The 230,686-nt window shown below is 37.2% G+C and carries 214 protein-coding genes, 1 tRNA gene and 1 riboswitch (2 of these 216 only partly in view); of the genes, 115 read left to right on the forward strand and 100 right to left on the reverse strand.

The window, feature by feature from the left end; translation table 11 throughout:
• The 8 genes from ACFSR8_RS13415 to ACFSR8_RS13450 form a co-directional block, all read left to right on the forward strand.
• Positions 1 to 715: the 3' portion of a tetratricopeptide repeat protein gene (locus tag ACFSR8_RS13415; RefSeq protein WP_380292860.1), read on the forward strand. The gene continues 56 nt to the left of window position 1, outside the view; the window shows 715 of its 771 coding nt (coding positions 57–771); its start codon lies beyond the left edge, outside the window; the stop codon is at positions 713 to 715.
• A gap of 1 nt (position 716) precedes the next feature.
• Positions 717 to 1,202 carry a 6,7-dimethyl-8-ribityllumazine synthase gene (ribH, locus tag ACFSR8_RS13420; protein WP_380292862.1) on the forward strand — a complete coding sequence of 162 codons (486 nt, stop codon included), beginning with the start codon at positions 717 to 719 and terminating at the stop codon, positions 1,200 to 1,202.
• Positions 1,203 to 1,456: 254 nt separating this feature from the next.
• Positions 1,457 to 1,582 (forward strand): hypothetical protein, encoded by a 126-nt coding sequence (locus tag ACFSR8_RS13425; protein WP_380292864.1) that lies wholly within the window; start codon positions 1,457 to 1,459, stop codon positions 1,580 to 1,582.
• Between the two features lie 12 nt (positions 1,583 to 1,594).
• The gene (locus tag ACFSR8_RS13430; protein WP_380292866.1) at positions 1,595 to 1,879 is read left to right on the forward strand and encodes a riboflavin synthase subunit beta; all 285 of its coding nucleotides are present in this window, start codon (positions 1,595 to 1,597) and stop codon (positions 1,877 to 1,879) included.
• 7 nt (positions 1,880 to 1,886) lie between these two features.
• Positions 1,887 to 3,743, forward strand: a complete 1,857-nt coding sequence (gene mutL / locus ACFSR8_RS13435; protein WP_380292868.1) for a DNA mismatch repair endonuclease MutL — start codon at positions 1,887 to 1,889, stop codon at positions 3,741 to 3,743.
• A 3-nt stretch (positions 3,744 to 3,746) separates the two neighbouring features.
• Positions 3,747 to 4,493, forward strand: coding sequence for a rhomboid family intramembrane serine protease (locus tag ACFSR8_RS13440; protein ID WP_380292870.1), 747 nt, complete (start codon positions 3,747 to 3,749; stop codon positions 4,491 to 4,493).
• Positions 4,494 to 5,363, forward strand: a complete 870-nt coding sequence (locus tag ACFSR8_RS13445) for a rhomboid family intramembrane serine protease (protein ID WP_380292872.1) — start codon at positions 4,494 to 4,496, stop codon at positions 5,361 to 5,363.
• 71 nt (positions 5,364 to 5,434) lie between these two features.
• Positions 5,435 to 6,460 (forward strand): endonuclease/exonuclease/phosphatase family protein, encoded by a 1,026-nt coding sequence (locus ACFSR8_RS13450; protein WP_380292874.1) that lies wholly within the window; start codon positions 5,435 to 5,437, stop codon positions 6,458 to 6,460.
• Between the two features lie 153 nt (positions 6,461 to 6,613).
• Here the strand turns inward: ACFSR8_RS13450 and ACFSR8_RS13455 are convergent, their stop codons facing one another.
• From ACFSR8_RS13455 to ACFSR8_RS13545, 19 genes are all read right to left on the reverse strand, one after another.
• A complete protein-coding gene (locus ACFSR8_RS13455; protein ID WP_380292876.1) occupies positions 6,614 to 6,922 on the reverse strand; it encodes a DUF6122 family protein in 309 nt (102 codons plus the stop codon).
• Positions 6,922 to 7,545: a WbqC family protein gene (locus tag ACFSR8_RS13460; protein ID WP_380292878.1), complete on the reverse strand. Its 624-nt coding sequence runs from the start codon at positions 7,543 to 7,545 to the stop codon at positions 6,922 to 6,924. Before ACFSR8_RS13460 ends, ACFSR8_RS13455 begins: the two co-directional genes overlap by 1 nt.
• Before the next feature lie 111 nt (positions 7,546 to 7,656).
• Positions 7,657 to 9,255: a signal peptidase I gene (gene lepB, locus ACFSR8_RS13465; protein WP_380292880.1), complete on the reverse strand. Its 1,599-nt coding sequence runs from the start codon at positions 9,253 to 9,255 to the stop codon at positions 7,657 to 7,659.
• Between the two features lie 65 nt (positions 9,256 to 9,320).
• Positions 9,321 to 10,025 (reverse strand): 4-hydroxy-tetrahydrodipicolinate reductase, encoded by a 705-nt coding sequence (gene dapB, locus ACFSR8_RS13470; RefSeq protein WP_380292882.1) that lies wholly within the window; start codon positions 10,023 to 10,025, stop codon positions 9,321 to 9,323.
• Between the two features lie 26 nt (positions 10,026 to 10,051).
• Positions 10,052 to 10,669 (reverse strand): DUF5683 domain-containing protein, encoded by a 618-nt coding sequence (locus tag ACFSR8_RS13475; RefSeq protein WP_380292884.1) that lies wholly within the window; start codon positions 10,667 to 10,669, stop codon positions 10,052 to 10,054.
• Positions 10,659 to 11,570, reverse strand: a complete 912-nt coding sequence (locus ACFSR8_RS13480) for a ParB/RepB/Spo0J family partition protein (RefSeq protein WP_380292886.1) — start codon at positions 11,568 to 11,570, stop codon at positions 10,659 to 10,661. The genes ACFSR8_RS13475 and ACFSR8_RS13480 overlap by 11 nt, the downstream gene beginning before the upstream one ends.
• Before the next feature lie 3 nt (positions 11,571 to 11,573).
• Complete coding sequence (locus ACFSR8_RS13485; protein WP_380292888.1) at positions 11,574 to 12,338, reverse strand: ParA family protein; 765 nt, start codon at positions 12,336 to 12,338, stop codon at positions 11,574 to 11,576.
• Between the two features lie 118 nt (positions 12,339 to 12,456).
• Positions 12,457 to 15,273 carry a M16 family metallopeptidase gene (locus tag ACFSR8_RS13490; protein ID WP_380292890.1) on the reverse strand — a complete coding sequence of 939 codons (2,817 nt, stop codon included), beginning with the start codon at positions 15,271 to 15,273 and terminating at the stop codon, positions 12,457 to 12,459.
• Between the two features lie 158 nt (positions 15,274 to 15,431).
• Positions 15,432 to 15,932 (reverse strand): mechanosensitive ion channel domain-containing protein, encoded by a 501-nt coding sequence (locus ACFSR8_RS13495; RefSeq protein WP_380292892.1) that lies wholly within the window; start codon positions 15,930 to 15,932, stop codon positions 15,432 to 15,434.
• Between the two features lie 49 nt (positions 15,933 to 15,981).
• Positions 15,982 to 18,099 carry a methylmalonyl-CoA mutase gene (gene scpA, locus ACFSR8_RS13500; RefSeq protein WP_380292895.1) on the reverse strand — a complete coding sequence of 706 codons (2,118 nt, stop codon included), beginning with the start codon at positions 18,097 to 18,099 and terminating at the stop codon, positions 15,982 to 15,984.
• A gap of 5 nt (positions 18,100 to 18,104) precedes the next feature.
• Positions 18,105 to 18,785: a hypothetical protein gene (locus ACFSR8_RS13505; protein WP_380292897.1), complete on the reverse strand. Its 681-nt coding sequence runs from the start codon at positions 18,783 to 18,785 to the stop codon at positions 18,105 to 18,107.
• 2 nt (positions 18,786 to 18,787) lie between these two features.
• Positions 18,788 to 20,173: a methylmalonyl-CoA mutase subunit beta gene (locus ACFSR8_RS13510; protein WP_380292899.1), complete on the reverse strand. Its 1,386-nt coding sequence runs from the start codon at positions 20,171 to 20,173 to the stop codon at positions 18,788 to 18,790.
• Positions 20,166 to 20,495: an FtsB family cell division protein gene (locus ACFSR8_RS13515; protein WP_380292901.1), complete on the reverse strand. Its 330-nt coding sequence runs from the start codon at positions 20,493 to 20,495 to the stop codon at positions 20,166 to 20,168. Before ACFSR8_RS13515 ends, ACFSR8_RS13510 begins: the two co-directional genes overlap by 8 nt.
• Positions 20,496 to 21,101, reverse strand: coding sequence for a uridine kinase (udk, locus tag ACFSR8_RS13520; protein ID WP_380292903.1), 606 nt, complete (start codon positions 21,099 to 21,101; stop codon positions 20,496 to 20,498).
• 68 nt (positions 21,102 to 21,169) lie between these two features.
• Complete coding sequence (locus ACFSR8_RS13525; protein ID WP_380292905.1) at positions 21,170 to 21,574, reverse strand: c-type cytochrome; 405 nt, start codon at positions 21,572 to 21,574, stop codon at positions 21,170 to 21,172.
• Between the two features lie 11 nt (positions 21,575 to 21,585).
• The gene (locus ACFSR8_RS13530) at positions 21,586 to 22,713 is read right to left on the reverse strand and encodes a PQQ-dependent sugar dehydrogenase (protein WP_380292907.1); all 1,128 of its coding nucleotides are present in this window, start codon (positions 22,711 to 22,713) and stop codon (positions 21,586 to 21,588) included.
• Between the two features lie 20 nt (positions 22,714 to 22,733).
• Entirely contained in the window at positions 22,734 to 25,028 is a 2,295-nt protein-coding gene (locus tag ACFSR8_RS13535) for a TonB-dependent receptor domain-containing protein (protein ID WP_380292909.1), read from the reverse strand.
• 70 nt (positions 25,029 to 25,098) lie between these two features.
• A complete protein-coding gene (locus ACFSR8_RS13540; protein ID WP_380292911.1) occupies positions 25,099 to 26,061 on the reverse strand; it encodes a D-2-hydroxyacid dehydrogenase in 963 nt (320 codons plus the stop codon).
• Between the two features lie 290 nt (positions 26,062 to 26,351).
• A complete protein-coding gene (locus ACFSR8_RS13545) occupies positions 26,352 to 26,819 on the reverse strand; it encodes a hypothetical protein (RefSeq protein WP_380292913.1) in 468 nt (155 codons plus the stop codon).
• Positions 26,820 to 26,965: 146 nt separating this feature from the next.
• Here ACFSR8_RS13545 and trxB point away from each other — a divergent pair, with 146 nt between their 5' ends.
• Together trxB and ACFSR8_RS13555 are read left to right on the forward strand one after the other, a co-directional pair.
• Complete coding sequence (gene trxB, locus ACFSR8_RS13550) at positions 26,966 to 27,946, forward strand: thioredoxin-disulfide reductase (RefSeq protein ID WP_186559222.1); 981 nt, start codon at positions 26,966 to 26,968, stop codon at positions 27,944 to 27,946.
• Positions 27,947 to 28,040: 94 nt separating this feature from the next.
• Positions 28,041 to 28,115: transfer RNA gene (locus ACFSR8_RS13555), tRNA-Pro, on the forward strand.
• A gap of 207 nt (positions 28,116 to 28,322) precedes the next feature.
• On the opposite strand, the gene ACFSR8_RS13560 is transcribed toward ACFSR8_RS13555, so the two are convergent.
• The 5 genes from ACFSR8_RS13560 to ACFSR8_RS13580 all read right to left on the reverse strand — a co-directional run bounded on the left by ACFSR8_RS13560 (position 28,323) and on the right by ACFSR8_RS13580 (position 33,355).
• Positions 28,323 to 29,159 (reverse strand): GIN domain-containing protein, encoded by an 837-nt coding sequence (locus ACFSR8_RS13560; RefSeq protein ID WP_380292915.1) that lies wholly within the window; start codon positions 29,157 to 29,159, stop codon positions 28,323 to 28,325.
• A gap of 333 nt (positions 29,160 to 29,492) precedes the next feature.
• Positions 29,493 to 30,218 (reverse strand): head GIN domain-containing protein, encoded by a 726-nt coding sequence (locus ACFSR8_RS13565; protein WP_380292917.1) that lies wholly within the window; start codon positions 30,216 to 30,218, stop codon positions 29,493 to 29,495.
• 126 nt (positions 30,219 to 30,344) lie between these two features.
• Positions 30,345 to 32,141: a PspC domain-containing protein gene (locus ACFSR8_RS13570; RefSeq protein ID WP_380292919.1), complete on the reverse strand. Its 1,797-nt coding sequence runs from the start codon at positions 32,139 to 32,141 to the stop codon at positions 30,345 to 30,347.
• Complete coding sequence (locus tag ACFSR8_RS13575; protein ID WP_380292921.1) at positions 32,138 to 32,479, reverse strand: PadR family transcriptional regulator; 342 nt, start codon at positions 32,477 to 32,479, stop codon at positions 32,138 to 32,140. Before ACFSR8_RS13575 ends, ACFSR8_RS13570 begins: the two co-directional genes overlap by 4 nt.
• A gap of 429 nt (positions 32,480 to 32,908) precedes the next feature.
• Entirely contained in the window at positions 32,909 to 33,355 is a 447-nt protein-coding gene (locus ACFSR8_RS13580) for a DUF4870 domain-containing protein (protein ID WP_380292923.1), read from the reverse strand.
• Between the two features lie 157 nt (positions 33,356 to 33,512).
• On the opposite strand from ACFSR8_RS13580, the gene ACFSR8_RS13585 reads away from it, so the two are divergent.
• The 3 genes from ACFSR8_RS13585 to ACFSR8_RS13595 all read left to right on the forward strand — a co-directional run bounded on the left by ACFSR8_RS13585 (position 33,513) and on the right by ACFSR8_RS13595 (position 35,351).
• Positions 33,513 to 33,965, forward strand: a complete 453-nt coding sequence (locus ACFSR8_RS13585) for a DUF4442 domain-containing protein (RefSeq protein WP_380292925.1) — start codon at positions 33,513 to 33,515, stop codon at positions 33,963 to 33,965.
• Between the two features lie 263 nt (positions 33,966 to 34,228).
• Positions 34,229 to 35,029 (forward strand): TIGR00266 family protein, encoded by an 801-nt coding sequence (locus ACFSR8_RS13590; protein ID WP_380292927.1) that lies wholly within the window; start codon positions 34,229 to 34,231, stop codon positions 35,027 to 35,029.
• 124 nt (positions 35,030 to 35,153) lie between these two features.
• Positions 35,154 to 35,351 carry a hypothetical protein gene (locus tag ACFSR8_RS13595; protein ID WP_186559264.1) on the forward strand — a complete coding sequence of 66 codons (198 nt, stop codon included), beginning with the start codon at positions 35,154 to 35,156 and terminating at the stop codon, positions 35,349 to 35,351.
• Positions 35,352 to 35,429: 78 nt separating this feature from the next.
• Here ACFSR8_RS13595 and ACFSR8_RS13600 read toward each other — a convergent pair whose 3' ends face one another.
• From ACFSR8_RS13600 to ACFSR8_RS13625, 6 genes are all read right to left on the reverse strand, one after another.
• Positions 35,430 to 36,371, reverse strand: a complete 942-nt coding sequence (locus ACFSR8_RS13600; RefSeq protein WP_380292929.1) for a LysR substrate-binding domain-containing protein — start codon at positions 36,369 to 36,371, stop codon at positions 35,430 to 35,432.
• A gap of 205 nt (positions 36,372 to 36,576) precedes the next feature.
• The gene (locus ACFSR8_RS13605; protein WP_380292931.1) at positions 36,577 to 37,908 is read right to left on the reverse strand and encodes a DUF58 domain-containing protein; all 1,332 of its coding nucleotides are present in this window, start codon (positions 37,906 to 37,908) and stop codon (positions 36,577 to 36,579) included.
• A gap of 60 nt (positions 37,909 to 37,968) precedes the next feature.
• Positions 37,969 to 39,045 carry an AAA family ATPase gene (locus tag ACFSR8_RS13610; protein ID WP_380292933.1) on the reverse strand — a complete coding sequence of 359 codons (1,077 nt, stop codon included), beginning with the start codon at positions 39,043 to 39,045 and terminating at the stop codon, positions 37,969 to 37,971.
• A gap of 2 nt (positions 39,046 to 39,047) precedes the next feature.
• On the reverse strand, positions 39,048 to 40,256 hold the full coding sequence (locus tag ACFSR8_RS13615; RefSeq protein WP_380292935.1) for a DUF4350 domain-containing protein: 1,209 nt from the start codon (positions 40,254 to 40,256) through the stop codon (positions 39,048 to 39,050).
• A complete protein-coding gene (locus ACFSR8_RS13620) occupies positions 40,257 to 40,928 on the reverse strand; it encodes a hypothetical protein (protein WP_380292937.1) in 672 nt (223 codons plus the stop codon). It lies immediately after the preceding gene.
• 54 nt (positions 40,929 to 40,982) lie between these two features.
• The gene (locus ACFSR8_RS13625) at positions 40,983 to 41,966 is read right to left on the reverse strand and encodes a stage II sporulation protein M (RefSeq protein ID WP_380292939.1); all 984 of its coding nucleotides are present in this window, start codon (positions 41,964 to 41,966) and stop codon (positions 40,983 to 40,985) included.
• A 23-nt stretch (positions 41,967 to 41,989) separates the two neighbouring features.
• Here ACFSR8_RS13625 and ACFSR8_RS13630 point away from each other — a divergent pair, with 23 nt between their 5' ends.
• Positions 41,990 to 42,709 (forward strand): RDD family protein, encoded by a 720-nt coding sequence (locus ACFSR8_RS13630; protein WP_380292941.1) that lies wholly within the window; start codon positions 41,990 to 41,992, stop codon positions 42,707 to 42,709.
• 151 nt (positions 42,710 to 42,860) lie between these two features.
• On the forward strand, positions 42,861 to 43,472 hold the full coding sequence (locus ACFSR8_RS13635) for a trimeric intracellular cation channel family protein (RefSeq protein ID WP_380292943.1): 612 nt from the start codon (positions 42,861 to 42,863) through the stop codon (positions 43,470 to 43,472).
• Positions 43,473 to 43,550: 78 nt separating this feature from the next.
• Here ACFSR8_RS13635 and ACFSR8_RS13640 read toward each other — a convergent pair whose 3' ends face one another.
• Complete coding sequence (locus ACFSR8_RS13640) at positions 43,551 to 44,261, reverse strand: peptidylprolyl isomerase (protein WP_380292945.1); 711 nt, start codon at positions 44,259 to 44,261, stop codon at positions 43,551 to 43,553.
• On the opposite strand from ACFSR8_RS13640, the gene ACFSR8_RS13645 reads away from it, so the two are divergent.
• Together ACFSR8_RS13645 and ACFSR8_RS13650 are read left to right on the forward strand one after the other, a co-directional pair.
• Positions 44,252 to 44,908 carry an NUDIX hydrolase gene (locus ACFSR8_RS13645; RefSeq protein ID WP_380292947.1) on the forward strand — a complete coding sequence of 219 codons (657 nt, stop codon included), beginning with the start codon at positions 44,252 to 44,254 and terminating at the stop codon, positions 44,906 to 44,908. The two genes, ACFSR8_RS13640 and ACFSR8_RS13645, sit on opposite strands and share 10 nt — an antisense overlap.
• 47 nt (positions 44,909 to 44,955) lie before the next feature.
• The gene (locus tag ACFSR8_RS13650) at positions 44,956 to 45,765 is read left to right on the forward strand and encodes a lysophospholipid acyltransferase family protein (protein ID WP_380292949.1); all 810 of its coding nucleotides are present in this window, start codon (positions 44,956 to 44,958) and stop codon (positions 45,763 to 45,765) included.
• A 380-nt stretch (positions 45,766 to 46,145) separates the two neighbouring features.
• On the opposite strand, the gene ACFSR8_RS13655 is transcribed toward ACFSR8_RS13650, so the two are convergent.
• The gene (locus ACFSR8_RS13655; protein WP_380292951.1) at positions 46,146 to 48,110 is read right to left on the reverse strand and encodes an ATP-dependent nuclease; all 1,965 of its coding nucleotides are present in this window, start codon (positions 48,108 to 48,110) and stop codon (positions 46,146 to 46,148) included.
• Positions 48,111 to 48,616: 506 nt separating this feature from the next.
• Between ACFSR8_RS13655 and ACFSR8_RS13660 the strand changes: the two genes are divergently transcribed.
• Together ACFSR8_RS13660 and ACFSR8_RS13665 are read left to right on the forward strand one after the other, a co-directional pair.
• Positions 48,617 to 50,074 carry a PQQ-dependent sugar dehydrogenase gene (locus tag ACFSR8_RS13660; protein ID WP_380292953.1) on the forward strand — a complete coding sequence of 486 codons (1,458 nt, stop codon included), beginning with the start codon at positions 48,617 to 48,619 and terminating at the stop codon, positions 50,072 to 50,074.
• 298 nt (positions 50,075 to 50,372) lie between these two features.
• Positions 50,373 to 51,392 (forward strand): dipeptide epimerase, encoded by a 1,020-nt coding sequence (locus ACFSR8_RS13665; RefSeq protein ID WP_380292955.1) that lies wholly within the window; start codon positions 50,373 to 50,375, stop codon positions 51,390 to 51,392.
• Between the two features lie 14 nt (positions 51,393 to 51,406).
• On the opposite strand, the gene ACFSR8_RS13670 is transcribed toward ACFSR8_RS13665, so the two are convergent.
• Entirely contained in the window at positions 51,407 to 52,678 is a 1,272-nt protein-coding gene (locus ACFSR8_RS13670) for a porin (RefSeq protein WP_380292957.1), read from the reverse strand.
• Positions 52,679 to 53,203: 525 nt separating this feature from the next.
• On the opposite strand from ACFSR8_RS13670, the gene gyrB reads away from it, so the two are divergent.
• The 6 genes from gyrB to secDF all read left to right on the forward strand — a co-directional run bounded on the left by gyrB (position 53,204) and on the right by secDF (position 62,357).
• Positions 53,204 to 55,144 (forward strand): DNA topoisomerase (ATP-hydrolyzing) subunit B, encoded by a 1,941-nt coding sequence (gyrB, locus tag ACFSR8_RS13675; protein WP_380292959.1) that lies wholly within the window; start codon positions 53,204 to 53,206, stop codon positions 55,142 to 55,144.
• Positions 55,145 to 55,345: 201 nt separating this feature from the next.
• Entirely contained in the window at positions 55,346 to 56,368 is a 1,023-nt protein-coding gene (locus tag ACFSR8_RS13680) for a DUF6588 family protein (protein WP_380292961.1), read from the forward strand.
• Between the two features lie 250 nt (positions 56,369 to 56,618).
• Positions 56,619 to 57,545: a malate dehydrogenase gene (locus ACFSR8_RS13685; RefSeq protein ID WP_186559315.1), complete on the forward strand. Its 927-nt coding sequence runs from the start codon at positions 56,619 to 56,621 to the stop codon at positions 57,543 to 57,545.
• A 72-nt stretch (positions 57,546 to 57,617) separates the two neighbouring features.
• Positions 57,618 to 58,547 carry a SecDF P1 head subdomain-containing protein gene (locus ACFSR8_RS13690; RefSeq protein ID WP_380292965.1) on the forward strand — a complete coding sequence of 310 codons (930 nt, stop codon included), beginning with the start codon at positions 57,618 to 57,620 and terminating at the stop codon, positions 58,545 to 58,547.
• 51 nt (positions 58,548 to 58,598) lie between these two features.
• Entirely contained in the window at positions 58,599 to 59,207 is a 609-nt protein-coding gene (locus tag ACFSR8_RS13695) for a hypothetical protein (protein ID WP_380292968.1), read from the forward strand.
• 165 nt (positions 59,208 to 59,372) lie between these two features.
• On the forward strand, positions 59,373 to 62,357 hold the full coding sequence (secDF, locus tag ACFSR8_RS13700; protein ID WP_380292970.1) for a protein translocase subunit SecDF: 2,985 nt from the start codon (positions 59,373 to 59,375) through the stop codon (positions 62,355 to 62,357).
• 359 nt (positions 62,358 to 62,716) lie between these two features.
• On the opposite strand, the gene ACFSR8_RS13705 is transcribed toward secDF, so the two are convergent.
• The 5 genes from ACFSR8_RS13705 to ACFSR8_RS13725 form a co-directional block, all read right to left on the reverse strand.
• The gene (locus ACFSR8_RS13705; RefSeq protein WP_380292972.1) at positions 62,717 to 63,577 is read right to left on the reverse strand and encodes a fructosamine kinase family protein; all 861 of its coding nucleotides are present in this window, start codon (positions 63,575 to 63,577) and stop codon (positions 62,717 to 62,719) included.
• Between the two features lie 10 nt (positions 63,578 to 63,587).
• Positions 63,588 to 64,121, reverse strand: coding sequence for a dihydrofolate reductase family protein (locus ACFSR8_RS13710; RefSeq protein ID WP_380292974.1), 534 nt, complete (start codon positions 64,119 to 64,121; stop codon positions 63,588 to 63,590).
• A gap of 95 nt (positions 64,122 to 64,216) precedes the next feature.
• Complete coding sequence (locus tag ACFSR8_RS13715) at positions 64,217 to 64,447, reverse strand: type II toxin-antitoxin system RelE/ParE family toxin (protein WP_380293339.1); 231 nt, start codon at positions 64,445 to 64,447, stop codon at positions 64,217 to 64,219.
• A gap of 87 nt (positions 64,448 to 64,534) precedes the next feature.
• Positions 64,535 to 64,786 carry a hypothetical protein gene (locus ACFSR8_RS13720; RefSeq protein WP_380292976.1) on the reverse strand — a complete coding sequence of 84 codons (252 nt, stop codon included), beginning with the start codon at positions 64,784 to 64,786 and terminating at the stop codon, positions 64,535 to 64,537.
• 10 nt (positions 64,787 to 64,796) lie between these two features.
• A complete protein-coding gene (locus ACFSR8_RS13725) occupies positions 64,797 to 66,014 on the reverse strand; it encodes an RsmB/NOP family class I SAM-dependent RNA methyltransferase (RefSeq protein ID WP_380292978.1) in 1,218 nt (405 codons plus the stop codon).
• A gap of 713 nt (positions 66,015 to 66,727) precedes the next feature.
• On the opposite strand from ACFSR8_RS13725, the gene ACFSR8_RS13730 reads away from it, so the two are divergent.
• The 9 genes from ACFSR8_RS13730 to ACFSR8_RS13770 all read left to right on the forward strand — a co-directional run bounded on the left by ACFSR8_RS13730 (position 66,728) and on the right by ACFSR8_RS13770 (position 73,947).
• A complete protein-coding gene (locus ACFSR8_RS13730) occupies positions 66,728 to 67,306 on the forward strand; it encodes an RNA polymerase sigma factor (protein ID WP_380292980.1) in 579 nt (192 codons plus the stop codon).
• Positions 67,307 to 67,344: 38 nt separating this feature from the next.
• On the forward strand, positions 67,345 to 67,665 hold the full coding sequence (locus tag ACFSR8_RS13735) for a hypothetical protein (protein WP_380292982.1): 321 nt from the start codon (positions 67,345 to 67,347) through the stop codon (positions 67,663 to 67,665).
• A gap of 5 nt (positions 67,666 to 67,670) precedes the next feature.
• Positions 67,671 to 68,210 carry a Spy/CpxP family protein refolding chaperone gene (locus ACFSR8_RS13740; RefSeq protein WP_380292984.1) on the forward strand — a complete coding sequence of 180 codons (540 nt, stop codon included), beginning with the start codon at positions 67,671 to 67,673 and terminating at the stop codon, positions 68,208 to 68,210.
• A 118-nt stretch (positions 68,211 to 68,328) separates the two neighbouring features.
• Positions 68,329 to 69,390 carry a YHYH protein gene (locus tag ACFSR8_RS13745; protein WP_380292986.1) on the forward strand — a complete coding sequence of 354 codons (1,062 nt, stop codon included), beginning with the start codon at positions 68,329 to 68,331 and terminating at the stop codon, positions 69,388 to 69,390.
• A 67-nt stretch (positions 69,391 to 69,457) separates the two neighbouring features.
• A complete protein-coding gene (locus ACFSR8_RS13750; RefSeq protein WP_380292988.1) occupies positions 69,458 to 69,613 on the forward strand; it encodes a hypothetical protein in 156 nt (51 codons plus the stop codon).
• A gap of 7 nt (positions 69,614 to 69,620) precedes the next feature.
• Positions 69,621 to 70,415, forward strand: coding sequence for a YHYH protein (locus ACFSR8_RS13755; RefSeq protein ID WP_380292990.1), 795 nt, complete (start codon positions 69,621 to 69,623; stop codon positions 70,413 to 70,415).
• An 8-nt stretch (positions 70,416 to 70,423) separates the two neighbouring features.
• The gene (locus ACFSR8_RS13760) at positions 70,424 to 70,993 is read left to right on the forward strand and encodes a toxin-antitoxin system YwqK family antitoxin (protein WP_380292992.1); all 570 of its coding nucleotides are present in this window, start codon (positions 70,424 to 70,426) and stop codon (positions 70,991 to 70,993) included.
• Positions 70,980 to 71,627 carry an SCO family protein gene (locus ACFSR8_RS13765; RefSeq protein ID WP_380292994.1) on the forward strand — a complete coding sequence of 216 codons (648 nt, stop codon included), beginning with the start codon at positions 70,980 to 70,982 and terminating at the stop codon, positions 71,625 to 71,627. Before ACFSR8_RS13760 ends, ACFSR8_RS13765 begins: the two co-directional genes overlap by 14 nt.
• A gap of 163 nt (positions 71,628 to 71,790) precedes the next feature.
• Positions 71,791 to 73,947, forward strand: a complete 2,157-nt coding sequence (locus ACFSR8_RS13770) for a prolyl oligopeptidase family serine peptidase (RefSeq protein ID WP_380292996.1) — start codon at positions 71,791 to 71,793, stop codon at positions 73,945 to 73,947.
• A gap of 27 nt (positions 73,948 to 73,974) precedes the next feature.
• Here ACFSR8_RS13770 and ACFSR8_RS13775 read toward each other — a convergent pair whose 3' ends face one another.
• The 7 genes from ACFSR8_RS13775 to ACFSR8_RS13805 form a co-directional block, all read right to left on the reverse strand.
• Complete coding sequence (locus ACFSR8_RS13775) at positions 73,975 to 74,415, reverse strand: sensor of ECF-type sigma factor (protein ID WP_380292998.1); 441 nt, start codon at positions 74,413 to 74,415, stop codon at positions 73,975 to 73,977.
• 12 nt (positions 74,416 to 74,427) lie between these two features.
• Positions 74,428 to 74,934 (reverse strand): hypothetical protein, encoded by a 507-nt coding sequence (locus ACFSR8_RS13780; protein ID WP_380293000.1) that lies wholly within the window; start codon positions 74,932 to 74,934, stop codon positions 74,428 to 74,430.
• 44 nt (positions 74,935 to 74,978) lie between these two features.
• Positions 74,979 to 75,521 (reverse strand): RNA polymerase sigma factor, encoded by a 543-nt coding sequence (locus tag ACFSR8_RS13785; protein ID WP_380293002.1) that lies wholly within the window; start codon positions 75,519 to 75,521, stop codon positions 74,979 to 74,981.
• Between the two features lie 306 nt (positions 75,522 to 75,827).
• Positions 75,828 to 77,651 carry an ABC transporter ATP-binding protein gene (locus ACFSR8_RS13790; RefSeq protein WP_380293004.1) on the reverse strand — a complete coding sequence of 608 codons (1,824 nt, stop codon included), beginning with the start codon at positions 77,649 to 77,651 and terminating at the stop codon, positions 75,828 to 75,830.
• On the reverse strand, positions 77,651 to 79,381 hold the full coding sequence (locus ACFSR8_RS13795) for a phospho-sugar mutase (RefSeq protein WP_380293006.1): 1,731 nt from the start codon (positions 79,379 to 79,381) through the stop codon (positions 77,651 to 77,653). The genes ACFSR8_RS13790 and ACFSR8_RS13795 overlap by 1 nt, the downstream gene beginning before the upstream one ends.
• Positions 79,382 to 79,484: 103 nt before the next feature.
• Complete coding sequence (locus tag ACFSR8_RS13800) at positions 79,485 to 80,432, reverse strand: glycosyltransferase family 2 protein (RefSeq protein WP_380293008.1); 948 nt, start codon at positions 80,430 to 80,432, stop codon at positions 79,485 to 79,487.
• A gap of 3 nt (positions 80,433 to 80,435) precedes the next feature.
• Positions 80,436 to 80,951: a DUF4199 domain-containing protein gene (locus ACFSR8_RS13805; RefSeq protein WP_380293010.1), complete on the reverse strand. Its 516-nt coding sequence runs from the start codon at positions 80,949 to 80,951 to the stop codon at positions 80,436 to 80,438.
• 157 nt (positions 80,952 to 81,108) lie between these two features.
• Between ACFSR8_RS13805 and ACFSR8_RS13810 the strand changes: the two genes are divergently transcribed.
• From ACFSR8_RS13810 to ACFSR8_RS13825, 4 genes are all read left to right on the forward strand, one after another.
• The gene (locus ACFSR8_RS13810) at positions 81,109 to 81,360 is read left to right on the forward strand and encodes a type B 50S ribosomal protein L31 (RefSeq protein ID WP_186559368.1); all 252 of its coding nucleotides are present in this window, start codon (positions 81,109 to 81,111) and stop codon (positions 81,358 to 81,360) included.
• A 143-nt stretch (positions 81,361 to 81,503) separates the two neighbouring features.
• On the forward strand, positions 81,504 to 82,679 hold the full coding sequence (locus ACFSR8_RS13815; RefSeq protein ID WP_380293012.1) for a GlmU family protein: 1,176 nt from the start codon (positions 81,504 to 81,506) through the stop codon (positions 82,677 to 82,679).
• Positions 82,680 to 82,738: 59 nt separating this feature from the next.
• Positions 82,739 to 83,650 (forward strand): TolB family protein, encoded by a 912-nt coding sequence (locus ACFSR8_RS13820; RefSeq protein ID WP_380293015.1) that lies wholly within the window; start codon positions 82,739 to 82,741, stop codon positions 83,648 to 83,650.
• 8 nt (positions 83,651 to 83,658) lie between these two features.
• Entirely contained in the window at positions 83,659 to 83,988 is a 330-nt protein-coding gene (locus tag ACFSR8_RS13825; RefSeq protein ID WP_380293017.1) for a hypothetical protein, read from the forward strand.
• On the opposite strand, the gene ACFSR8_RS13830 is transcribed toward ACFSR8_RS13825, so the two are convergent.
• On the reverse strand, positions 83,985 to 85,619 hold the full coding sequence (locus ACFSR8_RS13830) for an ABC transporter substrate-binding protein (RefSeq protein ID WP_380293018.1): 1,635 nt from the start codon (positions 85,617 to 85,619) through the stop codon (positions 83,985 to 83,987). The genes ACFSR8_RS13825 and ACFSR8_RS13830 overlap by 4 nt on opposite strands.
• Positions 85,620 to 85,752: 133 nt before the next feature.
• Between ACFSR8_RS13830 and mtaB the strand changes: the two genes are divergently transcribed.
• Entirely contained in the window at positions 85,753 to 87,084 is a 1,332-nt protein-coding gene (gene mtaB / locus ACFSR8_RS13835; RefSeq protein ID WP_380293019.1) for a tRNA (N(6)-L-threonylcarbamoyladenosine(37)-C(2))-methylthiotransferase MtaB, read from the forward strand.
• 191 nt (positions 87,085 to 87,275) lie between these two features.
• On the opposite strand, the gene ACFSR8_RS13840 is transcribed toward mtaB, so the two are convergent.
• Entirely contained in the window at positions 87,276 to 87,572 is a 297-nt protein-coding gene (locus tag ACFSR8_RS13840) for an N-acetyltransferase (RefSeq protein ID WP_186559385.1), read from the reverse strand.
• A 124-nt stretch (positions 87,573 to 87,696) separates the two neighbouring features.
• Here ACFSR8_RS13840 and ACFSR8_RS13845 point away from each other — a divergent pair, with 124 nt between their 5' ends.
• Genes ACFSR8_RS13845 through ACFSR8_RS13855 form a run of 3 tightly spaced genes read left to right on the forward strand, consistent with a single transcriptional unit; the run spans position 87,697 to position 89,751 of the window.
• On the forward strand, positions 87,697 to 88,362 hold the full coding sequence (locus ACFSR8_RS13845; protein ID WP_380293021.1) for an alpha/beta hydrolase: 666 nt from the start codon (positions 87,697 to 87,699) through the stop codon (positions 88,360 to 88,362).
• Positions 88,363 to 88,395: 33 nt separating this feature from the next.
• Entirely contained in the window at positions 88,396 to 89,322 is a 927-nt protein-coding gene (locus tag ACFSR8_RS13850) for a lytic transglycosylase domain-containing protein (RefSeq protein ID WP_380293341.1), read from the forward strand.
• Between the two features lie 6 nt (positions 89,323 to 89,328).
• The gene (locus ACFSR8_RS13855; protein WP_380293023.1) at positions 89,329 to 89,751 is read left to right on the forward strand and encodes a PH domain-containing protein; all 423 of its coding nucleotides are present in this window, start codon (positions 89,329 to 89,331) and stop codon (positions 89,749 to 89,751) included.
• On the opposite strand, the gene ACFSR8_RS13860 is transcribed toward ACFSR8_RS13855, so the two are convergent.
• Entirely contained in the window at positions 89,752 to 90,330 is a 579-nt protein-coding gene (locus tag ACFSR8_RS13860; RefSeq protein WP_380293025.1) for a DUF2892 domain-containing protein, read from the reverse strand.
• Positions 90,331 to 90,536: 206 nt separating this feature from the next.
• On the opposite strand from ACFSR8_RS13860, the gene rpmH reads away from it, so the two are divergent.
• The 3 genes from rpmH to ACFSR8_RS13875 all read left to right on the forward strand — a co-directional run bounded on the left by rpmH (position 90,537) and on the right by ACFSR8_RS13875 (position 95,718).
• Positions 90,537 to 90,698, forward strand: coding sequence for a 50S ribosomal protein L34 (rpmH, locus tag ACFSR8_RS13865; RefSeq protein ID WP_342155343.1), 162 nt, complete (start codon positions 90,537 to 90,539; stop codon positions 90,696 to 90,698).
• A gap of 113 nt (positions 90,699 to 90,811) precedes the next feature.
• Complete coding sequence (carB, locus tag ACFSR8_RS13870) at positions 90,812 to 93,664, forward strand: carbamoyl-phosphate synthase large subunit (protein ID WP_380293029.1); 2,853 nt, start codon at positions 90,812 to 90,814, stop codon at positions 93,662 to 93,664.
• Positions 93,665 to 93,849: 185 nt separating this feature from the next.
• The gene (locus ACFSR8_RS13875; protein WP_380293031.1) at positions 93,850 to 95,718 is read left to right on the forward strand and encodes a zinc-dependent metalloprotease; all 1,869 of its coding nucleotides are present in this window, start codon (positions 93,850 to 93,852) and stop codon (positions 95,716 to 95,718) included.
• Positions 95,719 to 95,745: 27 nt separating this feature from the next.
• On the opposite strand, the gene ACFSR8_RS13880 is transcribed toward ACFSR8_RS13875, so the two are convergent.
• From ACFSR8_RS13880 to ACFSR8_RS13905, 6 genes are all read right to left on the reverse strand, one after another.
• Positions 95,746 to 96,288 (reverse strand): YceI family protein, encoded by a 543-nt coding sequence (locus ACFSR8_RS13880; RefSeq protein WP_380293033.1) that lies wholly within the window; start codon positions 96,286 to 96,288, stop codon positions 95,746 to 95,748.
• A 4-nt stretch (positions 96,289 to 96,292) separates the two neighbouring features.
• Positions 96,293 to 96,658 (reverse strand): hypothetical protein, encoded by a 366-nt coding sequence (locus ACFSR8_RS13885; RefSeq protein ID WP_380293035.1) that lies wholly within the window; start codon positions 96,656 to 96,658, stop codon positions 96,293 to 96,295.
• A gap of 39 nt (positions 96,659 to 96,697) precedes the next feature.
• Entirely contained in the window at positions 96,698 to 97,549 is an 852-nt protein-coding gene (locus tag ACFSR8_RS13890; protein WP_380293037.1) for a DUF5777 family beta-barrel protein, read from the reverse strand.
• Positions 97,550 to 97,555: 6 nt separating this feature from the next.
• Positions 97,556 to 98,401, reverse strand: a complete 846-nt coding sequence (locus ACFSR8_RS13895) for a T9SS type A sorting domain-containing protein (RefSeq protein ID WP_380293039.1) — start codon at positions 98,399 to 98,401, stop codon at positions 97,556 to 97,558.
• Positions 98,402 to 98,411: 10 nt separating this feature from the next.
• Positions 98,412 to 98,795 (reverse strand): OB-fold protein, encoded by a 384-nt coding sequence (locus ACFSR8_RS13900; RefSeq protein WP_380293041.1) that lies wholly within the window; start codon positions 98,793 to 98,795, stop codon positions 98,412 to 98,414.
• A gap of 135 nt (positions 98,796 to 98,930) precedes the next feature.
• Positions 98,931 to 100,004: a hypothetical protein gene (locus ACFSR8_RS13905; protein WP_380293043.1), complete on the reverse strand. Its 1,074-nt coding sequence runs from the start codon at positions 100,002 to 100,004 to the stop codon at positions 98,931 to 98,933.
• 231 nt (positions 100,005 to 100,235) lie between these two features.
• Here ACFSR8_RS13905 and ACFSR8_RS13910 point away from each other — a divergent pair, with 231 nt between their 5' ends.
• The 3 genes from ACFSR8_RS13910 to ACFSR8_RS13920 are packed head-to-tail and all read left to right on the forward strand — an operon-like array spanning position 100,236 to position 104,207.
• Positions 100,236 to 100,760 (forward strand): RNA polymerase sigma factor, encoded by a 525-nt coding sequence (locus ACFSR8_RS13910; RefSeq protein ID WP_380293045.1) that lies wholly within the window; start codon positions 100,236 to 100,238, stop codon positions 100,758 to 100,760.
• Between the two features lie 35 nt (positions 100,761 to 100,795).
• The gene (locus ACFSR8_RS13915) at positions 100,796 to 101,716 is read left to right on the forward strand and encodes a FecR family protein (RefSeq protein WP_380293047.1); all 921 of its coding nucleotides are present in this window, start codon (positions 100,796 to 100,798) and stop codon (positions 101,714 to 101,716) included.
• A complete protein-coding gene (locus ACFSR8_RS13920) occupies positions 101,700 to 104,207 on the forward strand; it encodes a TonB-dependent receptor (RefSeq protein ID WP_380293049.1) in 2,508 nt (835 codons plus the stop codon). The genes ACFSR8_RS13915 and ACFSR8_RS13920 overlap by 17 nt, the downstream gene beginning before the upstream one ends.
• Here the strand turns inward: ACFSR8_RS13920 and ACFSR8_RS13925 are convergent.
• The 7 genes from ACFSR8_RS13925 to ACFSR8_RS13955 form a co-directional block, all read right to left on the reverse strand.
• Positions 104,199 to 104,744, reverse strand: coding sequence for an acyl-CoA thioesterase (locus tag ACFSR8_RS13925; protein WP_380293051.1), 546 nt, complete (start codon positions 104,742 to 104,744; stop codon positions 104,199 to 104,201). The two genes, ACFSR8_RS13920 and ACFSR8_RS13925, sit on opposite strands and share 9 nt — an antisense overlap.
• A gap of 4 nt (positions 104,745 to 104,748) precedes the next feature.
• Positions 104,749 to 105,450: a DUF3307 domain-containing protein gene (locus tag ACFSR8_RS13930; protein ID WP_380293053.1), complete on the reverse strand. Its 702-nt coding sequence runs from the start codon at positions 105,448 to 105,450 to the stop codon at positions 104,749 to 104,751.
• A complete protein-coding gene (locus tag ACFSR8_RS13935; RefSeq protein WP_380293055.1) occupies positions 105,447 to 106,058 on the reverse strand; it encodes a SatD family protein in 612 nt (203 codons plus the stop codon). The genes ACFSR8_RS13930 and ACFSR8_RS13935 overlap by 4 nt, the downstream gene beginning before the upstream one ends.
• A 122-nt stretch (positions 106,059 to 106,180) precedes the next feature.
• Positions 106,181 to 107,500 (reverse strand): DNA recombination protein RmuC, encoded by a 1,320-nt coding sequence (gene rmuC / locus ACFSR8_RS13940; RefSeq protein WP_380293057.1) that lies wholly within the window; start codon positions 107,498 to 107,500, stop codon positions 106,181 to 106,183.
• A gap of 131 nt (positions 107,501 to 107,631) precedes the next feature.
• Positions 107,632 to 108,426 (reverse strand): ABC transporter ATP-binding protein, encoded by a 795-nt coding sequence (locus tag ACFSR8_RS13945; RefSeq protein ID WP_380293059.1) that lies wholly within the window; start codon positions 108,424 to 108,426, stop codon positions 107,632 to 107,634.
• A gap of 11 nt (positions 108,427 to 108,437) precedes the next feature.
• Positions 108,438 to 109,469 (reverse strand): FecCD family ABC transporter permease, encoded by a 1,032-nt coding sequence (locus ACFSR8_RS13950; RefSeq protein ID WP_380293061.1) that lies wholly within the window; start codon positions 109,467 to 109,469, stop codon positions 108,438 to 108,440.
• Entirely contained in the window at positions 109,470 to 110,615 is a 1,146-nt protein-coding gene (locus ACFSR8_RS13955; protein ID WP_380293063.1) for an ABC transporter substrate-binding protein, read from the reverse strand.
• 97 nt (positions 110,616 to 110,712) lie between these two features.
• A riboswitch (cobalamin riboswitch) is annotated at positions 110,713 to 110,902 on the forward strand.
• Positions 110,903 to 110,932: 30 nt separating this feature from the next.
• Between ACFSR8_RS13955 and ACFSR8_RS13960 the strand changes: the two genes are divergently transcribed.
• The 3 genes from ACFSR8_RS13960 to ACFSR8_RS13970 are packed head-to-tail and all read left to right on the forward strand — an operon-like array spanning position 110,933 to position 114,446.
• Entirely contained in the window at positions 110,933 to 112,756 is a 1,824-nt protein-coding gene (locus ACFSR8_RS13960) for a TonB-dependent receptor plug domain-containing protein (protein WP_380293065.1), read from the forward strand.
• 3 nt (positions 112,757 to 112,759) lie between these two features.
• Positions 112,760 to 113,818, forward strand: coding sequence for a YncE family protein (locus tag ACFSR8_RS13965; RefSeq protein ID WP_380293067.1), 1,059 nt, complete (start codon positions 112,760 to 112,762; stop codon positions 113,816 to 113,818).
• 55 nt (positions 113,819 to 113,873) lie between these two features.
• Positions 113,874 to 114,446, forward strand: a complete 573-nt coding sequence (locus ACFSR8_RS13970) for a PAS domain-containing protein (protein WP_380293069.1) — start codon at positions 113,874 to 113,876, stop codon at positions 114,444 to 114,446.
• A 38-nt stretch (positions 114,447 to 114,484) separates the two neighbouring features.
• Here ACFSR8_RS13970 and ACFSR8_RS13975 read toward each other — a convergent pair whose 3' ends face one another.
• Entirely contained in the window at positions 114,485 to 115,201 is a 717-nt protein-coding gene (locus ACFSR8_RS13975; RefSeq protein WP_380293071.1) for a Dph6-related ATP pyrophosphatase, read from the reverse strand.
• A 9-nt stretch (positions 115,202 to 115,210) separates the two neighbouring features.
• The gene (locus tag ACFSR8_RS13980) at positions 115,211 to 116,668 is read right to left on the reverse strand and encodes a S41 family peptidase (RefSeq protein WP_380293073.1); all 1,458 of its coding nucleotides are present in this window, start codon (positions 116,666 to 116,668) and stop codon (positions 115,211 to 115,213) included.
• A gap of 387 nt (positions 116,669 to 117,055) precedes the next feature.
• On the opposite strand from ACFSR8_RS13980, the gene ACFSR8_RS13985 reads away from it, so the two are divergent.
• From ACFSR8_RS13985 to ACFSR8_RS14000, 4 genes are all read left to right on the forward strand, one after another.
• Positions 117,056 to 117,565, forward strand: a complete 510-nt coding sequence (locus ACFSR8_RS13985; protein ID WP_380293075.1) for an RNA polymerase sigma factor — start codon at positions 117,056 to 117,058, stop codon at positions 117,563 to 117,565.
• Complete coding sequence (locus ACFSR8_RS13990; RefSeq protein WP_380293077.1) at positions 117,552 to 118,046, forward strand: hypothetical protein; 495 nt, start codon at positions 117,552 to 117,554, stop codon at positions 118,044 to 118,046. The genes ACFSR8_RS13985 and ACFSR8_RS13990 overlap by 14 nt, the downstream gene beginning before the upstream one ends.
• A gap of 39 nt (positions 118,047 to 118,085) precedes the next feature.
• On the forward strand, positions 118,086 to 118,649 hold the full coding sequence (locus ACFSR8_RS13995; protein ID WP_380293079.1) for a DUF4252 domain-containing protein: 564 nt from the start codon (positions 118,086 to 118,088) through the stop codon (positions 118,647 to 118,649).
• Positions 118,650 to 118,765: 116 nt separating this feature from the next.
• On the forward strand, positions 118,766 to 119,305 hold the full coding sequence (locus ACFSR8_RS14000) for a DUF4252 domain-containing protein (RefSeq protein ID WP_380293081.1): 540 nt from the start codon (positions 118,766 to 118,768) through the stop codon (positions 119,303 to 119,305).
• 430 nt (positions 119,306 to 119,735) lie between these two features.
• Here ACFSR8_RS14000 and purB read toward each other — a convergent pair whose 3' ends face one another.
• Together purB and ACFSR8_RS14010 are read right to left on the reverse strand one after the other, a co-directional pair.
• A complete protein-coding gene (gene purB / locus ACFSR8_RS14005; RefSeq protein ID WP_380293083.1) occupies positions 119,736 to 121,079 on the reverse strand; it encodes an adenylosuccinate lyase in 1,344 nt (447 codons plus the stop codon).
• 161 nt (positions 121,080 to 121,240) lie between these two features.
• On the reverse strand, positions 121,241 to 121,798 hold the full coding sequence (locus ACFSR8_RS14010) for an adenylosuccinate lyase (RefSeq protein WP_380293085.1): 558 nt from the start codon (positions 121,796 to 121,798) through the stop codon (positions 121,241 to 121,243).
• A 35-nt stretch (positions 121,799 to 121,833) separates the two neighbouring features.
• Here ACFSR8_RS14010 and ACFSR8_RS14015 point away from each other — a divergent pair, with 35 nt between their 5' ends.
• The 6 genes from ACFSR8_RS14015 to ACFSR8_RS14040 all read left to right on the forward strand — a co-directional run bounded on the left by ACFSR8_RS14015 (position 121,834) and on the right by ACFSR8_RS14040 (position 126,059).
• Positions 121,834 to 122,307: a heme-binding domain-containing protein gene (locus ACFSR8_RS14015; protein ID WP_380293087.1), complete on the forward strand. Its 474-nt coding sequence runs from the start codon at positions 121,834 to 121,836 to the stop codon at positions 122,305 to 122,307.
• 56 nt (positions 122,308 to 122,363) lie between these two features.
• Positions 122,364 to 123,599 (forward strand): glycosyltransferase family 4 protein, encoded by a 1,236-nt coding sequence (locus tag ACFSR8_RS14020; protein ID WP_380293089.1) that lies wholly within the window; start codon positions 122,364 to 122,366, stop codon positions 123,597 to 123,599.
• Between the two features lie 59 nt (positions 123,600 to 123,658).
• Complete coding sequence (locus ACFSR8_RS14025; RefSeq protein WP_380293091.1) at positions 123,659 to 124,162, forward strand: hypothetical protein; 504 nt, start codon at positions 123,659 to 123,661, stop codon at positions 124,160 to 124,162.
• A 249-nt stretch (positions 124,163 to 124,411) separates the two neighbouring features.
• Positions 124,412 to 124,960 carry a hypothetical protein gene (locus ACFSR8_RS14030; RefSeq protein ID WP_380293093.1) on the forward strand — a complete coding sequence of 183 codons (549 nt, stop codon included), beginning with the start codon at positions 124,412 to 124,414 and terminating at the stop codon, positions 124,958 to 124,960.
• An 81-nt stretch (positions 124,961 to 125,041) separates the two neighbouring features.
• Positions 125,042 to 125,641, forward strand: a complete 600-nt coding sequence (locus ACFSR8_RS14035; RefSeq protein ID WP_380293095.1) for an alpha-ketoglutarate-dependent dioxygenase AlkB family protein — start codon at positions 125,042 to 125,044, stop codon at positions 125,639 to 125,641.
• Positions 125,634 to 126,059 carry a cupin domain-containing protein gene (locus ACFSR8_RS14040; RefSeq protein WP_380293097.1) on the forward strand — a complete coding sequence of 142 codons (426 nt, stop codon included), beginning with the start codon at positions 125,634 to 125,636 and terminating at the stop codon, positions 126,057 to 126,059. Before ACFSR8_RS14035 ends, ACFSR8_RS14040 begins: the two co-directional genes overlap by 8 nt.
• Here the strand turns inward: ACFSR8_RS14040 and ACFSR8_RS14045 are convergent.
• The gene (locus tag ACFSR8_RS14045; protein ID WP_380293343.1) at positions 126,046 to 126,705 is read right to left on the reverse strand and encodes an SIR2 family NAD-dependent protein deacylase; all 660 of its coding nucleotides are present in this window, start codon (positions 126,703 to 126,705) and stop codon (positions 126,046 to 126,048) included. The genes ACFSR8_RS14040 and ACFSR8_RS14045 overlap by 14 nt on opposite strands.
• A 650-nt stretch (positions 126,706 to 127,355) precedes the next feature.
• On the opposite strand from ACFSR8_RS14045, the gene ACFSR8_RS14050 reads away from it, so the two are divergent.
• Entirely contained in the window at positions 127,356 to 128,093 is a 738-nt protein-coding gene (locus ACFSR8_RS14050; protein WP_380293099.1) for a hypothetical protein, read from the forward strand.
• A 19-nt stretch (positions 128,094 to 128,112) separates the two neighbouring features.
• Here the strand turns inward: ACFSR8_RS14050 and ACFSR8_RS14055 are convergent, their stop codons facing one another.
• The 5 genes from ACFSR8_RS14055 to ACFSR8_RS14075 form a co-directional block, all read right to left on the reverse strand.
• Positions 128,113 to 128,709 (reverse strand): recombinase family protein, encoded by a 597-nt coding sequence (locus ACFSR8_RS14055; RefSeq protein WP_380293101.1) that lies wholly within the window; start codon positions 128,707 to 128,709, stop codon positions 128,113 to 128,115.
• 44 nt (positions 128,710 to 128,753) lie between these two features.
• Entirely contained in the window at positions 128,754 to 129,275 is a 522-nt protein-coding gene (locus ACFSR8_RS14060; protein WP_380293103.1) for an antirestriction protein ArdA, read from the reverse strand.
• A gap of 992 nt (positions 129,276 to 130,267) precedes the next feature.
• Positions 130,268 to 130,651 (reverse strand): hypothetical protein, encoded by a 384-nt coding sequence (locus tag ACFSR8_RS14065; RefSeq protein ID WP_380293105.1) that lies wholly within the window; start codon positions 130,649 to 130,651, stop codon positions 130,268 to 130,270.
• A 32-nt stretch (positions 130,652 to 130,683) separates the two neighbouring features.
• On the reverse strand, positions 130,684 to 131,112 hold the full coding sequence (locus ACFSR8_RS14070; protein ID WP_380293106.1) for a hypothetical protein: 429 nt from the start codon (positions 131,110 to 131,112) through the stop codon (positions 130,684 to 130,686).
• Between the two features lie 31 nt (positions 131,113 to 131,143).
• Entirely contained in the window at positions 131,144 to 131,908 is a 765-nt protein-coding gene (locus tag ACFSR8_RS14075; protein WP_380293108.1) for a hypothetical protein, read from the reverse strand.
• A gap of 157 nt (positions 131,909 to 132,065) precedes the next feature.
• Between ACFSR8_RS14075 and ACFSR8_RS14080 the strand changes: the two genes are divergently transcribed.
• Positions 132,066 to 132,296 (forward strand): helix-turn-helix domain-containing protein, encoded by a 231-nt coding sequence (locus ACFSR8_RS14080; protein ID WP_380293110.1) that lies wholly within the window; start codon positions 132,066 to 132,068, stop codon positions 132,294 to 132,296.
• Here ACFSR8_RS14080 and ACFSR8_RS14085 read toward each other — a convergent pair.
• Positions 132,279 to 132,716 carry a hypothetical protein gene (locus ACFSR8_RS14085; RefSeq protein ID WP_380293112.1) on the reverse strand — a complete coding sequence of 146 codons (438 nt, stop codon included), beginning with the start codon at positions 132,714 to 132,716 and terminating at the stop codon, positions 132,279 to 132,281. The two genes, ACFSR8_RS14080 and ACFSR8_RS14085, sit on opposite strands and share 18 nt — an antisense overlap.
• Complete coding sequence (locus tag ACFSR8_RS14090; protein WP_380293114.1) at positions 132,716 to 134,020, reverse strand: hypothetical protein; 1,305 nt, start codon at positions 134,018 to 134,020, stop codon at positions 132,716 to 132,718. Before ACFSR8_RS14090 ends, ACFSR8_RS14085 begins: the two co-directional genes overlap by 1 nt.
• Before the next feature lie 131 nt (positions 134,021 to 134,151).
• On the opposite strand from ACFSR8_RS14090, the gene ACFSR8_RS14095 reads away from it, so the two are divergent.
• On the forward strand, positions 134,152 to 138,399 hold the full coding sequence (locus ACFSR8_RS14095) for an NACHT domain-containing protein (RefSeq protein ID WP_380293116.1): 4,248 nt from the start codon (positions 134,152 to 134,154) through the stop codon (positions 138,397 to 138,399).
• Positions 138,400 to 138,602: 203 nt separating this feature from the next.
• On the opposite strand, the gene ACFSR8_RS14100 is transcribed toward ACFSR8_RS14095, so the two are convergent.
• The 12 genes from ACFSR8_RS14100 to ACFSR8_RS14155 all read right to left on the reverse strand — a co-directional run bounded on the left by ACFSR8_RS14100 (position 138,603) and on the right by ACFSR8_RS14155 (position 152,809).
• Positions 138,603 to 138,998 (reverse strand): heavy-metal-associated domain-containing protein, encoded by a 396-nt coding sequence (locus ACFSR8_RS14100; protein WP_380293118.1) that lies wholly within the window; start codon positions 138,996 to 138,998, stop codon positions 138,603 to 138,605.
• 21 nt (positions 138,999 to 139,019) lie between these two features.
• Positions 139,020 to 140,789: an efflux RND transporter periplasmic adaptor subunit gene (locus ACFSR8_RS14105; protein WP_380293120.1), complete on the reverse strand. Its 1,770-nt coding sequence runs from the start codon at positions 140,787 to 140,789 to the stop codon at positions 139,020 to 139,022.
• A 1-nt stretch (position 140,790) separates the two neighbouring features.
• Entirely contained in the window at positions 140,791 to 141,519 is a 729-nt protein-coding gene (locus ACFSR8_RS14110; protein WP_380293122.1) for a heavy-metal-associated domain-containing protein, read from the reverse strand.
• Between the two features lie 3 nt (positions 141,520 to 141,522).
• Positions 141,523 to 142,740, reverse strand: coding sequence for a TolC family protein (locus ACFSR8_RS14115; protein WP_380293124.1), 1,218 nt, complete (start codon positions 142,738 to 142,740; stop codon positions 141,523 to 141,525).
• Positions 142,737 to 146,450: an efflux RND transporter permease subunit gene (locus ACFSR8_RS14120; protein WP_380293126.1), complete on the reverse strand. Its 3,714-nt coding sequence runs from the start codon at positions 146,448 to 146,450 to the stop codon at positions 142,737 to 142,739. The genes ACFSR8_RS14115 and ACFSR8_RS14120 overlap by 4 nt, the downstream gene beginning before the upstream one ends.
• A gap of 106 nt (positions 146,451 to 146,556) precedes the next feature.
• On the reverse strand, positions 146,557 to 146,970 hold the full coding sequence (locus ACFSR8_RS14125) for an HYC_CC_PP family protein (protein ID WP_380293128.1): 414 nt from the start codon (positions 146,968 to 146,970) through the stop codon (positions 146,557 to 146,559).
• Between the two features lie 88 nt (positions 146,971 to 147,058).
• Positions 147,059 to 147,265 carry a GDCCVxC domain-containing (seleno)protein gene (locus ACFSR8_RS14130; RefSeq protein ID WP_380293130.1) on the reverse strand — a complete coding sequence of 69 codons (207 nt, stop codon included), beginning with the start codon at positions 147,263 to 147,265 and terminating at the stop codon, positions 147,059 to 147,061.
• Positions 147,265 to 147,858: a mercuric transport protein MerTP gene (gene merTP / locus ACFSR8_RS14135; RefSeq protein WP_380293132.1), complete on the reverse strand. Its 594-nt coding sequence runs from the start codon at positions 147,856 to 147,858 to the stop codon at positions 147,265 to 147,267. Before merTP ends, ACFSR8_RS14130 begins: the two co-directional genes overlap by 1 nt.
• 61 nt (positions 147,859 to 147,919) lie before the next feature.
• Entirely contained in the window at positions 147,920 to 148,333 is a 414-nt protein-coding gene (locus tag ACFSR8_RS14140; protein ID WP_380293134.1) for a Fur family transcriptional regulator, read from the reverse strand.
• Positions 148,334 to 148,335: 2 nt separating this feature from the next.
• Positions 148,336 to 150,522 (reverse strand): TonB-dependent receptor, encoded by a 2,187-nt coding sequence (locus ACFSR8_RS14145; protein ID WP_380293136.1) that lies wholly within the window; start codon positions 150,520 to 150,522, stop codon positions 148,336 to 148,338.
• 50 nt (positions 150,523 to 150,572) lie between these two features.
• Positions 150,573 to 150,890 (reverse strand): DUF6660 family protein, encoded by a 318-nt coding sequence (locus ACFSR8_RS14150; RefSeq protein ID WP_380293138.1) that lies wholly within the window; start codon positions 150,888 to 150,890, stop codon positions 150,573 to 150,575.
• Positions 150,891 to 151,081: 191 nt separating this feature from the next.
• Positions 151,082 to 152,809, reverse strand: a complete 1,728-nt coding sequence (locus tag ACFSR8_RS14155; RefSeq protein ID WP_380293140.1) for a recombinase family protein — start codon at positions 152,807 to 152,809, stop codon at positions 151,082 to 151,084.
• Positions 152,810 to 152,935: 126 nt separating this feature from the next.
• On the opposite strand from ACFSR8_RS14155, the gene ACFSR8_RS14160 reads away from it, so the two are divergent.
• Genes ACFSR8_RS14160 through ACFSR8_RS14170 form a run of 3 tightly spaced genes read left to right on the forward strand, consistent with a single transcriptional unit; the run spans position 152,936 to position 154,539 of the window.
• Positions 152,936 to 153,595, forward strand: coding sequence for a TrmH family RNA methyltransferase (locus ACFSR8_RS14160; RefSeq protein WP_380293142.1), 660 nt, complete (start codon positions 152,936 to 152,938; stop codon positions 153,593 to 153,595).
• A 36-nt stretch (positions 153,596 to 153,631) separates the two neighbouring features.
• On the forward strand, positions 153,632 to 154,159 hold the full coding sequence (locus tag ACFSR8_RS14165) for an SRPBCC family protein (protein WP_380293144.1): 528 nt from the start codon (positions 153,632 to 153,634) through the stop codon (positions 154,157 to 154,159).
• A 5-nt stretch (positions 154,160 to 154,164) separates the two neighbouring features.
• On the forward strand, positions 154,165 to 154,539 hold the full coding sequence (locus ACFSR8_RS14170; RefSeq protein ID WP_380293146.1) for a VOC family protein: 375 nt from the start codon (positions 154,165 to 154,167) through the stop codon (positions 154,537 to 154,539).
• 7 nt (positions 154,540 to 154,546) lie between these two features.
• Here ACFSR8_RS14170 and ACFSR8_RS14175 read toward each other — a convergent pair whose 3' ends face one another.
• From ACFSR8_RS14175 to ACFSR8_RS14195, 5 genes are all read right to left on the reverse strand, one after another.
• Positions 154,547 to 155,323, reverse strand: coding sequence for a carboxypeptidase-like regulatory domain-containing protein (locus ACFSR8_RS14175; RefSeq protein WP_380293148.1), 777 nt, complete (start codon positions 155,321 to 155,323; stop codon positions 154,547 to 154,549).
• 296 nt (positions 155,324 to 155,619) lie between these two features.
• Positions 155,620 to 157,377, reverse strand: coding sequence for a DEAD/DEAH box helicase (locus tag ACFSR8_RS14180; RefSeq protein WP_380293150.1), 1,758 nt, complete (start codon positions 157,375 to 157,377; stop codon positions 155,620 to 155,622).
• A gap of 533 nt (positions 157,378 to 157,910) precedes the next feature.
• The gene (locus tag ACFSR8_RS14185) at positions 157,911 to 159,923 is read right to left on the reverse strand and encodes an SBBP repeat-containing protein (protein WP_380293152.1); all 2,013 of its coding nucleotides are present in this window, start codon (positions 159,921 to 159,923) and stop codon (positions 157,911 to 157,913) included.
• A gap of 115 nt (positions 159,924 to 160,038) precedes the next feature.
• A complete protein-coding gene (locus ACFSR8_RS14190) occupies positions 160,039 to 161,274 on the reverse strand; it encodes a M48 family metallopeptidase (RefSeq protein WP_380293154.1) in 1,236 nt (411 codons plus the stop codon).
• A 90-nt stretch (positions 161,275 to 161,364) separates the two neighbouring features.
• Positions 161,365 to 162,165, reverse strand: coding sequence for a TrmH family RNA methyltransferase (locus tag ACFSR8_RS14195; protein ID WP_380293156.1), 801 nt, complete (start codon positions 162,163 to 162,165; stop codon positions 161,365 to 161,367).
• 175 nt (positions 162,166 to 162,340) lie between these two features.
• On the opposite strand from ACFSR8_RS14195, the gene ACFSR8_RS14200 reads away from it, so the two are divergent.
• Together ACFSR8_RS14200 and ACFSR8_RS14205 are read left to right on the forward strand one after the other, a co-directional pair.
• Positions 162,341 to 164,797, forward strand: a complete 2,457-nt coding sequence (locus ACFSR8_RS14200; protein ID WP_380293158.1) for a T9SS type A sorting domain-containing protein — start codon at positions 162,341 to 162,343, stop codon at positions 164,795 to 164,797.
• Positions 164,798 to 164,898: 101 nt separating this feature from the next.
• Complete coding sequence (locus tag ACFSR8_RS14205) at positions 164,899 to 165,687, forward strand: hypothetical protein (RefSeq protein WP_380293160.1); 789 nt, start codon at positions 164,899 to 164,901, stop codon at positions 165,685 to 165,687.
• Between the two features lie 110 nt (positions 165,688 to 165,797).
• Here the strand turns inward: ACFSR8_RS14205 and ACFSR8_RS14210 are convergent, their stop codons facing one another.
• Complete coding sequence (locus ACFSR8_RS14210; protein ID WP_380293162.1) at positions 165,798 to 166,865, reverse strand: DUF3810 domain-containing protein; 1,068 nt, start codon at positions 166,863 to 166,865, stop codon at positions 165,798 to 165,800.
• Between the two features lie 95 nt (positions 166,866 to 166,960).
• Between ACFSR8_RS14210 and ACFSR8_RS14215 the strand changes: the two genes are divergently transcribed.
• The 5 genes from ACFSR8_RS14215 to ACFSR8_RS14235 all read left to right on the forward strand — a co-directional run bounded on the left by ACFSR8_RS14215 (position 166,961) and on the right by ACFSR8_RS14235 (position 173,458).
• Positions 166,961 to 168,421, forward strand: coding sequence for an aminoacyl-histidine dipeptidase (locus ACFSR8_RS14215; protein WP_380293164.1), 1,461 nt, complete (start codon positions 166,961 to 166,963; stop codon positions 168,419 to 168,421).
• A gap of 510 nt (positions 168,422 to 168,931) precedes the next feature.
• The gene (locus tag ACFSR8_RS14220; RefSeq protein ID WP_380293166.1) at positions 168,932 to 171,244 is read left to right on the forward strand and encodes a type IA DNA topoisomerase; all 2,313 of its coding nucleotides are present in this window, start codon (positions 168,932 to 168,934) and stop codon (positions 171,242 to 171,244) included.
• 88 nt (positions 171,245 to 171,332) lie between these two features.
• Positions 171,333 to 172,196, forward strand: coding sequence for a BKACE family enzyme (locus ACFSR8_RS14225; protein WP_380293168.1), 864 nt, complete (start codon positions 171,333 to 171,335; stop codon positions 172,194 to 172,196).
• Between the two features lie 17 nt (positions 172,197 to 172,213).
• Positions 172,214 to 172,858 (forward strand): GNAT family N-acetyltransferase, encoded by a 645-nt coding sequence (locus ACFSR8_RS14230; protein ID WP_380293170.1) that lies wholly within the window; start codon positions 172,214 to 172,216, stop codon positions 172,856 to 172,858.
• Positions 172,859 to 172,876: 18 nt separating this feature from the next.
• Positions 172,877 to 173,458 carry a pseudouridine synthase gene (locus ACFSR8_RS14235; RefSeq protein WP_380293172.1) on the forward strand — a complete coding sequence of 194 codons (582 nt, stop codon included), beginning with the start codon at positions 172,877 to 172,879 and terminating at the stop codon, positions 173,456 to 173,458.
• A gap of 13 nt (positions 173,459 to 173,471) precedes the next feature.
• Here the strand turns inward: ACFSR8_RS14235 and ACFSR8_RS14240 are convergent, their stop codons facing one another.
• The 3 genes from ACFSR8_RS14240 to ACFSR8_RS14250 all read right to left on the reverse strand — a co-directional run bounded on the left by ACFSR8_RS14240 (position 173,472) and on the right by ACFSR8_RS14250 (position 175,714).
• Positions 173,472 to 174,101, reverse strand: coding sequence for a hypothetical protein (locus tag ACFSR8_RS14240; RefSeq protein WP_380293174.1), 630 nt, complete (start codon positions 174,099 to 174,101; stop codon positions 173,472 to 173,474).
• Positions 174,102 to 174,105: 4 nt separating this feature from the next.
• Positions 174,106 to 174,600 carry an RNA polymerase sigma factor gene (locus ACFSR8_RS14245; RefSeq protein ID WP_380293176.1) on the reverse strand — a complete coding sequence of 165 codons (495 nt, stop codon included), beginning with the start codon at positions 174,598 to 174,600 and terminating at the stop codon, positions 174,106 to 174,108.
• Positions 174,601 to 175,024: 424 nt separating this feature from the next.
• On the reverse strand, positions 175,025 to 175,714 hold the full coding sequence (locus ACFSR8_RS14250) for a DUF7103 family protein (protein WP_380293177.1): 690 nt from the start codon (positions 175,712 to 175,714) through the stop codon (positions 175,025 to 175,027).
• Positions 175,715 to 175,945: 231 nt separating this feature from the next.
• On the opposite strand from ACFSR8_RS14250, the gene ACFSR8_RS14255 reads away from it, so the two are divergent.
• Together ACFSR8_RS14255 and ACFSR8_RS14260 are read left to right on the forward strand one after the other, a co-directional pair.
• Positions 175,946 to 178,099: a TonB-dependent receptor gene (locus ACFSR8_RS14255; protein ID WP_380293179.1), complete on the forward strand. Its 2,154-nt coding sequence runs from the start codon at positions 175,946 to 175,948 to the stop codon at positions 178,097 to 178,099.
• 72 nt (positions 178,100 to 178,171) lie between these two features.
• A complete protein-coding gene (locus ACFSR8_RS14260; RefSeq protein ID WP_380293181.1) occupies positions 178,172 to 179,176 on the forward strand; it encodes a sugar kinase in 1,005 nt (334 codons plus the stop codon).
• A gap of 45 nt (positions 179,177 to 179,221) precedes the next feature.
• On the opposite strand, the gene ACFSR8_RS14265 is transcribed toward ACFSR8_RS14260, so the two are convergent.
• From ACFSR8_RS14265 to ACFSR8_RS14280, 4 genes are all read right to left on the reverse strand, one after another.
• The gene (locus tag ACFSR8_RS14265) at positions 179,222 to 180,997 is read right to left on the reverse strand and encodes a UvrD-helicase domain-containing protein (protein ID WP_380293183.1); all 1,776 of its coding nucleotides are present in this window, start codon (positions 180,995 to 180,997) and stop codon (positions 179,222 to 179,224) included.
• A 154-nt stretch (positions 180,998 to 181,151) separates the two neighbouring features.
• A complete protein-coding gene (secA, locus tag ACFSR8_RS14270; RefSeq protein WP_380293185.1) occupies positions 181,152 to 184,505 on the reverse strand; it encodes a preprotein translocase subunit SecA in 3,354 nt (1,117 codons plus the stop codon).
• A gap of 166 nt (positions 184,506 to 184,671) precedes the next feature.
• Positions 184,672 to 184,893: a DUF2795 domain-containing protein gene (locus tag ACFSR8_RS14275; RefSeq protein WP_019387375.1), complete on the reverse strand. Its 222-nt coding sequence runs from the start codon at positions 184,891 to 184,893 to the stop codon at positions 184,672 to 184,674.
• Positions 184,894 to 185,332: 439 nt separating this feature from the next.
• On the reverse strand, positions 185,333 to 185,905 hold the full coding sequence (locus ACFSR8_RS14280) for a cob(I)yrinic acid a,c-diamide adenosyltransferase (RefSeq protein ID WP_380293188.1): 573 nt from the start codon (positions 185,903 to 185,905) through the stop codon (positions 185,333 to 185,335).
• Between the two features lie 172 nt (positions 185,906 to 186,077).
• Between ACFSR8_RS14280 and ACFSR8_RS14285 the strand changes: the two genes are divergently transcribed.
• The gene (locus tag ACFSR8_RS14285; RefSeq protein ID WP_380293190.1) at positions 186,078 to 188,081 is read left to right on the forward strand and encodes a DUF5723 family protein; all 2,004 of its coding nucleotides are present in this window, start codon (positions 186,078 to 186,080) and stop codon (positions 188,079 to 188,081) included.
• Positions 188,082 to 188,256: 175 nt separating this feature from the next.
• The gene (locus ACFSR8_RS14290; protein WP_380293192.1) at positions 188,257 to 189,831 is read left to right on the forward strand and encodes a DUF5723 family protein; all 1,575 of its coding nucleotides are present in this window, start codon (positions 188,257 to 188,259) and stop codon (positions 189,829 to 189,831) included.
• Between the two features lie 23 nt (positions 189,832 to 189,854).
• Here ACFSR8_RS14290 and ACFSR8_RS14295 read toward each other — a convergent pair whose 3' ends face one another.
• Both ACFSR8_RS14295 and ACFSR8_RS14300 read right to left on the reverse strand, forming a co-directional pair.
• Entirely contained in the window at positions 189,855 to 190,415 is a 561-nt protein-coding gene (locus ACFSR8_RS14295; protein WP_380293194.1) for an O-methyltransferase, read from the reverse strand.
• Positions 190,416 to 190,750: 335 nt separating this feature from the next.
• A complete protein-coding gene (locus ACFSR8_RS14300) occupies positions 190,751 to 192,616 on the reverse strand; it encodes an ABC-F family ATP-binding cassette domain-containing protein (protein WP_380293196.1) in 1,866 nt (621 codons plus the stop codon).
• Between the two features lie 102 nt (positions 192,617 to 192,718).
• Here ACFSR8_RS14300 and ACFSR8_RS14305 point away from each other — a divergent pair, with 102 nt between their 5' ends.
• From ACFSR8_RS14305 to ACFSR8_RS14485, 37 genes are all read left to right on the forward strand, one after another.
• Positions 192,719 to 193,510 (forward strand): polysaccharide biosynthesis/export family protein, encoded by a 792-nt coding sequence (locus ACFSR8_RS14305; protein ID WP_380293198.1) that lies wholly within the window; start codon positions 192,719 to 192,721, stop codon positions 193,508 to 193,510.
• A 9-nt stretch (positions 193,511 to 193,519) separates the two neighbouring features.
• Positions 193,520 to 195,991, forward strand: a complete 2,472-nt coding sequence (locus ACFSR8_RS14310; protein WP_380293200.1) for an exopolysaccharide transport family protein — start codon at positions 193,520 to 193,522, stop codon at positions 195,989 to 195,991.
• Positions 195,991 to 196,782: a 3'(2'),5'-bisphosphate nucleotidase CysQ gene (gene cysQ / locus ACFSR8_RS14315; protein WP_380293202.1), complete on the forward strand. Its 792-nt coding sequence runs from the start codon at positions 195,991 to 195,993 to the stop codon at positions 196,780 to 196,782. Before ACFSR8_RS14310 ends, cysQ begins: the two co-directional genes overlap by 1 nt.
• A 5-nt stretch (positions 196,783 to 196,787) precedes the next feature.
• Entirely contained in the window at positions 196,788 to 197,372 is a 585-nt protein-coding gene (gene cysC / locus ACFSR8_RS14320) for an adenylyl-sulfate kinase (protein WP_380293204.1), read from the forward strand.
• Positions 197,373 to 197,398: 26 nt separating this feature from the next.
• Positions 197,399 to 198,238, forward strand: coding sequence for an ABC transporter permease (locus tag ACFSR8_RS14325; RefSeq protein ID WP_380293206.1), 840 nt, complete (start codon positions 197,399 to 197,401; stop codon positions 198,236 to 198,238).
• Between the two features lie 3 nt (positions 198,239 to 198,241).
• Complete coding sequence (locus ACFSR8_RS14330; RefSeq protein WP_380293208.1) at positions 198,242 to 199,447, forward strand: ABC transporter ATP-binding protein; 1,206 nt, start codon at positions 198,242 to 198,244, stop codon at positions 199,445 to 199,447.
• 16 nt (positions 199,448 to 199,463) lie between these two features.
• Positions 199,464 to 200,204: a class I SAM-dependent methyltransferase gene (locus tag ACFSR8_RS14335; protein ID WP_380293210.1), complete on the forward strand. Its 741-nt coding sequence runs from the start codon at positions 199,464 to 199,466 to the stop codon at positions 200,202 to 200,204.
• Positions 200,201 to 201,154, forward strand: a complete 954-nt coding sequence (locus tag ACFSR8_RS14340; RefSeq protein WP_380293212.1) for a class I SAM-dependent methyltransferase — start codon at positions 200,201 to 200,203, stop codon at positions 201,152 to 201,154. Before ACFSR8_RS14335 ends, ACFSR8_RS14340 begins: the two co-directional genes overlap by 4 nt.
• Before the next feature lies 1 nt (position 201,155).
• The gene (locus tag ACFSR8_RS14345; protein ID WP_380293215.1) at positions 201,156 to 202,103 is read left to right on the forward strand and encodes a sulfotransferase domain-containing protein; all 948 of its coding nucleotides are present in this window, start codon (positions 201,156 to 201,158) and stop codon (positions 202,101 to 202,103) included.
• Complete coding sequence (locus tag ACFSR8_RS14350; RefSeq protein WP_380293217.1) at positions 202,087 to 203,472, forward strand: capsular polysaccharide export protein, LipB/KpsS family; 1,386 nt, start codon at positions 202,087 to 202,089, stop codon at positions 203,470 to 203,472. The genes ACFSR8_RS14345 and ACFSR8_RS14350 overlap by 17 nt, the downstream gene beginning before the upstream one ends.
• Positions 203,472 to 204,605, forward strand: a complete 1,134-nt coding sequence (locus ACFSR8_RS14355; RefSeq protein ID WP_380293219.1) for a glycosyltransferase family 4 protein — start codon at positions 203,472 to 203,474, stop codon at positions 204,603 to 204,605. Before ACFSR8_RS14350 ends, ACFSR8_RS14355 begins: the two co-directional genes overlap by 1 nt.
• Positions 204,606 to 204,619: 14 nt before the next feature.
• A complete protein-coding gene (locus ACFSR8_RS14360) occupies positions 204,620 to 205,579 on the forward strand; it encodes a glycosyltransferase family 2 protein (protein ID WP_380293221.1) in 960 nt (319 codons plus the stop codon).
• A 21-nt stretch (positions 205,580 to 205,600) separates the two neighbouring features.
• The gene (locus ACFSR8_RS14365; RefSeq protein WP_380293223.1) at positions 205,601 to 206,455 is read left to right on the forward strand and encodes a glycosyltransferase; all 855 of its coding nucleotides are present in this window, start codon (positions 205,601 to 205,603) and stop codon (positions 206,453 to 206,455) included.
• Complete coding sequence (locus ACFSR8_RS14370; protein WP_380293225.1) at positions 206,455 to 207,363, forward strand: glycosyltransferase; 909 nt, start codon at positions 206,455 to 206,457, stop codon at positions 207,361 to 207,363. The genes ACFSR8_RS14365 and ACFSR8_RS14370 overlap by 1 nt, the downstream gene beginning before the upstream one ends.
• Before the next feature lie 2 nt (positions 207,364 to 207,365).
• Positions 207,366 to 208,316: a glycosyltransferase family 2 protein gene (locus tag ACFSR8_RS14375; RefSeq protein WP_380293227.1), complete on the forward strand. Its 951-nt coding sequence runs from the start codon at positions 207,366 to 207,368 to the stop codon at positions 208,314 to 208,316.
• A 21-nt stretch (positions 208,317 to 208,337) separates the two neighbouring features.
• Positions 208,338 to 209,189 carry a glycosyltransferase family 2 protein gene (locus ACFSR8_RS14380; RefSeq protein ID WP_380293229.1) on the forward strand — a complete coding sequence of 284 codons (852 nt, stop codon included), beginning with the start codon at positions 208,338 to 208,340 and terminating at the stop codon, positions 209,187 to 209,189.
• A gap of 7 nt (positions 209,190 to 209,196) precedes the next feature.
• Entirely contained in the window at positions 209,197 to 210,036 is an 840-nt protein-coding gene (locus ACFSR8_RS14385) for a glycosyltransferase family 2 protein (protein WP_380293231.1), read from the forward strand.
• Between the two features lie 12 nt (positions 210,037 to 210,048).
• Positions 210,049 to 210,828, forward strand: a complete 780-nt coding sequence (locus ACFSR8_RS14390; RefSeq protein ID WP_380293233.1) for a glycosyltransferase — start codon at positions 210,049 to 210,051, stop codon at positions 210,826 to 210,828.
• A gap of 17 nt (positions 210,829 to 210,845) precedes the next feature.
• Entirely contained in the window at positions 210,846 to 211,904 is a 1,059-nt protein-coding gene (locus ACFSR8_RS14395; RefSeq protein ID WP_380293235.1) for an acyltransferase family protein, read from the forward strand.
• A gap of 17 nt (positions 211,905 to 211,921) precedes the next feature.
• Positions 211,922 to 212,593 carry a hypothetical protein gene (locus ACFSR8_RS14400; protein ID WP_380293237.1) on the forward strand — a complete coding sequence of 224 codons (672 nt, stop codon included), beginning with the start codon at positions 211,922 to 211,924 and terminating at the stop codon, positions 212,591 to 212,593.
• Positions 212,594 to 212,596: 3 nt separating this feature from the next.
• Entirely contained in the window at positions 212,597 to 213,793 is a 1,197-nt protein-coding gene (locus tag ACFSR8_RS14405) for a glycosyltransferase family 4 protein (RefSeq protein WP_380293239.1), read from the forward strand.
• Positions 213,793 to 214,860 carry a glycosyltransferase family 2 protein gene (locus tag ACFSR8_RS14410; protein WP_380293241.1) on the forward strand — a complete coding sequence of 356 codons (1,068 nt, stop codon included), beginning with the start codon at positions 213,793 to 213,795 and terminating at the stop codon, positions 214,858 to 214,860. The genes ACFSR8_RS14405 and ACFSR8_RS14410 overlap by 1 nt, the downstream gene beginning before the upstream one ends.
• Before the next feature lie 12 nt (positions 214,861 to 214,872).
• On the forward strand, positions 214,873 to 216,027 hold the full coding sequence (locus ACFSR8_RS14415) for a glycosyltransferase (RefSeq protein ID WP_380293243.1): 1,155 nt from the start codon (positions 214,873 to 214,875) through the stop codon (positions 216,025 to 216,027).
• 63 nt (positions 216,028 to 216,090) lie between these two features.
• Positions 216,091 to 217,248, forward strand: a complete 1,158-nt coding sequence (locus ACFSR8_RS14420; RefSeq protein ID WP_380293245.1) for a cytidylyltransferase domain-containing protein — start codon at positions 216,091 to 216,093, stop codon at positions 217,246 to 217,248.
• A 13-nt stretch (positions 217,249 to 217,261) separates the two neighbouring features.
• Positions 217,262 to 218,143 (forward strand): N-acetylneuraminate synthase family protein, encoded by an 882-nt coding sequence (locus tag ACFSR8_RS14425; RefSeq protein WP_380293247.1) that lies wholly within the window; start codon positions 217,262 to 217,264, stop codon positions 218,141 to 218,143.
• Positions 218,140 to 218,970: a polysaccharide pyruvyl transferase family protein gene (locus ACFSR8_RS14430; RefSeq protein WP_380293249.1), complete on the forward strand. Its 831-nt coding sequence runs from the start codon at positions 218,140 to 218,142 to the stop codon at positions 218,968 to 218,970. The genes ACFSR8_RS14425 and ACFSR8_RS14430 overlap by 4 nt, the downstream gene beginning before the upstream one ends.
• A 4-nt stretch (positions 218,971 to 218,974) precedes the next feature.
• Positions 218,975 to 220,369, forward strand: a complete 1,395-nt coding sequence (locus ACFSR8_RS14435) for a UDP-glycosyltransferase (RefSeq protein ID WP_380293251.1) — start codon at positions 218,975 to 218,977, stop codon at positions 220,367 to 220,369.
• Positions 220,366 to 221,511 (forward strand): glycosyltransferase family 4 protein, encoded by a 1,146-nt coding sequence (locus tag ACFSR8_RS14440; protein ID WP_380293253.1) that lies wholly within the window; start codon positions 220,366 to 220,368, stop codon positions 221,509 to 221,511. The genes ACFSR8_RS14435 and ACFSR8_RS14440 overlap by 4 nt, the downstream gene beginning before the upstream one ends.
• Positions 221,508 to 223,058: a glycosyltransferase family 2 protein gene (locus ACFSR8_RS14445; protein WP_380293255.1), complete on the forward strand. Its 1,551-nt coding sequence runs from the start codon at positions 221,508 to 221,510 to the stop codon at positions 223,056 to 223,058. Before ACFSR8_RS14440 ends, ACFSR8_RS14445 begins: the two co-directional genes overlap by 4 nt.
• Positions 223,051 to 224,088, forward strand: a complete 1,038-nt coding sequence (locus ACFSR8_RS14450) for a hypothetical protein (protein ID WP_380293258.1) — start codon at positions 223,051 to 223,053, stop codon at positions 224,086 to 224,088. The genes ACFSR8_RS14445 and ACFSR8_RS14450 overlap by 8 nt, the downstream gene beginning before the upstream one ends.
• A complete protein-coding gene (locus ACFSR8_RS14455; RefSeq protein ID WP_380293260.1) occupies positions 224,072 to 225,079 on the forward strand; it encodes a glycosyltransferase family 2 protein in 1,008 nt (335 codons plus the stop codon). The genes ACFSR8_RS14450 and ACFSR8_RS14455 overlap by 17 nt, the downstream gene beginning before the upstream one ends.
• A complete protein-coding gene (locus tag ACFSR8_RS14460; RefSeq protein ID WP_380293262.1) occupies positions 225,076 to 226,032 on the forward strand; it encodes a class I SAM-dependent methyltransferase in 957 nt (318 codons plus the stop codon). The genes ACFSR8_RS14455 and ACFSR8_RS14460 overlap by 4 nt, the downstream gene beginning before the upstream one ends.
• Before the next feature lie 6 nt (positions 226,033 to 226,038).
• Positions 226,039 to 226,590: a serine O-acetyltransferase gene (locus ACFSR8_RS14465; protein ID WP_380293264.1), complete on the forward strand. Its 552-nt coding sequence runs from the start codon at positions 226,039 to 226,041 to the stop codon at positions 226,588 to 226,590.
• Complete coding sequence (locus tag ACFSR8_RS14470) at positions 226,590 to 227,705, forward strand: glycosyltransferase family 4 protein (protein ID WP_380293266.1); 1,116 nt, start codon at positions 226,590 to 226,592, stop codon at positions 227,703 to 227,705. Before ACFSR8_RS14465 ends, ACFSR8_RS14470 begins: the two co-directional genes overlap by 1 nt.
• A gap of 26 nt (positions 227,706 to 227,731) precedes the next feature.
• Positions 227,732 to 228,781: a glycosyltransferase family 4 protein gene (locus ACFSR8_RS14475; RefSeq protein WP_380293268.1), complete on the forward strand. Its 1,050-nt coding sequence runs from the start codon at positions 227,732 to 227,734 to the stop codon at positions 228,779 to 228,781.
• Positions 228,778 to 230,136, forward strand: a complete 1,359-nt coding sequence (locus tag ACFSR8_RS14480; protein ID WP_380293270.1) for an O-antigen ligase family protein — start codon at positions 228,778 to 228,780, stop codon at positions 230,134 to 230,136. The genes ACFSR8_RS14475 and ACFSR8_RS14480 overlap by 4 nt, the downstream gene beginning before the upstream one ends.
• Positions 230,090 to 230,686: the 5' portion of a glycosyltransferase family 4 protein gene (locus ACFSR8_RS14485; RefSeq protein ID WP_380293272.1), read on the forward strand. Its footprint extends 414 nt past the window's final position; 597 of the gene's 1,011 nt are visible here — the first part of the coding sequence; the start codon lies at positions 230,090 to 230,092; its stop codon lies off the right edge, out of view. Before ACFSR8_RS14480 ends, ACFSR8_RS14485 begins: the two co-directional genes overlap by 47 nt.

The raw sequence follows: 230,686 nt of genomic DNA on the forward strand, positions 1-230,686 counted from the left end.
AAATATAGAAGAAGGGTCAACAACGGCCGAGGTGTTTAACACGTTGGACGAAACGGCGTCGAAGACCGAGGCGTTTGTAGCCAAAAACCAAAAGTATATTTTTATTATAATCGGTATTGTGGCGGTCTTGGTTTTGGGGACTTTGGCCTATAAGGAATATGTGGCTAAGCCTAAGCAGTTGAATGCCATGAATGATATGTTCCAAGCTCAAAAATTCTTTAACGATGCTGTTAATGGTGTTGAAAAGGATTCACTTTTTAATTTGGCTTTGAATGGCGGTGAAGGAAAATTTGGAATGTTGGATATTATTGATGAATACAGTGGTACGCCTGCGGCCAATTTGGCGAATTACTATGCGGGTACGGCATATTTACGTTTGAAGGATTATAAAAATGCGGTGGCTTATTTGAGCGAATTTGAAAGTGACGATGAGGTGTTGGCGCCATTGGCGAAAGGAAATATTGGTGATGCTTTTGTACAGTTGAACCAACCTGAGGATGCATTGGAATATTACGAAGAAGCCATTGCACTTCGCGATAACGGATACACCACACCAATGTATTTGTACAAGGCAGGAGCCTTAGCTTTGGAATTGGGCGAAGCCGATAAGGCCTTGACTTATTTCCAAAGAATCAAAGATGATTATCCAGACTCCACTGAAGCTTCAACGGTAGATGTGTTTATCGGAAAAGCACAGGTTTTAGCGAGCAAATAAGATGGCTACGGCAAATAAAAATTTATCGGACTACGATAAAACTGCAATCCCAAATGCGAATAAATTTCGGTTTGGGATTGTTGTTTCAGAGTGGAACGAAAACATCACTGAAGCTCTATATCAAGGAGCTTATGATACTTTAATTGAGAATGGCGTATTGCCTGCGAATATCGTTCGTTGGAATGTTCCTGGGAGTTTTGAATTGATTTACGGTTGCAAAAAAATGCAGGAACAAATGGTGAATGCTGTGATTGCCATCGGAAGTGTGATACAAGGCGAAACCAAGCATTTTGATTTTGTGTGCGAGGCTGTATCTCAAGGTATAAAAGACTTAAATGTGATGCGCGAAACCCCTGTAATTTTCTGCGTACTTACTGACAATACAATACAACAAGCACAAGACCGTTCCGGTGGAAAGCATGGCAACAAGGGTACCGAAGCGGCCATTGCAGCAATCCAAATGGCGGAACTTCGAAAGAATAGTTAACAGTAAACAGTGGCAGTTTGCAGTTTGCTTCGAGCTTTTGTCTTCCGGCTTCAAGCTTAATTTTGTTAACATTTTTTAGCAGACAGTTCCAGTATTTTTGCCCATTTTTAAGTATTTTTGAGGGATTAGCAATGGTACATTTTGTTCGGTCAACGGAAACATAAACGGTTTAATTATCAGCCTCGATTTTCAAAGGAAAATCAAGATGATGTCAATGTGGAGGAGGATACAACGGAAACGGAATTTGTGTCCAAATGGCGACAACAAAGTGGCAACAAAATAAGGATGAGAGGCATTCTGCCCTTTCGGACATTAATCCTGATTTTGGTACTATTATTGATTTGCATGTACTTATTGGAGAAAAATTACATGTAAATTAAAATCTGGACACCATGGGACTTTTAAAATTAAGAAAGAATAAGAAATTTAGTTATACGCCTCGCTACTACGACGATAAAGGCGAAGGCAGTCCATTCGAAATCAAGCATAAGTTTGATGAGCACCGGACAACTGTAGGCCCAAATAAAGGCCTAAAAGGTAAATTTGTTAACGCCATTAATGACTATAAACACAACGAAAACAAGGAAGCCAATCGTAGGGTTTTGATTATTGTTGCGATTCTTATTCTTATCTTTTTATTCATAATCGGTTTCGATTTATCTATTTTCTTTTCGTAAATAATTGATGGCAGACATTATACAACTCTTACCTGACCATGTAGCGAATCAAATTGCCGCCGGTGAAGTTGTACAACGTCCGGCCTCGGTGGTGAAAGAACTTTTGGAGAATGCCATTGACGCTGGTGCAGAAACCATCAAACTGATCGTAAAAGACGCAGGGAAAACCTTAATCCAAGTTATTGATGATGGCAGGGGGATGAGCGTTACGGATGCTAGATTGAGCTTTGAGCGTCATGCCACTTCAAAAATTAGGAATGCCGACGATTTATTTCATTTAAATACAAAAGGGTTTCGGGGTGAGGCTTTGGCCAGTATTGCCGCCATTGCACATGTGGAACTCAAAACCAAACAGGAACACGACGATGTAGGCACTGCCATCGTTATTGAAGGTAGCGAAGTTACTTCGCAGGATGTGGTGGTGACTCCAAAAGGCACTTCAATTTCGGTGAAAAACCTATTTTTCAATATTCCGGCAAGGCGAAATTTTTTAAAGTCGAATGCTGTGGAGTTACGTCATATTAATGATGAGTTCCATCGTGTGGCGTTGGCGCATCCAACCATTCGTTTTGTGATGTTCAATAATGGTAGTGAAAATTTCAATTTACCCATAGGCAATTACCGCCAGCGTATTGTCAACATTTTCGGAAATAAAACCAATGAAAAATTGGTGCCGGTGGAGGAAGATACCGAAGTATTGAAGATTTCAGGATTTGTTGGAAAACCTGAATTTGCTAAGAAAACCAGAGGCGAACAGTACTTTTTTGTCAACAACCGTTTTATCAAAAGTGCCTATCTCAACCATGCCATTTTATCGGCCTATGAAGGTCTGTTGAAAAATGCCACTCATCCCAGTTATTTTTTGAATTTAACAGTGGATCCGCAGTCCATCGATATCAATATCCATCCTACCAAAACGGAAATCAAGTTTGATGACGAACATACCTTATATGCCATTTTACGTTCGTCCGTCAAACATAGTTTGGGCCAATTTAATATTGCACCCGTGTTGGATTTTGAAAGGGATGCAAGTTTGGATACGCCATATAGTCTGAAAAATGAAATGGCCCAAACTCCTAAAATTGAAGTGGATAGAAACTTTAATCCGTTTTCAGAAACCAAAACCACAAAAAGTGGGAATGGATCTGTTAATTTTACAAAGCAACCCACTGAAAATTGGGAAAGTTTGTACGTTGGATTGGAATCCAAGGGCACGGTTACCCAAAATGATTTTTCAGAAGTTCAGTTTGAAAGTGAAGAAACCACAGGGGCTTTGTTTGAAGAAAAAGGGACTGCAGAAACTGCAAATTCTACCTATCAGCTTCACAATAAGTATATTATCAGCGCCTTAAAATCAGGAATGCTGGTCATTGATCAGCATCGCGCGCACCAGCGTATTTTGTATGAAGATTTCCTAAAAGATATCACCGTAAAAGAGGGGGTAAGTCAGCAACTATTGTTTCCTTTAGAATTGCATTATTCATCTCAGGAATTGGAAATTTTAAAGCAGTTGAAAGGGGATTTGGAACATACTGGGTTTGTGTTTTCAAACCTCACGGAGGATTCCATTGAGATTAAGGGTGTTCCTGTGATGGTGCCCGAAAGTGAGATATCTATCATTTTGGAGCAATTGATTAGCGATGTTCAAAATGAGGTGCCCGATGCCAATTTCAGTGCTACCGATTTATTGGCAAAATCCATGGCAAAAAGTCTGGCTATTAAAACCGGACAATCTCTCAAAAAGGACGAGCAAGAACATATTGTTAACAAACTATTTGCATGTAAAGAACCAAACGTATCGCCTACCAATAGGGTTGCATTTATTACTATTGGTACCGACGAGTTGGATAAAAGGTTTATATAAATTATGATGAGACTTTCAGATACAGTAAAGCATTTATTGATTATCAATGTCATCGTGTTCATTGGCACGATGGCATTAGGAAACAATCTACTGTACGATTGGTTGGCACTGCATTTTCCTAAGAATGAGGCATTTCAGCCATGGCAAATTTTGACACATATGTTTATGCATGGAGGCGTCACTCATTTATTTCTGAATATGTTCGCCCTTTGGATGTTCGGAACTCCTGTTGAACAGGTATTGGGTTCCAAGCGTTTTATGTTCATTTATTTTTCTGCGGGATTAGGGGCGGTGGCACTGCAGATGGGGGAATATTACTTGAGATTCACTCCAATTTTTAATGACTTGTTAGCGTCAGGAATGTCCGAAACCTCAATTCTTCAAATGTTGTCAACTAACAGTGTTCCTGATTCAATAGGAGCTACGCAATTGAATGGTTTAAGAGAAATATTTCCAATTTACAATGTGTCTATGGTAGGTGCCTCAGGCTGTATCATGGGACTTTTGGCAGCTTTCGGCATGATGAATCCAAATGCGGAATTGATGTTGATATTTTTACCCATTCCAGTGAAAGCGAAATATTTTATTCCCGGAGTCATTACATTGGAAATTGTGATGGGCTTTATGGGGCAATCTATTTTTGGGGACACTCAAATTGCCCACTTTGCACACGTAGGCGGTGCTTTAACAGGATTTATCATCATGTGGTACTGGAAAAAAAACCAGTTTAACCAAAACCGTTGGTATTAAATGACAACTTTAAATCAGGATATAAAAGATAAGCTACAACGACTTAATGTGCTAGAAAAGCTGATTGTGGTAAATCTGGCCATTTTTGTTTTGGGGTATTTATTGAAGATTATCTTTGGTTTGCCCAGTGAATCAAGTTTATCATGGCTAGAATTACCTAGTACATTTAGTAATTTCATTTTGAAACCTTGGAGCATTGTTACCTATGCCTTTGCCCACTATGGATTATGGCATTTTGCAATCAATATGCTATGGTTATATTTTATCGGGCGTATGTTTCTGAATTTGTTTTCGCCCAAAATGGCACTTAACATTTACTTTTTAGGAGCTATTTGTGGCGGGCTACTATTTTTACTGGCATATGATTTTCTGCCCAACAGCAGGGCGAATTCACAGCTGATAGGAGCCTCTGCCTCGGTTAGGGCATTGCTAATTTTTCTATGTGCATATATGCCAAACCAAGAGGTACGTATTTTTACCTTTAACATCAAGCTTTGGTACATCGGATTGGCCATTATTATTTTGGATGTTATTGGACTTTCCGGAGGAAACGCGGGAGGCAATTTAGCGCATTTGGGAGGTGCTTTGTTGGGCTACGCGTACGCCAAGCAATTACAGAAAGGGCTGGATATTGGTAAAGGCTTTGAGAAGTTTATGGATGTCTTTTTTGGGTTATTTAAATTTAAAAAGAAAGGCCCTTTAAAAACGGTTCATAAAAATAAATCTAAGGTTGGGGGTTATACTAAAGCTGATTTTAATGAGTTTAACAATCAAAAGAAAATTGATGTTATACTGGATAAGATTAGTAAAAGTGGTTATGACAGCCTTACTGCAGAGGAAAAGGATTTCTTGTTCCGAGCTGGTAAATAATGTTCACAATATTTGCAATTGGAAACAACCTTAATTAACTTCGGGTCAATCATCACCAGCCAATCTCCAACATGCCAAAACTAAGATTCTTTAATAGATTTCTGTGGTTCATCAATAGGGTGGTAGCTGTGCTGTTGCTATTGTCTTTCGTTTTGCCTTTTCTGCCTCCAAAGACATTTTCGGTATTGTCGGTATTAAGTTTGGGTGTTGCCTTATTAATATTGATTAACGTCATGTTCTTTTTATATTGGTTGGGTACATTAAAACGAAAATTTATGCTATCGCTGGTGGTACTGGCTATTGGTTATTTTTCATTCGGATCGCTCTATAAATTTTCGGCTTCTAAAAAAGAAGATTCCCCCAATAATTTTAAGGTGATGAACTACAATGTACGCCTTTTCAATTTGTATGAATGGATTCCCGAAAAAGGCATTGAGACTAATATGGTGGATTTGATAAAAAGCGAAGCACCACATATTTTGAGTTTACAAGAATACCATCCACATAAAAATATAGACCTTTCTTTTTACAAGTACAAATATGAAAAGCTTTCAGGGAAGAAAACCAAATACGGCCAGGCGATTTTTTCTCAGTTTCCTATCGTGAATTCAGGTTCTATTGAATTTCCTAACACATCTAATAATGCGATTTTTGCAGATGTGGTTTTTAAAAAAGATACTATCAGAATTTATAATATCCATTTAGAATCGATGCGCATAGACACAAAAGCTGAAAGTTTGAAAAAAGAGGATTCAGAGCGCTTATTCAAACGTATCGGTACTACCTTTAAAATGCAACAATTTCAAACAAAACTCTTTTTGATGCACAAAAAACAGTGTAAATACAGAATGGTGATCAGTGGCGATTTTAACAATACCGCATTCTCCTACGTCTATCGAAAAATAAGGGGAAATTTAAACGATACCTTTAAGGAAGCAGGTAATGGTTTTGGGCGCACCTATCATTTCCAATTCTTTCCAATCCGAATAGATTTTATTTTGAGTGATGAGAGTTTTGAGGTGAACGGGTTTAAGACCTATGATGAGCATTATTCTGATCATTACCCGATAATGACCACTTTGAGTTTGGGGGAGTAGTCCCAATCACAGTTTACAGTCTCAGTCTAAATTTAGAATTTAAGATTCAAGTTTTCTTTTTATTGAAAATTATTCGAAGTAGTGGAGCTATCCGAAATAATGCTTTGCGCCTCTGCGTCCCTGCCTGCCGGCAGGCAGGTTTACGCGAGATTTTTACATAAAGGAACAATCTACCACATCAGAAATGATATGAATCACCAAGCCCAGTCCCACCAAACGGGATTTCTTGGGAAAGCACAAAAAGACATAAAACAAAATAGCAAAGGATGAGTGAAGAGGGTGGAAGCCGATACTGCATCTGTTCGGGTCAAAAATCGGGTCGGCCAATAAATGATCCGCATCAATGAGCATACCTGTTAGCATCACAAGGTAGGCATACTTCCATTTCGATTTAAAAAAGAGAAGGGCAACCGCCAAAGGCAACAAAAAGTGGCAACCATAATGTGCAATCGGTTGAAGCATTATTCAGCAATTAGAGTTTGAGATTCCAAGTAATTCAAGGCATTTGGTCCCTCGTTAAATAACAAGTCCAGAATACTCAAATTAGGAATAAAACCGTGTTTGCTTTCAAAAACCTGGGTATAGTTATCAAAGTTGAAAACTGGCGCTTTTTTCGAATTTACTAAATATCTTAAATCGCTTTTACCTAGGATTTCCTTTTGAAAAGAAGCCGTTTCGGAATAATCAATTTCCATTTGCAAACATTCGCAAATCACTTCAAAACATTTCATGTTAAAGTCCATAAGATAAGTGGTATCTTCAAAAAACAAATGTCTCAACTCGTCTTCGTAAAACTGAAAAAAAGGAGAGGTGCGGTATGAAGATTCCAGAGATTTCCAATGGTTTAATTGCCATCTATCCGCATTGAAAATTTCTACTTCGCTATACTTTTGGCGATTCTTTTGCGAGAAAACAACAGGAATATTAAGTGACAATTTTCCATTGGCACCATAAATATAAGTGCGATTTCGATAAGTCTGTTTTGAGAAATTGTCGAACACCTCGAACGCCACACTTTCAGCCTGAACTATAGCCACAAAATGGGCAATGTTTGGGAAATATGTGGGGTGAATAATAATTTCCATTTCTGTCATTCCCGCGAAGGCAGGAATCCACTTTAATTACTACGCTTTTGATTTAGATTCCTGCCTTACTTCGACAAACTCAGTACAAGTCGCAGGAATGACAGTCGTGTCTTAAGCATTAGTTTTTTTTCGCTTTCCCCATTGGCTATACCCTATCCATCCAAATAAAATAACCAAAAATGGAATAAAATAGGAGGTGCGATTGCCTTCTCCATGCACCGTCGTAAACAATCTTTTCCAACGAATTTTGTTGATGCCTTTTCCAAAACTGTCCCAACTCATCCAAATAAATACTGGCTTACCAACTACGTGGTTAAACGGCACAAAACCCCATGCACGGGCATCTATCGAATTATGGCGGTTGTCTCCCATCATCCAATAATAATCCTGTTTAAATGTGTATGTGCTGGCAACTTCACCATTAATCAAGATTTGATTGCCTTCCACTTTTAAAGAATTGCCCTCGTATTCCGTTATGACGCGCTTGTATAGTGGCAATACTTCTAAATTAATATCAATGGTTGCTCCTTTTTTCGGAATATATAATGGTCCGAAGAAATCTCGGTTCCAATTATAAGCGGGGTCATGCGGAAAAATATCCTCAGTCCTCTCGCCTTTTTCCATAATATTCGGAACAGTCCCTGCGACATTTGGATGGTTTTTAAATTTCGCCAATGCTTCATCGGATACGGCCGGTAAATAGTAACTCGAAAATTGCCGGTCAATAGGATAGGCACCATCTGTGATATCATAACGAGAGGCCAAAAAATTTGGATTGAACTGATGTGTTTTTGGTTTTACGTAATAACTGAATTGCAATTTTGCTCTATCAGGCAATTCGTTTTTCTTTCCGTTAATGTAAACATAACCGCCACGAACTTCCAAAGAATCTCCTGGCAAGCCCACACAACGTTTTACCAAGTTGGTCTTTTTGTCAATGGGTTTATAGTAATTCCTATCCGGATGGAAATCGTTCATATCCAAAAGCGTATCAGCCGGTTGGTTGAATACTACTATTTCATTTCTTTCAATGTCTTCAAACCCCGGAATGCGCATGTATGGCAATTGTAGTTTGTTAATCCATGAGGTATTTCGTTTTTCAAAGTGGTCATTAAAGAGGTACGATTTCTTTTTAAGCAAGGGTATGGTGTCGTGTACCATTGGCGCCCCAACAGTGGTCATCGGTACCCTGGCCCCATAGTGAAATTTACTTACAAACAAAAAATCACCAACCAACAAGGATTTTTCCAAGGAAGATGATGGAATCGTAAATGGCTGCATAAAATAGGTATGTACAATTGTTGCCGCCACAATAGCAAACAAAATGGAACTGGTCCATTCACCCGAACCTGATTTTGGTTGTAAGCTTCTGTTCTCAACATAACTAACATCGGCCACATAATTCAAATAGTAGTTATAAAAACCCAGGGAGGCAATTGCTAAAAATGTATCTAAGTGAGTGTTTTTACCAAAACTTCTGGCAGTTTCCACCCAAACTACAATCAGCATTATCAAATTCACAATGGGCAAAAACATCAAAATAATCCACCACCATGGACGGTTGATAATTTTCATTAAAACCATACCGTTGTAAATTGGCACAAAGGTTTCCCAGGCTTGCCTACCGGCTTTTTGGTATAATTTCCATGTACCTAATCCATGGATGATTTGGATAATCAATAAAAAAATAAGCCATTGTGTAAGTGTCATCTCTTTACTTTTTATTAACCCAATTAGGGCAAAAATCGTTGTGCTTGTTACAAGAAATCAAAATATTAACCAATGTTTAACACATCGTTCATACTAAAAACCCCTGTTTTTCCAACGAGCCATTCTGCTGCCACCACGGCACCAAGTGCAAATCCTTGTCTGTTATGTGCGATATGTTCGATGGAAATAGTGTCAACTTCGCTATCGTATGTCACCGTATGCGTTCCGGGTACGTCTTCTATGCGCTTAGCTACAATGGGGACAGTGTTTTCGCCATTTTGATTCAGCTTCCAGCTATCATAGTTTTGATTGTTTTCGATAACTCCTTCTGCCAAAGTAATAGCAGTACCACTTGGGGCATCCAGTTTTTTGGTATGGTGAATTTCCTCCATAGACACATTGTACTGCTTGAGGTTACTCATCATTTTTGCCAGTGTTTTGTTCAGTTCAAAAAAGATATTTACGCCCAAGCTGAAGTTGGAAGCGTAAATAAAAGCACCGTCATTTTCCTTGCAAAGTTCAATGGCGTTATTATAGTCTTTCAGCCATCCGGTTGTTCCTGAAACTACGGGAACGTTATTCTTTAAACAGTTAGAAATATTGTCAAAAGCCACTGAGGGGATGCTGAAATCTATAGCCACATCGGCTTTGGTGATGTCGTAATTGGTATCGTCTTTATCAATGGTTAGCACCACATCGTGGCCTCTGCTAATGGCAATTTTTTCAATGGTTTGTCCCATTCTTCCGTATCCAAGTAAAGCTATTTTCATATATAATTTTTGTTGTCCAAAACGGACTAAAACTTAAAATTTAGGGTGAGCCCCACGTTATTACTGCTGTCAATTTCATTGAATTCGTAGTGGGGTGCTAAGGTAAGGTTTTCATCGACATTATACTGCAATAAGTGCGCATCTACATTGGCGTCAATAATATTTAGGGCATAAAACCCCGCTGTAACCAAAAGTGAAATTTCTTTGTTTCGTCTGAAAAGTTGTTGTGCGCGTCTTAAGCCATCATCGGAAATTTTCTGCGTTGTTGGATTTCCCTCGGCATCAAAGTTATAAAACTCATCAGTTCTAAAACCTGCAAGCCTACTTTTGTAGGCATCCCGATATCTATTGTATTGCTTGTCGTTTCTTACATAAAAATATACACCAGTACCGATAGCTCCGTAAACCAATGGGATTTTCCAATAGCGCTTATTGTAGGCCTGGCCTAATCCCGGTAAAACAGCAGATAGGAAGGCCGCCTTTGCGGGCCTCAATGGGTCCAGTGGCTTACGTTTTACGACCTCCTGCTCAATCACTAAAGCGGATGGAATACTATCCGCAGGTGTTTTATCCTTCTTTTGGGCTAGGGCCGAAACGCAACATAAAACGGCTAATACAAGTCCGAGTTTAAGTTTATTTGGCACGTTGCACTAATTTTTTGATACGATTAAAATCTTCTTCAGAATGAAAGGGGATAATGATTTTTCCCTTTCCATTTTTAGAGACTTTAACGTCTATTTTATGCCCAAAGTATTCTGAAAACTCTTTTATACCTTTTTTAACGTGCTTTGGGATATCGTCTTCGAGATCTGCTTTTGATAATTTTTTGCCAGTTTCTGGGTCGTTGTACTTACGTACTAAAAGTTCCGTTTCTCTTACTGACAACTTTTTGGTGAGAATACTTTCGTAAATGTCCAATTGCGCACTTTGGTCTTCAATAGTAATCAGCGCACGTCCATGCCCCATGGAAATAAAACCATCCCTCATTCCTGTTTGAATGATAGGGTCTAACTTCAATAAACGTAAATAATTTGCTATGGTAGAGCGTTTTTTACCTACGCGCTCGCTCATTTGTTCCTGAGTTAAATTGATTTCATCAATCAATCGTTGGTAGGACAAGGCGATTTCAATAGGGTCTAAATCTTGGCGCTGGATATTTTCCACCAATGCCATTTCCAAAGATTCCTGATCGTTGGCAATTCTAATATAAGCCGGAATAGTTTCCAAGCCTACCAATTTAGAAGCCCGATAACGGCGTTCTCCCGAAACCAATTGGTATTTGTTGAAATCCAGTTTTCTAACGGTAATGGGCTGGATAATGCCTAATTCCCGGATGGAAGAGGCCAGTTCCTTTAAAGATTCTTCACTAAATTTGGTTCGTGGCTGAAAGGGATTGACTTCAATGGCATTGATGTCCAGTTCAACAATGTTACCAATAACTTTGTCGGCACCTTTGTCCTGAACGGATTGGATGTCGTTATCAGGGTCTTTCAGCAATGCTGATAGCCCTCGTCCTAAAGCCTGTTTCTTCGTTGCCTTCGCCATAATTTAGGAGTTTTTTGTGATAATTTCTTTTGCCAAACTCAGATAGTTACTAGCACCTTTGCTAGCCGCGTCGTAGTTGATGATACTTTCGCCATAGCTTGGTGCTTCACTTAAACGTACATTTCGCTGAATGATGGTTTGAAACACCATATCATTAAAATGCTTTTGAACTTCTTCAACCACTTGGTTTGAAAGGCGCAACCTCGAATCGTACATGGTCAGTAATAGACCTTCGTAATCTAAGTTGGCGTTGTGTATTTTTTGTACACTTTTGATGGTATTCAGTAATTTTCCCAAACCTTCCAAAGCAAAATATTCACATTGGATAGGAATCAACACAGAATCCGCTGCTGTTAAAGCATTCAAAGTCAATAATCCCAGCGAGGGCGCGCAATCAATCAAAATAAAGTCGTAATCGTCTTTGATATCTTGAACCGCTGTTCTCAGCATATATTCTCGCTGATCTTTGTCCACTAATTCAATTTCAATGGCAACAAGATCAATATGCGCCGGAATGATATCGAGATTTGGGGTCTCCGTGGCAACAATAGCTTCTTTGGCGGAATTAGTGTGTTCCAGCAATTGATAGGTTCCTGTTTCAACACTTTCAACATCAATCCCCAATCCGGAAGTAGCATTGGCCTGTGGGTCAGCATCTATCAGCAATACCCTTTTCTCCAAAACACCCAGTGAAGCTGCTAAATTCACTGACGTGGTTGTCTTACCTACACCTCCCTTTTGGTTAGCAATTGCAATGATTTTGCCCATTAAATTGTTTAGTTTTTAAGGGGGTAAAAATACAATTATTTATCAGGAATAAAAACGTAACTTGTTAACAATAAAGTATTGTTCCGTATGGCTTTTGTACCGTGGATTCTCAAATTATTTATTCGGGTCTTTCAGGATTATGGATACCTAAAATATAGCCCTTTGTTAAATATTTTTTGCCCACTGCCTGAACTTGTTCCGCGGTTAGTGCGTTAATTCGCTCTTCGTACTCAAAAATTTTGGAAAGGTCCTGTTTGTTATAATCAGAATTTTTTAACCTATTCAGCCAATATTTATTCTTCTTTAGGTTTTGCTTGGTTTTAAGGATTTGGCTCTCTTTTACTTTTGCCAAATCTTTTTCGGTTGGCCCATTTTCAATAATCTTTTCCAATTCATTAATGGCTACTTTTATAAGCTTGTCCACATTTTCTGGTCCGCAAGGAAAGCTAATACTAAAATTATAGCGGCCGTATGGCACTTTGGAGATATTGCCTCTTGCTCCAACACCATACACGTCACTTTCTTCTTCCCTGAGTTTTTCAATAAGCTTAATGGTCAAAATTTCTCCCAGACTTCTCAGTGCGCGGGTTTCTTCAGGATTATATTCAGTTTCACCTTGATAAATAATCCTGACGCTGCTTTTCGGGTCAGTGCCTTTTTCTACAATTTTGGTATGACTTCCCGTCAATGGTCTGTATTCGGGGATCTTATAGCTTTCCTTTTCCGTTTCTGAAGGTAAACTAGCAAGGTAGGTTTTGCAATATGCTTTGATAATCTCCTCATCAATATTTCCAACAAAATAGAAATTGAAGTCACCAGCATTTTTAAAGCGTTGGTTGTACAATTTATATGCTAAATCGTAATCCGCATTATCCAAATCTTCTTCGGAGGGGAAGCCAATATATCTGGGATTATCTTGATTCAAAAATTTGCTGAATTCATTTCGAAAATAATATTGGGGATTGCCAAGTAAATTCTTAATAATTGCTTTTTGTTTATTTATAAATGAAGCAAAAGCTTTCTCGTCTTTATTTAACGCCGTAAAATATAAGTGAATCAACTGAAACATGTCTTCCAGATATTTGGGAGAGGCAGAACCTGAAATTGATTCGCTGTACGGCCCAATACTTGGTCTAACGGATACAATTTTTCCCGATAGCATTTTGCCTAATTCTATTTTATCAAAACCGTTTACACCGGCCTCTGATAGAGCTCCATTGGCATAACTAGTAGCCTTGTAATCTTCTAATGAGTATAGGGATGTGCCACCGTAACTAAAGGAACTAAACAGAATTTCATCATTTTTAAAATCAGTGTTTTTATAAGTAACAGTCATACCATTGCTTAATGTTAATGTTGTGGTTCCTAAAATATCATTATGCACTTCATCTAAAATCGAACCTTCCTCAGGAATTTTGGATATTAAGGATTGGGCAACTTCTTTGTCATTATACGGTTCTATTTCAATAGTATTTATGTGCTTCAAAAGGTCCAATACTTGTGTTTCGGTAACTTTAGCAATACCTTCTTTTTCAGGCCCAGTGATGACGATTACCCGATTTTCATCCTTTACAAAGTCGTTAATGATGTTATTGACGTCCTCAAGTTTAATGTCAGGCAAATGTGTTTTATGAAATTCATACTCCCAGGCAATTCCTGGAATGGGTTCACCATTTAAAAAATGCCGCACATATTCACCAACAATGTTTCTAGACATATTCTTATCCTTGTCCTTAAAAGCTTTTTCAAGGCGTGATAAAATATTTTGTTTAGCACGATTAAACTCCCCTTTAAAGAAGCCGTGTTGCCTTACACGTTCATTTTCAATCAGCAAGGTTTTAAGGGCATCCAGCTGCCCAGTCTCGCTGGTGACAGCAAAGGATTGATAGGCCGCTTTTGTTTTGGCCCAAGTACGCCCATGGTAGCTAGCGCCATAAACAAATGGCGGATTTTCACTATTGCGTAATTCGTCCAAACGGTTGTTTATCATTCTTGTGAATAAAGATTTAATCATTCCTTTTTTATAGTCTTCAAGAGTTTTCATTTGCTTTACATTGGTACTATCCTTAAACAGTACCTGTACTCTTGATATAGGGGCTTCGTTATCGAATTCTATGGCAATAAATGTTTCTTTATGGTTAGGTAGATAAAAAACCTCTCTTTCCCGTGGATTCTCAGCTTTTGGAATAGTATTGAAATGCTGTTTTATCTTTTCTTCAAGGGTTGCAACATCAATGTCGCCTACAGCAATTACGGCCATAAGGTCCGGTCTGTACCAATCTTTGTAAAACCGCTTTAAAACATCGTAATCAAAATTTTCAAGAACGTCTTTTTTGCCTATAGGTAATCGGGATGCATATTTTGAACCGTAGAGCACTTTGGGAAGATAATTTTGCAACATGCGCTTATCGGCTCCTTGGCCTAATCTATATTCCTCTAAAACCACACCACGTTCCTTATCAATTTCTTCATGGTCCAGCGTTGCATTGTGTGCCCAATCCTCAAGAATTTGGAAACCTTTGTCCAGTTTTTCGGAGTCATCGCTTGGAATGGGAAGGATATACACCGTTTCGTCAAAACCGGTGTAGGCATTTAAATCGGCTCCAAAAGTCACGCCTATGCTTTGCAGATAATCTACAAGATCATTCCTTTCAAAATTCTTGGTGCCATTAAAATTCATGTGCTCCATAAAATGGGCCAAGCCTTGCTGGTCGTCATTTTCTAAAATTGAGCCGGCGTTAACTACCAAGCGCAGTTCCAGTTTGTCCTCCGGCTTTTTGTTATTTCGAATGTAATAGGTGAGGCCATTGGAAAGCTTCCCTATTTTTACATCATTGGAAGTAGGTATTTTTTGAGCCACCGATGCGTTTTGGGCTAAAATGTAATTTGAAACGAAAAGAAATAATGAAATGGCGAAAAGAACGGTCTTTTTCATGGAATAATTGATTTTTATGAATTGATGAAATATTGGTCATGAAATTAAGTAATATGTTACAGTTCATTAGAAAAATTCATCAAGATTAACGTGAATTTAACTATCAAATTAGTATTTCCATTTAGCCTTAGGAGAATGAAAGCCCAATAGCTTTCGGTTTATCCCTTCCCCATTTTCTTGATACTTTTTTGGATGAAGATGTTATTAGGCAATGTCAGAATTTCTTTTTCCTTGGTTTCCAAGGTGATAAAGAACAGGCCTGTTTCAATAACTTCACCTTGAATTTCATAATCCTTGGCTTCAAGGATGGAGATATAATCATTGAGTTTTACGGGGTGTTTAAAGAAAATTATGAAGCTTGAAGTGATATTTGAAAGGATCGACCATTGCGCAAAAAAGGCTACACCGACAACGGTAAGCACAGAACCAATAAAAACAGCTAATCTAGACTGGTCAATGCCCCAGATCAACAAAATAAAAAGTGCGCATAATGACAGAAATAGAGTATTGATAATACTTTTCATGATAAGCCCTCTTGACTTCTGAATAAGTTTGTCGTTCAAGGTTTTATCAATAATCTTGAAGCTTATAAAGCGCAAAACGAGATAAATCACGATAACGATTATGGATTCAATAATTCTGATATAATCAATTTCCATAGTTTATTTGGGAAAATTTTAAAGTCGTTGGAAAAATTAATTCAATTTTTTAGTCCAAAAGTATTTCTAAAATTTTTATTGCTGCATCACTAATCTTCGTTCCTGGCCCAAAGATGGCAACAGCTCCTGCATCAAACAAAAACTGATAGTCCTGTTTGGGGATCACACCGCCAACGATTACCATAATATCGTCACGTCCGAAATTTTTTAGTTCTTCAATCACTTGAGGAACCAAGGTTTTATGCCCGGCAGCTAAAGATGAAACGCCAAGAATATGTACATCGTTTTCAACAGCCTGCTTGGCGGCTTCTTGTGGGGTTTGAAATAAAGGGCCGATGTCCACATCAAAACCGATATCGGCATAGCCAGTAGCCACTACCTTGGCACCACGGTCATGCCCGTCCTGACCCATTTTTGCAATCATAATGCGGGGTCTTCTGCCGTCCTGTTCGGCAAATTTATCGGCAAGTTCCTGTGCTTTTTTAAATGAATCGTCGTTTTCTATGGCTTTACTGTACACTCCTGAAAATGATTTTATCTGTGCCTTATAGCGTCCGAATGCCACTTCCAGTGCATCGCTAATTTCGCCTAAAGTCGCACGGGCTCTAGCGGCTTCAACAGCTAAAGCTAATAAATTTTCTTGTCCGTTTTGCGCGACCTCCGTTAATTTTGATAAAGCAAGGTTTACTTTTTCCGAATCTCTAGTGGATTTAATAGTGTTTAGGCGCTTAATTTGGGCATTGCGAACCGTTTGGTTATCGACTTCCAAAGTGGAAATTGGATCTTCTTTTTCTAACCGGAATTGGTTAACTCCAACAATGATATCTTGTCCGGAATCAATTCTTGCCTGCTTTCTTGCGGCGGCTTCCTCAATCCTGATTTTTGGGATGCCTGCTTCAATGGCTTTGGTCATGCCCCCTAAATCCTCCACTTCCCGGATCAGTTTCCAAGCCTTTTGGGCAATGTCATGTGTCAATTTTTCAACATAGTAGCTCCCGGCCCATGGATCCACAGTTTTCGTGATCTGTGTTTCTTCCTGAAGAAAAATCTGTGTATTTCGTGCAATTCGAGCAGAAAAATCTGTTGGTAGCGCAATGGCTTCATCCAAAGCATTGGTATGCAAACTTTGTGTTCCCCCAAAGGCAGCAGCGGCCGCTTCAATAGTGGTACGGGCTACATTATTAAAAGGGTCCTGCTCCGTCAAACTCCAGCCAGAAGTTTGGCAGTGGGTTCTAAGGGCTAGGGATTTTTCGTTTGTTGGGTTGAACTGCTTCACGATTTTTGCCCAAAGCATTCTAGCGGCACGCATTTTGGCAATTTCCATAAAATGGTTCATGCCAATGGCCCAAAAAAAGGATAGCCGTGGGGCAAAGGTGTCAATGTCCATGCCCGCATTGATGCCGGTTCTCAAGTATTCCAATCCGTCCGCTAAGGTGTAGGCCAATTCGATATCGCAAGTGGCACCGGCTTCCTGCATGTGGTAGCCTGAAATACTGATACTATTGAATTTCGGCATATTTTTGCTCGTGAATTCAAAAATATCAGAGATGATTTTCATGGAAGGCGTGGGAGGGTAGATGTAGGTATTACGCACCATAAACTCCTTTAAAATATCATTTTGAATTGTTCCAGAGAGCTGTTCCAACAAAACCCCCTGTTCTTCCGCCGTCACAATATAAAACGCCATTATTGGTAAAACCGCACCGTTCATCGTCATGGATACAGACATTTTATCCAAAGGTATTTGGTCAAAAAGGATTTTCATATCCTCTACGGAATCGATGGCCACACCTGCTTTACCCACATCTCCAACCACACGTTCGTGGTCGCTATCATAACCACGATGGGTGGCCAAATCAAAAGCAACCGATAGCCCTTTTTGGCCTGCGGCCAAGTTTCTTCTGTAAAAAGCATTGCTTTCCTCCGCAGTACTAAATCCCGCATATTGCCTAATCGTCCATGGCCGTCGCACGTACATCGTACTGTAGGGCCCACGTAAATAGGGTGCTATGCCTGCAACAAAATCCAGATGGTCAACATTTTCTAAATCCATATCAGAATAAACCGATTTCACGGCAATACCTTCAGCAGTTTCAAGGGTATTAATTTCGGTCTTCGGTCTCCCGTCTTCCGTACTTAAAATAATATGTTGAACATTTTTCCTCAAATCAATTAATGGTTGTGTCCAGCATGCGGATCATTAGTTTCCGGTGCTTTTGGAGGCAGTTTGTTAAAATCCACTTTTGCCTTTGGTTTTTCTGTAACCTGGTTTAAATCTACATCAAAAAGCTTTGCATAGAACAAGTCAAAAGCCATATAAGCTGATAAATATTTATCCCGAATTGCTAATGAATATTTGGATTGCAATGCAGGTCCAAAAAGTTTCGGGCTCATGCTATTTGTAGTTAAAAGGGCATTTAAAGTCGTCTTCAAATTATTATCCGAGATGTTATCCACAATACATTTAAACACCGGGCTGTCATAATTCAATTTACTTTTGGCGCCATTGGGATTCCATAATTCGCTTTTGGTTTTCAATACTTCAAAAATTTCCACTGTATGGGGAGACACTACTTCCGCATATTTCACCCGATTTCTAGTGGCATAACTTACAAATTGAGAATACGCTCGAGTAACGTTAGGGTTGTCTTTTCCATAGTGCGCGATGATGTCTTCTTCAAATGAAAATAAGGCTTCATTTAGCAGTTTCGCATCAAAACCATCACAATTTAATACAATTCCCTTTTCGGCGAATTTAAAGTCGCTCAGTGTTTCTTCCTTTGTCTTCTTTTCGCAACTGCAAAAGGTGATAACAATCAAAAATACAATAAGGTTAAGTTTCTGTTTCATCATAATCATTCGGTTTTTAAGCGTTCTTGTTCTGATTTTTCGGTTAATCGTTTTTCTATTATAGGTTCAATTAAAGTTTTTCTTTTCTGTTGCTTTACGAAAGGATATAGTTCCAAGTTCTGTTCCATTCTGTCCTCGGGATTGGGATGTTTGTTGCTCCCCAAAATAATGGTTTCACCGGCGTTGAACTGACCCTGTTCCTTCTCTGCACTTTCCTTGATTTTCCGTTGAATGGTGCCATCTTTTAGCTGTTTCAAAAAGCCACCATTCGCTTCAATATCCTTGAATAATGCCAAGGCTTTTTCTGCCAATTGAGCCTTCAAACTTTCGACATAATAGGAGCCATCCGCAGGATTGTCAACAGTATCAAAGTAGCTTTCATGCTTTAGTATCAATAGTTGATTTCGGGCAATTCTTGAACCAAAAGCATTTTGTTTGTGAAATATGGCGTCATATGGCAAATTGCAGATTGTATCCGCGCCACCCAAAATGGCACTCATGCATTCGGTAGTGGTTCGCAACATGTTCGTATTGTAATCGTAAATAGCTTTATTTCGTTTTGAAGGTGTTGCAAAAATATGGACGTTGTAATTCAAGCTGTACTCTTTTTTAAGAGTGTCAACAAGCAACCGGAGTGCCCTTAATTTTGCAATTTCAAAGAAATAATTTGAGCCGACCGAAATATTAAAAGTGATACAGATTTCCGATGTGTTTTCAGTTGAAATCGTGTTTTCAAAATGATTGAAATATTCATTTGCATGGGCTAGGGCGTAGGCCAACTGTTGCGCGATATTAGCACCTGCATTCTGATATAATGAAACATCAACGGCAAAGGATTTTGATGCTTTTACTATAGCTTCAAACTTTGAAAAGTCATCTTTTAGGCTTGAAAACCAGTTTCCTGTTTTGGCCAGGTTTCCAATGATATCTGTGTTTATTTGGATTCTTTTCCGATAGCCATCGGGATGTGCAGGAATTACAGATAGTTGTTTGACAAATTCCGCCGAAAGAAATTCTAATTCAAAATAAATTTTGATGGCTTCAAGATCGATATTTTCCAAGAGTTGTTCAAGGGAAATATCCTCGGAAGGTATGATAAAATTTATACTTTCGACACCTCCTTTTATGGAAGCAAGCGCATTCAGGTTTGATTTTTTTAAATCTTCCACGTAAATGGTCTCACATATTTTAAATTGGCTGGCTTGGGTTTTCGAAACAGGAGGGAATTCCTTAAAATCATCCAAATGATAAAATGGTTTGACTTGGATGCCTTCATTGCTTGTCCAAATTAGGGAATCATTGTAGTCGGCACCCTTTAAATCGTATTGGATTTTTTGTTTCCACTGTTTTGCGGAAACTGGTTCAAATTCATTAAATAACGATTCACTCATTATCCTTTGTTTTTAAACTGTCTTCGTATTCAATAATGAAGATTTCCTCGTCTTCACGTTTCATGTAATATTCCTCGCGGGCAAATTTTTCCAAACCTTCCTCCGTGTTTAGCTCCTTCAATGCCTTTTTATCCTTTTCGATTTCCTTTTTGTAATACTCCTTTTCGGTTTCTAAATCATCAATATCATTATTGAGTTCATTGTGGATAAACCAGGAATTACTGTCAAAAAAAATCATCCAAACCACAAAAACAATCAATATCAAAATATAGATGTTTTTGAAGGGTTTTAGGTATTTATTGTTGGGGCTAAACTTTCGCATTTAGAGTTTTTCGTTGATTATGGTTCTTACAATATCTATGGCCACAGTGTTGTAATGGTTGTTCGGGATAATGATATCCGCGTATTCTTTCATCGGCTCAATAAATTGGTCGTGCATAGGTTTCAGTGTGGTTTGATACCTGTTGAGCACTTCGTCCAAGTCTCTTCCCCGCTCCGAAATATCCCTTTTTAATCGCCTTATCAATCGCTCATCACTATCGGCATGCACAAAAATTTTGATGTCGAACATGTCCCGAAGCCCTGGATTGGTGAGGATCAAAATACCTTCAACAATCATCACTTTTCTGGGTTGCGTAATAATGGTATCCCCGGTTCTATTATGTTTAACGAAGGAATACACGGGTTGGTGTATCGCTTTACCCTTTTTTAGCGCTTTCAAATGCTTCACCAGTAAGTCGAAATCGATACTTCTCGGGTGGTCAAAATTGATATTAACGCGCTCGTCATAGCTTAAGTGGGAGGTATCTTTATAATAGGAGTCTTGTGAAATTACGCCAACCTCACCTTCAGGCAACTCTTTTAGCAACTGGTTGACTACCGTTGTTTTGCCACATCCTGTACCTCCAGCTATTCCTAAAATCAGCATACCAAATTACATACTTGAACTAGTAAAACAAATTTAGTAAATGTAAAAAAACAAGGTAGGGTTTTTGTTTATTTTTTAATGGCCGAAACTTCTTCAACGGTCACTATTTTGTCACTTTTATTGCCCCAACTATTGTACACATAATTCATTACATCGGCTATTTCCTCATCATCTAAACCCATGGGTGCCATATAACCGTTGTACACTTTTCCGTTTACCGTGATTTCTCCTTTTTGTCCAAATTTGACTCCCTTTATGCTGGCTTCCCTGTTATTCATTAAATAATCAGAATTGGCTAAAGGAGGGTATACGTTTTCAACACCCTCGCCTGCGGGAAGATGGCAGTTCATACAGAAATCAGTATATACTTCCTGTCCCCGGGTGATGCTTTCCTGCAGTTTATCTTGCTGAAAACTTAGGGAGGAAAACAAGGTGAGAACAGCGCCGAATATGATAAATAAAAATAGTTTCATGAGGTTTGAATTTAATTAGTCTTAGGTACAATTCTAAAGATGCCTTTTCCTTCCACAGCGACGTAGACAAAACCATCTGGGGCTTGCTTTACATTCCTTAAACGGCCTATGCCTTCAAACAGTTTTTCCCGTTTTATCACTTTGTTTTCTTTAAGAATGAGGCGTTCCAAATATTCAAATTTTAAGGAACCCACCAAAAGATTGCCTTCCCAATCTGGATATTTATCTGAAGCAACAATAGCAAAACCACAGGGAGCGATGGACGGTACCCAATAAAATACCGGTTGTTCCATACCATCCTTTTCGGTGATGTCCGTAAACGTCGTGCCACTGTAATTGATGCCATAGGAAATCACGGGCCACCCGAAATTTTTCCCTTTTTGTATGATGTTAATTTCATCGCCACCTTTGGGGCCATGCTCGTTGGTCCAAATTTCACCGGTAACGGGATGTTTTACCAAACCTTGGGGATTGCGATGCCCATAACTGTAGATAGCTTTTTTGGCATCAGTTTTATCAACAAATGGATTGTCCGATGGGATGCTACCATCGTCATGCAATCTGTAAATTTTGCCACAATCGCGGGTGATGTCCTGTGGGTTAACATCGCGATTACCACGATCCCCAATAGAAAAATAAAGGTAGCCTTCGTTGTCAAAATCAATTCTTGACCCCCAATGTTGACCTTTTTTGGAATTTATTGCCGCTTTGTACAATACTTCTTGATTGGTCAAGCGTGTGCCTTCCAATTTGGCTCTCATGATGGCCGTGTTGCCACCGACACCTTCACCCTCAGTGGAAGCATAGGAAAAGTAAATCCAGCCGTTGGTTGAATAATCTGGGTGCAGTTTTATGTCCATAAAACCGCCCTGCCCCCTGACATAAATATCCGGTAGGCCTTCAATTTCTTTTTTTTGACCTCCTTTGAAATGAATGAGCGTTCCTGTTTTTTCAGAAATCAACATACTTCCGTCAGGCAAAAATTCCATGCCCCATGGGATATTTAAGCTGTCTACAACAATTTCGGTATCATAATTTAATGTTGCCGGAGCTTCTGCTTTAATCTCAGATTCGATTTGTTGTGCACAAGCATAGAGGGATATCGACAAGAAAATCAATACGATGTTTAACTGTTTCATTTCTGATGTAATTTATATGTCTAAAAGATATAACTAAAATTTATTCCTGAAAAATGATTTACAGGATTTCCGGGATAGTAATATCTCGGAAGGTTATTTCCAAAACTCGGAGCATTAATCAAAATTTGGGATGCATAATGTATGTCGAAGATATTGTTTATTCCACTGAAAACATTGATTTTTAAGCTTTTATTAAGGGTTTTAGCCCACCCTATTTTAAGGTTTACCAGTCCATAGCCTTCAGAGTATAGGTTGTTACTGTCGGTAATTGGCATTTTGCCGACGCCGATATAATTTATATTGCCATAAAAGCCCCAATCGGTGCTTGCCTGGATAACGGCGTTAAAGACATGCTTGGGCACGCCTGTTAAATCGTTGCCAGAAAAATTTTTGTCATCATCAACAAATGTTTTAAAAACATATCGATTTAAAGAATAGCTTGTAAACAGGTTAATGCGATATTTTGGGCGTTGGAGCAATTTGTAATTTAAAGTAGTCTCTAAGCCGTCATGCTGCGTTTTTCCCGCGTTAATGCCGATAAACTGATCTTCTGCTGTCCTTCGAGCTACTAAAAGATTTTTAATGTTCATGCGATAGACCGAAAGATTAAATTGAAGTCTATGGTTAAAAATTTCGCCTCTTGTACCAACTTCGAAATTCCATCCCGTTTCGGGTTTTAAATCTGTATTAATCTGGCCGTCGGGGAGCAATGTTTCGCCAAGGGATAAAGGCGAAAAACCATGACCAATATTTGAAAATACGCTCACATTTTTGCTCACCCTCTGGGATATGCCTAAAGTTGGCGAAAGGATAGTATTGAAATTAAAATTTCCGGATTGGTCCGGATTGTCATTTGAAACAGGAAAGCGATCCTCTAAGTCATAGTTTGTTCGATTTAGATTTAATCCCATGGAAACAATTAAATGTTGTGTTAGGTCAATATTGGCCTCGGCGAAAGCATTGAAATAGCCTCGATTTTCTTTGAAATCCGAAAGTTTGTCGCCTTGAACACTTCCGGTCTCGGGTGGAAAATCTTGGTATAAATTATCGAATGTTTTGTGGCTATAATTATCCTTAAAATATTCTCCTCCTATTGTCCAAGAAAAGGGTTTTATACCCAGATTGGCATCACCCATTAGTCTTGTCCTGAATCCGAAAGCAACGGTATTTTCTTCTAAAATATTAAAGGGGCGAGGTTCAAATGCCTCCCTAAATGAGGTAAACACGCTGGTGATATACCGGAGTTTTGAGCTGAAGTTATGCATCCAAGTCAGGCCAAAAATGCCACGTTTTGCATCTTCAAACCCTTTGGCACTTTGCCATGTAAAGGCGGCCTTTTGAGGTTGATTCTCAAAATCATTTTGGTTTAATGAGCTGGGGATAAAAGCCTTAAGAGCGACGTAGCTTCCAAAGACCATGAGTTCGTTGTTGGCATTAAGCTGATGGTTTGTGCTTAGGGTAAGGGTTTGTCGGTTGTATTTGTTATTTTCCCTAAAACCATCACTAGAGGTGTTGCTATAAATGGCTTTAAAATTATTGGTTTTAGTTGTTAGGTCTACATTCAGAATTCCTTTTAGGAGCCCGAAAGAGCCTATTTGAAGTTCGGAATTTATTTGTGATTCATTTAAATATGATGTATCGGATTTCAAGTGGATTACTCCTCCAAGTCCTGCGCCATAACTACTGGATGTTGCACCTTTGGTAATTTCTATTTTGGACAATGAGGCTAGTTCGAAATCTTCTATTGTAGTTTCCCCACTGCCATTTGTTAATGGAATATCATTGAAATACGCTCTAATTTTAGATGTCCCAAAAGGTGTTCTTGAGCCTATGCCACGTATAGTAATTCTATTGGTGTTCAGCGCACCATTTTGCATAAATACTCCCGGTGTTCGGTTTAGGATCGGGGCAAAATCGGTATGGTTGGACTGTTCGATGTCTTTGGCGCTTATAAGGTGGATCGCATTTGTGGATTCCATAAAAGCCTTCGGGATTTGATGCGCATTGACAATTACTTCATTTAGCAAAGCAGGGTCCCTGCTTAACTTTATTAGTGGCAAGGACTTGGGAGTAAGGGTAAACTGAAGTGAAATGTAGCCTTGTTTTCCAATTAAATAAATTCCTGTTTTGGCTACTTTAAACCGACCTTCAGAGTCGGTTAAAACGGACGTTCCCGTTTTAATAAAAGTGATTTTTACGTCTTTTAGTGGCGTACTGTCTGAAGCGTCCACAACCTTGCCTTCAACCTGCGCAAATGTACCATAGGAAAGACAAAGAAATACATTTATTAAAAGGGTTCTGAGTAAGGGATTCACAAAGGCAAATTAACTAAAAATAAGAATAAACCCGTTAGGTTAAGGATGATTCCTAATGCAAAATAGCGCATTAATTCACCACATTTTGAGGTTTGCCATTTAGGTAAGCCTTTAAGTTTTCAACTGTGGTCATCATTAAACGTTGTCTGGCTTCTTTAGACGCCCAGGCAATGTGTGGCGTGATAATACAATTTTCAGTCTGCAATAAAGGATTGTCTTTTTTCATGGGTTCTTCCGAAATCACATCAAGGGCAGCTCCAGCTAGTGTGCCGGTGTTTAGTGCATCTGCCAAATCCTTTTCAACGACTAATGGGCCTCGGGCGGTATTGATTAAAAAGGCACTTTGTTTCATTTTCGAAATTGTTTCTTTTTTGATAATGCCTTTTGTTTCAGTCGTTAAAGGACTATGCAAACTCACAAAATCGGAGTCCTGCAATAATTCGTTAAGCGAAACAAATTTCAAGCTTTCATTTTCATATTCGCTATAAATTGTACGATTGTATACTAAAATTTTCATCCCAAAAGCCTGAGCCAATTTAGCTGTGGCCTTGGCTATTTTGCCAAAACCAATTAAACCCAATGTTTTTCCTGACAATTCTATCAAAGGATAATTCCAATAGGAAAAATCTTGGCTTTTGACCCAATCCCCATTCTTAACTGAGGTATTATGGTCGCCAATATGATGACATAATTCCAACATCAAAGCCATTGTAAATTGTGCTACAGCTGAAGAGCTGTAGTCGGGAACATTGGTGACGGTTATTCCTAATTTTCGGGCGGTGTCAATATCTACTATATTATATCCAGTAGCTAAAACACCAATATATTTTACCGACGGCACTTGTGAGAGAATATTCGAGTTCAAGGGGGTTTTATTGGTGAAAATAATTTCGGCATCACCAATATTTTCAATAACAGCATCATCATTATAAAGGGTTCTGTCAAAAACATTGATATCTCCAAATTGAGCTATGCCGTCCCAGTTTAAATCACCCGGATTTAAAGTATATCCGTCTAGTACTACTATTTTCATGAATCAAATTTTGTTCATAAAGATACTATTTGAAATTAAGCATGGAGTTAGAAGATTACATTATTATTTTAGTTTTCTGAAAAAAGAGGGTGTCCTTCTAAATTTATTCGAATTTGGCTACGCTTGTTATTTTGAATTCCGAGTTTACAGATTTATGTTTAACCAGAAGTCAACTAAAATAGGTGCAAAAAGCGTTATTTTAGTTATTTATTTTGCCAGAAACCACAAGGTTTTAGAAGTTATAAGAAACTAACTATTGAAAGTGTTGATGATCTGTTTGGTTTAAACAATTAATCTACTCTAATATAGTTTTCAGCATAAACGTAGTCTCCTAAACTATCTACTATAATTTGAGAATATCTATCTTCTGAAATATTAATCTTAAAGATCCACTTATTACGTGTTTTTAATTGCTCATTTACAGGTTTAGAACCATAATCTAATGTTTCAGTTAAAATACCGTCTTTATAGGTATAATCTCCTACTCCAAACCAATCTAGAGAATCCCAAGCTCGTAGTTTGCTCCACATGACCTTGCTTTTAGAAAACATTTTTCTTTGTTTTAACTTGCTAGAGGGTCTGATGGTGTCAAAAGTTTCTCCCCCATAATTTACATAACTATCTATTTCCCAAACTCCCTCTAGAGTGTATTCCTTATTTGCTTCTTGTTCTGTTGTTTCCAGATTAGTTTGCTTGTCTGAATTGTTGCAACTAGTAAATATTAGAACAGCTGCAATAAAATATAGATATTTTTTCATGATGATAAAGTTTAGTTTGTAATCAACAAGTTACGAAAAAGAAAACAGGTATAAAAAAATATTATTGAGCTATTATTTGTGTTAATAACTTCCATGTAAGGTTTGCGCCAAAAATTCTACTTTTGTTCTACTAAATTGATAAGATTATGGCAGAAGATATAGAAAGAGTAAAATGTTTGATTATAGGATCGGGTCCTGCAGGTTATACCGCGGCAATTTATGCGGCGCGGGCCAATATGAAACCTGTATTATACCAAGGAACGCAACCCGGCGGGCAGTTGACTACGACCAATGACGTGGAGAATTTTCCTGGATACCCCGATGGAATTACAGGGCCGGAAATGATGTTACAATTACAGGCTCAGGCGCAACGTTTTGAGACGGACGTAAGAGATGGCTGGGTGACCAAAGTTGATTTTTCCGGGGACATCCATAAAGCTTGGGTGAATGACACCAAGGAAATTCATGCCGATACCATCATTATCTCAACAGGAGCTTCAGCAAAATATTTAGGTTTGGAGTCAGAACAAAAATATTTGAAGCTTGGAGGTGGCGTTTCTGCATGTGCGGTGTGTGATGGATTCTTTTATAGAAATCAGGAAGTAGTGATTGTTGGTGCTGGGGATTCAGCCTGTGAGGAAGCGCATTATTTATCTAAGCTTTGTAAAAAAGTAACGATGTTGGTAAGACGTGATGAGTTTAGGGCTTCGAAAATTATGGAAGCACGCGTTAGAAATACCGAAAACATTGAGATTTTGTTCAATACAGAAACGGATGAGGTTTTAGGTGACGGACAAGTCGTAACGGGTGTTCGAGTATTTAATAACAAGACTGATGAAAAATTTGAAATTCCGGCTACTGGATTTTTCGTGGCGATTGGGCACAAACCAAACACTGATATATTCAAGGATTATCTGGATTTGGATGAAACAGGATATATTATCAACGTTCCGGGTACATCAAAAACCAATGTAGAAGGGGTTTTTGTTTCAGGTGATGCGGCAGACCATGTTTACCGTCAAGCTGTAACAGCCGCAGGAACTGGCTGTATGGCCGCTCTAGATGCCGAGCGATACTTGGCAGCCAAAGACACTACCTTTGAAGTTTCTACTTCTACTTATAATTAATAAATTAATATTATTAGCAAAGGCCAAAGTTTTAATTGCTTTGGCTTTTGTTATTATTTAAAAATATGTTTTCTTTGAAAACTATTTTTAGAATCGGGATGTGGCGCAGTCCGGTTAGCGTACACGGCTGGGGGCCGTGTGGTCGCAGGTTCAAATCCTGTCATCCCGACAATCTAAAGCGGAAAACTTGTGTAGAAAGTTTACTTTTTTAAGCAGGTTTTTTGCTTTAGATATAAATTAAAGCAACGCTTTAATGTGCAACAAATGCGATGTAAATGGATTATTAAAATCCTGTCATCCCGACTAAATATAAAAACCATTCATAAAATGAATGGTTTTTTACTTTTAAATAGAGAAATTTAAGTGGCATGTTTTTTTACTTCACCTTTTTTTGAAGTTTAGTGGTATCCGTCAAGCTGTTAATGGTTATTTTAGGATTTTGATATAAGTAGATGGAACTTGTCCCAGTGGCATCAATAGTGATATCCTTAACGACCTCTAGGTAAGCTTCGCTCGAAATATTGCAAGCCACTTTACACGAATTTATTGTGAAATTTTTTCCCTGAAATTGGGCATTGTTGTCTAGCTCCAGCTCCGCAGAATCGCAGTTTCCTTCAATCTCGGCACTGGTCCTCTCCAAAAGTAGAGCGGTAACTTTAGGGGCGTTGATTAAGGCTTCAAGTTTTCCCGTGCCTCGCATGCTAACAACGCAGGTATCAGCAGTAAGGTTTAACTTCACTTTTGCTTTACCGGCACTTTCAAAGTTGAAATTATCTGTTTTGATAGTCAGTGCTACTTTTGAATCGCCCTTGGTATTCAATGTGCCGTTTAACAGTTCAAGGGGTGTCAGTCCGTTAATTTCAGAATTATCAGTAGTTTCAATATGCTTGAGGGTTTCGTCATAGCTAACTGTAATATTCAGCTTTTTTTTAGAAGTGATGCGCTTTAGCTTATCAAAAGAAAGCACACCATTTTTTACGTTGAATTGAATGACCTCGTGCAAGTTTTCATCAGCTTCAATCTCAACCGATGGTGTTCGATTGTATATGATATCAATTTCAAAATCTTCATCTAAAGCAATGGTATGAAAAGCATCAATTTCCGTGTTTACAATACTTAAAATGCGATTGCCCTTTATTTTTTCAAGGCTTTGGGCATGGAAAATTGCAATGGAGAATAAAGTAAAAATGAGCGTATAATATGATTTTTTCATTTTTAATGTTGGATTAATAATTAACGGGTTGGTTAAACACAATATTAGGACACGTAAAAGGAAAAAGCGTCACATTCAAAGATATGCAAAAACCACCCCAAACAATTGTGTTTGAAGTGGTTTTCGACAATAAAAATTTTCTTGAACCGAACTATTCCTGTGGTGGAGAGTTGTCAGAATGTTTTTTTGGTTTTACGTTTCGGATCCTAAAGTCGAAATTTTGTTATTTGGATTCCCGTCCCGATAGCTATCGGGATCACGGGAATGACAATTTCATAGGAAACCCCGACGCAGAGCGTCGAGGAATTCTTTTCAATTAATGGGTGCTAGTTGTTATTTTTTTCGGATACTTCCAGCTGAATTTTTATTGGCATCCACTTTCTTTGGGTTACCATAATATCGAATGTCGCCACCGCTGTTGGCATTGGCAATTAATTCTTTGGAAGTGTTCACTGTGATGCCTGCTCCGCTCGTTGCCTTTACGTTGGAGGATTCTGCAATTAAGTCCCCCGCCTTTATGTCACTACCGCTAGTTGCTGTAGCAGTCAGTTTCACGGTCTTTCCCGAAATTTTTTGATTGCTTCCGCTGGTCGATTCACAATTTAATGTTTGTGTATCCACACTTACTTTCATATCACTTCCACTAGTGGAACGCAAACTTAGGCTTTCCGCAGAAATGGTATTAGTGGAGTATATATCACTGCCACTCGTACTAATAAGGCTGGTAACATCCTTAAAGTGCACATTAACTTGTTTAGTGGCTCTGCCAATATTCTCAGAAGTATGAATCTTTAAAACCCCATTTTTTATTTCCGTTTCAATAAGGCCCATGACATTTTCATCGGCCTCAACAATTATTTTTTCGCTGTTGCCTTGAGTGATGTAAACGTCCAAGCCTTCAGTAGCTTTTATGCTGTTGAAAGATTCTGTAACGTTTCTGGTTTCCGTAATGACGTTGCCGTTACCGGTAACTCCGGGGTTGAGGTTGATGTCGAAATTGCATGAAAATAAGCTAAGGCTTAATACAGATGCGATAATGATTTTGATTAGTGTTGTCATGATTGTTCGTTTTTTGACCCTTCGACTACGCTTAGGGCATGTTGATGAATATGTTGCAAATATGCTTTGATTTAAATTTGATAAATAATTTAGGTGACCGAATTGTAATTATATATAGATGAATTGTTAATCCGATTCAATATTAATACCGTCTGAGCCGATATTTACTTTTACGTCTTCGGCATCTACTTTAATGCCCTCACGGTCTATTTTTACGCTGTTGTCCTCATCCTTGATTTGGATACCGTCCCCGTCAATTTTGATGCCTTCGGTATTCACGTTGATATCAAAATCGTCTTCATCACAGTCCAGACATTTTACGGAATTGTTCAAGATTTTTAAATAATGTCCCTCCATCCCGTTATCCAAAATATCATTAAAATAAGATGGGTTTCTATGGAAAGAATAGGTGTTGTTGTCCGCATACAAAGTTGAACCTTCGGGCAAATACAGAATCAGTTCCACTTCTTGGTCTCTAAATTTGTTTTTGAAATCCGTAGTTAAAAAGGCATCCAACTGGAGTTCATTACCCACAAGCACATAGTTGTAATTGATTTGTTCGGCGCGTTCTTTCGCAATTTTGTACTCACTGCCTTCGGCATTTTTTTCAATGCTCAAGGAAGCCAAGGAATCCTTTGTGGACCTCACAATAAGGCGAACATCCGAAGCATAAATCATCTTTTCGTCGTTATCATCGTGCACCAATTTAAACGAATGTGGATTCCTGTGGAGATAATCAGAATTCGAATTATTATAGCGGTCGTTGCCCACCATTCTCACTGAAATCGTATCGTTTGCCGTGATATTCAATTGCTCCTTCTGGGTAATGTTTGCATCAAAAGCATGCTCACTAGCCTGTTTTACTCCAACAACTACCAATCCAATTACGGCCATCAGCCAAAGCCCTAAAAGAGAGAATTTTGCAATGTTCCCTATGGATTTCAAGTTGTTTATCAAGATTTTCAATCCAAGGTAAAACAAGAAAAAGAATGGAATCCCAAAGGCAAAAAATAACAACAACGACACCATCCACACGGGGGTGTTCGCCGCATTGGCGGCATCCACAATGTCAAAGCCAGGAATGTTTACAGCTTCCGATAAGCCAACTGAAAGAAAAGCAACAATTAGCGCTATCAAGGTGGTAGCTCCAATAAAAATGAGCAATACCCCGACTAGTTTGGCAAACACCTTAAAAAGGAACATAATCACATCCCCCAAAGCTTCAAAAAAGCCTCTTGAGGTAGATTTAATATTATTCGCTCCCTTTTTTACATCTACCTTTTTTGCCGCATTGGATACGGAATCCGATACATTTTTAGCCACGTCGCCAACTGTTTCGGTTACGGAATCAAACCCGTCTTTAATTTTTTTTTCGATGTTGCTAATGTTGACAGGCTCTCCCGTCATCATTATTTTTTCGGCAGTGGTCTTAGCTTCGGGAACTAAAATCCAAAGTAGGATATAAAGTAGCACGCCAGTTCCTGCACCTGCCACCAATAGTATCCAAGCTAAGCGAATCCAAATGGCGTCAATGCCAAAGTAATGTGCCAACCCCGAAGATACCCCGCCGATATAAGAGTTGTCCGTATCCCTGAACAACTTTCTTGAAGGCCTATGGGAATAGGACGTAGCCTGTGGCTCATCCTCAAAAATCTCGTCGTCCACAAGGTAGTCCTCCGGTTGCCCCATAATGGCAATTACTTCGTCCACTTCCTTAATGCGGATCACCTCTTTTTCATTTTTTACACGCTCGCTAAAAAGCTCGGCAATACGTGCCTCAATATCAGCTATAATTTCAGATCGACCCTGAGAGTCGGTAAATGAACGTTTTATAGCCTCCAGATAGCGCTGTAATTTTAGGTACGCATCCTCATCAATATGAAAAAAGATACCTGCTAAATTTATGTTGACTGTTTTATTCATTTTTTTGTTGTTTTTTGGCTTGTTACAATGTTTACCGCGTTACGCAATTCGTTCCAGGTAACGTCTAATTCCTTTAAAAATAATTTCCCCGTTTCGGTCAATCCGTAATACTTCCGAGGTGGTCCAGAGGTCGATTCTTCCCATCTGTAATTTAAAAGTCCAGCATTTTTAAGTCGCGTTAGCAATGGGTAAATCGTACCCTCAACCACCAGCAACTTTGCGTCCTTCAAGGTGCCAAGAATCTCCGCCACATACGCATCGTTGTCCTTCAGGACCGATAGAATGCAGAACTCCAAAACCCCTTTACGCATTTGTGCTTTTGTGTTTTCTATTTTCATTTGATATTTAATATTTTTTTAGAGGTCAAATGTAATTCGCAATCAACCTCGAGATGTAACATTAGTTTGATTTCGTCGTTTCTCATTTCATAGTGTCATTCGTTTAATGTTGTAAAACTGTTCATTTTTTGATTGATTTGATTGATGATTTTTTTGTCATTTCGAGTGTCACGCTTTGCGGTGATGTATCGATAAATTGGGCGTTACCGCAAGGGTCGGGCTTTCACTACTCGCTCTCTTCGAGGAGCTCAAACATTTAGCCTGCACTGAGCGCAGTCGAAGTGTTCAATCCCTAACGCGGTGCCGTCCGATGATTTAAATTTTTATATATAATTGTCATTTTCGTCATTTTTAAGGTTTTGAGTGTCCCCTCTAAAAAGCCTGTACTGAGCTTGTCGAAGTGAGGGGAGTCAGGGGTGTGTTAAACTGTTATTTCAAAAAATTAATTGTAAAAGGATACCTGTACAATTCCCCGTCGCGTGCTTTTAAACTCGCCATGACTATCAAAGCCAACTCCACAATAAAAGCAATGATGGCCAAAACCCCCAAACCACCTCCAATGTAAAGCAGAGGCGAAGGCTTATCCAATGAAATATGAAAATCATGAAACCCATGAAAATCAATGAAATCAAAACTCCCCACCAACTTAAAGATGAAAAAGGGCACGGTTAAAGTTCCCAGGATTAAAGCGTACAGGAAAATACTAATCTGAAAATTAAGCGCCTGTTTACCGTGTTCATCCACAAACGTAGATTTTTCCTTATTGGCGGACCATAAAATTAAAGGCCCAATAAAATTTCCAAATGGAATAAAAAACCGACTAAAAGTGGACAAATGGATAAATGTCGCAATATTTTTTTGATGGTTATCTAACATGATTTTTTTGATTGATATAAAACATATAATAGTTTCTTATGCAAATATATGTCTAAAATAAGGTACTTTGTTACGCATAGTACTAAAAATTAACAAAAAATTAACAATTACAAAAGCAAAATTATTTCATAACTTAGAGCAATCGTAAAGCACTACTATGAAGCTCACCCCCAGTAAATTAAATACATTCCTGATGTTCAAACTACCCTCGGCCTACCTTTGTGGCGTAAGGGTAAAATACATTGATAATAAGAAATGCGAAGTAACCGTAAAACACCGATGGATTAATCAAAACCCATTTAAATCCATGTTTTGGGCGGTACAAGGCATGGCCGCAGAGTTAACCACGGGAGCTTTGGTAACCGGAAAAATCCAAGAGTCAGGAAAGCGTATTTCTATGTTAGTCACATCCAATCATTCGCAATTCACCAAAAAAGCCACTGGCAGAATTACATTTACCTGCGTTGATGGTCAGCTGATTGATGAGGTGTTGCAAAAAGCCATCGAAACAGGTGAGGGGCAAACCATTCAATTAACTTCTATCGGAACAAATGATGAGGGCGTTGAGGTTTCGAGATTTGGTTTTGAGTGGAGTGTGAAAGTGAAATAGTAGGCAGTAAACAGTATGCAGTAGGCAGTCGCGGTGTTCAGAATCAATTTTAGTATTCCAAAGAGTAGTACTTTGCGACTTAGCGCCCCTGCCTGCTGGCAGGCAGGTTTGCGAGATAATAGTTTTCAGGGTTTAGGAATTTAGTCCCGATAGCTATCGGGATTGAATATTGGAATTTGGTTTTCTTGTAACAAAACCCAAAACAAATCAACAAATAAACGAACCAGCCTGCCGATAGGTAGGTCAACAAAAAACAATACAAAATGACAGCACACGAAATAGACTATCGCATCTACGGCGAGGAAATGCAATACGTAGAAATAGAACTGGACCCCAACGAGGGCGTTATTGCCGAAGCCGGAAGCTTTATGATGATGGACGACGGCATTAAAATGGAAACCATTTTTGGTGACGGTTCCCAGAAAGACACTGGATTTTTAGGCAAAATTTTAGGAGCAGGGAAGCGCATCCTTACAGGAGAAAGCCTATTCATGACGGCCTTTTATAATATTTTAGTTGGCAAACGAAATGTATCCTTTGCGTCCCCGTACCCAGGAAAAATTATCCCCATAGATTTAACTGAGTATGGAGGTAAATTTATCTGTCAAAAAGATGCATTTCTATGTGCAGCAAAAGGGGTAAGTGTAGGTATTGAGTTTTCTAAAAAATTAGGTCGTGGCCTCTTTGGAGGCGAAGGCTTCATTATGCAAAAATTAGAAGGCGATGGTATGGCATTCGTTCATGCAGGCGGCACTATGGCTAAAAAAGAATTAGCAGCAGGTGAAACCTTAAGAGTGGATACAGGTTGTATTGTAGGTTTTGACCAAACCGTGGATTATGACATAGAATTTGTTGGTGGTATTAAAAATACAGTTTTCGGTGGCGAAGGCTTGTTCTTTGCAAAACTACAGGGACCGGGAACGGTTTATGTACAATCTTTGCCATTTAGCAGGTTGGCCGGTCGCGTTTTGGCGTCTGCTCCAAGGGGAGGCGGTAAGGATAAAGGCGAAGGTAGTATTTTGGGAGGTTTGGGGGATTTATTGGATGGCGACAACCGATTTTAACTGTGTTAAAATCCTGCCAAAATTAGCTTTAAATGCAATTTTTATCTATTTTTAGGGTTGAATATTTAAACAAAACCTATAACAAAAATCTACTTTTATTATTAACCTAAATCCTAACACCACAATGGCAAGAGCAATGCTAGAGTACACCAAAACTGTACTTGAGAAAGTCAGTTTTGACGCGACATTGTTTTGCAAGGAAGTACAAAAGGCAGTAAAACGTTTGTTGCCTTACGAGATAGAAGAGCTTAAAATTTATATTCTATCTCTCGTACAGCAAAACCCTGAACTAAATCAGTGTATGATTTATTTAAAACCATAAAAAAAGCGACCGAAAGGTCGCTTTTTTAGTCTTTGAACTCCCCGGATGCTGTGCATTGGGGTTTTTATTTTGATTGTATTATTTATTGGGCAAAGGACTTATAATCTTCACGTCTTGAAACTTGATCGCCCCGCGGATTATTCCTGATATTACGGTTTGCATCGCTTCAATAATCTGCATTTTTAATTCACTTTTATGATAAATGATGCTGACTTCTCGTGCAGGGGTGGGGTCAGTAAAATGCCTTAAGTTTTCTTTATATTTTTCTTTTAAATCCAATGTATGCAGATAGGGCAGAAGGGTCATCCCCATACCTTCGTTGGATAGTTTAATCAGTGTTTCGATGCTACCGCTTTCCAATTGAAACTTATCGTCCACATGGTCTTTAAACGCCTTGCATAAATTGATGACCCCATCCCTAAAACAATGTCCGTCCTCTAAAAGTAGCATGTCATCAATTTCCAGGTCATTGGCTTCAATTTGTGTTTTAGCGTTCAATTTATGTCCGTTCGGGACATAACCCACAAATGGTTCAAAGTAGAGCACACGCTCTTTGATATTTTCGTTTTCAAGGGGTGTGGCCGCTATGGCCGCATCCAAATGCCCTTCATTAATACGATAAATAATTTCTTCCGTGTTAAGCTCCTCAATTTTCAACTTAATTTTTGGGTACTTTTTGATGAAGGTTTTTAAGAACATCGGGAGCAAAGTTGGCATAATCGTTGGGATAATGCCCAGCTTAAATTCCCCCCCAATAAACCCCTTTTGTTGGTCCACAATATCCTGAATGCGATAAGATTCATTGACAATATTTTTGGCTTGTGTTACTATTTTTTTTCCAACTTCGGTCAATTCAATCGGTTTTTTACTTCTGTCAAAAATTTGAACATCTAGTTGGTCCTCAAGTTTTTGGATTTGCATACTCAAGGTAGGCTGGGTAACAAAGCATTTTTCGGCTGCCTTGGTGAAGTTTTGGTGTTCCGCTACGGCAAGTACATAGTACAATTGGGTGATGGTCATTATTATAAATTTAGGCTATAAAAATATAAAAACTATCAATAAAACTTATAGAAAATACACTTAATTATAAGTTAACTTTGTACTATAAAATTACTGCTTAGTAATTAGGACTGATGCCTTTTAGGGCTAGGTTAACAATAGTTTGGTTGGTTTAGTTTAGTTAAAAAGAAAAAGACCTTTGAGGCGCAAGTCCGAGGGTCTTTTTTTATAAGAGACCTCTCGCTTTGATTTCTAAATATTTGTTGATGGTATCTACCGTCAGGTTTTCTGGTGTAGTCAAAATGGAGTATATCCCGAACTTTTTTAATTCGTTCACAATCAAACGCTTTTCAAAATCAAACTTTTCTGCAATAACCTTGTCGTACACCCGTTGAATGGTCTCCGCATCCTCATTAATTAATTTATCCAATTCTGTATTCTTAAAGAAAATCACCACTAATAAATGGTTTTTGGCAATGGCTTTCAGATAAGGTAACTGCCGGTTTAACGCATCCAACGTGCCAAAGTTGGTGTACATGAGTAGCAAACTTCTGTGGGTGATATGTCTTTTAATATTGGCGTACAATCGGCTAAAATCACTTTCAAAGAAATCCGTTTTTACGTTGTAAAGCGCCTCCAAAATCAAACGCATTTGTCCACTTCTGCGCTCTGCTACCACCATATTGTTCATCTTTTTTGAAAACGAAAACATCCCAGCCTTGTCATGCTTTTTCAAAGCGATATTACTGATAACCAACGTAGCATTGATGGCATAATCCAATAGGCTCAGCCCGTCAAAAGGCATTTTCATGATGCGACCCTTGTCAATTATAGAATACACGGGTTGCGACTTTTCATCCTGAAATTGATTCACCATCAGTTGGTTTTTCTTCGCGGTAGCTTTCCAATTTATCGTACGCAAATCATCACCTAAAACATAATCCTTAATTTGCTCAAATTCCATAGTGTGTCCCAAACGACGCACTTTTTTCAGCCCATAGTCCATCGCATTTTTGTTGATGTTGAGGAGCTCGAACTTTTTCAATTGCTTAAAACTGGGGTAGGTGGGCACCATCACTTCATTTTCCAGCATAAACCGTTTGGCCACCAGTTTGATGGCAGACATGGCATACACATTCAAAAAACCAAAATGATATTCACCGCGTTCCTTCGGTGTGAGATTATAGACGATGCTCTTTTCCTTTCTTGGAGGAACTGTAGCTTTTAATTTAAAATCCCGAATTTGAAATTGCTTTGGCAATTCATCGATAATTTCCAAATACGCCAAAAATGGATAATTGTTTCTGATAATAATTTCAATTTGATTTTTATCCCCGTTTGAAAACTTATCAGGAACGATCCGTTGCCCTTCGATACGTCGCTTTCCCAAAAAGACTATTAATACGTCCAAAAAGAACATCGCCACCAAAACCAATATCGAAATTTGTGCAATATTGAAAAGCAGGGGCATAAAATAGCTCAATGCAAACAATACGACGATACCAATACCGGTATAAAAAAATCGGGGTTGTATGTAGAAGGGTCGAAAAAGTTTCAAGTTACAAGTTTCAAGTTCAAAGTTTGAGTGGCACTGCCTACTGAGACTGCCTACTGAATACTACCTCGGTATTTCAACCGTTTCAATAATCTGCTGAATGATCTGCTTGCTGGTAACACCCTCCATTTCCCGCTCGGGAGTGACTATGACTCTGTGGTGCAACACGGGGACAATGGCACGTTTGATATCTTCGGGAGTTACAAAATCCCGTCCGCTCATAGCGGCAAACGCTTTGCTCGCTTTTAATACAGAGATGGATGCCCGTGGCGACGCCCCTAAATATAAAAAGCGATTGCTTCGGGTAGCAACAATCAGTTCGGCGATATATTTCAATAAATGCTGTTCAACAATAATTTGACTGACCAATCCTTGGTAATCTGCTATCTGTTTGGCAGTTAAAAAGGATGTAATCTGCTCGATTTTAGTTTTTTCCTTTAGCTCGTGTTCGCGGGAAAGGATTTCAATTTCTTCCTCCAAATTAGGGTAGTCTACATCAATTTTAAATAGAAAGCGGTCTAATTGCGCTTCGGGCAAACGATACGTACCTTCTTGTTCGATCGGGTTTTGGGTAGCCAACACCATAAAAGGGGCATCCAGATTGTACCTGTTGCCGTCAATAGTGATCTGTTTTTCTTCCATTACCTCAAAAAGGGCAGCCTGGGTTTTTGCTGGTGCTCGGTTGATTTCATCAATCAAAATCATGTTCGAAAAAATAGGGCCTTTTTTAAACGCGAATTCCGAGTCCTTTAAATTGAATACCGAAGTTCCCAAAATATCACTAGGCATCAAATCTGGGGTAAACTGAATCCGGCTAAATCCAACGCTTAAAGATTTTGCCAACAATTTTGCGGTTACCGTTTTTGCAACACCCGGAACACCTTCAATCAACGAGTGCCCTTTCGCCAAAAGTGAGGCAATCAGCATATCTACCATATCTTTTTGGCCAACGATAACTTTGCCTACTTCGGCCTTTATTTTAGACACACTTTGCTGTAGTTCGGACAAATCCAGTCGATTTTGGAATTCCAAATCCTTGGCGTCATCTTTTAGGGCGCTGTCATCAATGGATGATACAACATTTTCTTCCGGTTTTGGCATAAAATATTGGTGATCTTCCTGTGGTTTATTTTCCTCCATAATTATTTCGAATAAAATGCTTCAATATGTTTGTTTAATGTAATTAGGTTTTGCTCAAAGAGTTCATCTTTGTTGCGCAACCATTTAATATAGGTAATCAATTGTTTGACCTCTTCCTTTTTTCGCCCTGCTTTTCCTGCTAACTTAATAATAAAATCGTCATCCAATTTGGAAGTGTCCAGATTAAAATCGGTCCGTATTTTTTCTAAAAAGTAAGTAATCTTTTTGTGAATCAGGTTGTTGTAATCTTTCGTGTCTATATAAAGATTCGAAATAGTCTTCACAAAAGCCACCGTTGTGTTCTGCAAGGGTTTGATAATCGGAATAATTCGCTGTCTTCGTTTCGCATTGAAAATCATAAAAAGCAATGCGAAAATCAAAGCCGTGTACCATGCCCATCGAAAGGACAGTTGCTCCAAAAACCAACTTAAATTCGATTTTTCTTCCACATCGCCGGAATATGCACTTTGTAGTTTGATGTAGGAATCAAAATAGATATCGTCGTCCGGCAAATAGGACAGTACATTTTCCACGTATTTGTAACGGTCTTCTTTTAGAACATTATAATTGGTAAAGGCTTTTGGCTCCGTATGCAATAATATTTTTCCTTCCCCAAATTCGATCTGAAGAAAATTAACCCTTGCTTTATCGGTTTTGGCATAGCCTAAAATTTCATAATTGAGACTGTCAAAACTTGAGAAATAATAATCACCTTCGTTTCTGTCGATGATACTTTCAGATAGGTTTTTATATTCAAAAGACAGGTTTGAAATGCTGTCCTTTTTAGGATTATATTCAAAATCAATATCAATGTCTAAAGTATCATGCAGTGCCTGGGCATAGTAATAATCAGAAATAAAAAGTGTGTTGCCCGCATTTACAAATTCCAAAAGTTTATCCACCGAAAAACCCGTTAAATAATCTGAATTTCCTATAATTATAAAGTTACCCTTGGCTTCGTGGTCGCCATAGCCATATTCCGAATTCGCGGTGAGATAACTTGAGGGTTGATGATAGACCGTACGTATTTTAGAATCTTGAAATAGATTGGGCAATTCTCTGTAAAATACGCTTACCCCATAGGGTTTGTTGCTCCGTTCATTAAAGGATTCTTCCCAATCCACGGTTTTGGTGCGCTTAATACCCAAACCGAAAATGGCCGTAAAAATTACAGCAACAACAACCAATATAATGGGAAGTACCTTTTTCATTTATCCAACTTCATTGATTAGCGTTGTAAAATTCTGTTTCGCCTTTTGGTATTGCGAATCGTCTAGGTTAAACTTTCCATACCATATATAATTGTACAGATACGAAGCATAGGCAAATGCTTTGCTAAATGGCTTTTCGTGGAGCTCATTCAAATATTCAGCATTGGTTTTGTCATCTTCAAATTTGATGTGATTATTGATACTGAGCATTTTTAGGACAAGCAGGTAATAATAACGAATGGCTAATCGGTAGTCCTTGTTGGATTCGGCTTGTTTGATGAGGGCGTGGATGTCGGCATGTTCAATATTTTCGGCAGTGATATCCTGATATTGTTTCAGACTTCGGTTTCGTTTTGAAGAAAATAATCCAGTGCCACCTTCATTCAGCAATACATAGGCCAAATAGCCCACTGCACCGAAAAGGATAAGATAAAATAGCCAACCCAAAGCCCCAAAATTAATGTTAAGTTCATTTTCATTGTCTCGCTCTTTAACCTTGACATCCCTGTTCTCGTAGTCTTTGTAATCCCCAGATCCTCTTCGAGTTCTGTTGACTACCTTTTTCCCTTCATAGTCGAATTTGTCACCCGAATACTTCTCCTTAAAATTTGAATCAAATCCACGATGTACTTCAGGTACCTGCACTGGAGTGAAACCCAAAGAAGTCTGCATATAACTTAAAAAGAGCATCAAAAAACAAAAGGTATATAGGGGCTTTTTCGTCATTTATGCAAGTACAGGATCAGGAATTTGGGTGATTTGTTTTTGAACTTTATAAGGATATATCAAATAATAATAGCTGATGAGGGCCAAGGTGGACAAAATGATACCAACCGACAGCCAATTGGGCATAATGTTGGAATATCGGGTAATAAACCCTTCCAAAAACCCAGCGGAAAAGGTAAACGGGAATGTACTTATCAAAATTTTAATACCCGTTTTTGCGCCCAGTTTAAAAGAAGTATATCTGGAATAAGTTGCTGGAAAAAGAATACTCGCACCCATAACCAGGCCAGCTGCACATTCAATAACAATGGCAAATATTTCCATTGCGCCGTGTATCCAGATGCCCCGAACACTTTCCCAAAGCACTCCTTTTTCATGAAAGAAATACTGAAAAGAGCCAAGCATAATGCAGTTTTTAAACATAACCCACAGGGTGCCAATACCACCGAATACACCTAATACAAAAGCAATTATGCCCACTTTCAGATTATTAATGGTAATACCGATAAAGCTCCCCCAATTGCTTCCACTTTTATAAACCGCTACAGGATCACCAGCCTCAATGTTATCCAAAGTCATATTCACATATTCATCACCTAAAATAGATCGCACAAATTCTCCTTCATTGGCAGCTGAAATGGCTCCGATAAACGTAAATGCAAAAAAGATGATAAAGGCCACATAAATAAATTTGCGGTACTGATAGCAAATCAATGGCACTTCGGTTTTCCAAAATCCGATAATCCTATTGGTGTCCTGTCGTTTGGTTTTGTAAATTTTTTGATATGCCTTTGCAGCAAGCTGATTTAAATAGGCAATGACCTTGCTTTTAGGGTAATAGGTTTGCGCATAGGCCAAATCATTGACTACATGTATGTATTGCGAAGCCAGTTCGTCTGGGTCTTCAAAATCATTATTAAAAATAGCCCTCTCAAAACTCAGCCATTTTTCTTTATTTTGCTTGATAAATGCAACCTCTCTCATTACAGGTTAAATTAAATTATAAAATGTCAGAGTTACAAATTAACACGACGCAAAACGTAAAAATAAATTTTAGAGCGGCTGGAGTGGGAGAGCGACTGATTGCGTTTATCATCGATAACGCCATTAAAGTTGGCTATATGTTAATTTTGAACAAAATGTTTGGTGTATTTGAGGGCATGGACGAATGGTCTCAAATCGGAATCAATACCGTTTTGAGTTTCCCTGTGATGTTTTATACTTTGGCTTTGGAATCTTTTTTAGATGGACAGACCCTTGGTAAACGTGCTCTAAAAATAAGGGTGGTAAAACTTGACGGATTTCAGGCCACCTTTTCGGATTATGTGGTGCGGTGGTTTTTTCGGATAGTGGATATTTATCTATTCGGAATAGGATTTTTTGCCATCATTTTTAGCAAGAAACAGCAACGCATTGGTGATATGGCGGCGGGTACAGGAGTTATTACACTTAAAGACACTGTGAACATCAGCCACACCATTTTAGAGCAGTTAAAAACCGATTATAAACCAACCTACCCCAATGTGATCAAACTGTCCGATAACGATGCGAGAATTATAAAAGACACCTTTACAAGGGCGAGAGATGCGAAGGACTATAACACGTTGATTAAATTAAGGGATAAGCTGATTGAAGTAGTCGGTATAAAAGAAGTGAAGCAGAAAAGTGATATAGAGTTTATCGATGTCATTTTAAAAGATTATAATTATTATACTCAGGATATGTAAGCAGAGAACCGAATTTCTCCTAAACGAAATTCGTGTGAATCGCTTATGCTGAGCGCAGTCGAAGTATCCCAATGAATAGATTAGAATCTGAAACAAGTTCAGATTGACAACAATATAACTGTTAGACAGCCTCTTTTAAAAACCAAAATCTATGTTCTACGCTTTAGATATTTTAGGCACAATAGCTTTCGCCATTTCGGGCGTTTTGGTAGCCATTCATAAAAGAATGGATCTGTTTGGTATTTTGATCATCGCCTTTGTTACGGCCGTGGGAGGAGGCACGCTTCGCGATTTACTCATAGGAAATACTCCCGTTAGTTGGATGCGTGATATTACCTATACCTACGTGATTTTGGTGTCGGCCGTATTTGCAATTATCTTCAGAAATAAAATCAATTATCTAAGAACCTCGCTGTTTTTGTTCGATACCATTGGTATCGGCTTATATACCGTCGTGGGAATTCAAAAAGGGTTGAATGCAGAACTGCATCCCATCATCTGTATTGCTTTGGGAACGATAACCGCTAGTTTTGGCGGTGTCATCCGGGATATATTGTGCAATGAAATTCCAGTGATTTTCAGAAAGGAAATTTATGCTACGGCCTGTATTTTAGGGGGTGTCATCTATTTTGTATTAAGCCAATTCCCGATAAAAAATAATATCGTTTTTATTATTGCAGGCCTTGTTGTCATCGTTATTCGTTTGTTGGCGGTAAAATTCAAGATATCGCTTCCTACAATTTATTCAAAGGAAAAAGTGTGAAAGGGTAGTTTTAATTTTGGAATTTAGAGCGTTCGATATTTAGCCCATCTTCCGTTATCCGTCACCTGTCATCTATCCTCACTCAATAATATCCACATTCTTAATATAGATATTTCTTAAGGGCCAATCGGCTTCATCCGTTTTAACTCCGGCAATTTTATCAATCACATCCATGCCTTTTGTAACCCGGCCAAAAATGGTATAATCGCCGTCCAAAAAGTAAGCTCCGGGAGTTTGCTGTACAATGAAGAACTCATAGGGTGAGGCTAGTTTATGCGGATTATCAATTTCACTGCTGGGCATTGAAATGACCCCTCTATCGTGTTTAAATCCTCTATTGGTATCTTTCGGCAATAGATATTTGCCAATCTTTTTTCGTTTTCTTGCCGTTTTTCGGTCATCGCTATTGCCGGCCTGCACCATAAAATTGTCGATTACCCTGTAAAACTGGGTATTGTTGAAATATTTGCGTTTGGTCAAATAAATAAAATTTGCTCTGTGGAACTTGGTTTCGTTGAACAACAAAATTTCAATATCCCCAAAATCGGTCGTCATTCGTACTTTGTTTTCCTTGTGTTCCTTTTCATATTGCAAAAAAAACTCCATCGCATTTTTGGTATCTAAAACGGGGAATTCGGGTTCTTTAGCTTTTTTGGACTTAGCTTTGGGTGTTTCAATATTTTCTTTAGGGGCCTTTTCGATAGATACCGGACTCGATTTTTTCTGGGATTGCTTATCTTCACAATTCAGAAACAAAAAGAAAAAGCTCAAAAAGAGGATTGCCCGCATATACTATGGATTTTGATGATTTTTTAAAACTGCTTTCAAAAATAAAAAATATACCACTACCTGCCGAAACATCCCATTTTAAAATGATGCCACCATTCCGCAGGGAACTGTTGAAAAGGCAGGAAGAAGCCATAAAAAATGCAAAACAAGCAGGGGTAATGGCCTTGTTTTATCCCAAGGACGACAATAAAACCCATTTTATTTTAATCCTGAGAAACACCTATAAAGGAGTGCATTCTGCCCAGGTATCCTTTCCTGGAGGCAAATTGGAAAAAGGCGACAAAAGTTTGGAATACACGGCGGTGAGGGAGACCTTTGAGGAGGTTGGCGTACCAGAAAAAGATATTGAAGTCATTAAACCTATTTCGCAAGTTTATATCCCGCCGAGTAATTTTTATGTACAGCCCTTTATTGGGATTTCAAAAAATAGGCCTAAATTTATAAAGGAGGAGGCCGAGGTAGAACAATTGATTGAAGTGGAATTAGCCGATTTGCTCGATGCATCAAGTTTAGCAATGAAAAGAGTAACAGCTTCTTATAAAATTGATATTGAAGTACCTGCATTTAAATTGAACGGCTTTACGGTATGGGGTGCCACGGCCATGATGCTTAGCGAAATCAAGGATCTGCTCCAAAGCTATGAATAGCCGTTGGAATTGTTAACTTTGCCCCCACCAACCAGACCAAAAAATATATGGGACTATTTAAAAAGAATCCTTTTGGACACATATTGTTTTTAAAAAAATGGCTCATCCGAATTATGGGTGCGATGACCCATAGGCGTTTCCGTGGTTTTAATGAGCTCCAGATAGACGGTTCCGAAATTATAAAGGACCTGCCTGATACAAATGTACTGTTCATTTCTAACCACCAGACCTATTTTGCCGATGTGGTGGCCATGTTTCATGTGTTTAATGCTAGTTTAAGTGGTAGGGGAGATTCGATCAAAAATATCGGCTACTTGTGGAATCCCAAACTCAATATTTATTACGTAGCGGCAAAAGAAACTATGAAGGCCGGGTTTTTGCCCAAATTATTGGCCTACGCGGGATCGATAAGTATTGAGCGCACTTGGCGTTCGGAGGGAAAGGATGTTAACCGGCAAGTTCGTATGAGCGATATTTCTAATATAGGCATTGCGCTGGAAGATGGTTGGGTCATCACTTTTCCGCAGGGGACAACTACACCGTTTAAGCCTATTAGAAAAGGTACGGCACATATCATCAAACGTTATAAACCCATTGTTGTACCTATCGTCATTGATGGTTTCCGTCGCTCTTTCGATAAAAAAGGCATCCGGGTCAAAAAGAAAAATATTCTTCAGACCATGGAAATCAAGCAACCCCTAGAGATTGACTACGACAACGAAACCACGGATGAAATCGTCAAGAAAATTGAATTCGCTATCGAGCAGCACCCCTCATTTTTAAAAGTTATTCCGCAGGCCGAAATAGAAGCCCAAGAGGCGCTCAACAAAAAACGATATTGGAAGGTTGAAGATTAAGGCAACCTAATTCGTAATAATTATATTTGATATTTTAAAACTTTGGGCGTTCCCCTCGATTAAAACTTTGAAAGTCAAAACCCCATTCCGTCCTCGGGTCGGGCTAGGAGTTTATCTTGAGCGTAGTCGAAAGGTTATATCTTTTTAAAACAGCATGTCATTGCGAGGAGGAACGACGTCGCAATCTCAATAATCGCGGTTCTTTATAAAATTTAGCTTTCCTCAGTATTTTAAAAAGGATGCCACTGCAATCCCTAACGCGGGTGTGTTTGTTAGTTTCAGTTTTATGCTTAAAGGATAGGGTTTATTTGGGAGGTTCGTTTAACGGTTAGTATATGAAGCGTAGCATCCCAAAGGATGCTATGATTTCATATACAGTGTTAACTGCTTTTATTTATGAATTCTTCAATTTTTTGAATCCAGCTTGGGACTTCTTCTTTTTCAAGTGAACAATACACTTCACAAATTTTCTTTTTATTCAAATCAATAAATGTATTTATAACGTCTTTATTCTCTCGAGTAGATTTTTCATTCTGAGTCTTTTGATAAATAATTGAACTATCACCCTTAATAAAACTTGTTTTAACTCCTGAATCAAACTCGAACAGTTGCCACGTTTTAAAAATTTCACTTTCAACGTCTTCGGCTGATATTATCTGATTCAATGTTTTATAAAATCTTGTTGGATTCAAAACCTCTTCTATTTCTGTCGGGTAACTCGTGTTATCGTTAATTCTAACTAAATCTACTTCCCCAGTTGTGTTTACCTGTAACCTTCTGATTTTTAAAATACCATTTTTTGATTCCTCAGGTATATCCATTTTTATTCCTTGCATATCCGTATCAGTAAGACAAAAAATTCTACCTGTAAGGTCTTTGCTGTCTGACTTTTGTGAGATTGGAAGGTACAAATACTCATAGAGTAGTTTAACTATAGTGCATCCACCTACTGGTAATATTTTGATACTTGAAGTATCTCCCAAATATTCGTTTATATAATTTTTGTCTTCTTCACTTTCCACAATTATCCAATTGTTTGAATTCGAACGCATTGAACTGATAATCGCAGAAGCTAAGTCAAAAAAGCTTTTGAATTGAATATCCTCTGGATGCTCTCCTCTTTCCTCAAAGTAGTTTCTAAACGAAAATTCTTTTATACTCGGGGCAAAATTTTGTATCGGTTCAATATGATAAAGGTTTCCGTTTTCTAAAATCGGTAATGAGCCATACCAATGCGTTGTAATTAAAAGCTGATGATTATAAAGATCGCTAAGCCTCTGAAGTCTTTCAAATTGGTCATAACACATTGAAATATGTAAAGATGCTTCTGGTTCATCAATAGCCAGAATTATATCATTTTTACTTTGTTCTTCTTGAGAAAGGAATGAATATGCAATATCTATCAAAGCTTTTTTTCTCTCACCAGCAGAAAGGCTACTAATTACTTTTTCACTTTTCCGTAATCTCCTTTTAGAGAAAAAAGAATCAATAATTACATCCGTTAAGTGATTAGCTGTAAGTTTCTTTTTGGATTTAAATTCAAGTTGAAAATCATAATGTGAATCAATGGTTTGAATTGTTTCCTCAACTTTTTCAATAAAGTGCTCCAAGTCATTGTTGATGATATCAAGAGCACTGAGCTTTTTTGTTCTCCCAGATGAAATAGACTTTGTATCAATCTTTTTATTTAATGTCTCTTCAATCTTGTTCCTGATACTTTGACTCATCAAGTCTTGCATACCTCTAGCTTCAAGTCTTAAAAAATCTTGTATTGACGTTTCGACTGGAATATAAATGTAAGTATGATGAAAAAGAAGGTCTTGCTTTAGAGTATTTAAGGCTTTTTGGGTTTTAAATTCCTCCCCTAAAACACTCGATATTTTCTTCTCAATTAAGTTTGAAAAGGTTATTAGAAAATTCTCATTTTGATTGTAATATGATTTTCCAGCCAATATTAGAAAGTGTGTATCTTGATAATCGTTAAGACCATTTCTTTGCTCAAAGAATTGCTGATAATTCTTATAATTTGAGTGAGCTGAGTTAAATTCAAAAAAGAATTCACTAATTATAGGCATAATTTGCTGGGAACTCTTCGAGTATTTCCCTATATCCTCTTTTTTTATTAAGAATAAAGGAGCCACAAAACATTCATCTCTCTTTTCCCCATTATTGACGGTAAATTCTCTCCCATTAAAAAAAGTATCTAAAGCCTCTAGTATTGAGCTTTTTCCTGCACCGTTATGACCAATGAAAAGATTAAATCTTTCAACGTTTTTCAATCCAAAAGGGATATATTTTGCTCCTTTATAAACTTTATAATGTCTTGTAAATATCCCTATTATCATTTAGTTTCTTTTAATTGCAGTTAACACCGAGATAAGCTTGCGTTTTTAATGAAGTTTATCGAATGTTAAACGAAGTTCGTTATTTTTTCTGACAATGTCAAGATTTATTTATAATGAAAACCCGTTAACAACTCCCTATTTAAAAAGAGACTCAAATACCATTATGCAGGCTTAAAAAATTCCTTTCTAGGTCTATGCATTAAAATTTTAGTTGAATCTGTTATTCCCACGTGTTCACTGAGCGACTAGTACTGAGCGTAGTCGAAGTAAGATGAATTGTAGGCGGGAATTTAAATCTATAGTGGAAGTCTGAATCGCGGAAAAACCAAATGTTACTCCATTCCTGTGCTTTCCAGAGTAAAAAGATTTATACTAATTTGATTGACAATAATTTAACAATTAATTTCGTTAAATTGGTACTCTAAAATTGTCATACAGCCGTTTGCGCCAACTTAGATATCAAGATTTGCAATGACGGAGAATGGCGGCACCAAATCTAAAATGCTATGAAAAATCGTAACACCTTAAAAATTGCGGTATTACATCTTTTTATCCTCGCTTTGATTTTGAGTTGTTCGGAATCAACAGAATCCAATAATCAAAATGAAGTAGAAGAAGAGGAAGAAGAAATGGCCGATTTAGCAAAAGCGGCCCTAAATTACACGAACCATTGTGGTGGCTGTCACGGCCAAAAGTTTGAATCGTTCATCGAAAGAGATTGGGCCTATGGCAGTACCTCCGAGGACATCGCAAACTCCATTACTTCTGGCTATGAATCCAACGGCATGCCTTCTTATGAAAATGCATTTACTACGCAAGAAATAAAAGATTTGGCCGATTACATCCTTCAAGAAATTGAAGGGAAAACCAAGGCCGATATCGAAACAGAAAATCCAAACCTTTCAGGAATAATAACTTCTGAGGACCTCGATTTTAGATTAGAAACCGTAACCAATCAAATTAGCGGTGTACCTTGGGGCATGGTGCAATTGCCAAATGGCGACTTTTTAGTGACCCAGCGTGAGGGAAAACTATTTAAGATAACCAGTGATGGCACAATATTCGAAATTAACGGTGTCCCCAACGTGGTGGCCCAAGGCCAAGGCGGTTTATTGGATGTAACGTTGCATTCCGATTTCGAAAACAATGCCTATGTGTATTTGTCCTACTCCAGTCCAAATCCCAGTAATGCCAATCAAAAAACCACAGCAGTAGCCCGCGGGCGATTGTCTGGCAATACTTTGGAGGCCACCAGCGATATTTTTTTGGCATCGCCATACCTCACCACAACCAATCATTATGGCTCCAGGTTGGTATTTGATAATAACGGATATCTGTATGTTACCGTTGGAGATCGTGGCAATAGAGACACCTATCCGCAGCTATTAAATAACGGCGTTGGCAAAATTCACAGGATTATGGATGACGGCACCATACCCTCCGATAACCCATTCTACAATATGCAAGACCACGAATGGTCTGTTTTCGGTTATGGTGTCAGAAACCCACAGGGTTTGGCCAAACACCCCATTACTGGTGCCATTTGGGAAGGCGAACACGGTCCACGAGGGGGCGACGAAATAAATATCGTAAGCTCCGGAAATAACTATGGTTGGCCCGTGATTACGTATGGCGTCAATTATAACGGTACCCCAATTACTGACCAAACCGAAATGCCAGGCATGGAGCAACCCGTTCATTATTGGGTGCCTTCCATTGCGCCGTGTGGTATGGATTTTATGTCCGGCAATTTTTACGGCAGTTGGCAAAACGATTTGTTTGTGGGCTCCCTAAAATTCAGATACCTGCACCGTCTTAAAATGAACGGCAACGTCGTGGTGGGCCATGAAGAACTGTTGGATGATATCGGCCGTGTACGCGATGTGCACATGGGCCACGATGGCTATCTGTACATTTTGGTGGAAGGCCCGGGCAGGCTCATAAAGCTGGTGCCGGAGCAGTAATATCTTAAAAACTATTATTTGGGCGTTACCCTGCGGGTCGCGCTTTCACTAGTCGCTCTCTGCGAGGAGCTCCAACATGCCGTTTAATCCCTAACGCGCCACTCATGCTTTTAAAACCAACCCCTAACCCCACCGTCCGCTTGTCGCCAAAGCTTTAGCCGAGGCGCAGGAGGAGAAGACATACCCATGTGCAAGCAATAACAGCCCACAGCTGTATTCTATTTTTTTAACACCCCGTCTCATCCATTCCTCTCCACATGGGGAGGCTAGGAGAGGCTTTTTACCTTATCTTTAAAGCATGAACTTCAAACTGACCGCCGGCCACTATCAATTACCGTTAAAATATCCGTTTACCATTTCAAGGCATACGGTGAATGTGCAGGATACTCTGATTGTTTCAATTTCTGATGGAACAATAACCGGCTACGGCGAAGCTACAGTCAACCCATATTACGGGATAACCATTCAAAAATTAAAAGCATCAGTCCAAAGTGTAAAGGCGGAAATAGAATCCCAAAAGGGAGCACATCCCGAAACCCTTTGGCACCATTTGGAGCCTAAATTGAGACATGATTATTTCGCCCTTTGTGCCATCGATTGTGCCTATTGGGATTATTTCGCCAGAAAAAATAAACGAACCCTAAGAAGTTTTTGGAGCAACGGGGAAAGCGGTTTACCAAAAACTAATTACACCATTGGCATCGATGAAATTCCTGTGATGACCGAAAAAGTCAAGCAAAAACCTTGGCCGATTTATAAAATCAAATTGGGTGTAAAAAATGATTTAGAAATTGTAAAAGCTTTAAGAAACGTTACTGATGCCGTTTTTATAATTGATGCCAATTGCGCTTGGAATGTGGATGAAGCTATTCAAAAATCAAAAGAGCTAAAAAGTTTGGGTGTCGAATTTATCGAACAGCCCTTAGAAGCCGATAATTGGGAGGACATGAAACGCCTTAAAAAAGAAAGCGCATTGGACATCATTGCCGATGAAAGTTGCCAAACATTGGAAGATGTTGAAAAATGCGCTGAAGTATTTGACGGTATAAATATCAAATTGATGAAATGCGGAGGCCTCACCCCGGCCTTAAAGATGATTCAAAAAGCGAGGGTGTTTGGGCAAAAAGTCATGTTAGGCTGTATGACCGAATCCACTATTGGTATCTCAAATTTGGTACAACTGGCCCCGCTGTTGGATTACATAGATGCGGATGGGGCAATGCTTTTGGCAAGCGATATTGCTTCAGGCGTAACATTTCAAGATGGCACAATTCTTTACCCCAGAGGTTTTGGCTCTGGGGCTAAATTGCTCTCATGAAAATTCTAGCTAAACTATTGCTTCAACGCAATTTGATACTGTAGTACAACCATGCCCTTATAATCTTTTTGCTCTAAAGTAACCGCATCAAAAATTGGTCTATGTTGGTATCCCAAGCTCACTTTATTGCCATGAGAGCCGTCCACATAAAAGTTTACGGTAAAATCATAAACTGTCATTTTATCTGCCAGTCTATCCCAATCAGAGTGCTGTACCGCAATATTAGGCTGTATAACTACTTTTTGGCTCAAGACATTGGTTTCCTTAAACGCATATCCAAATTGGCCATACCAGGTGGTTCCTGTACCAATCATCGGGAAAGCAACACCGGCACCATTAAAATCCGTGCCCCCTCCAGATGTCGGGTTGTTGGCACCAACATTTCTTATGTAATCTTTTCCAAAATCGTAATCGTAAAAACCAAGGTATGCAGTAATGGCATCCCCATTAACCAGCGGTAAGTTTAAAAATGAGTCCGCCGCAAAATGGGTCATGTCGTAAAATGTGGTAGTAGCTAGCATGGCATCCCCGTCACTCATAGCTTCCGGTTGATATTGAAAACCTACGCCGACGTTAAAGACTTTTTTGTTCTGCATATACGTCCCTGTTTGGTAAGCAGATTTATTGGATTCATGCTCAAAAAACTGGTATTTGACGTAAGCCGAAGTCTTTACTCTTGGTTTGTTGTTGGCAAAATTAACTTCACCATCTGGAATAGTTGTAACAAAAAAGGGTCTGTTAAACGCCATGCGGTAGTCAAATTTACCAATCTGTCCTTTAATCCATGCGCCAAATAAACGACCTATGTCATCGTTTTTTTCAACTGAGTTTAGTGTGAATAAAGGCGAATCTAAACCCATTAAAGTTTTGTTCGAACGGATGTTCCAACGGCTTAATCCTTGCCAACCAGACTTACCTACACCAACTTCAAAGTATTTGCCAAAGCTATATTCGGCATAAAGGTCAAGAATTTCTAATGGTAGGTCTTTTCTTTTAAAATTAAAATTATTCCCACCAAAAATAGCGTAGAGGAAGATTTTGGGGGTTACTTGACAGTTTACAGGAATACGCAACCTTCGTATCGATATATCAAAGAATTCTGATGTTGGTTCCTCTTGTATCAAAGAGCCTTCGTTTAGCTCAGAATAGCGCATCCAAATTTGCGACGTAATATTCCAATTGATTTTTGGCTTAGGTTTGTCTTCTGTTTGACTGGTGACTAAAAGTGGAAAGGTAAAAGCTATAGCAATCAGCCATAATTTAAGCCCTCTTTTTTTAAGTATCATAAATATTTACTTGTAAAGTTCTGGACAAAATTAAAATGAACTTATGGGCAAAAAAGTGACATGTATCATATTTGGGCATGATATTTTTGCAGTAGCCAAAAAATAAACAAAAAAGGGCAGACTTTTTTTTACTAATTTAACTACAAAAAGGTTCAATTTTATGTCAAAACTAAAGAGCTGAAAAAGCAATACTTTGGCATCTGAAGCATTCTTGTGTTTTCTTAATTCTGTCAAACACTAAAAACGATCAAAAATCCATTTTAAGATACTTTTTAAGCGATTTAAGGGCGTTTTAGGTAATTAACAATTGTTGATAATTATTGTATAAAGTCGTTAAAATGCTTTCTAACACCTTTATTATTTCGTATATTTGTTAGGCTTGAAAATGATGCTAAATGCGTCATTTTTTTGTGTTAATGAAGTCCTATTTTTCCAAGACGGAGTTGAAGGAAAAATAGTTAACTGAATTAATTCCGCAAAATGCGGGATCTTTAATTTAAATAAATCAAATTAAACAAGGATTTTATGAGCGACGAAGCTAAAAAACACAATTATTCGGCGGATAGTATTCAGGCGTTGGAGGGTATGGAGCATGTGCGTATGCGTCCCTCCATGTATATTGGAGATGTGGGGGTTAGAGGATTGCACCACTTGGTATACGAGGTGGTGGATAACTCCATAGATGAAGCTCTTGCCGGACATTGTAATAATATAACCGTTACGATTAACGAGGACAATTCTATTACCACTGAGGATGACGGACGTGGTATTCCAGTAGGCCTTCATAAAAAAGAAGGCGTTTCGGCGCTTGAAGTGGTGATGACCAAAATTGGTGCTGGTGGTAAATTCGACAAGGATTCTTATAAGGTTTCTGGTGGATTACACGGTGTTGGGGTGAGTTGTGTTAATGCATTATCCGAACATTTAAAGGCTACCGTACACCGTGAAGGTAAAATTTGGGAGCAGGAGTATGAGCGAGGAAAGCCCCTTTATCCCGTAAAAACCGTTGGTGATTCCGATAAAAGTGGAACCGTTGTAACCTTTAGGCCAGACCCTACTATTTTTACGCAAACGCTTGAATATAGCTACGATACTTTAGCTAGTAGGCTACGAGAATTGGCGTTTTTGAACAAGGGTATTACGGTACATTTAATTGATAAAAGAAATACAAAGGAAGACGGTTCTTTTGAAGGTGAGACCTTTCATTCTGATGAAGGTTTGACCGAATTTGTAAAATATTTGGATGCTACTAGAGAACCTTTGATGAAGGATGTAATTGCCTTTGAAGGTGAGAAAAATGATATTCCTGTTGAAGTGGCGATGATTTACAATACCTCTTATGCAGAAAATTTGCATTCGTATGTAAACAACATCAATACACACGAAGGAGGTACACACTTATCAGGTTTTAGGCGTGGTTTGACCCATACCTTAAAGAAATATGCAGATTCTTCGGGATTGACTGATAAGTTAAAATTTGATATTGCAGGTGATGATTTTCGTGAGGGCTTAACAGCAATTATTTCTGTAAAAGTTGCAGAACCTCAATTTGAAGGACAAACTAAAACCAAATTGGGTAACCGCGAAGTTTCCGCTTCTGTAAGTCAAGCGGTTTCTGAAATGTTGACCGATTATTTGGAGGAACATCCTGATGATGCCAAAACCATTGTTCAAAAAGTTATTTTGGCGGCGCAAGCACGTCATGCGGCTCAAAAGGCTCGTGAAATGGTGCAACGTAAATCGCCTATGAGTATTGGTGGTTTACCCGGTAAATTAAGTGATTGTTCTGAGCAAGATCCTACGAAATGCGAGGTGTTTTTAGTTGAGGGAGATTCTGCGGGCGGCACTGCAAAACAAGGCCGTGATAGAAATTTTCAGGCGATTTTACCGCTTCGGGGTAAAATATTGAATGTGGAAAAAGCCATGCAGCACAAAGTATTCGAAAATGAAGAAATCAAGAATATTTTTACCGCGCTTGGTGTAACCATTGGTACGGAAGAGGATAGTAAAGCGTTGAACCTTTCAAAATTGCGCTATCATAAAATCGTGATCATGTGTGATGCCGATATTGATGGTAGCCACATTGCAACATTGATTTTGACCTTCTTCTTTAGATATATGAAAGAATTAATTGAAAATGGTCACGTGTATATCGCAACACCACCATTGTATTTGGTTAAAAAAGGTGCTAAAAAACAGTATGCTTGGAACGATAAGGAGCGGGACGAAATTATCTCTGACTTTGGTGATGGCTCAAAAATTCAACGATATAAAGGTCTTGGGGAAATGAACGCAGAGCAATTGTGGGACACGACAATGAACCCTGAGTTTAGAACATTGCGTCAAGTTAATATTGACAATGGTTCTGAGGCAGATCGTATATTCTCCATGCTAATGGGCGATGAAGTGCCTCCGCGTAGGGATTTTATTGAAAAGAACGCGATTTATGCTAATATTGATGCGTAACTTAAACTTAATATAAGATTGGAAACCGCTTAGGAATAAGCGGTTTTTTTTATGAAATTCATGTAGAGTTTGTGGCTTATAGGTGTTGTTTTTGAGGTAATTTCTGATAAAAAATATCGATAAAAAGCATTTTTTTTCGATTAAATGTTGTTTTGTGACTTTTTTTTTATACATTTGTCTCACCCAAATCTATTAACCATAATGAAAAAGTTAGCCCTTTTTGCCCTTTTCAGTTTAATTACGATTACTTCAAAAGCACAGGACCTGGATGCATTGTTTGCTGCAGGAGAGGAAAGTGCCGAACGTTTCACAAGCGATTATTTAAGACCAGCCACTAACGGATTGATGCACAGCATGAATGCCGGATGGTTCAACACGGCCGATGCCAAACCCCTTGGTGGATTTGAAATATCCATTATAGCAAATGCTTCAATGGTAAAGGATGAGCACAAAATGTTTTTGCTGGATTTAGATACCTATGATAATGAAGAAGTCACATTTGAGTTTACCGATTCCAGTGTTAGAGCAAGAAATGTGGCCACTGCCTTAGGAGAAAACAATCCTGATATCGATATTATTGTAAGAAATAGAGATTTTCCTAATATAAACGAGAGGATTACGTTACCCTCTGGGTTGGGTGATGCCAGTGCCAATTTATTGCCTACAGCATTTATACAGGGTGCGTTGGGCATTAGCCAGGGTATTGAACTTAAAGCTCGATTTGTACCCAAAATTAAGACAGATGATGTTGAACTAGGCATGTTCGGTGCCGGTGTGCAATTTGAAGTTACAAAATGGTTGCCAGCAGATAAATTATTGCCTATCGCAATCTCTGGATTAGTGGCCTATACCAATTTGAATGGGTCTTATGATATTTCAGGTACTTCTGGAGTTTCAGGAAGCGATCAAAGGTTAGAAAACGATACGAGTACTTGGTTGTTCCAAGCTATTGTATCTACCAAACTCCCTGTAATCAACTTTTATGGAGGTGTGGGTTATATCAAAGGGAAATCAGAATCTGATGTGCTGGGAACGTACACCGTTACTTCCGGTCCTTTTGTAACAGAATCTTATATTGATCCGTTTTCAGTGTCCAGCGAAGTTTCTGATGTTAGGGCTACGATCGGTACAAAGTTGAAAGTAGGATTTTTTAGATTGAATGCAGAATATCACCTGTCTGAATTTAATGCCTTCTCAGTTGGCCTAAATTTTGGTTTCAGGTAAAAATATAAAAGAGAATTATAGTGTATTTTCATATAATTGTTTAGTTTTTTTAGTTAGTTTTTTATTTAATTTAATTTCGAAAAGTGCATGATTTAATCATGCACTTTTTTCGTTTACAGCCGAATAATTAGTAATATTGCATGACTTAAATCATAGAAAAGAATTCGTGTCAATTCTATCTTTGCAAAGTCAAAATTTCCATAGGAAAAACAATTAAATTCAACATAAAAAACAACCTAAAAACAGTATTATGAAAGTTACAGTAGTTGGAGCAGGAGCAGTAGGCGCAAGTTGTGCCGAATATATAGCTATCAAGGATTTTGCATCAGAAGTTGTATTGCTAGATATCAAGGAGGGATATGCCGAAGGGAAAGCCATGGATTTAATGCAAACCGCTTCCTTAAACGGTTTTGACACAAAAATCACCGGGATTACCAACGACTATTCTAAAACAGCGGGAAGTTCAATTTGTGTGATTACCTCAGGAATTCCTCGTAAACCCGGAATGACCCGTGAGGAATTGATTGGTATCAATGCAGGTATCGTAAAATCGGTATCTTCAAGCTTGATTGAACATTCCCCTGATACCATCATTATTGTGGTGAGCAATCCGATGGACACGATGACCTATTTAGTTCATAAAACCACAGATTTACCAAAAAATAAAATCATCGGTATGGGCGGTGCTTTAGATTCTGCACGCTTTAAGTACAGATTGGCAGAGGCGATGGAAGCCCCAATTAGCGATATCGACGGTATGGTTATTGGAGGCCATAGTGATACGGGAATGGTACCATTAACAAGTCATGCTACAAGAAATAGTGTAAAAGTTTCTGAATTTTTAAGTGAGGAGCGCCTAAACCAAGTAAAAGAAGATACCAAAGTTGGTGGTGCTACTTTGACTAAATTATTAGGTACGTCTGCCTGGTACGCGCCGGGTGCGGCGGTAAGTGCTTTGGTTCAAGCCATTGCTTGCGATCAGAAGAAGCTATTCCCATGTTCTACATTATTGGAAGGCGAATACGGATTAAAAGATATTTGTATCGGTGTGCCCGTGATTTTAGGACGAAACGGGATTGAAAAGATTGTGGATATCCCATTGAGCGATGCCGAAAAAGACCATATGAAGGCCAGTGCTGAAGGGGTTTCAAAAACAAATGGATTATTGGAATTATAATAGCATTTCCATTTTTTAATATATAACATTTGGCTATCAATTTTTGATAGCCTTTTTTGTAAGTCTCTATTTATGAAAAAAATTCTTTTACTAACGGTTATCGCAATACTGTTTTCTTGCGATGTTTTTAAGCAGAAAGAGGAACATAGATTTGTGTACGCTTTTGAAAATGAGAGCGATTTGTCCAAATCTGAACAGCTAAAAACAATTGAGGTTATAAAAACAAGGTTAAATGGTGTTGGGGTTCAAAATGAAGTGAAACGTTTTGGCGAAAAGCATTTGGAAGTATTGGTAAAGGCAACTCAATTGGACGTTCAGCGTCTTGATCAATTGATTATAAATCAGGGTAAATTAGAATTTTGGGAGTTATACAAAGGAGAAGAGTTTTTGTCCTATATAGGCGAAGCGCTTTACACTATTGAAGAAAGCAATACATCGGACAGCTTGAAAGTGACTTCAAAATTCGATCTATCTCCAGGTTATAAAGGAGGTCCGATAGTTATCCATGTCAAAAAGGATGATTCCGAAACTGTTTTAAATTTATTGAATAGCCAAGCATCTAAGTTAAACCTTCCTTCGGAATTTAAAAATGTGAAATTTTTATTGGGTATTGAAGAAAATGGACGTTTGCCGATATACGCTATTCGATCTAATAAGGATAACAAAGCACCTTTGACAGGAGAAGTGGTTACAAAGGCAAACAATACTTTCGGCCCAACAGGGAGACCAGAAATATCCATACAAATGAATCGAGATGGAGCCCTAATATGGGAGCGCTTAACGGCAAGCGCATTTCAAAAAGGCACTTCCATAGCCATAACACTGAATAATGTAGTGTATTCTGCTCCCGGAGTTACAGTCGGTCCCATTAAAGGAGGAAGGTCTTCGGTTTCTGGAAATTTTACAGCTGAGGAAGCCCAGGATTTAGCCATTGTTTTGTCGTCGGGACAAATGATTCCAAAGTTGAAATTAATAGAGTATAGCTTAGTTTCAAACAGATAATTCCTAGGCATTACTTAAACAAGTTTATTTTTTTATATTTGGCGCATGAAAATGAAGTGGTACGTCGGTACTTTAATTATTATCCTATCCGTCTTGGGTGTGGTACAGCATGGACAGTCTACGTTGCCCAATCAGGAAATTGTGCTTCATTTTAAAAATACCGAATCCTCGCACGCCAATAGCCACGCAACAGTTGCCTTAGTTAAAAGGGAGCTACAGCAAGCAGGCGTAAGTAATATTCAAGTTAAGGAGAATGACAACGGCAAACTCAAAATAAGCTATTATAGCGATGCGGATGTTGACGTCATCAAACGGATGCTTTCAAAGCGTATCCGTGCCGAATTGGGTAATACTGATGATGACGAGGATGCACCGTTCAGCATTCCTGTTGAAAGTGAAGCCACTGCCTATAACATTGATGTTTACGAACTTCAAAGTTCTGGTGATGGCGATTCCGATGTAAACGGGATTCATGTTTTAGAAGTTGAGGTGAAGGCAGACCGCCTTTTCAAACCCAAAGTATATTCGTCTTTAACATTTTATAAGTCTTCTAAAGTTGAGGATGACCATTCAAAATTCAAATGGGTCAACGGCATCACGTTGACTTTCGATACCAATCTTGGTGTAATCCCAGAAGTCAGGGCAGGCCCTATTTCCTAGTGGGAAATAAAATTTAGGTGCTCGGTTTTTTAGTCAATGGCATCTATCCCATACTTTCCAAATAAAAATTACACATGGGGAATTACACCCATGAATTATTAGGAGCGAATTTCGCTTTGCGAAGGGCTCCAATCTATAGTATTCAATTATTAAAAAATTACAATAATGCAAAATAAAGGATTAGTAAAACTATTTGCTATTTTGTTCGGTTTGGTAAGTATTTACCAATTATCGTTCACATTTAAGGCGAACCAAGTCCAGAAGGAAGCTGAGGAAATCGCCATCAACAAATTTCCAGAAACAGAAGACGACTACCGTGCTAAAAGAAGTTTGGAGGAAGTCAATTATTTAGATGGTATCGCCACCGATACAGTTTACAACTTAGGTATTGCGAAATTCACCTATAACGAGGTAAAGCAAAAAGCTATGAACCTTGGTTTGGACTTAAAAGGAGGATTAAACGTGATTCTTCAAGTGTCCGTAAAAGACATCTTAAAAGGCTTGGCCAACAACACCAAAGACCCTGTTTTTAATACAGCTTTGGACAACGCATCCGAACTTCAAAAGGATAGCCAGAATACCTATTTAGAGGATTTCTTCATTGCGTTTGACGCCATAAAAGGAGACCAAAAATTAGCTTCGCCAGATATTTTCTATACCAAAGCATTGGATGGGGAAATTGACGGTAGTATGACTGATGAAGAAGTCAAAGGTATTATAGAAACCAAAATCGATGAGTCTATCGTTTCGGCATTCGAAGTATTGCGTAAGCGTATCGATGAATTTGGGGTAACCCAGCCAAACATCCAACGTTTAGGGAACTCTGGACGTATTTTGGTAGAATTGCCAGGCGTTAAGGATATCGAGCGTGCTACAAGTTTGTTACAGAGTACTGCGCAATTGGAATTCTGGGATGTGTATCCGGGAGAGCAATTCCAACAATTTTTATTTCAGGCTGATCAAGTATTAAAAGACATTGTTGAGGTTGAAGAAGATGCAGATGAAGCTGAACCTCAAGACGAAGAAGATGCCACCGATGCAAAAATTGATGATTTATTGGGGGATGCTGTTACGGATTCTACCACTGTTGAAACCGTAAACCCATTACAAAGCCTAATTAGAGGTTTCGGATATCGTGGAGGTCCTGTCGTAGCTTCTTTCGAAATAAAAGATAAAGATCAGGTAATGGAGTATTTAAATATGCCACAGGTAAGATCTTTATTGCCATCTGAATTGCGCTATGTAAAGTTTGCCTTCAGTAAGCCAGAAAAGAATAGCGAGATTACTGATTTGTATGCCCTTAAAGGGAACCGTGATAATATTCCTGAGCTGAGCGGTGCAGTAGTTACAGATGCAAGACATACATTCGGACAAACAGGAAAGCCTGAGGTATCCATGCAAATGAACAGCAAGGGGGCCAAAATCTGGGAAGAAATGACCGGAAGAGCTTACCAACAAGGTAGCCAAATCGCTATTGTTTTGGACAACGTAGTGTATTCTGCACCAGGTGTTACTTCTGGACCAATTGCCGGAGGTAACTCATCCATTTCTGGAAATTTCACCTTAAACGAAGCGATTGACTTGGCCAACGTATTACGCGCTGGTAAATTACCTGCCTCTGCTGATATTATTCAAAGTGAAGTAGTAGGGCCATCTTTGGGTCAAGAAGCCATTGATAGTGGTACCATGTCATTTTTAATTGCATTGGTATTGGTATTGCTTTGGATGATTTTCTACTACGGAAAAGTAGGTGGTTTTGCGGATATCGCGATGCTGCTAAACATTTTATTGATTTTCGGAATTCTTTCAGGATTGGGCGCTGTATTAACATTACCAGGTATTGCCGGTATTGTATTGACCATCGGTATGTCTGTGGATGCCAACGTACTGATCTTCGAACGTGTCCGTGAAGAATTGGCCAAAGGTAAAGGTCAAAAAGATGCCATTAAAGATGGATTTAGTAATGCATTGTCCTCTATTTTGGATGCCAACATTACCACAGGTTTAACGGCATTAATCTTATTTATTTTCGGAACAGGACCTATTAAAGGATTCGCTACTACTTTATTGATTGGTATCGCAACCTCATTATTTACGGCAATTTTTATCACCAGATTATTGGTAGATTGGTACACCGAAAGAGGAGGGAAGTTGACATTCTCTACACCGATTACCAAAAATCTATTCAGAAACATCAATATCGAATTTTTGAAGAAGCGTAAAATTGCTTACATCATTTCAGGGATTTTAATTGCTATCGGATTAAGTTCATTATTCACCAATGGATTGGATGAAGGTGTTGATTTTGTGGGAGGTAGAACTTATCAAGTGCGTTTTGCCCAAGACATGAATGCTTCTGAGGTTACCAATGTACTTTCAGACCCAGCTGTATTCTCTAGCGCAAATGCCAAGACATTCGGGGATGCCAACCAGTTAAAAATAACCACAAAATATAAGGTAAACGAAACAGGAGCAGCTGTTGATGAAGAGATTAGATCGACATTGTTTAATGCCCTGCAACCGTATTTTGAAGGGATGACCTACGAAGAGTTTATCAGCGATGCCGAAGATAAAACCATCGGACTAATGCGTAGCGACAAAGTAAGTCCTACCATTGCGGATGATATCAAAAAAGCATCGTTCTGGGCTATTTTGGGGTCGTTAATCGTGGTGTTCCTCTATATTTTGTTGCGTTTTAAAAAGTGGCAGTATTCCTTAGGTGCTGTTGCAGCGGTATTCCATGACGTATTGATTGTATTAGGAATCTTCTCGTTGACCTATAAGTTCATGCCGTTCAATATGGAAATCGACCAAGCCTTTATTGCGGCTATCTTGACCGTAATCGGTTACTCATTGAACGATACCGTTGTAGTATTCGATAGGATTCGTGAATTCTTTAATGAGCACACCAGTTGGGAGTTCGATCGTGTGGTAAACTCCTCATTGAGCAGTACTTTAAGTAGAACCCTAAACACCTCGCTTACTACCTTGGTCGTATTGCTGTCCATCTTCATTTTTGGTGGCGATTCCATCCGCGGGTTTATGTTCGCGCTAATCGTTGGTGTTATCGTCGGTACATACTCATCGCTGTTCATCGCAACGCCGATTATGTACGACAGCGTCAAAAAATTAGAAGGAAAAAAGAAGTAAGACTAACTCAAATTTTTTCTTTGATTAAGAGCCCGTCAACAAAAGTTGATGGGCTTTTTTTATTTTTTTTGGCGTTCCCCTCGATGCCACATTCGAAAGTTTCATGAAACCATCAAGTTCGGGTCGGGCTTTCACTACTCGCTCTCTTCGAGGAGCTCAAACATGCCGTTCAATCCCTAACCCACATCTTTGCGAACGCCAGTATTTAATCATTAAGTTCTGTCATTCCTGCAAAGACATATCGATGAGAATCCGGTGTCATGTCGAAATGAGGTACGATTGAGACATCTCAATTTTTTTGTGGATTCCGCATCACACTTCGACTGCGCTCAGTTGGACAGTGCTGGAATGACAGAAATTTAAAAGTACTTTTGGATAATTGATGTTACCGAGCAATAATAAGACCTTCCGAACATATTCAGGTGTACTAACAAATAATACAATTGGTATATCTCAATTCTAGCCGATGTATGTTCATCAGATGGCAACATTGAAAAATAAGCCTCATAAAACGCTTCACCAAACCCACCAAACAATTTACTCATGGCAATATCAACTTCGCTATGGCCGTAATATACAGCAGGGTCAATCAAATAAGGTTCGCCATCTTTTGAAATTAAATAGTTCCCGCTCCATAAATCCCCATGAAGTAGGGATGGTTTTACACTTTCAAAAAGTGGGTGCAATCGGTTTTTTATATATTCCGCATTTGGGCATTCCGAATCTTGAAGCAAGCGGTTTTGTTTTGCCATTTCCAGTTGTGGCGTTAGACGTTCATAGGTATAAAAGTCTGTCCAATTTTGGTGTTTGGTATTGCTTTGGGGCAGGCGCCCAATAAAGTTATCTTGACTTAAACCAAAATATTCAGAAGTGCATTTGTGTAAGTTGGCTAACTGTTTTCCAAGGGTTTTAAAACCCTTGGATAAAGGCGGTTTTGATTCGATGAATTCCAATAACAAAAATGCGGAGCCTTCAAACCAGTCACAAGCAATAATTTTTGGTGTTTTTATGGTGTTGGTTTTGTAAATGGCTTGTAAACCGTACGCTTCCGTTTGAAACATGGTTAACGCCTCAGGGGCATTGTTCACCTTTAAAAAATAATCGACGTTTGAGGTTGAAATTTTATAAGCTTGGGAGATGTCGCCACCACTAACCGAATTAACGTTTGTTATGGATTCCTTTAGTAATTCTGATAAGTGGTGTTTTAGACTATCGAGCATTTTATGTCATCTACCTTTTACGTTTATAACAACTCTGTACAATCTGATTGCAAAACACTTCCGTTTTTACATGTTCAAACTCCAAACGTTTTGGTAACACATCAAACAAAGGAATACCTTCGCCCAAAACAATAGGAATTGTGGTTAATCTCAGTTCATCTATTAAATCTTGTTTTAAAAAGTTTTGAACCACTTTGCCGCCGTCAATATAAAGATTGAGATATCCCTTGTTATGAATGGATTTTAGAATTTCTTTTTCATTACCCTGCAATACTGAGACCTTATCCTGAAGCTTTACAGGTATGTTTTTCAAGGAACGACTCAAGACAAACACATGTTTTTGGTATGGCCATTCGATATCAAAACCCAACACGGTTTCAAAAGACGTTTTACCCATCAAGATGGCATCAACTTCATTCATCAAAGTGTTGTAGCCCATATCCAATTGGTCGGGATTTGGAATCATGTCTAGCCAATCCAATTCGCCATTTTTACCAGCGATGTAGTTGTCGATGCTTTTGCCCAGAAATACGATATTTTTCATTGATGTAAGATAGGCAAGATGAGGTTCTGAAACAAGACTTTGACTGCACTCCGTCTGACAGTAAAGAATGACAAACGTCGCTTGTTTTTCAAGTACTATGTACCTCTTTTAATTTTCGGTGGATTTTGCCTCGTATCAAAAACGTCTACAATCTTAATGAATTTATCAGATTCGTCAACTGAATAAATCATTTTGTAATTTTTGTAAACCAAGTATCGATATTGAATTCTTCTTTCTTTAAGAAGTGGTTCTTCTTGACCAATGTATGGTGAATCAATTAGTTTATTGGGTTCTTCAATAATTGCTTTAAGCAATTTTTTTTGCAATATTGAGACCTGCTTCTTTTTGGTAGTACTCGAAAATTGCGTCCAATCGGGTTTCGGCAAATCGAGACCAAATTATTTGATACGTCATTACTTGTATTTGGAAAGAAGGTCAGCACTTTTTTTGTAATGACCATTTTCAAAATTTGACTCAGATTCTGCAACACGGTTATTCAATTCCTCAGACGTCATTGAAGCTTCATTTTCGGCGTAATTTGGTATACTCTCTTTTTTCAATAACTTTTCTAAACGTTCTATAACCTCCTCACTTTGAATTTTGAGAAACTCTTTAATAAACTCTAGTTTTCGTGTTTGCAGATCCATATGTTGGGCTTTATCCAAAGATATAAAATTAAGCTTTTCGCTCCAAAAGCGCCATATAAAACCCATCAAATCCAGATTCGTGGGCCAGTATTTTTTTGTCCTTTAAAAGATCGAAATTTTCCCCTGCCTCTGATTTTAAGAAGGCATCAACTTGGTTTTGATTTTCAGAAGGTAATACGGAACATGTGGCATAAACCAATTTCCCTCCAGGTTTTACCATTTTTGAGTATTGTTGTAACACGTCTTGCTGTACGCCTCTGATGCTATCCAAAAACTCAGGTTCCAGCTTCCATTTGGCATCTGGATTTCGGCGCAATACCCCTAATCCGGAACATGGTGCGTCAATTAAAACACGGTCGGCTTTGTTGTATAGTTTTTTAATAGGTTTTGTAGAATCGATCACTTTTAAATCTACGTTGTGCACCCCGTTTCTGCGTGCTCTTATTTTCAACTTTTTGAGTTTGCTTTCGTAGATGTCCATCGCTACAATTTGTCCTTTATTTTGCATCAATGAGGCAATGTGCAGTGTTTTGCCGCCCGCTCCGGCACAAGTATCTACCACTTTCATGCCGGGAGCAACATCTAGAAATTCGGCTACTAGTTGAGATGAGGCATCCTGTACTTCAAAAAGTCCATTTTTAAAGGCATCGGTTACGAAAACATTGGCACGTTCGGTTAATTTTAAAGCAGATGGGTAGCCTTTTATGAATTCTGTTTCAATGTTGTTTTCATCGGATAGGATATTCTGTAATTTTTCTTTCGAAGTTTTCAGGGTATTGACTCTTAAAATAACATCGGCCTGCTCGTTTTGCATGGCTATTTCCTTGGTCCATTTGGCTTCCCCTAATTCTTCCAAACCAACTTCATCTATCCAATCGGGAATGGATTCTCTGAACTTTCTAGTTTTTGAGAGTTCGTCAAAACGGCCTTTTATTTTTCGTGTTGGTGTGCCTTCAAAGTATTTCCAATCTGGTAATTTTATACCTTTTAAGGTTGCCCAAACAGCAAACATACGCCACAGATTGTCACGATCGAAGGGCTCCTTTACCTCTGCTATTTCTGCGTATAATCGTTTCCATCGCACAATGTCGTATGTGGTTTCAGCAACAAAACCTCTATCCCGGGCACCCCAACGTTTGTCGCGCTTTAACAGTTGCTGAATGACTTTGTCGGCGTATTGGTTCTCATTGAAGATTTGGGTTAATCCGTCTATTACGGCGAAGCAGAGGTTTCGGTGTAATCGCATCTTTTAAGTTCTCAGTGTTCAGTTGCAGTTTGCAGTGCTTACTCAAACGGAAATTGAACGGGTTAAAAAATTGATGGCAAAGGTACGTTTAAATTGTTGAATTGTGGATTTGTTTAATTGTTTAGAAGTGAGCACCGTTTGTCATGTCGACGGTAGGAGACATCTTATTATTTTGGTTGTTTTTCTCTGTTCATTTTGCCATGATGCAAAACAAACCAAAAAATCACTACCAAGCCAGGGGCATTTTTAATTCCGCTTTGGTGGAATAAAAACCGATTTGTAAACTCCGCGTCGGACTATCGTCCTACTGTTCTCGGAGCTTTTCTGCATCTATTCTGCGCCTTGGTGGTTCAATTCTGCGAATTGATTTGGGTGTTGACTTTTTTGCTGTGGTTTGTTTTTATTCTTTAAATTGGTGTTTGTTTGCCGGTAGGTTTTAATTTGGGGAGGTTACTGGCTTTGGCGGGTTGGACAGCGTTAGGGATTGTAGAGGAAAGCCCACAGCGGAGTCCCGATAACTATCGGGACGGAGCGAGGACTTGGAACGGAAAGCCCGACCCGTAGGGTAACGCCCAAAAAAATATTTAGAACAGCGCAAGTTTCATTTTTTTTAAGCATCTGAACTGAAAAAACTTTCATCAAAGCGTAGCTTTGATGTTTCAATTGAAATTGTCATTCTCGCGGAGGCGGGAATCTGAGTTTAATTTTTGTATTTGACGGAAAACGATTTTATAGCGGGACTTAAAAGCCATAGCGCCAATGCGTATGGCAAGTTGTTGGATGATTTTCAGCAGAAGGTGTTTGGAACTTGCTTGTCGTTTGTGCCCAACAAAGAGGATGCGGAGGATATTGCTCAGGAGGTGTTTTTGGAGGTGTTTAACAGCATTGGGAAGTTTAAGGGTAACTCGAAATTGTCGACTTGGATCTACCGGATAACCACTAATAAATGTTTGGAATTTATCAGGAAACGGAATACGAAAAAGCGGTTTGGTTTCATGCAATCGATTTTGGGTAATGCCATTCCGGTGGATAAAACCAGCTACTTTACCGAGATGAGCCATCCCGGGGTTATTTTGGAAAACAAGGAACGGAGCGAGACGCTTTTTTATGCGATTAATCAATTACCTGAAGCCCAAAAAGTGGTGTTCACACTGCATAAAGTAGATGGGAAAAGTTATCAGGAAATTAGTGATATTACTGAGAAAAGCGTGTCGTCGGTGGAATCGTTGATGTTTCGGGCAAAGAAGAATTTACAGAAACTTTTAGAGAATTTTTATAAAAATAAAAAATAGCGCAAGTTTTTAAAACTTTGGGCATCTAAATAATTGATATGGATACACATAGCAACCTACAACAACAAATTGACGAGACTTTAAATGTTTTGGACAGTATTTCCGAAGTGAACGTATCGCCTTTTTTTAAGGACAAAACGATGAACCTTTTATTTGCCAAAAAAGAGGAGGAGGTGCCATCGGTATGGGCCTGGTTTACCCCTAAATTACAATTGGCAACTTTAGTTTGTGTGGTTATTTTGAATGTGATTGCGTTTACCAGGCTAGAGAGTATATCGGACTACGATGAGAATTTGGCGGAATTTGCGGAGTCTTATGGGTTATTGACCAGTGATGAAAATTCAATTTTAAATAATTAACCGAGATGAAGAAAAATTTACCCTTATATATTTTGTTACTTTTCCTTATAGTAGTGAATGGGTTTTTTCTCTACAATTATTTGGGAAGCGGTGAAAATGAAAATGAACAGGAAGAACGCAGGCCACCAGGAGCTTTTTTGATGAAGGAACTTGACTTTGATGAAGGCCAAAAAGAAGCTTTTAGGGCTTTGACACGTGAGCACAGGCAAAAAATGAGAGGTATTTCGGATGACATCCGGGAGTTGAAAGACTTGTTTTTTAGTGGTTTGTCTGATGAAGCGGTAAGTATAAATAGGGATTCGGTTGCTTCTTTGATAGGGGATTTAGAAGCAAGAAAGGATATGGAAACCTATCTGCACTTCAAGCAGGTTCAGGAGTTGTGCGATGATAACCAGAAGGCCAAGTTCAGTAAAATCATTAAGGATGCCCTACATAAAGGTGCTATGAGACAGGGGCCTCCACGTAATGGAAGACCGAACGGTGACAGACCGCCACTGCCTGAGCATCGGGATGGAAACAGGCCACCGCCTGCGAGGCATCAATAGGATTTAAAATAGACGTTCAGTTTTTGAACGTCTTTTTTATTTGTCTCTTTTTTAACAAGGTAGTCCACAAGTTTAAAAAAGTTACCGCATCTAAACTTTTATAACAAAAATTGACGTCATGGGAAATTTAAAAATAGCAGTTGGTGCAGTACTCATATTTTTAGGTTTGAGTATGGGAGTGGCCCAAAATAAAACGCACAGTCACGATGGACAAGATTTTCATAGCCATACCAATTATTTTGGGTCCTATGAATTGCACGATGAAGAGCATGGCGCCAAAACGACTGTAACCTTAAAAGGAAGCACAAGGAAAATGGTAACCAATGCATTACCAAATCACAAAACGGGACAATTTCCAGGTCCTGGAAACCCGAATACCATTTCTGAGCAAAATAAGCAATATGCATTTCCTTTAAACCCCAAATATAAAGGAGAACCAACTTGGGTAAGAGAACCCGGAGTGGCTTTAAATGGGGTGAAGTTTGAGCCTGGTACCGCTGAAGTGGTTGAATGTGATACAGGTGAAAACTACCGCATCGAAGCTTTTCAGGATTTCGTGAATTTGGGGTTGGATTTCAACAATGCGCATGTTCAGCCCACAGGAGCTTATCATTATCACGGGGCACCAACATCTGTTGTTGAAAAGTTTGATACAAGTGAAGATTTAGTACATGTGGGTTTCGCCCACGACGGTTTTCCAATATATTATTCAAAAAGTAGGCAATATAAATCGAGCTATAAGCTAATTGATGGTACCCGGGAAGGTGAAGACTGCACCTATGATATGAGGCGTAACACAAGAAAAGTGGATGTTGGCGGACATCATGACGGTACTTACACTTCAGATTTTGAATTTGTTGAAGGTTCAGGCGATTTGGATGAATGCAACGGGATTGAAATTGACGGCAAATACATCTATTTGGTTACCATTGAATTTCCTTATGTCAGTAGATGTTTGATGGGTGAAGTGTCACATAATGAACAACGAAGAAGACCTAATAAAGAAGAGTTGTTCTCCAGGATGGACGAGAATGGAGATGGACAAATTTCGAAGGCAGAAGCTAAAGGTCCATTGGCCACTCATTTTGATACCCTAGATAAAAATAGTGATGGCGTTTTAGTCAAATCTGAAATGGATAATATACCGCGTCCAAACCGGAATCTAAGACGAAGAGGATAATTTTTTTGATAATAGCGCAAGTTTTTTAAAAAGCCGACATCTAAATACAAGAACCATACCCAAATCAATGGACTCTAAACGAAACAAATTGTTGACCATTTTGGTTGTTGTAACGGTTGCGATACTAATCCTGAATATTGTAATGATTGGATTGTGTATGCACAAGAAGAACAATACTATTTCAGAAACGGCAACAATAAATACAGAAACAAACTCAAATTAAAAATACTATGAAAACCTTTTTATCAACTAAATTATGGGTATCTGCCCTTTGTCTTTTATTATTCGTCACTCTCTTGGCATGTAGCAATACCGACGATACTACAACTCCGAAAGAAGAGGAACAAGAGGAGGAAATGGTCGAAGATACCATGTATGACATTAGAGGTATCCTTTCGATGTTTGAAGGGACAGGGTTGTCTTATGCCGTAAATGGAAATACGGTAACCTTTACTACTGCGGATTTGCCAAATCATAACAGCCCATATTGGCCGGTTAACAATCCACTTCATGAAGCTTATAACGGTACAAACCCTAACTGGCGGCAAAACCCAAATGAAATAGCAGAGCAAAACATTGTTTTTACCATAACCTTAAACCCTTCAGAGGCCACAAATAAGCAGGCTACAGAAATGGGACCCATTGGCATAGCAAGAAATGGTGTAGTATTTTTTAATCAATATGCCGCGGGAGGTTCGCCTCTTACTAACGAGATTAATTCTTTTGATCAATACTTGGGACACCCAGCCGGACAAGATAATTATCATTATCATATAGAGCCAACTTACCTCACCCAGGAGTTTGGAGATGATGCCTTCTTAGGGCTTTTAGCGGATGGTTTTCCCGTGTATGGGCCTATGGAAGATGGTTCGATCATTACAAATTCAGATTTAGATGACTATCATGGGCATAAGCATGAAAATAACGATTTCCCTAATGGGATTTATCACTATCATATTACCAGTGAGGATCCTTATTTGAATGGGAATGGGTATTTCGGCACTCCGGGGAATATTTCACGATAATTGGATAATTGAAGTACAGTATTTTAAATAGCGTTTTTGTGTTTTGGCTGATTTGTGGATGTCATTCACCATCAAATAAAATCACCATTGATGTTTCCGACAAAAATTTGAGCTTAAACAATGGAATCTTGTTTCACGACCATTCCCCATTTAATGGTGCGGTGATATTAAAATATGATTCGGGAGGGATAAGGTCTGAAATGGAATACACCGACGGAAAAAAACATGGTACCGAAATTAAATGGAATGAAAATGGGGATAAAGTGTTGGAGCGCTTTTATACTAATGGTTTTAAAACAGGAATTCACAAATCTTGGTGGGAAAAAGGTCATCTAAAATTTGAATACCATTTTAATGACAAAGGTATGCATCATGGTCCAATGAAAGAATGGTACCAGTCAGGACAACCTCTGAGAGTCTTTAATTATGAAAATGGAAAAGAAGTGGGTCCACAAAGACTTTGGAAACCTGATGGTAGTATTAAAGCGAACTACGAAGTTTTAAATGGGGAACGATTTGGGTTGATAGGTTTAAAAAAATGTTATACCGTAACGGTAAATCAAGATGAAATTAAATAGAATATATCTGTTGTTATTACTTTTGATATCCTGCTTTTTTTCATGCAAAAATCAATCAAAAGAAGCAGTTTCGGTCGAAATCACAAAATTACCTTATTTCAATTCTGCAGATTTTACTCCAGAATGGGATACGCCCAAACACAAAATCCCAGAGTTTTCGTTTGTAAATCAGATTGGGGTAGAGGTTACCAATCAAACGTACAAGGGAAAAATTTATATCGCGGATTTCTTTTTTACAAGTTGCCCAGGCATTTGTCCGAAACTCACCAAAAATATGGCAGATATTCAGGATACTTATAAAGATGAAACTGATATTATGTTGCTGTCCCATACGGTAATGCCCTGGCGAGATTCCATTCCTTTGTTAAAGGAATATGCTGAAAAGCATCAGGTAAACGTAGATAAATGGCACTTAGTCACTGGGGATAAAGATCAGCTGTACAATATTGCAAGAATAGGTTATTTTGCGGATGAAGATTTCGCAAAAACCCAAGACGAAAACAATTTTATTCATACTGAAAATTTTATTCTTGTAGATAAACAAGGTTATATCCGAGGCGTGTATAACGGCACCTTGCCCATTGATGTAGAACGATTAAAACGGCATATAGAAATTTTGAAAAGGGAGGTATGATTTGATTGATAGGTTTTTTTTAAAGCTCCGCGAAAATTTGCGGAGCTTTTTGTTTAATTAAAGATGAGGCAAAGAAGATCCGAGAGCACTAGATTCTTTTTCGTATCTTAAATCTCTCAATTTTAAATGTTAATAAGGCATCAAATAATCTATTGAAACTATTATGAAAAACCTACTTATATTATTCTTGTTCACAACGTTTTGCACTCTTACGGCCCAGGAAATTTCTAAGCCCGGTCTTGCCCCTGTTAAAATGGTCGTAGACAATTATCATGGGGTTGAATTGGAGGACCCTTATAGATATATGGAAGATTTGAGCAACGAAGAGGTCATAAAGTGGATGAAGGACAATGCGGATTATGCCAAATCAGTTTTAAACAACATCCCCGGAAAGCAGAAGTTATTTGATGCTATTATGGAACTAATAAATAGAAGTTCAGAATCCATTTATGCGCTATCTATTACTAAAGATGATGCCTATTACTATTTAAAAAGAAAACCGGGAGAGGATATTGCTAAAATTTATAAAAGGCAGGGCTTTAGTGGTGAAGAAGTATTGTTTTTTGACCCTGAAACCTACAATAGTGATGCAGAAAGGACGTATACCATTTCATCAATTTCGCCGAACTTTCAAGGTGATAAAATTGTGGTGGGGGTTTCTCCAGATGGTTCCGAAAACCCAGAAATTATTATTTTCAAAGCAAATGGCGAAAAGTATCCCGAAGTATTGCATTTGCCAACTGGTATATCATGGCTTAAATCTGGAAATGCGTTTTATTACAATAAGTATAATTCCGCAGATGTAACAGACTTGAACAGGCAAATTTTCACTAAGGTTTACAAGCATGAGGTTGGAACCGATCAAAAATCAGATTCTGTAGTTTTTTCTAAAGAATTATACCCTGATCTTAAAATTAAGGATTTGGAAATCCCCTTTATTTTCTATTCTGAAGAGGCAGATTTAGATGTTTTATTTTTGAGTACAGTCGATAACAATATGGACTTATTTTATAAGTCACCATTAACCGATAATAGTGAAAAATGGAAGACCTTAACTACACGGGAAGATAATGTGGTGGATGTTAAAGCCAGTAAGGAGTTCGTATATTATTTATCTTCCAAGGAAGCCCCGAAATATAAAATTTTAAGGACTTCAATTGGCAGGCCTTCGGTAGCTAATGCCAAGACCTTTGTCGGGGAATATGATGAAGAGACTATTAAAGGGTTTGAGTTGACCAAAGATGGACTGTACTACATTACAATGAGAAACGGTGTTGAGGCGAGCGTGTATTTTTTGGCAAATGATGCAAACTCCCCCAGAAAACTTGACTTGCCTTTTACTGCAGGCGAAGCTACCTTGCGAGGCAAAAATATTGAGTCTTCTGAGATTTGGATTACCATTTCAGGGTGGACATCACCCGATAAACGTTATTTATACAATCCTAGAGAGGATTCCTTTAAGCTACAACAGCTTTCTGCAGTAGTGGAATATCCAGAATTAGATGATTTGGTTGCCAAAGAGGTAATGGTTGAGTCTCATGATGGGGTAATGGTACCTGTGTCTATAATTCACAACAAAAACTTAGAATTAAATGGAAAAAACCCTGTAACACTATATGGATATGGTTCCTATGGTATTTCGATGGCTCCCACTTTTAGCACTGTCGTATTGGGCTACACGATTTTTAATGGTATTTTAGTAGTGCCCCACGTGAGAGGCGGAGGCGAACTAGGTGAGGCCTGGCATAACGCTGGAAAAAAGGAAACCAAACCCAATACATGGAAAGATGCTATTGCAACGGCGGAATATATGATTAGAGAAGGATATACCTCACCTGGGAAACTATCAATTTTTGGAGGCAGTGCAGGGGGTATCCTCGTTGGAAGAGCAATAACAGAACGTCCAGACTTATTTTCTGCCGCGGCTCCCTTAGTGGGTTCTATGAATGCAGTGAGATCCGAGGAGTCACCCAATGGCCCAGTGAATACTCCAGAATTTGGTACTTCAAAGAATCCCGGGGAGTTCAAGTGGCTACTAGAAATGGATGCTTATCATAACATCAGGAAAGGTGTAAACTATCCGGCAATGCTCATAACTTCAGGAATCAATGATCCGAGGGTTACAGCATGGGAACCCGCAAAATTTGCGGCTAAGATGCAGGTGGCTACCGCTTCTGATAAACCCGTCCTATTTCTAACTAATTTTAAAGGTGGTCATGGTGGGCGTACAAAACTGAGTGATACTATTGACGAATTTGCTGGTATTTTTGCCTTTTTCTATTGGCAAGCAGGACATCCGGATTTTCAGCCTAAAAATTAATCTTAACATAAAAAAATGGGGGAAGTATTAACCTCTCTCTTTTCTACGCTTTTTATATTCTTCAAACATTTGCTGTCTGAAATCTTCCTCTGCCAATCTCAGCTTAATGATTTTTTTAGGAGGAATAATTTTTGATAATTTTTCGGAAAACTCAATTCGTAATTTATGCATTTCGTTTTCCGCTTTTCGGAAACGCTCTATTAAAACCAAGGCTTCATTGTCGGACATGGTGTCCGTGTTTGCACGAATTTCTTTCCGAAGGCTCTTCATTTCCTTATGGCGGATATTATTGGTCTTTTCCTCAAAGGCATTATACACTGGCCAAAACTGTTGGGACTCTTTTTCGCTTAAATCCAACTTTTCGGTAATAAAGGCAATTTTAAGCGCTTTTATTCTTTCCCATTTGCCTTTTTGTGCCGCAGCCGATAGGCATAGTAGAAGCGCGGCTATAAACAGTAACTTTTTCATCTTTCATATTTATTATTCTATCATCAACGATTCTAGGTCTGCGTTGTTTAATAGGTATTCTTCTATGTTTTCTTTATCTAAATTATAATTTACAAAATCATTTTCATTTAATTCCTCATCAGACATTAATGAGGCAATCTCGTAAGAGCTAATATTTTCATCAATGATATAATTTTCAACAGTTTCTGTTTCTAAATTATCAAAAGATGGATTACTTTCAAAAATAGGAAGATTCAAAATAATCAAAACAGCGGCTGCTACACCCGAGATATAAATCATCGTTTGCCTAAAGTTAAATTTAACAACCTTGGTGTCTTTTTCTTCTGAAAGTTTTTTAAAAACCTTGGATTCCAAAGTGTCAAAATAATTTTGAGGTGTCTTAAAACCAGCAGAACTTATGTCGTTTAAATGCCTTTCATTTTGGATTTTATCCAACATCGAGGCTTCAAATGAGTCAAAATAATCCTTTGGCACTTTAAATCCCGTTGATTTAATGTTATGTAATTTTTTGTCTTTCATCCTTTTTCAGTCTTAACTGTTTGACTCACTATAATTTAAAAGGTTTAATCGTCAGTTAAATAGGCTTCAATTTTTTTAACTGCAATGTGGTAGGAAGCCTTTAATGCACCTTCACTGGTTTCTAAAATATCAGACATTTCCTTGTACTTTAAATCCTCAAAATATTTCATATTGAACACCAATTGCTGTTTCTCAGGCAACGTTGCAATCGCTTTTTGAAGTTTAAGTTGAATGGCATCACCTTCAAAATACACATCGGACGCTAAATTTTTTATGGCCAATTGCTGTACTTCCTCATTTGAAATTTGTAACCTTTTGGCATTTTTATTGATAAAGGTGATGGATTCATTGGTAGCGATACGGTACATCCACGAAAATAATTTACTATCCCCTTTAAAATTATGAATGTTTTTATAAACCTTTATGAATGTATTCTGAAGCACATCGTCAGCATCGTCATGCGATTTCACTATGTTCCGTATATGCCAATACAAGCGTTCCTTGTAGAGCTTCACCAGTTCTCTAAAGGCTTGTTCTTTTTGCCTGTCTGACTGCAATTGTGCTACTAATTCTGTGTCGTCAATCACAAATAATCTTTAATTATTTGACTACTAAATATAAAGAAAGTTTAAATTCAATTATTTGTTATTTCAGGTGTTTTTTAAGAGTTTGATAATCAAATAGTTATATTAAATAATATCGATTAAGTGTAAATAAATTCGATAAAATGCATTTTTTTCTTGGTTTGTAATTAGATTTATTATAAGTTTGCTTCAGAAACCTACTTACTATTGTTAGTCGTCCCCAAGTCTAACAATGAACAGAAAAGGATAGAACCCCCAAATCTCTATCCTTTTTTACTTTTTATTACCTTTTTTAATTTCTGAAAAGTACTAATCGAAACTCTGCATTTCAACGAGTTTTTGGTAAACTCCTTTTTTGGCTAAAAGGTCTTTGTGCTTGCCCTGTTCCACGATTTCACCTTTACTCAAAACCACAATTTCGTCAGCATTTTGGATGGTGGAAAGTCTATGTGCAATGACGATGGAAGTTCTATTTTTCATCATATTTTCCAAGGCCAACTGTACCAGGCGTTCACTTTCGGTATCCAAAGCTGAGGTGGCTTCATCGAGAATCATAATTGGAGGATTTTTCAATACGGCGCGTGCAATACTTAATCGTTGTTTTTGTCCACCTGAAAGTTTGTTTCCGGAGTCCCCAATGTTGGTGTCGATGCCATTGGGCAAGTCCTTTACAAATTCCCAAGCATTGGCAATTTTTAAGGCTTCAATAATTTCTTCTTCAGAGGCATCCTCTTTTCCTATGAGTATATTGTTCCTTACGGTATCATTAAAAAGAATGGAATCCTGGGTAACCAATCCCATTAAACTGCGCAATGAATGTTTGGTAATATCCCTTATATCTTCATCGTCAATGGTAATACTGCCCTCGCTAACATCGTAAAAGCGTGTCACCAAATTGGCAATGGTACTTTTGCCGCTACCGGATTGACCTACAAGCGCAACGCTTTTTCCTTTAGGAACCGATATCGAGAAGTTCTTCAAAACTAAATCCTCTTCGTATCTGAAGGAAACATCATTCAATGAGATGGATTTTGTAAAATTGGATTTGGTTTTAGCGTCTGGCTTATCCTCCAATGGAGATGTTGTACTTAATATTTCTAATACGCGTTCCGCTGCTGCATTTCCTTTTTTCACACTATAACTCGCTTTACTTATTGCTTTTGCAGGTGTTAAAATATTATAAGCAAGCCCCATATAGACTATAAAAAGTCCTGCTTCTAGGCTTTTTTCATTCAAAACCATTCTACCACCGTACCACAATAAGATAGCAATTACCAAAATACCCAAGAACTCACTTGTCGGAGACGCCAAGTTTTGCCGGTTTAGTAACTGGTTTGAAAACTTATTGAATTGAGAAGTCGAGTTGCGAAACTTGCTTCCAAATATAGTTTGTGCATTAAATCCTTTAATGACTTTTAGCCCTCCTAATGTTTCTTCAATTATGGATAAGAATTGTCCCTGTTCCTTTTGTACTTTATCAGAATGTTTTTTTAAGCTTTTCCCTATTCTAGAAATAATAAAACCTGAAACCGGGATAAAAATAAAGACAAATAGTGTGAGTTTCGTGCTTATTAAAAACATTGTAATAATAGTAAACAGAATCATAAGTGGCTCTCTAACTATAAGCTCTAATATGGAAAGGAAAGATCCTTGTATTTCCTGAACATCAGTAGTTATTCGTGCAATTGTATCTCCTTTTCGTTTTTCTGAAAAAAATGCTAGTGGCAAATGCGTTATTTTTTCGTAAAGCGCATTTCTAACATCCATTAAGACTCCATTTCTTAAGAAGGTTATAAAATACATGGCAAGGTAGCTAAACATGTTTTTTAGTAAAAACATGCTTATTACCAAAACTACCATAAAGATTAATACATCATCATGTCCTTGGTTAACCTTTTGGGTCACGAAGAAATTGAGGGAACTTTCCAAATACTCCTTTGCGTTAGCAATCCCGTTCCAAGTAGGTTTGGTGTTTAGCTGTTTTGTTTTGTCAAATAAAACATTAAGCATTGGAAACAAAGAAACCATTGCCAGCGTACCAAATAATGCATAAAAAATATTGCTTATAATATTCAGAATTGCATAGCTTTTATAAGGCTTCGCAAACCGAAGTATTTGCTTAAAGTACTCCATTAAATTAGGTTCATTCCTTTCAGAATGGTTTCAGCTTTAGCATCAAGTTGGGCTTCTGTTGATTTGAAACCATCTACTGAACTTATCGGGGTATTTACGCTTACATAAAACTTTATTTTCGGTTCCGTGCCACTTGGCCTAAGGGCTACTTGGCTACCATCCTCCAAATAATACATAATTACATTGGATTTTGGGATATCAATGGACGTCTCTTTCCCAGTTAGCAAATTTTTGGACGTGGAGGATTCATAATCCTCAATTCTCGCTACTTTTACGCCATTTACTTCTTTCACAGGATTTTGGCGCGCATCGGTCATCATTTGTTTGATTTCTTCAGCACCTTCGATTCCTTTTTTAGTCAATGATACCAGTTTTTCTTTAAAACAGCCGTGTTCCACATAAAGCTTTATCAGTTCATCATAAAAGGAACTGCCTTTGGATTTTGTTATCGCCGCAATTTCACATGCTAATAAAGTAGAAGTTACAGCATCTTTATCGCGTACAAAATCGCCAACCATATAGCCGAAGCTTTCTTCTCCACCTCCAATAAAATTCAACCCAGGGTTGTCCTTAATCAATTTTGCAATCCATTTGAATCCGGTCAAAACCACTTTGTTGGCAACTCCATAAGCATTTGCCAATTTGTGTAGCATGGGCGTTGATACAATAGTTGTAGCTATAAACTCCTTTCCTTTTATTTTGCCTTCGGCCTTCCATTTTTTTAATAGAAAATCGGTCATCATTACCATCGTTTGGTTGCCATTAAGCAACTGCATATTCCCTTCGGAATTTCGAACCGCGACCCCCAATCTGTCACAGTCTGGATCTGTGCCTATTACAATATCCGCTCCTTCCTTTTCGGCAAGTTCAAGTGCCATTTTTAGGGCAGCCGGTTCCTCTGGGTTCGGTGATTTTACTGTGGGAAACCCTCCGTCGGGTTGCTCCTGTTGTTTTACAATATGGACGTTTTTATAGCCTGCACGTTTTAAGGTTTCCGGCACAGCCGTGATGGACGTACCGTGCAACGAGGTGAATACAACGGTCAGGTTGTCTTTGGCGGCCTGTGTTGCACCTACCGATCCATTTTCAACGGAGGCGTCTATAAAAGCATTGTCCACATCTGTCGATATATTATGGATTAAACTATCATTGGCCTCAAATTTTATATCGGAATAATCCAGATTATTGATGGTATCAATGATTGCACCGTCGTGTGGCGGTACCACCTGGCCTCCATCTCCCCAATACACTTTATAACCGTTATATTCTGGTGGATTATGCGAAGCTGTTAACACAATACCGCAATGACAATTTAAATGCCTAACAGCAAATGATAATTCTGGCGTTGGGCGCAGGTCCTCAAATAGATATACCTCAATACCGTTAGCGGAAAACACATCCGCTACTACCTTGGCCAATGTTTTGCTATTATGTCTACAATCATAAGCAATTACAGCCTTTGGGGTTTCGCCAGGAAACTGTTTATGCAAATAATCGCTTAGGCCTTGGGTACTTTTTCCAAGGGTATATTTGTTGATACGGTTGGTGCCAACGCCCATAATACCCCGCATACCCCCGGTACCAAATTCCAGATCCTTGTAAAAACTTTCTTGAATATCCTTTGGATTATTCGCGATACTATGCTTGATAGTCTCTTGGGTTTCGTTGTCAAAAGTTGGGGTCAACCAGGTATTGATTCGGTCTAAAATTTTTGGTTCGATGTGTATCATAATTGAATTATTGGATAGTTTACAAAATTAAACATTTGGGTAATTATAGCTATGATAAATTTACTATTTCCATAGAAATGAAGGGCAATAGAACTTGGACAATTTAGAAATTAATTTCATCCTTTACAAGATAGCGTTTTTTGCCCGTTTTACTGCGCAAAATAATTTCGCCTAAAAAACCCGCGACAAAAAACTGGGTGCCAATAATCATAGTAGAAAGCGCAATATAGAATTGTGGACGTTGGGTAATAAGTCTTCCCATTGGGTTGATGAATAATTTATCGATGCCAAGATAAGTGGCAAATCCAAAACCAATAGCAAACATAATTACTCCAAGAGCCCCAAAAAGGTGCATAGGCCTTTTTCCAAAACGGGATAGAAACCATATAGTAATAAGGTCTAAAAAACCATTAATAAATCGATCCATACCAAATTTGGTCTCACCATATTTCCTGGCCTGGTGTTTTACTACTTTTTCGCCAATTTTACCAAACCCCGCACTTTTTGCCAAAACAGGAATATAGCGGTGCATTTCACCATTAACGTCGATGTTTTTCACAACATCATTCCGATAGGCTTTGAGCCCACAATTAAAGTCGTGCAATTTGACACCTGATGTTTTCCGTGCCGCCCAATTGAACAGTTTTGAGGGGAGGTTTTTAGCAATAACAGAATCGTATCGTTTCTTTTTCCAACCAGAAATTAGATGGTACCCCTGTTTTTTCACCAGGTCGTATAGTTCAGGAATTTCTTCAGGGTTATCCTGTAAATCAGCATCCATCGTTATGACCACATCGCCATTGGCCTTTTCAAAACCAGCGTGCAGGGCTTGGGATTTTCCAAAATTCCGAAGAAATCTTATACCTTTTACATTATCGTTACTTTCAGAAAGTGAAGCAATGATTTTCCAGGAATTGTCCGTACTCCCATCATCAATAAAAATGACTTCATAAGAAAAATGATTGGACTGCATCACTTGTACAATCCAATCATGTAATTCGTTTAAAGATTCTTCTTCGTTGAGTAGTGGTATAACTACGGATATGTTCATTAACTAAGCTTCTTTTTTGAGTATCAAACCGCCAACCAAAGCATAAATAAGTCCGAATAAGGTGCTCATACCTATCCAAATTGCTGAGCCGAGAAGGGGGTTAGAAAACTTTTCAACGTACTCCATTGATTTATCTATCATTTCTTCAGTCATCTTAGGGTTTTCATAAAGTTTTTCCCTAGCAACCTCCATCATCTTGCCCATAAACTCAGGATCGATAACATAGTTGAAAATAATGCTGTACACCGCGTAAACCAGTCCGCTAACAACTCCTGTGGCTACACCAACTTTTAAAGCATCAGTAAGCGCTAGTATTTGCCCATTCCTTTTTCTATATTGGCTGATGGTGTAAATAATAAATAGCGGATATATAAGGTAGTAAATATAAATGGGCCATTGCTTGCCCTCCAGCATCATACCCGAAGTGTACATGCCTACTGAAATAATTACCATAATAAGCCCCAAAATAAGGCCATAGTTTAGCGCGAATTTACCTGGGGATAATTCTTTAGCTTCCATAAATTTTTGTTGTTATTGGTTATATGGATAGTTAGTAAACAAAGATAGTAAAACGTTACACATTGGATGGGATTAAAAAACATAAAAAAAGATTGTAGATTTATAAAAAATACTTAAATTTGCACCTCTAAAAAATTAAGATTTAAAGCGTAAGGCGATGAAAAAAGGGATACATCCAGAAAATTATAGACTTGTAGCATTTAAAGATATGTCCAATGATGATGTGTTTTTAACAAAATCTACAGCTAATACAAATGAAACGATTGAGGTTGACGGTGTGGAATACCCATTGGTGAAAATGGAAATCTCCAGAACATCGCATCCATATTATACTGGTAAATCCAAATTGGTGGATACTGCCGGACGTATCGATAAATTCAAAAACAAGTACGCCAAGTTTAAAAAGTAAACTTGCGCAAAATATATTTAGCAAAAGCCTTTCTACTAAAGAAAGGCTTTTTTATTTTTATCACTTAGAATTTCGTGAAGCATCATTTAGTTTTAAGTTTGAGAGACAACTTTAAACTTTAAACTCTAAACTTTAAACTCATTATGAACTACATTCTTTTCGACGGCCCTTCAAGAAATAACCTGCTTCCGTTTACTTATACAAGACCTGTAGCCGATATCCGTGTTGGGATTTTAACGATTCGTGAAAAGTGGGAAACCTATTTAGATACCACCACAACCACGGTTACCGAAGATTACCTCTCGGAAAAATTCCCAATGGTGGAAATGGAGGAAAATATAATGATAAATGCATCTTATTTGCCAAATTTAGAATTAGTTGAAATGGTGAAAGATTTGAAAGATAACCAAGCCATTTTTAAAGACGAAGACGTTTTGGCCTTCCATGCGAAAGAGGGCGAGGAAAATATTGATTTTGAATCGTTTGAGGCGATTGAGTTTAATGGAGATTGTATCAGAATTGAGCATACTTGGGATATTTTTTCGAAGAATGGAGAGGCGATTCAAGAGGATTTTAATTTGATAACCAAAGACCGAAAATCCCAGCCAATTCCTGAAACGACAGTGGCCTTTCATTCTGAAAACATTTTTATTGAACCGGGTGCTAAATTGCCATTATGTTCATTGAATGCTACTAATGGTCCAATTTACATTGGGCGGGATTCCGAAATTATGGAGGGCAGTATGATTCGTGGACCTTTTGCCTTGTGTGACCATGCCACAGTAAAAATGGCGGCTAAAATTTACGGGCCTACCACAATAGGTCCCTCTAGTAAGGTTGGTGGCGAAATAAATAACTCGGTTATTTTTGGTAACTCGAATAAAGGCCATGACGGTTATTTAGGGAATTCTGTATTGGGGGAGTGGTGCAATCTAGGAGCTGATACCAATAACTCTAACTTAAAAAATAATTATGCCGAAGTACGTCTTTGGGACTATCAAACCGAAGGTTTTGCAAGAACTGGTCTGCAATTTTGTGGGTTGATGATGGGTGATCACAGCAAGTGCGGTATCAACACAATGTTCAACACAGGTACTGTAGTTGGCGTTAGTGCCAACATCTTTGGTAGTGGATTTCCACGGAATTTTGTCCCCAGTTTTAGTTGGGGTGGTAGCGGTGGTTTTACTACCTATCTCACTAAAAAGGCTTTTGAGGTGGCTGAAGTAGTCATGGGAAGAAGAGGAATGGACTTTTCTGATGCGGACAAGGCTATTTTGGAACACGTCTTTGAAGAGACCAAAAAATATCGCCGTCAGTAACAATTAGGTAACATGCTTGCAATGAAAGATTTGTATATTTGTAGTGCAAATCCCTCAGTATGTTCAAAACGTTACTTCTTTTTCTCTCAATAGTGTCTCTCGGATTTTCACAAGAGGCTACTTATCAGGTAAAAAATGTAAACATTAACAATGAGTTTCCCCACTTTGGAATTATGCCTGTTGGTAATAATGAAGTCATTTTTATTTCCTATCAATTGAACAAAAAAGGTAGGGTGCGTATCAATTTTGACGGCGAAGGTATTTTGGGCATATACAAAGGGACTCCTAATAAAGATGGGGGTATCGTAGGTATTGAAGAAATTAAAATTGACCCTAATGCCGAAATGGGCCAGGTAACAAGTGCTGTTTTAAGTTTGGATAGAAAATACATTTATATAACGACTACTTATACCAATAAAAACAGACCAAAAGGCGATTTTAAAAAAGATAATTACCATATCGAAGTAGGAGAGCTTAAATCTGGGGTGGGGTACACCAATTTCAAGGTGTTGCCTTTTTGTAGACCCCGTTATTCCTATGCGCATCCGGCTTTAAGTTCTGATGGTAAAACCATTTATTTTACTTCGAATCAAAGAGGGGGGAAGCAAACCACAAAAGGAGGTTCGGACATTTTTATGGCCCCGATATTAGGTCATGATAAATTTGGGGAGTTGCAGAATTTAGGAAGCAAAGTGAATTCCTATAGCCGGGAAATGTTTCCAACTATTGGCCCGGACAAAACACTGTTTTTTGCATCGAATAGATCCAGTGGGTTTGGGGGCTATGATATTTATAAAAGCCAATTGAATGCGGATGGTACATATTCTAAAGCAGAAAAGATGCCCGAGCCAATCAACAGTAAAAAGGATGATTTATCTCTGGTGATGTTTGGGGATAATACTGGCTATGTGGTATCAAAACGCCTTAAAGGAAAAGGTGATGATGATATTTATTATTTTCAAATGAAATAATAACCTTTATGTTAAGCATCGTTCTTCTTTATTTTATTGGTAAGTATTATTACGAGCTGGCTCAAGAATATTACAAACATCGGTGGGGGTATGGCATTTTGGGGATTGTTGTGTATTATGCTGGTTCAGCAATTGGTGGTGTTTTAGTTGCGCTTGCTGATGATTTGTTCGATTTAGGAATAAACTTTGAGAGCAGGATAAACCTAATGATTATCGCTTTTAGTTTTGGAGTATCCTTAGCCGTACTAGTTTATTTCTATTTAAACCGCAGATGGAAAAAATCAGTGGTGGTGCCAAAGGATGAAATTGACGAAATTGGAAGAAGTCCTCAAAATTAATTTTCTAACTTCTTTTTCTTTTTAACATACCTCAAATCCAACAAATCAATAGGATTGATGCCCAGGCCTTTAACGTTCTTTTGTGTAAAGCGCACCACTTCGTCATAAAATAGAGGCACCATAATTGCATATTCCATGGCCAAGGAATCCATTTGGGTATATAGAAGTTTTCGTTTTTCAATGTCTGTTACAGAAAAGGCGGTATTGTAAAGACTATCGAATAATTGGTCCTTAAAATGAAAATAATTAGAACCCCCTGGGGCAAAATTCTTGCTGTAAAAAATAGACAAATAATTTTCTGCATCCAGATAATCGGCCACCCACGAGCTTCGGAACATATCCACCTTTCCGTTCGACCGAGCGGAGCGCAAAGTGGCTTCGGGCATCACGTCCACATTGATTTTTAGGCCTGTTTTTTCCAGTTCACGCTGGATGAATTCGCAAAAGCTTAAATAATTACTGGTGGTCACCAAAGTGATTTCTGGATTTTGAATCCCCGTTTCTTTTATAAATTGCTTTACTAATTGCTTTGCCTTTTTAGGTTGATAGGAAAAACCGATGGATTGATTATACCCCGGAAGCCCAATCGGGATAAAGCCACCATTAGCGGGATTACCTATGCCGTTTCGTAAATACACCATCATTTTCTTTCGGTCAAATCCGTAATTGATCGCTTTTCTTAAGAGAACAGACTGTATTTCAGGAGTTTCAGAATCTAAATAAAATCCGAGATATTCCGTATTCAAATACGGCCCACGAATCATATTAACGGTTTTAGCGTATTTGTCTCGTAGTTGGCCATCTGCAGTTAATAATTCGTCCTTATAGGAAGCATCCAGACTTCTTAAAAAGTCAATGTTGCCTTGGGCAAACTGTAAAAACTCACTCTGCTTATCAGGTAAAAATGTTAATGAAACTGCCTCCAAATAAGGGAGTTGATTGCCTAAACTATCTCTTTCAAAATAGTTCTCATTCCGTCTAAAAACGAGTTTGATATTTTCTTCCCATCGTTTGAGTTTAAATGGGCCTGTGCCAATAGGGTGGGAACGGAATTCCGTGCCATAATGCTCTACAATTTCCTTGGGCACCACAGAACAATATTTCATGGTCAATAGTCCGATAAATGCTGGGAAAGGTTGTGTTAATTTAATTTCAAAAAGAGTATCGTTAATGGCTTTAAAATCATCAACTTTATTTAAAACCCAACTACCAGGAGGCGCCAGTTTTTCATCCCTTAGCCGATTAAAACTATAGGTGAAATCATCGGCAACCACCGTTCGGGTTGAATCCTTACCAAATAATTCGTGTTTATGGAAATAGACATCATTCCGCAAGGAAAATTGATACGTTAATCCATCTTCTGAAATGGTCCAGTCCTTTGCAATAGAAGGCAAAATATTGAGGTTGTCATCAAACTGCACCAAGCTGTTAAACAGTTGGTTGCAAACGGAATTATCCTGTAGCGTTCTAGAAAATGCTGGATCTAAAGTGTTGATATTGGCATATTCGTTATAACGAAAAACCAAATGATCCCTTTTGGCATTGGAGCTCTTACCACAGGCGGTAAATAAAAGTGCTGTACAACTGATTGAAAAATAATAAGTTAATAGTGGCTTTAGGCGTTTTATCATTTAAGCGATTAGTTGTAAATTTGCAATCTTTTATTGGATTGTCACACTGAGCGTAGTCGAAGTGCGCTCTTTGTGAAAAGTAAAAGTAAGTTTTAAAAGATTCTGAAACAAGTTCAGAATGACATAATAAGTAATGAACAAAAAAGTCGCATTTTACACCTTAGGTTGCAAGCTGAATTTTTCGGAAACCTCGACGATTGCCCGAAGTTTTACAAACGAAGGCTTCGATAGGGTAGATTTTTCCAAGAAGGCGGATATCTATGTGATTAACACCTGTTCGGTTACCGAAAATGCAGACAAACGTTTTAAGACCATTGTAAAGCAGGCCCAAAGGGCCAACCCAGATGCGTTTATTACTGCCGTGGGCTGTTATGCCCAACTAAAACCACGGGAATTGGCTGATGTGAATGGCGTGGATTTGGTATTGGGCGCCACAGAGAAATTCAAGATTACTGATTATCTCAACGACCTTTCCAAAAACGATTTTGGCGAGGTGCATTCCTGTGAAATTGAAGATGCTGATTTTTACGTGGGCTCTTATTCGATTGGGGATCGAACACGGGCATTTTTGAAAGTTCAGGATGGTTGTGATTATAAATGTACGTACTGCACGATTCCATTGGCCAGAGGGATTTCCCGAAGCGATACAATGGACAATGTTTTGAAGAATGCACGCGAGATTACAAAACAGAATATCAAGGAAATAGTTTTGACTGGCGTCAATATTGGCGACTACGGAAAAGGCGAATTCGGGAATAAAAAGCACGAACACACCTTTTTGGATTTGGTTACAGAATTGGATAAAGTTGAAGGTGTCGAGCGTTTGAGAATCTCCTCCATCGAGCCAAATTTGTTAAAAAATGAAACCATTGATTTGGTGTCAAAATCCCGAGCATTTGTGCCTCATTTCCATGTGCCTTTGCAATCGGGAAGCAACGACATTCTTAAAAAAATGAAGCGTCGCTACTTGAAAGAATTGTATGTGGATAGGGTTTCAAAAATAAAATCTGTGATGCCCCATGCTTGTATTGGGGTAGATGTGATTGTTGGGTTTCCGGGTGAAACAGACGCACATTTTTTAGAAACTTATAATTTCCTGAACACACTTGATATCTCTTACCTCCACGTCTTCACTTATTCCGAGAGGGATAATACGGAAGCCTTTGAAATGGATGGCGTTGTACCTAAAAAAGTTAGAAGTAAACGTAGTAAAATGTTGCGCGGATTATCGGTAAAAAAGCGTCGTGCTTTTTACGAAAGCCAAATAGGAACCACTCGAACGGTTTTATTTGAAAGTGAAAACAAGGAAGGCTATATCCATGGATTTACGGAAAACTACGTGAAAGTAAAAGCACCTTGGAACCCTGAATTGATAAACACACTCCATAAGGTGGAACTCACCAATATAGGTGAAGATGGATTGGTGCGGTTTGAGTTTCTCCGTCATCCTGAACTGTCAGACTGAGCGCAGTCGAAGTCTCGTTTCAGGATCTCATCCAAGATAGTTTATATTTTTCGATTTGAATTTTGAAGCATTGCACAAAAAAATCCGAGGCTAAATAAGCTCCAGATTTTATTTTTTCTTAACTTCCGTCTTCCGTCTTCCGTCTTCCGTCTTCCGTCTTCCGTCTTCCGTCTTCCGTCTTCCGTCTTCAACTATATCCTAACGCCAACAGGCAACATTCTTTTATATTTTCTGTTGCTTCTAACAAATTTTGCAATTTCTGGGCTGGTTGGTACTACACTTAAATTTCGATCTCCAATTTGTTCAAAAACAGCTGAAAGAAACTCTTTTCTAAAGCCTTCGTCTTCAATTTCTTCGGGGATTATCATTTTGGTTAAAAAAATCTTTCGCTCCTGTAAAGAGTACTCAATTTTGGCTAAATGGTCGTCAATCTTAATTTCAAATTGGCGTAAAAAATCATTATCTATCAGTTCAGCAGTTTCAACCATAGTGTGTTATATTTAAATTAAAAAAGGAATTCTTGAGAAAAAATGACAACTATTTCTCTAAATTTATCGTGCAAAATTACGAAAAAAAATCGGAACCCTAAAGAAATTTAAGAGTTAATTCCTTATGAGTCAAGAGGTAATACATGTGTATTTGATGCCGGGGATGGCGGCTAGCCCATTGATTTTTGAGCATATCAGGTTGCCTGAAAATCAGTTTGAGATACATCTTTTGGAGTGGTTTCTTCCTGTGAAAAATGAGTCCTTAAGCAATTATGCACAACGAATGGCACAGCATATCAAGCACGAGAATATTGTTTTGTTGGGCGTGTCTTTTGGCGGGGTCTTGGTTCAGGAAATGTGTCAATATTTAAAGGTCAGGAAACTGATCATCGTATCCAGCGTTAAATCGCCTTCGGAACTGCCCAAACGGATGCACTTTGCAAAATCCACAAAAGCATATAAATTGGTGCCGACGAGTTTGGCAAGTCGGGTAGATGTTTTGGCAAAATATGCATACGGCCATAAAATCAAAAAGAGGCTCAATTTGTATAAAATGTATTTGTCCGTAAGTGATAAAACCTATTTGGATTGGGCTTTGGAGCAGATGATGGAATGGAATCCAGAGGGCTGTATTTCGGACATTATTCACATCCACGGGGATAAGGATCCTATATTTCCAATTAGGAATATTTCCGATTGTATCATCGTCAAAAATGGCACCCACGCGATGATCATCTATAAATATAAATGGTTTAACGAGAATTTGCCCCGTTTAATTTTAGAAGACTAAAAAATATTATACCTTTAAACAAACTTTTTAATGATGAAGACAATAGAACGACTATTGGCGTATGTTGGATTATTAAGTTTATGTGCACTATTTATTAATGCCCTCCAAGATGCGCCTACTGATGAAAATTTCGAAAAGAAAATAATCAACGATTACAATGTTTATGCCTTACAGGTCCCTGAGGATTTGTCATTTGCCGGTGAACAAGTTCCTCTGAATAATCCGGATATTCTTGAGCGGATGGACAGGGAGCTTTTGGTGAATACCTATTGGCAGAGCAATGGTTTGTTGATGTTTAAACGTGCTAAAAAATACTTCCCTGTAATTGAACCGATTTTGGCTAAGCATGGAGTGCCGGACGATTTTAAATATTTAGCGGTAATTGAAAGTGGTTTGACCAACGCTGTTTCTCCGGCTGGGGCAAGAGGCGTTTGGCAAATTATGAAAACTACGGGCCGAGAAAACGGATTGGAAGTCAACAGCAATGTGGACGAGCGTTACCATTTGGAAAAAGCCACAGAGGTAGCCTGTAAATATTTATTGAGAGCAAAAGAAAAGTTAGGATCTTGGACGTTGGCCGCTGCGGCCTATAATGCGGGAAATGCAGGCGTTTCAAGACGTTTAAAGGAACAGAACGTTACCGATTACTACGATTTGCTTTTGGGTGAGGAAACTGGCCGATATCTATTTAGGATTGTGGCACTAAAGGAAATTTTGTCCCATCCCGATAAGTATGGGTTTAACTTTAGGGAAAAGGATTTGTATGCCGGTGTACCAACTTTTAAGGTTGAAGTGGACACTGCCGTAACGGATTTTACCCAATTTGCCGAAAAGTTTGGCATCAACTATAAGATATTGAAACTACACAACCCTTGGTTGAGGGAGCCTCATTTAAATAACAAATCTGGGAAGCTTTACGAGATTGAAATACCGAATGAAGGGTATTATGATGTAAACTAATTTTTGATGAAAGTATTCAAATCAGAAATCAGCTATGGGTTTATTTTTGGTTTGGCTGTCTTTTTGTTTGGAATCAGTTATTTGACCAGCTTGGGAAGTGCTCCTAGCAGTACAATTGTCACTGTATACTCCATTAACCTTGTTACAATTCTATTTCTTTGGTATGTATTTCATAGTATAAAATATACCATTTCAGAGGGTTATTTAAAGGTAGTTTGTGGTTTTTTGTACAGAAAACAGATATCAGTAGATACCATAAAATCTATTAAAAAGACGAATTCGTTGATATCATCTCCCGCTGCTTCGATTACCAAACGGATACAAATTAGTTATGGGACATATGGTACAATAGTAATATCACCAGAAAATAGAACTGATTTTATAGGAATGCTTCAAAAAGCTAATCCGCTAATAAAAGTTAGCGTATAATTATCGGCCTCTTCTTTTCTGCGCCCTAACAGAACCCCCAGCCCCGTAGTGCTGATTAGGGCCAACAGCCTGCTTCATATTTTGCTTCATCATTTTGATTTGCTCAGTCAACATGCCGTGTTTATCCAATTTTTGAGCTTCTTGTAATAATTGTTGTGCTTCTCTTTTACGACGTTTTGAGAAGGCGATTCCAGCAAGGTTCAATTTTGCCATGGCCAAATCGTGTTTCATGGAAAGGCCAAGTGAAACGGCTTTTTTAAAGTGCTTTTCAGATTCGTTCATGTTATCCTGCATTGTCATAATACCGTGCAAATAACTATAATACCCTTGTTGCTTTTTTACCAAAGCCGCTTCAGGATTTTTAATCTTGCTCAACCATTTTTTGGCGCCATCAAAATCCTGCTTCCGCAATCTTAAAAAGGCCAGTAGTATAAACTCATTTTTAAAATAAAGGAATACGAAAACACCAGCTAAAAAAATCAGCGCAATCCCATTACCTATATAGCCTTCAGTAAATTGATAAACGGCATAAGCCAATATTCCTATAGCAATGATGAGTTTTATAATTTTATTGTACATTTTTGATGTTTTAATACAATTTTTAGGTGCTTTTAAAGGTTTGAAACACCATTTTTATTTTGAAATGCAAAGAAACTAAATTTTTATGGAAAAAATATTTTTAAAATAGGTTTGTGAAACCAAAAAGCTTTGTATATTTGCCCCCAGTTTTGCCAAAGGGTAAACTTTTCAGAAAAATACAATTCAGATTTTAAAGATATAAGACGATGAGTAAAAGAACGTTTCAGCCTTCAAAAAGAAAAAGAAGGAACAAGCACGGTTTCAGGGAAAGAATGGCCTCTGCTAATGGCAGAAAGGTGCTTGCTAGTAGAAGAGCAAAAGGAAGAAAAAAATTGTCTGTATCATCTGAACCAAGACATAAAAAATAATGATTAACAATTGTTGATATTTTAAAGGTGTTGCTTAAGTGTAACGCCTTTTTTTATGTTTTGTTATTACATAATTTAGCAAACTGATTTATTAAAACTAGAACATAGTAAAAATGCCGAAAAATCCGAAATTAAAATCTATCCTAATTATTGGTTCTGGCCCTATTATCATTGGGCAAGCGTGTGAATTTGATTATTCGGGCTCCCAAGCCCTGAGATCGTTGAGAGAAGATGGAATTGAGACTATTTTGATCAACTCGAATCCAGCAACAATTATGACCGACCCGTCCATGGCCGATCATATATATCTGTTGCCGTTGAATACCAAATCTATCGTTAAGATTTTAAAGGAACATCCCCAGATTGATGCCGTATTGCCTACCATGGGTGGTCAAACCGCATTGAATCTGGCCATAGAAGCTGATGAAAAAGGAATCTGGGAAGATTTTGGAGTTGATATGATTGGGGTAAATATTGATGCTATCAATATTACCGAAGACCGAGAGCAGTTTAGAGAATTGATGGGGAAAATAGGCGTGGGTATGGCACCTCAGGCTACGGCTTCTTCTTTCTTAAAAGGAAAAGAAATTGCCCAAGAGTTTGGTTTTCCTTTGTGTATTCGTTCTTCCTTTACTTTAGGGGGTGCTGGAGCGGCGATAGTTTACGATGAAGCAGATTTTGATAAGCTATTGCGTCGCGGATTGGAAATTTCGCCTATCCACGAGGTGATGATTGATAAAGCGCTTTTGGGGTGGAAAGAATATGAGTTAGAGTTACTTAGGGATTCCAATGGAAATGTGGTGATTATCTGTTCCATTGAAAATATGGATCCAATGGGCATCCATACGGGGGATTCCATTACGGTTGCGCCGGCTATGACATTGAGTGATAGAACATATCAAAAAATGCGTGATATGGCTATTTTGATGATGCGCAGTATAGGTGATTTTGCAGGGGGATGTAACGTACAGTTTGCCGTAAGTCCTGATGATCAAGAAGATATTATCGCTATCGAAATCAACCCACGGGTATCCCGTTCTTCGGCATTGGCAAGTAAGGCTACGGGATATCCAATTGCGAAAATTGCCGCTAAATTGGCTTTGGGCTATAGTTTGGATGAATTAAGTAATCAAATTACTAAATCTACGTCTGCCTTATTTGAGCCAACTTTGGATTATGTCATCGTAAAAATTCCGCGTTGGAATTTTGATAAGTTTGAAGGTTCCGACAGGACTTTAGGGTTGCAAATGAAAGCTGTTGGAGAGGTAATGGGTATTGGGCGTTCCTTCCAGGAAGCTTTGCATAAGGCAACGCAATCCCTAGAAATCAAGCGAAATGGTTTAGGAGCTGATGGTAAAGAAAATACCAATTATGATGAGGTCATAGATAAGTTAACACACGCCTCTTGGGATCGTGTATTTACCATCTATGATGCTATAAAAATGGGTATTCCTTTAAGCAGAATTTTCGAAATTACCAAGATAGATATGTGGTTCTTAAAGCAATATGAAGAGCTGTATTTCTTGGAAAAAGAGATATCCACATTCAATATTGATACCATTGATAAAGAATTATTACTTGAGGCGAAACAAAAAGGCTACGGGGACAGACAGATTGCACACATGCTTGGATGTTTGGAAAGCCAAGTTTACAACAAGCGTGAGGAGATGGGTATCAACAGGGTCTATAAATTGGTGGATACTTGTGCCGCGGAGTTTGAAGCGAAAACACCCTATTACTACTCTACCTTTGAGAGCGATATGGAAACTGCTGACGGAAAGCGCTATTCGGATAATGAAAGTATTGTTTCTGATAAAAAGAAGATCATCGTTTTAGGTTCGGGTCCAAATAGAATTGGGCAGGGTATTGAGTTTGATTACTGTTGTGTGCATGGTGTTTATGCGGCCAAAGAGTGTGGCTATGAAACCATAATGATTAACTGTAACCCTGAAACGGTTTCTACTGATTTTGATACAGCAGACAAACTTTATTTTGAACCCGTTTTTTGGGAGCACATATATGATATTATCAAACATGAGAAGCCTGAAGGTGTTATTGTTCAATTGGGCGGGCAAACCGCTTTAAAGCTTGCCGAAAAACTGGATAGATATGGTGTCAAAATTATCGGCACCAGTTTCCAATCCTTGGATTTGGCAGAAGATAGAGGTAGTTTTTCGACCTTGTTGAAAGATAACAATATTCCGTATCCTCAGTTTGATACCGCTGAAACTGCTGATGAAGCTTTGGCAGTGGCCAAAGAATTGGATTTTCCTATCTTGGTGAGACCATCATATGTACTTGGCGGCCAAGGGATGAAAATCGTTATCAACGAAAAGGAATTGGAAGAGCATGTTATAGATCTATTAAATAAAATTCCTAACAATAAATTGCTGCTAGACCACTACTTGGAAGGCGCTATTGAAGCAGAGGCAGATGCTATATGTGATGGGGAAGAAGTTTACATTATTGGTATCATGGAGCATATCGAGCCTTGTGGTATCCATTCGGGGGATAGTAACTCAACTTTGCCACCTTTCAATTTGGGTGAATTCGTCATGCAACAAATTAAAGATCATACCAAAAAGATTGCCTTGGCTTTAAATACGGTTGGATTGATTAACATTCAATTCGCCATAAAAGACGATAAGGTCTATATTATAGAAGCGAATCCAAGGGCATCGAGAACTGTGCCGTTTATTGCAAAAGCTTATGGAGAGCCATATGTGAATTACGCAACCAAACTAATGCTCCGAGAGAATATGATCAAGGATTTCAATTTTAAACCAGAGTTGGAAGGCTATGCCATTAAGCAACCCGTTTTCTCATTCAATAAATTCCCCAATGTAGACAAAACACTGGGGCCGGAAATGAAAAGTACGGGTGAAAGTATCTTGTTTATTGACAGTCTAAAGGATGATGAGTTTTACGATTTGTATTCACGAAGAAAGATGTATTTGAGTAAGTAAAAATTAAGCATTTTTATAATACGGGCCACTCAATTTTGGGTGGCTTTTTTTATTTCTATACTTAATAAAAACATAGGTTATTTCTGATAAATAATACAATTTATCGAATTTTTATGCTTTTAGTAGGTTTAAATTAAATTTTAAACCATATATTTAACGCTGTTTATCAACTAAAACTGTTAAAAATGAAACAAAGTTACTTTTTAATATGTTTTGTTTTCGCTCTAGCTTTTAGCGCATATTCGCAAAATCGGAGGCATATTCAAAACTCAAATCATTCTAATACCCAAATCGATTCAAACCAAGAGGTTATAAATTCCCGATCTTGTGGAACCGACTTCGCTCACAAGACATTATTGGAAACAGATGAAGCCTACAGACAAATCTTTGCAGATAATGAGCTAAAAATAAGAAACAAAATACAATCCAAAAAGGCCAGCAAAAGTCTTAGTACAACTCAATATACTATTCCAGTTGTAGTCCATGTTATTCATTTGGGTGAAGCTGTTGGAACAGGAACCAATATCAGCGATGCCCAGATACAAAGTGCCATAGATCATATGAACGTGGCTTATTCGGGTTCCGGATCCTATATCACAAATATGAATATTGATTTTGTTCTAGCTAAAAGGGACGGAGATTGTAATCCCTCAACTGGTATTGAAAGGGTAGATGGTTCAGGAACGTCAGACTACGCAACGGCGGGAATTACGGACGATTCCGGAAGTGATAATGAAGTACAAATAAAGAATCTAAGTAAGTATCCAAATGATAAGTTTTACAATATTTGGATTGTAAGTGAAATTAATGATAATAATGCAGGTTCTGGTACGCAAGGGTATGCCTATTACCCCGGAGCATCCTCCGCTGTGGATGGTTCCGTAATTGTTTACAATGCCTTTGGTTATGATCCTACGGGCGCATTGGGCTATAATTTGAAATCTTATACCAACGAAAATGTTACGGCCATACATGAACTTGGGCATGGACTTAACTTAAGGCATACTTTTGAAGGAGATGACGGCGATAATGATGGTACCGCCGACCAGTGCCCTGTAAATACCGATCCTACTCTTGACGGAGACCTATGTGCAGATACTGATCCTCATAGAAGGGATGACGGAAATTGTGGCGATTCAGGAAATACCTGTACAGGAGCTGGAACCAATTTAGCCGATGTTGTTACTAATTTTATGGCTTATTCAAGTGAAAGTTGTCAAGTTAAATTTTCCGACGATCAAAGGGATAGAGCTAGAGCAGCTTTGGAAACAACTCGATTGTCTTTAATAAACTATCCTGGTGGACTGGCTCCCACAGCTTTGCCATCTTCCTCATTGGTTTCTACCCCTGCAACTCAAAGTATTGCGACCAATTCGGGTATTGGAGTACATAGCCTTTCAATGGGGGCAACAAGTTATTTTTCCGAGGATGCGGAAGACGAAAACGGTTATCATGTCAATTCTTGTAGCAGATTTGAACTAAGTAGTAGCACAACCTACAATATTCAAGTATCCACGGGACCCGCAAATGATGAAGATGTTAAAGTATATATAGATTATAATAATGACGGAGATTTTGAGGATTCTGGAGAAGAAGTCTTTAGTAATACTAACGCAAGAACGCATTCGGGAAGTTTTACTGTGCCAGCCATTTCATCAAATGTACTTGCAAATACAACCTTATGGGTTCGAGTTGTAAGTGATTTTTTCCCGAATACGATTTCTGGCCCAAACTACTCTCCAGTGCATGGCCAGGTAGAAGACTTTTCAGTAATAATTAATTCTACCTTGGGAGTTGAGGATAATTCATTATCTGATGCGCTTCTGCTTTTGCCCAATCCAAGTAATGGTGAACTTACCTTGAAGTACTCAGGAGTATTAAACTTAGAACAAGTAGATATATATAATATCGTTGGTAAAAAAGTTTGGACTAGTAATCTGAGGAATTTCAATGGCGAAAAGGAAATTGACTTAGCAAGAATTCCGGCCGGCGTTTATTTTGCCAATATAAAGGCCGAACAATCCCAAATTACTAAAAAGATAATTATTCAATAAAAATATAATGCCGCTTTAAGCGGCATTTTATTTTTTCTTCATATTGAATGTAAAGCTGACTTCAATGTCTTCTGCAATTTTATTACTCACAATTTTTGGAATCTTTATATCGAAATCAGAAGCTAGGGCAACAAAGTTTCCCTCTAATATTATTGTGTCCTCCTTATTGAGCAGATTAATAAGAATACCATTGAACTTTTTGGTTACTCCATGAAAAGTCAATTCACCATCAATTTTGAATTCTGCAGCATCCCTTAATTTTTCTATTGAGAAATCATTGATCTTTCCTTTGAAAGTTGCTTTAGGATATTCGTCAGATTCGGCATAATTTTCATTAAAATGCTCCTCCATAAGCGCATTTTTAAACCGAAACCCTTTTACTAAAACCAGGGATGCAAACTCTCCATTGTCAGTATTGAGAATTGCAGTAACGGTGGTGTTTTTTGCTTTTACCTCTTCAAAAGAGGGTACTGAGGCCTCAAATTCTACTGTCCCAGTTTTTGTAAAATATTTTGATTGCGCAAAAACGTTGACGCTAATAAGGCCGACCAAAACTATTATATACTTCATTTTTTTAATTTTCTAGTAAACCGTCATCCTTCCATTGCTGGATTAAGGCTCTCAAATTTTGTGCCATCAGGCCACTGGGTGGCATTGGACTACTGGAGTTATTTGTTCTGCTAATAATGCGATCTACTCTGTCCCTTACCTGTGTAAATGTTGTCAATGGGAAAGGAGCATTATTGACAGGGGGATTTCCATGACACCGAACACAATTAGCATCAATAATACGTTTTATATCATCATTGTAAGTAACTTTTGCCATCGGATCTGGATCGGGGTCTGGGTCTGGGCCGTTTAAGTCGTCACCACCATTGCTCGAACAATTGAATATTAAGGCCATAATTGCCAAGCTGGCAAACAAATTTTTGAATTTCATAGCTGTAATTATTTAAAATTAATGTTATTTATAGTTCTTCTAGAATCTTCTACTTAAGTTAAAGCCAAAGTAGATATCACCGTCCCCCCAATCACCAGTGGCTTGTCCTAAAAAGCCATTAGTATTCATAGGCTGCGCGTTGGAAAAATGCATTTGAAATACATGTCCTCCAGTCTCTAAATCGAAACCAATGGATAATGGGTTTTTAAATGGTGAATTTTCCACCCTGTTTAGGTGTAATCCGTAATCTGCGTTGATGGACCACCTTTTTCCTAATTTATAGCGACCACCTAACCCCAGAGCCATTTGGGAATTAGCTTGGGGGTCGAAAACCACATAATTATCATGAAAAAATGTAGGAGCCAATTGTAAAGTTAAATCAGAATTTACTTTTCTGGACACCAGCACCTGGGCAGTGTATCCCAATCTGTGTTTAAACTCAATTAGGGGAAAAACATCCTTGTCCATTCCCGTATTGATTAACAGCGCATTGAACCCTACAATCGTAAATGGGAACCCATTTTCTTTTTGGCGGGCAAGGCGATATTTAATGGTGACATCATAAATTTTCATAAACGAACTTCTAGAAACCCCAATATTAATGTTATCCGTTACCCCGTAAACAAAATTCAGACGTGTTACGGCATCGTCGAGACCAAAAAAGGTATCAAAGCCATTTTTAAGGGTGCTAAACCTGTGGTAAACAATAAAGGTAAGTTCCTTTTTCGCTACTAATTTGGTGGATTCAAAGTTTACAATTTTTAATCCTTTAAAAGCTGCACTTACATATTGCTCTCCAACCGAATCGTTATCAATTTCATCAAGCAAATCCTGTTGAGGAAATATTAGAATTGGAGCCACCAGTAATACAAAAACAAAAAAGTATTTCATCCTGAATTATAACTTTATAAAACGTTGGGATTGCGATTGTCCTTCAATGGTTGCACGTAAAATGTAGGCACCGCCATTCAATTGAGAGACATCAATTGTTGAATTTAAATTACTTATCGATTGGGCTAACACCTTTTTACCTAAAATGTCAAAAACTTCAATTTCGGCATTATTTCGATTTGAAGACAATTCAAGACGCAATTCAGAATGTGCCGGATTAGGATATATTTTGAAACTGTTTGAGGTAAAATCGTCCGTACTCAAAGTTGTTACTGCCGTGATGTTATCAATTTCCAATCTAGCATCAATAGAAGCACCGCGCCAATTAGGGGAGGTATTGCTTAATATTCTTAATTCTGTAACATTAGCGAGTGTAGCCGCAATGTCAGTTCCTCCAGCCAATGCCATGTCGCTCACTGTAATGGGAAGGACTATACTGGACCAAGAACTGCTAGGAGCTACATCTACCGAATTTGCAGAAGAAATTCGTCCGCCGGAACCCTCCATTGCAACACGTAAGTTTAAAGTGTTAGTAGAGACTCTTACATCGCATGTAATTGCTATTATTCCGGCAGAGGTATAGTTTCCGCCCCAGTCTATATTTGGATTAAACATAACCATTTTGCTGCCACCTCCACCTCCGCCGCTGGAATCATTTTGTAAGTATCTGTCGCCCGCTCCTGCAGGTCCGCCAGTAGCTATGTTGATAGGTGGGTTGGTTGTTGGCCCTCCTTCAGACCAGGATTGTACTGTACCGTCTTGAAAATCATTCACTTGTCCTCCCACAATTTGGGAAGACACGGAATAGGAGAATAATAATGCCAAAACGGCTGAGAATAATGTTGTTTTCATAGTTCGATTTTTAGTGATTAATAATTGTTGATTGATCTAGTTTTATTTCTTCAAGGAGGTCGTCATAGCCGATGCATCTTCCTTTTATGCGAATGGGTTGGTCGTTATTTATTGAATTTGGAATAGGGCCTAGAAACTGACAAAAAATAGAGCCGTTTAAAACCAAATGTTCAACATTTATTTCGGTCACTTTTCCAGAGACCTCAATGGTTTTATTGAGATATTTCTGTTCAGAATCAGTTGTATTTTTGGAAAATTCATCAATTAATGAATCGGATGTTAATACGAATGAGGGCTTTTCGGTTTCGATGTCCCGATGGTCCTGATAGATGTAATTATAGCCTATAATCCCGCCAATAAGAATAACGAGTAGAATTAACCCCCACTTCTTCATATGTTGTTTGGTTTAGTTTTTTAAACTCTGCTCCGGTGTTTAGGCCGAAGCAGAGTTGCTAGTTCCAAGTAGATTTCTTGGAGAAATTGACATTTTCTTTTTCATAGAACTGTATTCAATTACTAGCTAATATTTTTAATTGCAAATATTGTTGTAGCGCAACCGGTCAACCCCGTCAACGCGTAAATCGATTCTTTTTTTAGTGTATTCTGAGATTTCATGCAATCTCCAGTCATTATTACAAAGTGGCAGACCTGGGACGTCTATGGTTACTGTTATATTATTTTTGTTACCAGATGCCACCCAATCTCCAGATACTGAGTTGCCGGACCAATACACCCTTAATCTACCGTTTTTATAAAAACTAAACTTATACCCTTCATAGACATCATCATGGTTATTGTTATCCCGAGTCAATTTATCAACAGTCCATTCGGAACAGTCGGTCAAAATAGAGGTCAATTCCTCAATATTGCAGTCGTCACAATCATCATCGTTGTGATCGAAATCATCGTCTTCATCACAACTGTCTTTGTAGGTGTTGATGGTAGATTGAAGCTGGCTGAGGTTGTTTATTGGCAGTACTGTACCATCAAATATGGTAACTGTAATGGGGAAGGCAATAGCAACTATATCATCAGCTCTCATGTTCCTTAAGAAAGCGTTCAGAGTACTGTCGGAATTCAATGTTTTTTTATCAATAAATTCCAGTCTTTGGTTAAATATTGAGGCAGAAATAGGGTACTGGAAATCAATGCATTCAATATCGTCGTCATACTCGTTTTCTCCATTGCATGAATTGGAAAAGTTTAGCATTTCCGATTCATTTTCTACCGTAACTTCGCTGTAATCCTCCATGGCAATTGTAACGGGATAGGTCATATTTAAAATATCCGTGTCGTCATCCTCATCGTCAAAAATGTATTCTACTACTTTATAATCATTTTCAGAATTCACCATTACGGTTTCGCCATTGGCGGTCACTTCTACAGGCAATTTCACTTTGAAGCAGTTTGATTTGTCCAAAATATTATCCTCTGAACCATCATTGCTCGAAGTATTTTGCATAAGGTTAAATATGGCTGAATTCACCGTAACAACATCTTCTTCGGGAGTCCGAATAGTTTCCAGTTCTTCTTTTCTACAAGAATGTAAAACTACCATGAGCAATGAAATAGTTAATAAGTACTTGGCAAAAATGCGCATCATTCCAATTGAAAAAATTAGCGTTCTTTCTTATTAGACAACTCAACTTTAAAAACTCCTGAAATTTTTTTGGATTTTTTTTTGAATTCAATTTCCTTTTGAATCCGCAGTGAATATTTATATTTACTCTGTAATCAAGATTTCAATGCTACGACACTTGTGTTTAAAATTTTGGAATCCATGCCCTTGAATGCTTAGCAACCTTGTCTGGGTAGTTGATTTTAAAAACCGATTTTGCCAAAAGAGATTAAAAATAAAATATGTGAGGACAAGGTGTTTGAAAGCATCTACAAAAAGTATTCACAGGATTTACATGATTTTTTATATTATAAATTCGGTGCACAGATTAACCCAGACGATAAGATGCAGGAGGCGTTTATGAAGCTTTGGGACAATTGTAAGAAGGTGTCCTTTGGGAAGGCAAAATCGTTTCTTTTTACTGTGGCCAATAATATGGTGTTGAACGATATCAAACATCAAAAAGTTGTTTTAAAATATAGAATTGAGGCCCCCAACAAACAGAATTTCGAATCGCCAGAGTTTATTTTAGAAAAAGAACAATTTTTTGAACGGTATCAAAAAGTGCTGTCAAAATTAACCGAAGAGCAACGTGTAGCTTTCCTGTTAAGTAAAGCTGAAGGTAAGAAACACAAAGAAATAGCTGAAATTTTAGGAGTTACCCAAAAAACCGTGGAATATAGAATTTACAGTGCTTTTAGCATTTTGAAAAAAGAGTTGGAAGGTTTTTACATAAAATAATCAGGAGATTTAAAGTTTTAGTTGTTATATAGAAAATGGAGCAACAGATGAATGCTGAAGAATTAGAGAAGAAATGGTTGAACAATACGCTTTCAGAAGATGAAAAGCGACAATTCAATGATTTGGAAGACGCCGAATATAAACAATTTATTGTGGACGCATCGGCCCGTTTTAAATCCTCAAATTTTTCAAGGCCATCAGGTTTTGAACGTTTTAATAAAGCTTACAAAACAAGAGGTAAAAATCCAGAAAACGCAATCGGTTGGAAATCTGCGCTTAGAGTTGCGGCAATGGTGATATTGTCCCTTGGAATTTATTACAGTATTGTCTTCAATCCAGCCACAACTATTGAAACTGACATTGGTGAGAAAAGGACTGTTAGTTTGCCTGATAACTCTATTGTTACCTTAAATGCCGTTTCAGAAATAGAATTTAAAGCTGAGGATTGGGAAGAAAAAAGAACACTACAACTTGATGGTGAAGCTTACTTTAAGGTGAATAAAGGATCTACTTTTCAAGTCACCACTGATGAAGGTATGGTAAAGGTTTTGGGGACTGAATTTAGCGTTAAAGCGCGACCGGGTTTCTTTCAAGTAGCCTGTTTTGAAGGGAAAGTAGAGGTAGTTCACGATTATAAAAACCATATATTGATTGGGGGGCAAACATTTAAATTGTCTAAAAATAAATATGAAGAAGGGCATACCAGTCAAAAGATTCCTGCGTGGACAAAAAATATGAGTATCTTTGATGCTACTCCGGTTCATGAGGTTTTGGCAGAATTAAAACGGCAGTATCAGATAGAGATTACTCATGATATTGATGCTTCCAGACTCTTTTCAGGAGCTTTTGTTCACAACAATCTGGAAAATGCCCTGATTTCCATTGTGGAACCCATGAATTTGACCTATGAAATTAAAGCTTCAAATCTCATAGAAATTCATGAAAAAAAGGATTAGGAAATTTATCTTCTTATTCGTTCTAATTCTTAATTATGGAGCCTATGCACAAGAGGAGCGTGCCACTAAACCTTTGGTCGATATTATTTCGAATTTAGAAACTCGGTTTGAGATTCAATTCAACTATTCGGAAGATCTTGTAAGGAATATTTCTTGTAAAATCCCGGCTGATTCACTTTCGTTAACCGAAACACTGGACTATCTTCAAAAATCTACAGGGCTCTTGTTCGGTGCACTCGATTCTAGAATTGTTTTAATTAAGGCAAAACCACAGCGTTTTTATTGTGGTTATTTAAAGGATGCCGATACCCAACTTCCAATTGTAGCGGCCACAATAACATTTTTAAAGGAAAGTATAAAGAGCGATGAAAAAGGCTATTTTGAGATTGATCCAAACCAAATCTCTTACCCAATTACTATACAATATTCTGGATATGAAACTTTGGAAATAGATAGTGTTTTTGAGATTGATAATTGTGCTACGATCAAACTAGTTCCCAACTTTCAACAACTATCGGAGGTTTTAATTTCGAATTATTTAGTAAACGGCATCAACAAACTAAAGAACGCATCTTTTGAAATTGATTTCAATGATTTCGACATTCTACCCGGTTTGATAGAAAGCGATGTACTGCAATCTGTTCAGGGTCTGCCGGGAATTCAGAGTATCAACGAAACGGTATCCAATATAAATATTAGGGGAGGTACCCATGATCAAAATCTCATCCGCTGGGATGGTATAAAAATGTACCAATCCGGTCATTTTTTTGGGCTGATTTCAATGTATAACCCTGAAATTACCCAACAGGTGTCCTTAAGAAAAAATGGGAGTAGTGTGACTTTAACAGATGGTGTTTCGGGCACCATAGACATGCGGACCAGCCAAAACCTGAATTCAAAATTCAAAGGAGTGGTTGGTGCCAATTTATTGAGTGTTAATGGTTTTGCGGATGTGCCTTTGGGTAGTAAATCTTCAATTCAAGTGGCGGGTAGAAAAGCACTCAGCCCTGTTGTGGAAACACCCACTTATAGTTCTTTTTTCGACAGAATTTCACAAAATACCGAGGTAGCACATAACCAAATGGATATCATTAACTCAAACCAATCATTTGATTTTTACGACGCATCATTGAGATGGTTGTATCAGTTAAGTGATAAAGATAAGTTGAGGTTAAATTTTATTACTGTATTCAACGAATTGGTTTTTGATGAAAATGCAATGGTAAATAATCTGCCAGAATCAAGAAGGAGCAGTTTGTCTCAGTTTAGTATTGCAGGTGCAATGCATTATGAGCGAACGTGGAACAACAAATTAAAAACGGCATTTGAAATATATAATACGGATTATGAATTAAAGTCCATCAACGCTAATATTTTTGAGGGACAAAGGTTTTTACAGGAAAACAAAGTGTCGGAAACCAGTACAAAACTTAGTGTCAATCATAGAATTAACAGTAGGCTCGAGTTTTTGGGAGGTTACCATCTGGTTGAAACCAAAGTGACCAACCTGGATGATGTGGATGACCCAATCTTTAGGGATTTGATATCCGAAGTGTTAAGGACTCATGGTGTTTTTTCGCAAATCGGATATGCGTCCAATGACAAAAAAACCAATTTAAATTTTGGATTGCGATTTAACTATCTTTCCAAATTTAAAAGACAGCTTTGGGAGCCAAGATTGAGTTTTAGCCATAAGTTGTCCACAGACATTACCTGGGAGGTTTTAGGTGAATTTAAACATCAAAGCACATCCCAAGTCATCAATTTTCAAAATGATTTCTTAGGCGTGGAAAAACGACGCTGGCAGTTATCCAATGACAAAAACGTTCCTGTAATTACGAGTAGGCAGTTGTCCTCGGGGCTGACATTGAACAAAAATGGATGGTTATTTAGTTTAGATGGATACCTGAAAGAGGTTAAAGGGATTACATCCCAAAGTCAGGGGTTCCAAAATCAATTTGAATTTTCAAGGGAAACGGGAAGCTATACGGTTACAGGCTTTGATGTGCTTTTGCGGAAGGCTATTGGCAATTTTAATTCATGGTTAAGCTATGCTTATATGAACAATAAATATACTTTTGATGCCCTTTTTGAGGAGCGGTTTCCAAGTAATTTCGATATTTCCCATTTGGTGACATTTGGAAGTGTCCTAAAGCTGAAAAATCTAAAACTTTCAGTGGGAGTCAACTGGCACACTGGTAGGCCAACGACCAATCCCATTCTTGGTAATGAATTCACGAATAATTCAATAAACTATCAAACCCCAAATTCGGATAGTCTAAAAAATTACTTTAGGCTGGATGTTTCTGCAATATATGATTTTACTATAGGTAAGAAGGCAAAAACAAACCTAGGAGTGTCTATTTGGAATCTTTTGGATAGGGAAAACGAAATCAATAATTTTCATAGGGTAAATAATGATGCCGTTATTAACACCATTCAAAACTCATTGGGAATTACCCCAAATGCACTACTGAGATTATCATTTTAAACCAAACTCTATTTTGGCGTTGTGCTGTTTGATGGTGTCGATATGTTCTTCGATTTTAAACTCGGAAGACTTAAACTTTGTCGAGCGGTGTCTGGCCTGTTCTTGTCGGACAATACTTCGGGCAAATCTTCTTATTGCTTGTTCAGAATCCAAAATAATCCCTGGAACTTTTGCGTTTTTTCCGTTGTCATCCTTGGCCACCATTGTAAAATAGGAAGAATTACAATGCTTGATTTTTCCTGTTTGAATATTTTCGGATTCCACCCTCAGCCCAACAACCATAGAGGTGCGTCCTGTATAGTTTACAGAAGCCTTTAAGGTGACCAATTCACCAACTTCAATGGGATTTAAAAAATCTACACGATTTACCGATGCCGTAACACAATAGTACCCCGAATGTTTTGAGGCGCAGGCAAATGCAATTTGATCCATCAAATTTAAAATATGGCCCCCATGGATTTTTCCACTAAAATTGGAGTGGGACGGCAACATCAATTGTGTAATGGTTACCCTTGATTCTTTTGGATGCTTAAACATGGTTTTAGGTTAAATAAGTGTACGCTATTCCTGTAATAATGGCAATGCCAAAACTTATTAAAGTGCCAATTAAAATGTATTCCGTCAATTGCATGGATTTTGATTCCTTCAAATCCCCAAACCTAAAAACAGATTTGGCCGTAATCAGAAAACCTACGGCTTCCCAGTGGTCCGAAATGATAAAAATAAACACTAAAATGCGCTCTAAAATACCAATATATTTCCCTGCATCAGCTAGGGACCGATTATTTTTAACGAGTTCTGAAATATTCCACTTTAAAAAAATGGTTTTCATAATTATGGACACAGGAATTGTTAAAAACAATAAGCAGGTAAGCAATAAAAGATGTTCTTCTTTGAAAAAGGAATCAAAATATAATCGGTTGTCAACTAAAAAGAAATAACATCCTAAAATCACCAAAACATGAAGTAGCTGATCGATGAAAAACAGCAGTCGTTTTGTTTTTTTGGTCTGAAATGTAAGTTTTAAGCCGTCTATAATTAAATGTGACCCGCCTATTATTAGAATAACAGGCCACAGTGATGCATCCCACAAAATCAGAGTGGTTATGGCAATATGGATTAAGACGTGAAAGTACAGTTTAAAAGATTTTAGTTTCTTTTTTTCTTTTTCCAAAACCCAACTTTGAGGTTGAAGAATAAAATCGCCGATGAGGTGTGCCAGTAAAAGTTTGGTTAAAATCATGATAATGCCATTATTTTTTTTCGGAACATGCTGTCCGTTTCCAATATGAGTTCCATTTCTGCACGCTTTTGGCGTTTGCTGATGGCATCCTGTTTGGTACCGATCATGTTTGCCAGTTCTTGTTGTAGTGCGTCGGGATGCTCTATGCCCAGCTTTACAATTTCTGCCGAACCCGTTGTCCAGTGGTCCATAATGGCTAGTGCAAGCTTGAAATAAAGATTGAGTTCTTCGTTTAAGGTGTCATTTGATGTTTTGATCCTTAAATTGATTTTTTCCTTTTTCAGGGCTTCCAAAGTTTCGCCGGAATAAATATATGCTTCCCCATTGGATTCACTAATGTTTTCAGCTTGGTATGAAGTGTTTCCAATTCCGATAGCAAGGCGTACGTCCAAAAGCAACATCTTGATGCAGGCTTTGATGTAAACGGCACTGATAAAGCTTTCGGAAATATCATTTATTTCAATTTGAAAGCTATCGCCACGAAAAATTTCCCATTGAGATTTGTCGGGGTTTAGGTGGGATAGTGCCGATTTTAGGGCCCTCATCCAAACTTCAGGATTTTTTTGATGACGGGATTTTATGATATCGCCTGTGATGATACTTGTCATATTTATATTTTTATTCCTTCAAAAGGGAATTAATTTAAATTATTCCTTAAATAAAGCATAAAATAAAATATTCCTTAATTAGGGAATATTCAAATATATCATGTTTTTTCGTGAAAAGCAAATTATTCGTCCTCTTCGGCACGTTTAATAATGGCTTCGGGCAGGGATTTCTTAGCTTTGGCTCCCATTTTTTTGAGTTTTTCAACACTTGTGATAAGGTTGCCCCGACCATGAACCAATTTGTTCATCGCAGATGAATAATCGCTTTTAGCAGAATCAATCTTTTTGCCTACGCCCGTTAAATCACTAACAAGGCCTTCAAATTTATCATAAAGTGCTCCAGCTTGTCGTGCAATTTCAATAGCGTTACGTTGTTGTTTTTCGTTATTCCACATAGTGTCAATCGTACGGAGCGTTGCCAAAAGGGTGGAGGGGGTTACAATCACAATGTTTTTTTCAAAAGCTTTGTTGTAAATAGCATTGTCCTCGTTCACTACAACTGCAAAGGCCGGTTCAATAGGTATAAACATGAGTACAAAATCTGGTGATTCAATATCGTATAAATCCTGATAGTTTTTGGCCGAAAGTTGTTCCACATGTTTTCTGATGGAATTAACGTGAGCCTTTAAAAATTGCGGTCTACTCTCTTCATCAGCATTTACCATCCGTTCATAATCGGTTAAGGATACCTTTGAGTCGATAATCATTTTTTTACCATCGGGGAGATGCAATACCACATCGGGCATTACCCGGGAATTATCATCACGTGTAAAACTTTGCTGTACAAAATACTCGCGATCCTTTTCCAGTCCAGATTTTTCTAAAACACGCTCTAAAACCAATTCGCCCCAATTTCCTTGCATTTTGCTATCGCCTTTTAAAGCTCGTGTTAAGTTGGTAGCTTCTTTAGTCATTTGTTGATTTAAATCCTTTAAACCTTTGAGCTGTTCTTCCAAGGCGGAATGCATGCGTACACTTTTAAACTGTGTTTCTTCCACCTTCCTCTCAAACCCTTGGATTTTTTCCTGAAGCGGATTTAAAATGTTTTTGATGTTCTCTTTGTTTTGCTCTGTGAACTTATTGGACTTTTCTTCGAGGATTTTATTGGCTAACAATTCAAAATCCTTGCGCAATTGCTCTTGGCGTTCCTCCAATTCTTTATCGCGTTTGAGATTTTGCTCTTGAAGGTTCTCGTATTCAGAATTTCTTCGTGCCAATTCTGTACTTAAAAATTCCTTTTCTTTCCGAATATCTTCGCGTTCATTTTCAATTTTGGAAAGATTTGATTTCAGTTCCTCAATGGTGAATTGCATTTGGTTTTGGCGTTCTTCAAGGGCGCTTTGCTCACTTTTATTCTTGAGTTTGGCAAAAAGCATCCCCAAATATGCACTGATACCTGCGGAAAATAATATGGCTATAATTAGGATTAGGTTGTCGTTCATGTTTTGGAAAAGAATATTTTCAAATATAATTGATTTATGACCTTGCGCAAAGACGCAAAGGTGCAAAGTACGAACATTGCTAAATTTGTAGTGTGTTCTTTCTCACTGAAAACTGAGACTGCGACTGAAAACTATTTTTTCACCCTAAAACTCCCAGTTTTCTCATCAAAAGCAATCAGATCTTTCGGGAACAATTGTTTAAAAACCCCTTTGGAAATAAGATTGCATGGTTGGTCGGCCACGACTTCGTTTTCAGTCATTACGATGAGCGTATCACAAAGTTGAATCGCTAAATCTATTTCATGTGATGAAAATAGAATGGTCTTTCCCGTTTCTTTCGACAGTTTTTGAAGCAGTTTCAAAATATAGGCTTTGTGGTACATATCCAGATGCGTCGTAGGTTCATCTAAAATAATGATGTCCGTATCCTGAGCTAATGCTCGGGCAATCATCACATTTTGTAGTTGTCCATCACTGAGCTCAAAACATTTTTTGTCCTTTAAATGCTCAATATTTACTTGGGAAATGGCATAATGGGTAATTTCAATATCTTCTTTTGAAAGGTTACCAACCCAATTGGTATAGGGTTGTCGACCAAGAGCAACAAGTTCAAAAACGGATAGGTTTTTAGAAGCTATGGGTTCGGTCAAAACCAAACTCATCGCTTTTGCTAAATCAAGAGACGAGTAATTTTTTAGGTTGATATTATTTATTAAGATATCGCCCTCAAGAGAGTTTTGAACTTTTGTTAAAGTGCGTAAAAGAGTTGATTTTCCAATCCCATTGGCGCCAATTAGACCAATTAATTTTCCTTGTTTCAATTCAATATTAATATCAGACACAACAACGGTCTTTGACTTTTTGGAAGCATAACCAATCGATAGCTTAGTGGTTTTTAAAACGATATTTTCATTCTCTTTCTGCATTTTCTGATCTGTTAAAATACCATTTTTCGTTTTCTAACTAATAACCAAATCACAACTGGAGCGCCAACTAACGAAGTAATCGCGTTAATCGGTAGCGTAAAATCGCTAGTTGGTAATTGCGAGATACTATCGCAAACCAACATGACGATGGCACCAAATAAAAATACAGCCGGTAACAATACTTTGTGATTTGAAGTACTGAAGACTTGTCGTGTCATATGTGGAATAGCCAATCCGATAAATGCGATTGGCCCTGTAAAGGCAGTAATCGTACCTGCTAACAAACTGGTAGCAATGATGATAATAAATCGACTTTGTTTGATATTTAATCCTAAGCTTTTGGCATAATTTTCACCCAAAAGCAAGGTATTCAAGGATTTTATTGAAAAGACTGATAATACAATTCCAATGGCGTAAATCAGTAATAAAACCCAAATGTCTTCCCAAGATAGATTTCCTAAACTCCCAAAGCCCCAAAAAATGTATTGTTGCAATTGTTCTGCCGATCCAAAATAGGATAATACGCTAACAATGGCGGAAGTAATACTCGCAAACATCAGCCCGATAATTAAAATGGCCATGGTATCCCTAACTTTTAGTGAAACAGCTAAAACGGCAAGCAATACCAAAAAACTCCCTAAACTTGCAGAAATCACGATACCCCATTTTGAAATGAAAAGGGAAGCCAAAACCCCTCCGAAAATACTTGAGCCTAAAATAACCAAAGCTACACCCAAACTCGCTCCGGAACTAATGCCCAAAACAAAAGGGCCGGCTAGAGGGTTCCTAAATAACGTTTGCATCAACAGTCCCGAAATGCCTAAACCGGAACCGACAATAATGGCTGTTAGTGCTTTTGGCAATCGATAATTTTGAACAATGTGTTGCCAGGTTTCCTGAGAAGTGGGGTTTCCAATTAGACTATTAAAAATATCCTTTATGGGGATGGAAACCGAACCCAAACTTATATTCACAAAAAAACATAACAGTAGAATTGCAATGAGAATTACAAAAGATATGCTATATGTTTTGCCAGATTCCAATTAGGGTAAGGGTTTAAAAAAATAGGGTGAATACTCTTTTAGTAATTCTGGGTGGCATATTTTGATGATATCCTTTAAAACCAAATCTGGCCGTGTCATACCTAATTCATAGTATAAAACACCTCCGGTAGCACCCGTTGTGTTCGTAAAGGAATAGATGTTTTTATTTTGAAACGCATCAAACATGCTATGGTTTTCATTACCATTTTTTAGGCTCCGGTAGCTGGTGTAGTTGGATGGACTCAACCAAATATCAGCAGTTTTAGCTTTTACAAAAACCGATTCAAAATTCAATTTTAAACTTCCAGACCCTTCGGTGTTGCTCCACAGGTAATTCACATTGGCATCTTTCAATAATTGTGCTTCGGTACTTGTGCCGTTGGGTAAATACCAAACATCACTATGCATGGCACCACTCAATACCTTAGGCTTAGATTTTACATTTTGAGCCAATGCTTTAGCCCCTAAATAGTCTTTTTCAATTTGATTAAAAATAGAATCTGCCTCTTTTTCTTTGCCGAAAAGCACACTAAAAAACTTTATCCATTCCGCTTTGGCCAAAGGTGAACTTTCCACCCAATCACCATTAAAAATTACTGGAATGCCAGATTTTTGAATGGTTTCCAATGAGCGGTTACCACCCTCAATCCCAAAAGCAACAACTACATCAGGATTGAGCTCCAGCAGAACTTCAGTATTTAAGCCTTCATTTTTGCCTAATTCCCTGATATTTCCATTGTCAATTTGAGTTTTGATTTTTTCTGAAGAGACATAATCTGTTCCAGGAAAACCAACTAATTTTTTTTCGACATTTAATAGTTCTAATGCAGGAAGATGGGTTGTTGATGTCGCAACCAGTCTATTGATAGGCAATTCTATTACGGCATCAAATCTTGACTTTTCTTTAAACCAAAATTCACTGTCATAATTCTGTTTTAATAAAGCAAATCTATAACTCTTCTTAGTTTCGGGCCAAGGTTTATTTATTTCAAGAATTTTATAATTTTCAAAATCCTTTACAGTGAAGCCTTTTGCATATTTAAGGCCCATGGCATCACCAAGTAAAACCTCTCTAGTTTTTTTTTCCGGTTCGCTTTTACAGCCAATACATAGTGAGGCACAGAAAAGAAATATAAGCTTTCTCAAAATTCAATTTTTAACCGCTTCAAAAGTAATATTATTTAATGTTTTAAGTAAAAGATTCAACTTAATGTTTACTTTTGCAAAGAATTTGGTTTGACATTTTTGTCATCCTGAACTTGATTCAGGATCTCACAAGTATCAATTAAAAGGGAATCTGGTTAAAGTCCAGAACTGTTCCCGCAACTGTAAGCTATCAAGCTTCATGTTCAACTTCGATGTCACTGTCATTTTGATGGGAAGACCAACATGAAGACGCAAGTCAGGAGACCTGCCATGTTCATCATCTAATATAAACTCTCGGGTAAAGAGTTTTGCAGATTATGAGACAACACATTTTTATATTATTTGTTATTGGTTTTGGCAGTCTTGCCCAGGCGCAATTAGACTCCATCCAAAAGCTGGATGAAGTTTTTTTGAGTGATAGCAAACTTGTAGAATATACTTCTGGTATTAAGGTAGAAAAACTTAATGATTCCATCATTGATAAAAACCCAGTATCCTTAACAGGATTATTGGCGTTTAATTCCAATTTATACTTTAAGGAAAATGGCTTTGGGATGGTGTCCTCACCTTCTTTCAGGGGAACCAATGCCTCCCAAACGGCGGTGGTTTGGAATGGCATCAATATCAATTCCCAACTTAATGGGCAAACCGATTTTAACACTATAAATACCACTAGTTTTGATGCGATAGATATACGAAGCGGAGGAGGCAGTGTGCAATATGGTAGTGGTGCCATTGGGGGCAGTATTCACCTAAATAATAATCTGGAGTTTGATTCTCATTTCGATACTAGTGTGCGCTTGTTTTGTGGGAGTTTTAATACTAAAATGACGAATGTGTCATCTTCTTTCGGGAACTCTAAATTCTCTGCAAATATTGGAATAGCCTATGTCGACTCGGATAATGATTATAAGTATCTGGGAACCGATATGGTCAATGAAAACGGAGAATTCAACAACTTGAATTTGGATGTCAATTTGGGATATGTTTTATCTGAAAAGGATGTTTTAAAGCTATATCACCAAAGTTATGATGGGAAGCGTCATTTTTCTGGAACCTTGGTTGCGATAGGGAGGAGTAAATATGAAGATGAGAACTTTAGGACAATGCTGGAATGGACTCGGATTTCTGGAAGTATTACTTCAAAATTGAAAGCGGTCCATCTAAATGAGAAATTCAAATATTTTGAAAATAAGGATAATGCTATTTTTTCCTTTGGAAAGGTAAATACGTTTATCGCCAACCATAATCTTAACCTACGTGTGTCAGATGCTCTACAGTTTCGAAGTATTCTAGAGCTCAATCATTTTGATGGAGGAGGCAGTAGTTTTGGAGACCCCAAGCGCACTGCTTTTTCGGCAACAGTTTTAATGAACCACAAACCTTCGAAGTGCTTTGAGTACAATCTCAATATCAGAAAGGATTATACTTCAGATTTTGAAAACCCTTTGTTGTTTTCTGTGGATGGGGCATACAAGGTTTCAGACGTTTACACTATTCAATTGAACGGCTCCAAAAACTTTCGAATTCCAACCTTTAACGATTTGTTTTGGCAATCTGGGGGTAATTTGGATTTAGATCCGGAAGAATCCTATCAAGTGGATTTGGGTCAAAACTTTCGTTTTAAACATTTTAATGTCATATTAAACACTTATTACATTAATACTAAAGACTTGATTCAATGGCGGCCCGATAATGGTGGAGATTGGAGGCCAATAAATGTTGCAAAATCCCATAGTCATGGTGCTGAAATGGAAGCGCGTACTGCTTTCAAAATAAATGAACATCAATTCAGTTTTGGTGGGCATTATTCCTATACGGTTTCAGAAAATTTGGAAACTAAAAGACAGTTGATTTATGTGCCGTTTCATAAGGGAAATGTTTCTGTTGCTTACAGCCGAAAAGCCTTTTCTGCATTTTATCAGCATTTATTTAATGGTGATGTATTCATCATTGAGGACGAACTGGATGGCTTTAATGTGGGCAATATTGGAGTGGGGTATCTGCTAAATTCGAGTGGTAATGTTCAATACGACATCAACTTTAGAGTAAACAATCTATACAATAAAAATTATCAAAACGTGGCGTTGAGACCGATGCCCAATAGGAACTATCAAATATTAACAACAATTAAATTTTAAACAATGAAACTTAACAAATTACTGATATTGGCCCTTTCGATAGGTCTGTTTTATACATCATGTAGCAATGACGAGGACACTATAATAATACCAAAAGGCGATTACGAAAATGGTATATTAATTTCACATGAAGGGAATTTTGGTATGGGAAATGCTTCCGTGTCCTTTGTGTCCTATGATTTAAATGCTGTTGAAAATGATGTGTTTAATAATGTGAATAGTGAGTTATTGGGTGATACAGCACAGAGTATTGCGTTTAATGGGGATTTGGCATACATCGTTTTGAATGTTTCCAATAAAATAGAAATCGTTAATCGATATACTTTTGAATCGGTTGGAACAATAAAAACAGGACTGAACAATCCGAGATTTATAGCATTTCTTAATGGAAAAGGGTATGTGACCAATTGGGGTGATGGCTCGAATGCCTCGGATGATTATTTGGCGATTATAGATTTAAGCACGAATACTTTAAACGGTACTACCATTTCTGTTGAAGAAGGCCCAGAGGAAATCATTTCTAACGGCAGTAATATTTATGTGGCGCATCAAGGAGGCTGGAGTCAAAACAATAAAGTTTCTGTAATCAACGGTTCTAGCGATACGGTTTCAACAACAATTACTGTTGGTGATGTTCCAAACTCCTTGCAGTTGGATAATTCTGGAAATTTATGGGTATTATGCGGAGGAAAACCATCTTGGACCGGAGATGAAACCAGCGGACAATTATTTAAAGTGAATACAGGGGATAATACCACCACATCAATAGACTTTGCAGCAACAGAGCACCCGAATTTTCTAACTATTGAAAACGGGATTTTGTACTATTATTTAGGAGGAAGTGTTTATAAAATGAGTACGGCCTCCACAACCTTGCCTTCCAATGCGGAAATTACGGGTCTTAGTTTCTACAATATGACCGTACATGGAGGTGTATTGTACGCTGTGGATGCCAAAGACTTTGCAAGTGAAGGAGCCTTGACCTCTTATGATTTGTCAACGAATACTGAGATTAATTCTACTACAGTGAATATTATTCCAGGTGGGATTTATTTTAATTGATGAACGAGCGACTTGTTTTGAGTATGAATGGCCTTGCATCTGAAAATTTTGAAGTATGAAACACAATCTGTATAAAATGATGGGACTAGATATCTATTTGTCGTCATTGAGTAAATCTGAATATAAAGCTGTTTCGGCCGAGATATCCAATACCTCTAAGGTGATGACGCCCCTGATGAGCTGGGACGTTTACAGCCAGGGTTATATTGATACGTTAAACGAGTCTGAGAGACTTCAAGATATAGCTAAAGTGAAGTCTTATGCCAAACATTTGAATTGGAAAAACACCATGGATTCGATTTTTGAAAACGAAGTGTTTCAGGCGATAATTATTACGGATTTAAATCAAAACATTGTGTGGGTGAACAAAGGGTTTTCAAAAATGACGGGTTATGCTAAAAATGAGGTTTTGCATAAAACTCCTAAGATGTTGCAAGGCGCTGAAACCTCCATAACTGCTAGAAGAAATATCAAAAAGAAAATTGCTTTGGATGTACCTTTTAGAGAAATTATCACCAATTATAAAAAGAGTGGAGAGCCTTATGAATGTGAGGTAAAGATTTTTCCGTTATATAGCAGGGATAATAATAAAACTCATTTTATTGCTTTGGAAGGGAAAGTAGGGTAGTTCTTAGTTATATAAAAAGCCACTGAGAAGTGGCTTTTTTATGAAATCAAATCACAGTACCAAACACCATACTTTTCTTCAATTGTGCACACAGAATCATCAGTTTTTGGTGTGTCGTATTCGCGGTACACTTTTTCGCCAATTTTAAATTCTATAGGGGTCTTAAAAATGGGGCCATCAAAACAAAAGGTGTGAAATTCGCCATTCTCACCACAAGGGTCAACGTCTTCTGGTAGATTGTCAATAAAACTTTTATCGATTACTGTTCCAACAAAACCTTCATCAAAGTATTTTGAATTGGCACAGACAATTATGGTTTTGAAACCTAAATCTAGAAACTCATTTAAAAGTTCTTTGGTGTCTCTTTTCCAAATGGGGAATACAGCTTTAAAATGGTGTTTGGCTAATTGATCTTCACGATATGTTCGTAAGTCTTCCAAAAAAATATCGCCAAAAGCTGAATGGGTGAAACCTTCGGATTTTAATCTGGAAACCGTTGCGCTCATTTTTTGCTCATAAACCGCCATACTTGGCATTTCGGGTAGCTCAATAAAACTTACAGGAATTTTTAAAGCATTGGTTTGCGCAATCAATAACTCCTTTCTCAGGCCATGCATAGACACGCGATTGTAATGTGAATTTACTGTTGTAATTAATTCCTCAACCGAGTAACGCTCATCCTTGAATAAATGGTATAGTGCTAGAGCCGAATCTTTGCCGGAACTCCAGTTGAAATAGGTTTTGTGTTTTTTCAATTTCAGTCGTTAGTCAATCACCATACCACCTTCAAATGGCTTAAAATCGTATTCCGTTAAAACTGATTGTAAAGGGGGGACTTGTTTAGATTTTAGCCTTTGGGATTTACTGGTTGAACCTTCAATGTCCGCTAAGGCCATCGCCAACAAAGGCTCATTTACATCCCCTAAAACTCCGTAGTTGCTTTGTCTTTCCTGATATTCAAAGCCTGTAGTCGGCACAAGACCAGTACTGGGTACAAACTCATTATTTCTGTTGGTTCCATTGGCAACTAAGGGTTGCATGGCATAGGTGTGTCTTGGATTGATGCCTTCTCGATTAAACTTTGGAGAGTCATATATCGTGATGGAGCCTTGGGTTTTTCCTCTAGTATTGGTGCCTACATGGATGACATTAATGTAGGGCTTCAATCCATTTATCAGCCCCTCACTTGCAGATGCAGATCTACCACTAGTAAGCACATATATTTGATTGAGGTTTAAACTGTTAATAACAGTATTTTCCCCAATTTTGTTTGCAAATAGGTAATCTGTATTGTTAGACTGTAATTCAGAATTATAAATAATGCGCTCAAAAACCTCACCTGTAAATTGTCCTGTAATCATGCTGGCCAAAAATGTAGTTGTTTCTACATTGCCACCAGGATTGTAACGAAGGTCTAATACCAATTCATCTATATTTTCAGATTTAAAATCAGCAAATACGCTATTTAAACCTACTTCGGAGCCACGAATAAATCCGTTATACATTAAATAGCCGACTTTCTTACCGCTGACATCCAGTGTTTTAGCAATATAAATTGGGTTTTCAGTGTACTCAGCTTTGGTGAGGGTGATGCTTTCGGTCCCTGGGTCTATGGTGTCATCCGAATTATCAGGTGTACCTTGGTCATTATAAGTGCCTAAATTAATGGTATATGAGTTCTGGTTAATGAGCCCGAAATAATTATTGTCATTTAAAGGGATACCGTCGATAGCATAAAAAATATCGCCGCGTTTTACTCCGTTGGCCGCTGCACTTGTGTTGGGTTGTACTACATGCACCACACCTATAAGTCCATCAGTCGTATTTGGGGAGCGGAATCGGAAAAACTCCATGCCGTTGGTAACAGAAATGCCACTAAAATTGCGCTGCAATTCAATATAGTCATCAACGATCCAGCTAAACTGGTCCACCGTATTTCGTTGATGGATTAAGCTTTCGAAGAGCTCTCGGGGTGAACTGAAGTTTTCAAGGTAGCTGTTGTAAACTTCGTTTCTGCCATATCTGTCATCGATAGCGTTTAAACCGAATTCGTTGTTGGAAAGTTGCGGTACATCAGATTTATACAGATAGAACAGGTTCATGCCTTTCCAAACAAAGTCGTTGATTTCGTCGGTTTGGATAGGAATGTCGTCACCGTCCTCAAAGCAACCCGTTAAAATAAAGGCACATAGAATCAGGCTTAGGGCTCTTAACTTTTTCATACAAGCAATTTTAATATAGTAGTCTATAAAACCCTAAATTTACTTACATTATTGTATAATAAAAAATTTTATCGAGGAAGTGTGGGGGAAAGCCGGAAGACAGATGTCAGAAGACGGATGACCGAAGTGTGGAGAGCTTAAATTTAAGCTAATTGTTATGAAATGGCTATGGCAGGCTTGCCCGCGTTAGGGATTGAGGCATTTGTTGAAGCTCCCCGACGGTAGGAGGGAGCGACTGCCGAAAGCCCGACCCACCCGATAGCTATCGGGAAGGGAAACGCCCAAATAACACATATTTTTTTAATTGTGGTGTAACAAAACAAATCCTCGTTCGTCGTAACTACAAATGGCCTTAAACCAGCTGTTTTCTGAAAACCAAACCTGAATATGACTCAAAGTGAGTTTTTGAATATTGTAATGCCTTTTAAGGATAAGTTGTTCCGAATGGCCAAGCGACTACTAATTTCAACAGAAGAAGCTGAAGATGCAACGCAGGAGGTGCTTTTGAAATTATGGCGGAACAAGGAAAAGATTGAGGAGTACAAGAATGTGGAGGCATTTTCAATGACGATGACAAAGAATTTTTGTTTGGACAAGTTGAAATCGAAACAGGCGCAAAACTTGAAGATTGTACATAGCAATTATGAGGAAAAGAATACGCCATTACAGAGGCAAGTGGAGCTGAACGACAGTGTGAGTTGGGTGGAGCGGATTATTGAGGAGTTGCCTGAGCAACAACGGATGATTATCCAATTAAGGGATATAGAGGAATACGATTTTGATGAGATTGCCAAAATGCTGGGGATGAACAATACGGCGGTAAGGGTGGCCCTCTCAAGAGCGAGAAAAACGATAAGAGAACGATTAACTAATACGCATAATTATGGTATTAAATAGTATAGAAAAATTACTTGAAAAGTACGAGAACGGGGAGACGAGCCTTAAGGAAGAGCAAGTGTTAAAAAACTATTTTTCTGGAGACGACGTTGCGCCACACTTAGAGCACTACAAACCCATGTTTGTGTATTTTTTAGGAAACCAACAGGAACGGTTCACTAAAGACCTGCCATTAAAACCTAAGAGAAAATTCAATTACAAGTGGATGTCGGTCGCAGCGGTTGCAGTTATTATGTTGGGGGTTTACTTTACGGACCCGTTCATTGGTGCAGACCAATGTGAGGAAAACTTAGTGGGAACGTTTTGTGAGCCGGAAGATGCGTTTAACGAAGTATCAAAAACGCTAGCTATGATTTCAAATCATATGAATAAAGGTACTTCAACCATTGGGTATCTGGATGAAGTGAATAAAGGCACTTCTGCGATTGGATATCTCAATGAAATTGAAAATTCAACCAGTATAATTTTTAAAAAACCTTAAGAAAAGATGAAAACTTTAAATGCAATAAAAACAAGTAAGATGAAAAAGAGATTAATAGTATTTGTGATGGCAGTATTACTATTGCCAGTAGTTGGTATGGCACAGAGTTCGGTATTCGATAAGTATAGCGATAGCCCTGATGTAACTTATGTGAATATTAAGCCAAAGATGTTCCAGATGATTGCCAAAGTTGGCGTAGACGAAAGTGATCCCGAGGCAAAGGCGTTTATGGACATGGTAAAAAGCATTACCAGTTTTAAAACCATCGTTACCGACAGCAAAGCCATTTCGGCAGATATTACTAAATGGGTAAGATCCCGTTCAGGAAGCTTGGAAGAATTAATGGAAGTGCGCGATGACGGTACCGAGGTGAAATTTTATGTGAAGGAAGGTAGGGATGCCGACCATGTGAAAGAGTTGCTGATTTTTGTGACGGGAATCGATAAGAAAATGGAAGAGAAAGTCGAAATCAATGGCAAAGAACGTAAAATTGAAACCGTTGTGGTTTCGATGACAGGCGATATCGATTTGAACGAGATTTCAAAGTTGACCAATAAAATGAACATACCTGGCGGTCAGCACCTGGATAAAAAGAAATCATAACACATCCATTCATCAACCTGCCCTGAGCGTAGTCGAAGGGTCAAAAAAAAGCGAAGTGATTGCATCGATAAAAAAGGTGCAATCACTTTGTTCAATTAATTTTTAAAATCAATCAAATGAATCGAACAGCTAAAATTTTTGCGATTGTATTGCTATGTGCAGTCATGTTTAATTGCAAAAGCGAACCCAGTTTACAGCGTTATTTTGTGGACAACCAAGAAACTACAGATTTTATATCACAGGACATCCCAATTTCTATGCTGGAGTTGGACGAAGCCAAATTGACGGATGAACAGAAGGAGGCTTATAAATCTGTAAGACGATTGAATTTCATTGGTTTTAAGGCTGATGAAAATAATCAGGAGACATACAATACTAAGTTGCAGGAGGTAAAGGATATTTTAAGACAAGAGCAATACCAGGATCTTATGGAGTTTCAGGATAGGGGCAACAAATTTGTCATTAAATATGTGGGTGATGATGATGAGGCAGATGAAGTGATTGTATTGGGCAGTTCAAAGGAAATTGGTTTTGGCGTAGTTCGTTTATTAGGAAATGATATGCAACCGGAAAAAATGTACGCTCTGGTTGAGGCCATGCGCCATTCGGGCATGGATGCGTCGCAGTTTAAGGAAATGACAGATTTCTTTAATTGACGGGAATTAAGTTAAGAAAATTTATGTCAGTTTGAGTGATCCCGATAGTTGTCGGGATCGTATCGAAAACAAATAAATTTTCGACAAAAAAAGCTTCTCGATACATCACGCCTTCGCGTGACACTCGAAGTGACGCTTCGAATCCTTAAACAAGATTCTCGCAAATTAATTATAGTTATGTTAACAGAGAAAAAGGCTTCCGAAATGGAAGCCTTTTTTTATTTTAATCGTTTTCTACTTCCTGTTCCTGCGGAGCGTTGTATTTAGAATTTGAATAAAATACGTTCAGAATAATAGCAAAAAAAGTCAGTGTCAAAATGGTTAGGATGATAAAGTTATCTAGAATATCCAAAATTCCGCATACAAAAATGCCAGCTACTAATAGGCCCGTTAAAATTAAAGTCTGCTTGCTATTCAACATGATGGCGCGCTATATTCCAGTGTAATTACTTGGCGTAATTTGTTTTAGTTCTTCCTTAATTTCGTCAGAAACCTCTAAGGTATCAATAAAATTTGAAATGGAGGCCATATTAATTTTTTCATTGGTCCTTGTAAGCCCCTTTAACGCCTCGTAGGGGTTTGGATAGCCTTCTCGCCTTAAAATGGTTTGGATGGCTTCCGCAACTACTGCCCAGTTGTTTTCTAAATCTTCAGCAAACTTACTTTCGTTTAACAACAACTTGTTCAATCCTTTTAAAGTAGATTTAAAACCAATCAAAGTATGCCCAAAAGGTACGCCGGCATTTCTTAAAACCGTACTGTCGGTCAAATCTCTTTGCAATCTTGAAATCGGTAATTTAGCCGAAAGGTGTTCAAAAATGGCATTGGCAATACCGAGGTTCCCTTCTGAATTTTCAAAATCAATTGGGTTTACTTTATGCGGCATGGCTGAACTTCCAACTTCGCCCTTTTTTATTTTCTGTTTGAAATAATCCATGGAAACATAGGTCCAAATGTCCCTGTCCAAATCGATTAAAATCGTGTTGATACGTTTTAGGGTGTCAAACAAAGCAGCCATGTGGTCGTAATGCTCAATCTGCGTAGTTGGGAAAGAATGTTGTAAACCCAGTTTTTTCTGCACAAAAAGATTGCCAAAGGTTTTCCAGTTAATTTCTGGATAGGCCACGAAATGTGCATTAAAATTACCAGTAGCACCTCCAAATTTTGCCGCACTCGGCACATCGTTCAATAGATTGAACTGCTCTTCCAATCTGACTACAAAAACCTCAATTTCCTTGCCCAATCGGGTAGGGGAGGCAGGCTGTCCATGGGTTCGGGCAAGCATGGGTACGTTTTTCCATTCCTCAACCAAGGTTTTCAATTTCTCCAATACCTTGAAATATTCAGGTACATACACATCGTTCATTGCCTCCTTGATGCTTAACGGAATGGCTGTATTATTTATGTCTTGAGAAGTCAATCCGAAATGGATAAACTCCTTGAATTCGGATAATCCCAAAGCGTCAAATTTCTCTTTGATGAAATATTCAACTGCCTTCACATCGTGATTGGTCACACCCTCAATGTCCTTTATCGCTTGCGCATCTTCAGAAGAAAAATCCTGATAGATAGCCTTTAAACTATCAAAAACGGAATGGTCCACCTGTTTCAATTGAGGCAAAGGGATTTCACATAAAGCAATAAAATATTCAATTTCAACACGAACGCGATATTTGATTAAAGCTTCTTCAGAAAAATAAGAAGCCAATTCACTGACTTTACTGCGATAACGCCCGTCAATTGGTGAAATGGCGTTTAAGGGAGATAATGACATGGATGTTTAATTTTAAAGGATGCAAAGATAGCTTATTTAGACAGAAGACGGAAGCCTGAAGTCCGAAGTTTTCTTCGGTATGCTGTGTGCAGTGTGCGGTAGGCAGTGTTTGGTTTACACTACTCAGTTGCGGTAATCCGTCAACTGTCATCAGTCATCCGTCATCTGTCCTTCTTCAATTTTTTTAGAATATGCCTTGCCCTCGCTTTAAATGCAGCACTTTGTTGGTGGAAATCGCGTTCTAAAATTAGTTGCAACTCAGGATGAACCCAATCAAATTCCTTTCCCAAAATAAACAGTGTGCTCATCGCGTAGGCTTTTGGGGCCACTTTCTCGTCGTTAATCATATAGTCGAAACAGTTTTCGATAACCCTTTCCTTGTGGGTTACGGTTAGGGCCTTTTCAATGCTAGGGCTTGTGGCTTTAATCAAAAGCTCACAAATTTTTGCAACGGGACGTACGGCCGAATCCAGATGAACTTTACTCATGTTTTCGGTAAATCGGTCTAAGAAAGGGATGATGGCTTCTATTTTCTTGCTACACATAAATTCTAATACCCAAGCCGCACGAGGCGAAATTTTATCATCTACCATAAATAGGATGTCCAACAGTTTTGGAATCAAATCGGGATTGTCCATCACCATATTGGCATAATAGAGACGCTTTTCTCGGGAGTGGTTTACGTAATTTAATTCGTCGTAAAGTTCGGCAGTGGTCAAAAGGTTTATTACTTTTAGGCTTTAAATTTATACAGATGAAAATACTAAAAAAAATAGGACTGATTTTACTGGTAGTGCTGTTAATTGCTCAATTTTTTGGCCCCGAAAAGAATGAGGGTGATTTGGCTACTATTGATGCTTTTGAATCTGAGACTAATCCGCCAGAGGATGTTAAACTGATTCTAAAACAAGCCTGTTATGATTGCCATAGTGATGTAACACGTTACCCTTGGTATAATAGTATTACTCCAGTGAATTACTGGTTGAATCATCATGTTGAAGAAGGGAAAGAGCATTTTAATGTATCGAAATGGGAAGGCAATTCCATAAAACGAAAAGACCATAAGTTTGAAGAGCTGATAGAAGAAGTAGAGGAAGGCAAAATGCCTTTAAATTCTTATACTTGGACCCATGGTGATGCTAAACTTTCGGAGGAGCAAATAATGGCTTTGGTGGATTGGGCCAAGCAGGTGCGGTTTAAATATAGCTTGGAGGCGGAGCCCCAATAGTCCCCAGTCGCAGTCTCAGTTAGCAGTAGGTAGAACCTAGGAATATTTATGAATTCGTGGCAGAAAAAAATTTATTGATTATCGGCTATGTTTGGCCGGAGCCAAAGAGTTCAGCGGCGGGAAGTAGGATGCTCCAGCTCATTGAAGCTTTTCTGTTGGGTGGCTACGACATCACTTTCGCAAGTCCCTGCGCTAAAACCGAGAATGCTTTCGATTTAAATTTGATTGGTGTATCTCAAAAATCCATTGCGCTAAACAATTCCAGTTTTGACAGTTTCATTAAACAACTCAATCCAGATGTAGTTTTGTTTGACCGTTTTATGATGGAGGAGCAATTTGGGTGGAGGGTTTCCGAAAATTGTCCAAATGCATTGCGGGTTTTGGATACTGAGGATTTGCACTGTTTGCGAAAGGGTCGGCATCAGGCTTTGAAAGATGGAATTCCTTCTGGTAATAAATATTTATTCAGCGAAACCGCAAAACGCGAAATCGCAAGTATTTACCGATGCGATTTGAGTTTGATTATTTCAGAAGCAGAAATGGAACTGCTTCAAAATGATTTTAAGGTTGATGCGTCGCTTTTGATGTATTTGCCATTTATGTTGGATTATATTGATGAAGCTCATATTAAAAGTTTGCCGAAGTTTGAGGAGCGCAACCATTTTATTACCATTGGAAACTTTTTGCATGCCCCTAATTTTGATACTGTCCTTTACTTAAAGCAGACTATTTGGCCGTTGATTCGAAAGCAATTGCCCAATACTGAATTACACATTTATGGTGCTTATGCATCTGAAAAGGTAAATCAACTTCATAGTGAAAAGCAGGGATTTTTAATCAAAGGTTTTACCGAAGATGTGAACCAAGTGATGCAAAAAGCAAAAGTCTGTTTGGCGCCATTGCGTTTTGGGGCGGGTTTGAAAGGAAAGTTGGTGGATGCTATGCAAAATGGAACTCCATGCATAATGAGTAGCATCGGTGCTGAGGGCATGTTCGGTGAACAGGTGCCCAATGGCTTTGTACGGGACGAACCAGAACCTTTTGTAAAAAGTGCAGTTGAACTTTACTGGAACAATACGCTTTGGACTTCATTTCAAAACAATGGCTTTAAAGTGATTAATTATCGCTTTCAAAAGAAAAAGTATCAGCATGAACTTTTATTGAAGATTAGAGAAGTACTTCACAATTTAAAATCTCATAGAGAAAAAAATTTCGTAGGACAAATGCTTCAATATCATTTGCTTAAGAGTTCAAAATACCTCAGTAAGTGGATTGAGGAGAAAAATAAATGATGATGTTTTTGTAAGACTTCGATGTGATGGTAAATGTTAAAACTTAAAATTATCACATTATGAAAACCAAAATTTTGAACTTACTTACCCTAACGGCATTTACAATCGCTTTATTTTCATGTTCTTCGGATGGTGACGCACCCATCTCTGCACCGGCTGGAAGTTGGTTGCTTACATCCTTAAGTATTGAAAGTTCCTTCGATTTTAATTCAGATGGACAGGCCTCTAGGAATATGTTCGTTGAAACAGATTGCTACGAAAATGATTTTATACAAATAAAAGAGGATGGAACGGTAAGGATAGTTAGCGGGCTCACTTTTATTTCCGTAGATGACAATTTTAACCCGTTTCACGAATGCCTTAGCGGTTTTGATAGAGAATCTACCTGGACACAGGACGGGAATACCATTACGATTGAAAATGGCTCTCAGGATATTGTTGGGGTTTTTTCTGGAAATACCGTTACCGCCACTTTAACCGACTTTTTTGAAGTAGAGGTTTATAACGGTACAGAGGTGGTAAGCACCAGGGAAGATGTGACTTTAACCTACACAAAGGAGTAATTTATCAGAAGTTTTGCATTACGGCGGCCAATGGTATTTTTTTAATCGATTAAAAGTGCAAGTGTTAAAGAAGCCCCTGAACATTTCTGAAAAGAACTAAAGGGAAAAACAACGGACATTAACAACAAGTCATAAAATAATTGGGTAAAGGGATTGAGGAGATGAATAGATAAAAAAAAAGTGGTTAGCCGTTAAAAAAGATGTTTTTTTCAGTATCTTTAATTAGCTGTTAAACAATACATTATTATAATGGAAACACTATCAAAACTCCTTGTACTTGTTTTTGTGCTCCTTTTCTTTCTGAATTGTAGCACCAAGGAAAGTAACCCCAATGCCATCGTTATTCTATCAGAGCTAGAGGCCGCAATTTCTTTTGACGAAAATTGTACCAGTACGATTAATTTTGAAGACTTTGACCACAATGTTTATGGTTATAGAGCCGATGCGGATTTTGGAGTTCCGTCTGTTCAAACAGGAGGACATAGTACCCTCGATGAAACTACGGATTTGGGATTCAATATGTTTTTCGATCCTAACGATACAGAAAGGACAAATTATACTATCGATGGGTCAAGTGGACAGGTTGGAACAGCCTATGTTTTTTATATTGTTGGAGGGGTTCAATATATCAGTTCCGATACTAATCCATCAAATTTAGTTATTGACAATCTTGTATTAAACGATAACGGCCAAGTTGAGATATTGGTTGCTTCTTTTAACAATGTTGAAGTAGTTAATAATTCCAATGTTAGCGATGTGCGCTGTGTTAATGCCTACAAAATGAGATTTTACAGATAATTGCGCAAAAAATAATTTCTTTAGTTTTGGATCCTCATAGTGCGCTTTTGCCCAAACTTAAAGGGCTATATTTTGGTTGACATGAACAACAGTAAGACTATCTATGATTTGCCCGATGCCGAGATAAGTCTTTTCAACAGTTTTTTTTCAAAAGAAGAAAGCGATAGCTTATATATAAGCTTAGCTGAAAATATCAATTGGCAACAAGATCAGATTAAGTTTTTCGGCAAAATATATGATGTCCCAAGGCTTACTGCTCTATACGGCAATACCCATAAAACCTACAAATATTCTGGTATATTGATGCAACCACATCCATGGAATGAAGATTTGTTGTTTATAAAAAAGCGCATTGAAAAAGAGGCAAAGGTTGAATTTTCTACATGCCTTTTGAATTATTACAGAACAGGAAACGACAGTAATAGTTGGCATCAAGATAATGAAAAGGAACTGGGCAGAAACCCCATTATTGCTTCGGTGTCCTTTGGTGAAACCAGACCTTTTCAATTGAAGCATATCGAGCGAAATGATTTAAAAAGGGTAGATATACCATTATCCCATGGGAGTATGCTCTTAATGAAAGACAGCACGCAACATTTTTGGAAACACAGAATTCCAAAAACGAAAAAGGATATTGGATCAAGAATTAATCTCACTTTTAGAATCATTAAAAATGAATAGCAGAATAATAACAGTATTTCTGTTTTTAGTTACGTTATGTGCTTGCAAAACCACAAAAATCAGCGAAATCAAGGTTGAAAAACTTGCCGAAACTATAAAAAGCTGGAATGGGGATACCTTGCCAAAATACCCTGAAGGACAGCCTAAAATAACGGTCTTAAAAATTACAATTCCTCCAAAAACAAAATTGCATAGGCATTACCACCCGGTAATCAATTCTGGTATCATGCTAAAAGGAAAATTAACAGTTGTGGATGCGGATGAAAATACGCTTTATCTAAAAGAAGGTGATGTCATCGTGGAGTTAGTAAATAAAATTCACTACGGCATAAATGAGGGTAACAGACCAGTTGAAATTGTGGTGTTTTATGCGGGTACTGAGGATTTACCATTAACAGTACTTGCTAAGGATGACTAATATCGTTCTTAATTAAATTTAGTGCAATTTTTACACCAACGGTGGCAGGTTCTGCAAAAACCGTTAAATTTTTTTTGCTCTCAATATTTGGTTTTGGGTCAATAAAATAGGTAGGCGTATGATCTGGCACATAATGCATCAATCCCGCCGCTGGATATACCTGCATTGACGTACCAATAATTATCAAAATATCGGCCGTTTCGCAAATTTCCATGGCTTTTTGAACCATCGGGACATCCTCACCAAACCAAACAATATGTGGTCTTAATTGATGGCCCTTTTGGCAGACATCGCCCAGTACCAAATCGGTTTTCCATTCTTGTATATCATTGGCGTCATAAGTACTTCGAACCTTTAGCAATTCGCCATGCAAATGCACAACATTGGTGCTTCCTGCACGCTCGTGCAAATCATCTACATTTTGGGTAATGATGCTCACTTTAAAATCCTTTTCCAATGAGGCCAAATCATGATGCGCTGAATTAGGTTCCACCTCAAAAAGTTGTCGTCTGCGTTGGTTATAAAAATCCAAAACCAACTCGGGATTAGCTCTAAAACCCTCTGGAGTAGCTACTTCCATAACGTCGTGCCCTTCCCAAAGTCCATCGGCATCCCTAAAGGTTTTAATCCCGCTTTCCGCACTCATTCCTGCAGTAAAACTATTTGTTGGCAACTAATTTATTGTTTTTAAATAATTTTTTAAATCTTTCAATGTTACTGGGCTTTGACGGGGCTTAAACAAAGGTTTAATTGACTTGTTCAATTCTAATTAGTCTGATTTGATAGGTTTAGTTTATGGGCGGTTTAGTTTCTATTCTATATATACTTTATAAAAACTAAATGCTATGCGCCCGTTTAGTCAATCCTATCATATTTTGGTAAACCTATTTAATGGAGATAGGATATAAAAGATAAAGCTCATCACGTGCCGTTTCGTCTTAATATTTTCATTGCAATAATCTTAGAAAGGTTAGATGGCACAAATTTCTCTACAAAAAAATTAAATAGGTGGTAGTTCATGGTGCCTTGGCACTTCTGGATTGCACCTATGTTTTATCTTACTTTTTACTATACAACCGAAGGTTAGCCTCTAAGTGTCTTTTAATGAATGGTTTGTGTTGAAAAATGTCCTAAAAATAAAGGTGTCACACAGTATATATATAATAATATAAAGAAAATCCAAGCCCTAATCCCTACTGATTTAGTAGGGAAACTTTGTCTTTTTGTGACCGAATTGCCAGAAAACTCAAAATAAAATAATTTTACGCACTGGATTAATTGAACGCCTAAAGGAATATGGAAAGCAAAATAACACTCACAAAACGCAATAGTTTAGAAGAATTAAATGAATTATTTAATAATGGCACGCCCTTATCTGGTGTTAAAATAACTTATCCAGAAGTTAAAAATAAAAAGATATACCATAAACCTTTTGGCAATGTACTTACTACAAACAGGCATCATGTTTTACAAAATCAAGATTTTAATGGAGAACCATTTTTAAGAGGTCAATTTGAGTATATGCAAGTATTACTTCCAGAATATAGAATAAAATCTATGTACAAGTTCTATCCTGTTTTAAAGGGTATTCTAAATGGCTATCGAGTTTGTACCAAAGCCGATAAAAATTGTTTGACTGCATTAGCCAATCAAATATATCACTATTATGCACCGATTATACATGTATTTAGACAGACCCAAGAACGAATAGATTCATTCCGTAAGATTGAAGATATAATAAACGATGTTATTGCTACACCCTATGCATTTAACGGGCGAAAAAAGTATGAAACTATTTTTTGGAACCCAGATTACAATTTAACATCACAGGAAAAAACAGATTTATTTAATAAATACAGAGGTAAAGAATTACTAAATAAGAATCTAAAAATATTAATAGAAATTTATACCAAAGGAATGACACAAAAAGAGCTACAAGAAAAAAGTAAAATGAGCCTTAGTACAATTAAAAGGCGTTGGAAATCAATTATAGAATTTTATAATCAAGAACAAGATTTTCTGATTGCTGCTTAACAAACCTTCCATTGTCGATTTATTGATTTTTTATAATAGACTTTACCTTTTGTACAGTTCCCAAAGACACATTGCATAACTTAGCAGTATTTCTCAAAGACTGACCCTTTTTAAGGTGTTTTACAACGTTTTTATATCTTTGTAACACCACGTTGTCAGATTCAACAGAACCTTTAACTCTCCCTTTGTAAACGCCTTTAGCTTTAGCAATAGAAATACCCTCTCGTTGTCTTTCTAAAAGAGATTCTCTTTCCATTTCGGCAATATTAGCCATTACGGAAATGATTAATTTAAAAGCATGGTTAGGCTTGTCTTTTACTAAACTTTCTATACCTAAGTTATCCACTTTTAAGGTTACTTTCTTATCGTTAAGTATTTCTAAGGTAGATAGTATATCAAATAAATTTCTGCCAAGCCTATCAATACTATGTACTGATATGTAATTAATGTTACTATTTTCAATTTCCGTTAACAGTTTTTTTCCTTTAGGTCTGTCTTTAAAAGGAATAGCACCACTTATAACATCTATAAATAATGATTCATCCTTATGCTTTTTTACAAGTTGCCTCTCAGTCTTTTGATTACTGGTACTTACCCTTATATATCTTGCTTTCATTTCTTTAAAGTTTTGAAAGCCCCCGTTATGAGGGCTTGAATGTTTTACATTAATCTAAAATATTGGTTGTTATGACTGGTATAATCCATCATAATGTCATTTGCCGTTCTATCCCAATCAATATGAATATATGATGGTAAATTGGAACTAAGGTCGCCCGTTTCTTCGAGTAGTTCTTGTGTAAATTCTTGGTCGTTTGAATATTCCCCGCAATAACTTTCACTTACTTTATCTAAAATTTCTTGAATATCATTAGAACCGCCTAAGCAATAAATATAAGCTTCGACTACTTCGTCCTCATAACTGCAACTTTCTATCACTTCAATTATGTTAAAAATATCTTCTGAAATATAAGACTCACTTATTAGGTCTAAACCTTTTATAATTTCAGAGCATTCATAATCTTGAATCATAAACTCTGGGTCATCTTCATCTTTGTGAAGTTCTCGCATTGCTTTTTTCAAATCTTCATAATCTGAATAGTCTTCTAATTTGAGCCAAGCCCCATAAATACTTCCATTGTTGTACTTTGCATAAGTACCCACATAAATTTGTACATTTGTCATGTCTTTAAATTTTAATTTGCGTTAAACATTTATTGATTTGCCTTGTCGTATTCGTAGTACTTCAAGGCTTTTTTATTTAAGTTAAATATACGAAATATTAATTTACTATGCCAATTTTAGGATGGTTATAAATGATATATTTTAATCCCTTAGATAGTGTTCAATTCATATTATTTATTATACTGCGTTTAGACTATAATCTAAAAATAGTACGTTAATTATTTTATGACAATATTATATTTATTAAGATTTTTATTATGGAAAAATATTCCAAATTTCAAGCTGTTTTAAAATGTTGAATTTGGTTATGCAGGGGGTATTCAAAAAGATTTAATACAAGATTTTGATATGGGGGATTGTCGGTACAGACAGGGGCAAATATGCAATTTTTTTGAACCGACATTACCCCACAAAAAACCATATAAAGAAATTTTGAAAAATTCAAAAAATGAAATAAATAAAACTTCTTCAATCTCACATATAATAAGCGATTCGAAGAATTGGAAATTTTAAAATTATCCAATTTTAAATATTAAAGTTATTTTGTTCTGAACGTGGATTTTGGGCAAAAAATGGCATTTTGGGCAAAAAGGGGGTTATCAAGGTGTTTTTGCTTAAAAAGGCATTTTTTTGATGATTATTAAAGACCTACAAAAAACCATACAAGGTAATTTATAAATCAAATTTATTAAATCAATAAAAATCCAACTATATCAAGGAGTTCAAGCATTTTTAAAGCAAAATTATAAGATGTTTAAAATTTAAAGTTGTTCAATATCAGTTATAAATTTAGTGGTAAAAACAAGCTAAATCACGGTTTTCAGGGTGCATCCTCACAAAAGAGCATAATTATTACTAAAAAGTCCAATTTTTTCGATTAAAATGAAGTGTCTAATTGAATTATAAAAAAGTTTTTGATAATAATCCTTTTGACAATAAAATTATGAAGTTTATTTATGAAAAAAAATCTTTTTTTATGGAAATGGCAATTTTCAACAAGGCAATTCATCCAGTAATTCAATTTCATTAATACTTGGTATCATACACATATAAACACTCTTAATTTTGCTATTTCCATACTCCATTAAAAGGGTGGCTGTTTCAGTTTTACTTTTTTTAATCAAATCAATTTGATAAAGTGCGATACAGTTTTCATTTCTAAACAAACCCAATCTGGCAACTACTTTTGATTGTGAATTTCTTATAGTTGAAAATTTGCCTTTTAAATAATCCAAATATTCTGCTTTGGACTCCATTTGGCTAAAGACCTTCTGAGAGGTATATTTAAAATCTTCTGCTAAATGTATTTCTATATATGCAATATCTAAATTATTAAATGCCTTTGCATATTCGGTTGCCAAATCTTTATTTGTCATAGAATAAATTATAGCTTATTGAGTTATTAAAATTATTTTCTTTCGTTATTTAATCTTTCTGCGTGATTAGAAACCTTTATAACAGCTTGTTCGATAGAATATTTGATTTGTTCATTACTTAATAGAATATTTGGGTTGGAAGTTTCATAGACAGTTTTAGTTATTTCCTTTTTTTGATTCTCAATTAGCACTTTCATAAACCTTTTAAGATAATCTGGGTTCTCTCTAATTTCAGTTGAAGCTTTTTCTAATCCTAAAGTTAATGCTCTATATAATCTATCCTCTGCAAGTTTTTGCAAATCGTCCATTGCTTTTTGCTGTTTGTTCATAACATTTTTAACGCTATCCATTGTTACTCTGTTGATATGAGACTTTGGCTTTGTTTTGTTAACTGCCTTGTCGGAAATATTAAATATTATTATAAATACAACTACCGCTATTCCAATATATACAAATGCCATAAATACACTTTTATCATTATCACTTTATTAGTTACTCAAAGAGAATTGTTTTAACTACACCTCTTATATCTTCCTCGTATATAACAAAGTATTGGCTACTATAATCAGAATTATATAATCTACCTATTATGGTATAATCGATACCACTTAAATTGTCTAAATCTTTAACAGTCAATACTGCTTTTGTTGCTTCTTTGTCTATCCTAATTGCCTTTTGGATATATGAGTTTGGATCTGATTCATCTGTTTCTATTGTACCATCTTCAAAGTGTATTTCCAATTTAACTATAGCTTGCGCAGGTGCATTGCCCACACTAATAACAAACCAGGCATCCTCGTTGTTCAGAGGATAAATAGTGTTTACATCAAATAGGCTACAATTTACCCAATCATCTTGCTGTTTAGTATAAACAGCACTTTGGTTTATCCTTTTGATTTCTGTATCTGAAACCTTTTCAAACTCATATTCTGTTCTTGTTGCCGAAGTATTATCCGAATTTGACCTAATTATGGCAAAAGAGTAATAACTATCGGTTATTTCTTCTTCATAACTGATATTAAAGCTTCCTGCTTCATCTCCCATACAAGATTTATCACATAATTCAATAAAACAGAAGTCATCAGTAGAAAATTCATATCCTGCATCTATCCAAGTACTTGCTAACCATACGCCTCTTATCCACTCTGGTGGATTTAAAGTAGAATCATTATTTGAATCTGTATTATTATCGGACGTAGTTGAACAGCTTAAAATTATAGTAATTACTATAACTAATAATAATAGATTTTTTTTCATTGGTAGGTTTTGAGGTTTATATAATGTCTAAGCAACAATTCATCTTAGAGATAACCATAAGCTTAAATTCAAATATATAAATAATATTTCATACAGGGCATATAAGCCCTCTGGTTAATGAAACCAAAAATATAATTTGTGATTCATTCAACTAATCATGTCATTAACCAAAAAAGAAAAAGAATATTTAAAAAAACTTGGTAAGCGTATCGTCTATATAAGAGATGAGAAAGAAATTAGTCAAAAAGAACTATCCGACATTCTTGATATGGATGATGGGTCTCTAAGGCGTATTGAATCAGGTAGAACGAACCCTACCACAACTACCTTGTTAAAAATCTCAGAAGCTCTTGAAGTAGAAATGAAAGAATTATTTAAATTCCATTAATTGTTCAGGAATATCGGGTTCATGTAAATATATTTTATTGCCAAGTTGCACATAATCCTCATTTGAGTTTAAATAAAAATAAAATCGTATAATATCATACTTTTCATTATAAGTCTTTTGTGTCTTTTTCAAAAGAGCCTTTGATACAGCAAAATTATTTACAACTTCATTTCTTGAAACACATTCGAGGATTTTCATGTTAGGCAGATTTAACTCAACTTTTTCTTCATTGATTAATAGGTTATCAACAACTAAAGAACCTACTTTTAATATAACTTTATCTATATCAACACTCACTTCATAGCCTCTCGACCAATGGTATTTCATATTTCCATTACTTTCTTTTCCTGCATTATATGCATTAGCATATTTCTGGCTAAAATCAGAGTTTAACTGCTTAAATGTTACTATCAATTTCATTATTTCTGGATTGAATTAGCAAGTTTTATTAATTCATCTCTATTTACTTTGAAACCAAACAATCTTTCTATATCTAAAGCTTGTCTTTCTAATGTTGGAGTATCTAAAAATAATTCCCACAAATTAGTAACTCCCTTGAATCTATTTAATGCTTTTCTATCTTTATACAAGTCATAGAACTTGGATAAAATAGAAGTTGAAAAGTTAGTAACATTCAAATCCTTTGTGAAATCCTCAATTTTATTTCCGTCCAAAATATTTTCTACAGCTTTATTTAAATTTGATTTATCTTTTAAATCCCAAAAATGAAATGCCAATCTATTTGAAGTTGTTTTATACTTTTTACTAAATGCTTTCCAAAAAGATTGAAACTCATCATTTATTTTCATTTGTTCCCTTACACTATCACATTCATCTAACCTTTTTTCAATATCAACAAATGACTTTCTTAATTCTGTAAAATCATTTCTTAATTCAATTAATTTTTCAGGAATTTCCTCTTTGGTTTTACATTTTGAAAGCAAAATAGCCACAAGAGGTGGTATTGGTATTTTTTTATATCCAACATATTGATTCAAACTACCCAACTTCTCATTATATGTTTTTGCAAGAATATCATACGTCTTGTTAGGAACGCCAAGTGATTTATTAACTTCAATATCCGATTTAAAACCTCTAAAGGGTAAAGCTGTTTGAAAGATAGAGTGAGACAAAGTATTATACATTCCATTCAAAAGTTTTGGAAAAGTAGTTTCAGTTTCAAATACTGCTAACCTTTTCTTTTCTCCGTTAACCTCAGAGATACCATGCCACAAATAAGAATATTTTTCAGTCTGTCCTTTAAAGTATGCCTCTTTAAAGTATTTGTCGTTTATATATTCTGAATTTTGTTTTTGAAATTCAACAAGAATATTAGACTCCTCCTTTTTGTCTTCGGGGTTATTCATGTCTTTTACAAATTTCACTACTCCTTTGTCAATCCAAACTGGCCATCCTATTAGCGTGACTCCTTTTGGGTTTGTCAGTACCAAGTTAGTTATAGGTCTTCCGTCTTTAAACACTTCCTTAGCAATACAAAAATGATGATCCCATTCTTGCTTTGAAACCAAAAAAACTTCATTCAGAACAAAGGCTTCAACAAAAGTATTTAAATTAAATATAAACTTATGGTCAGCCTTTCCATAGCCTCCAATTATGAAGTCAAGCTCACTTAATAATCCGAAATTATAATAAGCAGTATTGTAAGGAAGTTTTATTTCTTTTGGATTTTTGTAGCTTTTTAAACTCTGAATTGGAAGACTCATAATTATTATTTTCTTTTCTAAAAATATCAAATATTAGTAATTAAATACCTGATTCTTAATCAAGATTATTTTTTTGTTTTTTCTCATTCAAATATATTGCTTTTCCCACATAAATTATGTAACATTAATTAATGAAAAATGATGGTAAAAATTTTGAAAAATTAACCAAAGAGTTCTTCTCTTACCTATTCAACAAGTTAGGCTATATAATCCATAAAGAGCGTATTCAATTTAGTGGAACACAAGACGGTTTTGATGTTCAATTTGTTATTAGTGAAAATTTAAAAGAGAGGTCAATTTATATTGAATGTAAAGACTATTCAACAGATTTAAAGTTTGGACCTATTTATGCTAAAGCTATTGATTTAGAGTCAAACTATAAATTTAACAAAAATGATTTAGTATTATTTATTAGCCCAAGAGCTAATTTTCGTAATAATAGAAATGCCGAAAAGACTGAACCTGTATTTGACAAATTCTCTTTTACAACAAGACTTTTAGACCAAGCAAATGGAGTAGAAAACTTATTCGCTCTTAATAAAGACATATATAAAGAAATTTACAAACGTGAATGTAGTCTCAAAATAAATGAAAACGAGGAAATTGAAAAGTTTAAGAGCATCATTCTTTCAAGAGGAAATTTTAGGAAAATCATAGTTAGTGAAGAGGATAAAGAAAAATTTATTTCAAATGCCAAAAAATGTTCAAATTATATTCCTCGAAGTTTAATTAAGGAAAGAAAAGCTAAGAAGTCTCATAGATATTTATATTACGAAGAAGATGATTCAGATAATCTAATCTCAATAGTTAATAACAATATTTTAAACTCAAAAAATGACGGGTTGGCATTGTTAGGCAATCCAGGCTTAGGTAAATCTGTAGAATTAGCTGAACTGGCACATTACTTTTGGGAGAATAGAGAAGAAACGAATACTATTCCTTTTTACAGGGTAATAAACAGTTTTACTGTTGATAGTAAAATAAGTGATTTTCTGCCAAAAGACTGGGATAAAATACCTAACCTTTTGATTGTTTTGGATGGCTTGGATGAAATATCATATATAAATGAGTTCAAGGCTAAACTTCAAAACTTCATTTCTGATAGCAAAGATGAATTTCAGAATATTTATTTTGTTCTTAGTTGTAGAACCAACATTTATGAAAATATTGTAAAAGGAATACCAAAATTTGAATGCTTTTTTCTTGATAGTATAAGTTATCAAAGTGCAATAAATCATTTACAGTCGGCATTCAAATTTCCCCGTAAAGTAATTTTAGGCTTACATGTTAATGAAGACCAAAGAGAGTTTTTAGAAAACCCCTTTTATTTAAACCTTTTCGGAGAATACTATTCGGAAAATTCCAGTTTACCAAAAAACAAAACTGACCTAATTGAAAAATACGTTGATAAAAGATTAGAGGAAGACAGGGTTAGAAAGTTTCAGAATAAAGAATATGATAAGTCTATAATATTTTCCGCATGTAAAAAAACTGCATTAACCATAGAGGCAATGCAATCAAGAGTGATTGAAGATTCCGAACTAACAATGTTAATTCCAAATCATAAGGCAGAACTAATTAATTCTTGTTTTATCGAAAAAGTTTACAACACAGATAAATGGCAATTTGAGCATAAAAACCTTCAAGAGTATTTTGTCGCAAAAGCTTTGATGAAGCTTCCATTTAATGAAATCATTAGCTTTATTTGTCTTAATTCTGATAATAATAAAACACACCCTTCATGGTTAAATTCAATATCCTATTTGATTAATGATTTAGAATCAACTGATGAAACTTACATGAATTTAACTGAATGGCTTAAAAAATACGATTCAGAAGTTCTATTTAAATCTGATTCAGACAGAATATCTAAAGACATAAGATCAGATGTTTTTCAAGATTATTTTATTAAAAGATGTAAGGTTAATACTTTATGGATAAGGACTAATGATAGTGAAACAATAAAAATTGCCAAGTTTGGAGACGACGTTAAAAATATTGATTTTTTAATCTCTGAAATAAATGACATAACAAACCATAGAAGAACAAGAATATCTGCTTTTGATTTATTGTCTCACATGAATTTGAATGAAAGAGAAAAAGAAATAAAAGCTTTAATCTTAAAATATTTAGATGATAATAATGAGGATTTTGATTTAGATGGTAAATCAGATTTATTGAGGTTTGTAAAACGATTAGAATATCATTTAGATGAAGAGTTTTTCACAAAACTATTATCTAAGATTCAAGAAAATGATTATTACAGAACATTTACTTCCATATTAGAGTGTTTTCAAAAAGAGTTATTTATTAATGAAAAATCCGTTGACCCTAATAATCATATCGATTACATTAAGAAAGTAGCTAAAGTAATAAGTGGTAAAATAGAGCGAAAATATCCTAAAGACAGGAATATTTCTTCTAATGAAAGACAAAATTTGAATAATGTCCTTTTACAATTTCGTGATATAGATTCATTTTTATTTGCTTTAGATTTTCTTCTAATAAGAAAAGATAATTATCATCTTAACGAAAGTGAAATTACAGATTCAGTTAAAAAACTATCTGCAATGTACTCTACCGATAAAAAGGTTTTAGATAAAGTAGTGAATTTTATTTATGCTGGAATTGAAAAAAGACAATACCTTTTTGATTTTGAAAAGAGTTTTTCAGAGTTTTTCAAAATCACAAATACACAACATGAAGCCTTTTTGAAATTTTATGATTTACGAAATAAAATTGGAATGCGATTTATGTCTGATATAGCTACTGAAAAGTGTATTGAATTTTTATCAAAAGAATACAAAAAAAATAACATTAATGATATATCTGTACTGCATTTTAGAAATAATTTGAGTTGGAGAAATTTTGAATTGGCAGTAGAGTTTCAAAATCTTATTTTAAAGGAGTCAAACTATGATTTTAAAGGAGATATTTTAGAGAAAAAAAAGAGAAGTGAATGGAAGCAACTCCATGAAACCAAAGAAATGTTGAATTTTAATTTATTATTTGATAAAGACAAATTAATAGAATTAGTAAAAGTTTTATTTGAAAACCTTCAATCAGAAAAAACAAGTTGGGAGAGTCTTCATGAATTTGAGAAAATATATTGGGAGACTCTTGAATTACAAAAGTCCATTCCTCAATTAGTCATTAATATTGTCCATGAGACATTACGCCTTTCTGATTCTAAACATGTTGCATGTGATGATGTTCTTAAATTAGTCAACAGGAAATTATACCTAATAAAGAAAATTAAAGAAGAAATACATTCTAAGCGCAACAACAGACTAAACAAGCCCATAAAGATTACAAAAGAGCAATATGATTTTATCAATAATTGGTGCCAAGAATCGATTAAATCCATAAAACTTGAATCAGAATCTTTATTAGATAAAGAGGAATGTGATTTTCTCTGGTATTTTAGAAATCTACTTAATTTAAAGTATCCTGATGAAATCCTTTTAGAATTATTGGAGGTTGATGGCACAATGAATTTTAACGGACAGCATCATGGTATTGGCTATATATGTGAAATATTAGATAAATCAACTGTTGATGACAGGATTATTCGAAATATTGAAAAAGGTATTAATGTTGAGCAAATAAGAAAAAACCACTTTATCTATGCTATTGATAATCGTTTAAGAAAGGCTTATCCTAAAATAGAAGATTACTTATTAGATAATAATCAAAACCATTACTTTAGAAAAGAAATCTTAAAGAAATACTATCAAATTAACCCTTCTGTCGATTTACTTAAAAAAATCGCAAACAAAAATATGCAAGAAGAGATTACAGATGATATAGTATGGACAATTTTTGACATTCTAATTGAAAATAACCAAAGTGATTTCATTATAGAAAAAATACTGTATTACTATAATGCAAATGATGAACACTTAAAAGAGTTAATCACTATTAAATATCTCATTAAATCTAATTACGAAAAGGCGTTCCTATATTTTAATAATTGGATTAAAGAGCAAAAGATATTTACAAGAAGGACAAAAAACAGTTTACGTACAGAGGACTTCCCTAAGCATAACAACCCAAAATCAATCCCATATATAATTGAATTAATTAAAACTTATTATGAAAAAAATGAGTTTAAATTCGATGAGTATAGTAACCCTATAAGGTTTATTGTTGAATCAATTAATGCTATTGCTCAAAACAATTCCCCAGAAGTGTGTAAACAACTTATTGAAGAGTTAGAAAAATGTAGAAAACCACTTGACAATAATGAGCATGACCTATACTATATCAATTCAACCTTATTGGATTTAAAAGATATATGTATAAAATTAGAATCTAAGCCAATGTCCTTTCCTTCTATAGCAAGGAAAATAGATAAATTTCAATACTATTTTGTATAGAAATTATCAAAAATAATTAATTATCATTATTGAATTAAAACTTTAGCACCTTTAAAATACTTTATAAAATTTATCAAATTATTATATTACGAATTGAAACAACCCTCTCAACTTACTTAAACAAAGAGAGTTGTTTATAACTTAATCAATATATAGAACGTCTTTTACATTCTTGCTTAATGATTATCCTCTTTGATTTCGATTTATTGATTCATTTCCATTCCTTGGTCATACTGACAACAACCAGGCAAATCCTTATATGCGTCTTCACTACCAGAAACTTTTTCGGTATCATAACCTGAAGCTGCAATAGCGTTGTGAATAGCCATTGCATCAGTTTTAGAATCATCAAATGTCACATCTATTTTCTTTTTATCTACATCCCATGTTGCCTTAGCAACCCCATCTACACCTTTGGCTGCTTTTTCAATAGTCTTTTTGCACATCCCGCAATTTCCTCTTACTCCAAAAGACAAGTTTGTCATTGCCATTTCATGAGAAACTTCGGTGGTTGTTTCTGCTTTTTGCTTTGTCTCACTTTTGCAGCTTACTAAACTTATGACTGCAATTACAGCCGCACTTAAAATTACTTTTTTCATTGTTTTAATATTTAATTGTTATTATTCTATTACTTGTTTCACTTCTCCGCAGGTAAGCATGGCTTCCCCAAAATACGGATTGATTACTTTTTCTTCTTTACTCAACCAAAATGCTCCATTATTACTGTCTGCCATCGGACAGAATTGATAATAAACCTTTTCGTTTATACCGAATAACTGAAGAGCCTTTACCAAATGCGATGACAAATGTTTAAAATGATTTCTTTGTTCTTTAATATTTGATATGTTTGAAATTGAATTTGCTGAAGTTTTTAATTCTTTTTCTAAGGTCATCCAATGACTATGTGCATTATCAGTTAACAATTTCATATCAACCTTTCCTAAATTAGATAGAAACGATTTTGCATATTCAATCACTTCTTTAGAATCCTCGTTTACCAAAGCATCTTTCAATTTGATGTAATCATTAAAAACGGTTTTTAATTGATTTTGAAAATCTTCTGACACTTCTATTCTTTCATTCATATTGGAGTGATTTTTAGTTGTATTCGAAGGTTTTGAATCCATACCAAGATGTCCTTCATGACCAGTCATTACCTTACCACCTTCTTTATTCATCATGGACTTTTTACCTTGTAATTGCGCAGCAGCATCTACAGTAAATGTGCCATTAGTTACAATTTCATCTCCATTATTAACTCCTTCTAATACTTCATAATTTTCTCCAATTCTGCTACCCAATACTACTTCTTGGAGTTCAAAAACAGGTTCGTTAAGGCTCTTCTTTAGATACACTACAGAGCGTTTTCCTGTCCATAAAACAGCACTTGAAGGTATTACAGATATATCCCCTTTAATTGCGTTAGTAAGCTCTATGTTACCTTCTATAAACATGCCTGGTTTAAACAAATCCTTTCTATTATCTAAAACAGCTCTTAACTTGATAGTCCTTGTTTTAACATCAAGCGTAGGATCTATAAATGAAACTTTAGCTTTGAAAGCTTTATTAGGATATGCATTAGTTTTAAAAGATACTTCCTGTCCTTTCCTAAACATGTCTATTTGATTTTCATAGACATCAAAATTTGCCCAAACAGTGTTTAGATTGGCTATTTTTAACAACGGTTGCCCTTGCTTTATATAACTACCTTGTTCAACTAATTTTTCTGATACCGTTCCAGATACAGTAGCGTAAACAGAAACGTTATCCTTTACTTTACCAGATGCTTCAATTTGATTTATTTGGGTTTCTGATAGTTTCCAAAGTTTTAACTTATTACGAACTGCTTTATACAATTCTGGTTGAGATTCTTTTAAAGAAGATGCTGTAATAAGCTCTTGTTGGGCTGCAAATAATTCTGGAGAATAAATAGTTGCTAACAATTGCCCCTTTCTTACCTTTTCGCCTGTGTAACTGATATTTAATTTTTCTATTCTACCAGAAAAGTAACTGACTTGAACTACGTTTGATTCTTCATTTTCAATTATTTTCCCTGAAAGCTTTACAGTATTACCTTCGGCTTTACTATGACCAATAATAGATGTTTGAATGTTAGCCAATGCCATTGCATTTTTAGTCAGTTTAAATTGGTCTGCTGTTAATCCATCGGCTCCAGCTTCAGCAGGAATTAAATCCATGCCACATATTGGACAATCTCCTGCTTCTGGTTGCATAATTTGTGGATGCATAGAACATGTCCACATTTGATTTTTTTCTACTGCTTCGTTATGATTATGTACTGTTTCTTCATTGGAGGCATTACCAAAAAGAAACCATCCTAACAGAAGCCCTACAACTAATATTCCGATATAAATTATATATTTTTTCATTTTAAAATATGTTTAATAGCATTAGTACCGCCATTACAATCATAATAGCATTTTCAATAAACGTAGCTTCTGTCATGGGTAATTTTAATGCTGTTCCCAAACAAGCACATTTAATAGATTTTTTATCCAATAGAGTTTTAGTAACCCCAACAGTTGTTATTCCTAAAACAATAAGTGTAACAATTAAAGCAATACTTACTTCAAATCGCATTAAGAACATTAGACCCAAAACTGTTTCTATAAACGGATAAACTTTACCATAAACAGGTACTTTCTTAGCTAATGGATCGTACATTCTAAACGATTCTGGAAACCCTTTTAAATCGAGCATTTTAAAGAAACTAAATACGATATAGAACAATCCCATAAAGTCGAGCATAAAAGAGACCCAAGACCAGTTTTTATAATGTAATAAAATACTTGTTGATACTATATAAAAGATAATAAGCAGTAACGGCTTTAATTGTTGTAATTTGCTTTTTTCCTTTTCTATTTCATAGCTTAAAGCTTCTGCTGAAGCAAATACATTTTTTTCTGTAAGTATATATTTTTCTGGCAAAGCTTTTTGAAATACGTTAGTATCTATATGACTACTCATCATTATTTCAGCTTCTCCCTTTTCAAGGTTTACAATAACATCTGTCACATTATTTATTTCACTTAAAGACTTCTCAACTGAAGCTTTACAGTTTCCACAAGTCATACCTTGTAAATTATATGTATGTTTCATTTTTTATATAGTTAAGTAATTAATAATTGTTGATTGAACATAATAGTTCTTCACAGATTCTATTTGATTGATTTGAAACTTTAATTGCAATTCTTGAATGTCTAATACATCATTAAAATCAATCGTTCCTGTTTCATAACTCTTTATCAAAATTTCTTCTGCATCTTTTGCCTGTTTTAAATTTTTAGTTTGGGTGTTATTACTAATTCGTGCAGCTATTCTATTATTAATCGCTTTAGATAAGGCTGTTTCTAAAACGTTTTCTCGCTCCTGCTTCTTAAATGTAATCTCTTGTTGCTTTAAAGCATTCTGTCTGGTTTGTGACTTGTTTTTCTTATTGAAAATTGGAATTGAAAGCGATACCATTGGCATAACAATATCTTTTCCATTATCACTAAAATTCATATTTGGGCGTTCTGAAACCGAAACATAATCCAACCCAAAACCAATCATGGGCTGACTGTCTTTTTGATTTAATAATTCGGATTGTTCTACAGATTGAAACAATTTATCATACTTTGTCAATTCTGGATGTAATGCTAAATTTTCTGTTTCATTTAAGGCATCGTTTAGTGGTATAATTAATTCATTTACTAAATCAATTTCAATAGACTTTTCTCTATTTAAAAGCTTGTTAAAGGTTGTTTGTTCTGCTAAATACATCTGCACCAAAACTTGTTTAGATTGTTCTAACTCGTTCTGTCTCATTTGCAACCTTAATACATCAACCGCCGAAGCCTTAGCAACTTCAAGAGATGTTAAAGCCAACGTTTCGTAGGTTTTAAGTAGAGCTATATTCTCATCAAAAACTCTTTGTTTTGTTTTAAGTGCATAAAGGTTATAGTAAGATTGAGATACAGAAGCTACCAATTTTCGTTTTGCAATCGTAATATCTTCATATTTAGCATCTGCTAACGAGCTAACATAATTTTCTCTGGCAGTTATAGAACCAAACCAGGGCATCATCTGTTTTGCAGAAATTTTAAAACGTTGCGCACCAGTTCTTGTCTCAGGTTCACTTACAAAATAGCCCACTCCAAATTCGGTATTTGGAATGGTATTAACCTCATTTACTTTTTCTGAAGCAATACTATATTGTAATTCAAATTTTTGAATCTCTGGATTATTCGCTAATGCTTCATTTATTAATATCTCCAACTGTTGTCCATTTGAAAAACTGAATGTCATTAGACCAATAAGTATAAAAATTAATCTTTTCATTTTGCTACTTTTTTAAGTTGTAATTCTGCTTTCCAACTGTATAAAACTGGAACAACAAATAGTGTGATTAAGGCAATAAGCATACCTCCAAAACTTGGAATTGCCATAGGAATCATAATATCACTACCTCGCCCTGTTGATGTCAATACAGGTAATAATGCCAATATGGTAGTTGCAGTAGTCATTAAACAAGGTCTAATACGCTTTTCTCCTGCTTCTACTACAGAAGCTCTTACAGCTTTCTTGTTAGTGGGTTTATTTCTATCAAATATTTGCGTGAGATAAGTTGCCATAACTACCCCATCATCAGTTGCGATACCAAAAAGGGCAATAAAACCAACCCAAACAGCTACACTTAAATTAATAGGATGCATCTGAAACAAGTCTCTTAGGTTTTCGCCAAAGAAATTGAAGTTTAAAAACCAGTTTTGACCATATAACCAAATCATGATAAAACCTCCTGCAAAGGCAACCGCTATACCAGTAAACACCATAAAAGATGTTGCAACTGAACGGAACTGAAAATATAGGATTAAGAAAATAATGAACAATGCCAACGGCACGACAACTGATAAGGTTTTTTCTGCTCGTAATTGATTTTCATAAGTTCCAGTAAATTGATAGTTAATCCCTTTTGGAACTACTAATGCTCCTGAATCAATATTTTGCTGAATTAAGGCTTGTGCGCTTTCAACAACATTAACTTCCGCATACCCATCTAATTTATCGAACAATACATAACCTACTAAAAAAGTATCCTCGCTCTTGATGACCTGTGCGCCTTGTTCGTAACGAATCGTGGCTAATTCACTCAATGGAACTGGACTTCCTTTTTCAATTGGGATATAAATGTTTTTTAAATCTGAAGGATTACCTCGTAACTCTCTTGGATAACGCACTCTTACTCCGTAACGTTCTCTACCTTCAACAGTTTGAGTTAATACCATACCGCCCACAGCAACCTTTAAAACGCTTTGAATATCTTCTATAGAGATACCATAGCGTACTATTTTTTCTCTATCTATATCAATCAATAAGTATGGCTTACCTACAATTCTATCAGCAAATACTGCTTCAACCTTAACACCTTCTGCTTGTTTTAAAATATCTTCTAACTCAACCCCAAAAGCTTCAATTTGCTTTAAATCTTGTCCTTTAACCTTTATTCCCATTGGTGCACGCATGCCTGTTTGTAGCATAACCAAACGTGTTTCTATGGGTTGTAACTTAGGGGCTGATGTAACTCCTGGTAACTTGGTTACACGTACAATTTCTTTCCAAATGTCATTAGGATTCTTTATTTCTGGTCTCCAGTTTCTATAAAACTCTCCGTTATTATCTTCAATTAGCTGTTCTCTAACTATATCAGAATTTAGTACAACGTTTTTATCAGAGCTATTGGGGTTTGCTACAAAACTTCCATCTTTCAATTCAAATAAACCCTCTTCGTTAACCTTATAACGTTGACGCTCTCCATTAGGATTCAACATATATTCAGGTTTATATTGAATCATGTTTTCATACATTGATAATGGAGCAGGGTCTAAAGCAGATTGTGTACGACCTGCTTTCCCAACGACTGTCTTTATCTCTGGAATGCTTGCAACAGCCATATCTAATTGCTGAAGCACTCGTTTGTTTTCTTCCACCCCTGAATGTGGCATGGAAGTTGGCATCAACAGAAAAGACCCTTCGTTTAATGATGGCATAAATTCTTTTCCTGTACTTTTCATTATGAAGAATCCTCCAATTACTATAAGTGTCGGGATTGATAGAAACAAAAACTTATTTGCTAAAGCCCATTGTAAAATACGAGTATAGTACCTTCTGAATAATGTAAACACACCTAATAAGCCAAAGCATATTAACCCTACAAAAATGAGATTCCAAAAAATGCTTTTATCAACCCCTAAAGGTCTCCAATATTCAGCAAGAAGAAAGACGATTGTTACTACCGAAATAACAATATTTATAAGGTTTGTTCTTTTTTCTGAAAGTTGCTTATTAAATTTTAATAAAGCCGTAATACCAAATGCTATTAATATAAGACCGAGCCAATATCCAGATATTATAGCTACGAAACCCATTACAACTAAAAGACCATTTATTACATAACTGGATGTCTTTTTTAAGTTCTTCTTTTTAAATAAAAATGCTGCAAATGGCGGTATTAAGAATAAGGCAACTATTATTGAAGCCGTTAATGCAAAGGTTTTTGTAAATGCCAAAGGTCTAAACAGTTTCCCCTCTGCGCCAATCATTGTAAATACAGGAATAAAACTAATTATAGTGGTCATTACTGCGGTAACGATAGCACCTGAAACTTCAGCAGTAGCATTATACACAATAGTATTTATTGGTAACTTATTTTCACTTTCATCTAAGTGTCTTATAATATTTTCAGAAAGAATAACACCAACATCTACCATTGTACCAATAGCAATAGCAATACCAGACAAGGCAACAATATTTGCATCAACTCCAAAGAGTTTCATTGCAATAAACACCATTAAAACAGCAACAGGTAATAACCCAGAAATAAGAACTGAAGCTCGTAAATTGAAAACCATAATAATGATGACCAAAATTGTTATCAATATCTCTAAAGTTAAAGCTTCATTAAGTGTTCCTAACGTTTCTTGAATCAATTCTGTTCGGTCATAAAAAGGCACAATAGTGAGTTGGGACGTTCTTCCATCACTCAATACTTTTGAAGGTAACCCTGAACTTAACTCACTTATTTTTTCTTTTACATTTGTTATAACCTCCATTGGGTTTGCCCCATAACGAGCCACAACTGCTGCTCCAACAACTTCAGCACCTTCTTTGTCTAAAATACCCCTTCTTGTTGCAGCACCTAAAGACACTTTTCCAATATCTTTAATTCTAATTGCTGTAAAGTCTTCAGAAACCACAACAGCATTTTCTATATCTGCGATGGATTTTATATAGCCTAAACCCCTAACCAAATATTCTGCTTGGTTAATCTCTAAGGTTTGTGCGCCTATATCTTTATTGCTTTCCTTTACTGCCTTTACAATATGATGCAAACCAATATTGTATTGTCGCATTAATTCTGGGTTAACATCTACTTGATATTCTTGAACATATCCACCTATTGAAGCAACTTCTGAAACACCACTTGCTGATGACAAAGCATACTTTACATAGTAATCTTGAATACTTCTTAATTCATGCAAATCCCATCCACCAGTTACATTTCCGTTTTCATCCCTTCCTTCGAGAGTGTACCAAAATATTTGACCTAAGCCAGTAGCATCTGGACCCAAAGCTGGATTTACTCCTTCTGGAAGTAATCCACTTGGTAGTGAGTTTAGTTTTTCAAGAATCCTACTACGACTCCAGTAAAACTCTACATCTTCTTCAAAAATGATATAGATACTGGAAAAGCCAAACATAGATGAACTACGAATGGTTTTTACTCCTGGTATCCCTAATAAAGATGTTGTTAATGGGTATGTAATTTGGTCTTCAATATCTTGTGGGGAGCGACCATCCCATTTTGTGAAAACAATTTGTTGATTTTCTCCTATATCTGGAATGGCATCAACAGCTACAGGGTTACTTGGTAAGAAACCAGTATCCCAATTAAAAGGAGCGTTTACAGTTCCCCATCCTATAAAAAGAACAAGCAATAAAACCGCTACAAGCTTATTTTCTATTAAAAATTTTATGCTTTTATTTAGCATTATATATGATAATTAAACAGTTAGACATTGATGTTGCGACAACATCGAATACAGCAAATTATCCTTATAGCATGTGCTATAGGATAAACAGTCTATTGTTTAAAAATCAAATTAAATAAGTCTCGTCAATTTTGTAGAGTTGCCTTATAACGAGTGGCGGTTTGTATTCTTCGTAAGAAGATACATTTTCATTTAAACCTTCAAAAAGATCAATATAAGTAGATATAAATGAAGCTATAAATACTTGTTGGTCGAAAGTTAATTTATCAAAAGATATTTTTAACTCATCCTGACCTTCAATAGTAATTTGCTCATCTGTGCAACAATTCTTTTTTGTAACACTACAATCAGAACTTGAAGGATTTTGCATTTCCATGCCACAACCTTTTGCTTTATGGAATACAGCAGTCTCAACCAAAGTGTCTCCACAATAATGCATATCTATTGTAAACGACATTGTAGAAAATAAGACTACAAAAGCCATTAAGAATGACATTATTTTATGGAATACTTGTTTCATATCTGATACAAAGGTAGAAAATTTTAACAAATACAGTTTTAATTAACAGAAGTTTAATACCTTAATTTAAACACATTACTTGTGTAATTTAACAACAACTTTTATTTTCTTGAATTGGTGGACAAGGTACATTCCCGTAAGAACAATAAACACAACAATCTCCCTCCTTTGGTTTCAAAACCGTTTTACAATTTTCACACTCATAAAAGAATTGACAGGCATTTGTTGGCATGTCTTCTACTTTTTTATTACCGCAGTTTGGACAAGTGATTTCTGATTTTAATATAGTTTGCATTAGTTTTCTTTTTTATCAGTTACTTTATATCCTGTAGAATTAATTGCTTTCTCAATTTCTAATTCATTTGTTTTGGTAATGTCAAACTCAATGATTGCACTACCATTTTCGTATAATGTTTTTGAGTTTACAATTCCGTTGAGTTTATTTACTTCGTGGTTTATGTGTGTTTCACAACTCGCACAGGTCATTCCACTTATTTTATACTCTGTTGTTTTTATATTTGATTTATCAACTACTATGACTTGTTTTTTGGTGCTTGGATAAAAAACACCTGAATAATATGGAAACGCCAACATAATAACTGCGAATACTGCTACAACTCCTAAAAAGGTTTTCGATTGAATGAATTTTGGTTTTTCATCCGTTTCACATTCGCAGTCTATTTCTTTTTCTGGCTTCAATTTTTGATACCAAGCAAAAAGAAGAACTAATATGGTTAGCCCTATTAAATAAGGTCTAAATGGTTCTATCCAAGAAAATGTTGAAGCTACACCGCTTGTTCCTGCTATTAAAGCCAAAACAGGTGTTATACAACATAATGAAGCAGTAATAGCTGTTAAGATACTTGTAACCGCTAATTTATTTTTCATAATTTCTTTAATTCATTGAGTACAAAAATGCAATTAAAAAGAGTGCAATGGAAGTGCATTTTTAGCTGCTACATTTATCACAAATACCTTTTACAACCAAATTTACATTTTCTGAAATAAAGCCCTCTGGCACTTTTATTTGTGGAATTTTATGGTCGGTCAAACAAGTGGTTTCATTACAATTATTACAATGAAAATGTAAGTGTAAATCGTTTTTTATATCGCAATTACATCCTTCTTCACATAGTGCATATTTCGTAATTCCTGTGCCATCATCAATTTGATGAACAATAACTTTTTCTTCAAATGTTTTAATAGTCCTGTATAAAGTTGTTCTATCTGCTTTTTCAAATGCGTTTTCTATATCACTCAAAGTTACTGCTACCTTTTTTTCTGCAAGAAACTTATATATCAATAAACGCATTGCTGTTACACGAATATTTTTTGATTCTAATAATTGTTCTATTGTTTTCATAACTAATCGTGGTCTTCGTTTCCAAAGGGTTTAATAATAAGTCCTACACTAAAAATAAAACCATCTGTAGGTGCATATATTTCTGGAAAAACAGGGTTTTCGTGTGGGGGTAATACTAAAGGCGAAAACCTACTTTGTCTTCTATCCGTAAAATTTTCAAAATTCACAAAAACACTTCCCAGTTTAAAGTTACGCATTAATAGTAAACCCATAGTAACAAAATCTGTAGTCTCTGTTCCATTAGATAAAAACTGTTTGCCTGTGTAATAGGTTTCATAACCAATTCGCCACTTATCTGACTCGTACATTAATACACTACCTGCATTATGTTTTGCTGTTAATGGCTTTTGAGGATTACCAGGCAAGTAATTAAGTTTAGTATCAATAAAGGCATAGTTTAAAAACCATCGAAAGTCTTTGTAAGTAAATTTAATATTTGTCTCTGCTCCTTTACTAAAAATTTTATCTGGTGCATTTTCAAACTGAAACAAACCATTGTCGGTTGAATTTAAAAGCAATCCATCATTTATTGCTGTAACATAGAATAATTGATTCACAGAAAAACCAATCTCATCAGATAAGCGTGTTTTGTAATTCACATCAAAATTAACACCATAAGAACGTTCTGCATCTACTGTAGATTTGTCTATAGCAAGCACATTTTCAAAATTGATATACTCCGCTTCCTCTGTAAAAATATCTGGAATTTTATAACCTAAACCACCTCCAATACGACTTGAAAATCCATTATCATTTTTATATAGCAACGAAACTCTTGGTAGTGGAAAAAAACCGAAATCATTATTGTAATCTGCTCTTAATCCTGTTTCCAATATCCAATTATCAGATATGTCGTAGATATTATTTGCAAATGCTCCAAAGGTCACATCTTTTTGGTCTCGCTGTAATGGTGTATTATCATTTTCATCAAAGTTTGAAGTATATAAATTAGCTCCAATAATCCAATCTGTTTTTTCTGACGCTTTGCTATATGTGATTTCAGTAAAGGTATTAGTCTGTTTACCATCAAAATTGAAATTAGGAACAGTTAAATTTCTATCGAAAAAAGACACACTATTTTTAAATTGTAATGAGCTAACAGAATCTAATTGGGTTTCATATACAAATTGACTGCTTAATCGTTTTGAATTGTTCTCTTCTGTATATTGATGGATGCCATCTTGACCATTTTCAATTTTGGTAATATCTCCACCAATTCTATCGTCATACGTACCGTTTAACCCAAACCAAAGTGTTGTTTTATCTGATGGATAATAAAACAGTTTAGGATTAAAAGAAATTGATGTTGTTTTTGGTAGGTTACTAAAGCCATCATCTTCTGGGTCGTATGCTTTTTGATAATGACCAGAGCCATAAAGTGAAAAACCAAATTTTTTATTTCGTTTGCTATAAAACACATTGGCTGTACTTCCTAACGCTTGTGTCTGCGTGAGCATTATATCTAATGCAGGTTCTTCATCTGGTGTTTTAGATACCATATTTACCAATCCTGCTATTGCACCACCTCCATAAAGCGTTGATGAACTTCCTTTGATAATCTCAAATTGCTTTAGGTCTAAAGGTGGTATTTGTAGAATACTTAATCCACTTGAAAAACCACTGTATAAGGGAAAACCATCCCTTAAAAGTTGAGTGTACTTACCATCTAAGCCTTGAATACGGATATTGGTACTCCCACTACTTAATGAGGTTTGTTGCATCTGTATTCCTGTGCTTTCTCGAAGTACCATAGAGATATTGGTAGGATTCATTATTGCTTTTTCCCCTAATTCCTCTGCACCAATAAACTCGATACGTGTTGGTATCTTCCTAACTGTTCTTGTACTTCTTGTAGATTGAAGTACAACTTCATCCAATTCATTACCTCTTTCTTTTAGTTTAAATATTAATTCTGTTTTGCTTGGAGCCTGAATTGTGGTTTCCAATGTTTCAAAACCCAAAAAGGAAATTATTATTTGGTGCTGACCGTCTGGTATTTCTGTAAATTTGACAATACCATCAAAATTGGTTACAGCTCCTTTTTCTAATGCTTCAAAGTAAACTGTAGCACCCATTAGAGGCACGTTTTCAGCCTCTATAATGACTTTTATTTGTATGTCTGATGTTTGTGCCTTTAATGATAGGCAAAGTATTAAAATGAGCTTTATGCTCAATATGTATTTATTCATTGAAATTATAATTGTGATTAACTAAATATTTGATTTAAAATCGTGTTATTTTAGCTAATGACTTGTGGCGGTTGCCAGATATTGGAATGTAAATCAAACCTATATATAGGTTGATATGTGAAAATTAATTCGGTAGAAATAGTTAATTGTAAGATAAAGTCATAAGAAACTAAAGGCTCATAGGTAATTGACATACCACAACAATTACAAATACAGGTTACAGGACAAGAATCGTCCGTATCTTCTTGATGATTGTGTTGAACACTAATTTCCTCGTGTTGCTCATCTTCGAGATTTTGTCCATCAGAACATGGCATTGCAGATAAAGCAAATATTGTTATGGCTAATATGAGGCTTAAAGATTTCATCACAGCAAAGGTAAAAATTTAATCATGCAATGGTTGTGCAAAAGGCATTTTGAGTCTATTTAGTATTGCAATCAATATTATTTTAAAATAATTATGTAAATAAAGAGTGTTTCCAAAACATTTTACCTGTAACTAAATAACAGACTTCCTTTTAATGAGTTGAATAATATTCGTTTTCAAAACAAAATAATTTATAAAGCATAGTTTTGTAACCTTACCTGCACATCATCTATTGTTATTTTTCTATGCTTTTCCATTTTAATTGTATTCGCCCATTGTGTTTGCCTTTTTTTAGCATCTACAACATGCAATGTTAAGCTATCCATTAAATACAATTCATCCTCAATAGGTAATTTGTAACTAATTGTAATTTCAAACAGTTTACTTTCGGGCTTCCATTTTACCAGTATGTTCTTTATAAACTTTCTAAATGTTTTTTGTCTTTCTAAAAAAGGTAATTTTAAAGCGAGATACCCCTTAAAAACAGCGTCGGTGTAATTCTTCATAAAATCAGGGTGTGTATCTTCAAAAGGGTAATCTATATATGAATGAGCGATGCTTGTTAGTTCTTCAATTTCTCTTAAAATATTTGTATCTCCTTTAAGCGATTTCAAGCTTTCTTCGATATTAGCTTTCTTTATTTTAATCTCATTTGCTTTACTATCTAACCTTTTAACTTGTCTGAAATATTGTACTTTATTATAAGTGCGGTCTGCAAGGTAGTTTTCTACACTTAACTTGTTATTTTCTATGTTTTTTAAGTCAGCTTCGAGACTTTTAATTCTTGTTTGGAGTTCTTCTCGTTTATCTGAATTATTATCAGAAAATGATTCCTTAACTGTACTGTAGAGATTTCCATATATTAATTTAGTTATTATTGAATCAAGTACATTAACTGGAATGTATTTAGAATTACACTTTTTTTCCTTGTACCTTTTTCCTGCGCATCCATAATAATTTTCAAGTTTATTAGAACGTCCATTTAAAGATTGTCCGCATCCACATTGCAATAAAGGAGTTAGAAGATATTTGTGGTCTGTACTTTTCCCTCTTAGAGAACCTTTATTTCTATTGATATAACTATTATTAGCTTTTTCCCATGTTATTGGGTCAACGACTATGGGAGCATCAAAAAATTCATCTCCCCATCGTCTTTTTCCTTTATAGATTGGGTTTCTTATAATTTGTAAGATAGTGCCAGTAGTCCAAGTAGAATTAGCTTTATCATAAATTCTGGTTTCATTTCTTCCTTTATGAATAATCTTATTAGTCCCCCCAATTTTGTTATATCTGGTAGGAATATCATTATCAATAAGCCAATTTCTAATCTCTGTAGATGTTTTTCCATCAATAAAATCATCAAAGATTTTCTTAACTATTTCAGACTCTTCATTATCAATTTTTAGATAGTTGTTTTTATCTTTTGTGTAGCCATAAGGTAGTACCGCTCCATTTACTTTTCCTTCTTCTGCTTTAGACCTAAGAGTCCCTTTTATTTTAATCGAAGTTAAGTCCACAAAAAATTCATCGGTAGCAGATAAAATATTATGCAAAAGTTTTGAGTGAGGGTCAGTCCAATCAAATCTACCTGATTTGAAATAAAGTTCAACATTTTTTCTTTTGACGATAGCTAAGAACTTACTTTGAGTTTCAATATTACGATACAGCCTACTTGTGTCATAAGCAAAAACAGCTTTAATATTGGAGTCTTTTGCATTTATCTTTTGAAGCATATCCATTAACACAGGTCTATCTTGTAAATCAAGTTTACCTGAACTGGTATCTTCAATAAATAGCAATGGTTCTAAATCAAGTTCCTTAGCTTTAATTCTTCCTTCTTTTTCCTGTTCGTCAATAGATGTAGAATCCCTATCTTTATTTTCTTGTGATTTACGACAGTATATCGCTAACTGCGCCATATATAACTAAACTTTTGTTTGGATAAAGATAGCTATTTAAATTTTTGTTTTACACAAATTTGTTTACAGCTCCAGTAAGTACAACAATATGCTTTTTCATACTTTAAAAATACTAACTTTGGCCTTATGGTCGATAAAAATCTTTTGGAGTATTTAGAATCCTATTTAACCGAGGCAAGACGAGAAAAATTTCAGCGGGTATTGTCGCAACGCACCAAGCATTTTACGGTGGCTACTGAGGATGTGTATCAGTTGCACAACACCAGTGCCGTAATCAGAAGTTGTGATGTTTTCGGTATTCAAGAAGTTAGCATCGTTGAGGAACGGAACTCTAAACGCATAGACAGAGAAATTGCGATGGGCGCACAAAAGTGGGTGGACCTCAATCGGTTTCATTCCGTAAAAGCGTGTATCGGTGATTTAAAAGACAAAGGCTATCAAATTGTAGCCACCACCCCGCATCAAAAAGACTGCGATTTGGACGATTTTGATATTTCAAAAAAATCCTGCTTTTTCTTCGGAAGGGAAACCGAAGGCCTTTCGGAAGAGGTTTTAAATGCAGCCAATTGTTTTTTAAAAATTCCAATGGTGGGCTTTACCGAAAGTTTAAACATTTCAGTTTCTGCCGCTATCATTTTACAACATGTGACTGCTAAGCTGAGACAATCTGATTTCGATTGGCAATTACCTGAAAATGAAATGCTTGAAAAGCGTTTGGACTGGTGCAAAAAAACAATAAAAAGTTATGATGATATTGTAAACCGTTTTTATCAATCCAAAAAATAACTATCTTTATAGGGCTGACTACAAAACCTCCACATCATGATGATTCTTCTTTATCTTCTGATAGCTCTTGTCCTTATTTTTATAATTCTGATGCTCGTGGCGCCAAAGAAATTTGATGTCAAACGAAGTATTCTTGTCGATAAACCCACTCCTGAGGTATTTGACTATTTGAAATTTATCAAAAATCAGGATGAATGGTCGCCATGGAAAAAGAAAGATCCAAAGATGAAACAGGAATATGTGGGCACGGATGGCGAAGTGGGTTTTTTGGCCAAATGGGAAGGCAACAAGGATGTTGGCGAAGGCGAACAGCAAATCACCAAAATTACCGAGAATGAAGTAATTGAATCTCGGCTTCGGTTTTTTAAACCATGGAAATCAGAATCGGATGCCTATTTGAAACTAGAAAGTATTGGCCACAAGCGAACCAAAGTCATTTGGGGATTTAAGGGAGAAAGCAAGCCACCTTCAAATGTGTTTTTCATGTTTTTCAATATGGATAAAGCGGTCGGTAAGGACTTTGAAGAGGGGCTGTTAAGTCTAAAAACAATTTTAGAGAAATAAAGGCTATGGAAAAAAACATGGTAGGCTGGTTTGAAATTCCGGTATCGGATATGGATAGGGCCAAAGCCTTTTATGAGACTGTTTTTCAAGTGAAATTAGATGTTCAAAATTTTGGAGGACTATTGATGGGCTGGTTTCCTTTTGCAGAAGGAAAGGAAGGTGCGGCGGGTACTTTGATAAAACAGGAATCCTATATTCCCAGTCAGGAAGGGACTTTAGTGTATTTTATGAGCGAAGATGTTCAAAATGAACTGGATCGCGTGGAAGGTGCCGGAGGTAAAATATATCAGCCCAAAACCGAAATTTCACCGGAGCATGGTTGCATGGGCGTGTTTATTGATACGGAAGGCAATCGTGTGGCATTGCATTCTAAAAAATAAAGTTGTATTAAATCCTTCTAGAACGGCCACGACTTAAAAGTTTGTATTCTTCGTAGCATTCGCTAATAGCATCCAAAATTTGCAAATCATTAGCGGTTTGAATAAACCCTTTAGAATAGTTGCATTGGCTGACAATTTCATCTAAATCGACACGGTCCACATTCAACAAAGCGGTCAACATTTCACGGTCAAAACGAGAGGCTAGAAGATTTCTAATTTCATCATCCTGCTTCATCTTTTTCAACTTCCGAAGCTCATTGGGTTTTTTGCCAAACATACGATGCAGAAAATCAGCTGGATTAAAAATAGAACCAATTACATTGTTAAGCCCCGAAGGCTTACTGGCTTCATAACCAGTACTTGATAATCCTGAAATACTATAGCGGTAATTATTGTTGATGGAAGGGACTTGCTTGATGTCCACTTCTAAATACCCAGTTAATTTTAATTGGTTGACGACCACTTCTTCAAGTGCCAGGGCCAACTCAGTTAATTCGATAGTAGAACTTCCGAATTTTATCCAGTCATTGGTAACACGCACACGAATGGATTTGAATCCCAGATACGAAAAATGAAGGGTGTCATTGACTTTTGCAGAAATTTCAAATTCACCTTTGGCATTGGTTGTCGTTCCGATGACTTGATTTAAGTTAACGATATTTACGCTTTCCAACGGTTTGTCGGTTGCCGCATTGGTTACCACACCCAAAACACTCGTGTCGTCCTGCCCAAAAACATGTGCAGACGCAAACATAACAAGTAAAATGAGCATATAACTTTTCATAGCAAACTTAATCTGAACATAAAAGTACTAAACAAAACACTAAGTTTCGGGCGTTATTGTTTTAATTTGACTTAAAATTAACAAAAAGTGTACCTAAATCTCGTCGATTTGTCATTCCTGCGAAGGCAGGAATCCACATAAAAAGTTCCATAATGTTAATTTTAGATTCCTGCCTACGCAGGAATGACAAGATATGGCTTATACTTTTCCTTGTTTATTATGATTAACCTTTGTTTCAGTCTAAAACAAATATAGGGTGACGGTTCAAATTCAAACAAGACGGCTACAAACCGAAGTTATCGCCTAGAACGTCTCGGTCTAGAACTCCCAAAATCCCCAGACTTTGAACGCCTAGATTTTGATTTCCCTTCACTTCTGCGACCTCTTCTTTCCGAACCCCCTTTTCCTTTGCGCTCGTCCCTACGTTTACCACCTCGGTTTCTGTCTCGTCTTCTGCCACTTTTACGGTTTTCAGACACTTCAACATTAACAAAACGGCCATTGTATTTAAAGTCGGTAAAGAATCCAAGTACTTTCTCCTGTTGCTCTTTTTCAGTATTAAAAAATGAAAAGGTGTCCTTTGCTTCGACCTTAAATAAGTCATCTTGTCCAAGCTCCAGTACTTCCCTTAAAAAGTCTTTCAAGCTCATCCAGTCAAAACCATCTTTCTTCCCAACGTTTATAAAATAGCGTACCGAATCTCCGGAATCTTTATGGTCATCATTAGATGCCGAAATATTTAAATCCAATGCTTTCTGATAGTAATTATAGAACCTTGAAAATTCAACGGAAAAGAATTTCTTGATCAGTTCGTCCTTGGTGGTATCTTCAAAGAGGGCATTGATATCTCCTAAATATGCGTCAATATCATGGTTTACTTCTGTATTGTGAACCTTTTTAGCCAAAGACATCAATTGTACCTCACAGATTTCCATTCCATTAGGAATGTCCTTCTTTTCAAACTGTTTTTTAATAATGCGTTCAATGCTTTTAATCTTGCGCACCTCACTTTTGGAGACAATAACCATGGATACTCCAGTTTTCCCAGCACGCCCAGTGCGTCCAGAGCGGTGCGTATAGGTTTCTATTTCATCGGGCAATTGATAGTTGATAACATGGGTAATGTCCTCCACATCAATACCACGAGCCGCAACATCCGTCGCCACCAACATCTGTATTTGGTTGTTTCTAAAGGACTTCATTACCAAATCGCGCTGGTTTTGGCTCAAATCCCCGTGTAGTGCTCCAGCATTATAACCATCTTCTATTAGGCGTTCTGCCACTTTTTGAGTATCCCTTTTAGTACGGCAAAACACTACAGAAAAAATATCAGGATTGGCATCGGCCAAACGTTTCAAAGCTTGATAACGATCTCGAGCATTCACCAAATAGTATTCGTGAGATACTTGATTTGTGCTTTCGTTTTTACGCCCAACAGTGATTTCCTGTGGTTGGTACATGAAGTTTTTGGCAATCGACGCGACTTCCTTGGGCATGGTTGCCGAAAATAACCAAGTACTTTTATCATCCGGCGTGTGCGACAAAATATCCGTGATATCCTCCTTAAAGCCCATGTTCAGCATCTCGTCGGCCTCGTCCAAAACCGAATATTCAATTTTAGAAATATCTACTAAACGTCTCCCGATCATATCCTTCATACGGCCGGGGGTAGCCACAATAATTTGTGCGCCGCGTTTTATTTCGCGTGCTTGTTCCGTAATGCTCGCGCCACCGTAAACGGGTACTACGTTCAGTCCTTTGCAGTACTTGCCATACAGTTTCATTTCGCTTGCAATTTGTAGGCAAAGTTCCCGTGTTGGCGATAAAATCAAGCCCTGAGTGGTGCGGCTATTGATGTCAATTTTTTGAAGCATCGGGAAGCCGAAGGCCGCCGTTTTTCCAGTTCCGGTCTGGGCCAAGGCCACTAAATCGGTTTCGGAATTCAATAAAATTGGAATGGCCTTGTTCTGCACCTCGCTCGGTGTTTCAAAACCTAAATCAGTAATAGCATGCAATAGGTCTTCATTCAGACCCAAATCGTGGAATGTGTTCATTATTAGTAATATGCGATTTTTTATGTGGTGTTACATAAAGAAGCAAATCGACATATTTAACCTAAAACTTCCCGTAACACATCCTCACCCTGAGGAATTCAAGGCGCAAAGATACGTAAAAGTTTAAAGTTACAGGTTTAAAGTTTTAAGTCGAAAAAATGCGATGGGCTCCTTCCAATGATTCTGCCCTGATAGCAATCGGATTCATCGGAATTTTAGTTCGACTAAGCTCAGCAGAACTATCGAGAAGTTGGGCGTTACCCTTCGGGTCAGGCTTTCACTACTCAATCCCTCCTCCGTCGGGGATTTCAAACAGGTCGTTCAATCCCTAACGCGGGTGTGCTTGCAGGCTAAAAGGCTTAACCTTTTTAAGGTATTTTTGGGAATTTCGTTTAACGGTAAAGTGTATGATTTCGTTACGTGTTTGATCAACTAATTTTGCAAATACAAACCGAATAGAAAATCCTTGAGGATTTTCGTAACTAGGCTAGAACTAGCAATAAATTATATATGTGTTAGTGATAGTGCTTTCCTTATTTTTTTATCATTTTCATGATTTCATATTTACTATCTGTAGTAATTGTAAGTAAATACACTCCAGTCTTTAAATGAGTTATGTCAATCGATTTTTCCGAAATCTTACCAATGATTGATGAGTGCACCAAATCACCTTTAATACTGAATATATTTATTTGGCACTGACTCTGTTGATCAAAAATCAAATTAATTAAATTAGAAGCAGGGTTAGGATAGAAATCAAACTGGTCTTTATTAAGTAAATCATCTATCCCAAGTGTTTCAACAACTTCAATCGGTATTACGAACTCCTCACTATCCAGTTCTCCATCATTTACTGTGATTGAAATACTAATGGTGCCAGAAAAATCAGAATCAGGAGTTACGGAGTTACCATTCACTAAATAGTTGTCACCTTCGAGTACAACAAAAGTAAAGTCATTTGGATAACTATTATCTATGTCTGATATTTCAAGGTCAGTCAATGCAATTACTAGAGTTTCATTTTTTAGAATGGATGTTACCCCATTGTATGCAGTAATTTGTGGAGGTTCGTTGGATCTTTGAAATTTAGAGATGAAAATATCATTGAGTCCTTCTATTGAAAGACTAGTTTCCAATGGTTCACCTTCTCCAAAGGTGATATTGCTTCTGTAAAAACCAGTAACATAAGCGTTTCCTGACTCATCTACTTGAATGTCTGTTCCTTGTTCCCAGTTTGTTCCTCCAGCGTGTGTAACCCAAATAAATTCACCAGAAGAAGAGAATTTTGCTACAAAAATGTCACTTGATCCCGAGTTTGTGATTGTGGTATCATTATTTTCATTTTTACCAAATTGAATTTGACTGCCATAATATCCCGTAATAAATACATTAGAGGCTGTATCTACAGCCAATCCAATACCACGGTCTCCACCAGTGCTTTCAGCTGTTTTACCCCAAATAAATTCTCCTTCGGAATTGTATTTTGCTACTATGATTTCATCTGACCCTGCTCCTGATAGTTGGGTTTCGTTTTCAGTGCCCTCGCCGAGTATTATACTATCAGTAAAACTACCAGTAAAAAAAACAGATCCCTGTTTGTCTATTGCAAGGTCATTACCAATATCTGCTTTACCAGATTTAAATGGTTCAATAGCCCAAAGAAAGTTGCCTTCATTATCGTATTTGGCAATAAATGCTGATACATTATTATCATTGAGTGTGATTTCATTGGATAGTCCTTCACCAAAAACAACTGAATCAAAATAATTTCCAGTGACATATATGTTTTCTTGTTCATCTAAATCTAAGTTTTTACCAACACTGGAATTCGATCCGCTGTCGACCTTTTGCACCCATATTAATGCCCCATTAGAGTCATATTTGGCTAAAAAGAAAGTCGATTTTTCAGATGTAAAAGTAGTCTCAGTAGTTTCGCCTTCACCAAAGGTCACTGTACCCCAAAAGGTACCAGTCAAATAGACATTGCCACTATCGTCTACAATAAGTGCTTTTCCTCCTGGATTATCATCATTCTCTCCTCCTTCGTTAATTGCCCAGAGCAAATTTCCATTGGAATCATATTTTGCAATGAATATTTCTCCTAATGTACCAGTAAGAGTGGTTTCATTTGTTTGTCCAACTCCGAAAGTGGCCTCTATACCAAAAGTACCTGAAACATAAACATTTCCACTTGCATCTGAGTCAATTGCGTAACTCGTAATACTATTGTTTGAAGTCCCCATCTGTTGAACCCACTGAAGTTCCTGAATGTTATTATATTTTGCGAGAAAAGATCCATTTATATTAAGTGTGGTTTCATTTACTTCGTTTTCGCCAAAAACAACACCTGAGGTTCCTGCGCCAATGGTACCAGTCACATACAAATTACCTGTTTCATCTAAGGCAATACTATTCCCTCGTTCTAAGGAGATAAAGGGGCTATCACCTCCTATTCTTTTTGCAAATATTAGTTCTTGAGCTTGACTGAGGTTTTGACTACAAATAAATAGTAGAATTAGACATATGGTTAAGTAGATTTTTTTCATATTGTTTACTTCTGATTTTGTTTATTATCACTAACTTTAGGATATGCGTCGTTTTAAGGACTTATATTCGACGTTAAACGAAGGTAGTGGAAAATATTTACAAAGTCAAGTAGATTTATGACTTCCTCAAGTTTTTAATTCGTTCCAAAAGTGTAGGATGCGAATAGTGCATAAATACATAGGCCGGATGTGGAGTTAAATTACTCAAACTGTTTTTTGAGAGTTTTTTAAGCGATGTAATTAAAGGGTCCCCTTTATAGGTGTTTTTGGCATAATTGTCCGCTTGGTATTCAAATTTTCTGGAAAATACATTCATTATCAATCCTGTAATTTCAGAAATAGGTGAGTAGAGCAGGGCAAATGCAATCAGCCCAATGTGAAAGCTCGCGATATCAACTCCCAAAGCCTGTGATAACAACGGATTTGATATAAACAAGGATAAAATATAAAGCGTCAATCCCGTTAACAAAATCGAAGCAAACAGGTTAAAAATAATATGCTTCTTTTTATAATGCCCCACCTCATGAGCAAGGACCGCTACAATTTCCTCGTCGTCCAAATCATTGATTAACGTATCGTAAAGCGTCACCCGTTTTTCACTTCCAAAACCTGAAAAATAGGCATTGGCTTTGGTGCTTCGTTTTGAGCCATCAATCACAAAAATCTTATCCAATTTAAAACCAACAGTTTTTGCGTACGCCGAAATTTTGTCTCGTAACGTACCTTCTTCCAAAGGGGTTTGTTTGTTAAACAGAGGTACAATCAGTTTTGAATAAAACATATTCATGAATAAGGTGAACACAGCCATTAAACCCCAAGCGTATAGCCAAAAGTGTTTTCCCGTAGCTTGATAAAACCAGATAATCAACGCTAGAATTCCCCCGCCGATAACAGCCATCATTAGCCATCCTTTAATTTTGTCCATCACAAAAGTTTTCTTCGTGGTTTTGTTAAATCCAAACTTTTCTTCGATGACGAAGGTGCTGTAATAGGAAAATGGAGTGGTTAAAATATCGCTACCAAAAAGAATAATTCCAAAGAAAATTAAAGCGATAATTATGGGATTGTCACTAAAGTTTCTCGCCAAATTATCTATAAACTCAAACCCGTCAAACCATAAAAAACCTAAAGTCAACAATAGTGAAAAGGAGGAAGTCAATAATCCGAACTTATATTTTGTAGCCTTGTACTTTTGTGATTTTTTATAGGCTTCTTCATCATAAACATCTTGTAATTCCTCAGGCAATTTATCATAAAAATGTTTCGCATTTAGCGCATCCAAAATTTTATCCACTATAAAATTGAGGATGATGATGGCTATGATGATGTAGAATAAGCTCTGCGAGTTCATAAATTTCAATTTTTAAACTCCAAATTCCAAAAATGAGTTTGTTTTGGAATTTAGTCCCGATAGTAATCGGAATTGGTTATTGCGAAATTTTCAAAGAAAATTTCGCTGTCTTTTCGCCTCAAAAATAAGAATTCCCGCGGCAACCGAAACATTCATAGAATCGATTTCCCCTTGCATGGGGATGATAATATTTTGGTCAGCGTTTGCCAACCATTCTTTACTTAATCCGATAGCTTCAGTACCCACCACAATTGCTGTGGGCTGTGTAAAATCTTTGGTATGGTACTCCACAGATGCCTGCAAGGCCGCGCAATATATATTGATGTTTTTGCTTTTAAGAAAATCGATGGTTTCTGTCGTTGTTCCCGTGGCAATCTGATTGGTAAAAAGACATCCCACGCTCGAGCGGATAATATTGGGATTGTACAAATCCGTTTTTGGGTTGGCAATGATGACTGCGTCCACATTGGCCGCATCGGCAGTACGTAATAATGCCCCTATATTCCCGGGCTTTTCGGGGGCTTCGGCGACTAAAATTAGAGGGTTTTTGGTTTCGAGTTTCAGGTTGGATAGATTATGGGATTTAGTTTTTGCAATAGCTAAAACGCCTTCGGTGCTATCCCGATAAGCCAGTTTTTGATAGACTTCTTTTGAAATCTCAATGCTGTTTATTCGTTTAGTTGTTAAGTCGTTTAGTTCTTCTATTCGATATAATTCAGGATAAAACAAAATGGTTTCCAACTGGTGTCCTCCCTTAATAGCCAAGGAAATTTCCCGTTGGCCTTCAATTAAAAACGTTCTAGATTTTTTGCGTTCACGAGATTTGTCCCGTAACTGTACAAGTTGTCGAATAAATGGGTTTTGCGTGCTGGAAATGATATTTGTAGGCAAATCTTTACTATCTTTGTTTGCGCAAATTTACTTAAAAATGAAACAATACCTTCTGCTCCCTTTTTTCTTGTTTTTGTAATTTCAATTTTATGGACAAACCGTTCCACCACCACCTGCGGGGTTCTGTACTTACGATGATTCTGTTTGTGATACAAATGAGGATGGTTTAGAAGAATTGGATTTAACTGAACTATACCCATTCAGTAGCTTTTGTGTGCCCTTTGGGGCGTCTGTTAATGAAGCAGATTATTCTTCAATTAGTTATTATTTGACTGCAGAAGATTTAGATAATGAAACTAATGCAATTCTTAACTCAGAAGCTTTTGTGCTTACAAATCCACAGACGATACATTATAGGGTAAACACTATTGATACAAATGCTGTGATTAACCGATTAGATGCTAGTGTTAATCTTAAATTATCAAGCCTTTCTCAAGACCTGTCCATTGAGGTTTGCGATGATGATAATGATGAATCGGCTACTTTTGATTTAACAGTTATAGAGGGTAATCTTTTTTGTGCCGAAGCTCCTTCAAGTTATAATGTTTCCTACTACGAATCTCAAAATGATGCAAGTGCATCAAATAATCCAATTGTGAATCCATTTGTCTATGAGTCGTATTCTAGAACAGTTTATGTTAGAGTAGACAATTTAGATACAGGGGATTTTGAAACCGCTAAATTAAGCTTGGTTGTTTCAGAAGTTAGTATTGGAAACATTGGTGCTGTTTTTATGTGTGATGATAATAATGATGGATTCGTGGGGTTTGATTTGTCAGTAGTTGATGCCCAAGCACTCTTTAATGGAAATACAGATGATGAAGTTTTTTATTATGAAGATGAGGATTTAAATATCCCCATTGATAAGAGCGTATTGTACACGAATATATCCAACCCACAACAAATATATATTAAGGTAGAAAACGAATTGGGGTGTAGCGCTACATCCTCATTTACTATTAACGTAGTCAATATTCCTATTGTCGAGGATCCGGAGCCTGTTATTGTCTGTGATGACGATAACGATGGTTATGCGGTTTTCGATTTGCTTTCAAAAACAAATGAAATCTTAACTACGGAAGAAGGTGTGCAAAATTGGCAGTTAAATTATTTTGAAAAAAAAGACGATCCACTAAATTGGATTGAGGATTACAGAAATTATTATTCCAATTCTAAAACTATATATGTACGGTTATTAAATGCTTCAGGATGCGTCTACATTACATCTTTAGATTTAATTGTACAGGATTGCTCCACTAAAGGGGTCATAGAAATCAATGCTTTTTATGATGAAAATCAAAATTCTACTTTCGATACCGATGAGATCAACTTTTTAAATGGAGTATTGTCCTATGAAAAGAATAATGATGGTCAAGTGCATTATTTGTATTCATCTAATGGAGTATTTAATATTATTAGTGATGACGAAAATGATACCTATGATATAAGTTATACTATTGATTCCGAATTTGATTCCTGCTACAGTTTAACAACTTCGACTTTTGAGGACATAAGCGTTGCCGTTGGAAATACGGTTAACTATGATTTTCCCGTAACTAAAATTATTGAATGTTCTGATATTGCGGTTTATCTGGTTTCTAATGCCCCACCACGACCAGGTTTTGATTATATCAATTATTTAGTAGTTAAAAACAAAGTTATAAATACTGTATCCTCTGGAACAGTTGAGTTTATTATGGATTCGAATTTAACCTTAAATGGTGTTTTTGGCGTGGATTCGGGAAATTCAATTACAAATACTGCAACGGGTTTTAATTTAAATTTTGTCAATCTTCCGCCGAATGGATATGAAAGGATTGCGATAGATACGAATGTGCCCGTTCCAACGCCACTGGGAACTATCCTAACTAACTCAGCTACATATTCTGTAACTGATCTGAATTCGGAAAATAATACTTCGAGTTTATCTGAAGTAGTTATTGGCTCCTACGACCCCAATGACATTTTGGAATCCCACGGCCCGGAAATCGTACATAGCGAATTCACGTCGGATGATTACCTGTATTACACCATCAGATTTCAAAATGTGGGTACAGCCGATGCTATTAATGTGTCCATTGATAATACGTTGAATGCGGATTTGGACGCATCCACCATTCAGATGCTAAGTTCAAGTCACACTAATGTATTTACACGAACGGGAAGCCAGCTCAATTGGCAATTTGACAACATCCATTTACCAAGTGAGGACATGGACGAACCCAACAGCCATGGCTATGTGTATTATAAAATCAAACCGAAAGCAGGGTATGCTGTGGGTGATATTATTCCAAATACTGCAGAAATCTATTTTGATTTTAATGACCCTGTGATTACCAACACCTTTGAAACAGAGTTTATTACCACACTTTCAAATGAGGTTTATAATGGTGTTGGCTTTTCGATGTATCCAAACCCAGCAAAAGATATTGTGTGGCTACAATTTAATCAGAATTTGAGTGCTGCTGATATCGAAATTTACAATATCCAAGGGAAAATGGTTTTAAGTACGACTAAAGAAGATACAGGTAACTTTATGAGCATTGATATTTCCAATCTATCAAAAGGTTTTTACTTTTTAGCCGTTAAAGATGGTTTTGCGGAAATAACAAAAAAGTTGATAGTCCAATAAACATTAACAATTTTTAAAGTCTACTCCAGTTAATTCTGGAGTTTTTTTGTAATGGATTTTGCTCAACTTCGTCCAAAGGAAAAACCTTTTAAAACCAAAATATGAGGCGGATTTTATTTTTAGTTGCTATCGTGGCCATTGTTTCCTGCAAAAATCCCAAAAAAGAAACTGCCGATTATTCTGAAGAAGTATTGGACGCTACTACCAGCATATATCCAGAAAACATCACCAAAGTATTCGAAGCCCACGGTGGTTTGGATAAATGGAACACGATGCGAAACTTGGAATTTACGATGCAAAAACCAAATGGAGCCGAAGTGACTACTACGGATTTAAAAAATAGAAAGTCGCTTATCGACATGCCAAATCATACCATCGGTTTTGACGGTAGCAATGTTTGGTTGAAACAAAAAGACACGGTACAATATAAAGGCAACCCGAAATTCTATTATAATTTGATGTTCTATTTTTATGCAATGCCTTTTATTTTGGGGGATGACGGCATTATTTATGAGGATGCACAACCTTTGGAATTTGATGGTGAACTGTATCCGGGAATTAAAATTTCTTATGAAGCGGGCATTGGTGAGTCGCCAGAAGATGAATATATTTTATATTACGATAAGGAAACGTACCAAATGGAATGGTTAGGTTATACGGTAACGTTCTTTTCGAATGAAAAAAGCAAAGAGTTCCACTTTATAAAATACAGCAATTGGCAAAATGTAGAAGGTTTGCTATTGCCCGAAACCTTGACTTGGTACGATTATGAAAATAATTTACCGACCACCAAACGCAACGATTTAAAGTTTACTGATATCAAGATTTCAAAGGAAGAGCCAAGTCCTGATATTTTTAAGTTGCCTGAGGATGCAATAGTTGTGGAATAATTATTCTTACCGCAGTTTTAGGTTTTTGTTTTCAAATTTAAAATGATTCGTAGTTTTCAGGAATCTTGGCTACGTCGTCTGCAATTAAAATCTGTTTAGCCCGTGGTCGTTTAATTGCCGTTCACCTCAAAATAATTCACCAAAAGGGCTACCACATAATTATAACTTTGCATCCCTTTGGCTTGTTGGTTGGCCTTTAAAAAGTTGCCATAAAACATCTTGAAAAAAGGCTCTGTTGGGTTTTCATAGGATTCCCAAAATTCACGGACTTCTTTATAGTTTTTCAAGATGCCCTCATTGACTGTTTCAACTATTTCCTCATATTTAGCTTCGTCTCGCCTATAAATTTCATTTAAACAAAACCGTAATCCAAAAGTATATCCTGCATATCTAAAGTAAACATCATCGTGATGGGTGGCCGCCATAAAGCCGATAAAGTTGGCTTCGTTTTCGGCAGCATAGCCCAATTGGTGCGCTACTTCATGTGAGGCAGTGGTGGGGAATTTATAAACGGGAATCAACCCGTCCACATGCGCTTCATTGGTAAAAGGGTTCATGTAGCCGCTAAAACCCATATAAGTCAAAGGGTAGCTAAAAAGTGATTTTTTAATGCTTTTGGGGTGATACTCCAAATGTGGAAACGTTGTCTTTAAATTTTGATAGCCTACGGGCACCATTTTCAGAATTTCACTTTTTGAATAGGGTAATTCCACTTTTAGGGTATCGTTTTCCGAAAGGCTATTGTGCAGAGCGTTGGATTTATTAATGAGGGTTTCTGTAACCTGTATTAGTTGCTCGGTGGTATAGTCTTTTTCCAAGCCTAAACTTGTATGCAAGGGCAGGCGGTGATAATTCATCCCCCAAAACAGATGGAATGCAAAATAAAAAATAGAAAAGGCCGCAAGCACATCAATACACCAGTTTTTGAGGTCTTTCTGCAATCGCCATCGGTTTTTGTACAACCATCGTAAGCCGTAAATAATCGCTAGGGCATATACCATGTCGCCAAATGAAAATGGCAACCAGCCCAAAACAAATCTAAATATTTTAGAAAGCCATTGGTAAAGTCCGTTGCTATACTGTTGCTCCACAAAATCGGGGTAGTTGGAAAGTAACTTCACCGCTAAAAATTGGGGAATAATAGAAAGCGCAATGATTCTTTTTTTGGTTTTAGGCATAGATCAAAAGTAATAAATTGTTTTACATTTTAAAGTGGTTTGGTTTTCAAAACCTGAGAGGTCTTTCTATCTTTGTGACTCATCAAAATATCTATATGAACGCAGAAATAAGACAATTAGAACCACAATCCCTTTGGAATAAATTTGCAGATTTAAACGCCGTACCCCGACCTTCAAAAAAAGAAGAGCGGGTAATCGCTTTTATGAAATCCTTCGGCGAAAATTTAGGGCTTGAAACCCTAGAGGACGAGGTAGGCAACGTCATCATAAAAAAGCCAGCAACACAAGGGATGGAGGACAGAATAACCTTAGTGATGCAATCCCATTTGGATATGGTACACCAAAAAAACAACGACACCGTTTTCGATTTTGATTCCCAAGGCGTTGAAATGTTTATTGAAGGCGATTGGGTAAAAGCCAAGGGCACCACCCTTGGTGCAGATAATGGTTTGGGAGTAGCCACTATTATGGCAATTTTAGAAAGTACCGATATCCCGCACCCGGCAATTGAAGCCTTATTCACCATTGATGAAGAAACTGGGATGACTGGCGCCATGGGATTAAAAGGCGATGTGCTTTCAGGAGGTATTTTGTTGAACTTGGATACTGAGGAAGATGACGAAATAGGGGTAGGGTGCGCCGGTGGCATTGATATTACGGCTACTAGAGTTTACAAAAAAGAACAAACGCCAGGTGGTAAAATTGGTTATGAAATTACTGTAAAAGGTTTGCAAGGTGGACATTCCGGGATGCAAATCCATGAAGGTTTGGGCAACGCCAATAAGATTATGAACCGTTTGCTGTTTGATGGTTTTAAAAATTTTGGACTACGGATTTCAGAAATTGATGGTGGGAGTTTGCGCAATGCTATCCCTAGGGAAAGTGTTGCCTTGATTGCTATTGATGCGGATGAAGAAAACGTTTTTTTATCCGAAATGAAAGTGCGTTCCGAAGCCATACAAAAGGAATTCAAAACTATGGAGCCTGATTTGGAAATCAATTTTAGAAAAATTGAAACCCCTAATTCAGTTATGGATTCTGAGGCTCAAGAACAAATCATTCAAGCGATATATGGAGCGCTAAATGGTGTGTATAGAATGAGCGCAGACATTCCTGATTTGGTGGAAACTTCAAATAACATTGCGAAGGTGATTGTAAAGGACGGCCAAATAAAAGTGGAGTGTTTGACGCGGTCTTCGGTGGAGAGTTCAAAAATCGATTTGGCTAATGCGCTGAGGGCGACATTTGAACTGGCGGGTTGTGAGGTGACATTCGCAGGCGAGTATCCAGGCTGGACTCCTAATATGGATTCCAAAATCTTGAAAGTGATGACGAGGATTTACGAAGAATTGAACGGTGAAAAGGCACATGTGGCAGCCTGTCATGCCGGACTGGAATGTGGCATTTTAGGCCAGAACTATCCAGAGATGGAAATGATAAGTTTTGGACCCAATATAAAAGGCGCACATTCGCCTGACGAACGCGCCCAAATTTCATCTGTTCAAAAGTATTGGAGGTTCGTTTTGGAAATATTAAAAAACATCCCTAAACGATGATTTTTGTATTTTATCGATTATAAATGACATTTCATCTATATTTTTGCTTATATTTGAGCAAGCATTTAGCTACATGTATCAAAAGCATGTTTTGAATGAAACATAAAGTAAGCGCCCCAAATCGCCTCTAAAAAGAAACATTCAGAACAATGCTTTTTTTCTGATTTCGTTTAAATGTATAGCTCTTAGTTGATAATAAAATTTTAAAATTATTTTGAAGAGCCATTGTTTTTAAGGGTGATTCTTTACTTATTCACTATGCTGTAGAGGTCCGTTTAAAGTGTAGCTGAAAACATTAGGCATATTTCATGATAAGATATTGAAATATTCGGTCTCTGCAATCCGTTAATAACTCCTAACAACTCCCTTTTTAAATACCTCTATAAATTTCTATTTTGCGTTGCTTTGAAAAAACTTTTCTATGCTCTTGCGTAGAAATATCAACTGAAACTGTCATTCCCGCGCGGTTACTGAGCCGAGTCGAAGTGTAGGCGGGAATTTATAGTAAAAATGAAAGTCTGTATCGCCGAAAAACCAAGTGTAGCTAGGGAAATTGCATCCGTTTTGGGAGCAAATACCAAACGTGATGGCTATTTTGAGGGCAATGGGTATGCTGTTACCTATACCTTCGGGCATCTGTGCACCCTAAAAGAGCCGGTGGACTACAAGCCCTATTGGAAAAGTTGGGATTTAAACAATCTGCCCATGCTTCCCGAAAAGTTTGGAGTAAAGGTAGTAGCTAATTCTGGGGTGCAAAAACAGTTCAAAATTGTAAAAGGTCTTTTTGAAAAAGCCGAGGTGGTCATCAACTGTGGGGATGCAGGGCAGGAGGGGGAGCTTATACAACGTTGGGTGATGGGCGAGGCCAATTACAAAGGCCCTGTGCAACGCTTATGGATTTCATCATTGACCACAGAAGCTATCAAAGAAGGTTTTGAAAATCTAAAACCAGCCACAGAATACGACAACTTATTCTATGCCGGATATTCCCGTGCTATTGGAGATTGGCTATTGGGCATCAATGCTACTAGGCTGTACACCGTAAAACACGGTGGCTATAAACAGGTACTGTCTGTGGGGCGCGTACAAACCCCCACTTTGGCCATGGTGGTCAACCGTTTTAAGGAAATCGAAAAGTTCAAACCACAACCTTATTGGGAATTGCAGACCTTATACCGGGATACACTTTTTAGTTATGAAGAAGGTCGATTTTTAAAAAAGGAAGATGGTGAGGCCTTGGCCAATAAAGTCAAGGAAAGTGATTTTGAAATCCAATCCATTACCAAAAAGAAGGGCAAGGAATACGCTCCAAAACTGTTCGACCTCACGGGCTTGCAGGTATATTGTAATACCAAATTCGGGTTTTCAGCAGATGAGACCTTAAAAATTGTGCAAACTCTGTATGAGCGAAAGGTTGTGACCTATCCAAGGGTAGATACCACTTTTTTGCCAAGTGATATGTATCCGAAAGTCCCGGGCATTCTTAAAAAACTGACCGATTACCAGGCACTGACCCAGCCACTTTTGGGCAAGAAAATTAAAAAATCTACCAAAGTTTTTAACGATAAAAAAGTAACGGACCACCACGCCATCATTCCCACAGGAATGCAAACACAGTTAAATCCTGCACAGCAACAGGTCTATGATATTATCGTTAAGCGCTTCATTGCGGTGTTTTACGATGATTGCATCGTGGCCAATACCACAGTTATTGGAAGTGCATCCGACGTGGTCTTTAAAACCACCGGAAAGGAAATTTTGGAAAAAGGCTGGCGCATAGTCTTTGAGCGTGTCACACTGAGCGCAGTCGAAGTGCCAAAAAAAGAAAAAGAATCTGGTGTATTGCCCAAATTTGAAAAAGGGGAAAAAGGCCCACACGAACCCTCGTTTTTAGAAAAACAGACCAAACCGCCCAATCAGTTTACGGAGGCTTCATTACTCAGGGCCATGGAAACCGCTGGAAAACAAGTAGATGATGAAGAGCTTCGGGATTTAATGAAGGAAAACGGTATCGGTCGGCCGTCTACCCGTGCCAATATCATCGAAACCCTTTTCAAGAGAAAATACATCAAGCGTAATAAAAAGCAGGTGTTGCCCACGGAAACTGGCATTCAATTGATAGATACCATTCAAAACGATTTACTGAAATCGGCAGAACTCACCGGGAAATGGGAAAAGCAGCTAAAGGATATTGAAAAAGGGGAGTTTAGCGCCAATGCCTTTATCAAGAATATGAAGCGCATGGTGGATGCCTTGGTGTATGAGGTGAGGAGCGAAACGGTTCGTGCAAATATATCACACGAGGCAAATGTTAAAAAGAAAGCTGCGAAAGTTAAGTCAAAAGCAAAACCTGGAATTACAACTGAGAAATGTCCAAAATGCAAAAACGGTAATATCCTAAAAGGAAAATCGGCCTATGGCTGTAGTGCCTTTAAAACGGGCTGTGATTTTGTAATGCCCTTCAAATTCAAAGACAAAAAGATTTCGGAAAAACAGTTCGTCAGATTGCTTAAAAAAGGTTCCACTGTCAATCTAAAAGGTTTCAAAGTCGAGGGCGATGTTGTTGAAGGATTGCTGAGGTTTGATGATAATTTCAAGCTGAAACTTGAGCCGAAAAAAACATCGAGACAAGAAAAAACTAAAACTTTGGTGTGTCCTAAATGTAAGGCAGGGGCGATTCTAAAAGGTAAGACGGCTTATGGCTGTAGCAATTTTAAATCGGGTTGCGACTTTAAAGTAGGCTTTGATGTTGTCAGACATCGGATAAATGGACAACAACCGACCAAAGACCTTTTTTATCGCATTTTAGTCGAAAATATTTGAGAATCAGTGGTCTATTCTTCTAAATTGTCTTCATTCAAAAAATGTTGAAGACGTATCCTGAGCGATGTGTACCTTAAAAACCATGCCTATGAAGAATGAATTTATCTTGAACTTTACGCCTACGGGGATGATACCAACAAAGGAAATGACCCCGCACGTGCCGATTTCCGTGTCCGAAATTGTGGAAGATGTGCACAAAGCTTCAGAAATCGGGATTACCATGGTGCATTTGCATGCACGGGATGCTGTGACCGAGGAGCCTACTTACAAGAAGGAGGTGTATGCCCAAATCGTAGAGGGTGTTAGAAAGTATGCCCCCGAACTTGTGGTTTGCTTGTCTTTAAGTGGGAGGAATTTTGGTGAATTGGACCAGCGAAGCGACCCGCTTTTATTAGATGGTAACCTAAAACCGGATATGGGAAGTTTAACATTAAGTTCATTAAACTTCAATAAAACGGCGAGTGTTAATGCTCCGGATATGATTGCGGACCTTGCAAGAATTATGAAAGAAAGAGGGATTGTCCCAGAGTTGGAAGCCTTTGATATCGGGATGATCAATTACGCCAAGTATCTGGAAAGGAAAAAGCTGATTGAGCCGCCTTATTATTTTAATTTGTTGTTTGGCAATATTGCTTGCTCTCAGGCCAATTTGTTGCATGCCGGTGTGATGATTAACGACTTACCTGATAATTCGCTTTGGAGTGTGGCTGGCATTGGAAATGAACAGTTTAAGATGAATTCCCTGTCGCTGGCTTTCGGTGGAGGGGTGCGCGTGGGACTGGAAGATAACATCTGGTACGATACTGCCCGGACAAAATTAGCAACGAACAGTGAACTGCTAAAAAGAGTACACGTAATTGCTGAAGCCAATGAAAGAGTATTGATGACTCCGAAAAGGTTTAGAAAATTAATGAATTTGGCGGAAGGTAATGGTGCCTACGGGCGTCCATAAGCAATTATAGATTTAAAATGGAAAAAGGAAATACAACGCGGTTTTACAGATTGAACTGGATGTGGAACATTCTGCGCCATGGGCTTTTTTTAAAAGGTGTAAATAACCGTATAGCGAGAATTGGCCTTGATTTTATGCCCTATTATTGGGTGCTTGAAGGTCAGGAAGAATTTGATCCGCCACAAATTAGGGGGGATGCCACTGGGTTTGAAGTATCCTTTTTTGACGATACTGACATAGCCAAAGTGCAAAGTAGCATCTCTGGTCTCGGTGATGTGGATTACGCTCAAAACCTGAGAAACGGAGAGATTTGTGTTGGGTTGAGGAAAAAGGGCAAGGTGGCCGCTTTTATGTTTATAAAAAAAAATAGCCACGAATTTAGGGGAAAGTTATTTCCACTAAAGGACAACGAGGCCTACCTTTATGGCATGTATACTTTTGAATCGTTTAGGGGCAAAAACCTGGCACCTTATTTACGTTACCATTGCTACCAATTGTGCAGGGAAGATGGGATTCATAAGTTTTACAGTGTGAGCGACTACCTGAATAAATCAACTTTAAGGTTTAAGGGGAAATTGAAAGCTAAGAATACGCGATTGTACCTAAGCATGAAGCTGTTTAAGTCTTACTATCGGACATTTTTGCTGAAAAAGTATAATTAGTTTTATTCAAAGTTAAGGTTGATTGTCGAGCACCACCATTTCATCATCTACAAACCATACGGCTATTTAAGCCAGTTTGGAAGTCGGGATTCCAAACAGCAATCCAAACGGTTTTTAGGAGATTTAAACGATTTTCCTGAAGGCATTATGGCTATTGGGAGGTTGGATGAAAAGTCGGAAGGGCTTCTGCTGCTGACTACCGATGGCAAAATGAGCGATTATATCAATAGTCAAAAAGTAGAAAAGGAATATTATGCCTTGGTGGACGGTGATATTTCGGAAGAGTCCATTTTGCAACTTCAAAAAGGAGTTGAAATTGGCTTCGATGGCAAAAAATACAAAACAAAGCCCTGTAAGGCCTTTAAATTGAAAGTAGCGCCGCAATTGCCTGAACGTTCAAAAAAGATAAGAGACGCCCGTCATGGGCCAGTATCATGGGTGTCTATCACATTGAGTGAAGGTAAATTTAGGCAGGTTCGGAAAATGACCTCAGCTGTTGGTTTTCCAACGTTGCGTTTGGTTCGGGTTAGGGTGGGGGCTATCCTTCTTGGTCGTATGTATGTTGGTGAGGTTAAGGAGGTTGCGAGTTTTGATGTATAGACCCAAATTCCTATTATGCTTCCAGTTCCTCCAATTCCTTGTAGTTGCGGTTTAAGCGTTTCAGCAATAGGCCATAGATGAGTCTGTAAAACAGCCAGATAATCAAAATTAATATAGCTGTAAACAAAATACTAAAAGCAATAAAAATTGCTATGCCATTTGTGTCCAAATTTTCTATGACTTGTCTGGCGTTGGGGTCATAATGAAACGAGTGGTAGAGGGCTAAAACCATTGACACGCCTGCCATAATAAGATTGTAGAGCACGTAGTATTTGATGATTTTACGGGTTCTCAATATATTGGCCATAAGTTGTTTGGCGCTGTCTGTAACCGAAATGGTTTTATAGGATCTGAATAGTAAAATAATAAACAGAATAATTACGGCGTAGCTAAATATGGTTAGGCCAAGGGTCAAATCATCCGAGTAAATCGAATCCAATTTCTCCCTAAATGCATCCGAAACGAAATAGGGTATGGAATTAACCAATATCCAAAACACTAATTCGGCTACACTGATGTAAAATAAAGTCTTAACAATGGAAGACGATTTTTTGTGCAACATTGGGTAAATATCCTGAGCCGAAAGTTTTTTGTCTGCAGACGCCTTGTTCCAATCCTTCTTTAGTAAATCTAGTCCGTCCATAACCTTAAGGATTTAAAATAGTTCTTAGTTTAGTTTTTATCCTGTTCATTTTCACGCGGGCGTTAACCTCGCTGATTCCTAAAGTCTCGCTGATTTCTCTGTAATCCTTGTCCTCCAAATACAGAAAAACCAGTGCCTTTTCAATGTCGTTTAGTTTATGTATCGCCTTATACATTACTTTTAACTGTTCTTCTTCTGTGTCATCATAATCCTCCGCTTTCATCTTGAACGATACCCCTTCAAAATCTTGAGTCTTTATCGTGCGTTTTGATTTTCTGTATAAAGTAATAGCCGTATTTAAGGCTACCCGATACATCCAAGTACTGAACTTTGCATCCCCTCGAAACTTCGGGTAGGCCCTCCAAAGTTGAATGGTAATTTCCTGAAAAAGGTCATTGTGCGCATCGTAATTATTGGTGTACAATCGGCACACTTTGTGCACAATATTTTGATGCTTTTCCAATAATTCTACAAAGTTATGTTCTTGGGTTTGTGTCAAAAAATTGATGGATTAGTTACACTATTGGTAGCTATTAGTTTTGAAATGTTACACGAATTTAAAAATAAATTTTTGACTAAAGTTTCACCGGAATAGGAGGTGTTTTTGTTGAAAAGGGTGCTAAATTTCAATACGTAAATTTATTATTTATATAAGTTTATTAAAGTAATTCGTATTCAGTATATTGGACATTAACTATAAATAAAATCTATGGTTGTTTTTTAACGTATTTTTGCTGAATTTGGGGACTTTTGGAGTTCCAATATACAGAAAATAATGCATCAAAAAAACACATAAAAAACTTTTGAAAGTCGATTAAAATCCTACTCTATAAATTCCTTTTGAAATTTGGTTTTTTATCTTTTGGGATTTGGGTATTTCACTTTTGGAATTTTATATCTCGTAGGTTTGCTACGAGATACTTTTATTTGTCCTTAAAAAAGAATTGTCCTTTGGTCAGCCATGAAATTCCGAAGGCCCAAAGGGCAATAAATTCTAAAACAAAAACAGGTTTTAAATCTGCCAATTTTGGAAACTTGTCGTCAATCAAAAAATAGATAATAATCAGGGCAACACAAATTATCATTACCCAACCTGTAATCTTATAAACATGATTTCTTTTGATTTTTTGAGCACTCATTTCGGTATGTTTTCCTCTTGGCAACGGAAACAGTTTCAATGAGAAATAAATGAGTGTCACAAAAAATACTAGAGCGGAACCCAGATGGATTATCCCAATCCAGCAATTGTATTCGATACATTTTGTGGCGCACGATGAAAGTTTGTCCACACTGGTGGGGAAAAGAGCAACACCTAAAGCGCTTAAACATGCCACGATACCCGCATTCCTATCCTTATGGTCGTGGCCGTTATAAGCAAACATAAACATGGCCACTGCGCAGAGTGTGCCCACCAGAATATTTCGCATTTCGGTGTGGTAATAGTCACTGATTGAATTTTCGATAAAATCACATTTGGCATAAAAAATACCGCCAATGGCAAGCACCACGGGCAATAGGAATGCTAATCCCCCAATGATCTTTCTAAGAAGCATGTAGGAAATCAGCATTTGGTCGTCGGTCTGTTTGGTTTTAATGTCTTGATGGTCAGTCATAATTGTTGGTTTAATGATTTTAAAGTTAAACATTATTCCCAAATGGGAAGTTTTTGCCAAATTTGGGTTCGTTACAATTCGTCTTAAAAAAAGTACGGTTCGGTTACTTGAAGTTTTCCAGTTCAAACTTCTGATGCATTTTTGCAACGTAATCATCAACCTGCCCTGAGCGACTTGTACTGAGCGAAGGCGAAGTAAGTCGAAGGGTCAATAAGTAACAATCAATCAAAAATGAAAAATCTTCTAACCATTCTTATCTCAGTTTTAAGTCTGCAATTGCAAGCACAGAGTGTTATTAATGGCACGGTCACCACTACTAAAGGCTTACCCATAAAAGGTGCAAATATCTATTTGGAGGGCACATACGACGGTAGCACGTCAGATGAAAACGGAACCTTTTCGTTTTCAACATCGGAAACAGGGACCCAAACCTTGGTAATTTCTTATTTGTCTTATGAAACGTTTAGAATGGTTGGGGATATTTCCTATATGAAAAATGTTGTGGTCAAGTTAAAAGAAGATGTCAATACCTTGGATGCCGTGGTGCTGTCTGCCGGTACATTTTCTGCAGGCGACAATAGCAAGGTGAATGCGCTAAAACCATTGGATGTGGTAACTACGGCCAGTGCTTTGGGTGATTTTGTGGGCGCATTGCAAACCTTGCCAGGAACAACCACGGTGGCTGAGGATGGACGCTTATTTGTACGTGGGGGCGATGCCAACGAAACCCAAATTTTTATTGATGGTATCCGGGTATTTACGCCCTATACGCCCACCACCAACAATGCCCCAACACGAGGCCGCTATTCCCCATTTTTATTTGACGGGATAACCTTTTCCACGGGTGGATACTCCGCGGAATTCGGACAAGCCCTATCCAGTGTGTTGCTGTTAAATACAGTGGATGAGCCCGATCAGGAAAAAACCGATATCGGCATTATGAGCGTGGGCGCTACCCTCGGGAATACCCAAAAATGGAAAAAAAGTTCCATCAGCGTCAATGCATCTTATATTAATTTGGCGCCTTATAATGCCATTTTCCCTAACAGAAATGAATTTATCAAGCCTTTTCAAACTGCCTCGGGGGAAGCCGTGTTCCGCAGAAAAACCAATTCTGGTCTATTTAAACTTTATGGTGCTTTTGATACCAGCAGTTTTGAGATTGTTCAGGAAGATATCAATATGCCCGAGGGGCAATACATCAAATTGAACAATAATAATTTTTATTTGAATGGATCGTATAGCGGAAAGTTAAACGATACTTGGAGTATGCAAACGGGGCTGAGCTACACCAATGCCAAAAACAAAACGAATTTTGGTGTAATAGATATCCGTGATACCGAAAACTCGGTTCATGCCAAGCTAAAGTTCAAAAACCGCATCAGTAATCGCTTCAAGCTCTATTTTGGCGGGGAATATTTTGCAACGGATTTTGATGAAACATTCAATGACGATACCATCACAAATGCTGAATACGGGTTTGACAACAATATTGCCGCAATTTTTGCCGAAGCCGATATTTTTATCTCAAAGAACTTGGCTTTTAAAACTGGGGTACGCACCGAATATAGCGCACTTTTTGAAAATTTTACTTTGGCTCCTAGGGTATCCGTGGCCTATAAAGTTTCAAACAAAAGCCAATTGTCTTTGGCTTATGGCGATTTTTATCAAAACCCGGCCAGCAATGTTTTGAAGTTTAATCAGAATTTTAAACCCCAAAATGCGAGTCACTATATTTTGAATTATCAATATAACTCCGACCGAAAGATTTTTAGGGCAGAGGCTTATTACAAAAGCTATGATAATTTGGCTAAGTATGATACGGATTTCCCGAATTTTCAAAGCAATTTTAGCAATGATGGATCTGGGTTTGCAAAGGGTATAGATTTCTTTTGGAGGGATAGTAAAAGCATTAAAAATGTGGATTATTGGTTAAGTTATTCCTACTTGGATACCAAACGGGACGACCGCAATTTTCCTGAAAAGGCCCAACCCAATTTTGCCAATACCCATAATTTTTCCGCAGTAGCGAAATATTGGATTGACGATTGGAAAAGCCAAGTGGGTTTTAGTTATGCCTTTGCATCAGGAAGAACATTCACTAATCCCAACAACCCGGGGTTCTTAAACGATAAAACAAAATCCTTCAATAGTTTAAGTGTAAATTGGGCCTATTTAATCAGTCCACAAAAGATATTGTATGCATCGGTAAATAACATTTTAGGCTTCCGAAATATCAACGGCTACCAATATGCCAACACTCCCGATATGAACGGTAATTTTAATCGACGGGCTTTGAGGCCGGCTTTAGACCAATTCTTTTTCGTAGGCTTCTTTTGGACCATCAGTGAGGAAAAAACCAGTAATCAGTTGGATAATCTGTAATTGATGGAAACATTGCTTCGGAATTAAATGCAACTTTTGTAAATTGTCTCAACTTTAAATCAAAAGTACTATATGGGACAGGTAATTACCTTTGGGGAGGTATTGATGCGCATCTCGCCCCGGGGACACAAAAAATTTATTCAATCCAATATGGTGGAATTTTTCTTCGGAGGCACCGAATTGAATGTAGGCATTTCCATTGCCAATTTTGGGGGTAAAGTAAAGCATATCAGTTTAGTATCAGAGGATTTTATTGGGGATGCGGCACTATCATATATTCAGAAATTTGGAGTTTCTACAACTTCGATTGGTAGATCCAAACAGCCATTAGGCGTGTATTTTTTAGAAGTGGGTGCGGTGATGCGTCCAAGTAGCATATCCTACAACCGCTCGCATTCAGCATTCTCGGAGATTGTACCAGAGAGGGTCGATTGGCCCCACGCGTTAAGAAAGGGTAGTTGGTTTCATTGGACGGGTATCACCCCGGCTTTGTCTAAAGGGGCCTTCGAGACACTTTTGCAGGGTTTAAAATTGGCTCGGGAAAAAGGGATGGTAGTTTCTGCGGACCCTACCTATAGAAGTGGTTTGTGGCAGTATGGTAAAAACCCGAAAGAGGCCTTAACCGAATTGTTGCACCTTTCTACCATTTTTATTGGTGGTATGGATGAAATCAACGAGGCTTTGGGAACGGATTTTTCGTATTCCAACGACGATTTTATTGAAGCCTCAAAAATGCTCATGGAAAAGTTTCCATCCATTGAAAAGGTGTTTGATAAAATACGGACATCGGTCAATTCCTCATGGCATAAAATACGTGCCCGAATGTGGAACGGATCTGAATTTAGGGAAACTACTGATCTGGATATCACTCATGTTGTGGATCGCATCGGTACTGGCGATGCCTTTGCCGCTGGCCTAATTTACGGCTTGCAACACTACGGTGATTATGATGCCATGGAATTTGCCAGTGCCGCCTGCGCATTAAAACATACCTACGAAGGGGATATTAACCACACCACAGTGAAAGAGGTAAAGGGTATTTTGGGAGGTAATACCTCGGGGCGGTTTGTGCGATGAGTTTTAAACGTATGAATCTGGCGAACATAAATAAATTGGCAATTATTATATCCTTTTTAATTCAAGTTTTTTGATTCGCGATCTAATTGCTCCATTTGTCCTGCCAAAATGTTGTGAAAGCTCCCGGATGCTTATGCCATCATAATACATTGTTATTAACTTTTCATCTAAGTCACTTGTCCAAGGTCGATATGCTTGCAGATGTTTTTTTCTGATTTTTTCAACCGAATATGCCTTTTCTCTAAAAATGTCCTGTTCAGGGACTGTAGTTTTGGTATTTTTGACCAAGGCTTTTTCTTCTTCGCTTTTAACGGGTGTGATGTGAATTTTTGAAGACCTGGGGAAATTTTTTGGCATTAAAGTTTCGGGTATGTGAATACTATTCTTCGTTCTTGTGATGGCAACATACAATAAGTTGATTTCTTCATTTATTTTTGAAATTTCAACAATGCCTTTTTTGATGTCCAGCTTAAGTTTTTCAAGCGTGTCCTCGGTAATAAAATCGTTTACCAGTTGAATAGCATCATATTCCATCCCTTTGCACCTATGTACTGTCGAGAAAATAATTTCAGCTTTACTTTTGTCATCACCATCTATGTGTTTGTCTTTTATTCTTTTTATAATGTTCGGGATTTTATTTCCGTATTTCCGAACGATTTCCAACATTAATCCTAACTGAACATCATCAGTTTTTTCAATATAATTTTCCAGCTCACCAAGGCTTTTCATTTGTTTAATAAGCTTGTCCTTGATGCGTCTATACCTCCTGTTATATAGGTTTAAAATGTCATATAATGAAGCGCCTTCATCAGCATATGTGTATGAATTGATGTTCCCTTCAAAATAGATGTGCTTTATTTTCTTTTTCTCAGTGGCATATTCAATTGCTTTGAGCAATAGGCCGAGATTTGTTCGTGCAAGTATCGCTTTGGAACTGTGAATTTGGGTACTGCCTTTTCCCTTTATTGAAAAATCAATATTGTTGTTTATGTGCTTTTTCCATTTCAAAACTTCCACAGAAAGGTTTGCAACGTCTTGATTAAATCGAAAACTTGTCGATAACTGATAAGTTTTAAAATCGGTATTTTCCAAAGAATTGACGGCATGTCGCCACCCATAAATTTGTTGATGGGTATCACCAACAATGACTTTGGTTGCATTTTGTTTTAGAAAAACATCAAGCATTGCAGGGGAGGCATCCTGTCCTTCATCGAAAAGGATGTAGTCAAAATCAAGTTTTGGGTTCGAGAGCTGGAACTTTTTGAGGTAAAAATCATGTGTTATTTCTATTTCCCCACTATCCATTTTGCTCAATAAAAGCCTTGTGTTTTTTTCAATGTAGTTGTAGAAAGTATTGATAAAATTTCTAGCCTTAACGTCAAAAACAACATCGAGGTAATTTAAGTCTTTGATCTTGGGTGTATTGCTATTGCAAAAATATGAGGCAAACTTGTTTATGTGATTGGCTAAAATGTACTGAATGTGTTTTTCTCCATCCGACCTGAGTTCCAGAATATCAGCTACCTCGTAGGTCTTTAAGCCTTGGGGTCTGAGTTTATAATTATGTTTGAGCACTGTTTTTTTGAAAGCCAAGGAGTGTGCGGTTTCAATTGTAACGTTTGTGGCTCCTTTTTCTTGGAATTTTTTCAGGGCTTCCAATTTAACCGACTTATTAAAGGCTAGATAGAGTATTTTACTTCTTGGAGGACGCGCTTTTGCATATTCTATTAATGTGGTTGTTTTCCCAGAACCCGCTACGGCGTTTATTTTTATATTGCCGGTTGAATTGATTATTTTGATTTGCTCTGCAGTTAATTTCAATAGTCCAAATAATTAAGATAGTTTCGATAAATACCACTACTTTTCTTTCGTAATGGAATATACTAAATTCTATAAATTTTAGAAACAAAAAATCCCAACAGCATCACTGTCGGGATTATAATATTTCAAAGATTCCTGCTTGCGCAGGAATTTTTTAATCCTCCACCAAAACCCAATCGCCTTTGGCGATTAATGGTTCGGCCTGTTTGTATTTTAAGGTTTTGTTTTCACCGTTTAATACATGCTTGATGGTAACCCGGTCGTTACGGCCAATTTTAGGTCGGTCGCGTACGATGGTTTCCACTACCTGTTGTTGGCGTTGGGTATTCCCCGCGGCCCTGTTTTGTGCCGAGCGCTCGTCCAAATTCGGGATTTCCTCTTTTGAGGTTTCCACTTTTTCGCGCTTTCTGGCTCTGGCTTCTTGAATCGTGTCTTGCGTTTCCTGTGGCAGTTCCCCTTTAAATAGGAAGGAAATCACATCCTTGTTCACGTCGTCAATCATCGCTTTAAAGAGTTCAAAGGCTTCAAACTTGTAAATCAACAACGGGTCTTTTTGCTCATGCACCGCCAATTGCACGGACTGCTTTAATTCGTCCATTTTGCGCAAATGGGTTTTCCAAGCATCATCGATAATGGCTAAAGCGATATTTTTCTCAAAATCGGTAATCAACTGTTTACCTTGGGTTTCGTAAGCCTTTTCCAAATCGGTGACCACATTCAAACTCTTTACCCCATCCGTAAATGGCACTACGATACGTTTGAATTTATCACCCTGGTTTTCATATACATTTTTAATCACCGGGAAAGCCAAGTCAGCATTGCGCTCCATTTTTTCGCGGTAATGCTCAAATGCTGTTTTGTATATCGTAGATGTAATTTCCTGAGCGGATAGTTTTCCAAACTCCTCCTCGGAAATTGGTGAACTCATCGAGAAATAACGGATCAATTCAAACTCAAAATTCTTAAAGTCGTTCGCGTCTTTATTAGTTTGGGCAATGCCTTCCGAAGTGTCAAAAATCATATTCGCCAAATCTACACGAAGTCTTTCCCCGTGTAAAGCATGACGGCGACGCTTGTACACCACTTCACGTTGCGCATTCATAACATCATCATATTCCAACAAACGCTTACGTACCCCAAAGTTGTTTTCCTCCACCTTCTTTTGGGCTCGCTCAATAGATTTTGAAATCATGGAATGCTGAATCACTTCGCCTTCTTTCAATCCCATGCGGTCCATCATTTTCGCAATACGCTCACTACCAAACAAGCGCATCAAATTATCCTCAAGCGATACATAAAACTGGGAGCTACCCACATCCCCTTGACGACCAGCACGACCACGTAACTGTCTATCCACACGGCGTGAATCGTGACGCTCCGTACCTACAATGGCCAAACCGCCAGCGGCTTTTACTTCATCACTCAACTTAATATCAGTACCACGACCGGCCATGTTGGTGGCTATGGTTACTTGGCCTTTTCTACCAGCCTCATCTACAATTTCAGCTTCTTTTTTGTGCTGTTTTGCGTTCAAAATGTTGTGCGGAATTTTACGAATGCTCAACATTTTTCCTAGCAATTCCGAAATCTCAACCGAAGTGGTACCAATCAACACCGGACGACCGGCATTGGACAATTGGGTTACTTCGTCAATTACGGCATTATATTTTTCACGTTTTGTTTTATATACCAAATCCTCTCTATCATCACGGGCAATAGGTCTGTTGGTTGGGATTTCAACAACATCCAATTTGTAGATCTCCCAAAACTCACCAGCCTCAGTTACTGCTGTACCCGTCATACCAGATAGCTTACGGTACATTCTAAAGTAATTCTGTAAAGTAACCGTAGCGAAGGTTTGTGTGGCATCCTCAATCTTTACATTTTCTTTGGCCTCGATGGCTTGGTGCAATCCGTCCGAGTAACGACGTCCATCCATGATACGGCCAGTTTGCTCGTCCACAATCATCACCTTGTTGTCCATCACCACATATTGAGTATCCTTTTCAAACAGGGCATAAGCTTTCAGCAATTGGTTCAGGGTATGGATACGTTCGGATTTTACACCAAACTCTTTAAATAGCTCTTCTTTTTGAGCCGCTTCTTCCTCTTTTGAAAGTCCTTTTTCTTCGATTTTGGCAATTTCAATACCAATTTCTGGCATTACGAAAAAGTCAGGATCGTCCTTACCAGAAAGGTAATCCACGCCTTTATCGGTCAACTCTATCTGATTGTTTTTCTCATCGATCACATAATACAGTTCCGCATCCACTTTTGGCATTTCGCGGTTGTTGTCCTGCATGTAGAAGTTCTCGGTTTTTTGAAGCAATTGCTTTACGCCTTCTTCAGATAAAAACTTAATCAAGGCTTTGTTCTTCGGAATCCCGCGATATACGCGCAACAATTGAAAGCCTCCTTCTTTAGTGTCGCCTTCTTTGATTAGCTTTTTTGCTTCGGCTAAAACACCAGTTAAATATTTACGCTGTACGCTAACGATGTCATCTACCTTAGGTTTTAATTCGGTAAATTCATGGTGGTCTCCTTTTGGAATTGGTCCCGAAATAATCAATGGTGTACGGGCATCATCCACCAAAACAGAATCCACTTCATCCACAATTGCATAATGGTGCGGACGTTGTACCAAATCATCTGGCGAGTGCGACATATTATCCCGTAGGTAATCAAAACCAAATTCATTATTGGTTCCGTAAGTGATATCTGCGTTGTACGCTTTTTTACGCGCAGCGGAATTGGGTTGGTGGTAGTCGATACAATCCACGCTCAATCCGTGGAACTCAAAAATCGGTGCCATCCATGCGCTATCCCGTTTAGCCAAATAGTCGTTTACCGTCACCAAATGCACACCTTTTCCCGCTAGAGCATTCAAATAAACAGGTAATGTAGCCACCAATGTTTTACCTTCACCCGTTTGCATCTCCGCAATTTTTCCTTGATGTAATGCAATACCGCCAATTAGCTGTACGTCATAATGCACCATATCCCAAGTAATTGGTTTCCCGGCAGCATCCCAGGAATTGGCCCAAGTAGCACTTTCTCCATCTAAGGTAACATAAGTCTTTTCACCTGATAAACTGCGGTCAAACTCATTGGCTGCCACAGTAATTTCGGTATTATTTACAAAACGCTTTGCGGTTTCCTTTACTACGGCAAAAGCCTCAGGCAAAATATCGTTCAGCACGCCTTCGGTCACCTTATAAGCATCATCTTTTAATTGGTCAATCTGCTCATAAATATCCTCGCGGGCGTCAATGTCTTCAGTGTTTTCGGCTTCTTCGGTAAGACTGGCAATCCGATCGCTAATCTCCTTTGTCGCTTCGGCTATTTTCGCCTTAAATTCGGCTGTCTTTCCCCTTAATTCGTCATGCGATAGAGCCTCAAGCCCGCTTTCAAAGGTCTTAATTTGGTCCACTATCGGTGTAATGGCCTTTACGTCCTGTTTCGATTTGTCTCCAACAAATACTTTTAAGACTGAATCTAATAAACCCATGTGATTTTATTTTTATGTTATCCTAGGCTCTGCCTAGCGCTATATCTACTTTAATTATGTGCTCAAAAGCGTATCCAAAGATACATTTTGTTAAGCGTTTTGCTCCCAAAAGGATACAAAAAAAGCCTCAAATCGAGACTTTTTAACTAATCTTTATGCTTTATGTTTAATATTCATCTTCGTTCCAAAGATAATCCTCATCCGTTGGATAATCAGACCAGATTTCCTCAATCGAATCATAAGAATCACCTTCATCCTCGATAGACTGTAAATTCTCGACCACCTCCAAAGGCGCACCAGTTCTAATGGCATAATCAATCAATTCATCCTTTGTCGCTGGCCACGGCGCATCACTTAAATACGATGCTAGTTCTAAAGTCCAATACATTTCTTGTACATTTAATTTTTTGCAAAAATAATTTTTTAGTTCAAACAGACAAGAAAAAAATGAAATATTTAAATCATTAATAAAAAGAACGTCTCTTACTCTACTCAAACATTTGAAATTATCTTTGCCATGTTAATAATAGCGCAACATAACAGCTTTTCTGAATTTTATTTTGGGCGTTACCACAAGGGGCGGGCTTTCACTACTCGCTCTCTCCGAGGAGCTCAAACATATAGCCTGCGCTGAGCGCAGTCGAAGCGTTCAATCCCTAACGCGGAACCCACCCCTCGCCCCTCCAGGGAGGGGAACACCACTCTGCTTAAAAAAGTGGGCATCAGTGTAAATTCGAAACTGCTATTTAAGAATTCCAAGGGCTTAAATTCCGTTGCACTAAACTTCAAACTTCAAACTTCAAACTTCATGCTTCGCGCTTCCAGCTTTACTTCTTCTCAGGAATCCATTTAATTTCATTTGCTTGCAAGTCGTACGACAACTTCCGTGCCAATACAAAAAGGTAGTCAGAAAGGCGGTTAAGGTAAGTTAGGGCATTGGGTTCGAAGGGTTCCAGTTCATTCAATGCCGAAGCCAATCGCTCAGCACGCCTACAAACGCAACGGGCAATATGACAGAATGACACGGTTTGATGTCCGCCAGGCAACACAAAGTGTGTCATCGGGGGCAAAGCCTCATTCATTTGGTCCATTTCCTGCTCCAAAAGTTCAATGTCGCTCGAGGTGATTTTCTCAATATTCAAACGCTCTTTGCCACTTTTTAAAACTGCTTTTTCTGGGTCGGTAGCCAAAATGGCCCCTACGATAAATAGTTTGTCCTGAACAGTAATGAGCAACTCTTTGTAATGCTCGTTGATATCCTGGTCACGAATCATTCCTAAGTGGGAGTTCAGTTCGTCCACTGTGCCATAACTGTCAATCCTAATATGGTGTTTTGGCACACGCGTGCCTCCAAAAAGTGCGGTCGTGCCTTTATCTCCTGTTTTTGTGTAAATCTTCATATAGCGAAGTTATTGCATTTCAAAGAGTTTTACAATGTATTCTGAGCCCAGAAGTGTTAATATCTTCTTGATAAATTCAGGAATACCGCAAAAATGCTGTTGCTTTTTGTAGGTAATTTATTGGTTGAAACATCAAATTCATCTAAAAGCTAAACGATATAACTCCTAATTTATGAAAAAAACTACTTTACTTTTATTTTTTATTTCTTTGTCGTGTTTTGTTGACGCTCAGTCCTTTATAGGCTATTTGTCCGATAATTACAGCGGTGTCCATGGCCTGATTTCAAACCCGGCCAATATTGCGGACTCCAGACTAAAACTGGACATTAATTTGGCTGGAGCAAGTGGCTTTGCGGCTAACGATTATTATGGCATTAATATTTTTGATTCATTTAAGGATACCTACAGTTTCAATACCGACCCCAAAAAAACTCCTACTAATGACAATAATGGGCTTGGAAATATTGATGTGCTGGGGCCGTCGGTAATGTTCAGCCTTTCGGAGAAAAGTTCCATTGCGGTATTTACTAGGGGAAGATTTTTTTTCAACGCTAATGAGCTCAATGGAAATTCTATCGAATCGTTGGATGATGAGGATGTTGCTGATTTCAATATTAATGAGGGCAATTTTGATTTCCTAGCCAATGCATGGGCAGAAGTTGGGATAACCTATGCAAGAGTGATTTGGGATGACCGTCAGAACTTTTTAAAAGGGGGTGCCTCAATCAAATATTTGAAAGGCATGGGGAGTATTTATGGCGTAGGCAATAATGTTACCATAAATTACGACGAAGACGGTACCGACCTCGGTGGCGGACAGACGACGGGAAGTATTTCATCCACGGGGTTTATCAACTACGGCCGATTTGACGAATTTGACAACGATAATTACGAATATGAGGTTCCGGATAATGCCTCTGGTTTTGCTTTCGATGTAGGATTTGTTTACGAATGGCGCCCAGACTACTATGACTACAGGTCGGGCGGTGCCTTCAAAAATGAACGTGCTTTAAACAAATACAAGTTAAAATTAGGGTTGTCTATAACCGATATTGGTTCCATCAACTATAAAGATGGCATCAAGGAAGGCTACAACATTACCAACACAGGGGTGAGCGAGGACGAGTTTGATAATGCTGACGATATTGGGGATTTTTTGAACAACTTTTATACGCAGACGGACGCTGGGGTAGGCTATGATGTCGATCTTCCGACCGCATTGCATTTTAACGCGGATTATAATTTTAATGGTAAGTTCTATTTAAACCTGAATACGGATTTTTCGGTAATGAAAAAAAGTAGAAAAACAGCCAACCGCGTGGCGAACAATGTGTCGCTCACCCCACGATATGAAAGCAAATGGTTTGGGTTTTATCTGCCACTGACCGTGGTTGAGGGTAGCGGTTTCAGAATTGGTGCAGGCTTGCGTGCAGGGCCATTGTATTTGGGCTCTGGTTCCATTATATCGGCGTTTGCTAGTGATAACAACCGACAGGCGGATGTTTATGCCGGTTTAAAAATTCCGTTCTTCCATAAAGACTCCAAGGATAAAGATGGAGATGGCATCTTGGATAAATATGACGATTGTCCTTCAAAACCTGGTCCTGTTGAAAATAACGGTTGTCCTTGGGGCGATAAGGATAAAGATGATGTTTTGGATAACGAAGACAAATGTCCAGATGAAAAAGGACCTGCCGAAAATAATGGATGTCCATGGACGGATACTGACGGGGACGGTATTCCTGATAAGGATGACGTTTGTGTCAACACCCCTGGCGATGCTGAAAACAATGGTTGTCCGAAGAAAGTTATTGAAAAGGTTCAAAAGGATTTGAACGAGTACGCTAAAGTAATTCTGTTTGATTACGGTACGCCGGTAATCAATCAAGAATCTTATGAGGTATTGAACGACATCGTTAAAATATTAAAAGAATACCCAAATGCTAGATTTATGATTGAGGGGCATACAGATAGCACAAGTAGTAGCGGATGGAACCAAAGGCTGTCGGAAAACAGAGCCAATTCTGTGCTGAAGTTTTTGGTGGACAATGGCGTAAATCCATCAAGGTTGACGGCCAAAGGCTATGGTGAGACCAAGCCAATTGCTCCAAATGACACCAAAGAAGGTAGGGCACTGAACAGAAGGGTAGAGATCAATTTGATTAAATCTAATTAATATTAATACAACTGGTTAACAAATCCCGGGGCATTTATGTTCCGGGATTTTTTTGCCTGATATTCAGTGATATTTTGAAGGAAACCATCAATGAATCAACATTTTGTGCATTTAAACGATTATTAATTAGATTTTTTCACCAAACATTTACCTTTAAGTAACCAAATAGATTGCTATGAAAAAAATTACCTTGCTGGCCATGCTCCTTTTAGGTTTTCAGTGGCTTCAATCCCAATCTTACCTCGGGTTTCTTACGGATAATTACAGCGGTATCCACGGTGTAATTTCAAATCCCGCTAATATTTCGGATTCAAATTATAAAGTGGATGTCAACCTAATTGGCGTGAGCACGTTTGTTGGGAATGATTATTATGGTGTCAATGTGATGGATGTGTTCAAAGACGAGTATGATTTTGATGCAGACGCCAAAAAGTCGCCTTCCATGGATAATAATTTGGGGTTGAATACCGATGTTCTGGGACTTGCATTCATGCTGAATCTCAATCAAAAAAGCTCAATCGCTATATTTTCAAGAGCACGCTCCTTTGTGAATATTAATGAAATTAATGGTGAAACTGCCGATGCATTGGATGATAAAACCACCGAGGATTTCAATGTGAACGAAGGTGATTTCTATGGGTTTGGTCACGGTTGGATTGAGGTAGGGGCGACTTACGCCAGAACCCTTATGGATAACGGACAGCACTTCTTAAAAGGGGGCGTCTCGGTTAAATATCTTCAAGGCGCAGGGAGCGTTTACGCTATGGGACGAAACGTTATGATTGCGTATGATGCCGACGGTACCGATTTAGGAGGTGGTGAGACCACTGGTAGTATTTCTTCCACAGGGGAAATAACCTATGGGCGCTATGACGACTTTGATGCTGAAAATTACGATTACGAACTACCCGATGCTACAGGAATTGGGGGAGATATCGGGTTTGTTTACGAATGGCGACCTGATTATGCCAATTCCAGTTCAAATGAAAAAGGCACTAATAAATATAAGTTGAAGGTCGGACTTTCCTTAACCGATATTGGAAAGATAAGCTATGATGACGGTTTGGCCGAAACGTACAACATTACTAATAGTGACGTGAGCGAAGAAGATTTTGAGGATGCCGATAGCGTCGATGATATTTTGAACACTTTTTATACCTTGACCGGTACCCAGAGGGGTGTCGAGGCTTCTTTGCCAATGGCGGCACATTTGAATGTGGATTTAAGTTTAAGCCCAAAATTCTATATCAACGCCAATGCGGATTATTCGCTAATTTCAAATGGCTCTGAAAACGCCAATCGCATTTTAAATACGGTTACGCTTACCCCAAGGTTTGAAAGCAAATGGTTCAGTTTTTTTGTGCCACTGAGCTATATTGAATATAACGGGTTTCAAGTAGGGGCAGGGTTGCGTGCTGGCCCACTATATGTTGGCTCTGGGGCATTGATTTCGGCATTCACGAATCAGGAAACTATGGGGGCTGATGTGTATGCGGGCTTAAAAATTCCGTTGTACCAATCTCGCAATAAAACTTTTAAAAGTAAAAGAAGCCAAAAAGGCGATTATGATGGAGATGGTGTTGCCGACAAAGATGATAAGTGTCCTGAGGACGCCGGGCCTGCTGAAAATAATGGCTGTCCTTATTATGATAAGGATGTGGATGGTGTTCCTGATCATCTTGATAAGTGTCCGAAGGAATATGGATCACCTGATAATGGTGGCTGTCCCAAGAAAAAGACAGAAAAATAGGGTAGGTTCCGGATTTTTTGGCTTTATAGTCGAATTCTAAAATGTTCCTTACCCTGCTCTTTACGAAAAAATACAAACCCCCAATGAAAGGTGTCAATGGTAACAGTGACTTTTGGGTGCTGTTTGATAATTTCCCAAGCTTCTGTCATCCCTTTTGACCAGTAGATGTCGTCAAAAATAAATACGGAATCGTTATGGGCGGTTGGCAATAAGGTTTCAAAATAACGTATTGTGGCTTCTTTTTGGTGATTCCCGTCAAAGAAGATTAAATCGAATTTATTAGTTGCTAATTCTCCAACAACTTTGTTGAAATCGGCATTGATAAATTCAATTTCATTGGACAGATTTTGATTTAAAATATCTTTTGAAAAATTATGAAGATTTGGGCATCCTTCCACTGTTGTGATTCTTGCATTTGGTTGTCCGATACCCATAGCATGGGTGCCTATACCCAAAGACGTTCCGAGTTCCAATATGTGATTTGGTTTGAAATATTCGGATAAACGAAACAATAATTTTGCCCGTTTTAAAGGCGTACCCGATGTTTTTGCGATTTTGGTAACGTGCCTTTCGGATTGCTTCATTTTTTTTGAACCCGGCCCCAAATCATGGACTTTAATAAACCTGTCGGTCCGAAGCAATGAAGATTTATACTTCGCTAGACTTCCGTAAGAAGGATACTCTTTTTTGTCATAAAAACATTGTGTTACCAAATCAAACACAAAAGGGGAGTGCACACCGTGCTGATTGGTGGACTTGAATAAAAACTTTATATATTGAATTAATTGGTACAATTTCAGTTTCGAGTTTCAGGTTTCAAATTTGTGGCTTAAACATGATTTTTATAGTTGGAATTTGGAATTTAGTTTTTGGAATTTTTACACGTTTCCTTTGCGCCTTCGCAACTTTGCGAGAAACATCATTCTTCCAATTTAGCCGACAACTCAAACCAGCGTTCTTCCTTGGCTTCAATCGTATCAATAATTTTCTGGAGATCTTCAGACAGCTTGTTAATTTCGTCTTGAGTTAAATCCGGATTATTGAATTTATTCTCTAACTCCTTTTTATCATATGCCAACGAATTTAACTTACTTTCAATATTGCGCAATTCCTTTTCTTCATTAAAAGACAATTTTGAGGCCTCGTTTTCCTTCCAAGAAGTTTTGTTTTTTTTGTCTTCTGAAGCATCACTCGAAACAACAGGTTGGCTGTCTTCGTAAATCCTATAATCCGTATAATTCCCTGGAAAATCTTCAATCACCCCTTCACCTTTAAACACAAATAAATGGTCCACGATTTTGTCCATAAAATAGCGGTCATGGGACACCACAATTATGCATCCTGGAAAGTCCAAAAGGAAATTTTCCAAAACATTCAAGGTGACAATATCTAAATCATTGGTGGGCTCATCCAAAATCAAAAAGTTTGGGTTTTGAATCAACACAGTACACAAATACAACCGTTTTCGTTCGCCACCGCTCAGTTTTTCAACATAGTCGTACTGTTTTTTTCTGCTGAACAGAAAGCGTTCCAACAATTGTTGCGCACTAATCTGCCTGCCTTTTTTCAATGGAATAAAATCCCCAAACTCACGAATGACATCTATTACCTTCTGTTCAGGCTTTATAGTAATACCGCTTTGGGTGTAATAGCCAAATTTTACAGTATCACCCTTGACCACTTTGCCACCATCTGGTTTTGCGGTTTGGGTAAGTATGTTTAGGAAGGTGGTTTTTCCAGTGCCATTTTTTCCAATAATCCCAACACGCTCACCTTTTTTAAAGGTGTAGTCAAAACTATTGAGTATCACTTTATCCTTAAACGCTTTTGAAACTTTATGGAACTCGATAATCTTGCTCCCGAGACGTTCCATGTTAAGTTCCAACTGCATTTGATGGTCCTTCCTGCGCTGATGGGCTTTGTGCTTGATTTCGAAGAAATCATCAATTCTGGATTTGGATTTTGTGGTACGCGCTTTAGGCTGTCGGCGCATCCACTCCAATTCCTTTTTAAAAAGCTGTTTTGTTTTTCCGGCTTCCACTTCCTCACGTTCTTTGCGTTCCTCCTTTTTTTCGAGATAATAGGAGTAGTTTCCTTTATAACTATACAGTTGCCCGTTATCCAGTTCAATAATTTCGTTACAGACACGCTCCAAAAAATAGCGGTCGTGTGTTACCATAAAAAGCGTTATGTTTTCCTTGGCAAAGAAATCCTCCAGCCATTCTATCATTTCCAAATCCAAATGGTTGGTAGGCTCATCCAAAATCAGCAAGTCGGGCTTATTGATAAGAGCATTGGCCAAAGCCAATCGCTTTTTTTGTCCACCAGAAAGTGTGCTCACTTTTTGGTTTAAGTCCTCCAATTTTAATTTGAAAAGAATCTGTTTGTAGAGGGTTTCAAAATCCCATGCCTGATGCTGTTCCATTGCATCGAATGCCTTTTGGTAGGCATCCGTATCTTCTGGGTTCAAGAGGGATTTCTCGTAATCTGAAATAATTTTTAAAACCGGATTATCACTGGCTAAAATGGTGTCTTCAACAGTAAGGGATTTGTCAAACTTTGGGTCTTGGGACAAAAAGGCGACTTTGATGTTTTTGCGATAAATAACGGTGCCAGAATCTGCAGTATCGTCTCCAGAAAGGATATTTAAAATAGAAGTTTTGCCAGTGCCATTTTTAGCAATAAAAGCTATTTTTTGATCTTTATGCACACTAAATGAAATATTTTCAAAAAGTGTGAGTTCTCCATAGGATTTTGATATGTTTTCGACCGTTAAAAAGTTCAAAAGAAAGTTTTTTGCAAATAACGGATAAAAAACCAAAAAATCCGATTAAAGTTTTATTATTCACGATGAAAGGTTATATTTGCTCAACTCAAACCCCTAGGAATGAAGCGATTTATTTGGTTTAACCTACTAATTTTTGGCGTGTTATTCTCCTCATGTATCACCAATAAAGATGTGGTGTATTTGCAAGATAAAGGTACTGTGGTAGATGATGCATCCCAAATTCAGGCTTTAGTTAAACCTTACCGGGTGCAGGTTAATGATATTTTGAGTATCAATGTTAAAGCATTGGACAATGAATTAACGGCTATTTTTAATCCGGTTGATGGCGCAAATCAAGGGACTAGTCAAGGGGGGTTGTATTTCAACGGTTTTACGGTAGATTTACATGGAAATATTGAGTTTCCTATTTTAGGCGAAATCAATGTTTTGGGGTTTACTGTTGAGGAAATTGAAGATAAGGTTGAAAACGAACTATTGAACAACTATTTTAAGGAAACGGCTGAAATATTTGTAACTGTTAAACTATCCGGATTGCGTTACACAGTTACCGGAGAGACAGGCGGCACGGGAGTTTACACCTTGTTTCAGGACAGAGTTAATATCATTGAGGCTTTGGCCAATGCCGGGGATATTAGGACAACGGGTGATAGAACGGATGTATTGGTCATAAGGCAATATCCTGATGGGCAAAAGATCCATCATATTGATCTAACAGATATTGCGGCCATGAAATCACCTTATTATTTCATCCAGCCTAATGATATTATTTTGGTTAAGCCTTTAAAGCGCAAAGTACTGGGAGCGGGGGAAACGGCAACGCAAACTCTACGTACTGTGGTTTCCATTTTTTCCGTGTTGGTTTCAACATATTTCTTAGTTCAAAACCTTTAACAGCTGATTATGAGCGACGAATTTGACGTACTGGAATCTACCACAGCCTCCTCTTCAACTTTTGATATTAAGAAGTTTTTGTTTAGGGCGTTAAGCTATTGGAAGTTATTCCTTTTATTGCTTATAATAGGAGTTTTTCTAGTGTATCAAAAAAACATTCGAGAGGAGTTTTCATTTCGCTTGGGTACAAAAATTTCTGTTGAAGACGATAGTAACCCTTTGTTTACATCAAACGCCAGTTTAACTTTTAATTGGGGCGGGGTTACCTCCAAGGTGCAGACCATGATTGTAACCTTAAAGTCCAGATCGCACCATGAAAAGGTGGTAGAGCGTTTGGAATTTTACAAAAGCTATTTGCAGGATGGTAGGTTTCGAAAAAAGGATATATATAAAGCGGCCCCTTTTAGGTTCAACCACCAATACGATTTTCCACAGTTATTGAATATTCCCATAAAGATTACTTTTATAGACTCCACCAAATATGATTTGGAAGTGGATTTTCAATCGAATATGGCTGCTGTTCAAAACTATTTTGACAAAAGTATGCACCAGGTTTCTGTGCCCATGGGGCCTTTTAAGGCGCAGTATAAAATCAACGATTCCATTGATCTGCCATTTTTAAAAGGGGATTTAATTAAAGTAGATCACAGAAAGATAGTCCCTGGTTCCACGTTTTATATTCAATTTAGAAACTTTAATGGGATTGTGGCCAGTTATAGGGCTAGGACCGATGTGGCCAACACTAGAAATTCTCCAATTTTGGATATTTCGCTTATTGATAAGAATACCCAAAAAATAGTAGATTATTTAAATACAGTGGTAGAGGTATTAAGCGAAGACCAACTCAACAGGAAAAACCAATATGCAACCAATGCCATTGCCTTTATTGATAAGCAATTGTCAAGGGTTAAAGGTGAGCTTTCGGAAAATGCTTCAGAACTTAACGATTACAGAAGAAAGAAGAAAATATACGGAATGAGTAGCGAAAGCGAAATGCTGAACGAAAAGTTTACTTCTCTGGATAACCAGCAAGTGGCCATAAATAGGCAATTAAGCTACTATGACAATCTGAAAAACTACTTATTAACGAGCAATGCTTTTACAGAAATACCTGCACCTTCCATTGCGGGGATTGATGATAGAAACATCCTTAGTAATATTTCAAAAATTAATGAACTCTCCGTTGAAAAGTCGAAGTTGCAATATTCAGTAAGAGAGAATGCCACAATTTTTGATGATTTAAATAGGGAGATTGAAGGACTCAAAAAAGTACTTTTAGAGAATATTAGTTCGGTTACTAACATCTTGAACAAAGAATTGGAAGATACCAAGTCCCAATTATACTCTGTTGAAGCCAAATTTGTAAAACTACCGGAAGAACAGCAGGAACTGTTGGCCATTCAAAGGCAATATAGTTTGAGCCAACAAACCTATAACGTGTTTTTGGCCAAACGGGGAGAGGCCGAAATTATCAAAGCGTCAAACGTGTCGGATATCGTAATTGTGGACTCGGCCAAGAACACAGGTGCCCAAGTATTAGGCAGAAATTTAGGAATTAGATATATTTTTGTCCTGTTTGGAGCTTTGTTGATTCCTTTGTTATTGGCATTTCTTGTAACTATTTTCGATACAAAAATCCACAATCCCCAAGATTTGGAAGGGCTGTCTTCCATTCCCGTTTTAGGAGTAGTTGGAAAAAATACTTTAGATAATAATTTGGCCGTACAAAGACAGCCAAAATCGTCGTTATCCGAGGCATTTAGAGCAGTAAGGTCTAGCCTTCAATATGTGTACAAAAGGCAAAAGGCGGAAGGCGCTAAAACCGTAATGGTCACATCCTCAGTAAGTGGTGAAGGGAAGACATTCTGTTCTATTAATATAGCAACGGTATTTGCCATGGGTGGCAAGAAAACCCTACTGCTAGGCTTAGATTTGAGAAAACCGAAAATATTCGGGGATTTTGATATTAAAAACGATATTGGCGTGGTCAACTATCTTATCGGACAAAAAGAATGGAAGGACACGGTTCAAAAAACCATGGTCAAAAACTTGGATGTTATTACATCTGGGCCTATCCCACCAAACCCCTCGGAGCTTTTAATGAATGACAGAATGAGCGATTTAATAGAGGATTTAAAAGGGCATTATGATTTTATTGTTTTGGACACACCACCAGTGGGGTTGGTGGCAGATGCTATTGAACTGACTGAATATGCGGATGCCTCTATTTATGTGGTAAGGCAAGATTATACAAAGAAAGGGATGATTAGCCTTATCAACTCGAAATACGAAAAAGGAGAGATCAAGAACCTTAGCTTTCTTTATAATGGTTATGATCAAAAAGCTAAATACGGCTACGGTTATGGCTACGGTTATGGCTACGGCTATGGTTACGGAAGTTATGCCAACGGCTATCATAATGAGAACATGAAAGATAAAGGTGTTTTAGTGAAGTTTAAACGATTGCTAAAGTTTAAATAATGCTGAAAGAGATGCTTTCCTATGCAATAAAAGCGGCCATAGGTGCTGGTGCTGAAATAATGGACACTTACCATACAGATGTGGATGTTTACTTAAAATCTGATAATTCACCTTTAACTATCGCCGATCAAAAAGCAAATCAATTCATTGATGGGGTTTTAAAGTCTACAGGGCTTCCAATAATTAGTGAAGAAAATAAGCAAGATGCCTTTGAAGTTAGACAAACATGGGACACATGTTGGATTGTAGATCCGTTGGATGGCACAAAGGAATTTATAAAGCGTAATGGAGAATTTACCGTTAATATTGCCTTAATTCAACATGGGAAACCTGTCCTCGGTGTTATATATGTACCGGTTGCCAAAATCTTATATTATGCCATTGTTTCAGAGGGAAAGGCTTTTAAATGTATTTTGAAACAGCATATGTTTGCCAAAGAATTATTTGAAAATAGTACGGAGATCCTTCGTGCGAAAAATAGCGACCCTGAAATTAAGGTAGTCGGTAGTCGCTCCCATCAAAATGAAGCGACGCTTAATTATATATCTGCCTTAGAATCCAAAGGACATAAAATTCAGTTGGTTTCCAAAGGCAGTTCGCTAAAATTTTGCATAGTTGCTGAGGGCTTGGCATCCATTTATCCTAGATTCGCTCCAACTATGGAATGGGATACCGCAGCAGGCCATGCCATTTGCAATGCCGTTGGCGTCAGTGTTAGCCAAGTAGACAGCCAGGAGGAATTACAATACAATAAAGCCGATTTGTTGAACCCTTATTTTATCGTGCATTAGCCCAAATGGAGAATATAAAAAAACAAAACTATACCATTAGCAGAAGTGATAGGGCTAATATCAAAGACCATGGCTCTTGCCTTATATGGTTAACGGGATTGTCCAGTTCTGGAAAATCTACAATTGCCAATTTGTTGGAAAAAGAATTGTACTCTCAAGGTTTTCACACCTATGCTTTGGATGGTGATAATCTCAGACGGGGGCTAAATAAGGATTTGAAATTCACCAAGGAGGACCGTTTTGAAAATTTAAGGCGTACGGCCGAGGTAGCCAAATTATTTGTAGATGCCGGTTTGGTGGTTATTGCTGCTTTTATTACCCCATACAATAAAATTCGCCATGAGATACGAAGTATCGTGGGAAGTGAAGACTACATAGAAGTATTTGTAAATACACCTTTGGAAGTGTGTGAACAACGAGATGTAAAAGGGTTGTATAAAAAAGCTAGAGCTAATGAAATAATAAACTTTACAGGTATTAGTGCGCCCTTCGAAAATCCTGAAGCACCAGATGTCGTAATTGAAACGGTAAAGGAAAGTCCACAACAGGCCGTTGATAAAATTTTAAAGGTTTTAAAAAGTAAGCTCTAATTCCGCAGTATATTTGAGAAATGCAGATGGAAACCAAGATTTACCAAAAGGAGAATAACCTTAAGATCGGAAGGCTATTGAGAGATAGTGTTAGAGATTTTTTTGGCTCGCATTTTTTGGCAAAACAACTAGCTTCCCGGGATATAAAATCCCAATATAGGCAATCCTATCTGGGGATTGTCTGGGCATTTATAACACCAGTAACGTCGGCATTGGTCTGGATATTCCTCAATATAAGTGGTACCGTAAAATTATCAGATACCGGTGTGCCGTATCCTATTTATGTATTCTCTGGTACCTTGATTTGGTCCATTATAAAAGATGCTATCAGTTTGCCAACTCAAAATACCAATGCGGCAAGAAACATACTTACAAAGATCAATTTTCCCAAAGAGGCATTGATACTTTCTGGAGTCTATAAATTGTTGTTTAACAGTGCTATAAAAATATTGTTACTGTTCATTTTGATATTGGTATTCGGATTGGCCTTCCATACGTCTTTACTTTTATTTCCCTTGGCACTTTTGGCCGCTATCTTGTTTGGGATTACGTTAGGGCTTTTTATTACCCCCATAGGTTTAATTTATACCGATGTTGCAAAAATTACAAACCTTGGTATGGGCTTGTTGATGTACGTTACGCCGGTGGTGTACGCCATGCCAAAATCCGGTATTATGAAAACAATGATGGAAGTAAACCCGTTTACACCATTGGTTTTAACTACCAGAAGTTTAGTCTTGGGTACACCTTTAGAATATTTAGGCTATTTCCTTTGGATAGTTACTATAAGCGCAGCCCTGTTTTTTATTGGACTGCTGTTTTACCGAATCTCAATTCCAATAATCGTTGAACGTTTAAGTGCGTAACTTATGAAGGATAACGAGGTTTTAGTAAAAGTGGAAGGACTGTCAAAAAAGTTCTGTAAGGACCTAAAAACCAGTTTATGGTATGGCCTAAAGGATTTAGTGTCCAACATTAAAGGCAATAAAGGAGAAAGGAAGCTTAGGTCTAAAGAATTTTGGGCCGTGAAGGACATTAGTTTTGAATTGCGAAGAGGGGAGTGTTTGGGGCTAATTGGGCACAATGGCGCTGGAAAATCTACCTTGTTAAAAATTCTAAACGGATTGATTAATCCTGATGCAGGAAAAGTAATAATGAAAGGTAGGGTAGGTGCTTTGATCGAATTAGGAGCAGGCTTTAATCCTATCTTAAGTGGTCGAGAAAATATTTATAATAATGGTGCGGTACTAGGTTTTACCAGAAAAGAAATAGATGATAAAGTTGAAGATATTATTGATTTTGCAGAGATACGGGAGTTTATCGATATGCCGGTACAGAATTACAGCAGTGGTATGAAAGTACGCTTAGGCTTTGCCGTAGCAGCTCAAATGGAACCCGATGTGTTGATTATTGATGAGGTTTTGGCGGTTGGGGATGTAAGATTCAAAACGAAATGTTTTAATGCAATAGAAGAATTAACAAAAAAGTGTGCGGTGATTATAGTATCGCACAGTATGCCTCAAATAGCGCGTATTTGTACTGAGCTAATTTTGATGAATAAAGGTGAAATAGAAGTCTATGAAAAGCAAAACTTAGGTCCGGCAATTGAGGGATATTATGGTATTGTTGGAAACAACAAAACTGCTGAAATTGGCAGTGGAGTAGTAAAGATTGAAAATATCCTAATCAATAGGCAAAGTGGAAAAACTTTCGAAACCAATTACAATGAACCCTTATCGGTTATTGTTCAATTATCAGGTAATGCCAATATTGAAAGAGTATCAATAAGGCTGACCTTTTTTGATGTAGAGGAAAAGCCAGTAGCGCAAATCAGTTCAAAGAATGACCAATTTGATATTTTGAGTTCTGATAATTTTGAGGTAAAGATTGACCTTGAGCACTTTTTTCTAAATATTGGTACGTATAACTTACATCTTGCCGTACATGAAATAAATGATTTGAATAAAGAAGGGGAAGTTCTTCACATTATAAGATCTGTGGCACGTATCGAAGTAAAAGGAAATTCCTATTATGCACATGCCCCATGTTTAATGAAAGCCGAATGGTCTCAATAGAAATCGATTTAGAGCAATGAGTTTAAAGGGTAAAATAAAGAAATATATTGAAGCAAAAGTGCGCCAAGCCGTACTTGAGATTTTTGAGGAAGAAAGGCATAATATAAAATATGGCTTGCAAAAGTTGGCGCTCGAAGAAACTTGTAATTGGATTCAAGAGAATGTTCCAATAAATAAAGCTTTTGAGGATAGATTCGATTTATTGACTGAATCTATAAAACATATTGAAGTCGAAGATGGTTTAGTACTTGAATTTGGAGTTTATAAAGGAGAAACAATTAACCATATTGCGAATCATATTAATAAGAATAAATTGATATATGGATTTGATTCTTTTGAAGGGCTTAAGGAGCCATGGATTTTTATGAACAAAGGTGGTTTTTCGGATGCTGCTGGAGTTATGCCATCGGTGCCTGAAAATGTGACATTGGTGAAAGGTTTTTTTTCCGAAACATTACCAGATTTTACCTCTAATACTGATGCTATGATTAGTTTACTTCATATAGATTCTGATTTGTATTCTTCAGCCAAGACAATTTTTAATGAGTTAAATTCTTTAATAGTTAAGGGGACGGTAATTGTTTTTGATGAGTTTTTTAATTACCCTAATTGGAAGAATGGTGAGTTTAAAGCTTGGAACGAATTTGTTCAAAAACATAAAGTGGAATTCGAATATATTGGATATACTTTCCAAAGAACTAAATATAAAAAATCGGGAAATCAGCTAGCCATAAAGGTTTTAAAGAGAGGTGTATGATAAAGGATGCGGATAAGTTTTATGATAGCCTCGCGAAAGAGACAGTAGAATGTCCCTTATGCGCCTTTGAAGAGAATACTCCCCTATATGACAACGATCGTTATGGTATGGGAGTAAAAACGGTTATTTGTGGTCAATGTAGCCTAATATATATAAACCCTAGGCCCACAGAGGATGAAATGGCGGTTTTTTACCGAGAACACTATCGCAAATTTTATGAGTCTGTTGAAAGACCTAACAAAAATTACATAAATAGTGGCCCATTTATTCCAAGGGCAAAATTTGTAATTGACGTTTTAAAGCCCTATTTAGAAAAAGCTGATTCAATATTCGATTTTGGTTGTGCAGAAGGAACATTATTGCACTTGGTGGAAAAAAAATATAGCCATTTAAAAACCTTCGGTTTAGAACCTAGTTTAGAATTTGGTAAATATGCACAAGAACAATTAAAAGGTGATGTATTTATTGGGAGTTATCAGGAATTTGTCCATAGCAAACCAAAGGACACTTTTGATATTCTTACCTGCAACCATGTATTAGAGCATATTTTGGATCCAAAAGAATTCCTTTTAACTTTAAAAGGCTTTATGCATAAAGAAAGTGTTCTTTATATAGAAGTTCCAAATATTGCAGATAATAGGGTTAAAGGAATTGGAGCTCTTCACATAGGTCACGTCCTTTATTTTGATCCGCTTACGCTTAAATTACTTTTGGAGAAATGCGGATTTGAAGTATTAAAATTATATACCAAAAACTTACCGGCAAAAACTCCAGCTATGTCCGCCATCTGTAGAAAGATATTTTATGATTTGCCAGTAAAGTATCCTGACATTACTCATATAGAAAGTAAGAAGAATAGATTCTTAAATAATGTTGTCTTTCCAGAGGGAGTCGAATCTAAGAATTATAATTCTCTGTTGAAAAAGCTGAAAAGAAGGTTCATTAAATAGCATGAAAATTTCTAAATCATATATTTCCAATAACCATTTCATTATTGCGGCTCCTCGCTCCGGAACCACATGGATGAGCAAAATGTTAAATGCGCACCCGGATATATTTTGTGTTGAGCGTCGTCTATTCGGTAATTATGCAGACTTTGTTCAGGATGATGGTCAAGTACAATCTCGATTGAGGGTCACTTTAGATAAATACGTTAGCAGCCTTATTTTGCACCATGGATTGCATCCAGGTAAAACGGAACGTTTAATGAGTTCTCTGATTAAAAGTTTGGTTAAAGAGGAACGTGCCATATCCAAAAAAAAGACAATTGTCGATAAAATCACTCCATATCTTGGTACTTCTGAACATGTATTGCACCAAATAAATACCTATTTTCCTAAATCGAAGATAATATACCTTGTCAGAGACGGGCGAGACGTTTTTACTAGTGGGGTGTTCCATTGGTTCAATAAGAAACAGACCAATACCGAATTGACCGATTTTGAATCAGACCGTAGAGATGCTTTTAAAAGCTCAAAACCCTTTAAAGGCAATCGGTTTTTTCAGGACAAGGAGATACAACAATGGGCGAATGAATGGAAAGAGCCACTCCAAACAATTGAAAGGGCAAGGCAAACCCATGAGGTTAAAATTATCAGTTATGAGGATATGCTGAAAGACCCGACCAATGTTGTTGAGGCATGCCTGTCCTTTTTTAATGTAAAAAGTAAGCCCAAATTTGTGAATCCGTGTGTTGAAGCTGGGCAATTTAAAAAAATGTCCAAGGGTAGAAATCAAGGTGAGGCAAAGGCCGACGCCCATGTTAGAAAAGGTATAGCAGGAGATTGGAAAAATTATTTTACTTATGAAGATGGTAAGCTATTCCACGAAATTGCTGGAGATAGCCTGATTGAGTATGGTTATGTAGAAAATAAGAACTGGTTTGAGGAACTTAGATAAATTGGCGTATGACCTTACTTGTAATTGGTACAAAAGCATAAGCTTTAATCCCGTATACCATGGTATAGATTTTAGCCAGATTATAAGGTTTTATTTATGGGATAAAATCGGAAGAGCTATTAGGATTAAATACAAAGTCGATAACGGTGAATTGTCTATTTACAAGCCCAATATGGGAAAAATTTCCTATTACCACGAACCGGTAATTTCAAAAGGAAAGTTTAAGAAAAGAATTCTTAAAAGGGAACAGTTGGTTTTTATTCCATTTGCCGTAGCCTCCTATTTGGTAAATGGGTTTTCAGATATAAAAAACGTAAAAATCATTACTAAGGATGTCAATATTGGTTTGCCAAAGAAAAGTATTATTACAACAAAAGCAAAACTAATTGATGACCATTGGTATATCGAATTATACAACAATGTGCTAAAAGCTTTAAAAATTAACGCTCTTGAATTGGTGCCTCAGGACTTGAGATTATTAAAGGAACAGATAAAAGGAGCATTTTTAATATCCTACTATGCCGAACAGGAATTGTTAAAATATAAACCCAACGCGTTATTTGTGTATTCGGATAACCATCCGCCATTTATTAATTATGTACTTGCAGCAAAAAAGATAGGTATTCCATCTTTTACGTATCAGCATGGATTGGATTGTGAGCATTACTATCTGGATGATTGTTTCGCAGATTATATCGCAGTTTGGAGCGAGAACCGAAAACTTAGGTATATTAAGCATTCAGCATTTGAACCTAAGGCTTATGAAGTTGTCGGTAAAATAAAACGCGAGACGCATAAGGTCAAAAGAGGCAAAAATGGACAAAAGTACATACTATTTATTACCCGTCCGCATAAGCCTATTAAATGCTATTCGCCATCTAGAAGTCATGATGAAGGCGCGTCGATTTTAAAAGCGATTTTAGATTATATGCTTTTGAATTCCCAATTAAAGCTAATTATCAAATCCCACCCATTGGATAATGCTGCAATCTATTCAGAAACCTTGGATAGTTTTCCAGCTTTAAGGGAAAAAGTTGTTCTAAGCGAGGAAACCATTGAACACCTTGCCATAAATTGTGATGTTATCATTACAGAAGATTCAACCGCCGGGGTAGAGGCACTGGTATATGGAAAACCTTGTGTACATGCACATTTTGCGAATTCAAGGCCCGTTTTGCCGTTTATAGAATATGGAGCCTCTTTTTCTGGCAAATCCCATAAGGAATTAGTTGATAGCCTAAAAAAGTGTTTTGCCATATCAAATGAAGATTTATATCTGATGATTGGCAATCAACAAAAAATGGTTGCTGATTTTATTCCATCTGGAGAAAGTGAAAACTTAGTGAATTTTATAATAGATAATTTGTAATGAAAAAAATCCTTTTCATAGCGCATGAAATGTCCAGAACTGGGGCGCCTATGGTGTTGTTGTATTTGTTGCAATGGATCAGGAAGAACCACTCTGATGTGATTGTGGATGTATTAGCGCTTCATAATGGAGGGCTTGAGGATGATTTCAAAAAGATATCTAGAAACTATTATGATTATAAAGTTTTGGACAATGGGAATAAACTACCATTCCTGCAACGATTATTGTTAAAGCTGAACATATTAAAAACAAGGAACTACCATCAAGAATTGAAAGAGGCTCTAACAGCCAACAATTACAATGTCATTTATGGTAATACGGTGTTGTCGCTTCCATTTGCAAAGCAATTGGTTCAACTGAATAAAAAAAGTAGATTAATCCTGCACGTTCATGAGCTTAATGCAATTATAAAACAGACATTACCGAATTTTAGAGATTACATAAATTTTATAGATCATTTTATTGCGCCCTCTAATCTGGTCAAAACAAATTTACAAGACCATTGGGGGGTAGAAGAGGCCATTGATGTGGTTTATGAATGTTCCCAAACAAAACCAGTAACATCACAACTAAAAGCTAGCACAACCTTTATTGTTGGGGCATCTGGAACGGTACATTGGAGAAAGGGGCATGATGTTTTTGTTCAAGTAGCACGCTATATTCACGCCAATTATCCAGATGTTAAAATGCAGTTTGTTTGGGTAGGGCATATTCCTGCTTTGGAAAAGATAATTTTAGATGAAGATTTGCTAAAACTAGAGCTGATTGATAAGGTAAAGTTTATAGGCGAAATTGAGGACCCCTTAGAGCATTACCGTGCTTTTGATGTTTTCGTAATGACCTCAAGAGAGGACCCTTTTCCATTGGTATGTATCGAGCTTGGCATGCTAGGTAAGCCTATAATATGTTTTGGGGGTGCGACGGGAACAGAAGAAATTTTAGGTAACGGAGGCGGAAAGATCGTGCCATATTTAAGTATCGAGGCCATGGCTAGCGCCATTTTGTTTTATTATGAAAATGAATCCGAAAAAATAGCGCAGGGCGAAAAAAATAAAGAAGCCTTTAGTCAATTTTCACCTGAAAAAATCTGCCCTCAATTATTTGAAATCATAAGTAAAAATTGTAGAAATTGATCGTTATCTTTTAAATGCAACCCTTAATATCTGTAATAGTTCCCAATTACAATCACGAGCCTTACTTAAGGCAGCGTTTGGATAGTATTTTTGAGCAAACCCATCCTAATTTTGAGGTGATTATATTAGACGATAAAAGCACTGACAAGAGCAGGGAAATATTTTTGGAATATGCCAATAACAAAAATGTCAGCCATTGTATTATTAATGAAGAAAACTCTGGAAGCACCTTTAAACAGTGGAACAAGGGGATAACGTTGGCCAAAGGAGAATATATTTGGATTGCGGAAACCGATGATTTTTGTGAACCTAATTTTTTGGAAACTGTGGTGGCTCCTATGGTTGAAGATAATGAAGTGGTATTGTCTTTTTGCCAGTCTTTAAGGGTAAATAGCGAGGGTAAGGTTGTGGGAACATGGCTCACCCACACGGCGGAATTTGAACCCAATATTTTTTCCAATGATTTTGTTTTGGAAGGTAATCGTTTTATCCAGGATTATCTGATTCATAAAAACGTGATACCCAATGCTAGTGCCGTACTCATAAAAAAGGATAACATAAAAGCAATGTTGCCATTGGATTTTAACCCTTTTATGAAGTACAATGCAGATTGGTTTTACTATCTGAAATTGGTCTGCAACCATAAAATAGCTTTTTGTGCAAATCCGTTAAATGCATTCCGGTACCATAATACAAGCGTAATAGGGAGGGCATATGGGGAAAGTGGCAAACTGAAAATATTAAATATGGAACTGGAATTGCGCGACTATATGATCTCTTATTTGAAAATGGCCAGCCTTAGTAATATAACTCATATAAAAAAAGAGTGGGTAAAAGGAAAGCGCGTACTGCATTTCGAGATTGTTTATATTTTTCTGAAAAAAAAGCAGTATACCAAGGCACTTGCATATATATTTACACGACCTTACTTAGCAATTAGAATCTTAAAGAAAATTTTCAAAAAACATCTGTAGTTAGTTAAGTATATTAAGTTCATGAATGGAATTTCGGTAATAACCTGCTCTAGATCAGCTAAAGCTCCCTCATCTTTTCTTAATAATATTACAGAAACCATTGGGATTGAACATGAGGTAATTGCCATTGATAATTCTGAGAACAACTATTCCATTTTCGAGGCCTACAACTTAGGAGTAGCCCAAAGTAACTATGATATACTGTGCTTTGTACACGATGATATAAAAGTACACACCAATAACTGGGGGAAGATTTTAAGAGGGCTATTCTCATCAGACCCCTCTATCGGGTTAATCGGAGTCACCGGAACTCGGGTTAAAACTAAAATGCCTTCCACATGGTGGAGTTGTCCCGAGGATGAAAAGGTGTTGCATATTATGCAGCACCTCGAAAAAGGTAAAGTTGAAAACTGGCATACAGGTTTTGAAAAGCATAGTCTTGTAGATGTGGCCGTAATTGATGGGGTATTTATGGTAGCCAAAAAAGATGATTCCATAAAATTTGAAGAGAGTTTCAAAGGCTTTCATAATTACGATTTGCACCTGTCTTTTGAGACCATAAAAAAAGGCAAAAAGGTAGTGGCAACAAACAAGATATTGATCGAGCATTTTTCCTTTGGCACTTTGAATAAGTCCTGGTACGCTTCAACTATCCAAATTCATAAGATGTACGGTGATATTTTACCACTTAAGGTGAATAGCAATATGGAAGAGAAGGCTATTATGCGGTTGGAAACTGAAAACGGAATTTGGATGGCCTATAAGTTGCTTGAACTAAATTTGAAAAAGGAGGCACTAGCAATATGGTCTAAAATTTTCCTTTTAAAACCGATTTCGAAGTTCCATTTAAAATTTTTAAAAGCCTTTTTGTCGTAGTGCTCGCCATCGTCATTCCATATTACAAACTTGTGTTTTTCGAAAAAACTCTCAATTCCCTATCAGGGCAAACAGATAAGCGATTTAAGGTGTACATTGGTGATGATGCAAGTCCTGAAAGCCCAATGGCTTTACTAAAAACATACGAAGGAAAATTTGATTTTCAATACCATAAATTTGAGACAAATCTTGGTGGCAAATCCTTAACAAAACAATGGGATAGGTGTATTGCCCTGACCAAGGATGAGCCTTGGATGATGATACTTGGTGATGACGATGTACTGGGTGAAAATGTGGTGGAAATGTTCTATAGAAAAAAGGATAAAGCTTTGGACCAGGGCATAAACCTAATTCGATATGCCTCCAAAAACATAGATGCTGAAGGGAAGGATTTGTCCAAAGTTTATCAACATCCAGAAATTGAAAAAACGACGGATTCCTACTTTAAACATTTTTCGTGGGAGTCAAGAAGTTCTCTTTCTGAGTATATCTTCCAAAGAAAAAGTTATGAAACCCATGGCTTCACGGATTTCCCATTGGCATGGCATGCCGATGATAAGGCATGGTTGGATTTTACCGATTCGGGCAATGTATTTACTATCAACGATGCGGTGGTTAGTTTCAGGTTGTCGCCTGAAAATATTTCGGGACAAAGAGATAACGAGGCTATTAAAAACACTTCGCGTAGATTATTCTTTAAAGACATAATAAGCGACAAAAAGTATACATTTACGAATGCGCAAAAGAATGCTTTTCTGTTTGAATATGGCGTTTTGATAAAAGAGCAGAATCTAATGACTGCTGGCAATATCTGGTTGGTATTGCGGGGGTTTCTGAAAATGGGGCATTTTTACGACGGAATGCGATTTTTGAGGCGCATGTACAGAGGTAAATTTTTAGAAAAATAAGGATGGATTTTTCAGTGTCAGTCATCATACCGGCCTATAATTGTGAGCGTTTTATTGAAAAGGCTATTCGTTCAGCTTTGTCTCAGCCTGAAGTTTTTGAGGTTCTTGTAATTAACGATGGTAGTACGGACGAAACCCTTTCGATTTTAAAAAAAATTGAAAAATCAAACAAAAAAGTCAAAATCTTACATCATAAAAATGGTGTTAATAGAGGAAGGTCGGCTAGTAGAAATTTAGGTATTAAAAGGGCAACTGGAAATTTTATCGCCTTTCTGGATGCTGATGATTACTATTTGGAAAACAGATTTTTATCAGACAAAAAATTGTTCAAATTGAAACGGGAAGCAGATGGGGTTTACAATGCTGTTGGATTTTATTTTTACCGTGAAGCAAGTGAGGAGGAGAAACGCACATTAACCTTAAATACGGTTTCTCAAACGATAGAACCCGACATGCTTTTTGAGGCTTTAATATCCGGTAAATACAGCCATTTTCATATCAATGGATTAACTGTGAAGCGTTCGGTTTTTGATAGAACAGGCCTTTTTAACGAAGCTTTGGTTGTAGCCGAGGACACTGATATGTTCTGGAAAATGGCGATAACTTCAAGACTGGAAACTGGGGTGATTGATAAGGCATTAGCAATTAGAGGTGTACATGAAGAGAATGTATTTGACCGAAAGGATATCTATAAAGGGTACACCATAAAAATGTATGAATCCCTAATTTATTGGAGTGTAAATAATGGGATTTCACGAAAGAGAATCGATACGCTTCTAAAATGGATATGGTTGCTAAAGTATAAGGAACACAGCAAATTGCTTGTTCATATAAAATACTGGGGCTTTTTATTTTTCAAAGATTTAAGGCTCTTGTTTTCTACTTTGAGCATCAAATATTTCCCAGTGGTTAGGCTTAGACAAAAACTTTTCCCATTTTTGTTTAAACCCTAAGGTGTTAAATTAATTTGCAAAATGAATTCTGGTAGTAATGTTACTGTGGTAATACCTTGTTTTAATGATGGCGAGTACATCATGGAAGCGGTGAATTCGGTACTAAATCAAACCCTAAAACCAGAAAAAATCATTATTGTAGATGACGGGTCAGATACCCATACCAAACATATTTTAGGAGGTATAAATGATGATAGTGTTGAGGTAGTTTATCAAGATAACTCAGGAGTTTGCAAAGCTCGAAACGTTGCAATTGATTTGGCAAAAACGGATTATATTCTCACCTTAGATGCAGATGACTATTTTGAGCCTACCTTTATTGAAAAGGCTGTAGCTATCTTAAGTCAAGATTCCCACGTCGGTATAGTGGGCTGTTTTTACAGAAGATTGGTAAGCGGAAAAATTCAAAATGAAGTGGTAAAACCGTTGGGCGGAGGCGTCTCTAATTTCTTGGTTAAAAACAATGGATTGGGATGTTCTCTATTTCGAAAAAAATGCTGGGAAGAGGTGTCAGGTTATGATGAAAACATGAGAAAAGGCTATGAGGACTGGGATTTTTGGATATCCATTCTTAAAAATGGATGGCAAATGCATATTAAAGAAGAACCACTTTTTTTGTACAGAAAGAGTAAGTCCTCAAGGGATGAAAACGCATTTTTAAACCATGATGTGGAATTGAGGGATTATCTTTTCAAAAAGCATAGACAGGTGTTTATGGATAATTTTGAGGCCTTTGCAAGTCAAATCATCTATTCAAATTCAAAATTGAAGCAGACCCAATTAAAAATTAAGAATTCAATAGACTACAGGCTTGGAAACTTGATTTTAAGGCCGTTTAGGCTTGTAAAACATATATTTAAAAGTCAAAAATGAATTCCCTATGAATAGCCTTGTCTCAATTATTGTACCTTGCTATAATCATGCGCATCTTTTGGGAGAGACCTTGGAGTCTGTTTTGAACCAGGAGTACATTAATTGGGAATGTATCATTGTAAACGACGGTAGCCCTGATAATACTGAAGAAATTGCCAAAGAATGGTGCAAAAAAGACACCCGTTTCAAATACATTTCCCAGAAAAATGGAGGACTGTCAAATGCCAGAAATACGGGTGTAAAAAGAAGCAAAGGTGAGTATATTTTGCCTTTGGATGCTGATGATCTTTTACATAAGGATTTTTTAAAAAAAACAGTGCCAGTGTTGCAAACTAAGGATGAAGTTGGCGTTGTGACTTGCAATAGCAAACATTTTACTGGAGATACCACCAACGTCATTAACGAATGGAGACCTAAAGGTAATACTTATAAGTACCTGCTGTATTTGAATCAAATAGTTGCTACTTCGTTATTCAGAAAAACATGTTGGGAACAGGTTGGAGGCTACGATGAAAACATGAAAAATGGCTTTGAGGACTGGGAATTTTGGCTCTCTTTAACAAAAAATGGCTGGAAATATCAGGTTTTGGATGAGTTTCTTTTTTACTACAGAAGAGCAAAACAATCCATGGTAACGGATACGATAAACTATCATTTTGAAGATATTAAAGCATATATTTTCAAAAAACATAGCGATTTATATATTGAAGATTTTGAAAACTGTATGACCGTATTGTTTCATGACCTGAAGGCCTATCGCACAAGTAATGTAAAACTAAAAACATCCTTAGAGTATAAGATTGGAAAGCTTTTAACCAAACCGTTTTCTTTTCTTTTGAAAAAATAGAGACATAGCATTTTGATATCCGTAGTCATCAGAAATAAAAACCAGGAAGACGCCTTGGAGTTTTTACTAAAAAACCTTGAGGGGCGTTATGCCGACGATATTGCGGAAATTATTGTTGTGGACAATCTTTCAACCGACGGTAGCCAAGCCATATCCGAAAAATATGGCGCGAGATTTGAAACCATCACAAATTTCAGTTATGGAGGCAGTGCCAATTTTGGGGCAGAAAAGGCCAAGCATCCAATTGTGGTGATGTTTAGTGCGCATTCCTATCCAGTAAGCCATGACTTTTTTAAACTGATTAAAGAGAAATTTGAAGCCAATCCAAATTTAGCTGGGTTACGTTGCTTGCACAACCCTAATGACTATCGAAATTACATCAATAAGGTTTCGGCTAAAGAAGACCCGAACAAATCTGGCTTGATATTTTCAGGGTCGGCATTTAGGCGGTCAGTTTGGACAAAACATCAATTTAGGAATGATGTTGCTACTTTTGAAGATAAGGAATGGACCGTTCGAATGTTAAAGGAGGGTTATGATATTGAGTTGGTTCCCGCCATTTTTTGCTACCAAATTTCCCGATCCAAAGGACAGTTGTTTTTTAGGTTCAAAAGAGACCTTATTGGCAATTACCAATTGTGGCATCAAGATGTGTCTTTTTGGAGTGCTTCCAAGGGGTTTTTGATGGCTTTGTTGAGGCTTTTAAAAAGCTTTTTTGTGGATATTTGGTATGTGATATTGCGATATTTGCACACCATAAAGTTCCTTTTCAATAAACCTAATAAGTTTTAAGCCTATAAATCTAAAGCATGAACCGGAACAATAACTTTGATTTTCTAAGATTTTTGTTCGCAATTTTTGTCGTGCTTTCCCATTCCTACCCTTTGTCGGGTAGCAGTGAAACTTACCAGTGGATTTACCAAATCACCAATGGTCAAATTGTATTGGCTCGGATAGGCTTGGGTGGCTTTTTTATAATTAGTGGCTTCTTTATTTTTAAAAGTTTAAAACGGAGTAAATCACTGAGCATTTACTTTTGGAAGCGTTTTTTAAGACTGTTTCCGGCACTTTTTGTAGTGCTTTTATTGACCGTTTTGCTGCTACCGTTTGTATATGAAGGTGGTGTGTCCCTGTATGAAAACCCAGAGGTGTACACCTACTTGCCAAACAATTTATCGTTGTATGGATTTCAGTCAATAATTCAAGGTGTGTTTGACAATAATCCATACCATTCTATTAATGGCTCCTTATGGACAATTCGATATGAATTTTCACTTTATGTGGCTCTGTCATTACTCTTTTTCGTCAAAAACAATTACAAATTAGTACGGGGTGTATTGTTTCTTACCTTGGTATTTCTATTAGTGATTTACAATTTTTTATTGGGACGGTTTGCCGGTTCCTCTATATTTGGGATGCTGGGCTATGAAATTTTGGATCTGGGAACCTTTTTTGTATGTGGGAGTGTTTTGGCGGCCTTCAATTTTGAAAGAGTTAAAAGTCCGTTGTTGCTTGTTTTGTCTGTTTTAACACTAATTGGTGCATTGCATTTTGAAGTGTATCATTCCGTTAAGCACATACTGCTGCCTGTTGTAATTTTGCTGTTAGGGCAGATTCCGCTTCCATTTTTTAGTACTTTTGGGAAAATAGGAGATATGTCCTATGGTATTTATATTTATAGTTTTCCAGTGCAACAAACATTGGTTTACTTTTTCAAGCTTGGCACCTATGAACTCATGTTTTGGTCGGTAATAATCTCAATTGTTTTGGGGTTTTGTTCTTGGCATTTAATTGAGAAAAAAGCGCTGAGTTACAAAAATGTTTCAATTTCTAAATCTAAGATAGAATTGAAGAAAAAATTAACTTAAAAACAGTCAGCAGTTTAATGAATATAAAACAGATTATAAAACGTGTTCTAAGGAAAAAAAAGAAATCTCCCGCCTATTTTAAGGTGAAAAATTACGACAAATTTGATGATTTTTGGGTGCAAAAGGTAGAAGTAGAAGATGTCGAGGATAGACTGGATTTTTTTCTTAAACTGTGCAAAGGAAAAAATGTGTTGCACTTTGGCTGTACAGACTGGCCCATATTTAGGCCGGAAAAGAATTTGCATATTCAGTTATCAGAAGTAACCGCCAGACTGCATGGTTTTGATATTGATCTGGAGGGCATTGAAAATTTAAAGCAATATGTAGATCAGGAATACTTCTCAAAGTTTTCCGATATACCCGATTTTAATTATGATGTCTGTTTAATTCCAGAAACCATTGAGCATGTAGACAATGTACGGGAGTTTTTGGCCAACTTATCTGCTGTAAAAGCCGATAAATTTCTAATTACTGCACCAAATTGTTTTACCCCAATTCATTTGGATAGAAACTATCGGGGTAAGGATTATTTTATTGAAGTGGTGCACCCAGATCACAATTGCTGGTATAGCCCTTATACCCTTAAGAATCAAATTCAAAAATACTCCGATCTTAAGGTTGAGAAGACGTACTTGTTTAATAACGGAATGATGATTTGTTGCGAGGCGGTAAGGAAGGAAGTCTTATAGACTATGCTAAAGAGAAGGATAAAAAAGTCCATTAAATCATTACAGGCCGTTTATAATTTTTTGATGTTTAGGCTTTTCGAAGTATCTAAAATCCGAAGGTCGGATTTACTCTTTATTCTGCCCTATTTTCAAACAGGAGGAGCGGAACGCGTGCACCTTAATATCATTAAAAGCTTGCAGGACAAAAGTATTTGTATCTTATTTACCCATAATTCCGCAACTGAAAATTTCAAAAATGAGTTTTCGAATTTGGCCAAAATTATCGAAGTGAATACAATTCTCACCAAAAACAATAGTCATATAAATCAGTCCCTCAAAAAGGTAATTTGTAAATCGATAAACCAAAGCCGGTCAATAACATCTGTTTTCGGGAGCAATACTAATTTCTTTTATGAAGTGCTTCCTAAAATCAAAAAGAACATCAACAAATTGGATTTGATACATGCCATTTCTGGAGAAAACCCAGCCATAGAGCAACACTATTTGGATTCAAGTGAAGATATCACCCATAGAATCGTAATCAATAAAAAGGCTTTTGATGACGTATCGCATATTTATAAAGTCAACAGTATTTCAGAGGAATTTCTGAGCAAAATAAAAATTATTGAAAATGCCATTCCGATAGATTTAAATGATACACTGGCCGAAAGGGACATGATAAGAATCGGCTTTGTTGGTAGATGGTCCAAAGAAAAGCGCCCAGAAATTTTTCTTAAGATAGCATCGGAGATCAAAAAAATAAAACCTGAGGTGGAATTCGAAATGGTAGGTATTGGAATGAAAAGTAATGTTTCTGAAATTAACAGGAGCGGTGTCCAATTTCTAGGTGAAATTACGGATGCAAAAAGGTTGGATGCCTTTTATAAATCCCTGACGTTTATTTTGACAACGTCTTCTAGGGAAGGCTTTCCTATGGTCATCCCAGAGGCTATGGCACACGGGGTGATACCTATTTCAACTAATGTTGGTGGGATTAGCGAACATTTGATTAGTTTTGAAAATGGGGTGCTCATCGATAACTATAAGGATGAAAATGAAATCGTAACAAAATTTATAGATACTATTGATAAATTGATTAATGATAAAGGATTAACAGCTAAAATTTCAAAGAATGCTTTTAACTATGCGAGAAAGCACTTTGATATTGGTACGTTTAACCAGAAGTATAGAGACTTAGTTTTGGGTAATAAAGGGAACTGATGATAACAATTGTACTGACCAACCGAAATAGAAGTTTAAGCTTGATATCCAAATGCTTCGCCTCGTTACGCGGACAGAATAATCAAAATTTCAAATGCATTGTTGTGGATTATGGTTCAAATCCGCAAAATCAGAAACTACTTCAATCTGAGATCAATAAACATGCAAATTTCGAATTAATTTTATGTAGTACCCAAAAGCAATTGTGGTGTAAATCCAGGGCTATAAATCTAGCATTAAAGCAGTGCGATACCACTTATTTTTTCGTAGGGGACATTGATATGATATATCATCCGCATTTTATTGAAGAACTTCACATACTTAAGGATAAACATAAAGTGGTTTATTTTAAAGTGGGGTTTTTAAGCGAAAATGAGTCAAATACTGATAAGGATTTTGAGGATTATCAAATTGCCTTCCCCTCTAATGAAGAGGCCACGGGCATGACTTTATACAAAACTGAGATATTGAAGTCTATTAATGGTTACGACGAATTTTACCATGGCTGGGGCGCAGAGGATACCGATGTTCACGTTAGACTTGAAAACGCCAATATTGAGGTGGCTTATTTTGATAGGGAAATTTTAATGCTTCATCAGTGGCACCCCAAGGCATATAGGGGTAAAGATAGTTTTGAACCATTTCACTTTAAGCTTGAAAGCATCAATCATAAATATTTGGAATTTACTAGGAAAACAAAAAAAGTTGTTGCCAACACTAATTTTGAATGGGGGCATTATAATGCATCGGATTATTCGGTTTTGGAAGCGCCACAACAGGAGTTTTTGATCACAAATGAACTAGCCGACGTCAAAGGGTTTATCCATAACATGTTTTTGGACCATGCGCATCAAGTTATTAGTGTTAAAATAAAGGAACATTCCGAATATAATTCTCTCAAACAGACTGCTAAAAAGTTGATCCATAAAAAAACTAAGGAATTTTTACCTTTAGAAGAAGTGAACGACTTGCTTTTGGAAGCCATTATTGCAGACAAAAGAAATGCAGCATATAGCTACCGTTACAGCGTTCAAAAAAACGAAATAACGCTAGTCATCAAACTTTAACCTATTGCACCAATGAAAATTTTAATGGTATCCATGAATTCCATCCACTTTGAACGCTGGACCAATCAGCTTCAGGATGCGGGCCATGAGGTGCATTGGTTCAATATTAGGGATGGTAGCTATTCAGAAAATTTGTCTTGGGTAAAGCAAATTATCGGTTGGAAATACAAGTATCCCAAACTTAAGGGAAGAGTGTTCGTAAAAAGAAGATTGCCCAAATTGTATAAAAAACTTGGTTTTATATTTGAAAACAGTACCGAAAAGGCATTTGAAAGCGCGTTGCTGAAAATACGTCCCGATGTAGTGCACAGTTTTGCACTCTACGTATCCTGTTCACCTATTTTGAAGGTGATGAACAATTACCCGGAACTACAATGGATATACTCTGCTTGGGGTAGCGATTTGTTCTATTTTCAACATGAACCGTCGTATCTCAGTGATATAAAAAATGTATTGCCAAGGGTTAATTATTTGTTTGCGGATTGCAAAAGAGATGTTGCACTGGCAGAAAAATTTGGCTTTAAGGGTAGGGTTTTAGGGATTTTTCCTGGCGGTGGAGGGTATCCCATTGAAAAGTATGAGCCACATGTCCTGTCTACTTCCCAAAGAAATCTAATACTTATTAAAGGTTATCAAGGGCGTTCGGGTAGGGCCATTTCCGTGTTAAAGGCCATCGCTAACTTGAATTCCGAATTAAGGACATATCAATTTGCCATTTTTGGAGTAAATGAGGAGGTTGAAAATTTTATAGAGCGTGAACATGGGCTTCGTAGTTTGGATTTACGCATCTATAAAAGATCTGAGTTTTTAAACCATTTTGAACTTATGAAACTAATGGGGCAAGCATTGATATATATAGGAAATAGCAATTCTGATGGTATGCCGAACACATTGCTCGAGGCCATAATTATGGGGGCTTTCCCGATCCAATCCAATCCCGGTGGTGCTACAGCCGAGGTCATAAATCATGGCAAAAATGGGCTCCTGATTCAGGATTGTGAAGATGATAATCAAATTTCCAAATTGATAAAAATGGCAGTTTCAGACAAAAAACTTATGGAAACCGCCTTTAAAGCTAATCAACAAATGAAAGGCGTTTTTGAAAGATCAAAAATTGCAAATGATGTTATTTCAAAATACAATTCCATCCATCAATACTCAATTTAAACGCGTCGATTAAAAAACAAACTGTATTTTAGCATTTTGACTCATATTAATAGCAGCACAAAAATGAAAAAGATAGGTTTTATCCCGTTGCGGAAAGGCTCTAAAGGGATTCCCAATAAGAACAAAAGAAAGATGGTAGGTAGACCATTGTTTACATGGGTTCTTGGTGAAGCTGTTTTTTCAGAGCTTGATGAAATTGTTGTGTATACCGATGACGAGTCCATAATTGATTTTATTGCCAAAGAATACCATTGGACTTCAAAAGTGAAAGCCTTGAAACGAAGTGAAGAAAGTGCTGAAGACACAGCTTCTACCGAATCTGCTATATTGGAATATTGCGAGTCTATTAATTATGATTTTGATATTTTCTGCCTAATGCAGGCCACATCTCCTTTCACAAGAAAAGAGGATATTAATACATGTTTGGATAAAATCGGGACTGAATTTGATTCGGCATTAACCGTGGTAAACACCCATCGTTTTTTATGGAATGAAAATGGGGAAGCACTAAACTACAATCCCCAAAAAAGACCAAGACGTCAAGATTTTGAGGGGGTATTGGTTGAAAATGGTGCTGTTTATACTATTTCAAAAGAAGCTTTAAAGCAACATAACAACCGAATAGGGGATAGAACTGCAGTAGTGAAAATGCCCGAGGAATCACTTTCAGAAATAGATACCGAATCTGATTGGGTGACTGTCGAAAACTTATTGATGGAGCGACAAAAACAGGAGAAAATATCCAAGAAAATTACACACATAGTTTTGGATGTTGACGGCGTATTTACAGATGGCACTATTACTTATACAAAAGATGGCGAGCATACCAAAAGTTTCGATATGAGAGATGGTATGGGGCTTGAGATTTTAAGGCAATTCAACGTAAAAGTGATGATTATGACCTCGGAGAATTCTCAATTGGTAGCCAAACGCATGGAAAAATTAAAGATTGAGCACGTGTTTTTAGGTGTAAAGGATAAGTTTACCTTATTGAACCGAATATTGAACCAGGAGAATATATCTTTGGGTAATGTGGCCTACGTTGGGGACGATGTTAACGACCTTACCAATATTTGTAGTGTCGGGTGGTCTTTGGCCCCAAATAATGCTACAGATGTGGTTAAACAACATGCCGATATCGTGCTTTCCAGAAAATCGGGAGCCGGTGCTATCAGGGAAGCTTGTCAATTTATAATGAAGTATAACAAAAGATTCATGTAAGTCCCAAAATCTTATGAATAGTTACAAAAAGCCATATGTTATAGCTGAAATAGGGTGCAACCATAAAGGTGAAATGGAAATTGCGAAAGAACTTATCAAAGTAGCAAAGATATTTTGCAATGTGGATGCTGTAAAATTCCAAAAGCGTAATAATAAAGAGTTGTTAACGGAGGAGCAGTACAATCAACCCCATCCTAATCCTGTCAATTCTTACGGAGCAACTTATGGAGATCATCGTGAGTACCTGGAGTTTAGCTTGAAGGAACATCAAGAATTAAAGTCGTATTGTGAAGAGGTAGGAATTACATATTCCACTTCAGTTTGGGATCTAACATCTGCTAAGGAAATAGCATCCCTAAATCCGGAGTTTATTAAAATACCTTCGGCATGCAATAACAATACAATGATGCTGGAATGGCTCTGCAAAAATTATGAAGGCGAACTTCATATTTCAACAGGGATGACTACCAAAGAGGAGATCGACGAAGTTGTAAATCTGTTTAAAACTTTTGGAAGAAATAAAGACTTGGTACTTTATAATTGTACTTCGGGTTACCCTGTGCCTTTTGAAGACGTGTGCTTATTGGACATTAATGTGTTAAAGGAAAAGTACGGTGGGCAAATAAAACACATCGGATTTTCAGGACACCATTTAGGTATTGCTGTGGATGTTGCCGCATACACTTTGGGAGCTAATATTATTGAAAGGCACTACACATTGGATAGAACCTGGAAAGGTACAGACCATGCTGCATCATTGGAGCCCATGGGACTTCGCAAGTTATCAAGGGACCTAAAGGCCGTTTATCATTCCTTGAGTTATAAAAATGAGGATATATTGCCCATTGAAAAAGTACAGCGCGATAAACTAAAAAATCAAAAAGTGCACAAATGATTTCATCAAGGAAGATTCGCTTGTTTTGGTGGAATGAAATTGAACTACAAGGCAAATCCAAAGAGAACTACGGCGATCTTTTGGGTAAATATTTAGTAGAAAAAATTTCTGGTAAGGAAGTGGTTTGGACGAAGCCTAGTGCTTTCTCTTTTTCTGATTTTTTCAGTCCAATTTATGTAACCATAGGAAGCATTCTAACCCATGTCAATTCAAAATGCGTAGTTTGGGGAAGCGGTATTGTATCCAAAGAATTTCCTGTTAAAAACGCCAAATTTTTGGCTGTGCGCGGTCCGCAAACAAGAAATCATTTGCTGGATTTGGGGTACGAAGTTCCCGAGATATATGGCGATCCGGCCATTCTTTTGCCAAGGTATTATAACCCTCAAATTGAAAAGGAATACAAATTGGGCATCGTCCCTCATTATGCGGATTTTGAAGCAGTGAAAGACTTTTGCCAAAATGACGGATCGATACTCATCATTGATTTAATGACAAATAATGTTGAAACAACAACAGATCAATTTCTTAAATGTGAAAAGATAATATCATCTTCCCTTCATGGTATTATAGTGTCCCATGCTTACGGTATACCCGCTGTTTGGCAAAAGTTTTCCAATCGTGTATTTGGTGATGATATTAAGTATAGAGACTATTTTGAATCTGTTGGTATACCCAATTATGAATCAACTATTTTGAATACTGAGATGTCGGAAAGTACGATGCTCAATCTTTTCAAAAACAAACAGGTATTGCCCGAAAAAAAAGTAATTGATAGGCTATTTAATGGGTTAATGGAGGTTTGCCCATTCAACAATCAAAAAGAATAGATATATGAAGAAAAAAGTGTTTGTATTCTTTCCAGATGGCGTGGGCTTAAGAAACTTTGCTTTTACGGATTTTAAATCGGTAGGAGAAGCAATGGGATTTGAGGTGGTATATTGGAACAACACTATTTTTTCGCTTAAAGACAACTTAGGATTCAATGAAGTGAAAATTGAAGACCAATCCAGTCATCCACTATTGCCGATATATTCCCGGGCTAGAAAAAGAGCCGAGTTAAATGTTTCCAAAGATAAGTTTAATGATGCCGTCTACCCAACGTATAAGTTTCCATTTAGCTATAAGGGATTAAAGAATATAATTCGTACCATTTATACTAAAGTGCTAATTGGGCTTTATTCTTCTGAAAAGGGTATTGAATATTTAAGAAAGCGAATTAACAAATTGGAACGTTCAACTTCAAAATATGCCTATTGCAGGTCTCAATTAGAGGCACACAAGCCGGATTTAATTTTTTGTACTACGCAAAGGGCCACGCAGTCCATTAGTGCCTTATTGGCGGCTCAGGATTTGGGGATACCTACGGTAGCTTTTGTGTACTCATGGGATAATGTGCCTAAGGCCATGCAGGTGGTGGAAACTGATTATTACTGCGTTTGGAGCGATTTGATGAAGGCACAAGTGTTGCAGTATTATCCCTTTGTAAAACCAGAGCAGGTTTTTGTAACGGGAACACCGCAGTTTGAACCCCACTATGATGCTTCCCTATTTGAAAGGAGGGAAACATTTTTTAAGAAGTATGATTTAGACTTAACCAAGAAATATATCTGTTTTTCAGGTGATGATGAAACCACTTCGCCTTTAGACCAGTACTACTTGGAAGATTTGGCAAATGCCGTACGAAAGCTTAATGAAAAAGGCGAAAACCTTGGTATTATATATAGAAAATGCCCCGTAGATTTTACTGATAGATATAATGCCGTAATAGAAGCCAATAATGATATTATTAAAGTATTGGACCCTATATGGAAGCAAGTAGGTAGCCAATGGAATCAGGTGTTGCCAACTCCTGAAGATTTTAAAATGCTTTATAATGTCTGCGAACATAGTGAGTTTGTAACCAACGTTTGCTCCTCAACGGTTTTTGATTTTGTGGCTCATGACAAGCCCTGTATTTATTATAATTACGAACAACCACAACTGAAAAAGAGTATCAGGGATATTGGTCAAAACTATAAATATGTACACTTTAGAAGTATGCCAAGCAAGGAGGCCGTTGTGTTTTGCACGGATAAAAAGGATTTGGAAAGTCAGGTAAAGCAAATTTTGGACGGGCAATTATCAAATGTTCACGAATGTAAAAAGTGGTACAGAATTGTGGTAGGCGAAACCCCAACTGAAGCTTCAAAGAATATTTGGAATACAATTTCTGGGATATTGCAATGAAAGTAGGTTATATAACATCAGAATATCCACATCCTAAAATAAGCCATGCGGCGGGTATCGGTACAAGTATAAAAAACTTGGCCATTACCTTGGTGAAAAAAGGCGTTGAGGTTACGGTGTTTGTATATCATCAAAATACCTCAGAAGTTGTCATGGATGAAGGAGTAGAAATTCATTTGATTAAAAAGCAGAAATATTCTTTATTTACATGGTACTTCTACCGAAAACATATTCAAAATTATGTGAATACCATAGTCAGAAATAAGAATATCGAAATTTTAGAAGCACCCGATTGGACTGGAATTACGGCATTTATGAAGTTTAAAGTGCCTTTAGTAATTCGGATGCACGGTAGCGATGCCTATTTCTGCAAATTAGAGGGCAGAAAACAAAAATTTAAAAATTTTGTATTCGAAAAGTATGCGTTTAAAATAGCAAAGGCCTATATAGCCCCAACAGCATATGCTGGCCAAGAAACGGCAAAGATCTTCGGATTGGATAAATCCAAAATCAAAACGATTCACTATGGCTTAAAACTGGAAAATTTTGAAAATAAAACACCAGAGGCGTATCACAGAAATCGAATATTGTATATTGGAACTATTATCCGAAAAAAAGGCGTATTGGAGTTGGCTGAAATCTTTAACAAGGTGGTCGATGAAAATCCCAAAGCAGAGTTGATGCTTATTGGAAGTGATTCGCCTGATGTTAAAACTGGCGCATCATCCACTTACCAGTTAATGGAAGAAATTTTTACCGACACGGCTAAAGTACGTGCCAATTACTTGGGGAAGATTCCATACAATGAGGTAAAACAACAAATAATGGATGCGCATGTTTGTGCCTTTCCTTCCTATGCTGAAACCTTGGGGATGGTAACTATCGAGTCCATGGCAATGCAAAAACCGGTGGTAAATACGAGTATAGGTTGGGCTCAGGAATTGATTAATGATGGTATTGACGGCTATTTGGTGCACCCCTCAAAGCTTGATATTTATGCTCAAAGATTGTTGGGGCTATTGGAGGATGAACCCCTGTGCTCAAGTATAGGAGTTGAAGCTAGAAAGAAGGTTGAGGCACGTTTTGACATTGATAAAAATGCAGATATCAACCTTAGCTATTATAAGTCGCTGTTGCCATGATTTATATCATACATGGGGAAAATAAGGTGAAAGAAGTACTGGATGAAAATCTTCAGACTCTGCCTTTCGAAACTAAGTTAGGTTTAACGGATAACCTATTTTTATTGGCAGAACGATTTCCTGAAGAACTCATTATTTGGTCACATGAAGCATGTCAGGATTTCATCAATACTCAAAGTATTCCTAAGATTTTTCATCATAAACGTATTATGGCCTCATTCGGCGTAAATGAAACGTATTACATCACTGATGCTATTGGCTATGTGGACCAATCGGTCTATATAAAGGTTAATAGAAGTGTAACCTTTCCAACATGGATAATGAGTAGTGATATTGGAGGAATGCATGCAAAACTTTTGAATACAGTTTTTGAAGGTATCAAAAGGTATTCGGATTTTGATTATTTCTTAAATACCATAGCTAAACAGGCCATGCCCCAAGGGCTCTTTTGCTATTCCGTACCGAGTTTATTATCCTCGAAACCCCATAAAGGCATAGAAGTTAAAAAGATTTCCAGCTTTAAATTATTCAAATTTGTCAGGGAAAATTACAAGCTGGTCTGGGTTTTTGTTCTTTTCTTTCAGAGGATTATGCAAGAGAAGCAATTCCCATTTTTATCATTGTTGAGGAGTTTGTTTTATAAAAGAAATATTAGTGATTTTGATTTTACAGAAGTACTGATAGTCTCTTCAAAAGAACTAATCCAAAAGAAGGAAATTGATGTTGTTATTCCAACTATCGGTAGAAAACCATACTTGCATAACGTTTTGAAGGATCTTTCTAAGCAAACAATTTTGCCCAAAAATGTCATTATTGTAGAGCAGGATCCTGATAAAAATTCAAAATCCGAGTTGGATTATTTGACGAATGAAGACTGGCCTTTTCATGTTAAGCATAAATTTATTCATCAAACGGGTGTCTGCAACGCCCGAAATCTTGGGATGGGTTTGGTAGAAAGCGAATGGACATTTTTAGGCGATGACGATAACCGATTTGAGTCCGATTTAATCGAGTCGGTGTTCCATGAAATTGAAAAGATTGGAGCAAAAGCCATTTCCACGGTATATATTAAGCCCGATGAAACACAAAGTTTCTTTAAAACATCCCAGACTTCAATTTTTGGGGGAGGCAATAGTTTTGTGAAATCAGAGATGTTAAAACACTTAAAATTTGATTTGGCTTATGAATTCAATTATGGCGAGGATTCAGATTTTGGAATGCAATTGCGGCATTTGGGGGAAGACGTCATTTTTTGCCCCAATATAAAAATCACGCATTTAAAAGCTCCTGTTGGTGGCTATCGTGTTAAAGTGATACAACCTTGGTCCGATGAACCAATATTGCCCAAGCCATCCCCAGCAATCATGCTCTTCAATTTAAGGTATTTTTCAAAAGCCCAGTTGCATACATACAAGCTTTTACTTTTCTTAAAGTTTTACAAGCACCAGAATAAGAAAAACCCATTTGGATACTGGCGTTTAATGAAAAAAAGTTGGAAGGTCAGTACGGTTTGGGCACATAAATTAATGGAAAGAGCCAATGCTTAAATTGTACACAGATATAAGCTTTTTGACCGAACAATATCGTGGCTACGTTTTTCCAGTATTGTTCGATTTGCATTATGTAAAAAGTGGGCCATTGCAAAAATATTATAGCCTAACGGATGATTTATATAGTGCGAATATTGTTGTGTTTCCTGTAGATTATTCAATTTTTTATAAAAACAGAAAAGCTTTTGACGCCTTAATCGGTAAAGCAAAAACTGCCCATAAACCGATTTGGATTTATACTGCTGGTGACTTTGGATTTACAGTTCATATTCCCAATAGCACCACTTTTAGGCTGGGGGGATTTCATTCCGAATTAAGCCAAAACTCCTTTATACTGCCTTCGTTTGTAAATGATCCTTACGAAACGGTTTTAGAAGGTCAGTTTGTAGCACTGCCAAAAGAAATCAAGCCCACAATCGGTTTTGTCGGACATGCCAATACAGGCATGACCAATTACTTGAAATCGTATTTGAGCCATCTTAAATTAAGGTTGAAAAATACTCTAAATTCATCATATTTTGATATGCAGCCATTTTATCCTTCTGGCCAAAAGCGGTTTCAATATTTGATGAAATTGCAGGGAGGTAACCATTTCAAAACCAATTTCATTTTAAGAGATAAATATAGGGCTGGTGTTTCAGGCGAAAATGAGAAAGTCAATACAACCAAGGAATTTTATCAGAATATCTTTGATAATCTGTACACCTTCTGTATCAGGGGGCTAGGGAATTTTTCAGTACGGTTTTATGAAACATTAGCAGTTGGAAGGATTCCAATCTTAATAAATACGGATTGCAGATTGCCTCTGGATGCAATGATAAATTGGGAGGAACATGCCATAATATTAGATTCCTCAGGTAATACTCCAATTGAAACCCAAATTCTCAATTTTCATAATTCAAAAACGAATGATGAACTTGTTGGAATTCAAAACAGCAATAGGCTACTTTGGGAAACCCATTTGCGACGGCATTCGTATTTTGTGAAAATTCACGATATATTTATAAATAATGAAAGCAATGCCTAAGCCGTTTACCCTTATCGTTTGTACCTATATGCGTGCCGAGGCGTTGCTACGATTATTAAATTCTGTTAGGGGACAGACTTTATATCCAAATGAAATTTTAATAATCGACGGTTCAACCGATGATAAAACAGACAGCGTTCTGAAAGAAAATACGTTTGAAAATCTGAAGTATTTTAAAGTTGCAGAACAAGATAGGGGCTTGACAAGACAACGTAATTTTGGAGTTCAAAAAGTCTCGCATACCTCCGAAATCATCTGTTTTTTAGATGATGATGTGGTTCTGGAAAAGGATTTCTTTAAAGAATTAATAAGCGCCTACGACAAATATTCTGATGCAGTGGCCGTCGGTGGTTATATCACCAATGAAGTCAATTGGGAGCGGGAAGGTGGTACAAAAACAAAAGATAATTTTTATTTTGATGGTTGGATGCGTAAAGAATCGTCAAGATTTAGAATACGGCAATTTTTTGGTTTGCAACCGGACCGGTCGCCCGGTTTTATGCCAACATTTTCACATGGTCGTTCCATTAGTTTTTTGCCACCTTCAGGTAAAATATATCCGATAGAAATGATGATGGGCGGTGTGGCGAGCTATAAAAGAAAAGTGTTTCAAACACTAAAATTTTCTGAATATTTTGAAGGCTACGGATTATATGAGGATTTAGATTTTTCTTTCAGAGTAGCTAAGCTTGGAAAGATATATGTCAATACGGCTGCAAGGTTAGGGCACTATCATGAAGCCAGTGGCAGGCCCAATGCTTTTAAATATGGAAAAATGGTGGTGAGAAACGGTTGGTATGTCTGGCGTGTAAAATACCCAAGTCCTCCATTCAAAAATCGTTTAAAGTGGAACCTAACTGTTTTGTTGTTAACTGCTTTACGAAGCACTAATATATTTAATAGCCCCAAAAAGCAGGAAGCTTTCACGGAATGCGCAGGAAGATTTGCAGGTTTGTTATCTTTGGTGGTCAATAAACCCAAGGTAGAATGACCAAATCGGCGTTTTTAAAGGCAAATGTAATCCACCCGTTCAATGGGAGGGGTTGTGCTTCTTTTGAAGCGGATAAAATGCGTTTTGAAGACGGTAAGGATGTCGAAGTTTTAAACGGTATTCCAGTTTTGATTGATGAGTCCAAAAGCATTTTTAGGGTAGATGATGTCCTTAAAAGTGCCCCTATCACTCAAGATTCAGGTTATCGGAATAATAGTTTGAAGAACCGCGTTCGGAAGTCGATTTTGCCTCAATTGTCCAAAGATTTTTCTTTTGAAAAGCGCTACCAGAAATTAGCGATGGGGGTTCGAGGTAAAAAGGTTCTTGTCATTGGAGCTGGTGCCAAAATTGAAGATTATAATGCACTTTTTTCAGATGCATTGGTAATCACTTCGGATGTGCATTTGCAGTTTAGTCCAGATATTGTTTTTGATGCACATCAAATTCCTTTTAAGGACGAAACGTTTGATTTGATTATTGCCGGACAGGTTTTGGAACATACTTTTCGACCCTGGGAAGTGGCAAAAGAAATGCAAAGATGCGTCAAACATAATGGGTTATTGCTAGTAGAAATTCCATTTAATTTCCCATACCACAGTCCGCCATATGATTTTTTTAGATTCACTTTTACGGGTTTAAGAAGCTTGTTTCCCAATTGTGAATTAAAGCGTTACGAGGTTTCTGAGGGCCAAGGGAGCGCGGTAGCCGTGTTCAATAGTCAATTTCTGGTAGATTTGTTTTCTAACAGATACCTCAGGATGGTTATGGTATTCATTTCCCGGTTTTTGTTTGGATGGATAAAATATTTGGATCTGTTTAGAAAAAGAACCACATACAGACGGATTTACGCGCCAATGGGTTTTAGTATGCTGTTCAAAAAGGATGGCAGGCAAAGAAAAGATGCAGAACTCTTAGAGGCATATTATAATTTGAAAAATAAGAAAAAAGTATAAGCACTCATGTTTGGGTTTTCATCGGATATTAAAAGATACAAGGCTTACAGTGGCAATAAACGGGGATGGGTGCTAGTGGTGTCGCATCAAGGTTTGTGGGCGCTTTTTGTGTATCGGTTTTCAAACTATATTTTTAATAAAAGGCTTCCGAAAATTCTAAAAAAAATACTTCTATTTTTCTGTGTGGTATGGCAAAAATTTATTGAAATACTTACTGGAATATCAATTGCCTATTCGGCACAAATAGGAAAAGGATTTTATGTAGGTCATTTTGGAGGCATTATCATTAATGCTTCAGCTATTATTGGAGAAAATTGTAATATTTCGCAGGGGGTTACCATTGGAGTTAGTGGCAGAGGTGAAAAACGAGGTGTTCCAAATATTGGAAATAATGTTTATATAGGTGCAAACGCTGTAGTTGTTGGGGGTATTACTATTGGCGATAATTGTGTGATTGGGGCTAATTCTCTGGCAAATTCTTCTTTTGAAGCTAATGTTACCATACTTGGTGTGCCAGCCAAAATTGTATCTAATAATACTTCAAAAGGCTATATCTAATGCAATTTTTAGTGATAACGGATGCGCCAACATTATTAGAGGAGGGACGACAGACGTCCTATGCTCCTTATGTAGTAGAAATGGATATTTGGTTCAACAATACAGATCAGGCTACCATTGTTTCTCCCACCAAATACAGCTCCAATCTGTTAACGGCTGCCTTTAAGAAACAGCCCAAAGTGATTTCCATTCCTGCAATTCATTTTTCATCTTTTATGTCAAGCGCTTTCAGTGTCCTAAGATTGCCAATTGTTGCCTTTACACTTTTCAGGGCAATGGGCCGGGCAGACCATATTCATTTGAGGTGTCCAGGCACAATTGGACTTCTTAGTTGTTTTGTTCAAATCCTTTTTCCAGGAAAAACCAAAACTGTAAAATACGCTGGCAATTGGGATCCAAAATCCAAACAACCGTTAAGTTATCAGCTTCAAAAGAAGATATTGTCCAATACCTTTTTGAGCAGAAATATCAAAGTTTTGGTATATGGTAAATGGGAGAAACAATCAAGGAATATCCAACCATTTTTTACTGCTTCATTTAAGGAAAATGAAAAAGAAGGTTGGTCCGAGCGTCATTATGATGGAAAATTGGAATTTGTTTTTGCTGGAAGTTTGGTGTCAGGGAAACGGCCACTTTTAACAATAAAAATAATAGAACAACTTCGCCATAAAGGAGTAGAAGTTAGATTGGATTTTTATGGGGATGGCCCGATGAAAAATGAAATTCATAAATATATTTTGGATAGTAACTTGCAGGATGCTGTAGCAATGCATGGCAATCAACCTATTGCCATATTGAAGGAAAAACTAAAGCGAGCCCATTTCTCTATTTTACCATCCAAGTCCGAGGGATGGCCAAAGGCTTTGGCAGAAGGGATGTTTTTCGGTTCAATTCCCATCGGGACAACAGTGTCCTGCGTTCCGTACATGTTAGGTTTTGGTGAAAGGGGAATTTTAATTGAACCTAACGCATCAAGTGCTTCAGACGAAATTATTAGCCATTTATCCGATAGCGATAAATTAAAGCAAATGGCTAAATTAGCATCCCAATGGTCCCAACAATTCACTTTGGAAACCTTTGAACAAGAAATCAAAAAACTTTTAAAAGGACAGTAATGCGTGTATTGCAACTCATAGATTCTTTGGAAACGGGTGGTGCCGAAAGGGTTGCAGTAAATTTAGCCAATGCATTGGCAACGCGTATCGCTGTGTCCTTTTTATGTGCCACTCGAAAAGAAGGCTTGCTTAAATCGGGCTTAAACCAGAACGTTCAATATGTTTTTTTAGATAAGAAACGTACATTTGATATTCAGGCTATTAGGACGCTTTTTAAGTTTGTGAAATCAGATCGAATTGATATTATCCACGCACATTCAACTTCTTTTTTTTTGGCAACTTTGATAAAGCTTTTATTGCCAAAAGTAAAAATCATATGGCATGACCATTATGGGAATAGTGAGTTTGTTAATAAAAGAAAATCAGGGGTTTTAAGGTACTGTTCAAAATATTTCTCGCACGTGATTGCCGTCAACGAAGTCTTAAAACAATGGAGCATCAAGAACTTGAAAATAGATAATGTTGATTTTTTGTCTAATTTTTCAATCCAGGATAAGATTGAACCACAAACAAGTTTAGCTGGTACATTGGGTAAAAAAGTAATTCATTTGGCAAATCTGAGACCTCAGAAAAATCATGAATTGCTTTTTAAGTCCTTTTCTTCAGTAATTAAAGAACATCCTGATTGGACGTTGCATTGCGTAGGTGAAGATTTTAAAGATGACTATTCAAAAAAAATTAAAGCATTCATTGAGGAGAATAATCTTGGCTCAAATATTTTTATTTATGGTTCCAAACCTGATGTTGCTAATATTTTAAGTCAAAGTACTATAGGCGTATTATCTTCTGATTCTGAAGGTTTGCCCTTGGCAGTATTAGAATATGGAATGGCCGGTTTGCCTGTTGTCGCTACCAATGTAGGAGATTGTGATCTTATTGTATCAAACGAAAAAGAAGGTTTATTGGTTGAACCAAATGATTTGGAGTTGTTCTCAAATAGTCTTTTAAAGCTTGTAGAAAACCCAGATTTAAGAGAAAAACTTGGACAAAATCTTAAGAATAAAGTTTTTGAGAATTTTTCAGAAGAAAAGATAGTAGAGCGTTTGTTAAATATTTACCAAAGCACTCTCAAATGAATCTGTCACTGTACCATAAATTGATATTGTTTCATATTGGTCTTGGCCTTGCAGTTTTTGCGTTTAAGCCCTTGGCTTTGCTATACTTTGTTTTCATTTCGATATTTTGGGGATATAAAATCATAAATGTATCACAACAGAACAGAGTATTCTATGTCCTTTTAGCATGTGCATATGTTGTAGGTATTGAGGTGTTCTTAAGGATGAACGAAGGGACCTTTTTCTATGAGGCCAGTAAATATCTTGTTATAGTTTTTATTCTTCTTGGCATGTTCACCACCAGCTTTAATAGTAAGGGTTTAGGCTATGTTTTATACGTTATTTTATTAATTCCGTCCATTTTTGTAGCGGTTTCTGAAATGGGTTTTGAGACCAACATTCGAAAGGCAATTGCCTTTAATTTAAGTGGCCCCGTGTGTTTAGGACTGGCGGCCATATATTGTTATGGCAGGGTAGTGACATTAAACCAAATTAAGATGGTACTCATTGCTGTTTTGATGCCACTAATCAGCATGACCGTTTATTTATTTTTGTATACTCCGGATGTTCAGGCGGCAATTACGGGGACGGAGTCTAATTTTGCTACTTCAGGTGGGTTTGGTCCAAATCAGGTGGCCACGGTCCTTGGTATGGGTATGTTTGTGCTTACCACGCGTTTTTTTATGTCTAAGGAAAATAACTTATTAAAAATTATTGATTTGTTGCTATTGGGTTTATTGAGTTTTAGGGCGATAGTGACATTTAGCCGAGGAGGTGTAGTGACTGCCATAATTATGATTCTATGCTTTCTTATGATTTATTATGCAAAGGTCAATTTTAAGTACAAGCGAAAAATTTTACTGTCCCTGACCATATTTTTAGGATTGGCATTTTTTACATGGGTTTTTAGTTCTATCCAAACAGGAGGATTTATTGATAAGCGCTATGCCAACCAAGATGCAGCTGGAAGGGAAAAAGAAGATATAAGTACGGGGCGCACAGATCTGATTGCTTTTGAAATAAAGGAATTTATTGCTCATCCGGTTCTAGGTATTGGGGTTGGAAAAATAAAGGAACGGCGGTTAAGCGAAACGGGGCTCCTAGCGGCTTCCCATAATGAGCTGAGCAGAATTTTAGCGGAACATGGCCTATTTGGGGTTTTTGCTTTTCTCATTCTCTTGTTGGCACCACTACTTCACCGGATAAAAAATAGGTCTAATATATTTTTCTATTCTTTCTATATTTTTTGGTTGCTGACAGTGAACCATTCTGCCATGAGAATTGCCGCTCCGGCGTTTATATACGCACTTTGTTTGTTAAATATTAAATATGAAAAACGTCCTTTACATAGGAAACCAATTATCGCAAAGCCATAAAACGGCAACAACAATTGACACCTTAAGTGCGGATTTGCGCAATGAAGGATACACCGTTTTTACTACTTCCAAAAAGCAAAATAAGGTTCTGAGGTTAATGGATATGCTATTTCATATTGTAAAGTATAAAAGCTCCGTGGATTTAGTTTTAATAGATACTTACAGTACCACTAATTTTTACTATGCCTATGCATGTAGCCAATTATGCAGATTTTTTAAGTTGAAATATGTTCCAATTCTCCATGGTGGGAATTTGCCTGAACGTCTCAAAACATCCCCTAAGAAGTCACATCAAATTTTCTATAATGCCCATATTAATTTGGCTCCTTCTCTATATTTAAAGCACCATTTTAGTAAAGCAGGTTATAAAAATTTGGTATTCATTCCAAATACAATACCACTGGATCGATACAAATTTCAAAAACGAAAAATTGATAAAGTTAAGATGCTTTGGGTGCGCTCTTTTTCAAAATTGTACAACCCTTTATTGGCTGTCAGGCTATTGAAATTGCTTAAGGACGAAGGTGTTCAAGCCTCGTTATGCATGGTG

This window comes from Hyunsoonleella rubra, assembly GCF_042684665.1.
Taxonomy (GTDB): domain Bacteria; phylum Bacteroidota; class Bacteroidia; order Flavobacteriales; family Flavobacteriaceae; genus Jejuia; species Jejuia rubra.

What these genes read in the sequence shown, in the direction of transcription:
- ACFSR8_RS13695 (WP_380292968.1), top strand. Translation starts at nt 58,599, where the DNA reads ATGAAGTGGTACGTCGGTACTTTAATTATTATCCTATCCGTCTTGGGT.
- ACFSR8_RS13525 (WP_380292905.1), bottom strand. Translation starts at nt 21,574, where the DNA reads ATGAAACTATTTTTATTTATCATATTCGGCGCTGTTCTCACCTTGTTT.
- ACFSR8_RS14220 (WP_380293166.1), top strand. Translation starts at nt 168,932, where the DNA reads ATGAAAGTCTGTATCGCCGAAAAACCAAGTGTAGCTAGGGAAATTGCA.
- rmuC (WP_380293057.1), bottom strand. Translation starts at nt 107,500, where the DNA reads ATGAACGACAACCTAATCCTAATTATAGCCATATTATTTTCCGCAGGT.
- mutL (WP_380292868.1), top strand. Translation starts at nt 1,887, where the DNA reads ATGGCAGACATTATACAACTCTTACCTGACCATGTAGCGAATCAAATT.
- ACFSR8_RS14055 (WP_380293101.1), bottom strand. Translation starts at nt 128,709, where the DNA reads ATGAAAGCAAGATATATAAGGGTAAGTACCAGTAATCAAAAGACTGAG.
- ACFSR8_RS13860 (WP_380293025.1), bottom strand. Translation starts at nt 90,330, where the DNA reads ATGTACAATAAAATTATAAAACTCATCATTGCTATAGGAATATTGGCT.
- ACFSR8_RS14340 (WP_380293212.1), top strand. Translation starts at nt 200,201, where the DNA reads ATGATAAAGGATGCGGATAAGTTTTATGATAGCCTCGCGAAAGAGACA.
- ACFSR8_RS14415 (WP_380293243.1), top strand. Translation starts at nt 214,873, where the DNA reads ATGAAAATTTTAATGGTATCCATGAATTCCATCCACTTTGAACGCTGG.
- ACFSR8_RS14360 (WP_380293221.1), top strand. Translation starts at nt 204,620, where the DNA reads ATGCAACCCTTAATATCTGTAATAGTTCCCAATTACAATCACGAGCCT.
- lepB (WP_380292880.1), bottom strand. Translation starts at nt 9,255, where the DNA reads ATGACACTTACACAATGGCTTATTTTTTTATTGATTATCCAAATCATC.
- ACFSR8_RS13450 (WP_380292874.1), top strand. Translation starts at nt 5,435, where the DNA reads ATGCCAAAACTAAGATTCTTTAATAGATTTCTGTGGTTCATCAATAGG.
- ACFSR8_RS14190 (WP_380293154.1), bottom strand. Translation starts at nt 161,274, where the DNA reads ATGAACTCGCAGAGCTTATTCTACATCATCATAGCCATCATCATCCTC.
- ACFSR8_RS13560 (WP_380292915.1), bottom strand. Translation starts at nt 29,159, where the DNA reads ATGAAAAAATCATATTATACGCTCATTTTTACTTTATTCTCCATTGCA.
- ACFSR8_RS14205 (WP_380293160.1), top strand. Translation starts at nt 164,899, where the DNA reads ATGAGGCGGATTTTATTTTTAGTTGCTATCGTGGCCATTGTTTCCTGC.
- ACFSR8_RS14455 (WP_380293260.1), top strand. Translation starts at nt 224,072, where the DNA reads ATGAAAGCAATGCCTAAGCCGTTTACCCTTATCGTTTGTACCTATATG.
- ACFSR8_RS13615 (WP_380292935.1), bottom strand. Translation starts at nt 40,256, where the DNA reads ATGAAAAAGGTACTTCCCATTATATTGGTTGTTGTTGCTGTAATTTTT.
- ACFSR8_RS14410 (WP_380293241.1), top strand. Translation starts at nt 213,793, where the DNA reads ATGATAACAATTGTACTGACCAACCGAAATAGAAGTTTAAGCTTGATA.
- ACFSR8_RS14425 (WP_380293247.1), top strand. Translation starts at nt 217,262, where the DNA reads ATGAATAGTTACAAAAAGCCATATGTTATAGCTGAAATAGGGTGCAAC.
- ACFSR8_RS14325 (WP_380293206.1), top strand. Translation starts at nt 197,399, where the DNA reads ATGGAAACCAAGATTTACCAAAAGGAGAATAACCTTAAGATCGGAAGG.
- ACFSR8_RS14400 (WP_380293237.1), top strand. Translation starts at nt 211,922, where the DNA reads ATGAATATAAAACAGATTATAAAACGTGTTCTAAGGAAAAAAAAGAAA.
- ACFSR8_RS14025 (WP_380293091.1), top strand. Translation starts at nt 123,659, where the DNA reads ATGAAAACCAAAATTTTGAACTTACTTACCCTAACGGCATTTACAATC.
- ACFSR8_RS13650 (WP_380292949.1), top strand. Translation starts at nt 44,956, where the DNA reads ATGGGACTATTTAAAAAGAATCCTTTTGGACACATATTGTTTTTAAAA.
- ACFSR8_RS14130 (WP_380293130.1), bottom strand. Translation starts at nt 147,265, where the DNA reads ATGCAAACTATATTAAAATCAGAAATCACTTGTCCAAACTGCGGTAAT.
- ACFSR8_RS14085 (WP_380293112.1), bottom strand. Translation starts at nt 132,716, where the DNA reads ATGAAATTGATAGTAACATTTAAGCAGTTAAACTCTGATTTTAGCCAG.
- ACFSR8_RS14065 (WP_380293105.1), bottom strand. Translation starts at nt 130,651, where the DNA reads ATGACAAATAAAGATTTGGCAACCGAATATGCAAAGGCATTTAATAAT.
- ACFSR8_RS13890 (WP_380293037.1), bottom strand. Translation starts at nt 97,549, where the DNA reads ATGAAATACTTTTTTGTTTTTGTATTACTGGTGGCTCCAATTCTAATA.
- ACFSR8_RS13480 (WP_380292886.1), bottom strand. Translation starts at nt 11,570, where the DNA reads ATGGCGAAGGCAACGAAGAAACAGGCTTTAGGACGAGGGCTATCAGCA.
- ACFSR8_RS13585 (WP_380292925.1), top strand. Translation starts at nt 33,513, where the DNA reads ATGAAGCTCACCCCCAGTAAATTAAATACATTCCTGATGTTCAAACTA.
- ACFSR8_RS13620 (WP_380292937.1), bottom strand. Translation starts at nt 40,928, where the DNA reads ATGCAGACTTCTTTGGGTTTCACTCCAGTGCAGGTACCTGAAGTACAT.
- ACFSR8_RS13665 (WP_380292955.1), top strand. Translation starts at nt 50,373, where the DNA reads ATGAACTTCAAACTGACCGCCGGCCACTATCAATTACCGTTAAAATAT.
- ACFSR8_RS14150 (WP_380293138.1), bottom strand. Translation starts at nt 150,890, where the DNA reads ATGAAATCTTTAAGCCTCATATTAGCCATAACAATATTTGCTTTATCT.
- rpmH (WP_342155343.1), top strand. Translation starts at nt 90,537, where the DNA reads ATGAGTAAAAGAACGTTTCAGCCTTCAAAAAGAAAAAGAAGGAACAAG.
- ACFSR8_RS14365 (WP_380293223.1), top strand. Translation starts at nt 205,601, where the DNA reads ATGAATGGAATTTCGGTAATAACCTGCTCTAGATCAGCTAAAGCTCCC.
- ACFSR8_RS13540 (WP_380292911.1), bottom strand. Translation starts at nt 26,061, where the DNA reads ATGAAAATAGTAGTACTAGACGGATATACTTTAAATCCGGGTGATTTA.
- ACFSR8_RS13995 (WP_380293079.1), top strand. Translation starts at nt 118,086, where the DNA reads ATGAAAAAGAGATTAATAGTATTTGTGATGGCAGTATTACTATTGCCA.
- ACFSR8_RS13815 (WP_380293012.1), top strand. Translation starts at nt 81,504, where the DNA reads ATGAACTACATTCTTTTCGACGGCCCTTCAAGAAATAACCTGCTTCCG.
- ACFSR8_RS14385 (WP_380293231.1), top strand. Translation starts at nt 209,197, where the DNA reads ATGAATAGCCTTGTCTCAATTATTGTACCTTGCTATAATCATGCGCAT.
- ACFSR8_RS13430 (WP_380292866.1), top strand. Translation starts at nt 1,595, where the DNA reads ATGGGACTTTTAAAATTAAGAAAGAATAAGAAATTTAGTTATACGCCT.
- ACFSR8_RS14075 (WP_380293108.1), bottom strand. Translation starts at nt 131,908, where the DNA reads ATGAAAAAAAATCTATTATTATTAGTTATAGTAATTACTATAATTTTA.
- ACFSR8_RS14345 (WP_380293215.1), top strand. Translation starts at nt 201,156, where the DNA reads ATGAAAATTTCTAAATCATATATTTCCAATAACCATTTCATTATTGCG.
- ACFSR8_RS14175 (WP_380293148.1), bottom strand. Translation starts at nt 155,323, where the DNA reads ATGAAAAGTTATATGCTCATTTTACTTGTTATGTTTGCGTCTGCACAT.
- ACFSR8_RS13660 (WP_380292953.1), top strand. Translation starts at nt 48,617, where the DNA reads ATGAAAAATCGTAACACCTTAAAAATTGCGGTATTACATCTTTTTATC.
- ACFSR8_RS14335 (WP_380293210.1), top strand. Translation starts at nt 199,464, where the DNA reads ATGAGTTTAAAGGGTAAAATAAAGAAATATATTGAAGCAAAAGTGCGC.
- carB (WP_380293029.1), top strand. Translation starts at nt 90,812, where the DNA reads ATGCCGAAAAATCCGAAATTAAAATCTATCCTAATTATTGGTTCTGGC.
- ribH (WP_380292862.1), top strand. Translation starts at nt 717, where the DNA reads ATGGCTACGGCAAATAAAAATTTATCGGACTACGATAAAACTGCAATC.
- ACFSR8_RS13915 (WP_380293047.1), top strand. Translation starts at nt 100,796, where the DNA reads ATGGAGCAACAGATGAATGCTGAAGAATTAGAGAAGAAATGGTTGAAC.
- gyrB (WP_380292959.1), top strand. Translation starts at nt 53,204, where the DNA reads ATGAGCGACGAAGCTAAAAAACACAATTATTCGGCGGATAGTATTCAG.
- ACFSR8_RS13445 (WP_380292872.1), top strand. Translation starts at nt 4,494, where the DNA reads ATGACAACTTTAAATCAGGATATAAAAGATAAGCTACAACGACTTAAT.
- ACFSR8_RS14435 (WP_380293251.1), top strand. Translation starts at nt 218,975, where the DNA reads ATGAAGAAAAAAGTGTTTGTATTCTTTCCAGATGGCGTGGGCTTAAGA.
- ACFSR8_RS14170 (WP_380293146.1), top strand. Translation starts at nt 154,165, where the DNA reads ATGGAAAAAAACATGGTAGGCTGGTTTGAAATTCCGGTATCGGATATG.
- ACFSR8_RS14100 (WP_380293118.1), bottom strand. Translation starts at nt 138,998, where the DNA reads ATGAAAAAAGTAATTTTAAGTGCGGCTGTAATTGCAGTCATAAGTTTA.
- ACFSR8_RS13545 (WP_380292913.1), bottom strand. Translation starts at nt 26,819, where the DNA reads ATGAAAAAATATCTATATTTTATTGCAGCTGTTCTAATATTTACTAGT.
- ACFSR8_RS14305 (WP_380293198.1), top strand. Translation starts at nt 192,719, where the DNA reads ATGAAGCGATTTATTTGGTTTAACCTACTAATTTTTGGCGTGTTATTC.
- ACFSR8_RS14210 (WP_380293162.1), bottom strand. Translation starts at nt 166,865, where the DNA reads ATGCCTAAAACCAAAAAAAGAATCATTGCGCTTTCTATTATTCCCCAA.
- ACFSR8_RS13625 (WP_380292939.1), bottom strand. Translation starts at nt 41,966, where the DNA reads ATGAGAGAGGTTGCATTTATCAAGCAAAATAAAGAAAAATGGCTGAGT.
- ACFSR8_RS14060 (WP_380293103.1), bottom strand. Translation starts at nt 129,275, where the DNA reads ATGACAAATGTACAAATTTATGTGGGTACTTATGCAAAGTACAACAAT.
- ACFSR8_RS13930 (WP_380293053.1), bottom strand. Translation starts at nt 105,450, where the DNA reads ATGATTTTAACCAAACTTTTACTGGCACACCTCATCGGCGATTTTATT.
- ACFSR8_RS13830 (WP_380293018.1), bottom strand. Translation starts at nt 85,619, where the DNA reads ATGATAAAACGCCTAAAGCCACTATTAACTTATTATTTTTCAATCAGT.
- cysQ (WP_380293202.1), top strand. Translation starts at nt 195,991, where the DNA reads ATGCTGAAAGAGATGCTTTCCTATGCAATAAAAGCGGCCATAGGTGCT.
- ACFSR8_RS14230 (WP_380293170.1), top strand. Translation starts at nt 172,214, where the DNA reads ATGGAAAAAGGAAATACAACGCGGTTTTACAGATTGAACTGGATGTGG.
- ACFSR8_RS13600 (WP_380292929.1), bottom strand. Translation starts at nt 36,371, where the DNA reads ATGACCATCACCCAATTGTACTATGTACTTGCCGTAGCGGAACACCAA.
- cysC (WP_380293204.1), top strand. Translation starts at nt 196,788, where the DNA reads ATGGAGAATATAAAAAAACAAAACTATACCATTAGCAGAAGTGATAGG.
- ACFSR8_RS13790 (WP_380293004.1), bottom strand. Translation starts at nt 77,651, where the DNA reads ATGGAGTACTTTAAGCAAATACTTCGGTTTGCGAAGCCTTATAAAAGC.
- ACFSR8_RS13795 (WP_380293006.1), bottom strand. Translation starts at nt 79,381, where the DNA reads ATGATACACATCGAACCAAAAATTTTAGACCGAATCAATACCTGGTTG.
- ACFSR8_RS13595 (WP_186559264.1), top strand. Translation starts at nt 35,154, where the DNA reads ATGGCAAGAGCAATGCTAGAGTACACCAAAACTGTACTTGAGAAAGTC.
- ACFSR8_RS13885 (WP_380293035.1), bottom strand. Translation starts at nt 96,658, where the DNA reads ATGAAATTCAAAAATTTGTTTGCCAGCTTGGCAATTATGGCCTTAATA.
- ACFSR8_RS14225 (WP_380293168.1), top strand. Translation starts at nt 171,333, where the DNA reads ATGAAGAATGAATTTATCTTGAACTTTACGCCTACGGGGATGATACCA.
- ACFSR8_RS13455 (WP_380292876.1), bottom strand. Translation starts at nt 6,922, where the DNA reads ATGCTTCAACCGATTGCACATTATGGTTGCCACTTTTTGTTGCCTTTG.
- ACFSR8_RS14000 (WP_380293081.1), top strand. Translation starts at nt 118,766, where the DNA reads ATGAATCGAACAGCTAAAATTTTTGCGATTGTATTGCTATGTGCAGTC.
- ACFSR8_RS13765 (WP_380292994.1), top strand. Translation starts at nt 70,980, where the DNA reads ATGAAATTAAATAGAATATATCTGTTGTTATTACTTTTGATATCCTGC.
- ACFSR8_RS13935 (WP_380293055.1), bottom strand. Translation starts at nt 106,058, where the DNA reads ATGACAAGTATCATCACAGGCGATATCATAAAATCCCGTCATCAAAAA.
- mtaB (WP_380293019.1), top strand. Translation starts at nt 85,753, where the DNA reads ATGAACAAAAAAGTCGCATTTTACACCTTAGGTTGCAAGCTGAATTTT.
- udk (WP_380292903.1), bottom strand. Translation starts at nt 21,101, where the DNA reads ATGCTGATTTTAGGAATAGCTGGAGGTACAGGATGTGGCAAAACAACG.
- ACFSR8_RS13820 (WP_380293015.1), top strand. Translation starts at nt 82,739, where the DNA reads ATGTTCAAAACGTTACTTCTTTTTCTCTCAATAGTGTCTCTCGGATTT.
- ACFSR8_RS14465 (WP_380293264.1), top strand. Translation starts at nt 226,039, where the DNA reads ATGTTTGGGTTTTCATCGGATATTAAAAGATACAAGGCTTACAGTGGC.
- ACFSR8_RS14140 (WP_380293134.1), bottom strand. Translation starts at nt 148,333, where the DNA reads ATGAAAACAATAGAACAATTATTAGAATCAAAAAATATTCGTGTAACA.
- ACFSR8_RS13750 (WP_380292988.1), top strand. Translation starts at nt 69,458, where the DNA reads ATGGACTCTAAACGAAACAAATTGTTGACCATTTTGGTTGTTGTAACG.
- ACFSR8_RS13780 (WP_380293000.1), bottom strand. Translation starts at nt 74,934, where the DNA reads ATGAAAGACAAAAAATTACATAACATTAAATCAACGGGATTTAAAGTG.
- ACFSR8_RS14030 (WP_380293093.1), top strand. Translation starts at nt 124,412, where the DNA reads ATGGAAACACTATCAAAACTCCTTGTACTTGTTTTTGTGCTCCTTTTC.
- ACFSR8_RS13580 (WP_380292923.1), bottom strand. Translation starts at nt 33,355, where the DNA reads ATGTTAGATAACCATCAAAAAAATATTGCGACATTTATCCATTTGTCC.
- ACFSR8_RS13745 (WP_380292986.1), top strand. Translation starts at nt 68,329, where the DNA reads ATGGGAAATTTAAAAATAGCAGTTGGTGCAGTACTCATATTTTTAGGT.
- ACFSR8_RS13905 (WP_380293043.1), bottom strand. Translation starts at nt 100,004, where the DNA reads ATGATGCGCATTTTTGCCAAGTACTTATTAACTATTTCATTGCTCATG.
- ACFSR8_RS14215 (WP_380293164.1), top strand. Translation starts at nt 166,961, where the DNA reads ATGAACGCAGAAATAAGACAATTAGAACCACAATCCCTTTGGAATAAA.
- ACFSR8_RS13610 (WP_380292933.1), bottom strand. Translation starts at nt 39,045, where the DNA reads ATGGAGGAAAATAAACCACAGGAAGATCACCAATATTTTATGCCAAAA.
- ACFSR8_RS14355 (WP_380293219.1), top strand. Translation starts at nt 203,472, where the DNA reads ATGAAAAAAATCCTTTTCATAGCGCATGAAATGTCCAGAACTGGGGCG.
- ACFSR8_RS14160 (WP_380293142.1), top strand. Translation starts at nt 152,936, where the DNA reads ATGGTCGATAAAAATCTTTTGGAGTATTTAGAATCCTATTTAACCGAG.
- ACFSR8_RS14330 (WP_380293208.1), top strand. Translation starts at nt 198,242, where the DNA reads ATGAAGGATAACGAGGTTTTAGTAAAAGTGGAAGGACTGTCAAAAAAG.
- ACFSR8_RS14255 (WP_380293179.1), top strand. Translation starts at nt 175,946, where the DNA reads ATGAAAAATCTTCTAACCATTCTTATCTCAGTTTTAAGTCTGCAATTG.
- ACFSR8_RS13825 (WP_380293017.1), top strand. Translation starts at nt 83,659, where the DNA reads ATGTTAAGCATCGTTCTTCTTTATTTTATTGGTAAGTATTATTACGAG.
- ACFSR8_RS14145 (WP_380293136.1), bottom strand. Translation starts at nt 150,522, where the DNA reads ATGAATAAATACATATTGAGCATAAAGCTCATTTTAATACTTTGCCTA.
- ACFSR8_RS14185 (WP_380293152.1), bottom strand. Translation starts at nt 159,923, where the DNA reads ATGAAAAAAATCTACTTAACCATATGTCTAATTCTACTATTTATTTGT.
- ACFSR8_RS14105 (WP_380293120.1), bottom strand. Translation starts at nt 140,789, where the DNA reads ATGAAAAAATATATAATTTATATCGGAATATTAGTTGTAGGGCTTCTG.
- ACFSR8_RS13635 (WP_380292943.1), top strand. Translation starts at nt 42,861, where the DNA reads ATGTTCTACGCTTTAGATATTTTAGGCACAATAGCTTTCGCCATTTCG.
- ACFSR8_RS14440 (WP_380293253.1), top strand. Translation starts at nt 220,366, where the DNA reads ATGAAAGTAGGTTATATAACATCAGAATATCCACATCCTAAAATAAGC.
- ACFSR8_RS14275 (WP_019387375.1), bottom strand. Translation starts at nt 184,893, where the DNA reads ATGTATTGGACTTTAGAACTAGCATCGTATTTAAGTGATGCGCCGTGG.
- ACFSR8_RS14165 (WP_380293144.1), top strand. Translation starts at nt 153,632, where the DNA reads ATGATGATTCTTCTTTATCTTCTGATAGCTCTTGTCCTTATTTTTATA.
- merTP (WP_380293132.1), bottom strand. Translation starts at nt 147,858, where the DNA reads ATGAAAAATAAATTAGCGGTTACAAGTATCTTAACAGCTATTACTGCT.
- ACFSR8_RS13880 (WP_380293033.1), bottom strand. Translation starts at nt 96,288, where the DNA reads ATGAAGTATATAATAGTTTTGGTCGGCCTTATTAGCGTCAACGTTTTT.
- ACFSR8_RS13590 (WP_380292927.1), top strand. Translation starts at nt 34,229, where the DNA reads ATGACAGCACACGAAATAGACTATCGCATCTACGGCGAGGAAATGCAA.
- ACFSR8_RS13920 (WP_380293049.1), top strand. Translation starts at nt 101,700, where the DNA reads ATGAAAAAAAGGATTAGGAAATTTATCTTCTTATTCGTTCTAATTCTT.
- ACFSR8_RS13945 (WP_380293059.1), bottom strand. Translation starts at nt 108,426, where the DNA reads ATGCAGAAAGAGAATGAAAATATCGTTTTAAAAACCACTAAGCTATCG.
- ACFSR8_RS14380 (WP_380293229.1), top strand. Translation starts at nt 208,338, where the DNA reads ATGAATTCTGGTAGTAATGTTACTGTGGTAATACCTTGTTTTAATGAT.
- ACFSR8_RS14045 (WP_380293343.1), bottom strand. Translation starts at nt 126,705, where the DNA reads ATGAGTGCGGAAAGCGGGATTAAAACCTTTAGGGATGCCGATGGACTT.
- ACFSR8_RS14260 (WP_380293181.1), top strand. Translation starts at nt 178,172, where the DNA reads ATGGGACAGGTAATTACCTTTGGGGAGGTATTGATGCGCATCTCGCCC.
- ACFSR8_RS13655 (WP_380292951.1), bottom strand. Translation starts at nt 48,110, where the DNA reads ATGATAATAGGGATATTTACAAGACATTATAAAGTTTATAAAGGAGCA.
- ACFSR8_RS13505 (WP_380292897.1), bottom strand. Translation starts at nt 18,785, where the DNA reads ATGATGAAACAGAAACTTAACCTTATTGTATTTTTGATTGTTATCACC.
- ACFSR8_RS13845 (WP_380293021.1), top strand. Translation starts at nt 87,697, where the DNA reads ATGAGTCAAGAGGTAATACATGTGTATTTGATGCCGGGGATGGCGGCT.
- ACFSR8_RS14015 (WP_380293087.1), top strand. Translation starts at nt 121,834, where the DNA reads ATGAAAATACTAAAAAAAATAGGACTGATTTTACTGGTAGTGCTGTTA.
- ACFSR8_RS13690 (WP_380292965.1), top strand. Translation starts at nt 57,618, where the DNA reads ATGAAAAAAATTCTTTTACTAACGGTTATCGCAATACTGTTTTCTTGC.
- ACFSR8_RS14155 (WP_380293140.1), bottom strand. Translation starts at nt 152,809, where the DNA reads ATGGCGCAGTTAGCGATATACTGTCGTAAATCACAAGAAAATAAAGAT.
- ACFSR8_RS13515 (WP_380292901.1), bottom strand. Translation starts at nt 20,495, where the DNA reads ATGCGAAAGTTTAGCCCCAACAATAAATACCTAAAACCCTTCAAAAAC.
- ACFSR8_RS13740 (WP_380292984.1), top strand. Translation starts at nt 67,671, where the DNA reads ATGAAGAAAAATTTACCCTTATATATTTTGTTACTTTTCCTTATAGTA.
- ACFSR8_RS13800 (WP_380293008.1), bottom strand. Translation starts at nt 80,432, where the DNA reads ATGAACATATCCGTAGTTATACCACTACTCAACGAAGAAGAATCTTTA.
- ACFSR8_RS14280 (WP_380293188.1), bottom strand. Translation starts at nt 185,905, where the DNA reads ATGAAGATTTACACAAAAACAGGAGATAAAGGCACGACCGCACTTTTT.
- ACFSR8_RS13705 (WP_380292972.1), bottom strand. Translation starts at nt 63,577, where the DNA reads ATGCTCGATAGTCTAAAACACCACTTATCAGAATTACTAAAGGAATCC.
- ACFSR8_RS13965 (WP_380293067.1), top strand. Translation starts at nt 112,760, where the DNA reads ATGAAACTTAACAAATTACTGATATTGGCCCTTTCGATAGGTCTGTTT.
- ACFSR8_RS14430 (WP_380293249.1), top strand. Translation starts at nt 218,140, where the DNA reads ATGATTTCATCAAGGAAGATTCGCTTGTTTTGGTGGAATGAAATTGAA.
- ACFSR8_RS13670 (WP_380292957.1), bottom strand. Translation starts at nt 52,678, where the DNA reads ATGATACTTAAAAAAAGAGGGCTTAAATTATGGCTGATTGCTATAGCT.
- ACFSR8_RS13680 (WP_380292961.1), top strand. Translation starts at nt 55,346, where the DNA reads ATGAAAAAGTTAGCCCTTTTTGCCCTTTTCAGTTTAATTACGATTACT.
- ACFSR8_RS14395 (WP_380293235.1), top strand. Translation starts at nt 210,846, where the DNA reads ATGAACCGGAACAATAACTTTGATTTTCTAAGATTTTTGTTCGCAATT.
- ACFSR8_RS13485 (WP_380292888.1), bottom strand. Translation starts at nt 12,338, where the DNA reads ATGGGCAAAATCATTGCAATTGCTAACCAAAAGGGAGGTGTAGGTAAG.
- secA (WP_380293185.1), bottom strand. Translation starts at nt 184,505, where the DNA reads ATGGGTTTATTAGATTCAGTCTTAAAAGTATTTGTTGGAGACAAATCG.
- ACFSR8_RS14050 (WP_380293099.1), top strand. Translation starts at nt 127,356, where the DNA reads ATGGAAAGCAAAATAACACTCACAAAACGCAATAGTTTAGAAGAATTA.
- ACFSR8_RS13770 (WP_380292996.1), top strand. Translation starts at nt 71,791, where the DNA reads ATGAAAAACCTACTTATATTATTCTTGTTCACAACGTTTTGCACTCTT.
- ACFSR8_RS13875 (WP_380293031.1), top strand. Translation starts at nt 93,850, where the DNA reads ATGAAACAAAGTTACTTTTTAATATGTTTTGTTTTCGCTCTAGCTTTT.
- ACFSR8_RS13640 (WP_380292945.1), bottom strand. Translation starts at nt 44,261, where the DNA reads ATGCGGGCAATCCTCTTTTTGAGCTTTTTCTTTTTGTTTCTGAATTGT.
- ACFSR8_RS13775 (WP_380292998.1), bottom strand. Translation starts at nt 74,415, where the DNA reads ATGAAAAAGTTACTGTTTATAGCCGCGCTTCTACTATGCCTATCGGCT.
- ACFSR8_RS14420 (WP_380293245.1), top strand. Translation starts at nt 216,091, where the DNA reads ATGAAAAAGATAGGTTTTATCCCGTTGCGGAAAGGCTCTAAAGGGATT.
- ACFSR8_RS14115 (WP_380293124.1), bottom strand. Translation starts at nt 142,740, where the DNA reads ATGAAAAGATTAATTTTTATACTTATTGGTCTAATGACATTCAGTTTT.
- ACFSR8_RS13840 (WP_186559385.1), bottom strand. Translation starts at nt 87,572, where the DNA reads ATGGTTGAAACTGCTGAACTGATAGATAATGATTTTTTACGCCAATTT.
- ACFSR8_RS14285 (WP_380293190.1), top strand. Translation starts at nt 186,078, where the DNA reads ATGAAAAAAACTACTTTACTTTTATTTTTTATTTCTTTGTCGTGTTTT.
- ACFSR8_RS13530 (WP_380292907.1), bottom strand. Translation starts at nt 22,713, where the DNA reads ATGAAACAGTTAAACATCGTATTGATTTTCTTGTCGATATCCCTCTAT.
- ACFSR8_RS13805 (WP_380293010.1), bottom strand. Translation starts at nt 80,951, where the DNA reads ATGGAAGCTAAAGAATTATCCCCAGGTAAATTCGCGCTAAACTATGGC.
- ACFSR8_RS13425 (WP_380292864.1), top strand. Translation starts at nt 1,457, where the DNA reads ATGGCGACAACAAAGTGGCAACAAAATAAGGATGAGAGGCATTCTGCC.
- ACFSR8_RS13735 (WP_380292982.1), top strand. Translation starts at nt 67,345, where the DNA reads ATGGATACACATAGCAACCTACAACAACAAATTGACGAGACTTTAAAT.
- ACFSR8_RS13990 (WP_380293077.1), top strand. Translation starts at nt 117,552, where the DNA reads ATGGTATTAAATAGTATAGAAAAATTACTTGAAAAGTACGAGAACGGG.
- ACFSR8_RS13985 (WP_380293075.1), top strand. Translation starts at nt 117,056, where the DNA reads ATGACTCAAAGTGAGTTTTTGAATATTGTAATGCCTTTTAAGGATAAG.
- ACFSR8_RS13970 (WP_380293069.1), top strand. Translation starts at nt 113,874, where the DNA reads ATGAAACACAATCTGTATAAAATGATGGGACTAGATATCTATTTGTCG.
- ACFSR8_RS13440 (WP_380292870.1), top strand. Translation starts at nt 3,747, where the DNA reads ATGATGAGACTTTCAGATACAGTAAAGCATTTATTGATTATCAATGTC.
- ACFSR8_RS13925 (WP_380293051.1), bottom strand. Translation starts at nt 104,744, where the DNA reads ATGTTTAAGCATCCAAAAGAATCAAGGGTAACCATTACACAATTGATG.
- ACFSR8_RS14080 (WP_380293110.1), top strand. Translation starts at nt 132,066, where the DNA reads ATGTCATTAACCAAAAAAGAAAAAGAATATTTAAAAAAACTTGGTAAG.
- ACFSR8_RS14375 (WP_380293227.1), top strand. Translation starts at nt 207,366, where the DNA reads ATGGATTTTTCAGTGTCAGTCATCATACCGGCCTATAATTGTGAGCGT.
- purB (WP_380293083.1), bottom strand. Translation starts at nt 121,079, where the DNA reads ATGTCATTATCTCCCTTAAACGCCATTTCACCAATTGACGGGCGTTAT.
- ACFSR8_RS13895 (WP_380293039.1), bottom strand. Translation starts at nt 98,401, where the DNA reads ATGAAAACAACATTATTCTCAGCCGTTTTGGCATTATTATTCTCCTAT.
- ACFSR8_RS13575 (WP_380292921.1), bottom strand. Translation starts at nt 32,479, where the DNA reads ATGAAAATAGAAAACACAAAAGCACAAATGCGTAAAGGGGTTTTGGAG.
- ACFSR8_RS13510 (WP_380292899.1), bottom strand. Translation starts at nt 20,173, where the DNA reads ATGAGTGAATCGTTATTTAATGAATTTGAACCAGTTTCCGCAAAACAG.
- ACFSR8_RS13490 (WP_380292890.1), bottom strand. Translation starts at nt 15,273, where the DNA reads ATGAAAAAGACCGTTCTTTTCGCCATTTCATTATTTCTTTTCGTTTCA.
- ACFSR8_RS13710 (WP_380292974.1), bottom strand. Translation starts at nt 64,121, where the DNA reads ATGAAAAATATCGTATTTCTGGGCAAAAGCATCGACAACTACATCGCT.
- ACFSR8_RS14095 (WP_380293116.1), top strand. Translation starts at nt 134,152, where the DNA reads ATGAAAAATGATGGTAAAAATTTTGAAAAATTAACCAAAGAGTTCTTC.
- ACFSR8_RS14070 (WP_380293106.1), bottom strand. Translation starts at nt 131,112, where the DNA reads ATGGCATTTGTATATATTGGAATAGCGGTAGTTGTATTTATAATAATA.
- ACFSR8_RS13725 (WP_380292978.1), bottom strand. Translation starts at nt 66,014, where the DNA reads ATGCGATTACACCGAAACCTCTGCTTCGCCGTAATAGACGGATTAACC.
- ACFSR8_RS13855 (WP_380293023.1), top strand. Translation starts at nt 89,329, where the DNA reads ATGAAAGTATTCAAATCAGAAATCAGCTATGGGTTTATTTTTGGTTTG.
- ACFSR8_RS14120 (WP_380293126.1), bottom strand. Translation starts at nt 146,450, where the DNA reads ATGCTAAATAAAAGCATAAAATTTTTAATAGAAAATAAGCTTGTAGCG.
- ACFSR8_RS14110 (WP_380293122.1), bottom strand. Translation starts at nt 141,519, where the DNA reads ATGAAACATACATATAATTTACAAGGTATGACTTGTGGAAACTGTAAA.
- ACFSR8_RS14450 (WP_380293258.1), top strand. Translation starts at nt 223,051, where the DNA reads ATGCTTAAATTGTACACAGATATAAGCTTTTTGACCGAACAATATCGT.
- ACFSR8_RS14250 (WP_380293177.1), bottom strand. Translation starts at nt 175,714, where the DNA reads ATGACTGACCATCAAGACATTAAAACCAAACAGACCGACGACCAAATG.
- ACFSR8_RS14125 (WP_380293128.1), bottom strand. Translation starts at nt 146,970, where the DNA reads ATGAAACAAGTATTCCATAAAATAATGTCATTCTTAATGGCTTTTGTA.
- ACFSR8_RS13960 (WP_380293065.1), top strand. Translation starts at nt 110,933, where the DNA reads ATGAGACAACACATTTTTATATTATTTGTTATTGGTTTTGGCAGTCTT.
- ACFSR8_RS13630 (WP_380292941.1), top strand. Translation starts at nt 41,990, where the DNA reads ATGTCAGAGTTACAAATTAACACGACGCAAAACGTAAAAATAAATTTT.
- ACFSR8_RS14405 (WP_380293239.1), top strand. Translation starts at nt 212,597, where the DNA reads ATGCTAAAGAGAAGGATAAAAAAGTCCATTAAATCATTACAGGCCGTT.
- ACFSR8_RS13980 (WP_380293073.1), bottom strand. Translation starts at nt 116,668, where the DNA reads ATGAAAAAGTTAAGAGCCCTAAGCCTGATTCTATGTGCCTTTATTTTA.
- ACFSR8_RS13685 (WP_186559315.1), top strand. Translation starts at nt 56,619, where the DNA reads ATGAAAGTTACAGTAGTTGGAGCAGGAGCAGTAGGCGCAAGTTGTGCC.
- ACFSR8_RS14290 (WP_380293192.1), top strand. Translation starts at nt 188,257, where the DNA reads ATGAAAAAAATTACCTTGCTGGCCATGCTCCTTTTAGGTTTTCAGTGG.
- ACFSR8_RS13810 (WP_186559368.1), top strand. Translation starts at nt 81,109, where the DNA reads ATGAAAAAAGGGATACATCCAGAAAATTATAGACTTGTAGCATTTAAA.
- ACFSR8_RS14445 (WP_380293255.1), top strand. Translation starts at nt 221,508, where the DNA reads ATGATTTATATCATACATGGGGAAAATAAGGTGAAAGAAGTACTGGAT.
- ACFSR8_RS13850 (WP_380293341.1), top strand. Translation starts at nt 88,396, where the DNA reads ATGAAGACAATAGAACGACTATTGGCGTATGTTGGATTATTAAGTTTA.
- ACFSR8_RS14470 (WP_380293266.1), top strand. Translation starts at nt 226,590, where the DNA reads ATGCAATTTTTAGTGATAACGGATGCGCCAACATTATTAGAGGAGGGA.
- trxB (WP_186559222.1), top strand. Translation starts at nt 26,966, where the DNA reads ATGGCAGAAGATATAGAAAGAGTAAAATGTTTGATTATAGGATCGGGT.
- dapB (WP_380292882.1), bottom strand. Translation starts at nt 10,025, where the DNA reads ATGAAAATAGCTTTACTTGGATACGGAAGAATGGGACAAACCATTGAA.
- ACFSR8_RS13900 (WP_380293041.1), bottom strand. Translation starts at nt 98,795, where the DNA reads ATGAAGAAGTGGGGGTTAATTCTACTCGTTATTCTTATTGGCGGGATT.
- ACFSR8_RS14090 (WP_380293114.1), bottom strand. Translation starts at nt 134,020, where the DNA reads ATGAGTCTTCCAATTCAGAGTTTAAAAAGCTACAAAAATCCAAAAGAA.
- ACFSR8_RS13495 (WP_380292892.1), bottom strand. Translation starts at nt 15,932, where the DNA reads ATGGAAATTGATTATATCAGAATTATTGAATCCATAATCGTTATCGTG.
- ACFSR8_RS14035 (WP_380293095.1), top strand. Translation starts at nt 125,042, where the DNA reads ATGAACAACAGTAAGACTATCTATGATTTGCCCGATGCCGAGATAAGT.
- ACFSR8_RS13565 (WP_380292917.1), bottom strand. Translation starts at nt 30,218, where the DNA reads ATGACAACACTAATCAAAATCATTATCGCATCTGTATTAAGCCTTAGC.
- ACFSR8_RS14180 (WP_380293150.1), bottom strand. Translation starts at nt 157,377, where the DNA reads ATGAACACATTCCACGATTTGGGTCTGAATGAAGACCTATTGCATGCT.
- ACFSR8_RS14040 (WP_380293097.1), top strand. Translation starts at nt 125,634, where the DNA reads ATGAATAGCAGAATAATAACAGTATTTCTGTTTTTAGTTACGTTATGT.
- ACFSR8_RS14460 (WP_380293262.1), top strand. Translation starts at nt 225,076, where the DNA reads ATGACCAAATCGGCGTTTTTAAAGGCAAATGTAATCCACCCGTTCAAT.
- ACFSR8_RS14310 (WP_380293200.1), top strand. Translation starts at nt 193,520, where the DNA reads ATGAGCGACGAATTTGACGTACTGGAATCTACCACAGCCTCCTCTTCA.
- ACFSR8_RS14480 (WP_380293270.1), top strand. Translation starts at nt 228,778, where the DNA reads ATGAATCTGTCACTGTACCATAAATTGATATTGTTTCATATTGGTCTT.
- ACFSR8_RS13570 (WP_380292919.1), bottom strand. Translation starts at nt 32,141, where the DNA reads ATGAATAAAACAGTCAACATAAATTTAGCAGGTATCTTTTTTCATATT.
- secDF (WP_380292970.1), top strand. Translation starts at nt 59,373, where the DNA reads ATGCAAAATAAAGGATTAGTAAAACTATTTGCTATTTTGTTCGGTTTG.
- ACFSR8_RS14295 (WP_380293194.1), bottom strand. Translation starts at nt 190,415, where the DNA reads ATGAAGCAATCCGAAAGGCACGTTACCAAAATCGCAAAAACATCGGGT.
- ACFSR8_RS13460 (WP_380292878.1), bottom strand. Translation starts at nt 7,545, where the DNA reads ATGGAAATTATTATTCACCCCACATATTTCCCAAACATTGCCCATTTT.
- ACFSR8_RS14240 (WP_380293174.1), bottom strand. Translation starts at nt 174,101, where the DNA reads ATGGACGGACTAGATTTACTAAAGAAGGATTGGAACAAGGCGTCTGCA.
- ACFSR8_RS13755 (WP_380292990.1), top strand. Translation starts at nt 69,621, where the DNA reads ATGAAAACCTTTTTATCAACTAAATTATGGGTATCTGCCCTTTGTCTT.